The sequence below is a fragment of the Peribacillus muralis genome (assembly GCF_001645685.2).
Taxonomy (GTDB): domain Bacteria; phylum Bacillota; class Bacilli; order Bacillales; family DSM-1321; genus Peribacillus; species Peribacillus muralis_A.
In genome coordinates, this window is record NZ_CP017080.1 from 3,875,632 (window position 1) to 4,106,317 (window position 230,686).

The following is a 230,686-nucleotide window of genomic DNA, read 5'->3' on the forward strand; positions in this document are numbered from 1 at the left end:
AAATAATATTTAAATAGGATTCATTTTCAACATTCAGTGAACCCAATCTGCCATTCGTCAATGTATGAAGCATGATCTCCATCGATTGCTTGAAAGGGATGTGTACCTGCCCTATCGATACCGAATAGACGGCAGATACCATGATCAAACCTATTAATAATAAAATAATCATATAATAGTAATTGCTTTTACTAACTCCGTTTGTAGCCATTCCCTACTACATTCACCTCCTGTATGATGAATCAATTGAACTGGATATATTTGATAATGATTATCATTCTCGAAAATCATCATAATATGTAAACCGAAATAATACAACATAATTTTTTTAAAACCTATTTTTTTTTGAATGATGAGCTGTTGACACGTAAAAAAGGGCTATTCCCATTGGAATAGCCCTTTCGTTTTACATTTAAAAGGCCGGTATGGCCGTTTCACTATATTTCTCTTCTAAAAATTTGCGTACCTCCGGGCTTGTCATGGCCTTTGCCAGCTTTTGAACGGGCTCGGAATCGACATTATCCTTGCGTGCCACCAATGTAATCGCAAAGTCATTTTCAACACCCTCCGTGAGAAGAGCGTCATTTTTTGGCGTCAAACCAAGCGGTGCAGCGTAAGCGGGTGTGATCACGATCGCATCCGCTTCATCATACGTTCTTGCCAGCATCAATAAATCCACTTCTTTAAACTTATAATTTTTAGGGTTTTCCGTAATATCAGATATCGTATAGTATGGGCCCTTTTTTTCCTTCAACGTGATCACTTTATGCTGTGCCAGCAATGATAATGACCGATCGATGTTCGATACGTCATTTGCGATCGCAATGACGGCGCCCTCCGGCATTTTATCCATGGAATCATATTTCTTGGAATATACACCATAATTGGCAAAATAAATGGGCTTCACGGGAACAAGGTCGGCATTTTTGTTACGATTGAATTCCTCCATATACGGAACGTGCTGGAAAAAGTTCACATCCACTTCTTTTGCCGCTAGTGCCGTATTCGGCTGCACATTATCACTCAATACGACGATGTCCAGGTTAATGCCTTCCTCAGCCAGATTTGGTTTTACTAGCTCTAGAATTTCCGTCATTGGGGGAATGAGTGAGGCTACCTTCAATGTTACCTCTTCCTTCTCCTCTTTTTTCGCAGTTTCTTTCTCTTTTCCTTCATTCGCCTTGCCGCACCCTGCTAAAAGCAACATCATTGCTGCCATGACAAAGAGTATTTTTTTCATGATGGTTTCCTCCATTATTTATCTTTTGTCGATCATCCTGGCTACAGATGTGCCAATGAATTGAATAAGCTGTACCAGGATGATCATGATGATGATCATATAAATCATTAGCTCTGTTTTAAACTGCTGATAGCCATACCTGATGGCAAAATCACCGATACCGCCGCCTCCGACCACTCCCATGATCGTGGAATAGGAAATGAAGCTGATGACCGATGTGGTTAATCCGAGGACAAGCCCTGACCGAGCTTCGACGTATAGAAATTTAAAGATGACATCCTTCACGGAAGCCCCCATGGAAATGGCTGCCTCGATCACGCCCTTAGGCACGTCCAATAAAGATTGCTCGACCAAGCGCGAATAATGGGCAATCGCAATGATCGCCAATGGAACACAAGCAGCTGCTGTACCAATGGCTGTGCCGATCAAGATTCTTGTAAACGGAATCAAAAAAACGACCAATAATAAAAAAGGAAAAGAACGAATAATATTGACCAATAAATTCAAAATCGAGAAGGCCCACTTATTATCAAGCAAATGGCCCTTCCGGCAAAGAAATAGCAGCGTCCCGACCGGCAATCCAATGATGATCGCAGCCAAAATGGACACACCTACCATGGTAATCGTTGCTCCAATCGATTGCCAAATTTCTGCCTCATATTGTACTAAAACCTCAGGCATGACCGAGCCCACCATTCTCTGCTAATTGTTCGATGAAGTATTCCGGGCGATTATCCCTTTTTTGAATCCCCGTTGGTTCGATTGCGATGGTGTCATGAATCTCCCCAGCTGCCATGACCGTTACACGACTGCATATACTCTTAATGACTTCCAGCTCATGACTGACAATCACGATCGTCACACCGAATTGTTTGTTGATATTCCCCAGCACGTCCAATATTTCAGCCGTTGTATTTGGATCAAGGGAGGATGTCGGCTCATCACATAACAACACTTGCGGGTTATTCGCCAATGCCCTTGCAATCGCAACACGCTGCTTTTGTCCCCCGCTTAACTGTGCAGGATATCTCCCCATTTCACCCTCCAGCCCGACAAATTGAAGACACTCGGCCACACGGCTACGACGTTCCTTCTTTGGGTAGCTTGCCAGCTCTAAAGAAGCTGCCACATTGTCATAAACCGTTTTATTCGCCACGAGATTAAAATGCTGAAAGATCATCCCGATCGACTTTCGTGCCTCTCGAAGCGCTTTATTGTTTAGTGCTGTCAGTCTTTGCCCGTTGACCTCCACCTCGCCCCCATCCGGGTTTTCCAGCAAATTCATTAACCGCAGCAGCGTTGATTTCCCTGCTCCGCTAGCTCCGATTATTCCATGTATTTCACCTCTAGGTATGGTCAAGGTAACAGACTTGATTGCCTCGAACTGTGAAAAATTTTTACTCACTTGACGCAGGTTGATCATAACATCCCACTTTCTACTTGTTGAAAGTAATATTGCCTAAAGTAACACAACGGATAAATCATTTTATCAACTAATGAGGACCAATTGCAAAGACACAAATTAACAGTTAAAGATCACCAGCACCATTCAGCTCCCCCTTTCCTTTTACAAAAGCCTATAACCGAATTAGACAAGAATGATTATTATCATACTAACCAGATTATTTTTCACTCCATGTATTGTATAAGCCCTTTCAAAACAATGGCGAGTGTATTATAATCATAGTTGATAATGGTTATCATTATCAACTATAACCTTAAAGAAGTTGGAGGCACCTGCATGTTTCGATACCTTGAAAAGAAAATTGCCAACTATGAGGTATGTGTCAGCTTACCCTCTAGTTACGATCAAACCAAAAAATACCGCACGATCTATATGCATGATGGTGGAGAAACAGCCAAGCAGGCTGCAAACTATATCGATCATTTGATCCTGTCCGGGCAAATTGAACCACTGATCGTTATTGGAATTGACCCGATCAACCGCAACGACAATTATACGCCTTGGGCAGCACCATCGCTTGCCCCGCATCGCCCTGACTTTGGAGGACAAGCCCAGGTTTATTTACATACGCTTGTAACCGAAATAAAGCCTTACATCGATGCCCATTATGCTACGAATCCCGAGCCTTCGCATACAGCCATTTCCGGCTGCTCATTAGGAGGACTTGTTTCGATTTTCGCCTCTTACCATTATCCAGAGGTATTCCATCAATATATTTCCTTATCCGCTTCCTTTTGGTACGAGGATGTTCTGCGCTATCTTCAAGGCGAGAAGATTGTACGACAAGGAAAGAGCTATACCAAACCAACTGTGAATCGTCAAAATCATAAGCTCTATTTATATGTGGGCGAATTAGAGGGCATTTATAAAGAAACAACCCAAAAGCATATGGTCGACTATACGAAGAAGGCCCATCTGGAGTTCATCAAGGAAGGTTATCTGGAGGATCATCTATCATTCGAATCGGATCCAAACGGTACTCATGATGATCTTTTCTTTTCCAACTACTTCATCCAGTCACTTCACTGGTTATTTGCCGTCAAAAGTTGATTTGCCAAACACAAAAGCCGCCAAGTCTTGGCGGCTAAGCTCTTTATTTAATGGCGATTGAAAAGGCCCTGCTCCTGATGGCAGGCACGACAGAAGCATGATTTCATCCATCGCTCCATAAGGTACCGCAAAGCCCCTTATTGATTAACCGAATTTTCTTCTACCAGCTTTACCTTATCCTTACGCGTGCCCACTCCCAATGCAATTGCAGCTCCTATACAACTGAAAAGACAGCCAGCAGCCAAGTAAATGGACGGTTCGGAATCACCAATCATCACTGAAGCTATGCCACCGATTGCTGGAAAAAGAGCGACCATGTACCCGCTTTTCGCTCCCCCTATTTTCTCTACAAGCTTTAGGTAGAATAGCCATGCTCCAAAGGAGGCAAATAGCGTTAAATAGAATAATGCTGATAAATAGGAAAGTGATGTCGGCAGACTGACCGCTTGCCCTTTAATGAAAACAATGGTCCATAAAAGGATTCCCCCTGCTGCAAATCCAAGTACATTCGCATAGATTGGGTTCACCTGCTTCTTAGCATTTCTAGCTGAGCTCGCATCGCCTAATGCAGTAAGGATGGTCCCCAGAACGGCTATCATGCTCCCTTTTATATCATGAAAACCATGAATGTCATGTAAACTTGGGTAAATAACAATGCATACAGCCAGCACACCAATCATTCCGCCAATCAAGATACGGAAATGCAAAGGCTCTTTCAAAAAAATTCGAAGGGCAATGGGTGTTAAGATGACTTTCAGTGAAAATATCAATGTAACCATGGCTGCCGAACTTAAGATGGTCGCGTAATAAAGACATAAATAGCTTAAGGCAAAATTACATACTCCAAACACGATAATATATGGGATATCCTTTTTCTTAGGTTTACCTGCAGGTTTAAGAATGCACAACAGAATCAAAAATAAAACGGCCGTCAAACTTAAACGATAGGTTAGAGATAATTCTAAACTAACGGGTGTACCTTGTATCTTCACGGCAATAAAATTAAGCCCCCATACTACTAAACAAAATATGTACATAAAGTTGGTCATATGTTTACTGAATCCAATCTATTGGAGAAAGGAATATCAAAATAATTGAAAACCTCCGTTAAAGCAAAAGTTAAATGGGCTATCTGTTCTTCAGTGTGATTGGGTGTGACGTTCACTCTAAAGCGTTCTGTACCGACAGCTACTGTAGGTGAATTAATAGGTTGTAAGTATATTTGATGTTTTTCAAGCAGTCTTTTGGCTGCTTCCTTACATTTCTTCGCATCTCCTACCAAAACGGGAAGAATATGAGTCTCGCTTGCTGCCATTATCGGAATGCCTGCCTCCGTTAGATACTCTCGTAAAGTTTTTGTCTTCTCTTGCAGCGAGATCCTCTCTTTATCCGATGATATCAGATGTAGGATACTCGCGTGACAAGCAGCTATAACTGCGGGAGGCAGGGAAGTGGTGAATATGAATCCTGATGCAAAAGAACGAACGGCATCGATTAATGAAACAGAAGCAGTAATATACCCTCCAATTACGCCAATGGCCTTTGCCATAGTACCTTGTATGATATCTACTTTATTTGCAATGCCAAGTTCCGCAGCAATCCCTGCACCTCTGGGACCATACATTCCAATGGCATGGACTTCATCGAGGAAAGTAATGGCGTTATATTTTTTAGCAAGGGCTACAATCTCTTCAACTGGCGAAACATCTCCATCCATTGAGTAAACTGATTCAAAGACAATGATTTTTGGTCGATCAAGGGGTTGCCCTTTCAGTAATCCTTCTAAATGAGCTGCATCATTATGCTTAAATATCGCTTTTTCCACTTTAGCACTGCCAATACCGTTAATGATGGAAGCATGATTACGTTCATCCGAAAACACGATACAATTTGAGAAAAGCTTTAATAGACATTGTAGTGTGGCATCATTTGACCCATAACCCGTAGGGAAAACAAGAGCCGATTCTTTACCATGCCATTCTGCAAGCGTTTTTTCCAGCTCCGCATATTGATAATGTGTCCCTCCTATATTACGAGATCCACCAGAGCCAGCCCCATACATTTTAATTGCATCATGCATGGCATCAGTTACTAGTGAGTGCTGAGACATACCTAAATAATCATTGCTGCACCAAACCACTACAGGTTTACCATTTTCATCGCCATTTAACTTAGCTAAAGGATATTGACCATTTATACGATTCAGAGTGACAAAGCTGCGATATTGCCCGCTTTCTTTTAGTTTATTTAACTCATCGTTAATGATCGTCTCATACATAATTTAACCACCTAAGTAATTTTATTTTTACCCACTTAAATTAATTAATAGAATGACATATTGATAAGTCATTATGTGAATAATTTAAATGGAATAATAAAGAAATATTACCAAATAAATGAAAATTGTCAATCAAAAACATTATCTTAAAATACATAATATTCTGATATTTAATTATATAATCCTATTCTAACTATTAAAAATGCTATTCAGCAATAAAACATACTAAAAATACGTTCTATTTACCCAAATACCTTGAACCTGTTCTTTTAATCTGTTTCTTACAAATTGAGACCAGTTTGTCCCTTGAATTGAAGTTACCACCAGGAAAACATAAAAGCGCCCTTCATCCAAAACTATCCACAACAAAAAGAACCCAACTTGAACAACGTCTTTCAAGTTGGATTCTTCCCCACATATTTTAAGTACAACTACCTTCCAGTCTCCGCTTCTGCTACCTTCTTGACACGTTCCAAGAATTCGACGACCACTTTATCGGTGGTGAATAGTAATAGTAATTTCAGGTACCACTTTAACGGGCGGCTGGTGACTGTGTATATAAAGGACGTTCTGCTGTCACTGATTCTATTCAGTTCATACAATGCTGTTATATCAAACATTTTGGCAAGAATGAAGCCTACTTTTAGCTTTTTCTGATCACGTTCATCGATATACGCGAGTGTTTCGATATCATATTCCTCTGTTCGTTTGCCTTCTCTATATTTTTGGCGATATATACTCCCGACCACTTCCTCCGTTACTTTGATGGGTTTTTGTTCAATCACTTGAGGCATGATTTGCTGCATATTTTCTATGGAACCGTCAAAATACTTCCATACATGTTCGATTGGAGCGTTTATTTCAATTTCTTTTTTCCACGATTTCACTGAATATCACCTCTGATTTGATTATATTTATTTTATTAGGTAAATCAACTTTACTTACATTGTGAGTAGCTTACTGGTTTTGTGAATTTATAAGTTTTTCTTACAAAAAATTACTTTATTCAAATCTCCCTTTTTAGTGTTATTCTTGTAGGTAGACCAAATTGTAATTTTTCAGGAGAATCCGATGAATTTTACTTATATTAATCAACACATTCTAGATAATCTGTTTTATATCCTGGTAAGCATTTTAATTTATTCCACTTTATTAGATCACGGCAAAAGGTTAAGTCAGTATGGCAAGCTCCTTATTACGACATGCATGAGCATTCCGATTATCTTATGTATGAAGTTTCCGATTTATATCGATGAATATTGTGTTCACGATCTCAGGCAAATCCCTTTTATAATCGGGACACTTTATGGCGGTTGGCCTGTCGGAGCTGTTCTGTTGGTCATTCTCTTGACTGGCAGGTTCATCATGAATGGTTTCAATCTGCTTACTTTAATTGTCTATATCGTTATATTCGTCATTACGGCTCTATTTTCTTCTAATTTCAATTCGTACAATCGAAAAAATAAGCTAAATAGCTCGATTTCATTGATTGTAATCCTAAGCATCGTAACCAGCTTCCTTGCACTTGCTATGTCTGATTCTTTTCGAATAACGGAGGCGTATGTCTTTTATTTCATTCTCCTTCCTCCTTTCATTATCGGTTTAGCCATATATATTATGGAGATTTTAAAGGATGCGATTTTGATCCGAACACAAATGGTGCGGCTTGAAAAGATGGAGGTCGTCAGTCAGCTTGCAGCCAGCATCTCTCACGAGGTCAGAAACCCTTTAACGGTTGTGAAAGGGTTCGTCCAGCTGCTAAAAGAACCCGATCTGACCCAAACCGAAAAAGAACAATATATCCAGCATGTTGTTCGGGAGCTTGATAGTGCGGAATCGATCATTAGTGAATACTTGGCATTCGCCAAACCTGCCCTGGATAAGGTCGATCCCATTTCCATCGAGCGTGAAATAGGCTATGTGATTGAAATGATCAAGCCACTGGCTAACATGAATTCAGTTACGCTATCAGAACAGCTGACTCCAGGTGTCACCCGGGGTAATACCCAGCATTTCAAGCAATGCTTCCTCAACCTGATCAAAAATGGGATAGAAGCCATGCCTACCGGCGGGGAACTTCGTATAGTTTCCCATGTAGATGCTAACAACATCATTATCGAAATCAGAGACGATGGGATTGGAATGAATAAAGAACAAATCCACCGTTTTGGCGAGCCGTATTATAGTTCCAAAGAGAAAGGCACAGGGCTAGGTTCGATGGTCGCTGTCAAAACGATCCAAACGATGAATGGGACACTTCATATAACCAGCGCTTCAAATAAAGGAACAACGATTACCGTTACACTTCCTGTTTATGATGAAGAATCCTCCATTTAAGCAAAGTCTACAGCCCTTCAAAAAAAGTCCGCCATTTCCGGCGGACTTTTTTCATTAGAGTGCTGCCTTTTTATCTTTTCCGTTCCAGGCATGCATGAACTGCCATCATATCTCGTTTGTTCAATTCACGAATTCGGGCGAAAATCGGAATATCGGCAACAGCGTGGGTACGTTCATCTTCTGCCACGACATCACTTACTTTCCCTGTCAGCCAGGTTTGCACGTCGATGCCTTCGACGATGGCTTTACGTCCTTCATCATCGATGCCACTGGCATGACAACTCACACAAGGCATCGTTAATTTATGGACCCCATCATGGAGGCCATCTTCGGAAATCACTTTTTTTCCATCACAGAAGGGGCATTTATGACTTGCCTTAATTTTATTGATTTGGGTGACGATTTTCTTGTAGCCAAATGCTTCATACACATAAGTCAGTTTTTTGTATTTTCCATTAGTGAAATATTTATCGATAATCATTTCCCGTGTTTCGTTTATGTTCGTAAAATCACAGATGGTGATCTGATTTTTGCTGCTGATGGCTTCGATGCTTCCTGTTATGCTGCTCCAGAATGGTCGGGCATTTTGCAGAACCACTTCATATCCTTGGAAGCTTGCCAGCTCCAGCTCGAGCATTTTCAACGCAGCTTGTGTTTCCCGGGAAAGGAATGAGACATCAGCAGTCAATGCGATATCGCCTCCTACAATTGCCTTGAATTTTTCCAGTTCGGGCAGCTTCCCTGCTCTCTTGATGACTTCATCTATTGGCTGTTGGATGATTTCACGAATGTCCGCCTCGCCAAACTTCAGTTTTTTATGATGGTTCAGCACCGTTCCAAGGCAGATTGGACAAGTGATACTCGCTTTCGTTGCTTTCATTTGCTCTTTAATGATCGATTTTGAAATGAACATATAACGTCCGATGATGAGATTGAAGCCTTCCCATGTCCGAGATGCCTTGCCTGCTTTATCATAAAAGGATTTTTCCCAGTACCCATATAAGAAGGTCTGCTTCTCAGCATCTGTCATCTCATTATAGCTTTTACTCATGTCGTGACCGAGTTCGTTTTTGATTTCATCAAACAAAAATTGCAGTTTTGGATATTGATAATACTTCAAGACTTCCATCACATCTGAATGTAATAAGCCATCCCAAAAGGGTACATTTTTGTCTTGAATGACAACATCGATATCAAATTTTTCAATGGCACGGCGGCCCGAACAGCTTGGGCAATGATTTTCTTTAGAATAAAAATCGAAGCTTCTTGTATCTTTATTGGTTGGATGTGCTGCCAGCAGATGATTGATCAGGCCGCCCAATTCATATAGAAACGTATATTGGCTGTACAAGTGCCGTTCAAGATCAATGGCGATCACAGGTGCGATCGTGTCAGATTCATATTCACCGTATATCAACCGGGCCATGGACGACAAGCTTTTTAAAATGCCGCCCTTATAGATGTTCTCTGCCCTTTTGAAATGGTCCAAATGGTTTTCCTGCAAATAATGGATGCCGCTTTTGGACCGGAGTGCGGACGAAATATGCAATGGCTCCCCTCGACCTTCCCTGTCGTTACGACGATAGTATTCATCATGGCCGACTACGTCAAGATGCTTGACTGGTGCAAGCTGTCTTTTACCGAAATCCACGATATAATCCGAGCTTTCCAGCATATACCGATTATGTTCGATCATGATGATCGAGACCGATTCATCCTCAAGAATGACCCTGAGGCTATCGATGAATTCGTTTAAAATATTTTGCGATAACCCTTTTGAAGGCTCATCAAAAATGAACAGCGTGTGCGGATTCCTTGTTTTCGCGAACAGTTCTGAAACTAAGTGGACACATTGAAATTCCCCTGTCGATAGTGATTGGGTTTTTCGCTCTAACGTCAAGTACCCTAGCCCAAGCTTGATCAATAAGCTCAAGCGTTTATGGGCGATTTCCTCATTAGGCAATTCTTCGATGATATCCTCGATCGAGCGCTGAAAGATATCATCAATTTCATCACGGTATTTAGTCAGCTTCTTCTTTATATCAAGAAACGTCGCAACAGTCGATCGACTGGTAATCGATTTATTTCGGTCCTGTCCGACCATGACCAGTTTATCCTTTGGAAAGCGCTTCTGAAAATCTCTGGCGATACATTCATTGACAAGTGTGGATTTACCGCAGCCTGATTCACCCGTAAAGGTAACGAGCCTATTCTTAGGGATCTGGATTTCTTCCATTTGTATATTTCGGCAGTATAGGTCGTGAAATGGATAGAATTCCTTTGGCGCCGTCTCATTTCGTTCCCAGCTGATTGGGTTGGGACGAGGTGATTCCTCCACGATTTTGCCCCCATATTTCCCGCTTCCGGGCCCAAAGAACAACTGCTCGTCCGCGCAATTTAACACCGTGTCTGAATGATCAATGAGCCATATTTGATTCTTATAACCTAATTGCTTAATCTGTTCCAATATTTTCAAAAGGGTTCGGTGATCAAGACCGACGGAGATTTCATCTATGATGATCACGGTATTTTCGCTTGTTGCCATGAATTCTGCCAAGTAAAGCCTTGTTAATTCTCCCCCTGACACGGTTCCCATGATTCGGTTCATGCTTAAATAACCACTATTCATATTGATTATATTTTGGAGAATATGCCGTTTAGCTTCACTAATATGTAAGTTCTCTGCAAGTGAAAGGATTGACTCGATGCTTAACTCGTTGATATCGGAAATGGTATGTGGGCGATTGAATAATTCAATCGTATATTGCTCGACTTCTGGATGGTAACGCTTTCCTTCACACGTCGGACATTCGACGTTCTTCGTCGTCCCGCGTCCTTTACATGCAGGGCACCAGCCTAATGCATTATTAAAGGAAAAAACTTCTGGAGAAAGATTGAATTTTTCAGCAAGACAAACACGTATTTCTTTAAACACACCAGTATGGGTGCCGATGGTCGAACGGGGATTGGATGAAATGGAAGACTTGCCGAGAAAAAGGACGAGCGGCATATCCTCCATCTTGATGGCGCTGAAATTGGTTTCCATTATATCTGAAAACAAATATTGATATTCAGACTTCGGCAATAAGGAAACGAGACGCTTCTTGGATTCATCCCCTATGGTCTGACAAAAGGTCGTCTTCCCGGAACCAGATAACCCGGCAATTCCTAATGATTGGTCGCCTGGCAATACTGCATCCAGTTCGTTAATATTGTTTGCTAGTAATTGTTTTATTTTCATCTGTGCATCCTCTCCATTTATATTTAACCCAGTCTTTTATGTTAGCACAGCCACCGGTGTATATGCTTCTTTTTTAACGTTGACCCCACCTTTCTATTCTTGCACATTTCGGTGCTTCAAAAACGGATGATTTATTGATAAAAGAGAATGAAATGAGTTATGAGCAAGCTCTTGCTATAGATTTTGTCCAGCCCATCCCCCTTAAAAGCCCCTCTCGCTGAAGAGAAGGGCTTCCTTTACTAAGTACGCTTATTTTGTATTGGACTTTTTTGCCTTGTTTTCAAGCTCGCTTTTGGGCTCTGTTGCGAATTCGGCATCCTTTCCATGTCCCTGCGGGTTAACACTTGGTGCGATTCGGCCTCTTCCTGACTTTTTGGTCATTTCCTTCACCTCCACGATTATTATGTCCGACCGGTTTGTAAATTAATTTTCTTTCTGTGAACGTGGTCTTCTTACAAGCAATGAAAAACCTGCATGGAACTAAGTCCATACAAGCTTCACACAACCCCATGAATAGTCAGCGTCTTGGTTATTTTGTTGACAGCAGTAAGCTGTCCGCTGCAGCGTTTTGCAAGAAGGGACTGGGTTCGCCCACTGTGTAGATTTGTAAGTTATGCATGGCCCTTGTGCAGGCAGTGTAGAACAATCTTCGTAAACTTTCGTCACCGTATGTTTCATTAGATGCATCATAAATGATGACGGCATCAAATTCGATACCCTTAGCCAAATAAGCAGGAATAATGATAATGCCCTGTTCATATTCATTTGTGCCTGTCTGTACGAGTTTCATTTCACCGCTGGCACTTAGCGCTTTGTATGCAGCGGCACTTTCCGCAGCAGATTTACAGATGATTGCGATGGTATTATACTTACGGCTTTGCCATTCTTTAACTTTAGATATGATCTGCCTGTGCAATTCATCTCGGCTTGGAACTTGAGTCAGTAGCGGTTTTTCGCCTTCACGGTCGATAGCCTTAATTCGGTGGCCTTCAGGAATTAGTTCACGGGTGAATTCAATAATTTGCTTTGTCGATCTGTAGCTCTGATCCAAGGTTATACTCTCGGTTTCGCCTATTCCGTACAAACTTGTTAGCGTCTCGAAATCGACCCGTTCGCTGGCATGAGCAAATATCGCCTGATTAAAGTCACCAAGCACGGTCATCCTTGCAGCAGGAAACAATCGCTTCAAAAACTCGAATTGAAATGGAGAATAATCTTGTGCTTCATCTATAAGTACATATTTAATAGAGTTATTCGTCTGGAAGCCTTGAATCAGCTCCTTCAGCAGCAAGAATGGCGTCGCGTCTTCGTAATGCAGCTTACCTTCATCGAGCATTTTTTGCGTTGCTGAGCATATTTCCCTTTCAGCAGGAATGTTGCCGCCATTCCATAGTTCGTTCCTTATTTTTTCATCAAAAAGCTGCTTGTATATTCCCTTGATATTGATGAATTGAAGTGCTTTAATCCTTTTTCGCAACGTCTTCAGTTTCTTTCTAACGATCATACGCGCGAGCATTTCATTCTCTTTGTCATAATCGTCAAAGGAATCTTCCGTAAGACCGTGTTTTTTCTGTAATTTGTTGTATACCTTTTGATAGTCTTCTTTGCTGAGATACTCAATTTCCTCCTCGACCCAAGGTTTTTTCAGCTCACGCTTTTCCGTTTCATCAAGTAACTCACTTAACCACTCTTCCACCTTTTCAATCCTATTGTGAAAACGCAGTGTCGTGTTCGTGTTATAAAATCTTTCTGAGATTTGTTTGGCTGAAACGAGTGTTTCCCCTCGAAACTTTACCCCTTTAAAGATCATTCCAGCTAGTTCCAGTGATTGTCTGTATGTGTTGATTATCTCGAAGAAGCGAAGTGATGCCTTAAAATTAATACTCGCTGTCCTGGTGCTATAGGAAGGATCATCTCTTTCGGTCAACAAAAATTCCAATTGCTCATAAGGATCCTCTACCTGAAACGAGTCAGCCAGACGATGGTCCAAGTATTCCTGGAAGGTTACCTGCTGCATATTCTCTTCGCCTAGTTCTGGCAGCACATTGGATACGTAGTTATTAAACATCGAGTTAGGCGAGAATAAAATGACTTGATCGGCCTTTAGCTTCTCTCGATTTTTATAGAGCAAGTAAGCGATTCGTTGGAGGGCAGCCGATGTCTTGCCGCTGCCAGCGGCTCCTTGAACAATGAGCAGACGTCCGCGATCGTTCCGGATGATTTTATTTTGCTCCCGCTGAATGGTGGAGACAATACTGTGCATATGCTTATCCGTCCCCTTACCAAGAACCTGCTGAAGTATTTCATCTCCAATGGTGATACTCGTATCGAACATTGATTCGACGGCGCCGCCCTTGATGAGATATTGCCACTTGTTCTTCATCATTCCCCGAATATCACCTCCGGGAGTGGAGTATTCAATAGGACCAGGAGGATAGTCATAATAAACACTTGAAATCGGGGCCCTCCAATCGTAAATGATAAAGTTTTCTCCTGTAGAATCAGTAAGTGTCGAAGTACCGATATAAATATGTTCTGTAAGGGACGACCCTTCTTCCTTGATATCGATTCGGCCGAAATAGGGGGCCTCCTTCATGCGGCGCAATGCTGACAACCTCTTGGAGGCATATCTATGTTCACCTTCACTTACTGACAAGGCTTGAGCCTGTTGCCTTAAGCCAATGATCGTCTCGAGGTAATCATCGAAAGTATCCACATTAACCTTGAGATCATCCCAAAAGTGTTTCCGGATACTAACCACTTCTTGTCTGCGCTGAGAAGTCTCTCCTTCTATTTTGCTAATTTGTTTCGTGATGGTTTCTAACACCTCATTCAAACGTTCTTGCTCCTGCTGAATTTCATCGTTCATATCAGACACTCCTTCAAAAAAATAAAATAGGTGTTGACTAGAGGTGAGTTTTACCTTATACTTATATTAAGGGATAAACTGTATACATATATTAAAAAAAATGTGTTTCTATCCTAATTTATCACAATTCATGATTTATATCAATGGATTTTGCACATATCTTTTACACGTTCATACACATTCAGTAACCAGTTGAGCTCCGCTTGACTGGTTATTTTTATGCCATTTTATATATTCACAAGCGCCATTTCTTCGCTTCCCGCTAATTTCACCGAGAAGCAACATTCGCTACACCATTTGATTCGTTGTCTGTTCCCTTCATTAACAAGGGAATTAAAAATAGCTAGCCAAATATGAGGCTAGCCAGCGTTATTATACACATGTGATCCAAGAAATCACTTTATCTTTACACTCACCTTGATCAGGCTTGGCGGTGTTTCGCCTTGTACTCCAGCTACAAGGTTGGTTGCGGCAAGCATCGCCATTTTCAGGCGGGTTTCGGAGGTTGCTGAACCGAGATTAAGAGTAATTTGAATGAAATCAGATCATTACATACTCGGAACTTATCACTATATGCATACGTTTTTGTTACAAGCAACATAAAAAGAGACCTTTCTATTAAAAGGTCTCTGCTAAATGATTCTTATTTTTCGCAAGCGATCCAGTCTTTATCACGATCACTTTTTTTATTGGCATCGTATAGCTCCTTTGAAACATGGGGCTTGTATTTCGTTTTTCCTCCTTTATTTTTAACGGAAGATGTACGAGCTACGCCTCCTTTGTAGTCTTTATTCAATTCCGTACAGTTTTTATAGGTCTTCACCTTTGTTTTGGCACCAGCTGTATCACTAGCTCCAAAAGACAACCCCAAAACTAGTCCTAAAGATAGAAAAATAGTCAATGAACGCTTCAAAATATGTAATCCCCTTCCTAAAAATTAACTTTTTACTAATCATAATGTATCATACCTTTTTTTACAACAACTATATTTCCATATTAATAAAGTTTTATCATTACATTCAATCAAGGAATAACGGTCCTCCCCAAAGGTGACTTGGAAGAGATGGACATTAGTCATAAGGAAATGATCACGATTCCCCTCTATTAACTGGAAAGAGTAGGAATTGCCTGGAAAAAGGGCAACTACATCTCCTACGCTACACGAACGTGGAATGAGTTCATTAAAGCGAAACTGGCAGACAGGGAAGACCAATGAAATGATCGAAAACAAAGGACCGCCATTTCGGCGGTCGTCCTCTCATCGATTTCATTCTTCCTTCCGCTTCACCCTGTAGTGCAGCTCCCCCGGTTCCTTGCAAAAGGTACTTCCGCTTCCAGGCTCGTAATAAAAGTTTTTTTTGCCTAAAGAGCGTTCATGGAAGGTAGTATGCAGATAGGACGCTTGGTCCCTTTTGAAGATGAGTTGATTTTTGCTTAAGGATACAGGAAGGCAATGTCCATAGTCTGTGTGGACCAGGGTTTCTTTTTCGTTCATTTCCTCGAGGTCGTGGACGTGAATATAGGAAAACCAGACGCCCCCGACTAACCGGAATGAGCGGGAGGAAAACCAGACCATGCCAAGCTGGGCGTTGATGCAGACGGGCAGTCTGTACTTTCCGCCCAGCACCGATTTGGCTCCCGCAAGGCCGCCATCAAGATCCAGTCCAAAGTGATTGAGCGTATGATTGAGGATTTCAAGACGCGGCTGTGCAACAAGGAAGGTGTTTTCCCCTTCCACCACCATCGCCTGCTCCGCACCATTCGAATCATAGTGCTCCATCATCGCTACGGTTTCCTTATTCATTACATACTTTCTTCGTATCATCATTCCGTTCACTCCCCATTTCCATAATGATTTTTTAGGAGTATACTAAGACATAGAGTCAGGTATACGCCTGCTCGCACCCCTTAGGTGACAGTCTACCGGGACAATCCCACCTAGGGGGTTTTGTTATTTCCCTCACATTTATTTCACTTCCCTTAAAGGGTATACAGCCAACGGACCATCGCTTTAATAGAGTGTTTATCGTTGCTTAGCTGAAATATGGACGGTCTTCCTTTATATGTTCCATTAAACTCCTTCCAAACCGGATTGGCCGGGCTCCAGTCCACCGCTTTCAACTTTGACATCCTTGTGGAAATCAACTGTTTTCTTTGTTCGAAAAGCCGGTTTTCCATTTGATCATTCGCATAAAGGGCAACCGCAACGAAAAGCGGGTAGCTGGCGAGCATGCATTGCGTGTGATCCCCCATTCGTTCAGGCGGGAACATTTCGAATAGTTCATTAAAATATAGATGAACGAGGGTGATGTATTCGCTGTTTTCAAGCGAACATGAAGATACCTTCTCTTCAATGTTTACGTATACCCTGCCTGTCATGAAGATGCCGATGACTTGCCTTAGCTGCGATAAGGACAGCAGGTTCTTGTTTGCCGGACGGTTGATGGAGCGTTTTTCGAGTTCGACACCGGCAGTTTTTAAGTCTTGATGGGTATGAAGCACCTGGTTGGTGATGACATTGAGGTTGTTTCGCGAGTCGAATGAAATCCGTTTGGATAAGGCCACTTTCTTGCCTTTTAGATTGAGATCCAAGTATAACTGTGATTCCTCAGCCGCTGTAAGTCCCTCGAATACTTGGACGGCAATCGAGCTATCCTTCATGAGTGAATCCAGTTTGTAGGCTTGTTTAACTTTTTCTTCATCCTGTTTTAATGCTTTAAGGATACTGTCCTCCAATTGGGCAAAGGCCGCTATTCGTTGGGTACCGTCAATCATCGTTAGCCGGGTGGCTTCCGTAAGGGTGAGGGTTCCTTCCCTGCAGTTGGCAACGAGCGGCGGCAGGTAGATTTGATTCGTTAACGCGTTTTCCAATAGATAATTCTTGATCGATCGAACGCGCAGCTGATTCGTATCCCTCGTGGCGATTTGACCATTACGGTACATATCGACCAGTTCCATGATGGAATAAGAGACGATTGTCCTTCGCTTCCTGTCCAATTCACTTAGTATCATGCATCCATCCTCCTTCGATTTTCCGTTTGAATTGGAGAGCCGTTTTCTGGATGGCGTTCGTGGTGGAGTGGTTTTTGACTCTTTTTTTTACGGGATCGTACATGTGCGAAAACAGCTCGTCATCATGCTTCCATGTACAGCCCGCCTTCAGCTGCCGCATGTGATCGATTGCTTCTTCATAGGGGATTTCATGATGCAGGTGGAGTTGCTGGATTGTTTGGGCAAGAGCTATTTGGATGCCGGAATAGCCTGATGAGTATGTCTTCCGGTCTGTCATCCTTTTCGGAAAGATATCCAGCCATGCTTCGAAAAATGCTTGTGCAATCGCGAGGATTTCGTCCTTTGTGAACTCTCCTAGTTTGGCTTTACCGGTCATTGTGGTGATCTTTCCTTCAAATAAAGCGATGAGACAGCGCCTCATGATCGTTAGCGAGGTCAAGGCGGTACTGTTCACGGTTATCCTGGACAACGTGTTTTCTATCACCATCTTGCTTTCCAATTTATCGGCTATGATTCTTGTTAGTTCAGCATATTCATCACGCTGGTCGTATTTCATCACCAAGCCGACATGAGGCTCTTTTCGCTTCGTATTAATATCATTGAATAGCTGCCTTTCTTCTTCCGTTTCCAGGTTTAAATAGATTTGGATGGTGACCGGGTAGGACTTTAGCTTATCGATTTGGCTTTGCAGTTTTTTTGCTTCGGCAAAATGGCCGATTTCTTCTTCCGTTTCCTTGCGTGCCCTCAAATGACTGATGGCTGACACCAGAGCGTACGTTCGGTGCTGACCATCGAGTATATAGATTTTACTTCCTGGAGGCAACTCCCCTCCACCGGGCACTTCTTTGATCGCTCCCCTGCTCGAGAAGATGAACGGGGAAAAGTAGAAGTCTCCCTCCGAAACAGAGTCCATGATGAATTCCCTGATTTCTGCCCTTCGTTTGTGATCAAGCTTTCTTTGAACCGACTCATCAACCTCGAAAATGGCCTCCAATGTCGAGAATTGGATTTGCGAGATTAATATTCTCTTTCCAAATTGGGTAAAACTGCTCCCTGCAATCGACACTTTCATTTCTTGATATGTCATGCTCTTCACCTCTCTGCGACCATTATCCTATTTTGTGCTTTATTTGTAAAATCGCTTTCATTTTATACACTTCTAAAATTCACTCCCTTTTGTGACTCATTAACCTGTTAAATTAGCTTACTCTTTACAACAATCCACTAAAGAGATATAATTTTTAATTTCCGTTTTTTATCCGTTCATTCCAACCCATATTGACCGATTAGTTTGTGACCATTCTGTGAATCATTAGCGAATACCATGTCAAAAAGTGATATAAAATGACATTTTTGTTAATAAACCACCACACTAAAAAATAAAGGTTCAATCGTAATAGAATTGAATCACGATTGAACCTTTGAGATTTCCCCGTTGCCTATTGCTCATAAAGTGAATCGTTCATTCACATCCGATCCTGCGATTTTGGTCCGGGAGAACCTGTTTGTCTTGCCTGTTCGTGCAAAGAAGCAAGAGAAGAAATATTCTTGTCACTTATCCAGATTCGCATTTGAAAGCGCCTTGAATAACCATTACAACTGAAGGTAAACTCAAACAAATAGACGGAAGGCCGCCGAGGGATCTCTCGACGGCCTTCCGTTATTGTTATTCTGTCAGCTTCACTTCAATCGCCAAATTACGTAAATAATCCAATAATGGCCGTACCTTCTCTGGTGCTGTCGTATCTGTAAATGAGAAGGACTGCTTCTTCGTTTCCCCAGCGATATCAAGCTGATAGGAAAATGCATCGGCCCCTTGAGACTTGATTCCTGCCATTTTGCTTAACGATAGGCTGGAAAGATCGGCTGTGTCCATTAGACGCTGCAATTCCTCATGTTTTCCCTGCGGTAATTCTTCTGTATCTATCACCACATTCAAATCGAGGTTGGCCATTCCCCCGACACAGCTAAATTGGATGCGCATGTTAGTATTAGCCTCCCATTTCTTTCAATTTAACTATTCAGGCAGCCCGACAGCTTTAAACGCTTCTTCAATCGTTTTGATCGCTGCATGAGGCACCTTGCCACCATCCGCAAGCTTTTGGGCAGCCTTGATGACAACTTGTACGAATTGATTGAAATTCGCTGTCGCAAATAAATTCTGCATCGCATCAAACCAAATCAAGGCCGCTTTGTCCGTTCCGATTTCCATTGATACAAGATAAAAGGCCTTGTTTGGTATCCCGCTGTTGATATGGACTCCATGATTATCCCGCTCGCCTTTATAGAAGTTTCTCATATGATCAGGCTGCATATCCTTCCCCATCAATTTATTATCAAATGCCGTACCAGGTGCTTTCATGGAACGAAGAGCCTGTCCCCTCAGTGTGGGTCCCATTATATCGGCACCAATCAGCCAATCGGCATCTCCAGCCGTCTGCTTTAAGTGATATTGCTTTATGGTCACTCCAAACACATCTGACAGATGTTCATTCAAAGCCCCTGATTGACCTTCATACTCCAAACCACTCGTGAACTGCGTCACCCCATGTGTAAGCTCATGCCCAATCACATCGAGTGAGTTGGCAAAATTGCTAAAAATGACCCCATCGCCATCTCCGAAAACCATTTCATCGCCATCCCAGTAGGCATTCGTGAATTTATTGCCATAATGGACGTTCAGAATGAGATCCAAGCCTTCGTTATCCATTGAATTACGGTGCAGGACATCCTTGAAATAATCACGAACTACTCCACTATAATCATATGCTTGGTTAACAACTGGATCACCGCTTGATCGGTCTCCTTCTTTCCTTGCCTCATTCACCCTGAGCTTCGTTCCACCTTTGCAATCAAATACATGCCGTGCCGACTCACCATGCCTGCCTGAGCCAGCATCGGTTAAAGCGACGACACCATTGATATCATATTCCTTAAAGATTCGGCGCCTTCGCATTTGCCGGCTTTTCGCTAAACTGATCCTTGCCGATTCCACCTCATTCAGGGCCAAATTTTCTAAGATATAATTAGGTACTATGAAACACTGGCACACCGATTTGGAACAATCCTTTTTGTGCATACTAGACACTCCTTCATGAATTTTTTCAAACGATATTCGTTTTTTTCAAGAGTGCAGCTTCTTTTAACGCGCCCAGCCTTCAACATCATTCTCCTAGCAGTAAAGCCGTTCGTTTAGCCTTCTTGTGCAGCATATGTCTATAGATTACTTTCGCCACGCTCCCCTCATTTCCCTCCATTTCCACCCATCCAACTCGATAAGTCCTGCTGAATGAAGCATCCGTGATTGATTCATTCCTCCATCTTTTCTTCATTCGTATACCTTCTGCAACCTCTGATCTTAAAATTGAAAAACCTCAACTCCCATAAGGAATTGAGGCCATCACCGTTATTCTTTTAACTGAGCAAAAAAGATCTTTCCTGCCCGTTCGATGTACGCTTATATGATGCGAGTTGTAACGATGCCCGTGATTTGTTTAATTTTTTCCTCCAAGCCAGGAATCAGTTCACCGTTCACTTCACCGTCAAGATCGATCATCGTATACGCATAGCCACCTCGGCTTCTGTTAACCATATCGGCTATATTCAAATGCAAGCTTGAGACAGCCAGTGTGATTTGCCCAACCATGTTAGGAACGTTTTCGTGGAAAACTGCCACACGTCGCTTTCCTGTATAAGGAAGGGATGTGTTAGGGAAGTTCACGGAATTTTTGATGTTACCTGTTTCTAAAAATCCCTTCACCTGACGAGCGGCCATGATCGCACAGTTCTCCTCTGATTCTTGCGTAGAGGCACCAAGATGTGGGATTGGCACGACATTTTTCATGTTCAACACATTTTCATTCGGGAAGTCGGTAATGAACTGGCCGACTTGTCCGCCTTCAAGTGCAGCTTGCATATCCGCTTCATTCACAAGCTCACCGCGTGAGAAGTTCAGAATATGGACGCCAGGCTTCATGATGCTAAATGTTTCTTGGTTGAACATTCCTCTAGTATCATCCGTCAATGGGACATGTACAGTTATGTAATCCGATTCCGCAAACAACTGCTCAAGCGACATCGCGCGCTGTACATTACGAGATAGATTCCAAGCTGTATCGACGGATATGAACGGGTCAAACCCGATGACATCCATGTCCAGATCAAGTGCATCATTCGCTACAAGCGCTCCGATCGCTCCCAAGCCTATGACACCGAGCGTTTTGCCTTTGATTTCTTTTCCGACGAATTGCTTCTTTCCTGCTTCAACAAGCTTTGGAATTTGCTCCCCTTCACCATCCAGCGTCTTTGTCCAGGCAACACCGGCAAAGAGATTACGAGATGAAGCCATCAATGACGTCAATACCATTTCTTTCACTGCATTGGCATTCGCACCAGGCGTATTGAAAACAACGATTCCTTGCTCCGTGCATCTGTCTACCGGAATGTTATTGACTCCGGCACCTGCCCTTGCGATGGCTTTTAACTCGGAACCGAACTCCATTGCATGCATATTAAAGCTGCGAACTACAATCGCATCAGGGCTTTCACTGTCATTATCAATTGTAAAGCCTTCCTTATTGAATACATTTAACCCGCTTTGTGCAATATTATTTAACGTTTTGATCGTTTTCGCTTTTTCTAAAGTGATTGTACTCATGTCGTTTGCTCCTCTTTTCAATATGGATGGTTTTCAAATTGCTGATAAGATCTTTTAACCTAGCTGCTCCAAGTTCATGAAAATCTGATATTAAACAGAAAGAGGCAAGGGATATAATCCCTTACCTCTGCCCAGGCGAACGGCTACGTCACTATGTGTTCCCTCGCGGTTATCCGCGTTTCGCCAGTTGCACATAGTCTTTTTCATTTTTTTCATTTTATCAAATTATTCAGCAATCTTCAACTTCAATTTAAAAGTTTATCTTTATTCGTTCTTTTGAACGCTGCCAAAAAAATAATCCAAGATGCTAGCAGATCAATAGGATCCATTGTTTTTTAGTCTCCAACTATGAAAAGAACCCAGTGAAATAATCAAGCACCTGTCTTGGAATTTTCTTAATATCTCGGACGGTTCCATCTTTTTATTACCAGTGCCATAAGAAATATGACAAAAGCCATGATCAAAAGGAGGATGAACGGCAATGTCGTCGTAAGAACCGTGACCCATTCGCTTACCTCCGTATCTGACGGTATCACCACAACTTGTTTTATATTATGTTCTTCTGCAGCTCGATTGATTGTATTCAGTGCGAATTCGCTGTTTGGGACAGTCACGCTAAAAGAATGGTCCTCTCCCTGACCTTTCAGGCGACCGCTTATTTCATACACACTTTTTTTTGGCTCCAATTTCAAAGAAGTCACTTTCCCAGCCCCTAATGCTGAATAAAATTCAGCGTCGGTCATGGTCTCCTTCTTCTCAGCACGATCGTAATGATTAAAGGCGAAGCCTACAACCACCAACACGATCACTATACTTACATAAAAAAACTTCCTTCGGAAAATCGCCTTCATCTAATACCTTCTTCCACTACGGTAATAAAGGCAATATTATCATATACAGTTAATAAATTACATGTTTTTCTTGCGATATTACCGATATGCAGGAATATAGGTAACACATTATTGAATTCCTCGAGGAAATGCACTGACCTTTCCTTTGTTTTCATTTGATGAGTATTTAAAGCTAAGTTATATAAAAAATCCAAAAGGCTGGAGGAAAACAACTTGTTTTTCCTTCAGCCTTTCATTACATGATCTCATTATTCCTGAATGTTAGCAGTTTCTTGTATAAAAGAGGGGACATCAAGTTTATATCGTCTCTGCTAGTCGCCAAATTGCGAACTCTTGGTTTTTATGGTTTTCAGATGCAGTGGTACGCCCGTTAGCCGTCTCCACCACTTTTCCATAAATTTCTTCTCCTATTTCCTCTATCGTGTTTAAACCTTCCATGATTTTCCCGGCATTTACATCAATATGTTCAGACATGAGTTCATAAAGTTTCGGATTGGTTCCAATCTTTATTACAGGGACGATTGGTGAGCCTGTCGGAGATCCTTTTCCTGTGGAAAACAAAATAATCTGTGCTCCTCCTGCTGATAGCCCCGCTACTGATTCTACATCATATCCAGGTGTATCCATAAAAATAAAGCCTTTTTTTGTTGGTGATTCCGCGTAATCAACAACTTCCATTAAAATTTCATCTCCACCTTTTTTTATACAACCTAATGATTTTTCTTCTAATGTAGTCAAACCTCCTGCCATATTTCCTGGGGTTGGATTTGCAGATCGAATGTCTTCGCCTGTTGCTTTGATTCTTTCTTCATATTCTTTTATAATTTCAAGGAATTTCCTTCCTACTTCTGGATTTACCGCTCGATTGGCTAGAATATGCTCTGCACCGATTGCTTCGGTTGTCTCTGCTAGAATGCTAGTCCCGCCATCTCCTACAAAGGCATCCGAAAAAGCTCCGATTGCCGGATTCGCTGTAATACCAGACCAAGCATCCGAGCCCCCACATTCCAATCCTACGGTAAGCTCTGTTATATTTACTGTTTCCATCCTTTCAGACTTACTCCTCTCGATTGCGTTTTCTAACCAGTGTTTTCCTTCTTCAAGTACGTCTGAGACCGATTTTCCTTTATCGAAATAAATAGCATGTACATGATGATTCTCATCATGCACTAGTTCCGTAATCTCTTCAGCAAGCTCGTCTTTTTCCATCCCTAAAAATAGGGTAGCGCTTACATTCGGGTGTCCTGCCGTTCCTTTCAAGGTTCGAATTGTCTGTTCGAGATCCTCAGGGAACTGAGCTTGTCCTCCCTGTTGTACCACTGGAATGACACCCGGTACAAGTTGAGCCAATTTTTTAGTAAGACTACTCAATTCGCTTATGATATTAATGACTATCACGTGGTTTCTGATACCTATACTTCCATTGGGTCTCCGATATCCTCTAAATGTTTTCATGGTATGACACATCCTCAATAAGTTTTTATCAACAACAGGAACACTGACAGGAACATTCAAAATTTTCCCTACATATGTTTTTTGCCATGATTACTAAAATAATCTTTAAGGAGGAGTTTCATTGGGTAGAGATATGTTCTTCATTATTCACATATCGTTCTTCCTCTTTCAGGCCACGAACATTGAAGACATGGACATGGTAACCTGGGAGGATTTCCGCTGTCGAAATCCCCATACATTCACCATATTTAATAATTCTTTCATTATTTCGGATATGGGATGTAGCCACTTTATGTCCGTATGGGATATTTTTCATTACCAGTATTTTCTCATTAAAGCCTTTTATAGTTAACAACTGGCCTGGTTCGACATTTTTCAGTACGACAGCTACATTATCCAGCTCATTTAATTTAATTGCGTTAAAGGTTTGATTCATTATGCATCTTCCTCCTTTTTCCATATCAAAAAGTTGTTCCTACATGAGGTATTGAAAATTCCCCCAACTCAAACTTCTCGAGGTTCGTTTGTTTGCCTGAGCTTATATTCAGTAATTCGCTGATTACCCTTTTCACTTGAATTGAATGTTCATCTTCGGTAATCAAATGATCGATGAGCTCGTTAAAAGGACCATCTGAAGTTTGCGGTGCTACTGTCATGCATGGTAAAGCTATTGATCCCGTCAGGATGCCTCGGCTGCTAACGACCATCACAATATTACATCCACTAGAGGCCATATTCGATACAGTCTCCACGATGTTACTCGAAGATTTCATCAAATGAAGTCCCTTTTCTATCGGAATATCACTGTAGTCAAGCAAACTACGTATTTGGTTTTTGCCTGTCATTTTAACCTCCAAAGCGGCTATTTTTTTTTTTTCGTCAGAAAAACTACCATGAGTAATTAGTTGATTTTCTACATATTTCCACCGTTTTCTGTGTAATCCTTCTCCAAAATTACTTAGCTTATTTTTGACTTCTTCATTTTCAGAGCGTTGCGACAGTATTGAACCAGCAGGCTCTAAAGTATCTGTTAGTCCCATAATGACTGTAGCATCATTGTCGACCAATAAATCAACGACTCCCCCAACCACTGAGGATACTTTATTTAAAGTACTCTCATCCATATCTGTGGTAACAATCCCAACAGTCAATGATGAAATGGGCAAACGCTCTCTCTTTTCCTCTGTAATTTCAACTGCCCACTGTTTGGCAATTTGGATGCCTTTTTTTATAGTATTTTCTCCTCCGGCCAATTGCTGAATACCAATCCCCTGTATTGGCTTGGTTTTAGGGATGCTTTTCAGTAATCCGCTGATTTGATTTGTTTCACATCCAAGACCTACAAGAAGTGCAGCATAGAGGTTAGGGTTGGAAGCAACTCCCACCAGCATATTTTTTGTTACCTTGAAATCATCTCCAAGCTGAGCGCAACCATTTGTATGGACAATCGGAATAGCTTCATGAACGCTTTCTGAAATTTCCTTGGCGATTACACTGGAACATACTACAGAACATACTACACCTATATAATTTCTTGTTCCGGCAGATCCATCAAGTCTTGGATATCCTTCAAAAAAATAAGCCATATAATAATCTCTCCTTTTTTATTTACAACAAAAAATGAATCTCTTACTTTTTTTCTAGCTCACTAGCATCCATTGATGAGAGCATCTCCTAAGCTGGCTTATTTTCATCAATCTGTTTATTCGAGCTTTGATAGAACTCAACCTTTCCATCAATTCCTTTACGCTTTTGGTATTTATCTGCAAGGATAACGACGATAGGAACTAGTAATGCCGTTGAAATTGATGCAATCGAGATTTGAGCCGTTGCAGTCCCTACAAGGTTTTGATAAATCAGTGCTTCCTTTACGTCCATCAATCCACTTCCAGCTGCTACAGAAGCTGCCGCAGCAATGGCTGCAGGAGTAGCGACTGCATTTCCAGCAGTGGATGCTTCTGCCCATGCAGCGATAAAACTTTTCTCGCGGAAGATTTTGAATGCAAGAGCCATTGCTCCACCTGAAAATATTACAGTCATTAACGCAAGGGCAATGCCAGCCAAGAGCACTTCGGGATTGAGGAAATTGGATAAATTCATTCCCGCACCTAAAGCAAAAGCGAAGAAAGGAATCACCAGTGTTTCACCGGCAGATAAAAATTCACGTATATCACCATCCAGATTCCCTAACAACATGCCTAACAAAATGGGCAAGAGCACGGCAATAAAAGCAACTAAGGGGAAGTTCGCTCCCATCATTCCAAGCGCCATTAATGTGAAGAATGGTCCATCATTTAGTGAAAGTACAGCCGTTGCTCCAACATCGGAGCGATTGCCGTATTGTCCCGTCAAAGCTGCGAACATGCCACCATTTCCGTTTGTCATGGCAGCGATGATGGCCATTGTAGATAGTCCCAGAAACCCATTCACTGGATCAGATAAAATTCCCCATACCATTCCAACCACAACACCTGCCATGTATTTCGCTGAAGTCAGGATGACCCCTTTTTTTAAAGCCCTGCCTCCTACACGGATATTCATTTGGCTACCTGCACAAAACAAGAAGAGAGCACATAACGTCAACGCCCCGTCTTTAAATAAAGCTTGTGCAAAACCGCCAATCTGAAAGAATTCATAATACCCCGCTTCATTAGCAGCAACCCCGAGGCGTTTTAACAAGTTCATGATAAAAGGAACATGAATTTGATCTATTGTATTCAGCAAAGCCCCCATAAGAAGTGGTACTACCATAAGGCCTCCAGGAACTCTATCAATTGATTTTTTTATTTGCATATCCAATCCCCCAATTTTTTTTGGATTCATTGCAAATGAGTTTATACTAAAAAATTCTTAATATTCAATTAATTTAAATCATTATGGAACCTACTATATTTCACCATTCGCATTTTGAAGGGACTTTGGGACAGAGTTCGTGATAGCTAATTGATCTCCATCCTTCACCAAAAATTTGTTTGGCTGCCCCACTGGAGGTTTCCCTGTCGCAATTAATACTCCATGCTTCAACGTCAAAAATACCATTTAATCTAAGTTATCCAATTCTGCCCTACTTGAGTTTTCGTCACAATGGGTGGACTGGCTTATGCAAAAGTATCCGGCGTTTTACCACTTGTCCATTGGCCCACTTACATCGTTCATGAATGTATAGTCAAAAATGCATTAGCAAGCTTCATCTTCATTATCAGTAATGCGATTGGCTTCTTTTCCAATATCTAAAACTAGCGTCACTCCCATTCTATCCTATAAACGTAAAAGCAATTTGAACTCACTCGGATCATTTCGAGGCCATTGTTGTTGGCATCTTTGGAATGCCAAGCCCTTTTGCCCCAAGATATGATGTTTTTGCTTCTGGATAGTATCGCTCTATCATTTGAAGACCGATTGCTGCCCGGCGTACTCGTTCTTTAACGAGAGCAATGTTCGTTTGTTCCCATTGCTTTCCTGAAGGATAAACATCCGGATGATTACGAAGGCCGAATTTAATATATACCGGTGCCAATACACGAATGATTTCAGGAATTTCATAGTATCGCAGGAAACCGCCTAAGTTATCCGGAACTTCTACATATAGATCGATCGGGATATCAATCGCCTGACGGATGGCTGCCAATTTCCATAGTGTAAGTGCAGTTGGAACGTTATAAGTGTCTGCACCCAGATCTTGCATCAGCTTAATTGAAACGGGGTTAGCCGAACCCATTTGAACCGATCCTTTCACAACAAAGTCTTCAGGCAGCTGACGGGCCTTTTTCATTTCTTTTGTAAGTAGCAACAAACCCTCATCAGCTACTAATGCACCGCGAAGTCCAAGTTTGGCGCCTCTTTTTAAATCCTCCATGGCGTAAACCAGTTGATCTGCCCCTTCATGGCGCAATGCGATGGACTGTCCACCACTTGTTAATGGCTGGGCACTTATATCCCATGTACCTCTTGGACCCACAAATAAACTCAGTTCCATTCCTCTATCAGCAGTAAGCTGGCACATTTCCTTGATTTCTTCATCTGTTTGAAGCATAATACCGCTTCCTTGCGATATCCGGTGAATGTTTATCCCGTAATGGTCCATTTCTTTTACTGTTTCGGTTAAAGCGGCTGGGCCTTCAACGCTAGGTATTTCAACGCGGTACTGTGCACCGTCTGGAAACCTTTTCTTTGAAGTGGGCAGATCTTTCATGTCTGTAGAAGGGTAACCAAGAGACTCTAATAATTGACGGGATTCTCTCATTTTTTCATACCTTCTTCCGTATAAATGATTTTTAAAAGCGATGAGACTTTCTCTGATAGATTTGTTGGATACATATCAAAAGGCGCACGGTGTCCTGCTTCTTCGTTGAACCACCTTTGATGTACGGCTTCTTTCATCGATGTGAAGAATGTTGGGCAAAGTGTATATATCTCCATTAACTGCGATAATAGCCTATGCTTATTTTCCGCCTCGGTTAAGTTTCCAAACCGATATGCTTCGTATAATCCGACCGAAATCTCGGGGGCGAAGACAGAGCTTCCATTGATACTGCCAGCTGCACCTATCATAAGCCCTGGCAATACATGCTCATCAAAGGCTGTAAACACCATAAAGTCGTCTCTCACCTTGTTCACTTCGGTAATCATTTCCCTGATATGGCCAATCTCACTTACAGTTTCTTTAATACCGATAATATTCCGATGCTGGGCGGCAAGCTTCTTGACCAGCTCTGTCGAGAGTGATTGTCCCGTTAAGGAAGGGATGTTGTAGAGGATTACCGGAAGATCTGCATGTTCCGCAATGATGGAGAAAAAACGATATAATTGCTCACTGGAAAGGGGCCAGTAATATGGATTTACTGCAAGTACGCCATCGGCTCCATGCTCTTTTGCATGAGTACATAATTCAAGAACCTCTTTTAATGAGGTATGACCTATACCTATCAATACAGGAACACGTTTATTAATATATTGAAGCATTTCCGCTACATAAAGCTTACGTTCTTCAATGGTCAATGAAGAAAATTCACCTGAGCTTCCAGCCAATAAAACACCTTGCACATCATGCTTCAGCAGCTCGGATAAATACCTTCTATTCAAGTCCAAATCAATCTCTCCAGTTGTATCAAATAAAGTGACTACTGGCGGAATAATCCCGTGAAACTTCATTTACCTGCACTTCCTTTCATAATGAATCTACCCTTTTATAAAAATCGTCTTGATGGCAGTATAAAATTCCTTGGCGGCCTGCCCTTGCTCTCGTGCTCCTGAACTGGAGGCTTTCATTCCTCCAAAGGGTGCTTGAAGTTCGACTCCAGCACTTTCAGCATTGATTCTAACAAGACCTGCATCAATCTCATCTATAAATTCCAACACAGCGCTTATATTAGATGTATAAATGGAGGCACTCAACCCATACCTCGTATCATTCGCCACTTTAATGGCTTCTTCCAGGTCGTTAACTCGGAGCAGGGCAATTACTGGTCCGAAAATTTCTTCTTGGGCTATTTTCATATCCGGCTTTACACCCCCGAAAATAGCCGGGCGTACATAAAATCCCTCTTCATGTTCTTCACCTGTGATTGTTTTCCCCCCCGTTATAAGAGCGGCCCCCTCTTTTTTTCCAAGTTCGATATATTCCCTTACAGTATTAAATTGCCTTTCACTAGCGCATGGGCCCATCCAGACTCCTTCAATGAGCCCATTACCTACAGTAATTTTTTCCGTTTCTTCAACTAATTTTTTCACAAACGCATCATAAATGGAGCTCTCTACGATGACCCGGCTTGTAGCCGTGCATTTTTGGCCTGTGGAACGGAAGGCACCGCTTATCACACCTTCGACTGCTCTTGCTATATCAGCATCCTTCGTTATGATCACCGGGTTTTTCCCGCCCATCTCCAATTGGAACTTGATTCCACGTTCAGTTGCGGCTTTGGCTACACCTTCACCGACCGCTTCCGAACCTGTAAAAGTGACCGCGTTCAATAGAGGGTGATCGATTAACTCCTGACCGATTACGGAACCCGACCCCGTTATAAAATTCAAAACTCCATCAGGGAGACCTGCTTCGGCAAAGCATTCCACAATTTTAGCCGCTGTCACAGCTGCTTCGGTCGCTGGCTTAAACACGACCGTATTGCCATATACAAGTGCAGGAGCAATTTTCCAAATGGGAATGGCAGCAGGAAAGTTCCACGGAGTAATGACCCCTACAACGCCAAGGGGTGCTCGCTTTGTAAACATAAGTGCATCCTTATCGGATGAAGGGATGACATCCCCCTCCTTTCTAATGCCTTCACCGGCATAATAGCGAAGGATCGCGATGCCGCGGGAAGTTTCTCCTTTTGATTCATGAAGTGTTTTTCCCATTTCCCTAGTCATGGTTTCGGCTATTTCATCCAATTTCCCCTCAAGTAGGTTTGCCACTTTGTATAGAAATTGACCTCTTTCTGCCTGTCCTATTTTTCTCCATGTTTTTTTTGCCAGGTGTGCTGATTGAATAGCTTTATCTAAATCAGATGCCGTCGAATCTTGAACGTACCCTACAATCGTTCCTTTTCTTGCCGGATCAAAGCTTTCAATAGTCTCTTGTGATTCCGAGGCTACCCATTCATTGTTAATATAGTTTTTACATATCTTTTCCTTTGAAAGGGTTTTCATTTCAACAGCTCCTTTTCCCAGTTTTAAAAAAACTTATTCTTGCCCTCTATCAACAGCTTGGTTAAAAACTCCCGTATACCCAGCAATTTGAGATAAACGAGAAGCTAATTTCATGATTTCTTCCTTTGCCGCATCCTTCTTTGTTTCCCAACTATTATTCATCATCGTAAAACTTACACCAGCTATGATTTTGTTTTCATAATTATAAATAGGTGCTGCCACACAGCTAAAACCAAGAGCTGCTTCTTCATTCTCAATTGCGTATCCGTTTTTTTGTGCCATTCGGACACTTTCGTATAAATCATCAATATTTGAAATGGTAAATGGCGTTTTTTGTTCCCATATCCTTGAATGGAATATTCCAGCCAGCTCATCCTTTGAATGTTGAATCAATTGTATCTTTCCTATTGCAGACGCATAGGCCGGAAACCGCATTCCTGGATCTGTGATAAGCCTCACTCTGGAATCACCTTCCATCTTTCCTAAATAAACGACATTTTCTTCATCCAAAACCCCAAGTTGAATATGTTCATTAATGCTTGCAACGGAAATGGCCGCTTCTTTATAAAATGATTGAAGCATATTGAATTGATTAAAATAAGCTGCGCTAAGTCCTCCGATAGTCGGACCAAGCTTATAAGTATCTCCTTCCTCCTTAGTGACCCACTTTAGAACTTCTAAGGTGTTCAGCAATGAAAACAAGGAACTTTTATTTATTCCCAATTTTTTCGATAAGTCAATCAACCGTAATTGATCGGGATTCTCCCCTATTTCCTTTATAATCTTGTCTGCTCTTTCTATTGCAGGAACCCAGTACTTTTCACTCATGAATATCTTCCACCTCTTATTCATACATTCGATTTACTTTTTTCAGTTTAATATAATAAACTAAGTTTTTTATATTAAACTATTTACAATTTTACCATATTAATGTAAATTATCAAATAATTAATTTGAATATTCTATTTTTTAACCAATAAAAAAAGACACAACCCCATTGAAAGGGTGTGTCCTGCTCTTTCATTAATCTTGACTAAATCCACTTTCATCCATGTAGAATACTTCCCAAAGATGTCCGTCGAGATCCTTGAAGCTCCAACCGTACATGAAGCCATGATCGATTGCATCATTAGAAGGCTGGGCGCCAGCAGTCAAAGCACTATTGACGACATCATCGACTTCTTGCTTACTATTTACGGAGAGGGCGACAATCGCTTCTGCACTCGTCTCCGAATCGGGAATGTCCTTTTTTGTAAACGTCTTGAAGTAGTCCTCAACCAGCAGCATGACATATATCGAATCACTGATAACCATGCACGTTGCGTTTTCATTGGTCATTTGCTCGTTAAAGGCAAAACCCACTTTTGTGAAGAATTGTATTGAAGCATCCAAATCTTTAACAGGCAGGTTAACGAAAATCTTCTCTGCTTGAACTCCCATCAAATTCACCCTCACTTGGTTAATTTACGTTCACTGCCCTACTATTCGCTCTTTTTTTTGAATATCCTGCCGGCAGCAAATATTTCCTTCACTCCTAGAAGATGATTTCCTACTTTCCCTTGGGTTTCACCATCCACTAATAAGCAGGGTTCCTTCAAATATAAAACATGATATTTCATTTTTAAGACGTTGGCGTTAAAGCTCATAAACCAATCTATAAGATAGTTCACTGCAAGCGGTCTCAAGCAATATCTTTCTATTACTCAGTATTGTCTGGGTTTTGCGTGTATACATAGCTGGTATATCAATAGATGCCCATACAATCTTTATGTGATTTCAAAGATGATTATTTTGAAATAAGGTTTCTCAACTGAAACATATTATTCCATTTTAGGAACCAAGAAACCATAACTTCAAGTCATACTAAAATAAAATAATTTCAAGGAGGGAAGCACATGAAAAATCACATTAAAACTTGGAGTATCAAGAACGTATGTTTTTTACTAGTTTTGGTTTTGTTCTCTTCAGCTATATTACCAGGGCTGAAATTTTCTTTTGAAAGAGCTAATGCAGAGAATATAAATACAGCTGAATTTATTCGTCCGTTTTCTAACCAAGCGCTTGAAGCACCACCTATTAACCAAGGAAGAGCAATTAACACCAAGTATCCCAGAATGACAACTCCTGCAGTTGAAGCTTTTTCGCATGATGATGGTACAGGAACAGGTTATTTAAATGTATCATGGGAGCCCATAGATAATGTCACAAAATATCAAGTGCTTATATTTAATGGTTCAAAACATAGTTACTGGACTGTTCCGGCTGACCAAGTTTTTTGGACTACTAAAGGAAAAGGGATGTTTCCCACTGTTGAACAACTGGAAGAAGGACAAGTAGATTATTTGCGTAATGGTAGCGGAACAGAATTTCCAATAGATCCTTCACCATTTTACAAGAAAGCACATGAATTGAATGGTGGATTAAATTATTCTGGCAGTCAACATTACTATATCCGAGTGGCAGCAATATTTGAGGATGGAGCAAGTCCGCTATCTTATGCAAATGTAACACAAATTCCATTGGACACACCCAAATTATCCAACGCCGATATTGTTATGGATCCTAATAATCAGGAAGGATATGCACACATCGAGTGGAATCCAGTCAATGATGCAACAGGTTACTTTATTCATATTTTTAATGGAATAAATTTCGAAACGCTAGATGTGGGAAATGTAACTACTTTTTCTACAAAAAATGAAGGAATTTGGACAGCGGATACAGAAAATTCTCAAGGGCAATACTATTTACTTCATGATCTAATAGGAGGAACCTTCCCCTATGAACCTTACAAATTATACAAAAACATCGAGGAAGTTGACCAATTAAATAGTTATATTGTTACTGTATCCGCCTATAATAACCGCGGGGAGACTTCTCGTACTACTGAAGAAGCTGCACTTCCTTTTGAAATTAATACAAATGATATAGAAATAGAATATGTTGATGAAGCAATAAATAATGATGAAGAAATCCCTATTATTGATAACGATATGCTTGGAGATCCCCGAACATTTGAACCTATCGATTTGTCAAATGTTGAAGATAGTGTATCAGAAGTATATATAAACAATGTGGAAGTCCAACCTAGAATTTGGGGATAGTTCTTAGGGTCGTGCTTATAGGTGGGAAACCTGCTGTTAAATATGGTAGTAAGATTTACAAAAAAGTGCCCAAAAGCACGGTTACTAATGCCTTAAAGAATTTCAAATCAAAGAAAATGTCAATTGGTGGCAGTAATAAAGTTCTGTTAGATAAAAGTGCAATGAAGCATATATTAGAAAGGCACCACCCTAAATATTGGACAGGGTATCAAGATAAAACAATGTTCAATCCAAAACTTTCTATAAATGATATTCAAAATATGATTGTAAAAATAGTTGGAAATAATAAAGCTAAAATTAAATCTGGAAATGGGTACGCTGAGATTAATACAACAGTTAATGGCAAAAAGTACAGGTTAATTATAAAGAAATATAGAATAACATCATTCTACCCCAGATAGGTGGTTCATAGATGTTTATCATTGAAACTTATATATCAAAAAATGGTTATGATGCTATAGATAAAAAGCAATTATTAGTTAACGAGGATTTTATTCCAATCCATCACTTACATGCTAAGAAATTAGCAAATCAACAGCTTATTCATACAAAAGGCACGACCTTTTACGGCACAGTACTTATAGCTTATCAACATCAATTTCTCTCGAGCTTTTATGATTGGGATGATGTTGATGGTATATGGCTTTCAATTTTACAGGCAATGACTGATTGTTTATGTACCGGCTTTGGCAGCAGTGGCTTTTCGGAACGTTCCATGAATTGGGAAATGAAAAAGCTAATGAAAAAAAATCCCACTGTTTTATTTACATGGGATCATGGTTTCGCTAGCCAAGAATGGAATGACGTTCCTAGTAAATCGATCGTGAGCTTCCCTGAAAAGGTATTATTGAACCATATTATAGAAAAGGGAACTGAGTACTTAACATTTAGAGAGGCTTTATATGATAGCGGTCCAATTCAAAATATTAACCAGTTAGTTAACAATCTTAAATCTTTTAAATAGTGTTTTAGAGATATGCGAGACTTAAGCTTCACTAAGCGAAGTGAAGCTTAAGTCTCTAAACATTGGAGCGAATCCCCTCTATGTTAACGATAAAGGGACGAAAAATACTACGGTGTCTCTAGTGGTGTTTGGTAATACGTGTCTCATAAATAAAAACAGCTCTTCCAGCATTGGCTGAAAGGACTGGCTGTTTCTTCCATAGTTCGTTTAAGGATTTCCCTGCAAATTGTCCACCTCCACTATCGAAGGGCCGTTTGGATGTGCCGATATCACCCAGCACTCCCTTTTCCGGAATCCAGCTTCAACCAGCCGCACAAACTTCCGCAGCTGTCATGCTTTCTTTAAATGAATCAGGAGCGATCACAATCTTCATTACATCCACCTACCTTATATTTTTATCCACATGAATTGATAAGGAGTAAGCACAATCGACTTTTCTAAACGTTTTTCACTCCATAGGTCGTAACCACTATAAGGGAGCTCAACATCAATCACGTCTGTCGCGACATTTATCACAAATGAAATATACCGTCAGTCGGACTAGACAAAGGGGATCAGGGCACAAAAAATCCCCGGAATGAAGGACATTGTCCATCATTCCGGGGATAGTTCAGCCATTTTTTCACTTCAAAGCAATACTCATGATCTCCGTTTCGTTAATGGTTGCTTCGGTGCTATCTGTTTTTTCCACTTTTTCAACCAGCTCGCCATTCGTGATGACGATCGGAGTTATGATGCTAGGTGCATTTGATTTAAGGAATTCGATATCGAATGTAACGAGCTTGTCCCCCGCTTTTACACGCTGCCCTTCTGCGACATGGACTTCGAATCCTTCACCTTTAAGGTTCACCGTTTCTAATCCGATATGCATCAGCAGCTCAATGCCACTTTTCGTCTTAAGTCCTATTGCATGCTTCGTATGGAAAACCTGGACCACTTCTGCATCTATCGGAGCTACGACAAGACCCTCTTCAGGAAGAATGGCAATTCCGTCTCCCATTAGCTTCCCGGAGAATACGGGATCTGGAACATCCTCCATTTTTACAATTTTCCCGTTCATCGGTGCGAGCAGCTGCTCCACGTTTTCTTTTTTTCCGAATAATTTCTTGAACATAATAGACACTTCCTCTTTTCAGTCAAATTTATTAAGGCAGTAAGCTATTTGGATCCGCTTTGCCTGCCTAACCTTTCATTCGTTGTGCTATTAATACACCTTTGTTTCCCTATCTATTTTTTCCACTTTAACGAAATCGAATGCAGCTTCGAAACCTTCTCCTTGAGGACTGCAGGCATAGATGCCGACTTTCATCGTTTTTCCCGTTTCAACGAGGTGGGTCATTCTAATTTGGCTCCAGGAAGTGCCATCTAATGAGTAATCAACATAATAGTTGGTGTTCCTTCTCGTTATCCGATAAAAGAGTGTCGCCCCATCTTCTGAAAATTCCTGACTTGACCAATCAGAGTAACCTTGGTTTGTTGCAACTACGCCTAGTTTACTTTTTCCATCCGGAATAAATTCAACAGATGTCTTTAGCCATGTCTCACTTGAAAAACGCACCATCAATCCCGCTTGGTCATATCTATTCACTGGCTTGGATTTCACCTTCGTCGTTAAACGAAAATCCCCGCTTACTTCATGGTACAAAAAATGCCCATTATCCGCTTGAAAGCCATAATGAGTTTTTTGCCAGAAGTCGGTTTGATCATCGGTTTTGATGACTAAAGTCGATTCCTCTGCATTTGCCCTCCACGTTTTGGGCTCGGAGTGCCATGATAATTTTGCTCTGAATTCAGCGTCATTGAATTCCTCCAATAATATAGCCGTTATGATCATAGCCACCTTTCTTATATTGATGCGTACACCTTCGCCAACGAAACCATTAATATTTTGTTAATTCCGATAAATAGAAGTTTATCATAAGTCGACCCCATTTGAGAATTATCAGGCTCCGCAACGCGCAGGGCCGGAACGTTGCAGCTTAAAAAAGCGATTCTTCATATGGAAAAATCGCTCATTCCCCCTATCCGCCAGGCGGCATTATTTCTTTTTCGCCTTGGCTGCCGCTTTTTCAATGTTCTCCTTCACTCTGAATGTAACGATCTGGCTTATCACTTCATATGGAATCGGCTTGTTGAGCGGAAACTGAACGGCCCCTTTCGACCGTTTGTAATCAGATAAAGCCTCTTCAAAAGCGGAGATTCCTCTCTGTGTCGGGTAAAACCCTATATGGTTTTTATAAGCCGCGAAATGGACCAGGTTTCCGTGCATCGCAAAGGTCGGCATTTGATAACTGATCCTTTCACTGGCTTCCGGTGCCGCAGCTTTAATTACGTTCCTTACCGTCTTTAGGATCTCCTGGACGTCATCGGGGAATTGCACGATATATTCATCGATTGTATGAAAAGTTTTGGCTCCTTCCATGATTGCTCCTTTCATCAGTAGAATGTCGTTATTCTATATTATAGCAATTTACTCCCATAAACTTTCAACAGAACTGTGCTTGAATAAAAAAAGCAGCGGAATCCCCATTTTATAAAATAGTAAGATACATCTTCCCCATTAGTTTCGATCACTTTTTTTATACCAGTAGAACGAGTTTTTTTTTGGAACGATCAAGTGTTCCGTTCCCATTACAATAGGTCGAATTATCTTATTGTAGGACGGATAATCCCGAATTAAGGACGAATTATTTCAGTTTAGGACGAATTATCCCGATTGAAGGACGAATCAGGACGGATTATCCGGTCTAAATTATGAGATGGTTGCCGTTTTGAGGCTTTCTCCTCCAGTTAGGTCCGACATCTCCCCTTTTTCATTGAAAACGTACATATTTTCAAGCATCACCGACCATCTTAAGGGGGTATGCTAAAAAAATTGGGAGGTAATACTTTTGCAAAATCAACCGAATATGTCCAATACCCAACAACCACAAGGCATGGTGCCGAACATGAATCATGGCGGTCATGAATTATTTGATGCGCACGAAGTCCTTTCAGGGTTTATAAATGTATTAGATCAGTACCAACTTTTTGACCAACACATTAAAGATCAAGAGCTGAAGGCGATCCTTCACCATCAATATACATTCGTTACCGATGTATACAACATTGCCGTAGAAGCTTTCACTACAGGAAAAAAACCATCGCATGTTTCCCAGCCATACGAAATGCACCAAAATCATGACGTCATATATGGCCTTACGCCTTCTCAGCCTAAAAAACCGAATCAATCTGTCAACGAGATGAATGAACAAGGCGTATCCGGTCACATGCTTGGACTAATCAAATCAACGGGGTCACTTCTTGCCATGACTGCTGTCGAAACCACCAATCCTGTCCTTAGGAGGGTCATCGCTGACAGTGTGCCCAACTTTGTTGAAATGGCTTATGAAATCTTCCTGTATCAAAACAAGCATCGTTATTATCAAGTGCCGCAATTAGCGCCACAGGATATGACACAAATGCTCAAAGGCTTTGCTCCTGCCACGAAGAATATCATCAATTGATTCAACAACAAAAGCCCAGTTTTTCAAAAACTGGGCTTTGAACGAATATCATGAGCCTTCCCGGAAGGTTAACCCCTTCGCCGCAAGTGCACGCCTAAGCTGCTCCAGCGCTTTCGGACCCATTCCATGCAATTTGAGAATTTCTGACTCGCTCAGCTTGGTGAACTGTTCCAGCTTCACATACCCAGCACCCGATAATGCTCGCTGTGCAGGCTTTGCCAACTCTGGCGGCAGTTCTGTTCCGTTAGCAGTCATCACTCTTCCTCCTTCTATCGTCCACATTAATGTTTCCTTCAACGATGATTTTAATAGAATGTCTTCGAGATTTCTTTCTGCTGACTCTCAGCTTTTGATTTTTACGAACTCTGTCAATCCGTTCATCACACATTCTAGAACCTTTATTGACCTAGAAGCATGATTAGGCTCGATATCCAATGAATGATTGGCATTAGGGGCATGATTGCTGCTCATTATCCCTTCAAAAATCAAGTCGGACTTCAATAGTGGTGTAAGCAAAATCATTTTGGAATGGATATATCGCTCGTCTTTCATCCATCCATTGATGATGGGTATGGTACCAAGTGATTTCCCCAGAAACATAATTTCTTGATAATCTTTTTTTTGACATACTTCCGCAATGACCGGGTTACAGTCACCAACCATAACTTCAGTGATATCTCCCAATGGCTGACTGACTATATCTGGCTCGTAAGAATAATGAATATGTACGACATCAAACCGATTTTGGAGCAATAATAAAATAATGGCTTCTCATACGTGTAACCAGCACCCGAAAACATAAAACAAACAGCAGGACTTCCGTTGTCGATATGGGTGTATGGCACTTTTTTTACTGATTCCATTCATTTTTCCATGATTCACCTTCATATAGTCCCCAATCTTCCAGCAGTCACCTTATATATTCACCGGCTTCCCGCTTCATACCTGCTACGGTGTCATGATTTAATGGTTCCGTTTCTCTATGATAATAAGTATAATTTAGATATTGTCCCATTTTCTGTAAATAAAACCTTGAAGGAGAGTGTGTAATGAAAATCAAATCGTTTTGTTTCATTCTGGTCTTACTGGTCTCAGGTTCTGTGAGCACGATTCATGCAAGTGCAAGCGGTCATAAGGTGAAGGAACTACAGATTGGGGAATCTTTCGGCGGTGTGGATGGCACGATGATCATCCAAAACCTAAAAACGGATAAAGAATATATCTATAACAAAAAGAGAAGTACCACTCGCTATACTCCGGAGTCGACGTTTAAAGTGGCGAATGCATTGATCGGGCTGCAGACAAAGGCCGTGAGTGATGAATATGAAGTGAAGCGTTGGGACGGGGTAACCCGGGAATTCGAAGATTGGAATAGGGACCATTCGCTTGCTTCAGGGATGAGGTATTCGGTGATTTGGTTTTATCAAGAACTGGCCCGCGACATCGGTGCACAAAACATGCAGGAATACGTGAACATGATCAATTACGGGAACCGTGATATATCTGGCGGCATCGATCATTTCTGGCTGGATAGCAGCCTGCACATATCCGCCAAGGAACAGGTCCATTTTATTGAAAAGCTGGTGGATGAAAAACTGCCCATCGATAAACAGCATATGAGAACGGTAAAGAGAATCATGATCAATGAAGAAGCCGACGATTATGTCCTTCATGGAAAAACGGGTACACGCCTCTCCGATATGGGCTTGGGCTGGTATGTCGGCTATATCGAAACGGATAAAGGAAAATGGGCTTTCGCCACAAACCTGGACGGAAGCGGAAGTACAGCCAAAGCGATTACACTGGAAGCCCTGAAAGAGCTGGAAATCATAAAGTAATTAGTCCTCGCGCATGCTCTTCCTTCGGGCATGCGTTTTTCGTCTGATTATCAAATTCCAATTTCTTTCAAAATCAGGTTTGATTCATCTCCAAAGAAGGTACTTAGTACCTATAAATATAAAATGGAGTGAGGATAAAGGAATGATGAATAAACAGGAAATAATCGACCACATATTAAAAGGAGATCGGCTTTACTTCTCAAAGCTTTACACCAAATATGAAGACATGTTGAAAAATACGGCCGTTAAACTGACCGGTTCTGAAATCAATGCCGAGAATCTGCTATTCATTACCTTCAAGAAATTGTGGGAATCGCCCCATACATTTGGAGCTTCCAATGATCAAATGATTTCCACCTATCTCATGAAACAGGTCGTATACAATCATTTGTATGCTCAACGCACAGTGAAATTGAAATAGTCCACTCGCGAGTATCTGCGCTATTCGGACTTTTTTTTCCCTTTTACGAACTTTATCAAGAAATGGATGCCGCCGAATACCAAAAAGATATAACCAAATCCAATTGCCAATTCAGGGTTTTTGCTTTGCTTTAAAACATCGGCATGACCAAGCACTAAAAATGCAGCCCCTGCCACGAAATAAAGAATGGCCGTCATGTATTTTTTCATTTTGAAGCCTCCTTGCCCGCATCTTAGAAGATCCTCGAACTTTTTTGATACTTCGTTTCCCTCTATCCTTTGTTTTCGTTCAATTCCTTAGTTAATGCCGCTACCGCAAGCAGCACTTCCTTCACATTTTCCTCACCGCTCAATTGCTTCCTCGCATGCAGGAGAATGGGCCTTACGGATTCGACGGAACGGCCGAAGTCGTACATCCAGTCATATCGCGGAACCATCCAAGTGTGGAAATGATGCGTTGTATCCTCATTATAAAAATAATAAACAGACTCTATGCCCAATGCAATTCGTTGAGCCTTCCTGATCCTCTTCAATAACCTGATATAATCGCTACTTTCTTCTTCAGTCAGTTCATCAAAACACTTGATATGGCGTTTTGCTGCTAAAATGATCAATCCTTTAATCGGGTAGGCGACATCCTGATGGGCATGAAAATACTCCGTTTCGATTACGGTCCCGCCCTCAGGCTCGATTAAGCCGCTTGTGACGGCACAGCTTAAGCAGTCCACTTCGATATTTTTCCCATTCGACAATAAAACCCCCACGAAATCGCTCCCTTTACACCGCACTTCAAGAAATTTCCGCTGATTATGTTTCGCTGACTCAGCGATATATCCTGAGGAGGATGATGAACGATCCTTACATCCTCTATCTCCACGATATAGGTTTCCCAACAATTATTCCACCGTTTTTTTCTATAAGAGGGATATTATCTCATCAAGAAAAAAACCTCTACAGAGTAGGGCCCCTTCATTTTCACATTATGGATTGGTTCTGTCGTTTCGCAATTGGATGATCGTTAATACGACCGAACCTGCCAAAGCCGCTAAAAGAATTGGCATGTCACCGCCAAGGATTAAGCAAATGAATTGGATGATCACAAAAGAAAGTCCCATCCAGAAGAAACGCCATTTTTGCCATATCATGGCGATGAGCAATTGAATGATACCGGCATTTAACACGATATAAATGATCATGGTGACAAAGGTACTTCCTTCTGGTGCAGCGAAAGTCGACCACAATGACCATAGTCCCGCAAAATAAGTAATTCCGATGAGGGCGAAAGTCCAAACTATCCAATAGATACGTTTATTCATGTTGATTTTCTTTCTTTATGATTACTGTTCCACAGAATTATGACCATGAAACTTCCCTTCCTGCAAAGATTGTTGTTAATCTAAGAGTTGGATAGTTTTCATTTTCCCAGTCCGGGAATACGTTACAATAAAGGCGATTCTGAAAAAGAAAAGGAGCAAACGATGGAGAAGAAACTAGCGATCGTAACGGGAGCCAATTCAGGAATGGGCTTGGCAACTGTGATAGCCCTTGCCAAGAAAGGTCTGCACGTCATCATGCTATGCCGTAATGAAGAGAAGGGGAAAAGAGCGCTTGAATTGGCCAAGGAAGAAAGTCAGTCCAGCAGCATCGAATTAATGATAGGTGATTTGGCATCCATCGAAAGCATTCACCACTTTGCAGAGACGTTTAAGGCCAATCATGATTCACTAGATGTATTGATCAATAATGCAGGTGTCGTCACCTTAAAACGTCAGGAAACGAAAGACGGGTTCGAATCGATGTTGGGCGTTAATCACCTCGGTCATTTTTTACTGACCAATTTGCTGATCGATGAGTTAAAGCGGTCGGATGCCGGGCGGGTTGTCATCGTTTCTTCAGGCGCGCATAAATGGGGGAAATTCAATTTTGACGATCCCTATTTTCACAAAGGCTTCAATGTCGTTAAAGGATATGGCCGTTCCAAGCTAGCCAATGTTTGGTTCATGAAAGGGCTGGCCAAAAGACTGGAAGGTACATCCGTCAGCGTAAACGCCTTGCATCCCGGGGCCGTTGCAACGAATATAGGCGTCGATCGGGACACCGGATTCGGCAAGCGATTCATCAAGCTGTTAGTCCCTTTTTTCAGAACCCCAGAAAGAGGAGCACGAACAGCTGTTTTTCTCGCAACCAGCGAACACGTCAAAACCGTTTCCGGATCTTATTTTTACGATGAAAAAGATGCTCCCCTTTCAAAGCTTGCCCAAAATGACGAGCTTGTCGAGCGATTCTGGCATTGGAGTGAGCAGCAGGTCGGCTTGGATTGAGGTAAATGCCGATAACCACCCTGATTCAAGGGTGGTTTGCCTCGCATACTCATCAAGATTATCTCCGTTTCATTATCTCACGAAAATCCAAAATCCTTTGCAATCCGAAGGCAGCAATCAATCCACCCAAAAAATCAGGTTGGATGAAAACAATTCTTTTTCAAAGTACAGAAAATACATATGATCAATGAATAATAACAGCATATACGTGTAAAAACCAAGTATCGCCCCTTTTTTCCAATGGGCGGACTCCGTTGCAGACATATCTTTGAAAAGCTTCATGTCATCATCCTCCATTAGTAAATGATGATTGCTAGATGAAATGATCGATATTATAAAGAAAAACTATTGTCAACGATAAATGAGCTAGCGTTATCAGGTATACTTTCTCCATAACTAATTGAAAACCGAAAATGTGAATCCTCTATCACAAAAGATAAAGTGCTCCCCCTTCCCAACCGATCGATATTCTCCCAGGCGTTTCCGATATATGAACCACTCTTTCCCGGCATCGGAAATAGTTCATACGCTCCACTTCACCCGAAAAACCCCAAGACTGAGACGAAGAAAAGAAATACCGAGATAACAAGTGACCTATGCCACGATCCTTTCCGTTCCATTCGAAGGTCGGCGAGTCCCATCACCAGCACCATGGCTCCCAAGCACAACATTGAATACGGTATCAGCTTAGTATCTCCAGTAATAAGCTGATAAACGGATAAAGCGACGACGATCATCGCTAGGATATATTTCAATACATACATGATTCTTCCTCCTACACTATCGATATCGTTAATTGTGATAACCAACCATTTATACCATAAAATTATAATTATACCATTTTACGATAATTAAAAAATGTACTAAAAAGAGATACGCCCAAAATGGCCGTATCTCCTTTTAGGAAGATCACGCAAGAAAGGTTTGCCCATTTTTGTAAATGAACGAGTACCTGCCTTCTTCTTTCAGCAATACCGGCAAATACGCACCGACCATTTCCGCAATCCCCAGATTTTCGGGTGCTAGGATCCAATCTATCGTTTTCCAGTCAAGAATGCCTTCTCGGGTTTTCATCGGCGTTTCATATATTAAATCATCTTCCGCTTCATACAAATAAACATATATTCCATCCTGTTCAGCCCCTGCGGTCTCCCACGTTACCGTTCCGCTAGAATAAGAGCGCCCGACGCGAATGCCCGTCTCCTCGAACACTTCACGCATCGCACCCTCATCAGGCGTTTCCCCAATCTCTATCTTGCCGCCCACCCCATTCCAAACCCCCATGATGGGAGCCTTCTCCCGATTAAGCAGCAAGATTTCATTCTTTCTCTTCACAAAACAAACCGTATACTTAAACATGAACATTCCCCTTATCATTTCTTAATAATGTCAGTGCCACATGGCCATGAAGAACGATTTCGTATGGAATTGAACGTCGCAACTCCTATAAAACTGGTTTTACAATATTGTACCTTGTTGTGTCCAGTTTTAGGATACTTCGATCGAAACTTCAACTCGCGGAAGCCTGAATATAGGGTTTACTGGTTTACTCGTGAATTTGGCGGAATTACTCGCTAGCTTGGGTAGTTTATTCGCCATTTTGGCCGGTTTTCTCGCCAATTCGGGCGCTTTACTCGCCAATTCGAGCACTTTACTCGCCAATTCGGCCGCTTTACTCGCCAATTCGAGTACTTTACTCGCCAATTCGAGCACTTTACTCGCGAGTTTACGCTTGGCTCTTTCATTTCGCCTTTATCTATAAAACAAGCAGCGAGTTCCAAAAGGAACTTGCTGCTTTCTGGTTGATTTATGCTCCTGCCCAGACATCTTTTGCATATCTGCCGTTTTCTTCTAACGACTGCAGCCAGGCGGTTGCTTCTTGTTTAGTTGTTTGTTGGAATTGCATATAGCTTTCAATCAATGTTCGTTCAACATCCGGGGCCATTTTGCTTCCGTCACCGCAAATGTATAGGTGTCCGCCTTCTTTTAATAAAGGGAGAATGTCTGAAGCGTTCTCCGCTAGGCGATGTTGCACATATGTTTTTTCTTGTCCCTCACATCTTGAGAAGGCGGTGTGCAAGGTTACGAGTCCGTCTTGTTCGGCTTGGACGAGTTCATCTTGGTAGAGGAAGTCGTGTTCCGGATTGCGGCAGCCAAAGTACAGGTGGGCAGCACCTAATGTTTCGCCTTTTTCCTTCAGGGCGCGGCGGGCTTGAATGAACCCTCTGAACGGTGCAATGCCAGTTCCAGGTCCGATCATGATGATCGGGTGTTCAGATTGCTTTGGAAGCTGGAAGTTGGATTGCGGTGTATGGATAAAGCATGCTACTTTATCGCCTGCCGCGCGCGCTGCCAAGTAATTGGAAGCAATGCCGTTGTATTCGCCGTTGCCGCTCCATGCTTCCCCCCGGACGACGCTGACGGTGATGCTCGCTTCTCCCTCCTTATGAAGCGGGGAGCTTGAAATCGAGTAGTATCTTGCTTTTAATGGCGGCAGCAATGCCAGGAATCCTGCAAATGGGATTTCACATGCAGGATACTTTTCAACTAAATCCAGCATGGTCATCCGCTTGCTTAGGATTTCCCGTTTATAAGTGCCGTCCTCCAGCAGTCCTTCAAGCTCTTTCACGTGTGGCGGACAGACAGTATGAGCAGCAAGCGCCCGTATTTGGGACCGGGTGGCGGGTTCCTGGAACTCGACATGGTTTAATAGCACTTCCGCTAGTTTAACGGGTATTTCTGTAGGAAGATGGGCAGCTTTACCTGAATCACCTGTAAGTTTGATATAGTCTTGCCCGTTCAAGTCGAATCGACTGAGCACTCGCTCGACAAGTTCCGCTGGATTTTGCGGCAGTACCCCCATATGGTCGCCTTCCTGATACTTCATGCCAGCTGGCAGCGCCAGTTCCATATGTCGTGTACTTCTTCCGCTATTTGCATGCTGTAATTCAACATTCCTTTTGACAACGGACGTAAAGGCATGGTGGCTGCGGGCGAGTGGTGTGCCGCTTACATCACTGACGTAGTTCATCGTAATCAAGCTTGTTTCCCGATCATCCTGATTGAGTTCAATGCTAAAGGCCCTGGCAAGATTCGTCCAAAGGGTGTCCGTCCATTTCTCGTAATCTCCTTCTAGATCATCACTTGCATCTCCATAGCCCGTTTCTGACAATCTTTTGGCTCCCGATTGCTCCAGACGGTCATCGATGTAGGAAGGAATGCGTTGGTACGTAGTTGCCCAGTTGCGGTCTCCGCATCCAAAGATCGCATAATGAACTCCATCCAAGCTGCCATCCTTGCTTTCCTTCAGCGCTGACACGAAGTCATCCGCATTATCAGGGGGATTTCCATTATAAGACGCCGAGACAATCAAGACCGCTCCTTCTCGCGGAAGTTGATTCACATAATCATTCAAAGGAGCAACCTCCGTATTGTATCCTTGGCGTTTCCCTGTTTCGGCAAGGTCACGGGCCATTCCTTCCGCTGTTCCCATGTTCGATCCGAACAGGACGAGCAATGGTGTGCCATGAGTGGTTTCGACGGCTTGGGCAGAGGCTCCTTTATTGGCTGAAACCGGCTCATGAGAATCGACGGTAAGCGACATCAAAGGCTTTCTTGGTGAAACGCGCAGCGTTAATCCGTCCGGTTTAAGCGTCAACGTTTCTTTCACGTCCAATTGATATCGCTTATGATCGATCAACTCAAAGTGCTGTAAGACCATTCCGAGCACAAGCGTGGCCTCATGAAGGGCAAACTGCTGTCCGATGCAGGCGCGCTGCCCGTTTCCAAACGGTTTATACGCATGATAAGGAATGGAGCTCGGATTCTCGAAACGTTCCGGAAGAAACGATTCAACGTCATCGCCCCAAACGGATCGATCGCGATGAAGCTCAGGAATGAGCAGCGAGAACACATCGCCTTTGTGAACATCGTATTGCCCATCCAGCACAGTATCTTCCTTCGCATATACAGTGAATGCAGGAGCTGTCGGCCATAGGCGCAGCACTTCATTGAGTACCATCCTGACATATTTCAACTTCTTGACTTGCTTGTAATCCGGTATTCCGTCACCGAGCACTTCATCCACTTCCTGCTGCGCTTTTTTTAATTTGTCCCTGTTATTCATCAGGAAATAGATGGCGAACGAGAGTAGTCCGCTCGTCGTTTCATGGCCGGCAATCAAGAAGGTAATGATCTGATATCTGATGTTTTCGTCATCCAGCGTCTCTCCCGTTTCAGGGTCGACTCCCTTCAGCATGTGGGAAAGGAGATCATCCTCTCCTTGATCGCCGTTTTGCTTTCGTTCGGCAATCATTTCATCCACAAGGGAGAACATGTATTGAATGTCTTCGCGGAATTGTTTTTTTGATTTGACCATCAGTTTATCCTGGATGCCGAGCCGCTGCGTTTGACTCATCGCTTCATCGAGCGAGCGGACCATGCTGGCGACGAACGGATGGGTGGTATCGCGATAAAAACTGTTAAAGCGGTAATTGAATCCGCATAGTCCAATCGTATCCAGCGTCAAGCGTGTCATATCCTCAGGCACATCAATCTCATCGGCTGGATTCAGGCGAGCCCATTTTTGAATCAGCTGGGCGGCAATATCGACCATTTTAGCATGATAGCCCTTCATTGCCTGCTGACTGAAGCTAGGCGATAAAATGTTATGCGCCTTTTTCCAGTTAGGCTCCGCCGTTTCACTCGTGAAGAGGCCATCACCGCCAAATGCCCTCACTTTTTGCAGTGCCGGACCAACTTTCTTATCAAACCTTGCTTCATCGCAAATTTCTTTCGCTAGTGCTGCACTTGATACGAATGTACCGATCCGGCCCGGATATTGAAATTGAAAAATCGGTCCAAGTTCTCGCGCCAGCTTCATATACGACTGAAGCGGTTTATCCTTATCGATGACAGGCAGGCTCCCTAAAGGGCCATATGTCTTTGGCTGTGGTATTTGAGTTGTCTTTGTCATGTTTAGCACCTCTATTAAATATTTCGGAATGAACGTTCATTCCGTTTATTGGCTGAAAATCGAATGTTACTCAAATGTGCAGGCGGACAGCATCCCAAAAGCTTTCCTCAACATCTTCCAAAAGCTTCGCTTCCGGCACTAATTCCCCAATACGGACAAGTCGCTGCAGCTCAAGAAATGCCCCATAAATGATGGCGATCAAGGCGGAAGATGGGAGTTCCTTGATTTCTTTTCTTTCCTTTCCTGAATCAAAGAAGTTTTTAAAAATATTCAAAAGCCCTTGAAAGCTTATATGGCTTTCCTCATGTAAGAAATGGGCCCCGCTATGGATTTTTATGAAATAAAGCGCTTGGTCCTGCTTCACTGTAAAGTGGACCATGGACTTGAAAATATGATGAAACTGATTGCGAATCGAGTCCTCATGTGGAAATCCATTCTTGATCGTAGCCGTGAAAATATCCACATACCCTTGAAAAATCTTGTTTCCGAGTACTTCCTTATTTTCAAAGTAACGATAAATGGTACCAGCTCCGACCCCGGCCTTCGATGCAATCATCGGGATCGTCGTCGCATCATAACCTCGTTCCGCGAATAGCTCCAAGGCGCTGGACACGATGCTGTCTCGTTTATTTACTGCCGTTATCATAATGAATCAGCCTTTCATCCAGAAAATGCGGAATGAACGTTCATTCCTATCCCTGCAAGTGTATACCCAATAAAACCCAATCTCAATCGAGCGTAGTACCCAAAATTTGTGAATGATCCGTAAATAAAAAAGGATAAAAGTCTGTGTATAATTCTATAAAACCATAAAAATAGATACAAATAACAACTTTTGACCCATAAAAAGCGCTGATTGTCACAACTCTTCAGCCAGATAACTTGTTCATGCAGGCAAAGCAGACTTCTTTCAAGGGAGTATATACTTATTCACCATATATCTCCCATGTGCATTCTTCAAAAAGTCAGTGACGCACAGATTCAACCGCTTTCTTAAAATCATTCAAGTTTAACAAACCCCCTTGAATTTTGTATGATAAGAAAGGAAGATTACTAAATGGGAGATGTGATATTTTGAAAAGTCTAGCTGTATTCTGTGGATCAAGCAAAGGTGCATCTGCTGTATATGTTGAAGAGGCTAAAAAACTGGGCAAGGAGCTGGCAAAACGTAAGATTACCCTTGTCTATGGCGGCTCAAGTGCAGGAATCATGGGTGCAGTTGCAGATGCCGTTCTGGAAGCAGGAGGGAATGTAATTGGGGTGATGCCAGATTTTCTAGAAAAAAAAGAAATCGCCCATAAGAGCTTAACCGAGCTGATCGTCGTGGAATCCATGCATGAAAGAAAAGCGAAGATGGCTGAACTGGCCGATGGATTCATGGCCTTGCCAGGCGGCCCAGGAACATTGGAGGAATTCTTCGAGATTTTCACTTGGGCTCAGCTTGGTCTTCACCAAAAACCTTGCGGACTCTTAAATATCAATCACTATTATGACCCATTGGTCGCTTTATTCAATCATATGTCCGACGAGCAGTTCCTCCATGAAAAATTCCGGTCCATGGCGCTCGTAGATGTTGAACCAAACGGACTTCTTGATCAATTCAATACATATGAGCCGCCAACCGTAAAAACCTTCATTACCGAAAATCAAACCTGATCATAAAAACCAAGCGGCCAAGATCAATGATGATCTTGGCCGCTTGTAATAAGCTGTTAGGTCAGGTGAATAACACGCTTAAATAATCGCCATGCCCTTTAATTAGTTGCACTTCATGTTCGGATGAAATCCAGAAGAAACGGAAGGTCAGACCCGATTCATCCCCGCCACCCGTTGGCTGATGGTCCCATTGATCAGGAACATCCCATACACGGATTCGATAAAAATATCTATGATGGATGGCCCCATCCGCGTTCTCCCAAAAATCCTCGGCAATTAAAGCTTCCACCTGAAATGATTCAAGTCCCGTCTCTTCTTTTATCTCCCGAATTACGGCTTCGTAAGTATTTTCATGGTGCTCCACTGTACCCTTTGGTATTTGGATTCCGGCTTCCCTAATGGGATGTCTGAAAACCAATACCTGTGTTTTTCCATTTTTGATTCTTATCACATACCCATAAGCTTTTTTTATTGGCGTCATGTTTAATCCCCCCGTCAATCACCAACAGCAGCCTTTCCTTTACCCTGCATTACCAAATCGCAATTCCTTCAACCCTTTTTAAAATCTTACTTACAATTCCTTTGATTTTTTTGCTTTGATTTAGTTAATGGGGATGAAACCATTTGTTCATACTTGTCGTATCTCGCTAGTAAAGTATGAACCAAGCTGATTTTTGGAACGACCATGTAAACGGTCCATCCTGCAATGATGCTGATTATGGCTCCTGCCAGCACATCCGCCGGAAAGTGGACCCCTACCCAAATACGGGAAATGGCAACAAGGGAAGCGAGCATGATCCAAAGCACCTGCCATCCCCTGTTAAAAAGCCAAAAGGATACACAAAACGAGAAAAATAGGATGGTATGATCGCTTGGAAATGAGTTATCCACGGCTTTTTCAATTAGCTGATTAACATGGGGCAATTCGGCAAATGGCTGATTGTTCGAATGCAACCTCCCGGCGAGTTTCCCCATCATTTCAGCTATTACAAACGTAACCACCCCACAAACCACCATCATCCTTCCCCGTTCATTTCTAGTGAACCATACTACGATGACTGCCAATGCCAATAGGAATACCATATACTCGGCAATGAAAATGGCTGTAGGATTCAAATATGCATGTTGCTTCCCTAAATCATTTATCATTCGAAATAAATGAACATTCGATTCTGTAAGACTCATTTGGGGACCGCCTTTCTTCTTTTCTTTCATAATAAAAGAGAAAGAAGCTTTGGCGCCATCGATTTTCCTAACAGTTTACGCTGCCATCTTACACTATTGTCACGTGATTGTTATTCTTGATATCGGCCTATTCTAGCTTTTCATTATGTATAATGGGGGGCATATGCTGCATAGTCCTGCACGAAATTTATGGATTGAACCAACATGTCAATGTGGATTTAATGTTTTATATTCTAAATACTCATTTTTATGATTATAATAAATTACTTAATATCTTTACATATATGTTCAAGGGAGGCTAATAGATATGGCTAGTAACGAAATTAATCCACCTAATAACAAAAATTTCAAATTTCCTATTTTAATGATTACAGCACTTGTATTGGGGATTTTTGCAGCAGGCTCTGAAGAATTAGTAATTTCACCATTATTATTAGATTTGGCAGACTCTTTTAATTCTACGGTGGACATCGTAGGTCTTTCCGTAAGCATCTATGGCATTGCTGTAATTATAGGAGCTCCATTATTCGCCCCTATTAGTGATAAAATTTCTTATCGTTTAAGTTTATTAATTGGAATTCTCTTATTTCTAGTGGGTACAATTGTATGTACGTTAGCAGGAAATATTGAGTGGTTTTTTCTTGGAAGAGCTATTTCTGGACTAGCAGCAGGAACTTTTATTCCAACAGCTTACGCTTTTGTGGGAGAACAAATTCCTTACGAAAGTCGCGGGAAAGTTATGGGGGCAATTGTATCAAGCTGGTCATTGTCTTTAATATTAGGAGTTCCATTAGGCTCTTTTATAGGAGGGATATTTCATTGGAGATGGTCTTTTGCAATATTAATTCTTTTGGGTATAACGGTTGCAATGCTTATTTTAATGGATCTTAAGGGTAAGCATGAAATAAATAAAATTAAATATAAAGATACTGAAGAACCATTAGTTCGTTCATTTATAAAGGCTCTATTTAAACCTAACGTATTTTTAATTATTGTTGTTACATTTTGTAATATGTTAGGGTTTTATGGAATGTATACTTATTTAGGAAGTTATATTCGTTCTACTTTACCATTAGGGGATTCTATTACAGGTGTTGTACTGATTTTTTACGGAATAGGATTTGCTACAAGCTACTTTTCTGGAAAATATGCAGACAAGATAGGCAAAAGCCGTTCTCTTATCTTTACTATGGCGCTATTAACTATAATTTTATGGATTATCCCTCATCTAAGTAATTTTTATTGGCTATTTTTCTTTCTACTATTTTTATGGGGTGGAATGCAAAGTTTGACAGTTACTATGTTAAGTACAATCTTAAGTAATTGTTCAAATAAATATCGAGGGAGGATTTTGGCTATTTATAGTTTGACTTCTAATCTTGCAGTCACCCTTGGTTCTGCATTAATGGGACCCATTTACGTGAATTTTGGATATAAAATAGTATCTATAGTTTGTGCAGCTATAAGCTTTTTAGGTTTTTTAATTAGTATTAAAGCTTATTATAATCAACCTGATAAACAACAATCTATTGAATGAATGAACTGCGCCCCATTAAGTAGACAGCTTAATAAAAAAGTAGTGGCTCTTATTAAATAGCGACGAGATGGCTTTGGTAATTTTCCGGAGCCATCTTATTTAGCGTCCATTGCTTACGTTCGGTATTGTAGTAATCGATATACCGTTCGATCATTCGTTTTAATTCATTGAGATTAATTCATTGAGATTAATTGCTTCTTTATACTGTACCTCATCCTTTAAATGACCAAAGAAAGATTCCCTTGGCGCATCATCCAAGTAATTTGCCTCTCCGGGACATCGACTGTACGAGTCCCCTTTCTTTCACTCGTGATTGATAATCCGGGTGCGTATAGTGGAAGCCCTGATCTGAATGAATGATGGCTTCAGGATGAATCATTCCTTCTAAAGCTTCTTCCAATTTACATAAAGTTTTCTCCACAATTCCCATTTTCAAGCTAGTGGAGAGTTCATACGCTACGATTTCAGGTGTTGCCACGTCTTTAACACAGGATAAATAAGCCACCTGTCCATTTATGTGGGGCAAATACGTACTATCCGTTAAAAGAACTTTCCTCGGTTCATCTTGATTAAATTGTCGATTTAGTAAGTTTGGTACCGTTTTGTGTGCTTGTGTAGCCTTCGCTAATTGACGATATGGATTAGGAGTTCGCACCTTGGCGAAGAAGTTATACTTCCGCATAATTCGAAGAATCTTCTTATGGTTCATCGGCACTTCTAATCGCTCAGCCAACTCCATATAGAGTAGGCGGTACCCAGATTTCCCTTGGCGCCCGTTTCTCTGTTGTTTGAAGCCATTTACAATAGCCACCACGACTGACCCTGGCTAATTCGCATCCTATCCTATCCTATTCTTTAGTTGGATAGAGACGAACCACTTCATGGATGACTTGATACTTCTTATTTGGAGCTGCAATTGTTTCTTCTTCGCCTTCCTTTCCAGTTCGTTGAGCTTTTTTAGCAGCGTTAGTTCAGCTTCTAATAACTGAATCCCTGCTTCTGCTTTAGCGAGTTTTTTGTCTGAAGATACGTTTACACTCTTTGGACGGCCGGTACTAGATTTTCCACGACGTTCTTCTAAGAAGCCTTGTTCACCGTGTATGTGAACCGTTTTGCGCCAGCGACCTAGCGCACTTTGAGCTTTTTTTACCCCAATCATATCTAGGTCAAATGCATTCTCTTCAAAAATTTATTTGGGACCTTTTCCTGCTGGATTTTCTGTCACTGCTCGCAGCTTAAATTCGGCTATATACTGAATGGCACATTAGGGTTTGCTTCTAATAATCGTATTTGATGCTCATTAAAAATAATTTTACTCATGATCATGTTCTCCCGTTCGAAATTATTATGTACTAGTATAACGGGGTTTCTCTTAAGAAAAAACAGAAAAACCCCCGAATAGGTCACTTTTTCTAAAGTGTTGACTATTCGGGGTTCAGTTCATAATTTAGAGAGCTTTTTTTTTAGTTTATACATTTTAGAAAAGGAGGCATTCTACCTAATTTAACTTTTCTGGTTACTAACTGAAAAGTTGTTAAAAATATTTATTTTTAGTAAATATTAGTTATTTAAATAGGCTGATTAACAATATCTGTTGTAAAATAATAGGTGTATGAAATAAATAGGAGTGAGGAAATGATTAATAAACAAGTTGCACTGGTGCTTGGAGCAAGTCAAGGAATTGGAAGAGCTGTTGCTTTAGAATTGGCTCAAGAAGGGTACTCTTTAATTATTAATGCAAGAACTGAATCAACTCTAAAAGATTTAATGAATGAAATCAACGATATTAACCTTGGAAACCATATGATTTTTCAGGGAGATGTAACAGAAAAAAATGTAAGGGATCATTTATTTTTTAAAATAAAAGAAGAATATGGACGATTAGATATTTTAATTAATAATATTCCTGGAGGAGTTCCAGATACATTTCAGAACTATGATCCTAATGTAACTGTTAATGCATTTTCTAATAAAGCTATAACATACTTTGATTGTATGAAAAATGCTTCCTCTTTGATGGAAAAAAATCAATACGGTAGAATTATTAACTTGGTAGGTAATTTATGGAAAGAGCCTACTGGAAATATGTTCACCAATAGTCTAATTAATGCGTCTATTATAAATGCAAGTAAAAATATCTCACGTCAACTTGCTGAAAAAAAAATTACGGTTAATTGCATAAATCCAGGATTTATAAAAACTGATAGGTATTATAAGTATATCGATAATTTAATAACTAATAATGGAATAAGCAGGGAGAAAGCAGAGGCTGCAGTTGCAGAAGATATTCCATCCAAAAGAGTGGGAGACCCACAAGAAGTTTCATCTTTAATAGCTTATTTATGCTCTGAAAAGGCGGCATACGTTACTGGTCAGCAAATTTCAGTAGATGGCGGTACTCTAAAAAGCTTATAAAAGGATTTATTAATTTACGATATTATCATTCAAGTAGCCGTAAAGTTTACACTTTACGGCTACTTAGCTAGTTATTTTATAAATCAGCCAAATATAATCCCGCAGGAACACCTTCAATAATGGTTGTTAATTGAGCGCCATGTGATTCTCATACACCTGTCTATTGTATTTTAGGAATTTACTGGTTCTAATACTGCTTTGTTCGAAAAAGTTTCTATAGCATCCATGAAATGATTAAATTCATCGAAATTCATTTGTTGTTTTGAATCTGATAACGCTATGGCAGGATTAGGATGGACTTCTGCCATTATTCCATCTGCGCCAATAGCTAATGCTGCCTTAGCTGTTGGGATTAATAAGTCTTTTCTACCTGTGGAATGAGTTACATCTACTACTACGGGTAGGTGAGTCTCTTGTTTTAAAATAGGGACTGCTGAAATATCTAAAGTATTTCTAGTTGCAGTTTCATAAGTTCGAATACCTCTTTCACAAAGGATTACATTTGTATTTCCCTCTGCAAGAATGTATTCAGCAGCCAATTTAAACTCCTCAATAGTTGCGGACAATCCCCGTTTAAGAAGTACAGGTGTATTTGTTTGACCAACAGCTTTTAAAAGTGAAAAATTTTGCATATTTCTTGCTCCTACTTGGATTACATCAATATACTCTAAAGCTTCTTCCAGCTGATCTGTACTCATTATTTCAGTAATAACTCCCATATCATATTCTTTAGAAACAGATGATAAAATTTTCAAACCATCTATTCCTAAACCTTGAAAATCATAAGGAGATGTTCGAGGTTTAAAAGCTCCACCTCTTAGGAGATTCAAGCCTCTTTTAGACATTTCAGCAGCTACTTTCTGTACTTGTTCAAAACTTTCTACAGCACATGGACCGATTATAAAGCGAGGAATTCCATCTCCGATGTTTTGACCATTAACATTTACAATTGTATCTTCAGATTTATAGTCTCTAGAAAATAAAAAAGGTTTATTTTCTTTTAATTCTGAATTATACTGCAAAAACTTGCTAGCGGCGAATATCTCTTTAAATATCCGTTTTAGTGATTCAATATTGTAGGGTCCAGGATTGTTATTATCTATTTTGGATAGCAATTCTAGTTCTCTTGAAGGGTCAAAAATATTTACATTTAATTCTTTTTTTGTCAAACCAATTTTTTTAACTAACTCACCTCTTTTACTAAGAAGGCTTAAAATTTCATTGTCTAACTGCTCTACATCAATTCTTAAATTATTCAGAGTTTCCATTTTATTCATCTCCTGTAAAAAAATATGTATTCATGTATTGAGATATTTTCACAGATTGTACAGTTGTATGTCAATTTAATTTTCCTTTTATTACAAAAATAATAATAATTTACAAAATTTTATAAAAACATATATTGACAATGTTTAACAAAACCTTTTATTATTCTTAAGTAATGTAAATTATTCCAAATATTACGGCCGTGAATTTTGTGAAAATTTTTATTTTACAAAAAAAATAAAATGGTGATGCCAATTGATAATTTTAAATGATTTGACCAAAGAAAAAATACAGACTCCTTTGAAGACTATCAAAGTAGGAACTCTAGGACCTTCTGGTACAAGTAGTGAGTTTGCAGCTAATCTCTTTATGGACAATTATCTATTTAATCAAGGGATATTCAGTGAGTTGATTCTTTTTCAAACTTTCGAAGAAAGTATGGAAAACTTAGAAAAAGGATTACTGGATTACATTATTGTTCCTCATGCATACGGAGGAATTAATGAGTTTTACATGAAATCCAATATTGATTTAATTCAATTGTTTCGTTGTGATACACCAATGTATGGTTTAGCTGTAAGAAAAGGATTTCCATATCATAAAGAATTATTAGACTCAGAGACAATTGTTTCTCATCCGGCACCCATCAACCTATTAAAGTATTTTTTAAATACAAAGGCCAAAATTCATACTGTAAATTCTACTAGTGTAGCAGCAAACTTAGTAAAAGAATCAGTTTACAATATCGCCATTACCAATGAAGTAGCTAAAGAGAAATATGGTCTGGATTTTGTTTATCAATTTAAACATATACCCATGAGTTGGTCCGTATTTGGAAGGAGATAACGAAAATGAAAAATGACAATGTTTTAAAAGATAAAAGTGAGTTATATTTCCCTAAGGCAGAATTAAAAGAATGGGAAAATGGAGTTAGACAATATTGTACACGTAGAAATGATACAGAAGTTCTAATTTCCTATGTTCCTCCAGGAGTAGTAGTTGATATGCATCAACATAAAGAAGCACAATTAGGAATGGTTATTTCAGGTGAACTTATGATGCGAGTTGGAGATGTTGAAAGAATATTAACTCCTCTAGATGCTGCTTATATAGCTCCACCTAATATTCCGCATGGTGCATCTAATCTTTCAGATAAAGAAGTTATTGCTGTCGATGTAAAAAGGTACAAGACTGAGGAAAATTATACTGCTCCAGAAGATTACTTTTTAGAAGTATTTAAAAAGAAGGATCTTTTGCCGGGCATGGAAGTGACATTCTTCGTAGAAGATTGGATTGAAGTAATGCTAGCTGATATTCCAGGTAATGGAGGTGAAATGCCTGAACATAGACATCGTAATGAGCAGATAGGAATTTGTATTAGTGGTGGGTATGAAATGACAATCGAAGAATATACCAAAACTATGGAATTCGGTACGACGTATTTCTGTGAAGCAAAAGAAACTCATAGTGCTATTAATAATTTAGATCACAATACAAGATCTATTAATCTATTTCTTCCTCCTAGATACAATAAAAAGAAGCAAAGAAAATTATAATTGACTGCATGTAACGAGGAGGTTTTTCTATGGAGGATTTAAAAAATAAAGTTGTTGTAATTACGGGTGGAGCATCTGGAATTGGTCTAGCAACCGCGAAAGCATTCTTAGCAACATATTCTAAAGTAGTAATTGCAGACATTGACATTGACAAAGGATGTTCAGTAGAAAAAGAAATGAAAAATGATAATTTTATTTTTATACCTACTGATGTAACAAATGAGGCAGATTGTTCAAATTTAATTCAACAAACTATTGATAAATATGGAACTATCGATGTTTTTATTAACAATGCAGGAATTGAAATTAGTACACCAGTCCATGAAATGGAATTAGAAGAATGGAATAAAATTGTCAATGTTAACTTAACTAGCGTATTTTTGTGTAGTAAATATGTTTTAAATTATATGATTCAAAATAATAAGGGAAATATTATTAATACTTGCTCAGTAAGCGGGCTGGTAGCATGGCCAGGTATTCCAGCCTATAATGCCACTAAAGGCGGGGTATTACAATTAACTAAGTCATTGGCAATTGAGTATGCCAAAAACAATATTCGAGTTAATTGTATTTGTCCAGGAATTATTGATACACCACTTAATAAGCAGTCATTTACTTTAAATAATGAACAAGCATTAGAGGTCGTAAAAGAAGAAAAGGCAAAATTAAGCCCATTAGGGAGACTAGGTACTCCGGAAGATATAGCAAATACAATGTTATTTTTAGCCTCTAATATGTCCGATTATATTACAGGTACAGCTATAAGTGTAGATGGTGGATACACAGCCATTTAGAGAGGGATGTGTTTATAATGGAAAGAAAAACAGTACTAGTAATTGCAGATTTAGGAGGGTGCCCTCCTCACGCGTTCTACAAGAGCGTTGCCGAAAGTTACAACATAGTGAGCTATATCCCTCGACCTTTTGCCATAACAAACGGGCATGCAAACTTTATTGAAAAGTATTCAGTGGCTGTAGTAAAAGATGTGGATTATTTGAAGAAAATATCTGATTTTGAACATCCAGATTCCATTTATTGGGCTCAAGAAGAGTATGGTAAATCAGAAGAAGCCGTTGTAAATGATATCATTAAAGTTGCTACTATGTTTAATGTTGAAGCAATTACTACTAATAATGAATTATTTATTTCTCCTATGGCAAAGGCATGCGAAAAATTAGGATTAAGAGGAGCTGGAGTAGAAGCAGCTCAAAAAGCTAGAGATAAAAATTTAATGAGAGAATCCTTCAATAATTCTGGAGTCAAAGCTATTAAAAGTAAAAGAGTAAAAACATTAAAAGACTTTAAAGAAGCCCTAGAATATGTTGGAGTACCTCTAGTACTCAAACCTACATACTTAGCTAGTTCAATTGGTGTTACCTTTATTTATAATGAGCAAGATGCTGAAAAAATCTTCCTAGATGCTCAAGAATATTTAGATAGTATTGGTGTACCTAAAGCCGTTACTTTTGAGGCTCCATTTATAGTAGAAGAGTTTTTACAAGGTGAATATGAAGATTGGTATACAGAACTTGGTTATTCAGATTACGTGAGTGTTGAAGGGATGATGATAGGAGCGAAATATTATCCTTTAGCTATTCATGATAAAACTCCTCAAATAGGTTTCACAGAAACTGCCCATATCACATCTACTATATTAGATGTGGATGCTAGAAATAAAATCCTAGATGCTGTAAAAAAAGCAAATGAAGGATTAGGCTTAGAGCATTGTGCTACTCATACTGAAGTTAAACTAATGAAAAATAGAGAAGTAGGAATTATTGAAACTGCAGCCCGATTTGCTGGGTGGAACATGATTCCAAATATAAAAAAATCTTTCAATGTAGATGCTGCTAAAGTGTTAGTGGACATTCTATGTGAAGGGTATTCAGAAGATCTGCCTAAGGAATTATTAACTGATCCATATAATTATGTGGCGGACTTCCATTTATATCCTCATGATTTTAAAATAAATGGGCAATTATTAGAAAATGTGTCTAACATTATTTTTGATAGTATTGTAATTCCCGAAAATATCTTAGTAGGAGATACAAAAATCAATTCTTTTAACACTGTTGATAAGGGCAGCCAACTTGATTTAACACTTTTTGAAGCATTTAATGGTTTAGCTTATCTAGAATTACAGGGAACAAGTTCCCAGGATATAGTCAAATCTATTCAAGAGATAAAGAAATACGCTAAATTATATTTACAAGGGGTACCTATTACAACATGAATAACCTTAGTCAAAACTCCAAGTTATTATTAGTCGGGCAAGCTTTGTCATTTATGGGGGACTATTGTGTCTTACCTGCGCTTTTAATTTTATCTACCTATTATGAAGATTATTGGGTGACTTCTGGCGTTATTGTCGTCAGAAGTATCCCTATGATATTTCAACCTTTCTTAGGAGTATTAGTTGATAGATTTAATCGAGTAAAGATTATGCTATGGACAGATATTATAAGAGGACTCATATTTTTAGGGATTGTATTCTTACCCAAGGGAGAGTATGCATGGATTTTCTTAATACTTTTACTATTATCTTATGGTAGTGGTGTATTTTTTAATCCAGCAAGATTAGCTGTAATGTCTTCGCTTGGAGATGATATTAAACATATTAATACATTGTTTGCTAAAGCTACCACATTATTCATTATTGTAGGTGCGCTTTTTGGAGCTATTTTCTTATTTTTCGGTTCTGTTAAAATGGCCGTTGCTTTTAATGTTATAACTTATTTTATCTCGGCTATATTTATAAGTAAAATGAATGTTCAACCTGCAGTAGAGTTAAATAAAAGTCTTAAGAACGTTAAAATCTCTTTCAAACTAGGCATTAAAGAAATTCTTCACAATCCATTTTTACTTAATGCAGTATTTACAATGATGACCATGGCTCTTTTATGGGGAGTTATTTACAGTTATTTTCCTTTAGTAAGTAAATATATTGGTGATGGAGAAATTGGGAATTTTATACTTACAGTTTCCATAGGATTAGGTGGTTTTGTAGGTGCTCATCTAGTAAACAAATGGGGATTTAATACTAACAAGGGCTTAGCTTATTTTGTTGTATTAAGTGTTATATCGATATCTTTATTTACATTTTCAACCAATTTTATATTAGCGTTTATAGCAGCAATCGGTTTTTTTGTAGCGATGGAGTATGGAGAAGTATTATCTAAAGTGAAAGTTCAAGAAAATTCCAGCAATGATATTCAAGGTCGGATTTTTGCGGTATCGGAAGCTTTAATTGGATTGTTTATATCTGTTGGTTCAATTTTAATTAACTTCGCTAATACTTTTACTATCATGATTTTAATAACAATAACTTTATTAGGGCTTTTTATACACACTAATATCGTTAATAAAATTCACTTGCAAAAATCTAAAAATGTTGAGCTTTAACTTAGGAGAGGTAATTTATGATTGAAATATCACCATCAAAAACAGTAAGTTCATTGCCAGATCAGGAGTTTTCAGTGATTATTAATAAAGTAAATGAACTTACTAATAAGGGGATAGATGTAATAAATGTAGGTCAAGGTAATCCAGACCTACCAACTCCTCCTCATATCGTTAACTCTTTAATAGAAGCTGCTAATAAATCGGGATTCCATAAGTATTCACCATTTAGAGGTCATAAGTTTCTCAAAGAAGCAATCAGTAAATTTTATAAACGCGAATATGATGTAGAAATTGATCCTGATAAAGAAGTAGTTATATTTAACGGGGGTAAAGCTGCTTTATATGCTGTGAGTCAATCTCTACTAAATCCTGAAGATGTTGCCTTAATTCCTGATCCGGGCTATCCAGAATACCTTTCCGGCATAATGATGGCGAGAGCACATCCTTATTATTTTAAAGTTACACCAACTAATAACTATCTTCCTGTTTATAACGATATTGATCAAGAAGTTCTGGAACAAGCAAAGTTACTTTACTTAAATTATCCTAATAATCCTACTGGCGCAACAGCAAATAGAGAATTTTTCAATGAGACAGTAAAGACCGCAGAGAAAAATAATATATGTGTAGTTCATGATTTTGCATACGCAGGGTTTGGATTTGACGAGCAAAAACCAATTAGCTTTCTGTCATCACCTGGTGCTAAAGGTGTAGGCATAGAAATTTATACACTTTCTAAGACCTATAATATGGCCGGATGGCGAGTAGCTTTTGCTGTTGGTAATGAGAAAGTTATACAAGCAATTAATACTTTTCAAGATCATATATTTGTTAGTCTTTTTGGCGCTGTACAACAAGCAGCCGCTACGGCTCTAGAGAGTGATCAAAGCTGTGTTAAAGACTTGAACAGTGTCTATGAGTCTAGAGCTGAACATTTTATTCAAGCTTGTCAGAGAGAATTGGATTGGAAAATTCAAAAACCCCAAGGAACATTTTATGTTTGGGCTAAAATCCCTAATGGTTTTGATTCTTTTACTTTTACTGAACTATTACTAAATGAGGCTCATATTGCTGTGACGCCTGGTGAAGTATTTGGGGTAAATGCTAAAGATTATATTAGACTTTCAATGGTAACTAGCACAGAAAGACTGGATGAATTAGTAAAAAGGATTAAATCATTAAATATTAACTTTTCATCTATAGAAAAGGTGCCAGAAACAATATAATGTTGTTTTTGGCGCCTTTTCTGCTTGAAGAATAGAATCTTTGCACATACTCCTTTATATTAATAAGTGTCATTTGCTTCTTCTGTTATATTATTTATTTCAAGAAAATTAGCTTTAGTTTCAACACTTGATAAAACTATATTCGTAGCAGTTATTGCAAAAGTACTTATAGAATTAATAAATGTTTCAATCTTATACGTAGCTTAACTAAGTAACATGATTTCCCCATGATTCTATGACAATATTCAGCATAAATATAACTTTCGATAAATTTTTTAAACCTTTCGTATTCTCCATTTCTTAATGAAACTTCTACGAAGCATTCTATATCGCATCCTAATTTTTCATAATCTACTTTTACTGAATATTTTTGTATTATTCCTTCGCTCTCCATTCGCTTAACCCTTTCTGCAACTGAAGGAGCAAATAATTGAACTCTTTTTGCTAACTCCCTAATAGAGACTCTAGAATCTTCTAATAATACTTGTAAATTTTTTTGATCTACCATGTCTATCTTGTTTTTATATGAACACTACTAGGTAAGTTGTAAATATATTATATAGGAATTATATGGAATAGTACCAGAGTTGCTTAAAAAGCATTGAAAACAGGCAGGTAAGGACAGGGCTAAAGGTTATAATTTTATGCTTAGAAAAGACATAGAGAAAAATATTACCTTGATGTTAGAGTTAGGTTGGAATAGCGACAATACAAAAATGAAAGCAACTGGCTTTAATGTAACAACAGGAGAATATATTCCCCCGCAGGATTGAACTTGTTTTCCTAGTCACCTTAAACGGGTCCCTTAATTTAACAAGCAGCGCATAAAAAAGGTTCTTCGATAAGAAGACCCTTTCTTCACTCTTTCTACAACAAACTTTACGTACCTATATTTTAATACTCGTAATCATTATTAGAACAATTACAACAATCCATACACTTGAGACATATCTCATACTTATTTTTGGAATCATCGCAAACGAAATACCATGATTCATCCATATTTCTATATCATCATGAAGGGTTTGGGTTTTTGTATTCGCTCCTAGCGAATATGTTTTTTCGTTGCGAAGCAACCGCACACAAACGAAGTTTACATGCGGCGGACCCATTTCTTATCGACCGTGCCGACTTCGATGTGCACATCGGATTCCGGATATTCTTGTTCCGGTACGCCATCCCACCTTTGACGTGAATCCCGATGTGTTTCGCATCCGCGTATTTATTGATGTAACGGGACAGCGGGGAAATAACCCCCGCAGGATGTTTGTGACTTATTGGCAGAACAGCGTTTCGATGTCATTTGTCCGAATTGATTGGAACGAAAGCTAGTTTTTGATTATTCCAAGAGGAAGCTTATCGGCTATTGAGAATGTTTACGAATAAGTTTTCAGCAACGGGTACAGGTGCGATTGTGGCTTGGATGTGCAGTGAGGAAGAATGTGTCGATGGAATCGCTGGATTTTACGGTTCTCCTATCAGGAATTATAGCGAATTGGTGCCACAGTACCCTGTACTGCTATTCTTTGCCCTCCAACTATGATGCCGAATCAGCCGATAAGGCAAGTAGCATCATGAATGATTTTTTGCGGAGCATGAAGTGTTAACGTTTTGCATGAATCCAGTTGATCGAACCCGAATCACTGTGGGGATGACAGTCCGATTGCAATCGTTTGTATTCCATTTCCAATTCATGTAAGGGTAGCTTCAAAAGCTGCTCTTCACTCCTATAAAGATGATGGATCCTAAGTTTATAAATCAATTCCCATTGTCTTTCCTCCGTATCCCTCTTCATTTCACCAGCTCCTATTCTTTTTTTTGCTCGTTTCAGTGGATGGCCCAGTGCTCAATCATACAGGGGGGATGATCCCCAGTGTCCGCTTCGTGTTGTTTCGTTTTACTTAATTTCACATATTCCTCCTCTAAATCGGTCAAGGTCCATTCAAATAGATGGATGTCGTTCTTTTTATAAATCCCCTCGTTAATCAACTTATTGATTAGAAAGTTCCGTTTCGTTTCAACTGCTTTGCGTAATCTCATCCCCATAATAAAACCCTCCCTCATTATGAACACCACTGCGTACTCCTCTTGACCTTACATAAAAAAACCGGAGACATCTCTTTATATGAAAGAAAAAGTCTCCGGTTTTCCGGTCAATTAACCTATAATTCTTATTAGTTTACTTAGTATTATTGTCTCTTATGTTACAAACTCTCTGCTTCATAGTCAACAACTTTTTCTTTTTTTTCCAAATTTCATTCAGCCTTTTGCTTTGCTTCATAAAATGCCATTGTTACCTGGTTCAATAGGTCTTTGTCCGTAATCAATCGATACCCTGTAAGGGCAAGGGCCTTAGCACCAGTGAGAATCGCTTGCTCCCCTCTTGGGGATTTGGCGCAGTCGCGGAACTCATTCGTATGGGCAATTAGCTCATCCGGGCCAATTTTTATATACGGATGGGCTGTCGGGACAACATGGCTTACATTCCCTGCATCCGTTGAGCCAAAGCCGCTCTCTTTTCTAGGAGCCACCGCTTCACCTAAACCAGTCAGCTCCTCCTTCAGCACCTCATCCAGAACCGGATTAATGATGAAATCGAGCACTTCATTTTGGAACCGTTCAACTTTGACCGTGCTTCCTGTGGCAAGTGCTGCACCTTTTGCTATATCACGGATTTTTCCGGATACTTCCTGGCATAATTTCCAGGTTGTCGCCCTGATGTAGAACCTGGCGGAAGCATATTCAGGAATGATGTTAGGCGCTTCCCCGCCATTGGTGATGATTCCGTGAATCTTGACCTCGGCCGGAAGCTGCTGGCGCAATGCGTTAATGCCATTGAACAACTGGATTACCGCATCGAGTGCATTCACGCCTTGTTCCGGTGCAGCCGCAGCATGTGCCGCTTTTCCGTAAAAGTGAAAATCCAGAGGATCGACAGCCAAAAATGGACTTGTCACACCCGTTTTTCCGGCCGGATGGATAATGATCGCAGCATCGACCTCATCGAATAGGCCGTGCTTCACAAAGCTGCCTTTTGCACTTCCATTGGGACCTCCCTCTTCGGCAGGCGTTCCGAACACGATCACCTCGCCGCCTGTTTCCTCCAGCACCTGAGCGAGGGAAATTCCTGCCGCCGCACTCGTCGTACCAATGATATTATGGCCGCAGGCATGACCTAACCCCGGCAGTGCATCATATTCTGCCAAAAAGGCAATCGTGGGCCCTTGCTTGGAAGAGGTTTTTTTGGCAATGAATCCCGTTTCGTGACCAGCTATATCGCGAGTCACTTCAAAGCCTGCCTCTTGAAGCAACGTCGTCAACGTATCCGAAGCGAAGAACTCTTGATTGCCAATCTCCGGTTTGGCATGGATCGCCTGACTCGTTTCCACATATAAGTCGGAATGATCATCGATGTGATCGGCAATGATTTGCTGAGGCGACTTCACTAATTCAATTCCCATTTTGATAACTCCCCTTTTCTGTTGAATGAAAAGGCCGGATAGCTAACTATATTGCATCCGGCTTTCTCGATCTTTGCATCATTTTTCATTAGCTGGTTTTGTCCAGGAATTCTGGTAATTCAATAATTCATCGACCGTCACATATGCCGGAATCGAGCTTCCTTTATACGTTTTTTTAATGAACGCTTCCACTTCTTTAGAATGATATAGTTCGACTAATTTTTGCAGTTCAGGACGATCGGCATCTCCCTTTTTGACCGCAATGATATTGATATATGGCTTCGCCGTTTCACTTTCATGGAATAAAGAATCTTTTAAGTTAAGTCCCGCTTCAACGGCAAAGTTACTATTGATGGTGGAAGCATCGGCATCATCCAGCAGACGTGGCGTACTTCCGGCAGCAACAGGTTTGATTTTCAAGTTTTTCGGATTATCCTTGATGATATTCGCTGATCCCGACCCATTGAATTCATCCTTCAATGTAATCAAGCCCGCTTCCTGTAGAAGGAGTAAGCCGCGTCCCCAATTCGTCGCTTCATTCGGAACGGCAATAGTGGCACCATCTGGAATGTCTTTTATACTTTTATGTTTTTTCGAATAAAGGCCCATTGGCGCAATGACGGTCGACCCGATGGCTTCCAATTTCAAATTTTGGTCTTGAATGAATTCATCGAAATAGGCGACCGTTTGGAATGAGTTCGCATCGATTTCGCCCTCGCTCAAGGCAAGATTTGGTTGAATATAATCATTAAACGTGACCAGCTCGATGTTAAGGTTCTTCTTTTTGGCTAATTCGACAATGTACTCCCACGTTCGCGTATCCCCACTGCTGACACCGACTTTCACTGTTTTCACATCATCTGAACCGCCTGATGCCCCCTTCTCGTTTCCGCATGCTGCCGTGATAAGTGCAAATGTCAATACGATGATCGTTACTAAAATTTTCTTCATGTCTCCTACCTCCTGATATGTTTATCTTCTTCTGATTTTTCTGGAAACGAAGTTCCCGGTGGATTGCAGTAATTGAACGATGATCACGAGCACTGCTACCGTGACGACCATCGTCATCGTATCGAATCTTTGATAACCGTAAGCCAAAGCTAGATCCCCGACCCCGCCTGCACCGACCGCTCCTGCCATCGCCGTGGCACCAACAAGCCCGATCGTCGCTGTTGTAAATGTAAGGATCAGCGAACTGAGTCCCTCAGGAATCAAAAAGCGATAAATGATCTGCCATGTTGTCGCCCCCATTGCCTGGGCTGCCTCGATGATTCCTTTATCCACCTCCAACAGGGAGTTTTCCACAAGCCGGGCAATATAAGGCGCGGCGTAGAAAACAAGTGGAACAATTGCCGCATTCGAACCAATTCCCGTGCCTACGATCCATCTAGTGAACGGAATGATTGCAACAAGCAAGATGATGAATGGAACCGAACGCACAATATTTATGATTGGGTTCAATACATTGAAGATCCATTTATTATCCATGATGTGACCCTTCCTTGTTATGACGAGCAAGACGCCCAGCGGAAGTCCGATCAGTCCGGAAAAAATCAACGAGAGGGCTACCATATAAAGAGTGTCGCCGAAAGCAGTCGATAGCTGATCTGCCGTTATTTCCATTCCCCAAAGTGAATTACCCATTTACCTGCACCTCCTGGACGAGAATTCCCTCATCTTTAATATATTGATACGCCTCGGCTACCTCTTGTTTGTCACCTGTCACTTCGATGATCAAATTCCCAAACGGCGTTTCTTGAATTTCGGAAATATTGGCAGATAATACACTTAAGTGAACATCATATTTCTTCGAGATCGTCGAAAGCAGCGGGGTACCGGAAGTAGTCCCAATAAAATTAATTTTCCAAATAATCGGAACGTGTGTCCCTATCCTTTTTAGGAAACTTTGCGGAATCTCATCATGGATCACCGTTCTCACGAAGTTTTTGGCGATTTCGGTTTGGGGCTTGGCAAAAACCTCGAACACTGACCCTTGTTCAACGACGTATCCACCCTCCATCACCGCCACCTTATTGCAAATTTCCCTGATCACGGACATCTCATGGGTGATGAGCAAAATGGTGATATCGTATTCTTTATTGATTTTCTTCAACAGCTGCAGAACGGCACTCGTTGTTTGCGGGTCCAACGCAGATGTCGCTTCATCACATAAAAGGATCGATGGGTTGGTGGCCAATGCCCGCGCAATCCCGATTCGCTGCTTTTGACCGCCGGATAATTGTTCCGGATAGCTCTTTGCCTTACTGGATAAGCCGACGAACTCAAGCAGCTCGCCAACCCTGTCTTTGATTTCCCTACTCGGCGTGCCCGATAAAACGAGCGGCATCGCAATGTTATCAAAAACGGTCTTTGAGTTTAGTAAGTTGAAATGCTGAAAGATCATCCCTATTTTCTTCTTTTCTGCCCGCAATTCCTTCGGGTTCAATGAAGTGAGCTCCTTCCCGCCGACGATTACCCTACCTTCAGAAGGATGTTCCAGCAAATTGACCAACCTGATCAACGTACTTTTCCCAGCCCCGCTATAACCGACAACACCGAATATATCCCCCTTCTCAACGGTCAAATCAATTCCTTTCAATGCTTCGACGGTCTGCTTCTTTGTTTCGTAAACTTTTTTAACATGCTGAAACTCTATCATCCTGTCTCCTCCCACGTTGTTCATTTTTTCGATTTCATATCAGAGAAGAGCTTTGCCATGAATAAACAAAAGAGGCCTCCTCCGTCATCAGACAGAAGAGGCCTCTTTTAGAAATAAAAAAGAGTAAACTCTTAATTTAATTATCTAAGAAAAGCTCCTTCTTATCTTTCAAACTTTCGTCCGTTGGAATTAGCACAGTATTTTTACAAAAGTAAAAACCCGCTGCCGAGGTATCATAGGGCCAAGTCCCTCCACATCTCTTGATAAGAAATAACGTAATATTTAATTATGTCCTTCACTATAAACTCAAATTTCGTAGAAGTCAACCACCATTTCCAACATTCGAAATATTTTAATAGGATAGTTAATTTATCGTTTATTTACTATATCAAAATACTTATAGCAAGAATTTACTCATTCTCCATACAGGATACCTTTCGTTTTCCTCCCGTAGCTTCACCATTCCTGACTTCGAATATAAACGAAGCGCATCCTGATTATCTGGAGACACCCTTAACTGATATTCGGATACCCCGAATTTCCTGAAAAAGAATTCTGCATAGCTGACCAACTCCTTGCCAAGCCCTTTACCGCGGTATTCCGGAATAAGATAAAACAGATTCACATAGCCGATCTCAGCCCCGTCATACTGGCGAATTTGAAGCTCCATCTGTCCGATCGGCTTCCGATCCCGTTCGATGATCACCTGCCCATCCGGAAACTGGCACACCCTCTCCCGCATTCGCTGCAGATAGGCCTCTTCATCGCCAAAACCTTCTTCCGACCCAAAGCTTACCACATACGAATCCTTCCGGAATGCAACGATTGTTTCCTTATCTTTGTCGATATTAATGGTTCGAAAGATCATTCCATCTCCCTCTTTCGTTTTGTTGGGATAATTTCTTGATACGTTCATGCACACTTTGCTGTTAATAAGAGGGCAATTCGTTTTCGTCCCTTGATGAAAAAACATTTGCCAGCTGCCATTACGATATTGCCAGATTGAACTTCTTATCGTATGCTCGGCCATCACTTCATCAAAATTCAGAAACTTCGTTAACACGGTATCTTCGGATAAGGGATGCATGTCAAAATCGCTTAAGATCATTCTGACCCCATACAATCGCTTTTTGACTATATCCGGCCTGAACTGCCGAACTTAAAGAAGCCACCCTTCAATATCCGTGCAAGTGCTTCCACTGATTTACGAATCTCGGACGTTACTAAACTCTCCTCCAACTGCTGCAAATGTTCTTTTAAAGAGAAAGCTTCGTTATTCACTTCCTTCATCTCACCTTTTCCACCTGAACGCGTACGAGGCATGCGCTTGTAAAATCATGTATACTATATATTAACAGGATATTCCAGACGGAGGTGATTTAAATATTCAATGCTAGCAAAGATTTTTTATCTAGTATATTGCTCATCATTAGCTGGCTAGTCTTTGCAGTTAGTAGCATTTTTTTCATATTCTCGTTTTTAACCCTTTATGCCATACCCATTTTTCTGTTATTATTTCTTGCAGGCTTACTCTGTTTATCTCTTTCTAAGAAACTGGACTGGAGGCGGACTTCAAACTGAAGAGAAATTATCGAATTATTTATCTTTTTAGCCTACACCTGAATTATTCGACCTAAGCCCCTTTTATTCCGCCCCACTATCGATTAATTCGACCTAAACTCCATCTTTTCCGGCCTACAATCGATTAATTCGGCCTAAACTCCACTTTTTCCGGCCCACTATCGATTAATTCGACCTAAACTCCATTTTTTTCGGCCCACTAACACATCATTCGGCCTAAACCCTATTTATTCCGGCCCACTATCGAATTATTCGGCCTAAACCTATTTATTCCGGCCCACTAACACATAATTCGGCCTATACTCCATCTTTTTCGGCCCACTCTCGATTAATTCGGCCTAACCTCCATTTTTTCGGCCTACTCTCGAATTTTTCGACCTAAACTCCATTTTTTTCGGCCCACTAACACATCATTCGACCTAAGCACCATTTTTTTCGACCTACAATCGATTAATTCGACCTAAGCACCATTTTTTCCGACCTACTATCGATTAATTCGACCTAAGCACCATTTATTCCGGCCGATCCTCCTTTACGGCATTCGATCCATAAAAAAAAGAAGCTGCACATGCAGCTTCTTCATGTTGATATTTATCGAGATAGTGTGCCTTGCAGGCGGTTGGCTTCGGCAATGACTTTTTCTTCGTCGATGGTGAGGGAGACGCGGTCTTTGACGACCATTTTGCCATTGATGTAGACATCACATACGTCGTTTCCTCGTGCGGCATAGAGCAAGTGCGAATAGGCTTCGCTCAGCGGCTGCAGATGTTCTTTGTCGTGAGGGTAGATCGTGATGAAGTCCGCTTTTTTACCTGCTTCGAGTGAGCCGGTATGGCTCATGCCGATTGCTTCGGCGCCCATTCTGGTGGCCATGGCCAGTGCGGTTTGAGCAGGGAATTGGGTGGCGTCCTTGTACATGCCTTTTTGCAGCAAGGCCGCCGTCCTCATTTCCTCGAACATATCAAAGTTGTTGTTGGAGGCGACGCCGTCTGTTGCCACGCCCACTTTTATGCCTGCTTTCAAGAGGCTGACTACATCGGCAATCCCCGATCCGAGCTTTAGGTTACTGATTGGGTTGTGGGCAACACGGACATCATGCTGTTTCAAGATCGACCGTTCTTCTTCGTTAAGTACGACACCATGCGCCATTACGGTTGGTTGGTCGAACAGGCCTAAACGGCGAAGGTGCTCGACAGGACGGGCTCCGTACCGCGTTTCGATGTCGAGGATTTCAAAGTCCGTTTCCGATACGTGAATGTGCACCATCAGGTCATTTTCCTTAGCAATCCGGGCACTTTCCGAAATCGCTTCAGGCGTACAGGCATACGGACTATGCGGGGCGACCATCGTGGTCAGGCGGCCATCGGCAAAATTCTTATATGCTTTGGAGAATTGTTCAGCTCCAGTGAGGTTCGCTTTTTGGTCTGCTTCGCTGCCCAAGCTGAAAATCGTGTAGGAGAAGGCTCCGCGCATGCCTGTTTCGCCTATCGTTTCCATGACTGCACCTGCATCTATACCGTTAGGATTGAACATATCAGAAAATGTCGTCGTTCCTGATTTCATCATTTCCAAGATGCCTAGCTGCGTGCTTACAGAGGCGATTTCGGTTGTGAACTGAGCCTCGATCGGCCAGATTTTCGTTTCTAGCCATGGCTTCAGCAGCATATCATCGCCGATTCCGCGCAACAGTGTCATCACGATGTGTGAATGAACATTCACAAGACCTGGCATCACCCATTTCCCGCCAAGGTCGACCACTTGATCTGCATCCTTCATTTGCTCTTTTGAATGCGGACCGATAGAGGAGATGGTCTGGTCCTGTACGACCATCATGCCATTTTCAAAGATTCGATTTTCCTTATCCATCGTAAAAAAAGTAGCATTCGTATATATCGTTTTCATTCGTATCTCCTCCAAAGTCGTATCATTGCTCAATATGTGTCTATTCCGCATTCTAAACTAGCAGCAGACCTGTAATCAAGTAATTCCATATTATCAGGGGTGATTTCCTTTTGCCTTAGGAACTTAATTCCATTCAATCAGCTGCTTAAAAAAATCTTACCTCCAGTGCTGACGGGAGTTTCAGCGACAGTTATGGCCTCCTGCACATCCCGAAGATCATAGTGGGAACGAGGCAGCATGAGCTTCAAGCTTTTATCATCAATGAAACCCATCAAGAGGTTAAACGTTTCCTGCCAAGTCCGGACGGATACCTGTTTATTCCAATGCCGTAGATGGAACATATTCACTTGAACCTTTGTTTGTTGTGATATTTTCGCCCAATTGACGGATTGACCTGATAAAAGGCCGATCGTCAGCAGAATGCCATTAGGCTGAACACAAGAAGCCAGCTCCGAGCCAGCAATGCCACCCACTGAATCGATCGCCGCCTTCGCTCCGAACCCTTTCGTCACTTCCATCACGGCCTCGATCATGGAGATACTGGACGTATCGATCACATGATCAGCACCGAGCTTCAGCAGTTCATCGGTGTACCTATCGTTTCTTGTTACCGCAATCAGCTTGAAGCCAAGGATGTTCGATAGCTGGGTGAAGATGCGGCCAATCGAAGATCCGCAGGCATTCACGACCAATGCATCATCCGGCTTCAACGCCAACACCTCTGTGCAAATTAACCAGGCCGTCAACGGATTTATGTATAATTGAGCCGCTACATGATTCTCGATGGAATCGGGAATCACGATGGCTAGATCCGCAGATGCTCTTACATATTCCTGCCACGTCCCCTCGCCGCGCAGAGGCAGGACACGTTTGCCGATGAAGTTTTTTGAAACAGAAGGGCCCACTTCTTCCACAATGCCGACGCCTTCATAACCTGGAATCGCAGGCAAGGGGATTCGGTGGGAATATGCGCCTCTGATTGGCAGCAGGTCAGACGGATTAATCGGACGTGTGGTCATCCGAACGAGGACTTCTCCTTCCAGAGGAGGTTGGACCTTTTTGCGTTCCACTTTCAACACGCTTTGTGGACTTCCGAATTCATGGAATGTAATGCAATTGGCTTCCAAAATCATCGTCTCCTTTAAATGAACTTATATCTGGATTCATCATATCATTTCCCTGACGCTTCACATGCATAAAAAGAGCAAACCCATTAAGGGGTTTGCCCTTTCTCCAACGATGTATGCGTTATCATTTTCTTTCCATCATCATTTCCTCAAAAGGATAGACTTCATCGGCGGCAGGTTTTACTGTTCCTCTAATCAGAATCGTGGACACGATCGACAAGATGCCAATGATAAGGAAGCCGGTCGTCCTAGAAAACATTTCAATCAAGATCCCGATAAGAACAGGGCCCAAAAACATCCCCCCGGAATAGAGGCTTTGGAACAAGCCCAGTCTCGTGGATTGCTTGATTTCCGGTATGTTTTCGACGGCCCAGGAGGTGACGACCGTAAAGATCAAGCCGTATCCAAAGCCTTGAAATGCTTGCAGGAGGAAAAGCATGGACAGGCTTTGGGCATAGGGAATCGCGATAACGATCACCCCTTGTAACGCCGCACCTATGAACGCCGTTTTCACCAACCCGATCTTTTTGTAAAAAAAGCCTCCGCATAATGCTGCCGCTACCCCATATATGACCAGATGCGTGTTTGCCAGCATGCCGATCATCAAGGGATTGGCCCCCAGGTCCGTTGCAACAAGAGGAGTGAACGTATCCCTCGTTGCAATGGTCACCATCAAGGCAACCGTTGCCAAGGCGGAAATGATCCAGATTTTTTTATCGGTGACTTGCTCCACCAGTATTTTCTTGTCGTATTTCACTTTGATATCCTTTACGCTCAAATCCTTCGTGAAGCAGGTTAATATCAACGCAAGGATCGCTGCGGCAACAGCTACCAGGAAACTATAACGATAGCCATAACTGTTGGCCACCAACGCACCGGTCGTCGTACCGAGGATCGAGCCAATCGGCGATGCGACGCTCAATATGGCGACAGCCTTCGCAGCTTCCTTCACCCCATAATAGGAAGCGAACATGACGTTATAAATGACCCACGTCGAACCTGTCAGTCCGTCTGAAATCTTCCCGAGATACAAGGTCGTTGCATTCGGAATGAAAAAGGCTAACGTCCATAGGACGATCGTGACCAGCAGCCCCACCTGGATGAACAATCTCCGTTTATGCATCATGTCTGAAAGCACACCCAATGGAAGTCTGGTCAATAATGCGACAATTCCCGAAATCCCGATGATGCTGCCGATTACTACGGAGTCGAACCCAAGTTCTTTAGCGTAAGAGGAGATAAATGGGTCAAAGGCCGTAATGGTGACAAAGAACAATAAGCTAATGATAAAGAATAAAATCGTTTCTTTTCGATTGTTCAATTTATTGGTGCGGTTCATATATTCCACCCTCTCATTCCCCTTTCATCCCTATGGTCAGAAAAAGGCTATGTCATTAATGTTTACACATATTCCCCATATACTTTCCAAAGGCGAAAACAGCTCATTTTAACCGCGTTCTCATTGGACTCGTCTCTCCCATTCTTTTATCCGTCCAGTTTTTTCTGGATGAACTGGCTCAACGAATGCTTCTTTGTTTAATTCAATTGAAGGTGCCGCTCAGAGTAAAAGCTTGTCAAGGCATATTGCTCATACGCATATCCAGCACGAAATAAGAGATCTTCTCTATCGTGATTAGCGACTAACTGTAATCCGAGGGGGATTCCCGTTCCTGTTAGACCAGCAGGCATCGAGAGCACGGGGTGCCCAGTGATGTTAAATGGACTCGTGTACCGAATCATACAATCCCCGATAGATTCGATTGCCCCATTGATCGTCACTCCTTCTGCCTGTACGTCAGGTGTCACTATAGGCATCGCAGGGGTCATCATCACATCGATATCCGTAAAGATTCCCGAAAATCTGCGAGTCCATTCTGCCCTTGTTTGCATAGCAGTTAAATAGTCAAAGGCAGAAATAAGCCGACTTTTTTCGAATGTTTTTTGTGCACCTTCACTGTAAAGGTGGAATGCAGTCTGGATTCGTTCTTTGTGAACAACCCCCACTTCAGACGTCCCAAATGTCGTTGCAATTCTTACTACATCCGTTAAAAAAGAGGTATCTATTTCTACTACGACAGCTCCTAGCTCGGTCATATGCCGAATTGCCTTTTCGTACATGCTCCTGACTTCATGCTCCATAGTTTCATTGAAATAATGTGTCGGGAGACCGATCCTCAATCCTGCCAGTCCATTCAGGCATGCCTTTGTGAAAGGGATGTTCGTTAGGGCTTGCATGATTATCGCTGTATCCTCAACGTTTCCTGAAATAGGTCCTGCGTGGTCCAAGGTCCACGATAGCGGGGTCATTCCCTTCATGCCAACCAAATCATATGTAGGTTTTATGCCTACAACGCCACAGCAAGCTGCTGGCACACGAATGGAACCTGCAGTATCGGTACCGATTGAACCTAAGCAAAGATTGGCTGCTACAGCTGCTGCTGAACCTCCACTTGATCCGCCTGCAGTCTTATCCTTATTCCACGGATTTATGACATCACCGAAAAAAGGATTTTGGGAGGTGATGCCAAATGCATATTCATACATATTCGTTTTACCAAGTGAAATACTGCCCTCTTGTTCAAGCTTTGTAACGACTTCAGCATCTTCAGCGGGGATTCGCTTCTCATCGATTATTGAGCCGCTGGTTGTTAAGATACCTTTTGTATCAATGGAATCTTTATAAGAAATAGGGACGCCTAACAAGCCACTCGCTTCTCCTGCGCTCAGCTTCACTTCCGCCTTTTTCGCCTGATCTAAAGCCTTTTCTTCCGTTATTGTGATGTAGGCATGTATCTTTGGGTTTAATTCTCTTATTCTATTTAAATACCATTTTGTGATTTCCGTCGGGGAGAACTGTTTCTTTTTATATCCTTCCATCAGTTCTTTTATCGTTACGATCAATGTGCACCACCCCTTCCATTTGCATTAACCGACTTGATCGATTTCGGAGACTGAGCTCTGGTTTCCAATCGTTTTCGTTTTTATGAAAAGCTTTATTATTATTCCTGAAAACGCTGACAGGATTCCTATTATGATAAAACTGAAACTTCTTGAGAAAGCCTCTGTCAATATCCCCATCAAAACGGGACCAAAAAACATTCCAAACGAAAACACGCTTTGGAAAAAGCCCATTCTTGTAGATTGCTTATGTTCGGGAATATTCATAATGCTTAAAGACATCAATACCGTAAAATTCAATGCAAAAGCGATACCGGAAAACGCCTGCAAACCAAAGAGCAAAAGCAGATTTGGAGTAAATGGTGTCAGTATGGCAACGACGCATTGTAATGCCGCCCCTAGAACAGCCGTGTTCACTAACCCTAATTTTTTATAAAAAAAGCCTCCGCATAATGCGGCAGCAATTCCTCCTGCAATTAAAAATGTATTGGATAGCCAGCTTAGCGCAATCGCATCAGCACCTAAATCTCTTGCGACAAGGGGTGTAAAGGTGACTCTCATCCCAAAAGAAGCCATGAGGGCTATGATCGCCAGCAGAGATAAAAGCCATAAGTTTTTATCGGTCATCTGTTCCTTGACGATTTGCTTTATATCCTGTTTCTTCTTTTTCACTAACACCTTTTTCTCTTCTAAAAAGAACGTTAAAACAAAGGCGATGGCAGCAGCAATGACGGCAACTAGAAAGGAATAGGAATATCCGTAACTATTGGCTACAATTCCCCCTATCACCGAGCCTGCTAAAGCTCCAATGTAATCTGCCAAAGTTAAGAAAGCCACAGCTTTTGCGGAATTATGAACGCCGAAATAAGAAGCGAACATCACAGTATAAAGAACCCATGTAGCTCCCGTTACACCATCCAAGAATTTCGCGAGATATAAAGTGGCAGCGTTGGGTTCGATAAAAGCGATCAACCAACCAATGATTGTAATTAACAGCCCAATTTGAATTATCAGCCTTCTTTTGTTCAATATATCCGAGAATATCCCAAGCGGGAAACGGAAGAACATGGATGCAAGCCCCGTCACTCCCATTACGCTGCCTATCACTGCGGGTGCGATCCCTAAATCTTTGGCATACGATGAAATGAATGGATCGAAGGCGGAAATACTAATAAAGAAGAGTACCGTTATGATAAAAAATAAAATAATATTCGATTGGAAATGGACTTTGTTCATTAGGTCACCTCATTGATATTTTTCCCTTGTATTTACCACAAAGTAAACGAGCAGCTGAACTGACTCGTAATTTCTTGATGCCAGATGACTTTTATCGAATACGTTAAAGTTAAGCCCTATCCCATAATCACAACTACCACAAAAAACATGTTCATTCTTGAAGGTATAATCTGACATTCAAAACGCAGACACGTTTTTTGTAAACAAGGATTAATCTTCGTCATTATGTCGGGTACCCTATAATGGAATCCGGCGAAAATTTCATCGCCAAAGATCGGTAAACAAAAGACAGTATCCCATGCACGTGTTTGCTTAACACTTGCAAGTCTAAGGTTATAGACAAGCTCGATTAAAACCGAGCTTGCCTATGATCCTTTTCATATTATTTTAGCCGGACCGTTGCCGATAGCTTATGCCCTTCCAATCCTTCGATTTGTGATTGGTCTTCCGCATGGGAGGCCAGGAATTGAATGCCTTGTCCTGTGATTTCCTGATGTGTCATGACCTTCACATAGCTTCCTGCCCATAATCCGCCCGTATACCTTGCTGCCTTTTGCGTCGGCAAGGTATGGTTCGTCCCCGAAACTTTGTCCGAGAAGACGACGGAGCTGCCTTCATCGAGGAACAATGATCCATAATTATATAACCTGTCCATCAAATCCCGGCTATTTTCGATATGCAGATGTAAATGCTCGATGGCATAGTCATTGCAAATATCCAGACCTTCCTGCAGGGTATCCGCAAAAATGATTTCGCCTCTTTTTTCCCATGATTCATGGGCAGGAGATGAAGGTGAAAAGGATTTCAAGATTCGTGCGACTTCGGTTTCCGTTTCCTTGCCAACTGCCCGGGAAGTCGTAACAAGAATCGCCCGCGCATACGGATCGTGTTCTGCCTGGGCAAGCAGATCTGCCGCGATTTTCGTAGGCGATGCGGAATCGTCGGCAAAAACCATGACCTCACTCGGTCCTGCAATCAAATCAATGCCGACCTTGCCGAACACTTGGCGCTTCGCTTCAGCCACAAAGCGGTTTCCTGGACCTGCGATGATATCCACTTCGGGAATCGATTCCGTTCCATACGCCATCGCAGCGATTGCCTGGGCACCGCCAATGGCAAAAATGTCTGTCGCACCGGAACGAATCAATCCATATAAAACAGCTGGATGGATGCCGCCTTCATAATTGGCCGGGCTAGCTGCAACGATCCTCTTCGCTCCGGCTACCTTGGCCGGGGCAACGACCATGGGTCCTGATGACAATAAAGGGAATCTCCCTCCTGGTACGTAGGCGCCTACCTTTTCGATCGGGACGATTCTATGCCCCATTTTAATTCCTTCGCCAAAATCCTTTTCGAATGGCGTGAGACAGCTCAGCTGCGCTTGGGCAAACTCACAAACCCTATCCACGACTCGGTCGATCAGTACTTTCACCTCATCCGGCAGCGTCCTTATGCAGCGCTCCTTCTCTTCTTCACTTACCCGGACCGGACGATCGGATTGGCCGAATTTCCTTTCGTATTCCTGTACGGCCGCATCGCCACCCGCTTTTACATGCTCAATTATGGACTTTACCGTTTGTTCCACATCATTTGAAGATGTCTGTTCAAGCACTTCCGCTTTCTTCATATACTCCATCTCGTTTTCCTCCTAATCGTGTCATTGAAAGACTGCTGAACTGCCGCTAAATTCAGTGAATCATGATACGCCGGTAAAGTTCCCATCATCCACTGCCGCTCCTGCATGCTGTTCCGAATCTTGTTCTGTCGGCAAATGGATTTGTCGTAATACTTCCATCCCGTCAAACAATAACCATTCTTCGAGGATTTTTTCATTACGGATCTTATAATGGCTGATGCCAGCAATATCAATGGCTTTTCCGCTAGGCGCACCAAAGTATCCTGTTCCTTCGTGCATCCCTTGGATTCTCCAGCGCACCGCTACATCCCAGTCACTTTCCGATCCGCGTTTATTGCACGTCACTCGTTCCACGATCACTTTCCCATTCGGAACGGAGGCGAACAAACTCATGAACATCCCTTGAATTTCACTCGCCCCGATGACATCCTTATTGCAGACATAATGAACGACGGCATTTTCCTCATAATATTCACGGACGAAGTTAAAGGAGCGCCTTGCCCAGATGCGGTTGAATACAAGCTGCATGAACTCGCCTATCTCGAATTCATCAGAGGATGGGGTGAACACCTTTGGCGGAAGCCCCATTTCGGCTGTCTCTTTAAAGCCGAATTGAATTGCTGGTGCAAGCTTCAGCGTGCTTTTGGCCATTTTTTTAGCCACCTCGACTGGATCCAGACCAAGCTGCAATACAAGGTGGTACGTATCCATAACAAGCCACTCTTCGTGAATTTTATTATTCAAGATCAAACAATCGGCGCTTGTTCTGAACATCACTTTCTTTCCTGTGGCTGGACCGTATAAGCTATCTCCAAGATTCGTCGCCACCGACCGTCCCCGATGTGAGGTGAAAAAACCGTCTTCATCGTTCCCGGACCAGATGACACTCCACCCCAACCCTTTCCGATCGGGGAACGCATGCAAGGTTTGCAGCGTGCCTGATATGACTTCATTGACCCCATGACTATTGATCAGCCCTTTATGAACGGAGACACTTGTGCTATACGTATCGTAAATCAGTCCGATGTCTTTTTCCTTCCAGATTTGACGCGTGATTTTCACGATATAATCGACGATGTTATTGTATTCCGGGTCAAAACCGTTCATCCGCTGTTTCTTTTGATACATCTCCTCTATATTTATATAATCAGAGTCATCCTTCGTATCCAGCATATTCACCTCATCGGCATCTGCATAGAAGATGTAGTTGGGCGATTTCTTGTCTGGGTGACTCGTTTTCCTTGCTGCCTTTCCTTCCTTTGGAGCGACATTCACTGAACCTGCTTTTTCCTCTTTTACCGCCATTTCGATTGAACCTGAATTTTTTTCTGCCATAGTGGAAAACCATCCTTTTTAATAGAGTTATAGCTTCCTTTATTTCAAATGCAAGCCGTTCTTCGTCTATCTTTATTTTTGCCCCACTTGGTACCGGTGATTTCCTTTTCAAATTCTTCTGGTTTATTCATTTTTCCTTGCTGTCAGTACATAATCACGAACTAGTGATATCAACTGTTCAACAGGCTTTGCATCATCAGGGAAATCTTGATTTTGAATACGTATTCAAAATCAAATGATATTATCGAATATAAACAATTTTCTAACTAATGTAAATAAAAAAAATTCAAAAGCGGAGCCTTCATCACTCTTCCCCTAAAAGTAAATAGAAGGCTCCTTTTCGTATTACTATAGTAGGGCGTTTGAAAGCCACTTCAAGAATGAGGAATCGGGGAACATGCATCCATCAATTCGTTTCATCCTCTAAAAAGGTTTGCCGTAATACGTCTATCCCATCAAATACGATCCATTCTTCAACAATTTTTTCATTGCGAACTTTTAGATGAGTAATGCCAAGAATTTCAACAGGCTTTCCACTAGGCAGACCGAACGTCCCGATTCCCTCATGAATACCTTGCAATCTCCACCTTACAGCAACATCCCACTCTTTATTGAATTCACCTTGATTGCATGTAACTCTTTCCAAGATCACCTTCGCCGTTGGAAACGATGCAAACAAACTAACAAGCAATCCTTGGATTCTTTTATGCCCTACAATATCTTGATCACAAATGTAATGTACCACTGCATGATCCGCGTAAAAATCTTTTACATGATTAAATAATCGCATTTCCCAAATTTTATTGTACATGTCTAAAACAAAATCTCCAATTTCGAAATATTCATGCTTTTTAGTGTATATCTCTGGCATGAATTGACCTTCCGTCACTTCAGGTCTCCCGAAACTGGACTGCTTCCGAGAGGTTCGTGCAAGGTTTTTAGCAACCTCGACCGGATTATATCCTAACTGTATAACTATATGGAGATAATCTCTTACAAGCCATTCTTCTATGATTCTGTTAGAATGAACAACACAATCTGCAATCACCCTGAAAGATGCCCTTTTGCCTGTCGCCGGTCCGAAACCTGTCGCTCCTAGATTTGTCCCCAATGACATGCTGCGGTGAGAGGTATAAAAGGCATCTTGGTCGTTGCCTGACCAAATGACTTGTTCCCCTACTATCTTTCGATCCGGAAAAGAATGCTGCATTTGAATGGAGTTTGACAGGACATGATTGATTCCATAATGATTAAGTGATCCTGCATGTACAATCGACTCATTATGGTAGTGCGAATAAATCAAGCCAAAACCATTTTCTTCCCAAATCCGATGGGTGCATTTCACAATATAATCGACAATGTCTACATAGGTTTTATCGAAGCCTCTCATGCTTTGTTTTCGTGTCGTGTTCTTCGAATATTCGTTATAATCCGCGTAGCCTAAACGATTGACTTCTGCATTATCTCCGTAAAAAACCTTGTCCTGAAAAACTATATTATTATGTGTGGTATTAAAGTCTAGTGATTCTTTCTTTTCCATCACTACTTTACTATCATCTACTTTTGTCAATTTTCACACATCCCCATACATTTGTTATGCCTCTGCTCCTTGATCGGCATGAACTTGTTTTCAAACATCCATCCCCTACGACTTTCTCATCAAATGATTATTTTCTTGTATATCCAGCAACCTCGATCTTAGGGCTGCATTCCATTCATAGCCTTATCCCCATAAAAGCTCTTGCTTGATTGAAGGATCGCTGTCCCCATACCTTATTGTTCATAAAGAGGGGACATCTCTATATCATCATCTGTGTTCAAGTTAATCTGTTTAAGGACATCCAACCCATCAAAAGTCATCCACTCTTCAACTACTTTTCCATCGATTACTCTCAGTTGAGTAATACCTGGAATTTCGACCGGTTTCCAACTAGGTTGTCCGAAGTAGCCTATTCCTTCATGCAATCCTTGGAGGCGCCATCTTACCGATACATCCCAAGCATCATTATCATTTATTGGGTTGCAGGTGACACGATCCATTAAAAACTTAGCATTCGGGAAGGATGCAAAAAGGCTAACGAGCATTCCTTGAATTTGATCGTAGCCAACAAGGTCTTTATCGCAAATATAATGAACCACTGCTTGATCTGCGTAATATTCATTTAGTTGATTAAACAAACGCCACTCCCAAATCTTATTGTACAAATCCAAAATGAACTCGCCAATTTCGAATTGAGGGGATTTTGGTTCAAATAAGGCTGGCATCAATTGACCATTCATCGTCTCGCTTAAGCCATAGTTGAGTTGTAAGGAAGATCCGTTAAGTTTTGAATTTTTTGCCAGACCTCTCGCTACTTCATGAGGGTCAAGTCCGAGTTGCTGAACAATATGAAGATTATCCCTCACTAACCATTCCTCATAGATCCGGTTCGAGTGTACGGCACAATCCACAATGGTCCTGAAGTTCACCCTTTTACCAGTCGAAGCCCCAAATGTCGAGTCCCCTAAATTCGTTGCAGTCGAGTTAATTCGGTGGGAGGAATAAAACCCAGCTTTATCGTCCCCAGACCAAACAACGTTTCCCCCTATTAATCTCCTGTCTGGAAAGGCATGTAATGTTTGCAGGGTATTGGAGATGACTGCGTTCATTCCTTGGAGATTCAAAGACCCACAATGCATGGTGACATTATTATGGTACGTTTTGTAAATAATACCAATGCCTCGTTCTTCCCAAATTTGATGAGTGATTTTCATGATGTAGTCCACTATGTTTACGTACTGTGGATCAAAACCATCCATGCTTTGTTTGCGATCCAGTTTTTTACTATACTCATTGAAATCATGAAATCCTAATCTATTAACCTCTTCACTATATCCATAATGGATTTTCCCATTATCGGAATTTCGTATATTCCTTGGCGCGGCTGATTGTACGGAAGCCTTTTCCTCGTTCACATCGGTGGTCTCTGTGAATTTAGTCATCCCATTAACACCTCTTCAACTTCATTTAACAGATTGCTTGGCCTTGCTTGAGACTACCTCATTTAGCGCAGACGTAATGACATTATTCAATATGACTCCAACGTATTGGGCGCCTTTATCAAAAGCATCGTTTGCAGCAGCGCTATTACCGGCAACCGTACCAATTGGCACACCGAGCTCTTTTCCTTGTGTGAACAGGTGGTTTATGACCTTTTGCACGTCAGGATGACTTGCACCTTCTAACTGATATCCCATGTTGACTGAGAGGTCCGTCGAGCCGATAAAGGCCAAATCAATTCCAGGCACTGTGGCAATGGCTTCAAAGTTGCTGGCTGCCGTTTTCGTTTCAATATGCACAATTATCATAACATTTTCATTACTCTCATCTAAATAGGGTTTTCCACTTTCTTTGCCGTAACGAGCCGGCCTGGTTGAATACGATACACCCCTATTCCCATATGGAGGGAATTTAGCTCTTTTTACGACCTCAAGTGCCTCTTCTTTCGTATTGACCATCGGTACTTGGACACCTTTTGCGCCGCGATCTAAAGCCTTTTGGATACTGGAGGGGTCATAGGAAACCCGGACGATCGGATCAACCCCAACAGAATCTGCCGTACGGATAATGTTTTCAAGCTCTGACGGACTGAATGCACCATGCTCGTCATCTATTAGGACAAAATCGAAGCCTGCATACCCAAGCATTTCGACTAAAGGAGGGGAATTTATCCCTAAAAATGCACCTAGAACCTGTTCCCCGCGTTTTATTTTTTCCTTTGTGGCATTCTTCATCATCTTTCCTCACCCTTCGTTAACCAATCCCTTAATAGAGCGCTTACTTTTTCTGGCTGTTCCAACGTACTTAAATGACCTGATTGATATACGATTTCCAATCTCGCGTCAGGGATATTTTCTTGTAGATATTCAGACATATGAACGGGACATACCGCGTCTTCCTTTCCTACTATAATCATGGTCGGGCATTGAATGGTAGAAAGGATGGGACGTTGGTCAGAGCGCGTCATCACGGCTTTTAACTGATTGATATAACCTTCTTCACCAACTTTTTCAGCCATCTCGATAATCTTTGATACGAATGCTTCATCATGTCTTCGGTCTGGATGGATTAACACCGGCAGCAGGTGGTTGTGCAGTATATCGAGGAATTGACCGTCATTGGTCATTTCGATAAACCTCTCCCAACCCGAGATTTGTTCAGGAAGGGGAGGGTTTGGATTCGTATCAAGCAACGCTAGCTTTATGACCCGCTCCGGTGCGATTCGCATGATTTCAAGAGAGATGATGCCGCCCAATGATAAGCCTGCAAGCGCAAACCGTTCGGGTGCACTTGCTAATATCCCATAGGCAATTCCTTCTATTGTATCAGCCTTGGAGACATCATAGACTTTCACATCAGCAAGATCTGATAGATTCATCGATTCCCATAACTGTTCATCACAAAGCGTTCCCGGAAGCAGAATGAGCGGTACCTTTTGCATGCTTATTTTTCACCCATTTTCAATTTATCGGCGATTTCCTTTTCAAGTTCTTCGAAGTTATCGGGTTTAATCATTTTTCCTAATTCATTGGCGTGGAAGCCATATTTAGCGGCATCTTTAATCACCTTTGGCGACCAGTAAGGGTCTTTTCCATCAAATACTTGATGCTGCTCCAAGACGGCAAAGATCCAGGCATCTTCTTCACTGATGTTTTCGAAGCCTCTCCATAAACCCGGGGGTAAAGAAATCAAGTCCCATTGATTGATGATCGTTTCCCCTTCAATTTCATCCGGTCCTTTTCCCCAGTAGAATCGCCATTTTCCTGATAGAGGAAGGAATGATTCAATGTAATCATGCGTATGGTATGCCGGGCCATTGCCTTTTTGGGCTTTCACCATTCCGATTTGAAAACCATGCGGCTCGGTGATTTCCGGTGTGAAATTATCATTTTCACTTGCTGTATCTCCGATTAATGTGTAGTTGATGCGTTGATGTCCTGGAATGATGCTATCAATGAACATTAACGGGATTCCCTTTGGTTTCATTTCATCGAAACGGACGATCCAATTGTTTTCCATTTCCTCATTCGTTACCGCTTTTTTCACTTTTGGCTCTTGTACTGTCATTTTCATTTTCCCCTTCCACGTTCATTATTTTTTTACATTTCAATCTATTTAAAGAGTGAAGACGGCAAGCTTCAATTCCGTCATTTCCTCAACTGAATACTTAACCCCTTCTCTGCCCGTGCCGCTGTTTTTCACACCGCCATATGGCATTTGATCAACCCTGAAGGAGGGGATGTCATTGACGATAACACCGCCGACTTCAAGCCGATCAACGGCATCGAACGCTTTTGGCATGGAGGTCGTATACACACCTGCCTGAAGGCCATATAATGAATCATTCACAAGATCGATGGCATCATCCCATGTTTTATAGGCGTTCACTGAAACGATCGGCGCAAATGCTTCTTGGCAGCTCAATGCCTCGGCAGGCTTGGCATTCTTAATGATGGTCGGGTGAAGGACTGCACCTGTCCTTGTTCCGCCAAGGACGATTTCAGTTCCTGCTGCCCGTGCCGCTTCAATCCATCCTTCAACGCGTTTCGCTTCATTAATGTGGATCAAAGCGGATAGGTCCGTATCTTCAGACTCCGGATTGCCAAATGTTAGCTCCTTCGCCTTTTCCGCAAACTTTTGCAGGAATGCTTCATGTAAATCTTCTTGTACATATATTCGCTGGATCGAGATGCACACTTGTCCTGAATAGGCAAAGGAACCTTCCACACAGCGCGCTGCAACGGCATCCAGGTCATCGACACTGTCGATGATGACAGCGGAATTGGAGCCCAGTTCCAATGTCACCTTCTTCAAGCCCGCTTTTTCTTTAATTCCTAAGCCAACTTCCACACTTCCTGTAAACGTAACCATTTTGATCCTTGGATCAGTGACCAACACATCGCCAATGACGCTCCCTTTTCCAGTGACGACATTAAGCGCTCCTTTCGGCAAGCCTGCTTCTTCAAAGATTTGCGCTGCCATGATTGCACTTAGCGGTGTTTGTGACGCTGGCTTCAATATGACTGCGTTACCTGCAGCAAACGCAGGACCAAGCTTATGTGCGGCTAAATTGAATGGAAAGTTAAAGGGTGTGATCGCAGCAATGACACCAAGAGGCTCACGCTTCGTATAAGCAAAACGGCCTTTCCCGTTTTTAGCGGCATCCATCGGGATCGTTTCACCATGAATCCGTTTTGCTTCCTCCGCCGCAAACTTATATGTCTCGATCGTGCGGAGAATTTCCCCTCTTGCGGCCTTTAAGGGCTTGGCATTTTCCTGTGTAAGGATGAAGGCGCATTCCTCAAGCCTCTCCTGAAATAGTGCTGCTGCGCGTTCCAAAATGGTTGAACGTTCAAGCGCCGTTAACTTTCTCATTTCCTTTGCACCACGTTCGGCACAATCGATTGCTGTTAATACGGCGTCCTTTTCTGCCAAAGGGACTTGTGCGATCACCTTTCCCGAATAAGGAGATAGCAGATTGTAGTGATCATTCCCCTCTTTCCACTCGCCGCCGATGAATAATTTCTTTTTATCTGAATCTGTCCCAATCAACTTAAATTCCCTCCCGTCCTTTAAAGGCACTCTGATAGATTCCCAGAATCTTTTGTTCATTCAATTGGTAAGGGGTGTTCGATAGCAGGCGATCAATTTTCGCTGCCTGCTTTGCCATCATCGGCAGCGAATCCTCTCCTATGTCAAGCTCCGCTAACGTGTGAGGCAGATCCAGGTCGTCAAGAAGCTGATGCATATAATCGACAACGGCCTTTAATGCTTCATTCGGTTGTGACTTGAAATCACCCAGCTGTAGAAAGGATGCGACATCCACCATTTCCTTCGTGCATGTTTTGCCTATCACTTCGAAAACATATGGCATCAAGAGAGCATTCGAAACCCCATGCTCAATATGGAATGTACCGCCCAAAGGATAGGCGAGTGCATGAACCGCCCCAACTCCCGCATTTGCAAGAGCTACGCCAGCGAGCGAGCTTACCCAACTCATCCCCACCCGTGCCTCTAGGTCGCTTCCATTGTGGACAGCTCCAGTAATGTTCGAAGTGAATAGCTTCATGGCCCTTTCTGAGTAAACCTTCGTGAGCGGTGTCGACTTGATGGCGATATACGATTCAATCGCATGTGTAAACGCATCCACCCCTGATGCCGCGGTCACCCGAGACGGACAGGAAACGGTCAGCTCGGGATCGATGATGGCTGCGTCCGGAAGGAACACCGGACTTACAAGCCCTCTTTTAACCTGCTGCTCTTCATCGCCAAATATGGCATTCATCGTCACTTCCGACCCTGTTCCGGAGGTTGTCGGCAGAAGGATGCATTTCACCGTCCTTGATTCGATCGTTTCCTCTCCGCTTAAATAAGGCGCCAAATTTGATTTTCCGCATAAAGCGGCGGTTGCTTTGGCGACATCCAGCGCGCTTCCCCCGCCAATTCCGATGATCAAGTCGCACTTTTCGGCTTGAAGCGTTTCGACCGCATCTTGCAATAGCTGAAACGTTGGCTCGCCGGCAATGTTCGTATAAGTGACGGTTGGCACGGAAAGTGGTTCAATGAGATCTACCACCCTTTGGACAACGCCCACCTTTTCAAGCCCCTTATCACTAACGATGGCAACCTTCCTGGCACCAAGCGATTCAATTTCTTTCGCGAGCGTCGCAAATGCTCCAACACCAAAGCGGAAAACGGCCGGCATTCGAAAATCATGGATCATTTGTTGTCTATTTTGATTAACTGACATGTTCATTTTCCTCCTTTGAATACGTATTCAAAAAAACTCACCAGACAGTCCACCCGCCATCAACCACCAAGGTTTGGCCTGTCATCATATCCGAACTTTTTGAAGCCAGATAGAGCACACCGCCGAATAGGTCCTCCGTTTTAGCAAGCCTGCCGAGAGGAATCCTGCCCAATACTTCGCGTTTGAAGGCTTCATCCTCAAACATCTGCTTAGTCATCGGTGTCTCTATGAAGGTTGGGGCTATGGCATTGACATTGATTTGATGCGGTGCCCACTCTATTGCCAGCGCTTTCGTCATCTGGGTAATCCCCCCCTTGCTGGAGGAATAGGCTGCCCGCTTGTAATAGCCGACGAATGCCATCTGCGAGGACATATTGATGATTTTCCCTTGTTTCCGCATGATCATATACTTGCCTGCTGCTTGACTCGTGAAAAAGACACTTTTTAAATTAATGTCCAGCACCTTATCCCAATCCTGTGGTGTCAGCTCTTCTGCTGGCTTTGCCACATTGATTCCGGCGTTATTTATTAAAATGTCGATCCTGCCGAAGTGCTCATATATCCCTTCCATTATCTGTGCGGTGTCTTCCACCTTCGTTAAATCAAAGGGTACGGGTAAAACATCCACACCCATTCGCTCAATTTCATGTGCAGCTTCTTCGAGTTGCTCTTTATTGCGGGCAACTATGGCGATATGTGCTCCGGCCTGTGCAAGGATTTTGGCCAAGTCTTTGCCGATTCCCTTGCTTGCACCGGTAATGATCGCCACTTTACCGTCTAAATTAAATAGTTGATTGATGTCCAACCTATCACCCATCTTTACCTCATCGAGGAGATTTTTGCTAATCCCGAAATAAAGCATTTGTTTTTGAATACGTATTCAAAAATGGGATGCAATGATTTGATCGATTACAAATTAAAATATATCCAACTTTCTGACTTTTGTAAATAGTAAAATTATTTTTTATGGAGAAATTTCCTGCAAACATACTTGAGACCACCCCAAAGCCGCTCATGACACTCATTCTTGTTTTGGGGCTGGTCCTGTTGTACGGCGGATCATCAATTCAGGCTCAAGGAAAATTTGGATCGATTCAGCTGCTTCTTCTTTATGCTCGATCAAATAAATCAGCTTTTCCAATGCCGTCAACGACATTTGATCCATTTTTTGCGATATGGTGGTCAGCCCGATGAATTCATTGGAGGCGAGCCTTATATCATCAAACCCAACAACCGACAAATCATCCGGGATTTTCATGTCCAGGCTTGAGGCTGCCCCTAAAACGGCAAGTGCCATTTGATCGGATGCGGCGATGATTGCAGTGGGCCTATCCTTTTTCTTGAGCAGTTTTTTCGTAAATGAATAGATTTCATCATAGGAAAATTCACTATTGAAAATCAAATCCCCATCGATTGCATATCCATTGTCCGCCAGCTCTTGTTTATAGCCCATCGTTCGTTCATAAGTCGCTAAGTATTTGGAAGGTCCAGATATTTTCGCGATTCTTTCATGGCCCAATCCCAATAGGTGCTGGACGGCGAGCCTCGCCCCTTTATTATTGTCCATGACAATAAAGTTCACATCTTCAATGTCCAGGGAGCTATTATACAATAAAACGGGAAATCCATTCTTATGTAATTTCTTAATTTTTTCAGTATAGTTTTTACTCACACTTGTGAGGATGATTCCGTCCACCCGCTTACCAATCAGCAAATTGATCGCCTGCTCCAGGTTCTCATCTTTATGGCCCGTATTATATACGATGACATCATATTTCAATTCCTGGGCCCTCTCGATGATCACCTCAGCCGTTTCGGCAAAGAAAGGGTTGGATATGCTTCCTAATATCAAGCCGATGGACTTCGTTCTTTTTTCGACAAGGCTTCGGGCAATTTCATCCCTTGTGAACCCCAGTTCTTCAATGACAGCAAGAACCTTTTCACGGGTATTCTTCTTAATATACGGATAATCATTCAGCACCCTTGAAACCGTTGACTGTGAAACCCCAGCAATTCTTGCCACATCTTCCGTCGTCAATCTCTTCATACTCATTTAATCCTTTCTACGCCTAAAATCGTTTTACTAATAAACTAAATGGGCATTCATCGACACCCATCGCTTATAATATATCATAATATTACAAATTTTTCTTCCCGTTATGAAATCAGCCAAAAAAAGCCCATCGCTAAAATGGGCTAATTCCAAACCATTATGGGTCATTGAAACTTTTTCTTCAAAAAACGATAGAGACCGTCTTCCCTATATGAATACTCCGTCACTCCATCTGCCTGTTCCTTGACAAGATCAGTCGCGTTTTTCATGGCAATGCAGTGCCCGGCGAATTGAAAGAGCGGAAGGTCATTTTCGCCATCGCCTACAGCGAGGATGTTTTTCGGTTCGACCTGGAAATGCTTCAGCAAGTGGCGGACGCCCGTTGCTTTCGAGACGCCTGCCACCGTCACTTCGACATTATGGTGGGTCGAGGATGCTGTTGTGAAAGCATGCTCCTTCTTGATTCCTTCCAGATCATCAATCCATTTTTCCATGATATGGATTACATTGCTGAAAAAATAGATTTTGGCGATGCTCCCAGTCTCCAATCGTTCCACCCATTTTATTTTCCCTTCCATTGCATCCTGTCTTGAGAGCCATTCATTCTCATCGACGGTTGCAGGCTTTTGCACCATTCCTTGTTTAACCATATAGTCTTTATCTTTTCGTAACGTCATCCGTGCTCCATCGTTCGGATGAACTTCATAATACATCTCTTCCGCACCCGCTTTCGCGACCAATCGCTCCACAAGCCCGGGCGGCAAAGCGTTTTCGACAATCTGTTCGGTCCCGATGAATACCGACATTCCATTCGCCGTCACCATGGCATCGACCAGCATGTGGGACGGCAGCACGTCCTTCACTTCTTCCAGCGTTCTTCCCGTTGCGATGAAGACAAGCTTTCCGCTTTCCCTAAGTTCGCTTATGTACTGTATCAGGGTCTCGTTCACCGTATTGATTTCGTTCAATGTTGTGCCATCCAAGTCCAGCACAATGGCTTCAATCGTCATGTACTCACCTCAATATCGATCCTGGAAATGCCAACAGCCCACTCTCTACTTGATGATAGGCTGCTGGTTCGTTCCTTTATTTATATTAGTATAACATGTCAGGATAATCCTAACAGCTTCATGACACTGAGGATCAGGAGACCGACTACACCGAAGTCGGAATCGCCGAATGTCGTACCTTCAAATCCTACATTCCCTAAAAAGACGAGGAGTATGGCCGGCAGGAAGCTGATGATGATGCCGTTGGCAAATGATCCGAGCATCGCCCCGCGCCGGCCGCCTGTGGCATTTCCGAAAACACCGGCTGCCGCCCCGGTAAAGAAATGGGGAACGAGTCCCGGGACGATGACCTTCAATCCAATCACTGGCAGAAGGAACATCGACAATAATCCAGCTAAAAAGCTGAATAGGAACCCAATGATCACGGCATTCGGTGCGAACGGAAAGATGGTTGGGCAATCCAGTGCAGGTTTTGTGTTTGGTGCGACTTTATCCGCGATCCCCTTGAAGGCTGGGACGATCTCGGCAATCAGCATCCGCACCCCTGCAAGAATGATGTAGACCCCTGCCGCAAATGTAATGGCCTGGATGAATGAAAATACGATGAAATTCGAACCGCCGGATAATTTTGTTTCAATATAATCCTGGCCGGCAAACAATGCGACGATCACGAAAAACATCGTCATGGTAAGGGAAACAGCGACTGATGTGTCCCTTAAGAATCCTAACGATTTTGGTACCTTGATTTGCTCTGTCGTCTTTTCCTTATTTCCAAACCATTTCCCGACCGTTGCAGAAACGAAATATCCGATCGTCCCGAAGTGGCCGATTGCAAAATCATCGCTTCCGGTGATTTTGCGCACGTATGGTTGAAGGAGCGCAGGAAACAGCACCATGCAGCCTCCCAACAGAATCGAACCGACCAAGATAAGTACAACGCCATCAAGCCCGCCGACAGACAGGGTGACCGCAAGTAAACAAGCCATGAATAACGTATGGTGTCCCGTCAGGAATATATATTTAAATGGCGTGAAGCGAGCTAGTAAGACATTGACGACCATACCAAAAACCATGATTAATGCTGTCGAAGTGCCAAAATCACTTTGTGCCGCTGCGACTATGGCTTCATTATTCGGGATGACCCCCTGAACATTGAAGGCGTGATCGAACATTTGACTGAATATATCCAGCGCACCAATGAGTACTGCCGCACCCGCGCCAATGATAATGAAGCCCATAACGGTCTTTAACGTTCCGGATACAACATCCGCAGCAGCTTTCCGTTGTAACAGCAGGCCGACTAACGCAAACAGACCGACCAGTATCGATGGTGTACCCAAGATATCATTCATGATAAGCTCCAGCATTGCCTCAACCCCCATTCGTTATGATTTTTGTTTATAGATGATTGGCTAATTTCGAAGTGATTTCAGGGATGCTCATCATATTTTCCAGTGTGACGATCAAGCGCGATCCGTCATCCAGCTGCCCGACGATATCCGCGGCCCCAAGGAATATATCCGCCTGAACCGTTTTGGCCGATGTAAGGTCGGTATGATCGACCTCGGCCGTTTTCCCCATCTCCGTCAATGCTTTTTTCACATTCATCTCCATGATGAAGCTGCTGCCCAATCCATTCCCGCATACTACCATGATTTTTTTCATATCAATCTCTCCTTTTATCCGAAATGGACTTCCAATTTAGATTTGATTTCAGGGATGCTCATCATGTTTTCCAGTGTGACGATCAAGCGCGATCCATCATCCAGCTGGCCGACGATATCCGCGGCCCCAAGGAATATATCCGCCTGAACCGTTTTGGCCGATGTAAGGTCGGTATGATCGACCTCGGCCGTTTTCCCCATTTCCGTCAATGCCTTTTTCACATTCATCTCCATGATGAAGCTGCTGCCCAATCCGTTCCCGCATACTACCATGATTTTTTTCATTCCGTTTCCTCCTTCGAATATGTATGAACGTACTCCATAAGGACCTCTTTATCTGTAGTCCGCAGAATGTCTTCAATGTTGGCTGGTTCATTCAATAATTGAGTAAGCTGGATCAATGCACGCAAATGTGAATCATTATCTACGGCAGCTAAAATGATGATCAGGCGTACCGGTTTATCCGGCGCAAAATCCACTGCTTCCTCCAATTTCAACAAGCTCATCGATAACGACCGGACTCCCTGCTCCGGCCGTGCATGGGGAATCGCCACTCCAGGCGTTATCACTACATATGGTCCATTCGTTTCTATCGCCTCGATCATGGCATCCACATATCGTTCTTCGACGGTTCCTAAGTCCACGAGAGGCTTGGCCGCGAGTTGAATGCCTTCCTTCCAATCGGAAACGTGCGGCTGTAATTGAATCGTTTGCATATTGAGCAGTTCTTCTAACACAGGCTTCTCTGCCTCCTTTAAAGAAAATTGAGTTACTTTTGGCGTATGATCATACATCTTCGACTGCAGCGCCTTTTCAAGCTGATCCTGTTCATGGATCGTGGCATACTTGGAGATGAGCTTTACTAATGCTGCAACATCCACACCTTCCGTCGTATATCCGTACAATTGCTGCATCACCTGCTGGCGTAATGTATGTTTATCCTGCATTTCCAAAATCGGCGGTACGACGAATAATATCGCGTTTGTCCGCATATGCACGGTTGAAAAGACAAGGTCATACGAAAGGGTATATTCAGCCGCATTCCTTACGGATAAAACATCCAGGAACAAAATGTCGGGAAACAGCTCCCTCAATGTATAAATGAGGATATTGCTGATGCCCACTCCATTCGGACAAACGACGATTGCCCTTTTTCGATCATCCAATGTCGTTCCTTGCCTCCGGAGCCAGCCGCCAAAATAGATCGTGAAGTAGGCCACTTCCTCTTCCGATATTGGACAGCCAATTTCTTTCTCCAGCACCCGCAAGGATTTTTTTGTCAAATGATGCAGCTCAGGATATACCTTCTGCACCCTTCCCGTCATCGGATTCATTTGCGGAAGACCATACCGCAGGCGATGATAGGCCGGTTTGAAATGAACGTATAGCTGTTGGCATAGCTGCTCTTTGTCCTTCAGGTGAACGAATGCCAGCCTCTCGAACTCTTCCACGATTTCCTGCAAAAGATGTTGAATGAATTCATCATCCTTAAGAGGCGAAATATCCTTCGTGCGATTCATGCTCATTAAATGTAAGGCTGCATAAAGGTTTTCCGTTTCGCTCCATGTCGCTTGAAACGCATCGCTTCTCGTCATGCCCTCAATCATTTTGTATTCTTCCGTCGTAACGAACGGCGCCCAGCTCGGGTCTGCCGATAACACTTCCCCTTTGCCAATGAGCTGATCGGTGCATAAAAACAAATAAGTCAGTTCATGCAGCCTCTCATCGGTGAAGGTAATGCCCCATTTACGCTCGATTCTTTCGAGCTGGGACCGTATCGCGCTGATCCTGCTTTCGTATCGCCCCCAGATGCACTCCATGACCGGTTCACTATTCGGACTGTTCAGCACATCATGGACCAAACGCTCGATGACATATCTCTTAGCCCGGCTGTCTCCCCTTGCCACATAACCTTCTTGTTTCGAATACTGGATCTTAAGCATCATGTCCCTGTGTTTTTCCTTTAACCGCTTTAAATCCTTCAACACCGTATTACGCGATATTCCAGTGAGTGATTGAAAATGGTAGACGGACAGTTCTTCCTCGCTTAACAAAATCATCAAGTAAAAAACTCTTTCTCTATCCGTCTCTGAAAATATATAATTCCTTTTTGTCAGTTTAACGTCCAAATCTTCATCCTTGATTGTTCCAGAAAAGGAATAGCCCGTCTCACGGCCATATTGAATTGGCTCATATCCATGAAATTCGAGCCAATCATTCGCCTTGGAAAGACCATATTGAATTTGCCTTCTCGTCAAGCCGGTTTGTGCTTCAAGCTCCTTCATTTTCGAAATGGGCGAATGCTTCAATAGCTTTACTAAATTAGCGCTTCTTTCATCTAAAAACATGCTCATTCCCTCTCCCTGCCTCTACAATATCCCACTTCCTATTAGAAATGAATGATTTCTGAGTTCGTTTCTTGTCACATGGACTGCACAATATTATACTCCATAAATATTTGTGCACAATCTTTTATAACGAAGACATGAGAGCGAAAGAGGGGGGAAAAATCCCTTCTCTGGATGCGGCCCGGCCCATCCACTCAAAGACCTCTCCAGCAAATAATGAAAAAAGGCTTCGGAGTGACCGAAACCTTTTTGTCTACTATACAATCAACCGCTCACGCTCAATGTGCAGCCGGTTTTTTCAAGAATAATGAAAGCACCACATTCACGATGGCAAGCAGTAAACTGATTTTGAATACAAGTGATGATCCTGTAGCAGCCGCTGCCGGCAGGTCATTTGCGACATCAGCCAGATAGCTGCTTTGCTTCGCAGAGAAAAGCGATATCATGACGGCAATGCCGATTGCCCCTGATACTTGCTGGGAGGTCTGCGTAATCGCGATACCATCCGGATAGAATTGCCTTGGCAAGGCATTCAATGTATTCGTTTGTACGGAAGCAAGTACCATGCCTATGCCAAGCATCATCACGATATGCGTGGCTGCCACGATCCAAAGGGCCGTTTCCGTTCCGTACATGGCATATAGCCCGTAGCCAATCGCAACCAATGCCGTCCCCGGAGTAATTATGGCGCGAGGTCCATATTTATCGAATAGCCGCCCGATAATCGGCGCGAATACGCAGTTCAATAAACTGCCTGGCAGCATGATCAAGCCAGTGGCGAACGCCGAAACGATTAACGCCATTTGCATATACATCGGCAGCACAACAAGCATCGATAACATGTTGAAGAACGTAATCATGTTCATCACAAGTCCCAGCACAAAGAGTGGATACTTGAATGCCTTTAAATTCAGCATCGGGTTTTCCATCTTCGTTTGACGGAGTGCGAAGAAAATGAGGGCAAGCATCCCCACGATGATTGTGCCCATTACCGTCGTATTCGCCCAGCCAAGATCTCCGCCTGCGCTTACCCCATACACAACGCCGCCAAAGCCTATCGTCGATAACACAACTGACAAGAAATCAATCGAAACCGATCGGATTTCATTCACATTCGGAATGAAAATATAGCCAAAAATAAGCGAAAATAATAAAAACGGAATCGTAAACCAGAATATAAAATGCCACGATAACGTATCTAAAATCATTCCAGCCAAGGTAGGACCGAAGGCTGGACCCGCTAAAATGACCAATCCCATGATCCCCATTGCCCCTCCACGTTTATGCGGCGGAAAAATCGTGAAGATGACATTTTGCGTCAACGGCAAAATGATCGCCAGTCCAGCTGCCTGAATGACACGTGCCGTCAATAGCACACTAAACGCCGGGGCCACTGCCGCGACGATCGTTCCGATGATGGAAAAAAATAAAGACGCCAAGAACATTTGGCGTGTTGTAAACTTTTGCATTAAAATTCCTGTAACCGGCACTAGAATGCCCAGTGTCAAAAAGTAGCCTGTTGCCAGCCACTGTATGGTCGTCGCATCTACTTCAAAAATATGGATTAATTCACCCAATGCGATGTTTAATGCAGTTTCACTAAATAGCCCAACAAACCCTGCGACCAAAAGAGCCGCCATTATCGGTCCTGTTTTTATCTGTTTTTCCACTTGTTAAAAACTCCCTCAATATATTTGATAGCCATCGCAAAACCGATGTCTCGGACAAATAAAAATACATCTCCGATTCTTCTTAAAAATAGATCTCTTCCCCGCGCTTTTCGACTGATCCCCAACTGTTCTTTGCCGAATCGTTGCAAGATCCTAGCGACGATTTTGTATCCTTGTCTGCAGCACACCACCTTATTATACCAACCGGTCTATTTGTTACTATACCAAAAAAAATTCCCTCGATGTAAGAACTTTTTACTCCCCATTTAACGAATTCACATTTTAGACACACCTATATTCGCATGATCGTTTTTATCACGCTGACCGAGTTCGCGCTTTTTTTCAAGTTTGGGGATTTTACTCGCCAATTGGGTTTTTACTCGCCAATTGGGTTTTTCACGCTTAATTGGGGTGGTTAACACGCTTTTTTGAGCGAGTGCTTGCTCGCTGGTTGCGTTTCCTACAAATTGAGGGCCATTTACACGGAGTTTAATGCTTTTTTTTACGAAATCGGAACTTTACTCGCCAGTTTGGGCGTTTTACTCGCCAATTCCGGGACTTTACTCGCCAATTAGAGGACTTTACTCGCCAATTCGGGGTTTTTACTCGCCAATTTGATTTTTCACGCATAATTGGGGTGGTTCACACGCTTTTTTGAGCGAGTGCTCCACTGCTTGCGTTGCTCACGAATTGAGGGCCATTTACGCCGAGTTTAATGCTTTTTTTTACGAAATCGGAACTTTACTCCCCAATTTAGGCCTTTTACTCGCCAATTCGGGGTTTTTACTCGCCAATTTGATTTTTCACGCTTAATTGGGGTGGTTCACACGCTTTTTTGAGCGAGTGCTCCACTGCTTGCGTTGCTCACGAATTGAGGGCCTTTTACACGGAGTTTAATGCTTTTTTCCACCAAATTGGAGCTTTACTTCCCATTTCGCAGCTTTTACTCGCGAATTCAAATTTCACGTGAATTGAATGGCCGGATTTATCGCTCAAACGCATGATTTTATCATTTGCGATCAAGCAGAAATGAAGAAAATGAAAGGAATTTCAATTTTCTTGAATGAAAATGATTTTTATTATCAATAATAAAAAAGAAGAAGGGCAACCAGTTGATGGTTACCCTCCGCCGTTTTAAACTCCTGGATCAAATGTTTTGCAATCCGTTTCTTTACTATTCGATGCATGATTCCCTTTATGGCTCACTACATAAATAGCCTCTGCATTACATTTGTTTCCAGAATGCCAGTGTACACAATTATTTACCTCACATAAAACATCTTTTGCCATCGTATTACACCTCCTCATTTGTTATCATTAACAAATTTGGGGGTATTGATACTTTCCTTTTTTAGGTTCCCGTTTTTTCAGGCTGATTGTTTCAGTAGTTCGGCTTGCGGAATTTTCCAAAGCTCGCGCCACTTTTTCAATGCCGTAATGAGAATGATCAAGCCGAGACATAACATGGTTATCGACAATACTCCATTCAGGATGCTGAATCCTGCAGCATCCGGGTTGAGATAGACGTTTTTGACCATCCAGTATCCTGCTACATTTACCGTTACATATAGGTAGGCGAGAGGTACGAGGCATGTCCACATATACCAGCGCTTGTCGGCGATTTTCAAGACGACGGTCGCTCCGATGATGAGACCGATCGATGCCATGAGCTGGTTGGATACGCCAAAGAGTGCCCAGATCGAGCCGATGTCCCCGGAATAGAGGAGATAGCCCCAGATGAAGCAGGCTAATGCACTGGCGAAGATGTTGCCGGGCAGCCAATCGACTCGCTTCAATGGTTTATAAAACTCGCCGAAGAAGTCCTGAATCAAGTAGCGGGCCACACGTGTCCCCGAGTCGATAGCGGTTAATATGAATACCGCCTCGAACATGATGACGAATTGAAAGAAGAACGAAGCCAATTTTTCAAAGAAGGGAATTTCCGTAAAGATATAGGTCATCCCGACTGCAAGGGTTACCGCCCCGCCCGTCCGTCCTTCAAGGTCCATGCCGATTTCTTCACTGAGCTCATCCAGGTGCACTTTTTCCATGCCTAATGTTTGAAAGACTTCAGGTGAAGAGTTAATCGCAAAATAATCACCTGGCTGCAGTGAAACTGCCGCAATCAATGCCATGATGGCAACGACACACTCGACAAGCATCGCTCCGAAACCGACGGATTTGATATCACTCCAGCGGTTTAACATTTTGGGCGTCGTGCCGGAGCCGACGAATGCATGGAAGCCTGAAATCGCCCCACAGGCAATCGTTATCGAAATGAATGGCCACACAGGACCGGCGACAATTGGGCCTCCGCCATTGACGAATTCGGTGAATGCTGGAAATTGAATGTCTGGATTCACCACGAATACACCGATAATCAATGCGGCAAACACACCGATTTTCATGAATGTGCTTAAGTAATCACGTGGTGCCAGCAGCAGCCATACCGGCAATGCCGCTGCGAAGAAGGCATAAATTGGCAAAATAAGGGCAAGCGTACTTGCTTCAAGTGTCAATAGTTCACCAAGGGCCGTTCCTTGGATGTTCGGACCAAGCAAGATTCCAGCCATGATGAGTGTGAATCCGACAATGGTCGCTCCTTTTAAATTGCCTGTTTTTTTATGGTATAGGCCCACTCCCATGGCGATGGGAATCGTGATCCCGACAGCAAACGTTCCCCATGGATTATTTTCCAAGGCATGCAGGACGACCATAGAAAGTCCTGCCATCGTAATCGTAATGATAAAAAGCATCGCAAGTCCTGTACAGAAGCCTGCGACCGGGCCAAGTTCTTCCTTGGCAACTTCAGATAGCGATTTTCCTTCTTTACGCATCGATGCGAAAAGCACGACAGCATCATGAACCGCTCCGCCGATGACAGCTCCGATCAATAGCCATAACAAACTTGGCAAATAACCAAATTGTGCAGCAAGGATCGGACCGACAAGCGGACCTGCCGCTGCGATGGCGGCAAAATGGTGGCCGAATGCCACCCATTTATTAGTTGGAACATAATCTTTTCCATCTTCCAATGCATGAGCCGGTGTCGGCTTGGAGTCGTCCAGCTTTAATACTTTCCTTGCTATGAATGTCCCGTATAAACGGTAGGCGATCATTAATATACAAATCGACCCTATGACGATTGAAACCGCATTCATTTTGAATCCCCCTCTACTTCTTCCATCGTAAACTGATGATATCACGATGAAAGCGGATGCAAAGCGTTTTCAAGCTACAATGCAGATAATGAGGGCTGGATTGCAATATAAAGAAGCTAAAATGCAGAATTATGAAAATTTTAAAAACCAATAAGCTGCTTTAGCTCCTTTACATAGGTGCGGCTCACGGGTATGTTCGATCCATCGCTCATGATGAGGTTATACGTCGAATTGAACCAAGGCTGGATTTCAGCTATATGGGTGATATTGACGATAAACCCGCGATGCACCCGTAAAAACAAGCGTTGGTCAAGCTTTCTTTCAAACACGATGAGCGGGTCGCCCATTTTATATTCAGTTTCTTCCGTTTTGATGAACGTCTTTCCATCGATGAGGCCGATGAATAATATTGAATCACGGTCGATCAAAACGATCCGGTCATCGATTTCCACAGCCAGTTTCCCTGTCTGCCCCACCGCCGTACGAAGCGGCGGCTTTGTACTTGTTTCAAGCTCCCCTGCTTTACGCACTTTGACGAGCTTTTCCAAGGTTTTCCGTATCCGCTTTTCATCAAAGGGCTTCAATAGGTAATCAAATGCATACGATTCAAAGGCCTGAAGGGCAAACTCGTCATAAGCCGTGGCAAAAATGAGTGTTGGGGCCGGCTCAAGCTCTGCCAATTGTTTGGCCAATTGTAAGCCATTGCCGTCTGCCAGCTCAATATCCAAGAAGACAAGATCTGGCTTCAAGCCTGGAATATTGTTCATGGCCCCTTCTATCCCTTCCGCCTCGCCCACGACTTCAACTTGCCTGCTCCTTTTCAGGAGGTATTTCAATTCATCCCTTGCCAGTGGTTCATCTTCTACGATAAATGCTTTCAACATCGCTGACATATGCTCCTTTTTCGTTGAGTGGTATCGATATTCTCACTTGCGTTCCGTGCCCCGTTTCACTTTTTATCGAGAAATTTGCCTGACCTTTATAGATTCCTTCCAGCCGTTCACTGATATTATAAAGGGCCGTTCCTGTACCTTTAATCGAATCTACAGCACGCTTTCCTAATTCAACTAATTTCTCCCCTGCCATTCCTTTTCCGTTATCTTCCACAACAATGTGCATCGCATCGTCTTTAACATATGCTTGGATAACGATTTCCCCTTTGTTTTTCATATGTGGAAAGGCATGGTGTATCGCATTTTCAACGAGCGGCTGCAGCGTGAATGGAGGTATCGGAACCTCTTTAAGACTTGGTTCAATGTTATGAACGATATGATATTTATCCGGAAATCGGGCTTGCTCCAGCGATAAATAAGCTTGGACATGCTCCAATTCCTTTTCAAGCGGCACCAATATTTGCCTGGCTCCTTGCAGGTTGCTGCGAAAGAAGGCACTCAGCTCCATTAACAGGCTTCTTGCCTTTTCCACATCCGTACGGCATAGAACGGAAATCGTATTGATTGCATTGAACAGGAAATGCGGATGGACTTGTGCCTGCAGGGCCTTGATTTCAGCATCTTTCAATAAATCGGTTTGCATTTCCGCCTTGGCTAGCTCCAGTTGGGTGGAGAAAAGCTTCGCCAGCCCTTCAGCCAGCTCCTGTTCCACTTGGCTTAATTTATCAGGATGCTTGAAGTACATCTTCAACGTCCCGACCGTTTTCCGTTGGACTTGAAGGGGCAGCACGACCGCTGCTTGCAAAGGACATTGATCATGAAAGCAATAAATGTCCTTTCTTGTTTTGGCGACGATGATGTTGCCTTGTTCGAGGGCCTTTTTCGTTAAGCCCGTCGCGATGCCTTCCCTTGGAACATGATGATCGGACGCTGCCCCCACATGAGCAAGTACGCTATGCTCATTCGTTATGGCCACCGCATCGGCTTCCGTCAGCCCAAGGATTATTTCGGCAATTTTCTTACAAGAGGCTTGATTCAGGCCCTGGCGGAAATAAGGCAAGGTTTGATCCGCAATCAGGAATGCCAAATTCGTCTGCACGGCCCGCGTCCGTGCCTCATCCCTCGTAATCGATTGAATGATGAGCATGAATAATAACGTGCCAAAGCCGTTGATGAAAATCATCGGGAGGCCGATTACCTGGACGAGCTCCCACGCCCGTTCAAATGGCTTGGCCGTTGCCAGGATGATGACCATTTGGATCGCTTCCAGGGCCATGCAAATCGGGAGGGCAAACCAAGGCGTGATCAGCCCATGCTTTTGCCGCCTTTTTCCTAAAAACCCCGATAAGACGCCAGCCAAAATCGCCGCGACGGCACAAGCCCCTGCTGTAAAACCGCCGAGAGTGTAGCGATGCAGCCCTGCAATCAAACCGACCCCCAAACCGACGAATGGCCCCCCAAGCAGGCCGCCGATGGCGACACCCATGATCCTTGTGTTGGCAATCGCATTATCGGGAGCGATTTCGGCATGCCAATTCCCTAGCGGCATCTCATGATTCCCGATTTCGATCCCGGTATAATTACTAATGATGCCGAATATTCCAAAAAGGATGATGAGCATGATCTTCTTTGACATTTGATGCTCATGACCGATCATTTGCCGAAACGGCTTCATATAAGAAAGCAGGAACGCCGCAATCACGATGATCCCGACCTTTTCAAACAGCGACGGTAATAAATGAACCAACTCATTCACCCCATTTATGAGTTTTCATTCATCTTACAACAGCTTTGAAATCTTTGTCGAATTTTGTTTTTACGTCCAGCGCAACAATCTTTGGGAGAGCGTACCATTTCTGGAACTTAACGGATCATTTCAGGAACCCATCAGATTGAAAAAAACACGTATAGTGGAGTCACCAAAGCTAGTTCTTAATAGGAGTAATCATGAATAGTAGGGTCCTGACATTTTATGCGCTGGGGGGAATATCATTATTTGGTGCAGCATTATTTCCGATTGGATACGTAGAATCTTTCAACCTATTCATTTCTTTGTTTGCAATGGGCATAGCCTTGATTTTGATCGCTCATTTCCATAAAGGATGATTGATTATTAATGAAAAAATCAACCAAATATATGGCCCTATTTCTCTGGGTCATGTTTCTATATTTCTATGATATGGTTATGACGAAAGGTTTTTTTATTTTCATTGTAGGAATTCCAGTGCAAAAATTTAGAGTCATTCACGCGACATAGGTAAAGGGCATGAATCCACACTGAACCCATGCCCGAACGTTGTTTATTCGTTTAGCTTCTTCCGCATATCCGCCGCGACATTCCTTAATGCCTTCTTCGATCCCCGCTCCAGGTCATGGTTCAGCTTCCTTTCTTCGTAGCTGACGAATAGGGAGTTCAGATCATAGCCTTCCGGATATAAGTCGATGGCTTTTATTTCAAGCTCCAGCCTATTGGCATGAACTTCCTTGAAGGAATCTTCGAAAAGGACGACGACATTATTAAAGGAATTCTTCTTTTTATAGACGATCGCATATCCGTCAAGTCCGCTTACCTTCACCTTGTCACCGACTGCAAATTCAGGCAAGGCTTTTTTTGGAGGAAGCTCTGCTTTCGTTTTTTTGATTTTCCCTTCCTGGACACGTTCCAAGTCATAGTCTTTATTGTTTATATAGTGTTTTGCCTTTTGCAACACCTGCTGGCGTACGTCCATTTTTTTCGCGATCCACAGGGCATTGCTTTCGCCGGATTGGCCGATCAGCAGCTTATACCTCGGCTCCAATGTTTCACTGTTAAATTGCATCGCCGCATTCATGAAGTCGCTGTGAATTTCGGAATAGCGTTTGATTTCACCGTAATGGGTCGTGGCAACGGTGATGCATCCCTTTTGATAAAATTCCTCCAGGATCGCGATCGCTAAAGCGGCGCCTTCATTCGGTTCCGTTCCGCTGCCGATTTCATCGAACAGCAGCAGCGAGTTGTTGGTTACAGCGAGCAGGATTTCCGAAATGTTTTTCATATGCGACGAAAACGTACTCAGCGCATTTTCCAGGCTTTGATTATCGCCAATGTCGACAAATACGTGATCGAAGACGGCCAGCTCCGTCCCCTCTTTGCCGGCAATATGAAGCCCAGACATCGCGGCCAGCGTAAGGATGCCGATCGTTTTCAGGACGACCGTCTTTCCTCCGGCGTTTGGTCCCGTGATGATCAAGCTGCGATAATCCTGGCCGATTTCGAAATCCAATGGTACACTGTCTGCGGGCAAAAGCGGATGCTTGCAGCCGGCTAATCGGATATACCCATGATCATTGATTTTCGGTTCGATTCCGTCCATGCTTTTACTGAATTTGGCTTTTGCGAAGATCATGTCATACTGGCTGATGAGTTCGACATTGATTTTGATCGGCTTTAGCTGTTCGAAAACCATGCCTGATAACGTCGCCAATAGCTGATACTCCTCCATCGCTTCCTCCGCTTTGAAGCTGGCCAGTTCTGCATTCAATTTCGTTACGGCGGCAGGCTCGATGAACACGGTGGCACCCTTTGCGGATACCTCCACGATCGTTCCGGCCACCTGGTTTTTATAAGAGGATTTGATTGGTATGGTATAGCGATCATCTTTTTTGCTGATGAAGAATTCCTGAATGAACGCTTTATTGGTACCGCTCTTCAAGAACTTATTCAAACGCTCCTCGATTTTACCTTCCGTTTTGCCGATTTGGTTCCGAATCCGCTTCAACTCCCTGCTGGCTTCCGAAGCAACGGCATTTCCTTTTATTGTGAATTGGATTTCCTCCTCCAAGGTCCTGAGTTCTGTCATCGAATGCGCGTAAGAGTGCAATGTTGGAGCAAAAAACGCTTTATCGGTCATGAATGTCTTGATATTCCGGCAGCCCCTTAAGAAGTCGGCGATCGCCACAAGCTCACTTGGCTCCAAGATCATTCCCTTTTCGAGCTTTTCGATATGGAAGCCAATATGGGAGATGCCCTTCAAGGGAATATGGCTTTCCGCATTCAATAAATCCCTTGCTTCCGTCGTCTCGTTCAAACGGTTCTTGACCACATTCAATATGCCGCTTGGCTGCAGCCGATCCAATAATTCCTTCCCTAAGCCGCTTACACAATGGCTTTTCACCATGTCCTTCAGTTGGATATATTGTAGTTTTTCATAAGTCATCGTATTCATAGCATGATCCTCCTTGAATGAGTGTGTGTGATTCTCTCCTTAAATCCAAAAAAATGCCCGCAAAAGTCCCCCTACCTTTACAAATGAACAAGCCATTTGAGTAGAAAGCTCCTGCGGGCACGGCCTTATAAAGACCTAAAATCGAAAACAAAATAGGCAGGTCAAAGAAACCTGATAGACAACAAAAAAGCATGATAGGACAAACCCCACCATACTTTTTCGCCGTAACACCTACATGTTACACGAATTATGGAAAAGGAAGCAGTCTTAAGGTAGGTATCCACAATGCAGGAATGCACCGTGAAAAAAGGCAAACTTAATCCACTGACTGATCAGTGACTAAATACCTTATTCAACTAAATTAGTTGATACCTACTCCCGACATAAAACACCACACCTTTTCTTAGAATTGGAATTAATATACCATATGAGCAAGAAAGAGTCAATTCGTTTTTTCCGTTTTCTACTCGCAGCCAAGCCCTTTTTCTTGCCGGGATTTTGCTTTACCAATAAAGGAATTAAAACTCTTTTACCTTTGTTCACCTTATTGTGTTAAATGATGGTTCATTAAGGAGTTACTATCTTCTCATTTAACTTCTAATACGTTTCACTTAGATGATAGGCTAGGAGCAGCTTAAGCCAAACATTAGAATCGTTTAGATCAACTGCAAGAGCGTCCTCGATTTTTCTTATTCGATGATAGAGTGTATTTTGGTGAATATGAAGACGTTCTGCCGTATCGGATATAGATCGATTAGCAGCAATGTATGATTTCAGTGTCAATTCCAGATCACTCGACTTAGCCTTGGGAGATTGGAGCGGTGCAAACACCTCTTGAATGAACTGTTCGATATCCTCGGTCTGTTGATTTAGAAATAATCGGTTAATGCCAATACTTTGATAACTGATTACGCCAGGAGTACCGCGACTTAAGAGATAAGCTAACGACTTATTCGCTTCTTCAGAGCTTCTGGCAACATGCTCTAAACCTGTGTAAGGTCTGCCTATACCTCCCCTAAGGATTGGGACATCCTTATTTGTCCATAACGTTACCACTTTGTTCAATTTTTCGATCAACACTTCCTGTAGGGACTCGGTACTAGCGTTCATGATGATCGTCACTTTGTCATGAAAACCGAATAAAAGGTAATCTAAAGACCCCAGCTCTTTATGCAGAGCGGCAATGAGCATTCTCTGGTGTGTTTCCCTTTTCTTGTGGACTTGTGCCTTCCCACTAAGTTGCAATACTGTAACGAAGAGTGGGATGTCTGGAGAAAGACCAAAATCCCGTGATTTAGAAGCAAGCTGATTGGGCTCCCTATATTGGAGAAGTTCATTAAAAAATTCATAGCATTGTTTATAGTACATATCCGTCATTGAATAGGTATTGACCATTTTTAATGCAACTAAAGCACTGCCCTGCTCCAACACTACAGTATCAAGGGGGAGGAGCGATCGGTGAAGCTCGACGACAAAGTAACCGATTGGAACTCCATCATTCACAATCGGATACAAATGAATGGATGTTTCGTTAGTAGTAACTGTCAATGCTTCCACACATTCTTCCCATTTTTTCAGAAAATCCGTATCCATTAGCTTCCTTGAAAGAGGCGTGTAATGGGGATACCACTCATTTTTAGTCAGATCAAACAGAGAAACAGGAAGGTTTGTCATCTGTTCAACGGTTTTAGCAACCATTATCAAATCAGAATCCTTAAAAGAGAGTCTAGTAAAAACATCATGAATATGGTTCCGTTTAACCAAATAATCGTTTGTTTCCCTTAAATCCGAGAAAAGTCTCGCATTGGTAATGGCAATCGCTGCCTGATCGGCAAAACCCTGCAACCTTCTTAAATCATCGGTAGTCAGCTTTTGCTTTTTATTATTCTGGTGGACAATCATCACGCCAAGCTTAGCTTTGTTCATCCTGACAGGAACAGCCATCACCATTAGGTTGGGATTTTCCTCTGTATGTTCCATTGAAACCATTAAACTTTTCATGTTGTTAGCCTGAATATTAGATATAGCTGCAAATGCTTGTTCCCTATTGTAGATACGGCCGATCCCGCCTTGGAATACCTTCCCTCCAACACCTTCCCCTATATTGGTCTTGAAGTCATAGATGGAAGCTCCCATTCCAATGCTTGCTTTAGGGACAAGCTTTTGTGTTTCAGCGTCATAAAGCATTAAAAATCCACTGTCTACGGCTGGAATGGCAATCAATGCATTTTCCATGATGTTGTGTAACAGTTCATTCAACTCAAGCATGGATGTCAGTGAATGCAAGCCTTCGAGCCATGCATCGTTCTCTTGCCAATGCCGCTTGATTGTTTGTTCAAGCAGCATATAACGGACTTGTAACACAAAATGCTCGGACTCCAATTCAGTTAACGTCCTACCAGAATGAATACACGCACGAACTGAAGTTGGATCAGGAGCTTCCGTTACAAACAAAAATAGTTGGTTACCGGTATGAGCATGGTAGCAAGTAACATAATCATTACTTTCTATGCATGATGAATTCGGCCATGCATCTTCATTTGAAAAAGGGTTTTTATCATTATCGGTTAGGGGCTCCCCACACAGGTGGACCCAATCCTCCGTGGAATCCAAGATCCAAACATGGTATGTTAAGGTGCCATCAGATCGGCACATTAAACTTCCTCGTTGTTCCATAGCGTTCCCCCTTACCCCACTCTTTTGTTATTAATTGTACAATTCTCCATACATTATCTTACACATTGTAGAGATTTACAATTGAATTCTGAATACATTGTTTATTCTGACAATGACAACCATCAGTCAGTTTTATTAATATTTAACTTGTAATCATTAAAAAGGGAGGTTTTATATGGGGGCCAATCTCAATTCTTCAAAAAACAAAATGATTTTATTAGTTCTCTATTTCGGCTGGATTGTATCGTATATTGACAGAACTGTTGTAAGTCTTTCCATATTAAAAATCGGAGAAGATTTATCACTTGATGCGTCAAAATTGGGGATTGTATTAAGTGCCTTCTTCATGGGCTATGCGATCATGCAAATTCCAGGCGGCTGGCTCGCAGACCGTTTTGGATCAAGAAAGGTCATCGTTATAGCTGTTTTGTTCTGGTCCGCATTTACTGCCTTGACTGGACTTGCCTGGTCCCTCACTTCGCTACTTCTCATTCGTTTTCTGTTCGGGATCGGGGAAGGAGGATATCCTTCAGCAAGTACTAAAGCCATATCCGATTATTTTCCGGCTGATAAAAGGACGAAAGCCCAATCCACAATGATGTCCTCAAATGCACTTGGCGGGGCTCTTGCACCGATTATCTGTGCTCCTCTACTTGTATGGCTAGGGTGGCGTCATGTATTTTGGGTGATCTCCCTATTAGGTATAATCTTTGTAATCTGGTTCCTCCTATCCACAAGACAAGCAGGTGGATACTCCAATTCCTTGGATAAAGCACATAAGCCTAAGCGGGAAGAGTATAAGCAGCTACTTTTAAATACTTACTTATGGAAGGTTCTTCTAGTTTTCTTTTTTATTAATATAACAAGCTGGGGTCTCTCTTCATGGATGCCTTCATACTTGATGCAGGTTCTTGGAATCAATCTTAAATCAATTGGAATAATCAGTGCCATCCCCGCCTTGTTCTTGGCAGCAGGCATGATCATTAGCGGTCGAATCATTAATAAGATTGGATCTAATGCAAAGTATGGAGTCATCACGGGAATCTTCATTATGGGTATCTCACTTTATCTGATGACGCTTTCCACCAGCATTACCCAAGTGATTATATACCAGTGCATGGCTTTTACCTTTATGGCATTTGTCATGAGCTTTATCTTCACGTTGCCCCACCGGGTTATGGAACAGAAGGTAGTGGGTACCGCATTCGGTATATTAAATTTCGGAGGTCAAGCTGCAGGAATTTTTTCCCCGATGATCATGGGTGCTCTTATCTCTTCGTCAGGGGGATCTTACAAAAGTGCGTTCTTATTCTTAACTGCATGCTGCTTAATCGCTGGTGTCATTGCCTGTTTTTTACCATCAGCTAAAAGAAATCAAGAGGTTACGGATGCAACTGTAAAAACAGTTGGTTGAAGGACCTTTTGCCGTTAATCACAATACAAACGAGAGGTGTGATAAGAATGGGGAAGTCGAAGATTACAAAATGGATTGATGAAAACGAGGCCAAATTCACAGGCATGGCCAAACGGATTTGGGACCAGCCTGAAGTAGGGTATACGGAAACCTTTGCATCTACCTTGCAAATCAAGACGTTAAAAGAAGCGGGGTTTACGATTACTTCCGGGATAGGTGATGTGCCGACTGCATTTGTAGCAGAATATGGAAAAGAAAAACCAGTCATAGGTATTCTTGGGGAATTTGATGCCCTGCCAGGATTATCCCAAAAAGCCACTCCAAAATATGAACCGGTAGTTCAGCATGGACCAGGACATGGTTGTGGGCACAACTTGCTCGGAACAGCAGGGGTAGAAGCTGTGATTTCGCTTAAGGAAAGAATTGATGCGGAAATGCTGCCGGGTACCATTCGATATTATGGCTGTCCCGCTGAAGAACTGCTCTCTGGAAAAACATTCATGGCGAGGGTTGGCATTTTCGATGATTTAGACTGCGCCCTTACTTGGCATCCGGGAACGTCCAATATGACCGCCAATTTTCGTTCTCAGGCATTGACCGCAATCGAATTTCATTTTTCCGGAAGAACTTCCCATGCTGGGGCGGCTCCGCATCTTGGACGCAGTGCACTGGACGCAGTCGAGTTAATGAATGTAGGAGCTAACTATTTACGGGAGCATGTGCCAGATGGTTCCCGAATCCACTATCAGATTACAAACGGAGGGATGGCACCGAATATCGTGCCAGATACAGCTAGCGTTTATTATTTCTTGCGCAGTGCAGACCGTAGGCAGGTGGAAGAATTGAAAGAACGATTGATAAAAGTGGCGCAAGGGGCAGCTATGATGACAGAAACGTCGGTACTCTGGGAAATCAAATCTGGGTGCTACGATACATTGCCTAATCGAACGTTAAATGAGCTCATGTATATGCAAGCGGAAGCAGCAGGATCAATGGTTTTTTCCCAAGAAGAAGAGAAATTCTCTGAAGAATTGTGCCAAACGGTTGATCCATCCGTGTTGGCCGCGGCTAAGCAGCAAGTCATAAGTGATGTTAACAAGTTACTCGATACAGGTTTCCATCACAACAGTAAGCATTTCGATATCACCATGGGCGGATCAACGGATGTAGGCGATGTCTCTTGGATCACGCCGGTCGGACAAATCATGACCACCTGCGCACCGCTTGGAATTCAGTTCCATACCTGGCAGGCTACGGCCTCATTTGGTTCATCGATCGGAATGAAGGGAATGCATTACGCAGCGAAAGTAATGGCGTTATCTGCATATGAATTGCTGCTAGATCAAAGTGGCATCCTTGAAAAAGCAAAAGCCGAGTTCATAGCAAGCACAAAAGGATTGACCTACAAATCTGGTATTCCATCTGATGTGAAACCACCTGTGCAAAATAGTGACGCTGTTCCGGTATCATCAACCTGAGTCATTTTTAACGTCACCTTTATATAGGTTTAGGGTACCTGACAGTATGAACTTTACGAGTAGCTTATATTACGAACCTTCGCTTCAATGGAGGAAAATTATAGAACCATTCAATCGAATATATTAAGAGCATGTTTTGATCAATTTTTTCAAAGCACGCTCTTTCTTTTGTTAGTTAATCAATGCTTTAGCATTCATTTTCTCATGCTGCTTGCGTAATTCCCTTCAATGTCTGAATATTTACTTTAAAATCCGGGTATGTTATCCTTATAGTATCATAAACTAAAAACAGCCCCATGCGCTAACATGAGGCTGACAACTAGCAAGAGTGGTTGGTCACAACTAACTTAATTAATCGTCAGAAGAAGAACCATTGCCATCTTGGGAGGATGAGTGGTTCTTTTTCCGTTTCTTGTCGAACATAGACAGGACTAGACTGGTTGCTACTGCAACCACTATCTCTTTACCCATATCTATCATTACGTTCAATAAGAAATGAATCATGAAGTCACCTCCTTCCCATCTATAATTAGATGGAAAAGTACGTGACCTACCACTCTATCCTCAGTTGTCCCTTTATCTTATCACACGTTTCCATTTTTTTGAAACCAAACACAACATTAAATAAGAAAAGGGGATCATCCATTGGATGATCCCCTTTTCGGTTTAAGCTTGTACGCTCAAAATGAGAGGGACTATTTTCCCTTCATTTACGTTGATCAATCCGTGGTCCGTTATTTTCAGGGCCGGGCTGACCGGGAGCGATAAGGTGCTTAATGACATGATGACATTGTAATGTTCGTAGCCTAATGATTTAAGTGCTTCCGTCAGCTGCTCGACCTGTTCCGATACGATGTCCATCGGTTCTTCGGAAAGGATTCCGCCCACGGGAAGATGGATCATCGAGAGGATTTGGCCGTCGTGGACGCAGCAGACGCCGCCTTGATTCCTGATGACTTCATTAGCGGCCATCACCATATCCTGCTTATTGCGGCCGATCACCAGGAGATTATGGTTATCATGTGAATAGGTCGTGGCAACCGCTCCCCGCTTCAGTACATCGCCGGTGATCAGGCCGTGCGCCCGGTTGCCGTTTTTCCCATACCGTTCGAAGGTGGCAATCAACCCGTAGGGGCTTTCTTCCCAACGTAATTCGCCATTCTCCATCGACAGCCAGTCATTCGTTTCACTTGTGAAGGTGGAACCATTCTTTACTTGAATGATCCGGCACTCCGCTTGTCCCTGCTCATCCGGGGCAGATAGGTTAAAATCGGTTTCGCTCAGTTCGGCAAGCTTCACACTTTCATAGAAGTGCTCTGGAAATTGCCTACCGCTCGCTTCCTGCACATAAGGCTGTGACGAATCATAAACGAGCTCCCCGTTTTTATACACCTGATCGATGTCAAAGCTTTGCAAGTCGGATATAAGAAGGAAATCAGCCACCTTACCAGGTGCAGCCGCACCGCGATCATGCATCCTCATCCGCTGTGCCGGTGTATACGTACAAGCATAAATCGCTTTTTCAGGTGACATGCCCATTTGGATCGCTTTCTTTAACAGGACATTCAGATGCCCCCTTTTTTGGAAAGAGTCGGTCATGACATCATCTGTAACAAAGCAGAAATGCTCATCCACCTGCTGGTTTATTAAGAAATCCATCACTTCTTCAGTCATCGATTTCTCTTGGATCTCGATGAACATTCCGGCAGCGATCCTCGCCTCCAAGCCTTCAACGGTCTGATGTGTATGATCTGAATTCACTCCGGCATGAATGATCTTTTGCAGATCCAAGTCGAGCAGTTTTGGAACGTGCCCTTCAATGATCAGATCTGGATAATGGGAACGGATGTGGGACAGGATCTTATTCGTTTTGCATTCCGGATCCGAGATGACCTCATAGTAATTCATGATCTCGCCAAGGCAAATGATGTCCTCGGTTTGCATCAATTGTTCCATGTCGGAAATTTCGATGGACCCCCCCGTCGTTTCCATCGAGGTTGCGGGAACGGAGCTCGGGATGGCATAAAACATATCCGCGACACACTCTTTACTCGCCTTGATCATTTCCTTCACGCCGGAAATCCCGAAGACATTGGCCATTTCGTGTGGTTCCGGCACAATTGTGGTCACGCCATTTTTGATGAGGCCATAGGAAAATGTGGCCGGTGTCACCATCGTGCTTTCAATGTGCAGATGGATATCGATCAGTCCAGGAACCAGATACCTTCCCTTTCCGTCGATGATAAGCTCGGAAGTGAAGGCATCCAGCTCGCTTTCGCCAATATAATGGAATGTGCCGTCCTTGATGGCCGCATTCCCTTTCATGAATCTTTTGAAATAACTGTTGAAAATGTTGATATCCTTTATAAGCATATCCATTCGCATAACTTTCCCCCCTAACCTAATCGACAAGCACCATCTGGTTTCTCGGCACTTCAAGAATGATCTCCTGACCCACGGAATAGGATTCCGTCATTTCCTTGTTGACGATGAAATCCCCGATCGGCGTTTCCACGACGTATTGATAGCTTCTTCCAAGATACGTGCTTACCTTGACTCGGCCGGGTAAGCTATTTTCCTGGACGGCTCCAGCGTCATCCTTTTCCCTGATCAAAAGATCGTCCGGTCTGATTGCGCCAGTTTTCCCAGCATGATTGGCCATCCGGGCGTCCTTATCCAATACGAAGGAGTGGCCGGATTTGTTCAATTCAATTTTACCTTCATGATCCGTCCTCTTATCGAAGTCGATGAAGTTCTTGAAGCCGATGAAGTCCGCGACGAATTTGGTTTCAGGATATTTGTAAATGGTGGCGGGATCACTAAGCTGCTCGATGACCCCTTTATTCATGATCGCCACTTGGTCGGAAATGGAGAAGCATTCTTCCTGGTCATGTGAAACATACACCGTCGTAATTCCTAATTCCTGCTGGATCCGGCGAATTTCCACCCTCATATTCACCCTTAAATTCGCATCAAGATTGCTCAACGGTTCATCGAATAAAAGGATATCAGGTTCGATCACCAGCGCCCTCGCAATCGCGACACGCTGCTTTTGCCCGCCGGAAAGCTCTTGCGGATACCGTTTTTCAAATCCTTTTAAATTTACGATTTCGAGCACATTCATTACTTTTTTTTCGATTTCAGCCTTCGAATTCTTTCTTAGGCGCAGTCCGAAGGCTATATTATCAAAAATCGACAAATGCGGGAATAAGGCATAGTTTTGGAACACAAAGCCAAAGTTCCGCTTGTTGACGGGAACCTTCGTATAATCCTTATCCTTGAATAAAAATTTCCCTTCGTTCGCCTGTAAAAAGCCGGCAATCAAACGCAGGGTCGTCGTTTTCCCACAGCCGCTCGGGCCAAGGAGGGAGACCAATTTCCCTTTTTCAATCTCAAGGGTGAAGTCCTTTAAAATATTCTGTTTGTTATAAGCTACAGATATATCTTGTAAAGTGAATAAAGCCATCGAAATTTACCTCCTTTATCGTTTTGTGAAATAAGACAAGCCCATGAGCCGTTCAACCATGAACATGAAGAATGCCGTTATGAACATGAGCAATACGGAAATGGCCGAGATGGTCGGATCAAAATAATTCTCTACATACGTCAGCATTTGGATCGGGAACGTGCTTACGCCAGGACCCGTCATATAAACGGAAATGTCCACATTATTGAAGGATTCCAAAAAGGCGATCATCACGGCTGCCAGGATTCCTGATTTGATATTCGGAAGGACGACCGTGAAGAATGTCCCCAGCTTACTAGCCCCAAGGCTCTCAGCCGCTTCTTCAATGGAAAAGTCGAAATTCGATAAGCTTGAAGAAATCACGCGGATGATGAACGGCAGCATGATGACTGTATGCCCGACGAACAGGGCCGCATGAATCGGAAGCTGATACGTGCCCACAATATAACGTAAAAATGCAAAGCCAAGCACGATGCCTGGAACTAAAATGGGTGAAACGAAAAACGCATTTATGACGGATTTCCCTTTAAAATCCACCCTGCTTAATGCATAAGCAGCCGGGACTCCCAGTAAAAGCGCCAATAGATTGCCTGCAAGCGAAACAAGAATGGACGTTTTGAAAGCGACTAAAAACATGTCCACCTTGAAGATATTTTCGTACCATCTTAAAGAAAACTCTTCTGGCGGGAACTTCAAAATATTTCCGCCCTCGAATGACGTAACGGATATGATCAGTAAAGGCCCTAGTAAAAAGAGAAACACCAGGAGAGTAAACAGGGCCAATCCTCGATTTTTTTCCTGCATACACCTCTACCCCTTTGGATTTAATTTTTTTGCCAAACCGTTCATGATCGAGATGATAAGGACGGTTACGGCAATCATGATCGTCGCGACGATCGATGCCACCTGCCATTCATTCAAGGTTATGGCATTTTGATAAAGAAATGTTGAAATGACTCGCTGTTTCCCGCCTAATAAGGCAGGCGTTGTATACGCCGTGAAGCTTCCTACAAAAACGAGGATGCTGCCGATGACCAAGCCTGGAACGGATAGCGGAATGATCACCTTTGAAAACACGGCCAGTCTTGAGGCTCCAAGACTTTCTGCCGCCTTCAATAAATCCGTCTCTATATTCTCCATTACACCTACCAGCGTCACGATGATCAATGGCAGGAATAAATGGACCAAGCCGATGATGATCGCAGTCGGGGTGTACAAAATGTCCAGCGGCTTGTCGATCAAGCCGCTGCCCAAAAGCAATTTATTCACCACACCGTTTTTACCGATGATCACCATCCAGCTGAATGAGCGGACGACCGGGCTTGTCAAAAGCGGGAAAATCGTCAGCAAAAGCATGATCGCTTTTTTTCTTTGTTTCAGTTTCGAAATATAATAAGCTGCTGGAAAACCTAAGAAAATGCAAAGGATCGTCGTGAACAGACTCACCTTAAGTGTCGTGAGCAGGATTTCAATAAAGTATCGATCTTTGAAAAAATCGAGATAGCCTTGTATCGAGAAACCATTGTCACTGATGAATGTCGTTCCTATCGTCAGCAAGATGGGAATGATCATGAAAACCGTCAAAAAAAGTAACCCTGGCAACAGCAGCAGGTATAGATAGCGTTTTTTCACCTCGGAGCCCCCTGATCGTTTGATTTATGAATGGATGGTGCGAATGAACAGGTCGAAAAACGCTTCTGCATCGACATCAAGACAAACATGCGCATTCGCAGGCTTCATCAGCCGGTCCTGAAAGTCGCAAACCATCTGTCCATCACAAATCTCACTTTTTGTTTCTATATCCACATAATATTCTTTTGTCGTGACAAGATCTTTTTGCAAAGCGATGCCAACCGCCAATGGATCATGCATCGCGCATGCCCAAACACCGTTCCGCTCAAAATACCTTTTCCGATAGTCTGATGTGCTTTCGCTTATATAATCAGCAAGCTCTTGATTTTGAATCGCTTGGATATGCTCCTCGCTCAGCAGCACCTTTCTCGTGACATCGAGACCGACCTGTGTGATCGATCGGAACCCTGCATGCAGGACGATTTTGGCTGCTTCCGGATCGACGAATGTGTTATATTCGGAGGTCGGCGTGACATTGCCGACTCCTTGTACAACTCCGCCCATGAAAATGACTTCCTTCACAAGCTGGGTGATTTGCGGACATTTTTTCACTGCAAGTGCCAAATTCGTAAGCGGCCCCGTCATGATGAGCGTCACCTCTTCCGGAAAGTTCAAAATGGAATTGATGATGAAATCAGCGGCAAACCCCTCATCCGGCTGTTTTGTAACCGGGACATTGGCGAGCGCGCCCCCTATCCCGTCCTCCCCATGGATCTTATGTTCAAAAAAGGAGGGCCTGATTAGGGGAGCATTTGCGCCCTTAATGACTGAAATGTCTTGCTCGCCGAGCATATCAAGGATTTTGCATGTGTTGAGAGTGGCCGTATCCAGTGATACATTGCCATTGACGGTGGTGATTGCCAATATGTCGAATTGACGGCTTTTTACAGCAAGAATGATCCCGATTGCATCGTCTATTCCAGTATCCACATCGAGAATCAGTTTTTTCTTCATTCATCAAACCTCTTTCCATTGTTAATGTGCAAGCTCACGATTCCAACGATCGATCCATTGCTTCGAGTTTTCATTTACGAACTTCATGTCAAGGACACGCAGGCTGTTAATGACGTCTTCACCGTATGTTAAGCCTTTCGCCTCTTTTTCAGATAGCGTCACTTCCGTATTGACAGGAGAGTCGATTTTCGCCTTCGCTGATTTTTCCTGTACTTCCTTGCTTAAGATGTAATTCAAGAATTCTCCGGCCAATTCTTTTTGATCACTGGCTTTTACGATATTCACCGTATTCATGACCGCGTATCCGCCTTCTTTCGGAGAAACGAACTTCGCATTAGGGACGGCTTCCTGTAAATCACCGAAATACATCTCCATGATCGGGCCAGCCGCGATTTCCCCTTGCGAGAACATGTTGACGAACTCAGATGTTTGTCCGTACTCTTTTACCGCATTGGGCATGATCTTTTTCATTTCGGCAAAGGCTTTATCTTCATTGAAATCCTTACTTCCGCTTACTTTCGAAGCTGCATCCAAAAACATCGGGCCAGTCGTTGAAGTGATGGATGGAATCGTGATTTTCCCTTCCAGATCCTTGCTCCAAAGGTCCTTCCACGAAGTAATCGGCTTACTCACTTCATCGGGATTATAGGCAATGCCAAATTGGGCAATCGTATAGGCCGGACCATAGTCGGCGCCATTAGGGGCCTTCGCTTGGTCATAGATATGTTCCATATTCGGAATGCTTGCGGCGTCGATTTTTTCGAATAACCCTTCATCGATTCCCTGCTGGGCATAATAATCGGATAAATAGATAACATCCACGTCGCTATTTGCTTGGCGTACCTTGTTCAGTCGATCGGCATTATTTCCTGAATCGACGACGATCTTGACGTTATGCTTTTTTTCAAAAGGCTCATAAACCTCAGGGCGAAAGAAATCATCGGCAAATCCCCAAGTGGAAACGACTAATTTGGTCGGTTTTCCTTTTCCGTCCTCTTTTGAGGAGCATGCAGCTAAAACTAGTGTGAACACTGAAAACATCATGAATAAGCTAATTATTTTTTTCATCATCCAAACCTCCAATTTGATATTGTATAAAATTCCCTTTTTACTGCTATACATGTAAAAAAAGACAATCTTAAATAGAATTAACATTCTACCCAAGATTGTCTTTTCTTTGTAAACAAAGATAAAACTCATCATTTTGGTACTTTTGCGGCATTCGCTCCAGATAAATCCGGAGTGAAGTCCATATATAGGATTAAATGGTTTCCTTCAATACAATATTGGTGAAAGCCCGCTGCGTCGCTGAATCATAATCCCTCAGGACCGCTTCGATCTCCCAATCCGTTTGCATCTCCAGCTTTTGTCTCAATTTCTTTTTATAAAGCAGTGACATATGAAAATCAACCTCCTGCTTCAGGCTGGGAACTTCTCCCTCCAAAGCTTCAGAGCGTGGTGCACGGCGATGTTTGGCCTGAAATGTGATCACATTCAGCTCGACGGTAACCTTGAGCACCGTCGTGCCAAAACCGAACAATTCCTTCGATACCTCATTATACATATGAGAGAGCAATTTCTTCGTTTCATTAGCGTTTATCGGTAAGATGACTTTTCACCTGCCAACTATCATTTGAGGTAATTATATATACTTTTTTAAAATTGCACAAGATAATATTCGGATTTGATACAAAAAAAAGTTTAAAATAACAAAAAACGCCCATTTAACTACCAATAACCGAATTATACCAGAAAGTTGATGACAATCCTTCACTATATTCATATAGCTTTATAGTAAGGCATCCATTCATTTCACGCAGTTTTTCCTCCGTTTGTTTTCGGGCACTCGATGATGTTGAAAATTTTTTCAGAGAAATCTGTTCCTTATTGAAAACAATTGATATCTCTTTGCCGCTTATTGAAAACGCTTTTATCGGGAATTAATATACAAGTATAGCTCAGCAAAAAATAAAGAAGGGCATGGGCCCCATTAAATAAGGGAGGAATGTTTTATGAAGAAAGCTTTTGAGAAAGCGCAGCAGTTCGGTAAATCTTTTATGCTCCCGATTGCCGTATTACCAGCCGCAGGATTATTGCTAGGAATCGGTGGTGCTCTTTCGAATCCTAATACGGTAGAGGCCTATCCATTTTTGGATTTTGCCTGGTTGCAGGCTATATTCACGATCATGAGCTCTGCGGGCAGTATCGTCTTCGCCAACTTGCCAGTCATCTTTGCCGTCGGTGTTGCCGTTGGCTTAGCGCGTTCCGATAAAGGGACCGCTGCACTTGCAGCCATGATCGGCTACTTCGTGATGAACAGTTCGATCAATGCACTGCTTCAAATAACCGGGGAGCTTGCCAAGGATAATTTGGCTGGTGCCGGACAAGGTATGGCTGTCGGGATCCAAACACTGGAAACTGGGGTATTCGGCGGTATCATCGTTGGTATCACCGCGGCATTTTTGCATAATAAATATAATAAAATCGAGCTTCCACAAGTATTGGGGTTTTTCGGCGGTTCACGCTTCATTCCAATCGTCGTTTCCTTCGCATCCATCCTCGTCGGAGCGATATTGTTTGTCTTATGGCCTTACTTCCAGCTTTTCATCAACCAGCTTGGTGCACTGGTAACGAGCACAGGAACGATCGGAACCTTCTTCTACGGATTCATTTTACGCATGCTCGGGCCATTGGGGTTACACCATATTTTCTATCTCCCTTTCTGGCAAACGGCTTTAGGCGGAACGATGGAGATCAAAGGACAGCTTGTGAGCGGAACTCAAAATATCTTCTTTGCTCAATTGGCCGATCCAAGTACGACCAAGTACTATGAAGGGGTATCACGGTTCATGTCCGGACGGTTCATCACGATGATGTTCGGTTTGCCGGGAGCGGCACTGGCCATTTATCACTGTGCTAAACCAAAGAATAAGAAGGTCGTGGCCGGTTTACTTCTTTCGGCAGCCTTAACGTCCTTCTTAACGGGCATTACCGAGCCACTTGAATTCAGTTTCTTATTCGTCGCTCCGATCCTTTATGTTTTTCATGCCATATTCGACGGCTTGGCCTTCATGATGGCAGACATATTCAATATCACGATCGGTCAAACCTTCTCTGGGGGCTTTATCGATTTCACCTTATTCGGGATACTTCAGGGTATCAGTAAAACAAATTGGATTTATGTCCTTGTCGTAGGCATACCGTGGTTCTTCCTTTACTACTTCACGTTCAAGTTCTTGATCAAGAGGAAAAACTTGAAGGTGGTTGGCCGTGAAGATGAGGAACAAGCCGTTTCACAACAAGTGGCGGCATCAGAAAGAACCGAGACCATCGTTGAGGGCTTGGGCGGACAAGACAATATCGAAATCGTCGATTGCTGTGCAACTCGCTTGCGCATCACGGTCAAGGATGAATCTTTAGTAAAAGAAGACGTCATCAAGCAAACCGGCTCCAAGGGTGTCGTCCAACAAGGAAAAGGCATACAAATCGTTTACGGACCACAAGTAACGATCATCAAAAATGAAGTGGAAGAATATTTGGGTCACTAAGCGGATTGAAAAACGATAAGGGAGTGTTACACATGCAAAATGTGCTGGATACCATTCATAAAGGATTGATTGTATCTTGTCAGGCATTGGAGAATGAGCCTCTGCACAGTTCTTTCATCATGGGGCGCATGGCTGTCGCCGCCAAGGAAGGCGGTGCGAAATGCATTCGCGCTAATTCTGTAGCCGATATAATCGAGATCAAGAAGAATGTCGACCTGCCAGTCATCGGGATCATTAAACAGGTCTATGGACAAAACGATGTCTATATCACCCCTACCATGACGGAAATCGATGCATTGATGGAAACGAAAGCTGAAATCATTGCGACCGATGCGACAGCCCGTGTACGGCCGGACGGAAAATCGTTAGAGCAGTTTTACGATGAAATACGGGCAAAATATCCAGATGTCTTACTCATGGCCGATGTCTCCTCCAAGGAGGAGGCCATATACGCCGACGAATTAGGCTTCGATATTGTCGCACCCACTTTATACGGCTATACAAACGAAACGAGCGGACAGAAAATATATCACGACGACTATGCTGTTCTGAAGGATATCGTACAGGTCGTCAAGACGGCTAAAGTCATCGCTGAAGGAAATGTCATCACACCGGAAATCGCGCGTTCAGTATTGGATATGAACGTACATGCAGTAGTAGTGGGGGGCGCCATTACAAGGCCCCAGCAAATCACTAAACGCTTCGTCGATGCGATCCAGGAATAGAAATTGCACATCCATGAAAAGACCCAGACTATCAAAGTTTGGGTCTTTTTCCTTTCAGTAAGTATCCATTCCACCTCTATGGATACTTGTCAAACGCATGGTTTGAACCGGAAGCGGCATGAAGCAGCCTCTATAGGTGAACACGGGGCCATTAATGGAGAGTAAAAAAAGAACTATGCCTCATACTCAAGGCATAGTTCTTTTGAAGTTTGTTCACTTCATTTCTTATTGGCGATCGAAAAGAGAAGCACCCGCTATACCCGGCTTCGTCATTTCATAAGGGTTTAGAATCAAATCCAATTCGGCTTCAGTCAGCACATCATACTGCAAGCAAAGCTCGCGTACGGATTTGCCTTTCAAGATCGCTTCACGTGCGATACGTGAAACCACTTCATATCCGAGATGCGGATTGACGGCGGTGATCACGCCAACGCTTTTTTCGACATATTCTTTCAAGCGTTCCTCATTTGCTTCGATACCTGCCAAGCAATAATCGGTGAATACGTTAAAAGCATTATTCATGATCGAAATCGACTGCAATAGATTGAATACGAGTACTGGCTCCATTACATTCAGTTCCAATTGCCCTGCTTCTGATGCCAAGCAAATCGTATTATCATTCCCGATTACCTGGAATGCAACTTGGTTGATCAATTCAGGCATGACCGGATTCACTTTTCCTGGCATGATCGATGAACCTGGTTGACGCGCCGGAAGCGTGATTTCCCCTAATCCAGCTCTAGGGCCTGAAGCCATCAAACGTAAGTCGTTTGCGATTTTTGACATGTTCATCATACAAACCTTCAAAGCGGCTGACACTTCGGTGTAGGCATCAGTGTTTTGTGTGCCATCCACTAAGTGTTCTGCGCCAACAAGCGGCATTTCACTAATTTCAGCTAAATATTTCACAACATTCTCGATATAACGCGGATCTGCATTCAAGCCAGTTCCAACAGCCGTTGCTCCCATGTTCACTTCATATAAATGCTGACGTGATTGGCTTATTCTTTTTATATCACGCTCCAGCACTCGGCTATATGCCTCGAATTCTTGACCGAGACGAATAGGAACGGCATCCTGAAGGTGGGTACGGCCCATTTTGATGACGTGATCGAATTGCTTCGCCTTCGCTTTGAAGACGGATCCCATCTTCGTCATCGTTTCTAGTAATTGCTCTAATAATCGCAGTGTCGAGATATGAATGGCCGTCGGGAAGACGTCATTGGTCGACTGTGACATGTTAACGTGGCTGTTTGGACTAACCTTGCTATAATCACCTTTATCGTGCCCCATCAGTTCTATGGCCCGATTGGCAACGATTTCATTAATGTTCATATTCATCGATGTACCGGCGCCGCCTTGGATCGGATCGACGATGAAATATTCGTGCCATTTCCCTTCGATCACTTCATCAGAAGCCTTCACGATGCTGTTTCCAATACCTTCATACAAGCGTTTTGTGTCCATATTGGCAAGTGCGGCGGCTTTTTTTATCATCGCCAAGGCACGAATCATTTCTTCATTGACCTTGTATCCGGTAATCGGAAAATTCTCTACTGCGCGTAAAGTCTGAATCCCATAATACACATTTGCCGGAATCGCCTTTTCACCAAGAAAGTCTTTCTCAATTCGGATTGCTCTCTCATCTATCATCATTTCTCTAGTTCCCCCATGTTTTCAAAAAGTAATTTTTTTAATGAAACCCCTGTTTTGTCACATCAGTCAGGGACAGTTGTCCCGTTATTATATGTCTCTAATGAAATGATTCATTCAAATCCATTTCCCTACCATCATGTCGTTTCAACAACAGATAGGCAACACTCCCCCAGCTCCATACATTTCTTAAAAATGCTTTCCAAGAAATAATATACCACCCTTCCATCACTTTCAAATCGATCTTTTTCATTGACCGGAAAATAAAAGGATATGGGCGGTGTGAACCTTAGCCAATGCAGCATCTGCCCAATTCCATGGAAGAAATGTTACGTAACTTCCTCGTTCTTGGTAACTGGACAATTTCATTATACTCGATTTTTTAATTATATATAGGAATAATATTAATGCAGCATAGTTCATCTTTTGAAACGCACCCTTCATCCCTGAATGGTACTGCCATGTTTCCGGCCATTAGCATATCTTCCTACAACTTGACTGTTTTGTCCAGCACAATAAAACGCTTCCAAGGAATAGATGCCGCATAGTTGTGTAAAAGGGCAAGTTTGGTGAATATTCACTATCTTTTAATGATATCGGTTATTGACGTCCTTACTGGATACATTAAACTATACATATAATATATTTTGCCTGAAATGGGTGGTCAATTGGAATATCTAGCAGAAAACCTCATATACGGCATAGAATGCAGTATGAGTAAATTCACCAAAACGGAAGAAGAACTGGCCAACTATATTCTGCAGCGCCCTGAGGAAGTGAGTCAGTTAACCATTAGTCAAATTGCGAAGAAGCTGCATATTTCCCCGGCAACGATCACTCGATTCTGCCAGAAATTAGCTTTTTCCGGTTTCAATGAGTTCAAGCATGAGTTAAAGCGATTCGTCGACCTCCGCAATACGCCGATGCATATGAAGGATTTAAAGCAGGTCGATTATTTCGCTAAATTATATCAAGATCACATGAGCATCATCGAGGATACCTTTCATATTACATCTTATGAGGATATCCAAAAAGCGGTCTCTTTCCTTACGAAGGCAAAAAAGATACATGTCTACGGAATCGGCAGTTCAGGTATAGCCGCACATGAGTTCAAATCGAAGTTTTTCAGGATCGGCCTGTCTGTCGAGGCGATAACGGACCCTCACCAGTCGATGATGGATGCGGCCTTAAGTAACCAGGAAAGTGTTGTCATCGGCATTTCCATTACCGGTGCAACCAAAGAGGTCATTCGTGCGGTAAAGATCGCCAAGAAACAAGGGGCATCGATCCTGGTTTTTACAGGCAATAAGAATTCCGAGCTCTCACGGTTAAGTGACCTATCGCTATTGGTGACGAGCAAAAACAGCATGCATATGGGGCAGAATATCTCTCCCTTACTGCCGCTCTTATTGCTTTTTGATTTACTTTATACCGAACTGGTTTCCAAGGATTATAAAAACAGGATAAGCATCAGGGAAAAGACGCTGCAGGTATTAACCGATCCCCACTGATCCCAATCCTTCCTCCAAATAATGAAGGCCACCAGTCCAAAGGGACGGTGGCCTTCATGTATTCAGTTATGCAGTCCCCCCTTTAGCCATGGACGATTCCGATAGGCTCCGATCGGGATTTGGATCAGGCTCGTTTTGCCTTGCGCCCCGCCGATCTTATAAAGCTGATCACACATATTGACATCGAACCCGAGCAGCGGATGTCCATTCATTCCGAGGGCGGATGCTGCCAGCAATATTCGCTGCACAAGCATCCCCGCCTCCATTTGCTGGATCCGGTATCCCCTATATCCGAGCTGCGGCTTGTGGTACGTTCGATCACCCGCCACATGGATGCAAATCGGGACCTGCTGCAAATTCAAGATATCGAGCGACATTCCGCACTGCAATCGTAGCCGATGATCTCCTGCCCGTATCAGCCGCAACGAATGTGTCTTGCTTTCATACAGGTAGGCGCCATCCTCCAGGTCCTCCACATTATATAAGGTTGCATAGATGGAGACGCGATGCTCGTTGTCATCATTCGATTCATCCAGATCATTTTGATACGCAAATGAGGCAGTCGCCTCTTGGAGGAGAAGTGCGAGCTGCACTTGACTTACTTTTCCTAAAATGAAGTCCATTTCAGGGGAAAAGCGTTTTTGGCAAACCGATGCCAAATCATAGGACAAGCTCTTCACGATAGGCAAATCAATTACATGTCCCTTGCTCTCCCGTCCTCCCTCCGCATCGATCGGTCCAATCGTTTCGGCGCATTCAATCATCGATGCTCGATTCAATTTCGTTAGCATCGGGAATGCCTTGATCACTTGCGACCGAACATAGTGTTCCGGCTCGATATCCGGCAGCTCCCGGCACAAATCGGACGCCGTGGCATATTTCCCCGTACTCCCAGCATCCGTACATAGGTTTGCCGGCTCCTTCGATAAAGTGATCATCGCATAGGCGCTTTCTTCTTCCTCCGATAATCCGAGGAGATGATTGATGGCCCGGTCGACGAATTGAAGACACACCTTCGTGTTCATACCGAACCGTTTCGCCACTTCGAGCAGCTGTCCAATGAGCACTCCCGCATCAAGGCCTTGGAGCCGGTATGAGAAATTATTATATTTATAAAAATTTTTCCAAAACATCGTCGATACAAATACCACCCCAAAACAAGCGGATACATTGCAGTGATCACCAATAGCCTTGTTTACATATGAATCGAAATTACCTTCCCGCAACAGCAACAAACGATGGTGAGCCGCATCATAATGGTACACACCGTCAGGAAACTCCTCCGTCTTCAAGTATACGTACAGCTCACTTGGATACAGCGCCCCCCCTGATGGCGGAAAACGCCGGAATGACTGCATGAGATCATCAGGATCCGATGCTCTCTGTGCTTGACTGATTTGGGTGAGTCCATAAGCATACCAGAGAAAATCACTGATTCCGCCTCCGTCAGCCTTCGAACCTCTCGCGGAACCTTCCAGGGAAAGCGGAATCTCCAGCGACAAAGGGAACTGCGGCAAGCCACGATAGAGCTTAAACGTAAGCGGCGCATCATCCCAATCCACTTCCCAATCAGGCGGACTGACCTTTTCAATGTCAACATGCAAATTATGCAGAAATGTCTCTAAACTCATCCCCTTACCTCCTAGGCCACCGTTTATGGAAACGGATGCGGATGCGGGTTGAGCTGTTCGAATGCAAGCGGCCGCTTTGCATATCCAAGTTCCATTGGAACCCGAAGCACTCGCTCAAGCCCTTTCACCCGTGTAAGATGATGGCCGAATGTCATCGGCAGCATTCCCGGAATCAGCACTTTCACGCAATGTAAACCATTTCTCCCGATTTCAGGCGTCGTCTGATCCACCACGATCACCTCGAGATTCAAGCGGCGAAACTTTTCCAGAATGCCTTTTAAATCATCAGTCAAGTCGAGATGCTTCTCCGTTTTCGGAAATTCTTCAGCAAATGTCCGCATGGGACGTTCCACATTCAACAAGAAATCCAATCGTGCTTCCGATTGCGGCAGCCCATACAGGATGCCATGATCATCCATTTTCCTCACAAGCGAGGAGTCATGGAACATTGCCTCGATTTCCGCCTCGTTTTCCTCCAATTTCTCGTCAAGGGTAAGCATCATGCCCGCCAGCTCGAAAACCGCGCTTTTCACCGCCCGGATCGGGTCAAGATGGGCCCCTGCTGCACATATGAGATTCAGTCCCTTTTCTTTCGTGTTTTTCGCCAGCGCCCATACACTCGGTATACCGTGCTCCATCGTCGAATTGAACAAATGGATATCATATCCCGCCGCGGCCCTTGCCCTGTCTATCATCAATTCCAGCTCTTTATCATTTGCCGAGTACGGATCGATCCGGTTAAGCGGCAATTGTGCATACCATGTCAGCAAAAATGAATCACGTTCCACCACTTCCATCATGCCGTAGAAAATGGCCTCCTCCAAACTGCCGCCAAGGGCGCATCCATTGGAGGTTTCATAGACAAATCCGTTCCCGCAGCCCAAGCTGTAATAGGAAAGCAGCTCTGGAACCAAAATCGGCCGCTCCTGTTTGAACGAATATCCCCATACCCAATCCATCGAACGATCAGGATGGAACGGTTGAAACGGAAAATCAGGCTGTGCATAATTCTCCTCCGCGTGTACGCCGATCTTGATCGGATCAAGTGCTTGATCTTTCAAGTTGTTGTAGCTGTCATGCACCACGGTCCTCTTGCCGCGCGGCTCCATTCCGCAATACCGCTCAAGTCCCTCCAATATGGCCGTCATCTCGCTTGCAGCATAGGAAAGCGTCCGCCCAGCCGTCCCCTCGTCGCCGATGAACAAAGGCAAATTAACACTAACATCGGCAAATGGCGGAATGAGGTCGATCATTTTACTATTGAGGAAACCCGTACGACTGTCCAAATAATCCCTGGCCAATACTTTGCCGAGCTCCTCCATGGAACGGGTACGGTAACTATCGGGACTGATTTTTGGGCTTGGCAGCAGGGATATCCTTGCCCGGTCCATCGTGTCATCAGGCAACTGGCTGCATACCGGACACAATGGATCAGGTAAAAACGAGTGCCATGAAATATTAAGTGTTTTCAGGTTGATGATTGCCACCCGCCCCTCTGAACGGGGGGGATTACCGCTCAGCACCTCGCTGACCTCTTCCCCGATCAGGTGAGACATCTGCAAAAGACCTATGCGCGATGCCGCCGCATCACGCCCGATCCCTCCATTATCCTGGAGCTGCTTTTTGATGCCCCACATTTCCTTGCGGTCACGCCCTGCCATCAGCTGTCTTAAATCTGCACATTGGGAGCAGCCGGAAATGCCAGGACGTACCAGCGGGCCGACCACTCCCTCCCCAAATGATACGAATCCTCGCAGCCAAGGTATCTCTTGGGACCGTAGCAGCTCTTCCGCCTTCAGATGTACAGCGGGATTCCAGGCATCCTCCAAGATCAGGACCATGGTCGCTTGCGGGATTCCTGCCGCGAAATCGGATAGGCGCTTGACCTGGTATGTGCCGGATAAGTCCCGATGAACATGGTCGGCCAATACGCCGTTCCCGACAACCACTACGTCAGCTTTCACCCTGATTCCTCCTCTCGCAAAAACACCCCAAACACCCCTGCCAGTTCTTCTTGCAGAACAAGTTCCGTTTCCACTTCGAAAACGAAGAGCCGCTTCCCGCTCTTTTCGATGACTGTGAGAGCGGATTGAACCATCTCGGCAATCGCTGCTCCCTCACCTTCACACGAAGGAATCACAAGATCATCCGCTCGTCTTCCTCCCGGTTGTTCAAGAGAGGCTTTACGGCAAATGGTTTGATTTTGGATTTTCATGACCGCCTTTTTCAACGCTTCCCGCAATCCGAGTGTGACATTCAAGCCTACGGCACCTGACCAGCCAGCGCTCGTTCCTACCCAAACTGCCGGAAAACCGGACACATCCCCATCAAGCGCGATGATCGGTTCGCCTTCCAGGCGGGTCAATGCTTGTAAATAATATTTGCAGCGTTCATCCTTCACCTCGGCCAATTTCACCGAGACGAGAGCCTCCTCATTGAGCTTCCTGTTCCCAAGCTCCGCAGCCAAACAGTTTTGCAATCCCCGGCTTACGCATTCAGCAAACGTTTCCCCCGCTCCCACGCCGATTGATTCTTTTAGATCATCATAGTCAGACAACGGAGGAAGAGTAGCAACGCTTCCGCTAAGCGCCCGGGATACATAGGCCTCGATTCCCGAAAGGCCCGTCTCCCTCCTCGCTTCCTCATGAGTCAGCTCGGCACGGATGATATCAGGCAGAAGCAAAGCCGGACCCTCAGACATCGGATCGGCGACCTGAACGCGGCATTGGGCCAGCGGTAGCTGTTTGAGTTCCCCCTCCTCCCAGCTATGGAAAATCCCTGATTGCTTGGATGTCATCCTGCCGAAAAGCATGAACAGTTGACCAGGCTTGGAAGGGCCGGACTCTTGCCCGAGCCGATGGTCGATATCACATACCCATTCAGCGTTTCCCTTTCCCGTCACACCTGGATGGGGCAGGAAAGGATGCCAGCTCCCCTCCAATGTTTCTGTATTCAACAAATAAAACGAATGGTCTTGTTCTGCTGCCGTGACACCCGTGGTCTCTTTAAACCACTCGAATACCATTACATTTGCCAGCAGCGCCCCAGCTGTGGAAGAATAGCTACCGGACGCTTGATTTCCATCCAGCACCGTTTGATGCAGTCGATGCCATGCCGACTCCCAGCAGCCCTTGGACTGCGGGCTGACAAGCGGTCCTGCCATGCCGACTTGATTGATGATCATAGCTGGGAACAGAACCTTTCCCTCCTGCCTGCAAACCGAATGGAGTTCCCTCAATTCGTCTATATCACCCTCTTGTGACACATATAATACCGAATCGAATGGCCGGACGATTTCCTGCCATGTTATGCTTGCTTCCTTCTCGGGCACAATCTCCTCCATCGCCACTTCAGCATCGATGCTTCGCGCATGTGCAACGATTTCCTTTAATCTCTTCCTATTCGTTTGTACCGTATCCGTGATGAGAATATGGAAGCTGGGCAGACCGGATTCCATCAGCGCGGATACCAATGAAAGGAACATCGGTCCAGAGCCGATTGCCAGCGCCTTTTTCTTTCGATAAGCTTGAAAACGGTTAGCCCCAGAGTCACCGAAACCTTCAAGGAACTCGATTTGGGACGCAAAGGCTTCTAAAACCTGATCGTTCAATTGATGAGGACTGTCCTGACTTACATCCCGAACGAATCCGTTCCTGTACAAAACCTCGGCAATTTCCATGACACGGCTCCGGTAAGGGCCAGGCAAACCATCCGTCAGCTCACGTAACGAATGGGCTCCGTTGAACATTGGCAACAGATTTTCGATCCACTGCACGATCGTTCTTCCCTCCATCCGGAACGAACTTATATTATTCCTGAAATATACACCTTTGTTTGGTTCAGGGAAGAAGAACGTGTCCCTTTTCAATTTCAATTGCATAGTAGGGGTCAACTTGACCATTTTGCACCTCCTGACCCAAAGTTTTTCTAAATTCTCCAATCACTTCACTTTCATCCTATGTATGATATTTTGTCTCATATGTCTAAACCGCAAAGAAATATCCCTGCAATATCACTGCAGGGACATCTGTACTACATGAACCATTAACGACCGCCGCAGCGTCCGCCGCATCCGCCGCAACGACCGCCGCACCCGCCACAACGTCCGCCACACCCGCCACAACGTCCGCCGCACCCGCCGCATCCGGCACAGCCAAAGCACAAGAAACAACCAAAACATCCAAAACCTATAAGGCGGGAATCCTCCATGGCATATTGTGGCTGGGTTTGTTCCCATTGAACCGGCTGACTTACCTGGAAATCATCAACATTTAGCATTTGAAGTTGATTTTGAAACTCATTCATTTATATAACCTCCATATTTTTTAAAATAAGATAATGCTTGAATCGAAATGAAATAGTCTGGGAATATGAACCACGTCAAGTACTCCCTCCAACAAAATATGTAAAGCGAGTAGGTATTGCCACTGAATCAAACGCCTATTTTCACCACACGGTTCGTGATGATCAGCTGCAAAAAACAAAAAAACCAGAAGGCTGACACCCTTCTGGTTTTTCATATTAATTCTGCAGTTGCTCAAAACGCTTCCAGTTTACCGATTTCTCCAGCACGATCGATATCAATACACCCATGATGAGCCCATTCGTTAAAAAGGGCTGCAAAAGCGTCGGAACATTCGCGAATGCACTGGGCAGGACGTTCATCAAGCTCACGCCGATCAATACGGGGACTGCGAGTCTGAAGATCGTGTCTGAAGTGAAATATTGGCCCTTGACGCTGTTGAAGGCCGTGCCGAACAATTGAAGATACGCAACGAACAAAACTGCATTCCCAACGGTGATTGGCATCGTCGCCAAGAAAGAAATGAACGGAGGAATCAGTCCAATCAACGTCAACAGCGCGCCCCCGAGTAAAAACGGTCGCCGCCCATAAATCTGGGTGCTTTGCAGGAATCCGATGGACGAGGTGAAAGGCGTATAAGGGACTAGACCGAGCAATGGCGATAAAATGGTGAAACCGCCCGTCATGAATATCGATTTCCGATATTGGTTATACGATGCTTCCTCCTTCAATAGCTCTGATGCAGCTTGGATTGAAGCAAAGGTATTACACAAGTTCAATAATCCGGCAAAAAAAGCGATCGCTATGATGCCGAATTCCAGGTTTGGCATACCTAACGGGAATAATGAAAATGAAGCGACTGTCGTGGCCGCTTCCACCCCTGTAGATGGAAATAACAACGCGTAAAAAATCCAGCCGACGATGATTCCGATCAAAATCGAGAAATTACTAATGGTCCTTGGGCCTTTTATCTTCAAGATACTGACTAATAAGACAATCGCCAAGGATAGGAAACTGACCGGGATGTTAATTTCCCCCGCATCCGTAATTCCGAGCATCCCTTTAAAGAAGACAAAGATGAGCTGGAACGTGAGGAGGAAGAGGTAAACGGTCATGACCATCGGGGTGAAAATCTTCTGAACGTATGAAATCAGGTTAAAGGCTGCAATGATCATGGTCACGACGCCAGCCGCAAGGAGACCAGTCGCTATCCCACCACCTATTGCGGCATAACTTAATCCGATCGATGGCGCAGACAGTCCGAGGTTCAGCATCACTCCCCACAATAGCCCGGAATGCCCCTCCATGATTGGATATCTATGTCCCTTCCATCCTTGGATCACACAGGCAATGCCTGTGAAGACGAGTGAGCTCCTCATCGTCATTTCCGTAATGTCGGAAGGAAGATCAAAAGCGGCACCAATCGATATGGGCACAACCACCGTATTGGCAAAAATAAAAAACAACCATTGAAAAGAAGAAAATAGAGTCACGGAAGAACCCCAACTTTTCATAGCTTCCATCTCCTTTGAACATGATACTTTTCAAGCTTATGGTTAAAACATGGACCCTTCCATGTCACTTCAAAGAAAGATAAGCGACGGAACCCCATGCTAATAAACGTAAACACACCAGATGCTTCTGCTCATGCAGAAATCTTCCGGCACCAAGCCCCCTTAGTTTGGAATTTAAGGAGCATTGTTAACCGGTCCTTTTAGTGAAACCGACTTCCATTCCATTTGTTTACAGCTATAGGGCAATGATGGATAAAACCGTTTAACCATGAAAGCAAAAAAAAATTACTTACCAAGCATATAACACAAGCACGTAAAAGTACACGACATTGAAACGGCTGGCAAGCGAGTCCGCCGAGTGTTTCGGACACAAAACGAAAAAGGAAATCCGGACGAATCCAGAAATCCTTTTTCTGTCAGCTCTTCACATCAATGGGCCGTTTTTGCTTGCTCAATGAACCGGATACGATGCGTCCATTGTACATGACCGCTCTACGTTCGGACCTTCTTGCAATTGCTTCGGCAGAACAGCTGGCGTCAATCAGTACAAGACTTGCTGCATCACCAGCCTTCGGCCAAACTTGGTTTCCCCGATCGTCAAGCGGCGTTTTCCCGCCCGTTATGAACCCCAATGCTTGGGACAAGGATGCTTCATCAACCCATTTGAACCGTTCGGCCAGCCTGCCAGCTCTCTCCAGAATGTCCCCATTCCCAAGTGGTGACCATACATCGAAGATATTATCATTCCCGACAGCTACCTCCACGCCCCTTTCTTGCAATACATCCACGGGGGGCATTTGCCGATTGATCGGCACGCTTGTGACGATCGAGACCCCGGCATCCCTCAGGATGTCGGCCAGGTCATAGGCTTCTGCTCTGGATACGTCTCCAATGCCGAACGCATGGCTGATGGCTACCCTGCCCTCCCAGCCTGCTTGCTTTGTTAAAGCTGCCAAACGCTTCATCGTGAACGTACCAAGGTGTCCGGGATCATGTAAATGAAGGTCAACATCGGCATCCGCCTCCACCGCTAAATCCATCATTTGCACAAGAGATGCTTCAATATCGTTATCGATCGTCGCCGGATCGACAGCCCCCACGATTCCAGCTCCATTTCGCAACGCCTCCCTGACAAGCTTGACGGAATTCGATCTCAATAAACCGTGCTGGGCAAATGCGACGATTTCCGAGCTGAGCCGGTTGGAATAGGTTTCCAAAGCCTGTTGTACTTGCTCCAGGTTCTGCAATCTTACTTCCGGATATATATCGACATGAGTCCGGACATGCGTCGAGCCAGAAGCTAAAAGCACTTCCAATAATGTCTCGGCACGCTTTTGAGTACTTGTCGCAATCGTCGGAAGCACTTTTTTCTCATTTTCAAAGCGCTCAATGACACTGGTCGAGGGGGTACATGCTCGCCAAACATCCCCCATCAAGGTCTTATCAAGATGAACATGCTTTTCAATGAACGAGGGCAGCACAAGCAATCCTTCTGCATCCTCGGCAGGCACATCATTCGGGATCGGCTCTCCAGCCTTGACAATCCTCGTGATTTTCCCGTCATCTATCAACAGATGAAAGAGGTCAGTCATGGTACCTGTCACTCTTCCACCCTCTTTTTGGTACCCGCATTCCAGCCGTGCATTCTTCAGCCAAAAGGAATTATCCATCCTTCTCATCCCTTCTTTCCATTCAATTGTAAGTCAGTTCCGTTTCCCTGCTCAATCCACCGAAAATCAGACTTCCATCGGAAATGACCGCTGCTCTTCTTGATCTTCTTGCCACTGCCTCGGCCGAGCATGAAGCCTCCACCAATACCATACTTGCAGCATCTCCAACCTTCGGCCATAAACGATTCCCATTACGATCCAGCGTCCTGATGCCTCCTGTAATGAATTGGAGCGATTGAGACAATGCATACTCATCCTTCCATTTGTACCTCTCGGCTAAGCGACCTGCTTTTTCCAGCATATCGCCTGTACCGAATGGAGACCATGAGTCATAAAATCCATCACATCCAAGAGCAACATGGACTCCTTTTTCATGCAGTACATCGATTGGCGGCATGACCCGATTGATCGGCACCGTAGACATGATGGCGATCCCCAGGCTTGCCATTTCGTCCGCCATCTCAAGCGTTTCTTCCACGGACACATCTCCGAGTGCAAAGGCATGGCTGATGGCCGCCCTGTTTTTCCATCCCGCTTCTTCGATCAAGGAAACCAATTTCTTGATCGTATAAAATCCAAGATGCCCTGGATCATGTAGATGGATATCGATATCCGCCTCGAATTCAGCAGCCAGGTTCATCATCTCATAGAGGGACGCTTCAATATTCCGATCGATTCCACCCGGGTCCAAGCCGCCTACGATGGATGCCCCCGCTTTCATCGCTTGCCTCATCAAACCAGTCGAATTCGTTCGGAGCAGTCCATGCTGGGGGAAGGCGACGATTTCATGCGTCATTTTGCCTCCGAAGGAATCTAGTGCCTTCTGGATTTCTTCCAAGTTCTTCAACCCAATGTACGGATCGATATTCACATGCGTTCTGACGTGTGTCGCACCGCCTTGCAGCAAAAGCTGAAGCATGTGTTCCGCACGATGCTGCCCGGTCCGTGCCAGTTCAGCGAGCTCCGCAGCTTCCAATTTCAATCGTTCCGTTAAGTTGGGCACCGGGGTGCATGATTTCCACGGGAGTCCTAAATAGGTTTTGTCCAGATGGTTATGCATCTCTTTAAAAGGTGGAAGTGCAAGTAGCCTTTTGGCATCCTGTACGGGCAAATCCGTCTTCAAAGGCATGCTTTGTGCCACTTGCAATTCTTCAATCACCCCATCCTTTATCCGGATATCGTATAAAGCGGTCTCCGTTCCCTCCAGTCTCCCATCCTCATGAACATAGCCGCTATCAAGCGTAACGTTAGTAAGCCAGTATGCTTTCATTAAAACACCCTCTTTAATGGAAGATTACACACCTGTCGCCTCAAAAGATGAAATCGACCCACTTACGACTTTGCCCCTGAAGATGACAGCCGCACGCTTCGACCTCCTGGCCACCGCTTCCGCCGAACAGCTTGCTTCAAGCAGGACGATGTTCGCCTCATCGCCAACATTCGGCCAGGTCTTGACTCCTTCTTGGTTTAATGGAGTCCTTCCTCCTGTTATGTATTGCAGGCTGCCTGCCAAGGAACGCTCCTCGATCATGCGGAACCTCTCGGCAAGGCGACCTACTTTCTCCAGATTGTCACCGATTCCGAATGGTGTCCAGTGATCCGTGATGCTGTCATTGCCCAGTTCGACCTTCACTCCTCTTTCACGGAGCAGCGGAATTGGAATCGTCCTGAAGATAGGCACAGTGGACGTAATCGATATGCCTAATTCCGAAAACCTTTCGGCTATACTCGTTACCTCAGATACGGAAAGATCTGCCAACCCACTTGCATGGCTTACCGTCACCCTGCCCTGCCACCCTGCATCTTCGGTCATGGAAGCAAGCCGCTGCATGGTAAAGAGTCCAAGCTGATCCGGATCATGGAGATGGACATCGATATCCGAATTCGATTCAACCGCGATATCCATGATCGTTTCAAGTGATTTCTCGATATTTTCATCAATGGTGGCGGGGTCGACACCTCCTACCAGATTTGCCCCGTTTTTCATCGCCTCCCTGATCAGCCCGACGGAATTGGAGCGTAAAAGTCCATGCTGAGGGAATGCGACGATTTCATACGTCAATTTATCTTTGTATCCTTCCAGTGCTTGAATGGTCGCTTCCAGGTTTTTCAGCCCAATCACGGGATCTACATTACAATGGGTGCGAATATGCGTAGATCCGAAACTCAGTAATAAATCGAGCATTTTTTCCGCTCTTGCCTTGGCGGTAGGCAAGAGCTGAGGAAGTAACCCCTGCTCTTCCTCTATCCGGGTCTTCACCCCGTTTACAGCAGTCATGCAAGCCTTCCAAGGACCGCCGTAGTAGGTTTTATCAATATGGATATGCATTTCCTTAAACGAAGGAACCATCAGCAGCCCCCCTGCATCATGCTGCGGGTCTTGATCTGGTAACAATTCCTTTGCCGATAAAATGGAGGCTATCTTCCCACCATCAATCTTAATGTGATACTTCCCGGTTTCAGTACCGGTAATCACTTTCATTTCATTATAAGTGAAGCCTTTTTCCAGCCGAACATTCGTCAACCAATACGATCGTGACATTGAACTCACCCTTCCACTACAGATTGAACATGCGTCCCTTTCATTATAATCCTAAAGCAAAGCCGATAATTTCAGAATTTTTACTCATTTTTATGTTATTTTTACTTATTGCGCAAATGAATTTTCTTTCAGCATTTCGGCGCGTTACTCGCGAATTCGGAACTTTTACTCGCCAATTTACCGACTTTACTCGCGAGTTTCGTACTTTTACTCGCCAATTCAGGCTTTGCAACAGCAAACTGAGTCCCGCCTAAATGGGGGACCCAGTGTCTTTATCACTTTATCGTTACTTCATTAATTTCTAGGTAGCCTGAAGGGCTGATTGAGAATCCTTTTACGTCCTTGGCGACTGCAGCAAGATTTTCAATGACCCTTACCGGTATATATGGGGTATCAGCCAGCTCGATTTCCTGGGCCTCGGCGTAAAGATCCTTGCGCTTTCCTTCCTCTTTTTCCTTTCTCGCCGCATCTATCAAATCGTCAACCTTTTGGTTGCTATAAAAGAATGTATTGCCGGCCGCTCCCTGTGAATTCGTATGAAATAGATTGTATTGATTGTAATCGGCGTCACCTGTCGCGTTTCTCCAGCTGATGATGAACATTTCCGATTGCCCTTTATTCACTTGTTCCACGAACGATCCGTACTCCATGACCTGGACCTTCAAGTTAATGCCGATTCCTTTTAGCTGCGATTGCAGGACCTCGGCCAAGTTGACTCTTTCCTTACTGTCCATCGTGAGGATGGTGGCGTCCAAGCCTTTTGAATATCCGGCTTCGGCCATCAGCTTTTTAGCTTCTTTAAGGTTATAATCATACGCTTCCAAACTCGCATCATACCCAAACACTTTAGAGCCCATCAACGAATTCGCCTTGACTCCGACATTATTGAACACGCCTTTAATGATTGAATCCATTTCAATGGCATGGGCAATCGCTTTACGGACCCGGACATCATTGAATGGTTCATTCTTGACATTGAATCCTACATATTCGGTACCATATCCTTCGCTGCGGTATACATCCATAGCCGCTGATGATTCCACTTGATCCATGACCGCTATCGGAAGGGGCTCGGCTATCTGCGCTTCACCCGTTTCGATCATCGATATCCGCGTCGAATCTTCAGGGACGACCTTGAAAATGACCTTGTCCACCTTTGGCTCATTTCCCCAATAGTTTTTGTTCTTCACCAAGGTGATTTCCTGTCCCGGGGACCACGAATCAAAAACGAAAGGACCTGTTCCGTTCGGTTCCTGAATGATTTTCTTGCCATACTTCTCGATCGTTTTCGGGCTGATGATTCCGCCTTCGTGATTCGCCAAAATTGAAAGCAGCGGGGAAAAAGGCTCCTTCAGTATGAATTGAACAGTATATTCATCAATCGGCTTCACTTCTTTTACCATTTCGAATACGACCGCTCTGGGAGAGGCAACTGCCGGGTCCAATAGCCGATCGAACGTCTTTTTTACCGCATCTGCATTAAATGGTGTGCCATCATGAAACGTTACATCGTCCCTAAGCTTGAATTCCCAGGTCGTGTTATCCGTTTGCTTCCAAGATTCTGCCAGCATAGGCTGAATCTCGCCATTTTTATCCCGCTGTACAAGTCCTTCATAAATTTTATGATGCGTGACACTGGCAGCATTGATCGTGGACATGAACTGCTGATCCAGATTTTCAGCGTCCGATAAACGGGCAATGACCAATGTACCTCCTTCCTTTGAAGCAATGTTCGGATCGCTTGCCGTTTTACTTACGTCACTGTTAGAAGAACAACCTGTCATGATAATACCAATGAACATGACGATAATAAGCCTTCCTATGCCAAGATATCTCCCCATCAACCATGACCCCCCGATTTCATTTTTTGAACTGAAAAAATATTCAGACTATTAAACACAAAAATATTCACTACTCTTTTTGCCTGTCATCAGCTCTTAACCAATGGATTCTACCAGCTTGAATGAAGGCTTAAAAAGCTCCTGCTCAGGAAGCCTCTGATAATCCCTTTCCAAATAACCGCTTCTCATCCTATTAAAATATTTTTGCGCCTTATATTTTATTTCTTCCAAATCATGATTCGGAAGAAATTGATCTTTCATGACGACTTTTCCATTAATGATGGATAATGTAACGTCCTTCCCAGAACCGCTTACGAACATCGATCGAATCGGGTCATCGATGACACCCATATGATAGCTGTCCAGGCTCACCGCGATGATATCGGCTTTTGCCCCAGGTGCGATACGGCCTAGATCGTCCCTGCCAAGAAAAGCGGCTGCATCAAGAGTTGCGGATCGAAAGAAATCGGCATACTTCGAGCCTTCCACTTCCTTTTCCGCCATTTTTGAAAGTAAGCTGCCTACCCTTACGTTCTGGAACATATCTGGAGGGAATGTATCCGTCCCAAGAGCGATATTGATGCCTGCCCTTTTATATTCAGCGAAGGATTCCAGCGCCTCGCCATGCCTTGCGAGTATCAGCGGGCAATGAATCACCGTTGTCTTCGTTTCCTTTAGAAGCGCCAAGTCATCACCTTCGCCATATTTCGCTCGGCTGTATCCAGCAATATAGTGGGCATGAGGAATCCCCGTTCTTTGACCGAGGAAACCAAGGTCGTACAAATATTGGATCGGTGTCTTATGATGTGCATTCCAAATCGTCTCGAACTCGAAGCTCCCCTGGGCAGCATGAAGCTTGATCGGTACACCCAACTTATCGCCGTAATATTTTGTCTGTTTTAAACCATTTGCCGTTTGGCACTCTACACGTTCCGGGGCAAGCATCCCCCTAACCAGGCCATCATAAGCTCCATCGAACGTTTCGACGAACTTGACTGCCCTATTCAATCCAGCTTCCCCGGCCTTTTCATTCCAGTGCAGTTTCACTTTTCCGTTAGGCTCGACGACCCTGATTCCGGATTGAAAGCTTGGACCTAAGTAAACTCTTAATCCCAATCGAGTTGCATGCTCGGCCGCAGCCGCCAATTCAGCATACGTTTCGGCCCAGTTTTTATAGAAAACGGAGGTGATCGGCATAGCCGTCGTCACGCCATGAAGGATGAGCTGCGAGTACGCATATAGAGATTTGAATGCCTCATCTTCTTTGGACATCCATTCGGGATGGCCGTTTTTGATATAATCCTCGGACCAAAGCAGGTTTTTCTGTCTATCGGAGCCAGCCTCGAAATGCAATAGATCATGATCAATATCCCCTAACGCATTCAGATCAATGAAGCCGGGGCTAATGATCGCATTTCCGGCGTCCAATATCTCATCCACCTCTTGCGGATATTTTTTGCCTACATACAAAATCGTATCACCTTCATATACGACCTCCGCATTTTCCAACATGACATGATCACAGCCATCATAACCAATTACATATTTTCCTTTAACCTTCGTTTTCATCTTATTCCCCTTTCCGCATTTCCGGATCATTCTCCCGTTCGTCATATCTCCTTTCATCGACGTATGCCCTCGCGTGGCCCCAGAAATATTTCGTCGGCTTCATATACTTTTCGAGCCCCGCACGCTCGATCGTCGAAGAAGCTTCTTCATTCGCTTCATTAAGTATGGTGCTTTCATGAACGGTTTGGACTTCCCTGCTCTCCATGATCAATTTCCCATCGACGATGACATGCTCGACATCATTGGCCACCGCTTGGAAGACAAGCCGATGAACATGCATGAATTCAGGGGTCAAATGCGGCTGATGCAAATTGACCGTAATCACATCCGCCTTCTTCCCGATCTCCAGCGAACCGATTTCATCATCCCAGCCTATGCATTTTGCCGCATCAATCGTAATCATTTCCAGGAGCTTTCCTGGTGGCAGATAGTAATAATCCCTAAGGGCCGCTTGGTGAACGAATTGGGTTTTCCTCATCGCCTGGAACATATCAAAGCTTGTGGAAGGCGAGGTCCCATCCGTAGAAATGGCCACCGTTGCACCCATTTCCAATAATTCAGTGATCGGCGTACGTGCATTCACCTGTCCAAAACCGGGCGAGGCACTGACATTGGTGCCCGTTTCTGCCAGTATCCTTGCCTCATCAAAGGAAATGCCGCGGCAATGCTGTAAATGGACATCAGGACCTAACAAGGCGTTCTCCCTATCCTGTATCGCTAAATGAATCATCCCGCCAAAAGCATCGGAATGAATCCTCGTATCATATTTACGGGCAATTTCCCGGATTCTTTTCGCCTGATAAAGATCATGATCACTTAGCCCATAAAGCCTGTCAGGTGCAGTGGGATTGGAGGGGTCAACAGATGTGACGATCACAAATGGTGTAATGAAGGCTCTCGTGCGGTCTTCATTTGCATGATTCAGTGCTTCTATCACTGCTTCCGCTCCCTTTAATACCTCTTCATACGTAACCTCCTTCACGACTCTTTTTCCATCAACCCACCGACTGAATGAATGTGGCCAAGGAGGGTTGCATGGACCGGTGCAGACAACCTCCCTCACGCCCACCTCGGCGTAAGCCTTTGCATGATTGATGGCGAAAATCGGATCATCAGATCGCGGCATCGAGCCTAACACACTCACACCCGTCGTCACACCCGCCTTCAATCTTTCCAGAGAAGAGAGCTTGCCTTCGTAGTACCAAAAATCATCCGTGACAAAATGTTTATACGTATTCGTCATGATCGGCATCCAAAAATCGATATTCTCCATCGCAATCGTCTTGAACATCGAGTGTCCCCCATGGCCATGAACATCTATCAATCCTGGCAGTATGCATTGATGGCTGCAATCGATCACTTTTTTCGCCTCATACTTCGATGTCAGTTTTGCGGTTATACCCACGTCTACAATCCGTCCTTCGTTTATGGCGATGGCGCCATCCGAAACGATTCTCCTGTCTGGATCCATGGTGATGACAGTCCCGTGAATGAGCAGTAAATCGATCATATTTCCCCTCCTAATGGAGAAGACAGCATAGCCGTCGTATGCTGCCTTCTCTTTTGATCTCATTCTTACTGAACAGTTATATCATCAAGCATTAAATAATTGGCCGGGTTCAGCCATAGCCCCTTAACCGTTTCGCCATACACTGCCAGATGCTCATAGTTGCGGATCGGAACATATGGCACCTCTTCCCGTTCGATTTCCTGAGCCTTCGAATAAAGCTCCTTACGCTTGTCGCCGCTTGATTCCTGTCGTGCCGCTTCAATCAATTTATCCACCTCAGGATTACTGTAAAACGAACTATTCCCGGCTGCACCTTGCGATTTGCTATCGAAAAGATTGAATTGATTATAATCTCCGTCGCCCGTCGCATTGCCCCAGCCGCCTATGGAAACCTGATGCTCGCCCTTGGCCGTCGCGTCAATATAAGCTCCATACTCAAGCACTTGTATTTTCACCTTGAATCCAATTCCTTTTAATTGGGATTGAATCACCTCTGCCATGTTGATTCTTTCCTTACGGTCACTTGTCGTTAAAGTAATCTCCATGCCATCTTTAATTCCAGCTTCCTTCAATAGCTTTTTGGATTCATTAATATCATAATCGTATCCCTTTATCTTCGGGTCATAGCCGAAAACCTTAGGACTCATCGTTGAATTGGCCTTCGTGCCAACATCGTTATATACCCCTTTGATGATCGAATCGACCTCGATGGCATGCGCGACCGCTTTCCGGACACGAACATCATCGAACGGCTTCTTCTTGACATTGAAGCTCAAGTATTCGACGGCAAGTCCGTCCGTGCGATACAACCCCATCGTGTCCGAGGCCTCGATGCGATCGATTTCCGTCACGGGCACTTGATCGGTCACATGTGCTTCACCCGTTTCGATCATCGCGATTCTCGTTGCATCTTCAGGGACGACCTTGAATACGACGCCATCGATCTTCGGTTCTTTTCCCCAGTAGTCCTCATTCTTGGCGAGCTCGATCTCTTCTCCCGATTTCCACGATTTGAAAACGAATGGACCTGTCCCAACCGGATTTTGCCCAAGTTGGTCACTATGCTCTTTAATCGCCTTTGGACTCAGGATGCTTCCTTCATTACTGACCAATATCGAAAGAAGCGGAGCATACGGATATTTCAGTTTGAACTGTACGGTCGTATCATCAACCACCTTGATTTCCTTGATCATTTCCAATTTTCCAGCCTGCGGCGAAGAGGTTTTAGGATCCAGTAATCTGTCGAAATTCATTTTTACCGCTTCGGCATTGAATGGTGCCCCATCATGGAATTTCACGCCCTCACGCAGCTTGAACTCCCATGTTAGATCGTCCAGCTGCTTCCATTCCTTCGCGAGCAATGGCTGTGGTTTCATATCCTTGTCAGGAACGACCAATGTTTCATACACCTTCTCATAGACGACGTTTGCCGAAGGGATGTCCGTAATGAAATGCGGATCAAGCGTCGTCGCATCAGACAGCCGGGCGACGACCAATGTACCGCCTTCCTTCGCTTCCCTTTCCGGTTTCTTGCTGCTTGTTTGATCTGAAGTACATCCAGATAAAACCGTCGAGATACATAATAACGATGCAAATAGTAATCCAGTTATACCTTTTCTCATGATTGTTGTTCCTCCCTTTCATACTTCCCTTTGTATTCCGCGCAGCCTATTACGATGAGCACATCGGGCTTAATCAAATTATAAGAAAAAACAAAATTTTATATTTTCAGAATCTTTACTCATTTTTTTATTATCTTTACTGCTTTCGGACATCATATTTACTTCGATACCCATTTTGCATAAATTAAATGAAAGAAAAGGAGGAACTGTCATGAAGCCAGAGGTCGTTATCAAGAATCCCGGATTGAAGCTGAACAAAAACAAATCTACAAAACTCCAAAACTGGAAAGCCTTTTATAGAAAGTTCAAAAGAAATAAATTGGCATTGGTAGGCGGCTACATCGTACTTTTTTATATTTTATTGGCGATTTTCGCACCTGCCATTTCACCGCAGGACCCCTATGAAATCGATTTGGTCAACAAGCTTCAGCCTCCTACGGGAGACCATTGGATGGGGACGGATGATAAGGGAAGAGATATTTTGAGCAGGTTATTATATGGGACACGCCTTTCGTTGACCGTGGGATTCGTTTCCGTTTTCTTCGGCGCGTTCATCGGCATCCTCTTGGGCTTGACGGCCGGATATTATGGAAAATGGATCGATACGATCATCATGAGGATCGTCGATGTTCTGCTTGCCTTCCCGGGAATATTGCTGGCGCTTGCCATCATAAGCGCTCTCGGACCAAGCTTGATCAATGTAATGGTAGCGGTTGGTGTTTTTTCCATCCCCATGTTTGCCCGAATCGTACGGGGTTCCACGCTTTCGGTGAGGAAGCTTGAGTATATTGACGCCGTTCGTGCATTGGGAGCGACGGACTTCACGATCATAGTGAAACACATTTTCCCTAATATCCTTTCACCCGTCATCGTCCAAGCGACGTTGCGCCTGGCAACGGCGATTCTATCGGCAGCCGGCTTGTCATTCCTCGGGCTTGGAGCGCAGCCTCCTTCACCGGAATGGGGTGCGATGTTGAGCAGCGGACGGGACTATTTATTCAGCGCGCCGCACATCGCTTTATTTCCCGGGATCGCCATATCCACACTTGTACTTGGCTTCAATATCTTCGGAGATGGACTGAGGGACGCCCTGGATCCAAGAATGAAAAAATAAGGAGGAGAGAACATGTTCGTATTCATCGTCCGGCGCATGTTGCAAACGGTACCGGTATTGTTAGGAGTAAGTTTAGTAGTCTTCCTCATCATGCAGATGGTTCCCGGTGACCCGGCAACCCTGCTTGCAGGTGAAGGGGCGACAAAAGAAACGATAGAAATGATCCGGCATCAGCTTGGGCTGGATCGCCCGATTCTCTATCAGTACGTTGATTATGTGGTTCATGCCGTTCAAGGCGACTTCGGTGAATCACTCCGCAGCAGCCGTCCTGTTCTGGACGAGATTATGGTCCGCCTGCCCGTTACGCTTGAACTCGCACTTGCCAGTATTTTCATCACCGTCGTGCTTGGAATGGTGGCCGGAATCATCTCGGCGACCAGGCAATACTCTGCAGCTGACATTTCCATCATGATCGTTGCTTTACTAGGAATCTCCCTGCCTAGCTTTTGGTTAGGGCTGATGCTCATCTACTTCTTTTCCGTCAACCTTCAGTGGTTTCCCGTTTCAGGCTGGGGAACCTTCAGCCATATGATCTTACCTGCGATAACCCTTGGTGCGGGCGGAGCGGCGATTGTCGCCAGGATGACGAGATCAAGCATGCTCGAAGTCGTTCGTCAGGACTATATCCGTACAGCGAAAGCCAAAGGCTTGAAGGAGCATGTCATCATTTATAAGCACGGGCTGAAAAATGCGTTGATTCCCGTCATTACGGTCGTCGGCCTCCAGTTCGGTGCCCTCCTTGGCGGCACCGTATTGACCGAATCCGTGTTTGCCATCAACGGACTTGGGAGATTGATCGTCGATGCCATCAGAACGAGGGATCTGCCGATGGTCCAAGGCGGTGTCCTCATTGCCTCCGTCATCTTCGTATTCATGAATTTGGCTGTGGATGTCCTCTATCGATACTTTAACAAGCGCATAGACTTAAACTAAGGAGGTACGTGATGAAACAGTTTGATGATAAAATACTCGAAGTCAAAAACTTGCAGACCCACTTTTTTACCGACGAAGGAACGAGTAAAGCCGTGGATGGGATCAGCTTCACCTTGAACAAAGGGGAAACGCTTGGAATCGTGGGAGAATCGGGAAGCGGCAAAAGCATCACCTCCTTATCCCTGTTAAGGTTAATTCCATCGCCTCCCGGTAAAATCACCGGCGGCAGCATCTTTTTTAAAGGGGAGGACCTGCTTGCCAAGACGGAAAAACAAATGCGGGCGATTCGCGGAAATGAAATTTCGATGATCTTTCAGGAGCCGATGACCTCATTGAATCCCGTATATTCAGCGGGCGAGCAAATTGCCGAAGCGATCCGGCTTCACCAAAAGCTCGGGAAAAAGGAAGCGTGGAACAAAGCGGTCGACATGCTCCGGCTTGTCGGCATCCCCTCCCCTGAAAAAAGGGCAAAGCAGGAGCCGCATGAGTTAAGCGGCGGAATGAGGCAAAGGGTCATGATTGCGATGGCACTTGCCTGCCACCCTGAGGTTTTGATAGCGGATGAGCCGACGACGGCGCTTGACGTGACGATCCAGGCCCAAATCCTGGAACTGATCAAAACGCTGCAAAAGGATTTCGGAACGGCCGTGATTTTAATCACCCATGATTTAGGTGTCGTCTATGAAACATGTGACAGGGTGGCGGTGATGTATGCCGGAAAAATGGTGGAATACACCTTGGCGAAAGAGATTTTCACGAACCCTAAGCATCCTTACACCATCGGATTATTGAATTCCCTTCCACGCCTCGACCTGGATCAGGAGGAATTGACCACCATCCCCGGAACCGTGCCAAGTCCGTACGATATGCCCAAGGGCTGCAGCTTTGCACCACGGTGTGCACATGCGAGGCGAATCTGCGAACAAGCTGTACCGGATCTCGAATCAGTAGACACCGATACAAAAGTCAGCTGCTGGATGTATACCCCGCAATGGGAAAAAGAATATGAAGCGGAAAAGAAAGTGGGGGTTCAATGATGGGCGCAGCAGTGGAAGACAAGAAGGTTCTGCTAAAGGTAGATCAATTGAAGCAATATTTCCCGATCAAGGGCGGTTTTTTCGGAAGGACCGTTAATCATGTAAAAGCTGTCGACGACATCAGCTTTCATATTTATCAAGGAGAAACATTGAGCATAGTCGGTGAATCCGGCTGCGGCAAATCGACGACCGGACGGGCCATCCTTCGATTGGATCAGCCTACGAGCGGGCAAATCCACTTTCAGGGCAAGGACCTTTTAAGCTTAGGAAAAAAAGAAATGAGGAGTACGAGGAAGGATCTGCAGGTCATCTTTCAAGATCCTTTCGCCTCCCTTAATCCTAGGCAGACGATCGGGCAAATTCTTGGAGAAGCTTTAGCGATACAAAATGTGGTGCCTAAGCAAAATCGCCGGAGCAGGATTGAAGAATTATTGGAACATGTCGGCCTGAGACCGGAATCGCTGGAAAGATATCCGCATGAATTCAGCGGCGGCCAGCGTCAGCGGATCGGGATTGCCCGGGCACTTGCCGTCGATCCAAAATTGATCATTTGTGATGAAGCGGTATCTGCACTCGATGTCTCCATCCAGGCGCAGGTGCTGAATCTATTGAAAACATTGCAGCGGCAATTCGAGCTCACCTTTCTTTTCATCTCGCATGACTTAGGCGTCGTACGCCATATCTCCGATCGCGTCATGGTGATGTATCTAGGAAAAATCGTCGAAATCGGTGACAAAAAGTCGATATTCGAACAGCCGCAGCACCCTTATACACGGGCATTGCTTTCTGCCATCCCTGTACCGAATCCAGTGCAGGAAAGGGAACGGATTCTATTGACAGGTGATGTCCCCTCACCGATCGACCCGCCGAACGGCTGCCGCTTCCATACACGGTGCCCGTTTGTGATGGACATCTGCAAAACAAAGGCACCTGAATTGAAACGCTCCGCGCAAAATCATCAAGTTGCGTGTCACATTGTGTCATAAGCTGTAGATTTCCGCGAAAGTCTTTAGTAAGATACTCATAGACAAAATAATGCGAGTCATTAAAAAAATATAACCGACAGAGGTTCTCCATGCTTAGTTACGAGGGATTCACGCTAATCATCATGCTCTTCATTTTAGCTCCCATCATGGGAGCTATTGCTCTTTTATTTTTATTCATATTCGAAAAGAGGATCGATCTGCTTGAAAACAAAAACAAAGAGATCCAGCTGGAGCAAGCTCTGCAGGAGGCACAATACAATAAACTGAACCAGCAAATCCAGCCTCACTTTTTATTCAATACCCTTAATGTCATATTGGGCTTGGCCCGCCTGGACAGGAAGGCCGAATTGATCCGTGCCCTGGAGGCATTTTCACAATTCCTGAAATTCAAATACAAAGCATCCGAGCCATTGATTCCGCTTGCCCAGGAAATTCAATACACCCAGCATTATCTCGACATCCAAAGCCTCCGCTTTGGTGACCGGCTTAAGATCGATATGTCGTGCCCCGATCACTTGACGATCGCACTGGTCCCCCCATTCATTCTCCAGACATTAGTGGAGAATTCATTCAAGCACGGCTTGGAAAAAAAGGTGGGAGAAGCCCTTCTTCATATTCAATTCCATTTGGAAGCGGAGACGATGCATCTCATAGTGAAGGATAACGGGTACATCGGGAATGCCACTTCCGCTGCCGAGGAAGGCGGTCATGGCCTGGACAATATCCAAAAGCGTTTACACTTGTATTTCAGCAGCCGAGCACGATTAATGATCAATTCCGATGAACGCGGCACAAAGGTGGAGGTATCATGGCCACTCGTTTTTGATACGAAATTGGAGGAGGCAGCACCGGAATGAATGTATTATTAGTGGATGACGAACCATTGGTCCTTGAACAAATGGAATATATGATCCAGTCGATATTCCCGTTTTGGACCTTTCACAAGGCCGCTGATGCTGTTCAAGCGCTGACGATCAACCAGACTCATAAAATCAACCTCGCTTTCCTGGACATTAACCTGCCTGGACGGTCGGGCCTTGAATTCGGTGAAGATTTGCGGGCGCTGAATAAAGAAGTGGAAATCATCATGGTGACCGCCCATCAAAGCTTCGATTATGCCCAGCAATCCATCAGGATCGGTGTCGTCGATTACTTGACGAAACCGGTCATTGAAAGTGAATTGCATAAAGTGCTATCCAAATATCAGGAAAGCGGGGCCACACAAAACTATTCAAGCCTGATCCACCATTCGCTCACATTCATTCATGAAAATTTCGCGGAAAAAATCTCGCTATCGGACATCGCCCGTGAAGTGCATACGAATCCGACATATTTAAGCAGGAAATTCCATGAAGAGGTCGGCACCTCCTTTTCCGAATATTTAATGCACTATCGAATAAAAGCCGCTAAAAGGGCGTTAATCGCCAACACGAACTGGAGCATCTCGGATGTAGCCGAAAACTCGGGCTTCAACAGTCAGCATTATTTCAGCACGTTATTCCGTAAAATAGAGGGAATTACCCCGAAGGAGTTCCGCGAGAAAGGAAAATGACCATTGCGATCACGGACATTTCAAGAATACGTACAAGGCCCGATCCAACTCGGGATGGGGCTAGGAATCATTTCCCTCCTGGCACGCTGGGTGACGGGAACCACCATATTATCTTCTCCTGAATCGATGGTGAAGTATGGCGTTTTCGGGGGAATTGGCTACGCAATAATGGGGGCGGTCGCCCTATTCATGTTCAGCTTCATCGGTAAGCGGGTTCGGCAAGATTTTCCAGCGGGATTGACGATGGGCGACTATTTGAAAACGAGGCTGCACCCATTGGGATATTGGATTCTGCTCGTCATTCTCGTCATCACCAGCTTACACATTTTATTCATCCAGGGAATGGCCGCCTCCACCCTATGTCAATTCCTTTTCGATACACCGCTGTATGTCGGATTATTTTTCTTTTTCGTTTTTTGTATTCTTTTTGCAGGCTTCGGCGGACTGAAGCTCATTCATGGTTTCGCAGCCTTTCAAGTCGTTTTCATGTTTGCCGCCGTCATCTTGATCCCTTTATATTTTTTCGTCAAGGAAGGCATCCAGCCTGTTTATGATGGAATCCGCCTGTACCACCCCTATATGCTGGTGATCAATAAGTATGACTTATGGAGTTTCATATTTGCCGGACTTCTTGTCGGATTCGGCCAATTTTTCTTTGATTTGACGTCATGGCAGCGTTTGTTCATGATTGAACTGAAAAAGGTACCCTTAACCTTTTCCTTGTCCGGCCTGATATGGCTTATATTCCCGCTCTCGTTTTCATCACTGTTCATCATGGTGATCTTTACAGGCGGCTTCACTGATATCCACTCCATTTTAGAGGGGCTGGCAAACAAGATCACGACGCCATTCTTTTTCATCCTGTTTGTGCTTTGTGCCTTCAGTGCCATCACGTCAACTTTCGGGGCCTGCCTGCACGCATTGGTCAGCTTGATTGTCGCCAATATGATCGTGCCCTTCCAGAACCAAACGAATGACCAGCAAAAAATCAGGATGGCCTACCTTCTTTCAATCTGTATCGGCGCATTGATATTCATGGCAACACTCTTCTATTCCCCAAACCTATTGGAGCTTTTATTTTATTCCGGGAATATCTATTCGGCCTTGCTCGCTCCCATACTTGTGATCGTTTTCAGCAGAGGGAAAGTTGCCAATTTCATACCGATAAGTGCGGCTTTGGCCATCGCTGCCTCATACATCATCCAGCCTTATGCAAGTGAATTTCAAAGCATTTGGTTCAGTGGAATAATATCCTTCACGATCATCGTCGTATGCACGATCTTTAGCTTCATCAAGAATTCATGGGAACTTCGTAAAGTCTAAAAAAAAGCTGCCGACATGATGTCGGCAGTTTTTTTATCGTCTGCCTCGTTTTAAGTCGTAACTCAACAGTTCGGGCCTTTTACTCGCCAATTTTGCCCTTTTACTCGCCAATTAGGGCCTTTTACTCGCCAATTTCGACTTCTCGATGAGCAGCTTCAGCAGCCGCCTCTTGTCATATGAAAAGACGGTATCCAGAGAGACTGGACACCGTCTTTTTTTCATCATCAAGTTCCGCAAAAAGTCCGATATGGCGTGGATGATACAGGCAGTGTGGTGTATTCAGCTTGTTTGGCGGAATGCTCGTAAGGGTTTGCCAGAGCATCCAAAAGCCGCTCCATCACGCTGTAGTCTCCTTTTTCCACGGCAGCCGCTAGAGCCTCTTCGACACGGTGGTTCCGCGGGATAACCGCCGGATTGCTGCTTTGCATCAGCTGGTTTGATGCTTCTTTCGATTCCTGCTGCCTGCCCAGTCTTGCCTTCCAAAGCTCATGCCACTGAACGTATTCCGGTGCCCCGAAAAGGACCGTGTCCTCCATCGTATCGAACGATAAAGCGCTGAATGTATTCGTATAATCGGCACCATGTTTCTTCATCATGCTGAGGAGGCCATTGATTAACGCTTCATCCTGTGTTTCTTCATTGAATAACCCTAATTTCGCTCGCATCCCCGCTAGCCAGTGGGCGTGATGCAGTTCTTTAAAAGCGGAAATCTTCTCTTGTGCGAGCTCGACTGCCTGATCCAGATCATCATCCAGCAACGGCAACAGAGATTCTGCGAACCGCGCAAGATTCCAGCCGCCAATAACCGGCTGATTGCCATAGGCATAGCGGCCTTGGGTGTCAATTGAGCTGAATACCGTAGCCGGATCATATTCATCCATGAAGGCACATGGGCCATAATCGATCGTTTCCCCGCTAATCGTCATGTTGTCGGTGTTCATCACTCCATGAATGAAGCCAACCAGCTGCCATTGGGCAATAAGCTTTGCCTGACGCTTGATCACTTCCTCGAAAAATGAAAGATACCGATTCTCCGCTGTTTCAACTTCTGGATAATGTCGCATTATCGCATAATCTGCAAGCGTCCTGAGCTCCTCGACCGTCCCCCATTTCGCTGCGAACTGAAAGGACCCGACACGCAGATGACTCGCTGCGACACGGGTCATGATCGCCCCGGGCAGCCTGGTTTCACGGATGATCGATTCGCCGGTCGTCACCACTGCCAGACTTCGGGTCGTCGGAATGCCCAATGCATGCATCGCCTCGCTGATGATATACTCCCGAAGCATCGGCCCCAATGCCGCACGCCCATCGCCCCCGCGCGAATACGGCGTTCTTCCCGGACCCTTCAGCTGGATATCGACCCTCCCTCCTTGAGGCAGGATTTGCTCTCCAAGCAGTATCGCCCGGCCATCCCCCAACATGTTAAAATGCCCGAACTGGTGCCCCGCATACGCTTGAGCAAGAGGCGAACCACCTACTGGAGCCTCGTTTCCGGCAAACACCGCCACGGCCATTTCGCCTTTCAATGCCTCCACATCCAGACCGAGCGATAGCGCCAGCGGTTCATTGAGGATGACCAACTCAGGGGAGCTTACAGGTGTCGGATTCGTGCTCGTGAAAAACTTTTCCGGAAGGCGGGCATAACTATTGTCTAAATTCCATCCTGCTTCATTACTCTTAGTCATGGCTTCTCCTTTTCTTTTTTGTCGTTTTGTATGAATGCTATTTCCCTCATCATTTCAGCTAAAAATCAATTCTTGAAACCAAAGATTGCAGTCATTTCTAATGTCTGCTTCTGCCAATTTATTATACCGTTTCCATATGAAAATGGCTCTTTTTAAGTATGGTGTAGGACTCCATGAAAAGCTATCCTGCCAATATAACCATAACACGGCATGCATCACTTTTCGTTCTCAAACTAAAAAAGGGTAATCACTTCATAAATACCCTTCTTTCTGCAAATGGAACAATTCCTTTTTATACTGGTAAGAAAATGACATGGATAATCCTCATAACCAAGACATACACCCAAATTAATATGGAGTCTGATTTAAATCAGCTATTCGAAATCGTATGCATCGTCATTCATACTGATCGCGGCATCTTGCTTCCCACTATTTAGGACCAGTTTGATGCTTCCTTCTCCGGACAAAGATTCAAATGAACGTTTTGCATCTCCCTTTATTACTTCAGAAAATACCTCTTCACCCTCCGAATCCATTACTATACATTCTATTTCACTATCAGTTTGATCGTTCTTTATTGAAATGGTATTGTTATCCTTCAATAGTGTTTTCATTTCTAGCGTTTTCCTTTTATGAAGGCTGCCGGATAAAGTCATATCAGCTACTAAAACTTTTGAGTCTCTTATATAGGTTTCACTCACTTCAATCCCATCTTTAACCACCTCTCCTTTTTCTGGAAATATATTGATGATAAGTCCAAGCAGTAAGAAAGCACTTATCACCATTAACGTTTTTTCATAAGGAACATCTCCTTACTTTTACATTTTAGGTATATTTTATCATAAAATCATCTTTAACCGATAAAAAAACCCACCGCTGTTCCGGTAGGCCTACTTCTTATTTTTTAACCGATATCACTTCGGGATTAAGTTCAACGTCGTCATCACATCCCGGGCTTTATTTAATTCAGGATAGCCAGGGTGATGAAGGCTATGCCAAATATGCAGTACAGACCGAGGGTAAGGGGCTGGGGATAAATGATGTAAACCATCATGCTAATGATCATCAGCAGGATGCTGTAGGCATTGATTCTATCTCTCCACATACTCATCTTTGGTCAACTCCTTTTTGATTGCGTTTTGAACGGAGAATCATTCTCCGGCTGTGTCAGTGCTTGTCCTTTAACGACGGAATTCCTGACGCTTATCGGCCCTTGCATTGAATGGCGCTTCCGCTTCAACAGGATTCATGTCATGGCCGTCTTCGTGCCTAATTTTGATTTTTTTTCATTTTTCGTTAGGATGTATGCGTCTGATAATTTATAATTATAGGATTGCAACCACTAAATAGCCATGTAGCTAAAATGATAAGTTCATGAAAATATACTAAATATTCAGATTTTTAAGGAGAAGTGCAGGAAATGTTTTATAAAACTTACAAGGTTGTCCTGAGAACCTTGCATAAAGGTCAGATCGAGGAATTCTCCTATGTATATGAAGGGAAAAGTCTATTGATTGGACGTGCAAGCCAGTACTCCCAAGCGGATTTCAAACTTTATAATGACTTCGTTTCCAGGGAACATTGCCGTATTTATATGCTGGAAGGAAAGCTTTTCATTGAGGATTTGGCGAGCAAGCACGGAACCTCCGTGAACCAGATGCCGCTTGTACCGGGTCATCCTTGCCCCATTGAACCAGGGGATGTCATTACTTTGATTAATGGATTGATTGAATTCATGATTTCCATCGACAACGATTTAACCATGGATTTGACTCCGGTGAGCCAGGAATTGCAGCATACGGTGATCATAAATGAGCATCTTCAGACCGTGACCATCAATGAAGAACCCCCCATTAAAATGCCGACGAAGGAATTCAATTGCTTTAAGCTGCTTTATGAGAACCTGGATCACCTTATTGCAAAAGAAAGAATCGTTCAGCATGTATGGCCCGAAAGAAGTGGTGATTCCGAGCAAATCGTGACAGCCGAAGAGATCGCTTCCCTTCTCTACAGGGTGCGAAAGCGGATCAATGGCCATTTCGCCATTAAAGCCGTAATCCAAAAAGGCTATTATATGGAATCGATTCTCTCCATCAACCTCTCGGACCTGTAATGAACAGGTTATGGAGTCATGGCCTGCACCCCATTTGTTAGGCGCCGTCCCATGATTGGAGGAGTTGTTTCTCCATCCAATCGTCGTTACACTTGTAAGCATCCTTCATTGGGTGCTTTTTATTTTGAAGGAAATTATTCTCTTTTGTTGAATATATATTTAAAAAAGGAGGTGAGTACGTGGAGGTTAAACATAGAACTTTATACTTTTTAGAAATCATGGAAAATGGAGAACATTATTCTTTTGATTATGAAACCGAAGATGAAGCCTATCATGCATTCGAGTTCCTTGTGAAGACATACAAGGATAACAGAATTGTTGATAAAGGACCTATTATTTCCGCTGATAATATCACCCAATTGAGTATATGCAAAACTCAGGAAGGTTCTGTACCAAAATGCGCAATCGCAAACTACTCGCCTTTTGAATGGTTCAAGGATACACACGAGGAGATTAAACTCTCCGCTAAAATATACTACGAAAATCAAAAATGAAGACGAAGTTAGGCATCTACGGATGCCTTTTTTATTGGAAATCGGATACAAGCCACGTTAGCTGGGTGTCTGCTTATCCGAACAAATCAGTGCACATGCTAGAACATACCCTTTATTAGCCGAACGATCATCCTTGGAATGAAAGCCAGGAATTTAATAGCCCATTCAACGATGATTGAATCGAGAATTTCACCCATTATGTCTTTGAAAATGCGCTTCCTTGATTGTCTTGTTTTCAAATTATCCCCTCGTTACCTTTCCATTTTCCCTATCATCCGTTCAAAAACAATAACCCACAATGGAGATAGGATCATAAAGAATAAGAATATACCCAAACCAAGCAGTTCCTTCTTTGTTGCTTTACTAGTAAATGCCGTTCAATTAAAAGCACAGACATTCCATTCACCATAATAATAACCGCTATTCATTGTAAACACCAAAATACAAAGTGGATAATTCCTGCCGTAATCCATAATAGTAATGCTGGAATAAAAAACTTTATTCTGTATTTTATCGTTTCATTTTCACATCTCCATAAAGACAGCCCCCGATAGAGGCACACTAAGAAAAAGAGCTGCTCATCACAGCTCAACATATGATTGAGATTTTTTCACTTTTTCACATACATTTTGTTTATGAAGGGTTCAACCGAAGAAATCGTTACATCCTGATAATAATAATGAACAATATCCTTGTAATTCTTACCTTCCATGGCTAATCCGTTAGCACCATATTGACTCATGCCTACTCCGTGACCATTGCCCCTAGTATTGATAATAACCTTATTTCCTTCTCTTTTAAATGTGAAATCGGAAGAATTAAGTTTTAGCTTATTTCTGATCGCTTTACCGCTATACTTCTTATCACTGATTTCAATGAACTTTATTCGATTTCCTTCAGATTTCGAGAGTATCGTCCCTATATTCACATCATTATTCAGTTTTGTCCCCAGCAACTCTTCAAATTCAGGTACTGGAATACTCGTTTGATTTTGAAATTTAGGAGATTGCAGATCCCAAGGACTATCAACGCTTTTTAAATATGGCGTTTCATTCCCCCAATAATCCTCAGAATTCTCCGTATATCCATTACTGGTTGAAAAGAAAGAAGCATCAATTGGTTTCTCATCATAAGTTATAATCTGACCTTTTGTTGCATCGACTGCTTTTTGCACTTTAGATAAATTTGCTTGATAATCCTTTCCCCACTCACTAGCTAGTTCTTCCTTATTTTTAAAGATTTGGTGGTATTGAATACTATCCGTTATATCGGTTCCTTCCGGTAAGTTAATTTTGGAAGGTGAGAGCATTTGTTTGACCAGAAATGTTCTAGCTGCCAAGGATTGAGCCTTTAAAGCTTCCGGTTCAAAAGAAACGGGCATTTCAGAGGCAACCACTCCTGCAACATACTCTTCCAAAGGAATATTTTCAATCTCTTTAGTCATTGTCCGATAAACTGAAACGTCGATGGATGGCTCCGCTTGGTTTTTATCAGTATGATCATTGCTGTTTGTTAAATCCTGCTTTGCTGAGGCATTAATATGCTTTGGATTGTTTGAAAAGGAAAGCACCAGAATGGAAGGTACTACTAAAGTGACCAAAATGGTCGTTAGAACGATCCACATCAATGGATGGAATTTATTCATCTTACCTCCTTAATAAATAAATCGTTTTAGAAAGGGTATGAATGAATGGCACCCTGTATTACCAATTGTCATAACGAAAAAGCACTCCCTTTTACTTATAAGCGCTTTGGATGAAGGTAGTTTTAACCCTCAAGTACCGTTAGCACGTAGAGGATAAGAATTTCAAAAGCGTTTCCATTTTTTTTTTATTTTTATTAGAACGAATAGGAGCGGTAAGTACAAAACAATGAAGCTGACGCTGTATGGATTGATAATTTTGTTTGTTACATGCAAGATGTCGATATCGTAATAAAATATATTGACTAGTATGATGATTATGGACATGATCCATAAGGGATATTTTTGCTGGATATTGAATACGCGCTTGATCCCCCTGCTGGCGGCCCATAATGGAATGACCATGTTGGGGATGATAATGATGGCCCACCAAGAAATGGTTATGTACTCGAACCGTTGGATAAAAGGCAGTTCAATGATGCTGGTCATCGTTAAGGTTGGCCAAAGGGTAAGGGTCAGCAGCTTGAGTGGATAAAAGGCGATTGAAACGAAATAGACTATCAAAGCCAGTAAGGTAGTGGTCAGTGCACCTCCATGGGCAAACTTTTGTGATGTTTCCGCTTTTTTTATGAACGGATAATACATCAGAAGCATTTCAAAACCGAGCATCGTTAAGGAGGTGCTTCTGGTTCCTTTCAGGATGTCCAGGATGGAATGATCGAATATCGGAAGTACACCCGTGAAATCCGAATATTTAATACCGTAAAACGGGAAAAATAAAAGCCAATATGAAATGATGATCGATAAAAAGGCAATGCCTGTAACCGTTCTGAATCCCCCTGAAATGATATAATAAATCAGGATGAGGAACACCGTAACCAACGCCCAAGCAGGCACATCATCAAACATCCAAACATGTATGACACGTATATATCCGACGATGACCGTCATTCCCAGTATAAAAAAGTACAATATGAACAAGAAGCTGAAGAAACTGCCCATCCATTTACCGAACACATAATGGTTCGCATATATAATATCACCCGGAACCATTTTGAAAATCTTATAAATGAGCCAAATCAATAGGTGAATAATCAATCCTGCCAGAAGTATGGACATCCAGCCATCTGTACCCGTGAACTTCGCCAGTTCCCTTTGAAAGCTCAACGCACCTAATCCTGTTTGCATGCCATGTATTAAAAAGAACACATAAAATGGCGATACCTTATACTTTTCATTAACAGTAGCTTGGTTCATATAAGACCCTCATTTGTATCACTGATTTCTAATGTTATTAATTTGGCTTTTAGTAATCATGGGTATACAAGAAATTCATTTATCACCCGCATTCCGAATGAGTGGTGCACATGAACAGAAAAAAAAGGCACCAAAATTGGCAGCCCCTCGAATTCACCGGATGTATGCTGATCTAAACTCCATCTTCTTTTCTTGATACATATTATCTTTATATTCATAAGTTACTTCAATCCTACCAATGAACATGGCGGGAGTAATTTGACCATGCTGCCAAAAAGCAACATTATCAAATGGATGATCCGGAGGAATCAGGAATTCCCCGAGAATAATGACGGTTTTCGTATCGCCAATGGACACCATTTTTCTGTCTACTGGAACATCCTCATAACTCTCACCCATACTGGTATCGGTTTTATATACTTGTTCGTTCTTTTAACGAATTCCGTAAAGAAGTAAAGCGCCTATATTCTTATCATCGCTGTAAAAACCCCGGATTCGATATCCGGGGATAAGTTGCGATCATCTTATTTATGTGGAATGTATTTATTGATTTCCTTTTTTGACCCATTCGGCAACGGTGACTGTACGTTTGGCTTGATGTTTTACGGCATCTGTCACTTCTTCAATCATTTTACCATCTTGTCCAACCGTTACGCTTGTTCCATATGGATTTCCACCTGCACCAAATAGGACTGGGTCCGTATAACCAGGAGTGGCAATGATGGCACCCCAGTGCATCATGGAGGTGTATAACGATAACAAGGTAGCTTCTTGCCCGCCATGTGGGTTTTGCGCTGAAGTCATGGCACTGACTACTTTATTCACGGTCTTGCCGCTTGCCCAAAGTCCGCCTTGGGTATCGAGGAACTGTTTCATTTGTGATGCCACATTCCCAAAACGCGTTGGGACACTGAATATGATGGCATCTGCCCATTCGATTTCAGCCGATGTCGCTACCGGTACGTCTTTTGTTGCTTCGACTGTCGCTTTCCATGCTTCATTCCCTTCGATAGCGGATTGAGGAGCCAGTTCTTGTACTTTCAATACCTTCACATCAGCTCCTGCTTCCTTCGCGCCTTCTTCGGCCCATTTTGCCAATTGATAATTCGTTCCGCCCATACTATAAAATATGACGGCTAATTTAACGTTTGACATTGTTTCCATCCCCTTTTCCGTTAACTTTTCGCATTTTGTCCTTTTTACCCTGCCTGCATAATCTTCTCTAAATCCAAATGCAGTATCCTTTCCTTTCATATGAAAAGGCCAGCAATTGACAGCCTTGTTCCTCACTTAAAGAAGGCTTTTCAATACACTTCCTGCACTCACCAAAAATCACACCTATTATCTTCCTCTATATTCTTATACCCCACTTCACTTCTTTTACTCTCGAAACAGATGTCATGAATGAAGTTGAAGCGATTTTTGCAAATACATGATTTCATTTTGTATGCTCGAGAACGATTTTATTTCAGGGACAATTTTTATTGAAGGAGATTGTTTTCTTTCGGCAGTAATGGCCATCGTTTCAAAAACATAAAGTATTTGGGCGAGCTCCTTGTCTGAAAGGGTTGGACGCTTTTGCACCTTGGAGCAATTTTCCAATAAATACCCCAATCGTTCGATTGAAAATATAACCGGCCAATAATATTCCAATGCCTTTTGGTTGACCGGAAGCTCACCTGCTGCGGTAGTATAGAGTGTTTTTAAATGAATGATGTTTGTTTGCATTTTTTTCATTTCACTCTTATCGTCGACCATGTCAGAAAAAAGGAGCAATAAAAATTGCCCTTGGCTGCGGATGGTTTTCGTAACTAAATGAGGTAAGCGGCTGGATGCAGACCTTCTGCCTACTAACCATACGCCAATTAAGCCAATGCCAATTCCGATTAGCACATCAATTAATCTAGCTGATGCAAAATAAGAAAAACTGAAGGTTCCTTGACTCGTGCTTTCAGCCATGAGTAACGCATTCGGTGTAAAGAATAGTGTAGCTAATCCATAATTTTTCACAATAAAAAGCTCTGTTATGAACGTCAACAGCAGAATGAGCAATACTATGATGTATCCGTAAGGCTGTGCAGCAAGAATGAAACTGGCAATTAAAATGCCCGCCATTGTACCGAATCCTCTTTGGATGGCTCGATGATATGTAGTCACAATGGTCGAGCCTGACATGACTGCAACACAAGATAATGGCACCCAATAGGAACGGGCTAAATCAAATTGATGGGCAATGATCGCTGCGAAAATGATTACTGTACAGAATCTCAATGCAGAGACGAAGACAATTGAATTTTTGTCGAATGCTCCGCCAAACACCATCTTGATTGATGGTTTAGAAATTTGGATCACTTTATTTTCCCATGTTGCTTCATGCATGGTCGCGTCAGCATCATATATTCTTACGAATAATGCTGCAACTTTATCATTCATTTCTTCTGGCTGGAGAATTTTTTTACAAACTAGTTTATCTGTATCCTTTTTATCGAGCTTGGTCGTCATTTCCCGAATGGTTTGCCCTATTTCCGCTGGTAATTTTGGATGCTCTTCTGAAAAATTTTCGAGTATGTATATAAATATCTTATTTGCATGATCATTCAATACATACAGTCGATTAAATACTTCCGTTTTTCGCCACGGAATATACCCTGCTGCAAGTGTTCCTTCTGCCTCTTTTAAAACTGACATGACTCGGTTTTTAGACTCATTGAATTCCTCTGTACCAACAGAATCAACAAAAGCGGCAAGTTCTGTATACACCCTCTTAACTACACCTGTTTCAGGTCCATGCGGATTGAATACCCAACCGATCATTGCAATGATCCAGGATAAGGTGCCGCCTAAAAAAACGAGGCCAGCCCGTACTGGCGCAAGCTCTGGATTGACAGGCATTCCTGTTGTCATCGCAAAGACTAAAACAAAAAAAATAGCCGATGGGCCGGGAATTTGGAGTGCTCCAAAAATAAAAATGGCTGTCGCTCCTATAATTCCCATTAAAATAGCTGTTGCAACCGGGTAAGGGGCAGCGAATGTTCCAAGTGCTGAAACAAAGGTCATACCAAGTACAACAAAAAATAGCTTTTTAGCGTTTTGAGCATATGGAATATTGAAAACGTAAAGGTAAGTAAATCCCCCCATACCAGCTAACAGTCCATATTCGAAATGGCCAAGCAGCAATCCAATAAAAACGGGCAGCGCTGAAGCCAACCCCGCACAGAATGCTTTTACCCAAGGAAAAGGCTTTTTATTGACACTCATGGCCTGCTTTAGAATGGATGGCAATTTAGCAGGAATTGATTTATTCATTTCTCTCATAAGATGGCTCCTTTTTTAAGCATAAGAAATCTGTATGTCAGCTCATGAACAGATTGGTGACTATTATTAAATGGGGTAGCTTCTCACCTTATAATGTACCGATCTATTTTCATTATACTTCCCGAATGCCATGCATACCTAATTGTCTTTTTTATCAAATCCATGCATGATTGTAATACCAGATGGTTTAGGAGGATGTTGTTGATGGATCTACAGCAATTAAAATATTTTCAAACATTGGCTGATATTAAGAACTTTTCAAGGGCAGCAGTTACATTAGACCTTTCCCAGCCTGCATTGAGTCGTTCAATCTCTCGACTTGAACAAGAAATCGGCGTACCGCTTTTTGAACGAAAAAGTCATGGAGTGGAATTGAACAGATACGGTAAAATATTTCTTCAACATACAAATCAAGCTTTATTGGAAATACATGCAGCCAAACAGGAAATCAATGATTTAAACAACCCCCTCCATGGAACGATTTCATTGGCATTCATTCAGACGCTTGGCTCCAGCTTTGTACCTGAACTAATTAGTGCCTTTCGTCAAGGAGCTCCAAAATTGAGATTTCAATTGTATCAGCACACAACAAGTGAGATTTTGGATCGATTAGCGTCTACTGAAATTGACATTGGCTTTTGTTCTCCACAAGAACCACTCGAAAATTTCAGCTCCATACCAATTGTGAGGGATGAATTATTTTTAATAGTCCCCCATGACCATAGACTTGCCGGAAGGAAAGAAGTTGATTTAAGTGAGGTAGCCAATGATCCATTTGTACTTTTTAAGCCTGAAACTGCTATTCGTGATGTAATTGAGGACATTTGCCATAAAGCCGGATTTCAACCAAAAAAATCTTTTGAGGGATTAGAAGAGCGAACTGTTGCCGGACTTGTCGGGGCCAAATTCGGAGTTGCCATCATTCCATTCATTCCTGGTCTGGATAAGGAAAAAATTTCATTGATCCGGATAAAGAATCCACATAGTGTAAGGGTAATCCAAATGGTTTGGAGAACAACCGGATATATGTCACCTGCAGTTATGAAGTTCAAAACCTTTGTTGAGACAACAATGCGATTATCCGAATTTGAAGGCTGAAGACTGGAATCAGCTTATGCACTGTAAAAAAACATCCTTGAACATTGGAAAATGCGGTTCAGGGGTGTCTTTGTTGTTTCCGTATGCACCCATTAGGAATAGATCCATACAGCAGACGCTTTAGGCAAATAAAAACAAAATATTTAAGCGGGAATGTGGTTTCCTTCTTCTTGAAAGCACCTGTTTTGATCTCAAGATGTAAACCAATGAAAAAAAGAGACTCCTTCTTTCAGCGAAAACAGGCTGCTCGAAACTTTTAAAATGGATATGATGATTCAAACACCAAATATCAGCGTTCCTAACATCATATATGCGAAAGGAAATAGTATTAAGCCAGAATTCACAATGATAGAACCAAACGTCATAACATCTTTATGGATATAATGTGCTTTTAAAGCGAAGAAAAGACCGATGGGGCAAATGACCAAAGGAAAAAATATCGGTAAGCCCTGCACCTTTTCGAGTGTAATAATATCAAACAGAAAATTCACGATGAATAGTAGAGGAACGAAGAATAACAAATAAGAAACGATAAGATATGTCTTTTGCATAAACATATATTTTGGATAATTCACCCATAATCGATTCAGCAATCCCCCCTGCATCTAGGCATAAAAAGGCTGTCCAAATCCCCCTCCTTAACTTAAGTATTCCATTCAGATTAAAACCTGCCTAAAGAAGGAAGCTGAACTTTTGTTATACATTATATAGAACAACGTGTTATACTATCATTAGAACAGTCAGGAGGTACTTATGCTTATCCAAATCGAAACCTCATCGGATATCCCCATTTATACGCAGCTTTCCAATCAACTGATTGAACTAATCGCCCGCGGTCAATTAAAAGGGGGCGATGTATTGCCTTCCGTCAGATCGTTGGCGTCTGACCTTGGGGTGAATATGCATACCGTCAACAAGGCTTACCATGAGCTTGAAGGAAAAGGGATCATCCGCATTGTTCCAAAGTCCGGAGCCGTAATTAACCCATCCATTCGAGATGGCATTTCCCCTGAACATCGTCTGAGGATCGTCGAGGAACTGAAGCCGATTGTTGCCGAGGCAATCGTGCTGGGCATGAATGCGGAGGAAATCCAGCAGCTCACTTCATCCATACTTTTAGATATTAAGGAGGAATAAGACTTATGTCATTATCCATTTTTCTTGTTACACTGGCTTTCATCATTTTGCTGCAAGCCGCCATCCCATTCTTATTGAAACAGACCATTGTTTTTGGCGTTACAATTCCGGAAAACCATATGAAGGAACGAGCGATTTCTTCGTATAAACGCTTTTATTCAGCAACAATACTTATTACCGGTTTCCTTGCATTGATTGTCTATTTCCTCTGGGCGAAAAACCGGACACTTTCCGAAGATCACGTCGTTTTTGCCGGTTTAGCCATCCAGTTCGGTGTTCTTTTGTTAAGCATGACGATGTATCTTTATTTCCATGCAAAAATAACGAAATTGAAACGAACTTATAAGTGGGGTGAAGGATTAAAACAAGTTCGGATAGCTGATCTCACAAGCCATGCAAAAGATGAAATGCTTCCGTCCTACATGTTTGCATTTCCCGCGCTCATTACAGCTGGACTGCTTGTTTATACGGCAAGTCAATACGATCAACTGCCCGCCATGATTCCCACTCATTGGGATATCGCTGGCCAACCTGACGCCTTCAGTCCGAAAACGCCATTTTCCACCATCTCCGCATTGCTCATTCTATTGGTTATCCAGGGAATGATGCTCGGAATCAATGTAATGACAAAACGATCGGGCATCAAGCTGACCTCTGCCAAAAAGAAATCTTCACACATCCAGCAACTTGCCTTCCGTAAATATTCAAGTTGGTTCTTGTTTTTGACGACAGTATTGATCACCATTCTTTTTGGCTTCCTGCAGCTGGTGACCATTCAAGGGGGAATGGGCAATGCCGCTCTTATGGCAGCGATGCCGCTGGGCTTCCTTTTAATCATGCTTATCGTCACCGCCGTCTACGCCTTCAAGGTCGGTCAAAGCGGCTCGCGCATTCGTGTAGCGGCTGAAGACGAGGAAGCGATCGATGCCGCCTATGTCGACGATGACCAGTACTGGAAGGCAGGCATCTTTTATGTGAACAAAAATGATCCTTCCATCTTCGTCGAAAAACGGTTCGGAGTCGGCTGGTCCATAAATTTCGGGAATCCAATCGGCTATATATTCATAATTGGCTCCGTACTGCTAATATTGCTCATTTCATTCTTTTTATAAATTTTCCAACACTGAACATAGGGAAGAAATAACCTTGATTTAAGGAGTTTTCTTCCCTTGCTTTTTCTTCTTAAGATACACTATTTTTGGTTTAGCCGTTTCTCAGCTAAAACGTTTGGCAGGTCCAATAGAGAGAAGGGACCCAGGAGAAATAAAGAGGCGACTCCATTAATGTCCTTGAACGGCATTTTATACGAAGCAATTATCAAAATGCCAAAATAGGCCGACATTCCCACAAGCCTTACGAACAATACCGTACGTTTTTCGATCTGCTGATGTTTCAATTAATCTCTTACTAAAATAAACGAGAATACTGCCTTAAAGACCGTTCAAATCTTCCATGAACCCTGTATGGAAACGAAGAAAAGAAATAATGAGACGACAACACACCCCAAAAACCCTCCTTTTCTATCTTTTTGAAGTTCGACTATTCCCGTTACTAACATAAATGCCCCCACGATGAACATATAGTACGGCATAACAAAGGTGTCAGTTAGTAGTTGATAAGCTGATAAAGCAAGTACCGTTATCGCTAAAATCATTTTCACTTTTTTCAAGAAAGCATTTCCCCCTATTAATTATGTTCGAAAAAGTGACAATCCTTCCTTTACCTGCAATTGAAAAGGAGCTGCGGATCAGCTCCCCGTAATGTGGAATATGACAACGACAAGTATCGTACATTACGTATAAGATGAAATGCCCTTCCCACCCATTGCCTGTAAGGTGCCGATTCTCTCCATTCCAGTAATGATTGGCTTTGCACGCTTGATCAAGGTTTGTGTTGCTTCAAGAGTAAGAGATGCTTGATGGGCGCTTTCACTGCTCCACACTTCATAAACATAAACAGAGTTTGGTTCATTTTCTGAGACATTCACGAGATATATCTCGCATTCATTTAAACCTTCCATGGATTCTGCTGCTTCCAACAAAATATCCACCATATTGTCACGTTCGCCTTCTTGTACATTAAACTTGCCAAACAAACTAAACTTACTCATATCGCCCCCCCTAATTTTTCCATCTTGTTATTTTTTTCTCCATCCAAACTAACTTATCCTTTTATTCCCGTAATAAAAAAAACCTTGCACTAACCTGCTCCTTACGTGCAAAAGAAAAGAGCTGCAGATCAGCTCCTGATAATGATGTAAAAAGCTCCAATCGGTCTTGAAAACTTTTCTTATTATTTCTGATTTTTTAATAGGCGAACCTCTTCTTCCAGTCTATCCACTTTTTGTTGAAGATCCTTCTTCGGTCGCACTAGTTTTCTTAGCAAAAACAAAACGGCGATCACGAAAACGAACAACATGATTAATCCAGGAATACCGATATTACTCAACAAAGCCACACCGCCCATAAATTTTTATAACCAAATTTTAGTATTTATCTTAAAATTAGTCAATAGCTTTTATAGGTCTAATGACTGATTTCCGCTCTGATTAGTCAATGGACCAACTGCTTTCATCTCTGGATACATGAAGTCTTTTTGTAAATAATAAGACTGTTAAACAAGAAATGGAGGAGGATTTGCATGAAACAAAATCAACAAGCTAAAGAGAATTTGGTTGCTATCACGAAACCGGAATTTTCCGGAACTGATGCACAAAAAGTAAAACAACAAATCCAAAAAGATGTGAGCGAGGGACAAGGTGCAATGACTTCCCGCGAGGCAGGAGCAATGCGCGATTAATGACCAGTCAGCATTCCTGTAAATCGTTAAATACCAGGTTCATCTGAGCGTATTCATTTTGGTTTTTCACGTTAATTAATGGATGATAATGTGACAAAAAAACACGTTCAAAAGGCCACCTATCAGCGGCCTTCTTATGTTTAAGTATACTCATTAACAATAATATAATAGCAATTACCGTTAGAAATGATTTTCGTATGATTACATTTCCAATTTTACCGAAGCAGTCTGTATTTATATTAGATGGTCAACGTTTCAGTAACGGTATCTTTTGGTATGAAATTACGAAGGTTGCCCCTGTGCTTCGCACTGATATTGGATAAGCTACCGTTTATCATCCACAACGTAGCTCCTCCTTTTAAAATAATGAAAAAAATCGTTCGATGTTCTCTTCAAAATTTTGTTGGATATTTACTTTCTTCGGTGCAATTCCATTATTCATGAGTTGGAGATGACCCAGTACATGACTCATGAATAATTGAACATTTTGTTCAATCATTGATTTATCTTTTGTAATGGGTTTAATTATTTCAACTAAAATGTTATGCAGCTTTTCCATTTGTTCTGAAACTGCATCAGTATTACTGAATTCAGCAAGTCCACCAACCATATCTGGAAATGTGAGTCTGGATTGTGAATATGAAATCACGCAGAACGCGAATTTACGTAACGCGTCTTTACCTGAGTACGCTAATAATTCATGGTAAATCAATTCGACCAAGCCTTTAAGGTAAATGGCTACAACTCCACTTTTTAAATCCTCCAGATTACTTACATATCGATACATCGACTGCGGCTGAATGGATAATGAACGGGCTAACCCGTTGTAGGTCAGCTTATTAAATCCCATTTCACTGCTGATTTTCAAGCCTTCTTCTAGCACAATTTCTCTTGATAAACTAATTCGCTTTGTCATAATTCCATCCTTCTTTAATTTTGTCGCTTGACTAACTCATACCATGAGTTTATAGTTGGTGACATGAGTTAGCAAGGATTTTAAAAAAATATTTTTAAAGGAGCGCGATTTGCAATGAGTATTCTACAGGTTAATGGTGCCCACTTATATTATGAAAGAATTGGTCAAGGTCCTGTTATCATCTTGATTCCAGGAGCTAATGGCACCGGAGATATTTTCGCCAGAACAGCCGGTTTTTTACAAGAACAGTATACCGTTGTCACGTATGACCGCCGCGGCTATGGAAAAAGTGAATTAACCACATCATTGCCGAATGACGCCCAAAATCCAAACAGTACGTACCGTCTTGAAACCGATGCGAATGATGTAGCTGCATTAGCAAAACACCTTACTGATGAACCCGTATTTATTTTGGGCAGCAGTTCCGGCGCAATTGTCGCTATGGAAACCTTGCAGGACTATCCTGGCATTGTAAAAAAAGTTGCTTTCCACGAACCGCCGATTAACACATTTTTGTCTGATTCATCAGATTGGGCAGCAATGAATGAAAAAATAGTTGAAACTTCCCAGACAGAGGGAATGGCTGCAGCCATGAAACTATTTGGCGAAGCTCTGCATATTGCTCCCATGGATGCCAAAATGATGGCTAAACCAGCTGTTACGCTTGAAGAACCTGATAATCCTGTTGTTAAAGGCATGGCCGATTGGTTCAAGTATGAAATCCTCCAATATACTGGTCGTAAAATGGATTTGAACAAGCTAGCTGGGCAAAAAGAAAAAATCATCTTATTTAATGGAAAAGATTCAGTGGGTTCATTCCCTCAAGATGTTGTCAAAGACTTGTCCGAGAAGCTGGATTTACCCATTCACTCCATTGCTGGCGCTCATTTAGGCTATGTACAGAACCCCCAGGAATTTGCTCAAACTGTAAAAGAAGTATTTGTTTAACGTAGTCCTACAAACGACCATCTCTTTGTTATTTTGTTCAAATTAACCACTCCTTAAAATGGTTTATAACAAAGAACATTATACGAATAATGGGAGAACCCTTATGGAACTAACCTCCCCGTTAGTTCCATAAGAAAAGAACTGCCTTATAGACAGCTCCGATTTCCAGCTAACGCACCCGTTAGTTTAAGTGTATGTCATTACAATTATAAATAAATAATACACCCTTTTTCCTCTAATTCACCTAACCACTTCGGTATGTTTAATTGGTGGTTCCATCTAAGATCCAGACGTTCCAACCCGTCAATTTCCAGCAATGATTTTGGTAATTCTCTTAGAAGATTACTTCTAAGATCAATTTCCAATAAATTCTTCAATTGTCCCATTTCTTCAGGCAATGTAGTCAATTGATTATGTCTCAAATTCAATCGTCTCAACCTTAAACATTTATGTATCGATTGAGGTATATCTTTTAGCTGATTATCTTCCATATCTAAAACACGTAATAATGATAATTCTCCTAAATTTATCGGAAGAGTTGTGATTTGATTATTTTTTACATGTAATTCCTTCAAGTTACTTAACCCACTAATACTGTACGGCAACTCTTTTAATTGATTATTCATTACACGCAGTTCTATAATATTGGTCATATGTCCAAGTTCATCAGGTAATTTCATTAATTGATTATCACTTAGATTTAAATATTTCACTTTGACCAGCTTAGAGATTTCAGGTGGAATGGATTGTAATTTATTGTTATGAAGGTATAAATAATCCTCCAAATTATAAAGGGACCCAATTTCAGGAGGAATAACGTCAATTTCATTATGCCCTGCATCCAGCATCCTAAGTTCTGTTAAATTCTCTATCTCAACAGGTATTTCACTGATCTTATTAACAGATACATTCAAAATTTTTAATCTGTTCATTTTATAAATTTCTGAAGGAATATTTGTTAACTTATTATCAAAAAGGTTTAATTCCGTTATTTCTTTTATCGGTACATCTAAATTAGGTAAAGAGTCTAATTTCATATGAGGAAGATTCAGTTTCATATGTCTGCCTCCCTTTTTTAAAATTCAACATTATTCAATGCTCTTTATGCATTTTTAATATCTTTGCTAAACTAACCTGCGCCTTTAGTGCCATAAAGAATAAGTGTCTTAAAGACAGCTCTGTTCTTCAGCTAACGTACTCGTTAGTTTAAGTGCATTTTTTGACATTCTTATGGTTTGAACATTAAACATTAAAGAGACACTCTAAAAATATAATTTCTTTTTAACACACAATTGAGGATTCGTGATTAATTTAGCTTTCGCTATTCCTCGCTTAAATCTTACATTGTTTAACCATTCAACAAATGCTTTTGCATCATAATTAGGGTGAATTCTTTCCCCATTTTCTAATGCCCAATATTCTGTATTCTTTTCCTCGTCAAAAATCCAATTTAGAAAGTCCTCCTGAATACTGTTCATCTTCCTACCAACTTTTGTTGAACAAGAAATGTGTTGAATAAAATCGTTACCTAAGTCAATTTTTATAATCATAAGATTTGAACTCCTTAAAATCGTTTTGCAAATAATGCTATTATAGCATTCCTTATTCAACTAACCTGCCCCGTTAGTGCCATAAAGAAAAAAAGCTGCCTTTAAGACAGCTCTGTTCTCCAGCAAACTTACAATAATAGAGATTTTTTTCGAATCTAATATTTTCTCACTTCTTCAGCGTCTATTTTGTTTACAAAAGATAAAATGATCATTAGGATTCCAAACGTGCAGATGATCAGCACGGTATCCTCGCAGCCACAACAAGTCGTTAATTCGTCTAAGATAAAAGCCTTTTGGAAAATCATCGTCTTCAGTTAGTATCTCCGACGCTATTGTGATGGAATCTGATGGAGCTTGATGTCGCAGTAATGGATTCCCCAAATAACCTTCAGGCTGATCCAGATACCCCAGTCTTAGGTGAGGTCCCAGCTCTAGTGGACACAATTCAAAACCAAGTTCGCTCGCTTTTTTAAAGATCTGAGCCGTAGTAGCTCCATGAGGAAAGCCAAGGTCACCTACGGTTAGTTCAACGGTCTGAAGGCTGTACTTTGTATCAGAAGTCGTAAATTTATCATCAGCTAACAGCCTCTCTCCATAATCATTCATCAAGATAGAGTATTGTTGTAATTTATGGATAAGCTGCGATTTTGTAAGTCCACCGACCTCTACTGTTCTGATAATAACTGGACAATCAGGGTATAGCAATCGTAAACACTCCTAACATATTGGGTAGATAGGCTGAAAAACCGATATAATGGACTGCGTTTAAATATTCTACAATTTCCCATAAATATCCTTGTTCAACTAACCTGCCACGATAGTTCAGGATGTCGAGGGTTTCTCAATAGCCACAATCTTCCTTGTGGATAAGAAAAAATGCGATCTTCATTTTGAAGAATCGCACTCCCATAGATGAGCAATAAACTAAACTTACTGCCCGTTAAATAATAATAAATAGTAACAAAAAAGAAATTATTCCCAGCAGAACAATCATGAATGTTTCTTTAAATCCATCTTTTACACGTACATGTGAAAGTAATCCTCCTATGGCTGTCACACCAAGTAATAATGCCCCTGCAATTGCGAAATCCTTTTGCCAATAACCAATTATTAATAATGCTGCGCCAATTAACTCTACTACCCCTGTAACAGTACGAAACCACTGAGGTAAACCCAAGTGAACGAATGCTTCGCGGTGCATTTTTGAGCCTGTCACTTTTCCAAATCCAGCCATTAAAAACATTGCAACTAATAAACCTTGTAAAACCCATCCTAAAATTGTCATTATTTCTCCCCCTTATTTATTAAACACAATCGGCATTTGTTTGATATTTTTTTTCGATGTCATATTATATCCCAGTAGAGCTAAGGGGTTCCATTCTTCCCAAAATGCTAAGGATAAGCTTATGTCCAACTGCTATTACCTCTCAAAACGCCTTTCGCTTAAACAACACTTGTTGTATAATTTATTGTAATTTAAGATAATTACTTTCTCAATCATCAGTTTTGTCGTTTTGTCGTTTACACAACAAATGCTTTTAAATGTTGTTTTATCTTTTAAAAAAAGAGGGATTAAAATGGAAAAATCAAAGGTGGACCCACGTATTTTACGAACTAGAAGACTTTTAATTGATTCTTTTATGAAAGTGGTACAGCTCAAAGATTTCAAAGACATTACCATAAAAGACATCACCGATGAAGCAACAGTTAATCGAGCAACATTTTACGCTCATTTTGTAGATAAGTACGATTTGCAGGATGCCGTTCTTTCAGAAAACATATTAAAAAACATCCAAGAAAAATTGAATTGTCACGACCAATTAGATGAAGAGTCCATTACAAAAATCTTCCTTTCAGTTACTGAATTTCAAAATGATTTAAGGACACAATGTAAAAAAAGTTATGAATCATTTAGTACTATGATTGAAAATAAAATTAAAAAAGAATTGGAAACCGTATTTCATTCCCTACTATTAAAACAAGACCTTAAAATTGAAAAGGAAGCCTTAAAAATTGGTGCAGTTATGTTAAGTTGGGGGATTTACGGAGCTTGTGTTGATTGGCATCATAATAGCTCGTTACCAGCCGAGCAATATATAAAAATGGCAATGCCGTATTTATTAAACGCGATGACCTATCGATAAAGGAAGGTTTATACCTTCTTTTTCATTTGTATACTTGTTAAACTTAATTTTACGTTTTTGATTAACAACGTAATGAAACACCTGTTGAACCAACCTGCCCCGTTCGCTTAAGTATAGATTGAACAATCCCAAAAGTAGTGATTGCATTAACCTCCTTTCTGTTAAATTGGTAGGAGGTTCTTAAAGTTGTTTTCAAAATTTTTCAATTAAGTGTATACATTTCGCATTACTTTTTCGTTGTATATGTATAGGGAGGAAAAGTGATGAAAAAAGAAAATGCATTAGCCTCCTACCTTATTAATTTAGGAGAGGAAGTGTTCAGTCTGTTATTAGCGAAAGGTGCCCGAAAAGAAGATGCGGAAGATATAATTCAAAATACCTTTTACAAAGTTTACACACTGTTGGATGATTTGACTGAGAGCAATATACGTCCATGGTTTTTTAGAGTAGCGCTCAATGAATATATTGACTTGAAAAGAAAAAAGGAACAGCACAACATCTACTTAACCGAAGAAATTTATTCGAAATTACAATATACAGACCGGGAGTTCGATGCAGTTTTAAACAAGGATGAGATATTCCATTTATTAAAAAATATCAAAAAAGAATACAAAGAAGCTTTCTTTTTAAAGTATTACTATGATTTTTCATATGAAGAAATTGCAGCTATTTTGGACATTAAAGTAGACAGTGTCAAACAAACATTATATCGTGCACGGAAATTTATTCACTTAAAAATAGGAGGAAAATATTAATGGACGATTCATTGAAACACTCTTTAAAAAAAGCAAAACGAAAACAATTTCTAAAAATCGTCATTACTTCAATCATCGTTGTTCTTATTCTATTACCTATCCTTTATATAACTGGAAATTACTTTGCAGCGAAAAGTTCTTCAAGACTCCACGAACAGCTCTTTTTACATAATTCCATTGCCGAACCAAATATACAAATCGATTCTCAAGTTACGAGCAATTCCTCCATGTTTGGCGGCAACATTGTGACGAATCGTTCCAAAAATATCAATGGCAGTTTAGTACAGTGGAGCACCCTTACAAGTTCTTATGATTGGCTTCGCACCAATATTGATTACAACGAATTAACTCCGGGATTTTATTGGACCGATACGGAATTCTATGAGTATGATAAACAAACAAAGAATAAGGTTGCGACCTTTTATCATCCAGCTATTCATCGATACCATGACGGTGTGCAAAATGAACTAGGGGAAGTCTCACAAATGAAAAATCATGTTGCAGAAGTTGCGATTTCTTTCGATCAGCCTTATACATTAAAAGAAATCCAAGAAAAAATTCCCGATAATCTAAACATCGTATGGTTGTATATGTCATCACAAATCGTAGACGAAAGTAAGGGCCCTGTTGGTGTGCAGGTTTATGGTTTTGATCCATCTGATTCATCGAAAGAAGCATACAATAGCTTTATTGATGCGCTTAAAGAATATGATGCAAATAATCAAAACGAAACAATCGAGAAGTTTCTACATTCAAATAAAAATAAACAGTTTGATCAAGTGAGAATTTTAGGGGCAATGCTGACTGGGCAAACTCAGAATTTTAAAGCGTTAGAAAATCAAGACTTTATTCGCGGTGCCTCTGTAGGTGCTACTGCCCAAATCGTCCCTTATATTAAACCGGAGAAATAATAAGCAGAGACCAAATGAACTTTTGGTCTCTCTTTTTATGTACTCTGCTCCGTAAGCTGTATTTTTTTAGCGATTCAACAGAGAATAATTATTTTATGGAATTTGCTATTTCTACCAATATTTCCGATGTTACCTTATTAGAAATCCTCTTATCAACACTTAACATATATTGCCACCCATCTTTTTCGAAAAGTAAAAAGTTAATTACTCCAGAAGCCTTGGTACTATATATTGCAGTTTTTCCATCATTCAATTTGAAAGTTCGATCAATATTACCTTCTCTAATTTTAACTTTATTTTCAACAGGTCTAACCCGAATTGCATAGTGGTTTTCAGATAGAGCTTTATTCATGTACTCCGCCTCGAAGCCATCATTCACACTACCTTCAAGGTTATTGAACCTTCCGTAATAGTGAGTGAATGGTACTGGAGGTAATTGAATAGGCAAAGAAATGGTATGATTAAAATGCTTGTTACTTTCTTGCAATGCTTGATGTACTGAAGTGTAACCCATATCAGAAAGGAACCTTTCAAACTCTTTACTGTCATTACTTGCGTAAATTGTTCCCGTGAATGAGAAGTAAAAAGGAATGCATAAGACAAATAACCTTAAAAACCTAATAACAATCACTCCCTCACTTTTTATTAAATTAAGATCCCCTGAAGAATTTTAGATACGAGTCATTAGGTAGTGTTTATATTTATTACCGTACAGTACGAAGTAAGAATAACCATATTGGAACTAACCTACTTCTATAGTTTCATTAGAAAAAGCTACCTCGACAATCTCTTTTATTGAACTAAAACGCATGTTCGTTCAAAACATATTCCATTCCATTTTGGGGCAAAGTAACTGTAACTAAAAACAAGGAGGAAGTCATGTTTAAGAAAACGTTACTTGCTATAACTACATTATTCCTTTTGAACATTGTCACACCAACTCTAGACGCAAAAGCTTTAACCTTTGGTGAATTGCCTCTCAAACAAAAATCAAAACAATGGTCGGTCCAAGTAGACAAAGCCGATCAAGGTAAGGGATTAGTAAAACCGGAAAAAGGGATATTCCATACTTATTCTTTAGAGGTTGATAACATTGGTAAGGATGTATTATCGGCGAATATTTATATGTTCAGAAATGAACCTAACACTACAACGAAGTTTTCACTTTTTGGTTGTCCTGATGAAAAGGAATGCAATGAAGAACACTTCGAGAGAGCGATCTCTTTAGCAAAACAAATGAATGATGGTATGCCTTATCGATTTAGCAATTTCCTTTTGGCAGAAAAAGCTACGGAATTCGAAGTGGAAATCATTTGGACTCAAAAGGGGATGGAAGGCAGACCATTAAAAGAGACATTTACATTCACTGCCGATTAACAAGAAAAACACAAAGACCGGAATAATCAGTCTTTGTGTTGAACTAAAGCAACCGTTATGTCATTAAAACAAAAATGTTTTTGTTCATAGCGCTAATCCCAAAAATTATAGATAACCTCTCCAACACTTTTTGGCTTCCAATACGCTATTTGATTCAACTCAGCACTGTTCAGTTCATTATCATTTTCTAAAATAATCTTGCCAGTACCTTCTTTAATGATTAATGGATCAATTAGTTCCTCCCTACCCAAAACCTTATAGAACGGGCTAAACTGTTTCATTAATTCCGGTTCATCAATAAAGTCAATATTCTCAAAATCAACAAAAGAAGCAAAAGCCAAAAAAGGATAATGAACATTAAGCAATATATGCATATGTTTGTTGAAAACTTTAACTTCGGCATTAAAAAAATTCACTGCAATCTGTTGTTCTAAAGACCCAAACACTTGTCCGTTATTCCTTCCCATAATACTAAAACAATGCTGTTTAAATTGTTTTCCATCAATTGTTGGTGGCATATCATGTTCTGCATAATAATAACCCGTTACTCCTTTAGGAAGTATCACTAAACCCCACCCCCATTCATTGTTTTTATAGCTTATAGTTTAACATCGAGGAGGCGCTCAGATTGCCCTGATCTTAAGCCTCTAGCACTCGTTAGTTAATTCATACACTCTCTAATTTTCTTTCGGTTTTTTAAAACTCAAGTATCCTCCTGAAATTAAACCTAACGCCGATAATCCATAAATAACGGATTTAATATCAGTATGAATATCTAAGTTAGATGTAACCAAAGCCAACAAAACAGAAAGCACTGTTACTATTTATGATTTGGATTTCAAGTCTTCACACTTCCTTTCTAGTGGAATTTGCTAGTATATTGACAATGCCTAATACGCGGCCAAAAAATTACCGTTATTTTTATGTTCTTTCTAAGAGCTATTACAAAAGTTACTAGAAGAAGAAACCACCTCTTCCATCACAAGCACACAAGCACAAAAGTCCAAAAGACCATTTTAACACAAAAAATCCATAAATTAGGTTAGGTATCATTTAAAATCAAAAACATGATGCTTAACGATCTATCCTGCCCCGTTAGTCGCAACTTTATTATTATCTGCTCAGCTTGGTTGTCCCTTCCTACCTCTGTTACCAGGTTGAGTAGCACCTCCTTCCACAACATAAAAAGCCATTCCTGTACGGAATGACTTTTACGCATCACAGCTTTAGTTTGATTTTTTCTTGAAATAATTTATTATTTTCCAATTCACGTCTACATATTTCATTTTCAAGTAATTCCACAAAGTCCTTACTATCTTTAAGCTTGGTAGCCGAGACGTAAGTTTCTATCAATAGTTCATCATCTAAACGATTTAAACAATTCATTATCACCCACTCCTTCTGACCTGAAATTGAACAGACTCCATTAGAAAAGACTAGATAACAATAAAATTGTTATTTCATATACTATTTCTCAATACTTTTCTTGAATATATTTACCACGTTGTTATATAGATACAAACCATTATGCCTAAAAACAGTATTTTTTTCACATTAATTTAGATGAAATGGGCATTAATAACTAAACATTCTTCCCTTTCTTGATTCACTATGAAAGGGGAAATGTGTTTTACCTAAAGAATTTGCAAAGTGATAGTTATACGAACATATGAATTGATGACCATTGGGATCTTCGAAGCAGTAAGACCGCAAATGATTAAACCACTCAAAATTTACCGGTGTAGAATTCTTCATTTTATATTCAGGCAGTTTCTATTGTTTTTACTTTTTTATCCACACTCCATTTCATAGCACTACAGATAATGAAAGACTTTCGTATTTGCATGGTGGTTGAAGAATGTGCCCATTACCAACCTTAAAGGCATTAAAAAAAGGCTACTTTACGTAACCTTTTTTATTGCAATCCATTTCTATTCATTTTGGACTTTCAGGGCCTTCATTACTTCTTTTGTTGCCTCAGCAATAAGCTTGTCGTCATACTCAGCATCTTTTTTATCACGACTTGACAGTACGGCAAGAACAATAGGGTCTCCTTTTGGCGGCCAAATGATGGCAATGTCATTTCGCGTACCATATGATCCCGCACCAGTCTTATCAGCCACTGCCCAATCTTTCGGCACTCCTGCACGGATTAGCGCATCTCCTGTAGTATTTCTCTTCATCCAATCAATGAACATTTCCCGTTTCTCTTTTGGAAGTGCATCTCCCAATGTTAAAGCCTGGAGACTGGAAGCAAGTGCTCTTGGTGTGCTCGTATCATGCGTTTCACCAGGATTCACTTCATTTAAATCCGGCTCAATTCGCTCGGGGTTGGTCACATCGTCGCCCATTTCCTTTAGTGCCTTTTTAAATCCAGCCGGCCCCCCAAGTTGTTTAAGGATGAGGTTACCAGCAGTGTTATCACTGTACCGAATAGAAGCATCCGAAAGCTCCTTCAGAGTCATTCCGGTATCAACATGCTTTTCGGTAATCGGATTATAATTAACAAGATCGTCACTTGTATAATTAATTCTTTGATCAAGGTCTTTTATTGACTTCTGTTGTAAAAGCGCTCCTACAGCTAGAGCCTTATGAGTGGATGCATAAGCAAAACGCTCATCTGGATGATACGTTACCGTTTGGTTCGTCCCCGTATCCAAGGCAAAGATACCAAGTTTAGCATCGAATTTTTCTTCAAGCTTAGCAAAATCATGAACCTTGGCAGTTTCTTGTTTTTTTGGTTTAGTTGATTCATCATTACCGTTATTGTTCGAACAACCTACAAGCGCTGCGCATGAAAGAAATAGTATAGGCATGATTTTCCTGAATTTAGTACTTAAAATAGTGTTCAATGATTTCAATGAACGGACACCTCTTTCTAGAAACTTTTTATTTTGTGTTCTCCTCCGCGGGGATCACTAACACAGCTATTCTATCAACTATCCTTCCCGATGAACATGTAACGTTCATGATACCTTCATGATAAGAACCTTAATATTTCCAATGTTCACTTTTCATTACCAACTAGAAAGTGTTTGCTTTTTACACATTTCAATTCACTCGTTAATCCACTATACTCATTCACTTTCTGTTCTTATATGATAAATATTCTAAAAACTTCAGGGAAGCAAGGGAAAGTGTTTTTTGTTCTCTCATTGCAACACCAATCTTTCTAAAAGCAGGGACTTCAAGCTCCTTCGCTATAATTTTGTGAGGAATACGCTGTAGGATCAATTCTGGTAGTATACTGATTCCTAGTCCATTTTCCACCATCGACATAATGGCATAGTCATCCCATGTTGTAAAATTAACATGGGGTGTAATCTGGTGCTTCTCGAAAATTTCAGAGATTTCTGCTTTTGCCCCCTTTTCCAACAGCATAAACGGACTTTCCAGTAAGCCGTTGATGGGAAACCTTTCGCAAGTAGCAAGAGGATGGTTTTGGGGCATCACTGCCAGCAAACGGTCTTGTTCCAAAAAGATTGTTTCAAGTCCTGCTTTTGTCGGCAGCCGCAAAAATCCAAAGTCCACACGTCCATTTAAGATCCAACTCTCTATTTCTGTATAATCACCAAGCAGAAATTCAAAATCTATCATTGGGTAATCCTTCTTAAAAATTTTAATCATGTTAGGGAGCCAGTGAGATGCGACGCTGGAAAAGGTCCCAATACGAATGATGCCGGATTCCAAATCATTCAAGTCTCCGATTTGCTTCATTAAGATTTCATACTCATTGCATATTCTCTTTAGTTGGGGCAGTAGCTTCAACCCATCCGAGGTTAGATTGATACCGGCACGTCCTCTTTCAAAAAGGAACATCCCCCATTCCTTTTCCAAATCATTAATCATCCGGCTGATCCCAGACTGTGAATAGTCCAATATTTCGGCAGCTTTTGTAAAACTGCCCAATTCCACCGCTTTGACAAATGCCATATATTTTTGGATATTCATATCTCTTTCCTCATTCCATCTGATTTTCTCATGCAATCCATGATAAACATTCGTTTTTGTAATGCATGTGATCATGATATATTTTTACCTATAATTATTCAAGTTAGGAAAGGAAACGATGTTTTATGTGAGTGATATTATGGAAAAAGCACGAGACAGCTACAAGTCTCATCTACAAGACACGGTCTATGAATCTTTGACAAAGTGACAGATTCCATTTCAATGGAGGACTATATCAAAAATGGGATGAGGCAATGGTCAAAACGCTGTTCCTCTGCACTAGTAAAAAGAAAGCCTGTCAATAATTTATAACCACCGCAGATCAAGCAATTCACTCGGTATATCGGAGCTGCCACTGTATTTGGCGTTTTAATGGACACGGAAAATCTTGTGCAGGTGGTTTTCGATAAGAATGTACTTTCAGGGGAGTGATATGGTTGTAGCGATGGAACGACAGCCAGTTTCATGAAGGTCAAAACTGCGATGATCGTCAATGACTCCTCTCCTATGCAAAGCACATTCCGAAGGTGATTGACCTGTAGAAAACGTGGTGATTAAAAAGTTTCACTGAAAGCATACGCACAATCGGTGTACGTATAGCTGCCTTCGAATCGTACTCTGGACTTGTGATCACTCATATTAAATACGGATTAAGAACCTTCGCAAAGTACCTATTTCGAAGGTTCGTGGGAGCAGACGATGAAATCCAAACTACAGTTTATATTATCCATGGTCATTTTCGGTACAATTGGTTTAGTCGTTCGATACATTGATTTATCATCGAGCGAAAGAGCCTTACTAAGCAGTTTCCTTGGCTGCTTCTTTTTACTGCTAGTATTCTTCATGATGAAGAAAAAAATATCATGGAATTCAGTTAAATCCAATGCTTTATTTTTGATCGTTTCCAGTATAGCATTGGGGGGGAATTGGATTTTCCTTTATCAATCGTATGACTATACGACAATTGCCAATGCAACGCTAGGTTATTACTTTGCACCTGTGTTTGTGATGATACTTTCTCCCTTTGTACTTAAGGAACCATTATCCATTAAAAAAATGGTCTGTATAGGTGCAGCCATCATCAGTATGTTAATGATTGCAGGAGAAGGAGTGAGTGCATCCAGGTCAGATGATATTCTTGGATTCTCCTTTGGATTAATCGCGGCTGCCTTTTATGCTGCGTTATTGCTTTTCAATAAATTCATTAAAAATATGGGAAAGTTAGAACTGACCATCATTCAGCTTGCTATGACCACTTTACTTCTAATGCCCTATGTTTTCCTGACTGAAGGCTTTAGTATCTTTGAAGTATCAAGTTCCTCGGTTCCTTTTATTTTAATTTTAGGGATCATCAATACAGGGATTGGGTTTTGGCTATTTTTCTCTGGTATGGAAAATTTGAAAGGACAGAGTATAGCCATGTTAAGTTATGTAGATCCATTTGTAGCTATATTGATTTCTGCACTTATCCTGCAAGAGCAAATGACAGTGGTTCAAATGCTCGGTGGTGTATTGCTATTAGGTTCCACGTTTGTCAGTGAAATCAGGTTCATCAACTTTTCAAAAACATCTAATGATAACCTCAGCTGAATCATGTTAAAACGTTTGGGAGATTTACCTCCCGGTTTTTCAAACGACGAAAGTAGTGATAAGATAACTGAAAACGTCCTTATGCTCCTAAACACACATGATCCGTTTTAGTCCTGTCCTTCACAATCCATTCCCGGTAATTAAATTTTCCAATAATCTGATAACTAAAGCTTGCTATTCTTTGCTATGATAAGATTAGTAAAAAAATGGACTAGAGGTGAACATGATGTATTGGACTCCATTATTTGAAAATGATGTACCAAACGTACTCTCCCAATCTTGACGGAGAGAACTTTGGAATGGCGATTTCTCTCCGTTAGGGCAACAAGCCTAAAAAATACGGAGGGTATGAACATGAAAAACACATTAATCGGTTCATTGTTTTTAATTTTAGCTTCAAGTATTTGGGGAGGTATGTATGTTGTCGTCAAAGTGGTAGTGACAGTCATACCACCATTGGAACTTGTATGGATTCGTTATCTAATCGCACTTGTTGCGTTGGTATCCATTGGGATTGTCACTAAACAGAAATGGAAAATCAAAAGGCAACATATACGGATGATAATGACCATTTCGATTGTGGGATACGTCATTTCCATAGTCACTCAAGAAACGGGTACAATGCTTTCCACCGCACAAATGGGCGCTATTCTCACTTCCACCACACCTGCCTTCATGGTCGTGTTTGCTAGTTTAATACTTAAAGAACGTTTGACTTTTAAGAAAGCTATTTCTGTAAGCTTAGCGACTATCGGAGTCATTATGATTGTAGGAATTGACGATATTAACATGTCCAGTATGCTGGGAGGCTTCTCACTTATTATCGCTGCATTGACTTGGGCTTTGATGTCCATACTGATAAAATGCCTGCCTAGTGATTATTCACAGATTGTGGTAAATGCCTATGCTACGTTCATTGCTTTTGTTGTTCTAACTCCGTTGGTCATCACGAGATTACCTAAAATAAATATTAACGACTTATCCGATCCTGCCATTTGGGGAGGCTTACTGTATTTAGGGGTCATATCAACTGCCATTGCATTTCTATTGTGGAATCGTGGTCTGCAAATGCTCCATGCCTCTGGTGGAGGAGTTTTCTTCTTTTTCCAGCCTGTTGTTGGAACATTATTAGGGTGGCTGATATTAGGAGAAACCATCAGTATCACCTTTTGGGCTGGTTCTTTCTTCATTCTTTTAGGAGTCCTGCTTGTTCTGAAAGAGAGACAAGAAGAACGGAACCAATCAAACCTCGATATGTAAAAGGAATTACGCCATTAGCTGGAGGAAGTGGTAAAGCAGAAGCGTTCCCTAAAACGCCGCAGTGCTCAAATAACAGAATGGTATGTAATGGACGTTGCTAATTTAGTTCAGAAGTTTTGGGTGCTGTTACCATAAATCCAAAGAACATATGTGATGTTCTTATTCCCTTCTTCCGCTTATCCTGTCCCTTGTAGTTGAATACGAGACAGCCAAGGACCTTTAAAGCCTTGGCTGTTTTTCATTCTTCCACTTAAACTCTTCAAGGAAACTCAGTAATGCTTAATCGGATCGACCTTTTCTTTAGTATAGTGGGCTGCGGATGAACCAGCTAGTTTGCCAAAGACGGCCCCGGACATCAACCCGGATCCGCCTGGGTAGTTTTCATAAAAAATCCCCCCAATCATTTCACCAGCCGCAAAGAGTCCTCTTATCGGCTGTTCTTCTTTGTCCAATACATGTCCCGTTGCATCTACTTGTAAACCACCGAATGAGAAGGTGATTCCGCACGTTACAGGGAAAGCGTAGAATGGACCTTGCTCGATTCGGAGTGCCCAGTTCGATTTAGGAGGAGTGATTCCTTTCGTTCCTTTGCCATCTTTCTCGGCGGGTCTGTATTCGCCATCTTGTACGGCATTGTTATAGTCTTCAATCGTTTTAAGAAATTGTTTTTGATTGACGGGCAATGAACCGGCCAACTCCGCAAGTGTATCCGCTGTATAATAAGTTGCTTCTTCCAGGTCATATTCCTTACGCAGCATCGGGCGGACCTGTGCATCATAAATTTGGTATGCAACATATCCAGGCTGCTTCAATACCTCACGGCCGTATTTGGCATAGGTGTAATTTCGTAAATCCGCGCCTTCATCAACGAACCGCTTCCCTTCGTTATTAAGCATGATGCTGTAAGGATACGAATGCTTTTTGAAAATATCGCCGGGCTTCGTGAAATCCCCCACTTTTGGTGCGTTATAATCCGTCCCGATGGAATGGCACCCGGACCACTGACCAAATTTTTGAGCCCCGACTGCCAAAGCCATGGAAATGCCGTCCCCTGTGTTGAACTCGGTTCCACGAACAATAGCCGCTTCCCATTCGTCCCCCATATTTTCACTTCTCATTTCCTTATTTGCTTCAAAGCCGCCACAAGCCAAAACAACGCCAGATGTCTCGACCTTCACCACTTCATGATCCTTCTCGACAACGATACCGGTTATGGCGTCACGCTCCAAAACAAGCTCCACAGCTCGTGCACCGTACCAAACATCGATGCCCATTTCTTCCGTCCGCGCAAAGAGGCGTCTCATTAAGCCAACGCCTTTATCCTCCGTCTTGATGGGCAAACCTCCCCAAAAAATGCGCTTGCCGTCTTGCAGGAAAGATTGATTTTCCTCATTCAATTCGAATTTGATTCCTTGATCACGCATCCACACAACCGTTTCATAAGATTTGGAAACGAGCTGTAACGCTAACTCTGGATTGCTTCGTCCGCCTGTTACCCGCATTAAATCACCGTAATAATCGGATTCCGTGTATGCAGGCATTACAATCGACTCGGATTGTTTCTCTGTTAAGTCAGGTATTATATTCTTGATTGCATTCAAGTCATTGTAAGCAACCCGAATGGCTCCATCCGTGAAGAAAGAGTTCCCTCCGCGCTTTTCCACTGGTCCCCGTTCCAATACAAGAACTCTGGCACCTCCCTCTTTTGCTGAGATCGCGGCACATAAAGCTGCGTTTCCTGCACCAACTACAACTACATCATACTTTTCTGCCTTCATCATTTTTACCCCTCCTGTTAAGTAATGATGACTCTTCATATAAATGATAAGGGAAAGTGATGGATAAAAATAATATTGATTTTTTATTCGTTGCCATAGAAAAAGATTATGACTCAACCTATCATGAGTCTCCTGAATCTCTTAAAAAAGATAGATTTCTTTTTTCAATAGTTGTATTATACTTTTAGAAATTAAATCCATTTTAGATATTTTCAAATACATATAAAAAATTTTTATGGTTGGGGGATAAATTTTTTATGGATGAAAAAGATTGGCAGATTTTATTGACTCTTCATGAAGAAAAAAATATAACAAAGGCAGCACAACGACTATTTATTTCGCAGCCCGCTTTAACGTACCGCATAAAACAATTGGAAAAAGAATTTAAAACAAATTTAATCTCAAGAGGAAAAAGAGGGATCGAGTTTACTGTTAAAGGAGAGTATCTAGTCCACTATTCAAGAGAGATGCGCAACCAGCTGCGAGATGCAAAAGAACATATTTCAAATTTAGAAGATAAAGTGAAAGGGACATTACGTTTGGGTGTATCAGGCTTGTTTGCCAGGTATAAACTGCCCCTATTATTAAAAGAATTCCTCTCCCTATATCCCGATGTGGAAATCAGTTTGCAAACGGGCTGGAGCTCCGAAATTCATCAAATGCTTCAAAAAGAAGAAGCGCATCTCGGGATAGTCAGAGGTCCTTACAAATGGCAGGAAAATAAAATGTTGTTTCAGGAAGAAAGGATTTGTATTGCCTCCAGTAAAAAGATCGAATTAAAAGAACTTCCTTTCCTTCCTAGAATTAATTACGAGACAGACCAATCGTTACGGAATACCATTGAAAGCTGGTGGCAGGAAACATTTACGGTACCGCCTAAAATTTCAATGGAGGTAGATCGAATCGAAACATGTAAAGAGCTGGTTCTTCATGGTTTGGGGTATGCCATTTTACCGGAGATTTGCATTAAAAAGGATGAACCCCTGTATACTTTCCCGATTACATTACGTGATGATAGCCATTTACTTAGAGAAACTTGGGTTTTTTATCGGGATGTGACTACCGATTTGGCACAAGTGAAGGCATTTATTGATTTTCTTAATGATTCAAAACAATGAAAACAAGACGAAACGAAAATTGACCTATTACAAAGGAAGAGTATGAATGAAAAAGTGGAATTTACATAATGCAAGCAAGACCATCCAATTTGCCGCTGCCCTGCTTATCGCTTTTACTGGAGGCTGTCTTTTCTCTCTTATCAGGTTGCCCATCCCCTGGCTTCTGGGACCGATGGCCGCACTATTAATAGCATCACGCTTCAAAAACGTTCAATTAATATGGCCCGTTTCCATAAGAAACGCTGGATTGATCATTGTTGGCTATTCGATTGGCATCTCCTTTACCAAGAGCTCACTGGCCGATATGATCAATCACCTTCCCTCGATGTTGATCCTGACATCTTTGATTGTCCTTGTATGTGTATGTTCGGCTTTTGCTATGTCGAAGTATTCCGGCATTGACTATCCGACCTCCTTAACGAGCAGCATTCCGGGAGGCTTGTCACAAATCGTTGTTTTTGCAGAAGAAATGAAGGAGATTGATATTACGACAGTAACCTTTTTCCATGTTATAAGAGTGATCATGGTTGTTTTCTTAGTTCCTCTTTTCATTTTCAGTCCCATTTTTTCATCGGAAGGTACCATCAGCTCAACCAGAATCATGGATCCCGTGATTCCTCGCTGGAGTGATTTATACCCGCTTATCTTTCTTTTCGCCGTTATTTGTTTTCTCGCAGCAGTAATAGGGAAAAAAATCAAATTACCAGCTCCCTACTTTTTAAGCCCTGTAATCGCTGCTGCTGCAATGGGTCTTCTTGGCTTGCACGGACCGCCACTTCCTCCGTCGCTTCTTGATTTATCTCAATTTATGGTTGGCGGTTATATCGGTTTACTATTAAAACCGGAACAGCTCGATCACAAAGGAAAAACCTTATTTCTGGCTTTGATGAACGGACTGATATTAATCGGCGCAACCATGTTTTTTAGTTTTCTGCTGGCCCAGCATTATGATTTATCCCCTATTACGGGTTTTTTAAGTTTAGCCCCTGGCGGTATGGATCAAATGGGGTTGATCGCACAAGAAGTACATGCAGATGTATCAACCGTTACAAGCTATCAACTATTTCGGATGGCTTTCATTTACGCTGCAGTTCCCCCATTACTAAGATTGGTATTAAAGGTAAGTATAAGAAAAAGAGGCAAGAACCAGAATGGAAAACTACATGATTAATATAGCCGGTTTGGGCATAGCTTGTGCTGTTCCCACCAGCTAAAACAACAGGAAAAAGCGTTGCTCAAGGATACGGAAAACGATTTATGAAGACAAGAAGGTCATCTTCCACAACATGTGGATGATGACCTTCTCTTTTTTTCAGGATAAATTTTTTTGATAGCGATGCAAAAAAAATATGTATTTAACTTATTGTTCTCCCTGTATTACCTTTAATAAAGAAAAGCGCATATACACAGTGTAAAACTGGATAATCCATCCGTTCATTTTTCCATTAGCCGTCAACCAACCAGAGATCGATTGAAAGCGCATTCATTATTAGGAGGGATATAGTAATGTTTCTAACGATTTTAGGCATCTCCATGGTTATCGTTTTTACCTATTTGATTATGTCCAAACGCTTGTCTCCCATTGTTGCTTTAACAATAGTTCCAATCGTTTTTGCGGCACTTGGCGGTTTTGGAAGTAAAATTGGCACGATGATGATGGATGGCATTAAGCTAGTCGCTCCTTCTGCCGCACTATTATTATTCGCCATCATGTTTTTTGGCATTATGATAGACACGGGCTTATTTGACCCGCTTATCAAAAAAATATTGGAAGTGGTCAAAGGAGATCCCGTCAAAATTTCGTTGGGTACCACCATACTTGCATTACTGGCGGCCTTGGATGGAGACGGAACAACCACGTATATCATTACGGTTTCAGCTATGTATCCCCTTTATAAACGCATCGGCATGAATCCTTTGGTTTTAGCCACAGTAGCCATGCTGGCTTTAAGTGTCATGAGCGGCATGACTCCCTGGGGCGGTCCTGCTACACGGGCCATTGCCGTGTTGGGACTCGATGCATCCGAATTTTTTCTTCCGCTTATTCCCACCATGATCGGTGGCGCTCTTTGGGTATTGTTCGTCGCCTTTATTTTAGGGAAAAAAGAACGCAAACGACTAGGTGTCATACAAACGGAAGAGTTAAATAGTGAAATAGCCGCTGCAATAGAAAAAGAAGATATTGAAACTTCACCATACATGAACCTTAAACGTCCTCGTTTTTTGTGGATTAACCTATCGATCGTTGTAGGGATCATGGTCACTCTTATCATGGGCTTGGTGCCTTCCCCTATTTTATTCCTGATCGGTTTCACGATTGCTTTAACGATGAACTACCCCGATTTGGACATGCAAAAGAACCGTATCCTGGCTCATTCCGGAAACGCCTTGATCGTAGTTCTATTAGTTTTCGCGGCGGGAGTATTTGCAGGAATCTTTTCCGGCACAAAAATGGTGGATGCCATTGCGAATGGGCTCGTTGCGATAATACCAGCTTCATTAGGACAGTTTTTCCCTCTCATTGTTGGCCTTACAAGTATGCCCTTCACTTTTGTTTTATCGAATGATGCCTATTATTTTGGCGTTCTCCCCATTCTTGCGGAAGCAGCTACAGCCTATGGAATCAGTCCGTTAGAAATTGCCAGGGCCTCCATCTTGGGACAGCCTGCGCATTTGATGAGCCCGCTTGTTGCATCAACCATCTTATTAGTTGGTATGGTAGGTAAAGACCTCGGGGAATATCAGAAATTCGCTTACAAATGGGCCATCTTGACAACGTTAGTTCTAACTGTTTTAGCCATAATCAGTGGTGCCATTTCTTTTATGTAAACAAATGACCTTACAGACTTGTTTGTAAGGTCATTTATCATTTTCATTCTAACTTTATATACATTGTATAGAAGCATCTTCTACGCATTAACGAATATCGTTATACTTACTCTTCTTATGGAAGATTTACCAATCAGTTGGTTTTCCATCTCTGAAGAACCCGCCATTCGGTCCTTCAGGTCCAATCGTCGCTAACCATATAATGGCTTCAGCGGCTTCCTTTGGTGAGCTTGACGCGTACGGGCCCCCCATATCCGAACTTACCCATCCAGGATCGACCGCGTTTATTTTGATATCTCCTTTAATTTCCGTAGCCAACAATTGCGTCATTCCATTCAAGGCAAGCTTGGATACCTTATAAGCACCTGTTCCTTGAACGGACATCTCTCCCATTGATCCAAGCTCCGAAGACACATTAATGATTCTCCCATAGCCTCGCTTTTCCATGAGCGGAATGAAGGAGCGGATGACAACGTAAGGGCCGAAGAAATTAGTTCTCATCGTTTTCTCCAGAATGGAAGGATCCATGTTAATCAACTTTTCATCCCCATCTACATAAATGCCGGCATTATTGATCAATACATCCAACCTTCCATACTGCTCATTAACTTCAATCGCAGCTTGTCTGATGCTATCTTGTTTGTCCACATCCATCATCACATATGATACATCCAGATCCAATGCCTTCAGTTGTTCCACAGCTTCGTACCCCTTTTGGGAATCGCGACTAGACAGTATCACCTTAAACCCCTTCACAGCCAGTTGTTTAACCAGCTCATATCCAATTCCCCGGTTCCCGCCCGTAACAAAAGCAATTCGTTTATCACCTATCATCCAACTCCTCCTTTTCTTTTCTCCATCATGAAGATCATGCTTCCTCATCTACCCCGTTATTTCCGAAGATGAAGTAACGCACCCGTGGTTCATCATTCTATATGGATAACAATTTCAAGACCCGTTGGATATTCCGTAAAACTGTCGCTATATTCTTTAAAAACTAAGTCCATGCTTGTTAAATCGTCTGGTAACGGTGGAGAAACATTGAAGTTATATGTATAATGTCCTGTCAATCCTCCTGCCTGGTCCAACCAACAGTCATATTGTTCCCCTAAAAACAATCGAAAAGTATGATGAGGCTGCACGTCCATCGGTAAATCCCTTGCTTCATCCCAATCGATGTGAAGTTGAATTACACTCGCATTCTCATACTGTCGAATAACGGTTACCGAATAGATCTTATCGTCATTTTCTACTGATTTTAAAATCGGTATGTGTTTTCTGAATCCAGCCGGTTCTATACGAGGCTTAAAGTAGTGGTCCGTTTTCATTGACCAGAATAACGACTTTAAAAAATCTTCATACAGATTATACTTTAAACCCCACTTAGAAATAACATCCTCAGGTGGAAAGCCTGGGTTGTCGTTTGATATGTCCTTCCGTTGTCTTAGTAAGGCACAAAGTTGTTCATCTATTGAATGAACCCTTTCGTCATAATGCTCGATTGGCTGTTCGAATGGCATTCGTTTCATGGTATCCCTCCTCATTTTATTTCAAATGCAACTCCTTAGCTGCTTCCTTTAATTTGATATCAATTTCAGAGTTCGTCCCCTTAAAGAGTGTAACGCTGGGAAGTGTAAAATCATAATCCTCTCCAAAGCACCCTGTTAAAGAAAAGGCCAATAACAATCCAATAAATAGCTCCACATAACCATTTATACATGTTTCCTCTTATGAATCGGAGCTCATTAAGCCTTACACCCTTAGATTTCCTTAAAAAGGGCTGACCTGCCCATTTCGAAGTACAGCATCTGGGATTCTATAAAACTAGCTCGAGCAAAGTCTGACGGAAATGTGACGGTACGAAAAATTAATTATAAACGTTCGATCTGCTTTGTTTCTTATGTTGGGATAAACGATAAAGGCCAGTAATGAGGTAGTACAGAAAGAAGTAACCAAACAGAATAATGGTAGGTCCTTTATTGGCGAAGATATTTATAAAGATAAAACCCGAAATGAGAAACGTCAACGAAACTATAAAATTGAATGTATAACTTTTATTATTCACTGAAATCACCTCTAACTAATTTTACCATTAATATACTTTTTTAGAAATGACCTGCACATCATGAAGAAACTATGTTGAACTTTGGCCGTTATACAACTTACATTTCTTTTCAAAAGACGGTTTCAGTAAGTTGTCTATAGCTGCTGGTTGACAATGCATTTTAGATTGATTTCCTCCATTACACGACTACAAAAAAAGGATATACTGCTAATAGTGGGGGCAGGTGAGTTTTTCGTTAAATTATTTCATTTTCATGTTGATCTTTTTGATCGTTTCCATGGTGTTTGAACGTTTGTTGAGGAAGAAATTGAAGATTCCTAAAAGGAAATGGACGTTCTATAAAGGGGTCAATCGATTTCAGAGATGGATTGAATTGGCTTTACTAATAGCTTTTTTAATATCAATATAGGTAGTTGATAATCTTTACCTTTGGCTAATTGGCTATTTTGTCATCTCAGCAATTTTTCGTGCTTTCATGGAATGGAAATTTAAAAAAGATGAAGATAAGGAATTCATTTTAACTTTATACAATCTTTTTATTTATCTTGTTATATGGATTGTAGGCCTTTATATTCTTCAAGTGAACTAATAATCAATAAAGCTTAACACCCCGTTCTAGAGTCAGGACGGGGTTAAAATTCAGACAGAACTATTCATGTGTTGTCCCTACTGGTTAAGGCGAAAGTAAAGGCAACCACAATTACTCCAATGTGTTCATCCAAAGAAAGTAACTCGAATCCTTGGATTAAATCCATATATTATTTTCAGCAGTTAGTTTGACATTCGTTTCACCAGTGTTGACTACACCTTTAGGCTCTATCAGCATTATATGGCATTCATTTTCAGCATACGGCTTATGCTCCACGCCTTTTGGTATCACATACATTTCTCCTTTGGAAAGTTTAACCTCCCCATCTCGGAATGCGATGGACATTTCGCCGTCCATCACGATGAATACCTCATCGGTGTCTTTATGATCGTGCCATACAAAATCCCCCAGAATCTTAACTAGCTTAATCTGATAGTCGTTCATTTCACCAATGACTTTGGGCGACCAATGTTCACTGAATTTGGATAATTTCTCGCTTAGATTAATAGCATTATAATCGATATAAATCCCCCCTGAGATATTCTCACCCTTTTTTCACATGATGAATTAATAACCATTTCGATAAAGATCTCAAGTCTCCACGGCGTTCAAATAATAAAAAAAGGGCTATGAATGGCTAATATGAATAAAGGAACATAAATGTATGTATCGTACCTTTTGCCACATTCACAAGCATCCTTCCACTTGCTTGACCTTTAAGTAGGTGGAACATCTGGGAATTACATGTTTCCATCTGGATAAGTTTATCCCCCCGAATAATAAAATGGGAGACAGCAGGGCCGTTGGCAGCACATATCATATATGTCCACACGTTTATAAAACTAACATTATTTTATTTTTAAATACTCGGTAAACAAAAGATAGTCTTTATTGCAAAGGAGTAATGCCGTATAACGTTTATATCCAGTCAATAAGGGTGTTATTATGGCTCCTTCATACTCATTAAACAAACGTAATAGGATTGCAAATGAATGATTCCTCTCCATTTCAGTTCTATTTCGTTTAAACTCATTGACTATATCAAGTGTTAGTAATCTGTCCCAATAAATTCTATACGCTTCTGTTCTTTCCTTTTCCGTGATTCGGGCATTTTTTATAACTTCAAATGTTTCAAATAAATACTTATAAAATTCATCCACTGGGATGACGCCGCCGGTTAAATGAGTTTTATTCTCAGTATTAATATGTCTCACCCAATAGTAACAAGGGGAATCAGCATATATACTAATTTTTTTAGTGTGTAAATAAGCACTCATCGCAACGGGGTGATCTTCTGCCATGCTTATATCATTTCTAAAACGTACATTCAACGAACGTAGATATTCAGTTTTAAACATTTTCAATACGGACATCGTGTCTTTTACTAGCGAATCAAAAAAATTCGTGTTTATTTGCGTACTTTTAAAGACATATACAGGCACTCTGCGATTGACGCCTTCATATTTTCCAATAATAACATCTGAATCGTTTTCTTTACCTAATGTATACATATTCGAAAGGGAATTCTCAGCAAGATAATCGTCAGCATCGACAAAGAAAATATATTCGCCTTCGGCTTCATCGATAACTCGATTTCTAGCGGTTGATGGGCTGCCAGTATTTTCTTGGGTTAGTATTTTTATATTGCCATTTTCCCTATACTGTTTTTTATAATCCTCAATGATTTTCACTGTATCATCCGTTGATCCGTCGTCGACTATGAGTACTTCGACATCCTGAAAAATATCTGTCTGAGACGTTATACTATCCAAGCATTTTAAAATATTTTCACTTTCATTGTAACAGGGTATTCCAATTGTAACCTTACGCATAACCACTTCTCCTTAAAGCCTATAAACTATATCGTAATAAACTGAAGTCACTTTCCTTTCAAGTCTACTTAATAGATGAACTTCCTTTTTTCAATTCTATTATAAGTTTATGATCTGGCATTTTATATATTCATTACCACGTTATCACAAAAATACCATATTTGCACATAACAGCCATACAATATTCCCATTTTATGAAAGACTGGTCCTAGGTCCTTCTGGTAGCTCACGTCTAAAGCTACTACACAACTGATCGTTGAACAAGAAAAAGCCACCTTGTTCGGCAGCTAATCTTGTTTCTATTATAAGGTCTTCTTTAGACTGTCCATTTGATAGGGCACGATTCAATAACAAGATAGACTTTTTCGTTATTAATATTCACTTACATAATAACTTTTGTATGCTAACTTGTTATTTTCAAAATCCATATCAACATATGTGTCAGTAGTGTCACTGTAACGGCTCCAAGTATAATCCTTTTCGGTAATGCCGTCATAGGTGTATGTTGATTCTAATTTCATATATTCACCTGTGATAGATACCATTTGATTATAAGTCATACCTTTTTTCACATTCGTATATTCATTGAAAGTTATACCATTTTTAATGGGAGTAAAGAAATATCCTTTGGCTGTTTTTGTATGTTTAACCCACTTTGTTCCTGATTTATCATAATCGACAAAGGTTACTGTAGCATATGAAAAGTTTTTATTTGTTGCATATGGAGTTAACGTTACAGCTTTCGTAGTTTTTGCATTAATTGTATTACCTTTATAATCCTGAACCTTATAGGTAGTACCTACTAAGGAGCTCTTATAGAAAGTTGAACCAGTCGGCTTTGTTAAAGCTGCAGCTTCTCCTTTATTTGCCCCAACTCCTGCCAGTAATCCTAGAGATAATGCGCCTACAGTTATTGCCTTCGCTAGTTTTTTCATCTTTATTTTTCCCCCAGCCCGCTAGTTCTTTTGATTTTATATGTACATTTGTAGTATATCTATTATTATTAACATAATCTACCTCCCAGACTGCTTAACAATCCATGCTATGGCACAAAACGGACCAAGCCCTGGTGGACGATGATTTTATTAAGCTGACGTTATCTAGACCTATTATTTTACTGAACTAACGCACACCTTAATTTCAGCTGTTAGAAGTTATATGATTATTTTGATTTTTCCAGGAGGTTAAGCTGCTATGAAAGTTTATAAAATCATCCTTGTAGCTTTTTCAGTTGGTCTTTTATACTTTATGTTTGTTTCGATTTACGAATATACAAGAAAAGGTACAGATTTGTTTACGCAAGGCACTTTATTGGGGTCAATTGGTGTCTTTCTTGGTGCAATACCCCTTTTATACTACTATGAGTATCAAAAAAAGAAAGATAAAAATAAGTTTGATAGTTAATTTATATTCAAGGATTCATTGAATATCTTCAATCACATGTATGGAATCTCACTTTCAAAATGCCGATTGGCGGCATTCTTAGGTCATGACTGAGGTTGTTTATCTAATGAGTGAGATTATATTACACACTAGGATCAGTAATGACAAACATACTGATTGACAAAACCATAATAAGAATGAGAAGGAATTGAAAACATATCCCTACAATGCTGCAGACCCTGCCTGATATAGCCAAACCTCTGCCTTTTTCATTTGTTTGATCAATTTCTTTAATACTTTTAGATGATATTATAAGTCCAATGATACCAAGAATTAAGCCAATATAAGGTATGATTATTGATAATACTCCTAATGTTAATGATACGATGGCTTTATTATTTGTTTTTTCCACTCTACATGCCCATTTATTTACAGCTTTAAAACAACCTTATTTTATAAGGTATTTGACAATTACCTTCTCAATTCGACGCTGCTGATGAAGCAGCTGCTTGATCAGCCTTCACACAATCAATCGCAACGACGAGTGCAATAATTATGGTTTCCATCTCTTCATCCATCACTTGAACCTTGTAGCTATCGCCCCATGTGAACCACTCCTTGACGACTTTACCTACGATTTTACCGTGCTGTAAAACTTGAAAATCCATATCCCACCAGTTTCCATGTACTTCTATGCCTGCCGCATCAATTGAATATCGTGCTTTTAAGAAGGAAAATTCCTTCTTTATTGTTAGCACCTCTCGACCATTCACCTCAACGAAAAACTTTGGTAAAAAGCTGAATACCTTTTTCGTAATGAGGGCTACTTCATCTCTTGCTGCATTCCTAATGGAGAAAGTCTTTGGAACTTGCATAAAGCTTCCCTCCACATAATATATATCCTTCTCCTGCTGATCCTTCACAGTGAATTTACCGCTAAGACTGAATACCTTCTGCTTTATATAAAGCTGCCTCATCCTTATGCCTCCCAACCTTAAGTCGTTTACATTACTTACGTTTGAAACGGCCATAAGTTCCAATCCTTTGATTTTTTTCCAAATGATAGCTCCATGAGAAGAAGCTGCCTTAAAGACAGCTCCAATCCTCATTTACTGGTTATTTTTGTCTTGCCATCGTTCTGAATATCAGATCTTCTGGGAGTTATACGTTACTGACTTTTTTCAATTCTGCTTCGATTCCACTCATCATCTCGTAAGCTCCCTCCGACTTGTTTGAGCAGACCACAACTTTTGCAGATGTTTCAGGATAATAAGCAGAATGGAAGCTGACTCCTGGGTCGTAACCCATTACATGATATTTAAGTACACCATTATCTTTTTTCTTTATCCATGTACCATAACCATAGAAGTCACTTTCATCGACTTGAATATGAGCCTTTATCATTTTGTTGGTGTACGCTTCACTTAAAAGTTGAAAATTAAAAAGCGCATCCCACAGCTTAGCCATGTCTACCACTGTTACGAAAGCCCCGCCATCGGCTCCACCTTTTACAGGTAACGAATAAATATTTGTCCTCCAAGTACCATCAGGTCGATCTATATATCCGAATGCTGTATTTCGAGGTAGGGAGTCAAATGTAAAATATCCAGAGTCCATCATATTGGCTTTATTAAAAATATATTGTTGAACATAGTCAGAGAAATCAAGTTTCGATGCCTGTTCAACAATAAGACCCAACAAAATATAACCAGCATTGTTATAGTGAAAGGATTGTCCCGCTTCGCTTTTCATACGCTCATCTTGAAATAATGGAAGGAAATCTTTTAACTTCTTTATTTGATACATAGGATTTTCCATCCAAAGTTCTTCGAAGTCTTCCATGACTTCTTCATCAAAATAATCAGGTATTCCTGAAGTATGTGTCAGTAAATGGTGGACCGTTACCTCTTTGTCAAAATACTGAAAATCAATATCAAGACAATCACTTAATCTTGAATCAAAAGAAAATTTCCCCTCTTCCACGAGCTGACAAATGGCAATCGCAGTAAAGAGTTTGCATCCGGATGCAATACCAAAGCGAGTTGTTGAATTATTTTTTCGTTGTTCAGAACGGTCGGCGTAACCAAAGTTCAAATCCAACACCATTTCCCCATCTTTAACAAGTACTGTACCAGAAAAATCATGCTTACTATGAATTGTGGAAATCAGATCAGTTAAGTTACTATACATACCTATCCCCCAAAAATTCTTATATTTATTTTCCAATTGAATATAACAGCGTGTTTCAAACCTCGCATCTTACTTTTGCATATAATACCATTATATATAATTACTGGATTGTCAGCAATCACCGTTCATCTTCCATTATATATCCAATTTAGCTATTGTTAATGAAAATTGAACAACAGAGTTTTACAGCTTCTGAATGACCGGAAGTACTTGTTTTTTATTGTAGGCAAGTTACCAAAATCAGCTTTGGGCAATAAGTTACCTGTATAAGCTGAAAAGAGGGGGCAGGTGAATGGGTAGACGAATAAAACATAATGCACGTGACGTGGAGGAGTTGGCGAGGCTCATGAAGGCGGAAGCGAACGGTGAAGGAGTCCAGGGCATGAACATGGTGGGAACGGTTGTGGCCAATCGGGTCGAGGCCGACTGTTCTCCTGACTTCAAAGGTTTGCGCAATATCAAGGATGCGATATATCAAACCATACCTGGTACTGAGACTCCTCACTTCGAGCCCGTCTTAAATGGATCATTGTATACACAACGTCCCAATGAAGCTGATCTTCAGAGGGCTAGGGATGTGTTACATGGTTATAGGGATCCGCGAGCCAGAAATAGTTTGTGGTTTTTCAATCCCAGTCCAGGAAAGAAATACCGAGCTCCTTGTACCGCCACGATGCCTAGATCGCCCATGACGCAGTTCGATTTTGCACACAAGAATCATTGCTTCTATGTCGGTGTACCCGGCTACTGCAATGAGTTTTATAGATAAAATAAAAAGGAGCTATCTTCTCATGACTTGTGTAGACTCTAATCATTATCCAATGAATGAATATCCTGGTTTCAATCCAGCTTCCATGATGGGGGGCATGGTCGGACAACAACAATACGGCGGCTTCCGGGCTATGATGCCTTCCGGACCCTCTTATGCCGCGCCAGTCGTCCCAATCGGGACTGGGCAGCAGCTTCCGGCTGGCACGATGGAAGAATCATTTATGGAAAATATCCTACGCTTCAACAAAGGTAAGATCGGTACATTCTACTTCACTTACCAAGGGAGCAACAAATGGAATTCGATGGTTTACCACGGACGCGTAGAGACGGCTGGCCGTGACCATATCATCATCAGCGACCCGTCCACCGGTAAACGCTTCTTACTGCTGATGGCAAATCTCGACTGGGTCGAATTCGATGAAAAAATCAACTATCCCCAGCCGCTTATCAGTCCTGATGTCCAGGCGTCCTTGACGACAACTGATTGAGTTTGCAGGACGCCAACAACTTTTTCACCTGCCATGAAACACGAACAAAAAAAGGTAATTCAGCTGAATTACCTTTTTTGCGTGAAAGAAATACCTTCACATTACACGCGGTAAATGAAGTAAGGCACCCTCGTTCATCCGCCTTCCGTTTCTCAAGCTTCCCATCAATAAGTCCAACCCCAGATCATGCATAGGATGGTACCGACGACAGTGATCAGGGCAAGGAATATGGCGCAATATAATGTCAAGAAAATGGATTTGCTATCATCCGTTTCACGGGCATGCATGAATACAACTAGTTGGACCGCTGCTTGGATGAATGCTGTTAATATGAAAATCGTCATTCCCATTGCTTTTGACATATTGAAGAAGTACACCAAAAGGGCTATAAACGTCAAAATCAATGAAAAAACAAAACCCCATACTTGTTTAGCTGGGAATAATTCCTTCATAACTTATGTCATTCCTTTCATGTAGATAAACGTGAAGATGAATATCCAAACAATGTCCAAGAAATGCCAGTAAAGAGAGAAAATGAAGGATTTATTAGCCGTTTCAGGTGTCAAACCGCGTTTTTTCACTTGCAGGACAATAAATGTTCCCCAGAAAAGTCCTAATGTAACATGGGCTCCATGTGTCCCTAAGGTTGTAAACAGCACCGATGTAAATGCACTTGTTTGCAGCGTAGCTCCTTCGTGGTAATAGGTGATGAACTCCGTAATTTCAAATCCTAAGAATCCTAACCCAAGAAGGAGTGTGATTACGAAGAAAGTCAGCATGGCTTTCTTGTTGCCCAGCCGCATGGCATGGATGCCAAGCCCGATGACGAAACTGCTTGTCAAGAGCAGGAAGGTTTCAGCAAGCACTGGCGTGATCTCGAATATCCTTGCTCCAGCCGGCCCGTTACCCGTACGATCAACCAATGTAAAATAGGATGCAAAAAGTGTTGCAAAAAGCATGATTTCGGCACCAAGGAAAATCCAGAAGCCTAAGATATTCAGCCGATTTTGCTCCGTACTATATTCAAGAGGCTGCGAGTGATCGATTTTCATTTATTGACACCCCCGTATTTTGCTTCCGTCTCTTTAATTTCTTCTACAGAAATGTAATGACCATGATCTATTTCGAATGAACGAAGGGCCATGCAAGTAAAGATACCGATTAACCCTATGATCGCAAGAAACCAGATGCTGAATATTAATGCAAACCCAAAGACAAAGAAAATACAGGACATGATGAACGGTGAGCCGCTGTTATTGGGCATATGGATTTTTTCATAGTCACCCTTGAATAATTCAACACCTTTATATTTGGCATCCCAAAACGCTTCCCTTGAGTTCACTTGCGGAATGATCGCAAAGTTATATTCCGGGACGGGATTATGAGTGGCCCATTCAAGCGAACGTGCATCCCACGGATCTTGCCCAACATCCTTTGGCGCATGGCGAATGCTATAGTAAACCGTATAAACGATTAAAAAGAAGCTGATGGCCATAAGTACGGTACCGATAAACGTAACCATATTCCATGGTCCGAAACCGGTCGATTCAGAGTATGTGTAGATACGGCGTGCTTGACCATCCAACCCCGTAATATACATCGGGAAGAATGCCAAGCAAAAACCGATGGTCAAAAACCAGAACGCCCATTTCCCAAGCCTCTCATTCAGCATGAAACCAAACATTTTCGGCCAGTAGTAAGTGGCGGCACCAAGCACGGCGAATACTACTCCCGGAATGATGACATTGTGGAAGTGAGCCACTAAAAACATGGTATTATGATATTGATAATCCGCGGCCGACATCGCCAGCATGACCCCGGTAACGCCACCGATCGTGAAAAGCGGAATGAAGCCGATCGAATAAAGCATCGGTACGGTAAATCTGATTCTGCCTCTCCACATCGTGAGCAGCCAGTTGAAAATCTTGATCCCGGTCGGGATGGCAATCACCATCGTCGTGATCGAGAAAATGCTATTGACATATGCAGCTTGCCCCATTGTAAAGAAATGGTGCGTCCAGACGAAAAACGAATAGATCGAGATGAACACCATCGAAGCCACCATTGATCGATAGCCATAAAGGTTACGACGTGAAAAGGTTGGGATGATCTCACTGAATAGACCAAATGCCGGCAAGATCAAGATGTATACTTCAGGATGTCCCCAAACCCAGAACAAGTTAGCCCAAAGCATATCCATTCCACCGTCGGTAATCGTGAAAAACTTGGTGGCGAATAGTCGATCCATCGTCCCCATGATCAGCGCAACTGTTAATACAGGGAATGCGAAGATGATGATGACGCTTGTGACTAAAGAAGACCACGTAAACATCGGCAATCTCATAAATGTCATGCCGGGTGCCCTCATTTTAAGGATGGTCGTCAAAAAGTTGATCCCCGTCATTAGCGTCCCAATTCCGGCAATTTGAATGGCAATCATATAATAATTCGTTCCAACGTGCGGACTGAACTCATTGCCGGCAAGCGGGAAATAAGAGGACCATCCCGCATCGGGTGAACCGCCGATTACAAAGGAGATGTTGAATAGCATCGCCCCCATGAAAAATAACCAGAAGCTTATTGCATTCAGACGCGGGAATGCTACATCCCGGGCTCCAATTTGTAATGGCACGACGAAATTCATCAAGGCCATGATGTATGGCATCGCCATAAAGAGAATCATCACGACCCCGTGTGTAGAAAAAATTTCATTATAGTGCTGTGAATCCAATAGTTTGTTATCCGGTACGGCAAGCTGTGCACGCATCATCACTGCATCAACACCGCCACGGAATAGCATCAGCAAAGCAGCGATTAAATACATGATGCCTATCCTTTTATGATCGACCGTCGTCAGCCAGCCACTCCATAAATAAAACCATTTTTTAAAGTGGGTTAAACCAAAAACGATCAAGAGAATCGTAACGCCAATGGCTACCATTGATGTGTAGATGACGGGACTCGGATTAGGTATTAGAAATCTAGTGAAGAACCCCATACTTTTTGTGTCTCCTTTCTGAAAATATTTTTCTAGAGATGCATCAGGAAATCATTCATGATCATGTTCCATATGATCGCCTTTTGAATTCGCATCCGAATTACTGGAGCCATGATGATGTCCAGCATTTTCACCCTCCGGAGCTGGTGAGAAGCCCAAGTGAGTTCCAGTGAAGGTTAATTGCCCTACATGACCCGGCTTCAATAATTCATTGAATTTTTCTGCAGTAATGGGCTTCGCTGTCGCCTTCACTTCCTTCACCCAATCATCAAACTTAACTTGGGACATCGCCTCGACAGGGAACATATTTTCAGCGAATCCCTTCCCGCTGAAGTTAGCATTCCGTCCCATCATTTCCCCTGCTTCGTCCGCCGCTAAGTGTAAGGTGGTCACCATGTTGGACATGGCATATTTTTGACCGCCCAGCTGCGGAACCCAGAAACTCGTGATAGGCCCGAATGAGTAGAGTTTGAATTCAAGTGGCCGATTTGTCGGTATATACAAGTAGTTCACGGTTTCGATATCGTTTTCTGGATAACTGAAATGCCATTTCCAGTCAGATGTCGAAGCATAAATAACCAGTGGATCTTGACCTTTGTACTCTTCCGGAGTGGCTTCCACTTTATTGTTGGAAATGACGGAAACGATGGAGAAGAAAATGACGATTAATATCGGCACCCCAACAATGATCGATTCAACGACATGGTTCCCTTCAATGTACGGTGGTTCATAGTCTTTGGGCAGCTTAGAATCACGGTATTTCGCCAACACATAAACTAAAAATGCACAAACAATAATAACGATAACCGCCATGATCGCAATAGATAACCAAATTACATTGGCTTGCGTTTGGGCCTGAGGTCCTTTAGGATCTAACACCGCTAACCGTTCACAGCCTGAAAGCACATTAACTATGGCAGAAAGAATAGCCAATAAAACCCATTTTATTTTCATATATGTATCCTTTCTTTTAAGATTTCATTTCTAAGTTATCCACAAAAAATGAAGTTATCCTAAATAATGTTTATCAATAAAGGGAATTATTACCAATTGATTACCTGCTTTAAAAGGTCATTTGAATATGTTTTTTTACGAGTGTTCAAAGTAAGGGGACGGAAACATGCTGGCAACTTCTCCTTAATAGTGACTGACTGCACATCGCTGAACAACTCCATCAATCATTGAAACATAACGCAAATGAATCCATAAAAAAAACTGCCTTAAAGACAGCTCCGAGCTTTAGCTAACGCATCCGACAGTTCGTTAAGACCTATCGCAGAATCGATGCAACCTGTGCAATACAGAGGGTGATAATGATGATCAAAGTGAATTATTCAGTTCCGAAGTCAAAACAATTCGAAGTGCATGATGACGATTGTAACGAGGAAAATCCAAGTGGGATGGCCAGGGATTGGGTATGCAATCACCTTTGGTAAGGAAGCTGGAGAAGATAATATAAAGAAGCTACTGCCTAATCAACCTTCAGCATTTATATTGATTGTTTTATTAATCGTTACACTAACATTTCTTCTTGAGAAAACAATTAAAAAAATAGCGGAAAGCATGCCGATAAAGTACCATTCTTTTTTATTCATGTATAAAATCTCCATTCTAATCAAAGTTAGGTTTCATTTACATTATACAAATATTACTAATGATTTAGAAGGTTGGTTTTATAGAATAAAACAACTTTAAGGTTAAAATAGTAGCGAGGTTTTGGTATGAAACCAATGGAGGAAATAAAGCTTAGTACACAGATTGCCGTTGGAAGTTCTTCAGGATATACGGACGCATTAGAGATTGGCTAGCTTCTTGAAGGAAAGAGGATTATCCTATATAGAACGGCAATTAAGGTTTGGGCGGCGTTTTGCAAAACGTGAAATACGGGAGTCGAATAAACTATTCAATAAAATTAAAAACCAAATTAAAAATAACTGCATATAAACCAAGTGCTCCATATATAGTCAAAACCCAAACAAGGCCAGTTCCTGGAGTTTTAATAAACCTATATAAAAGAAAACCTTCAATCCCAACTAATAAAACAATTGTGAGTGTGAGAACATGATTTTGATTAAACAAGCAAGAACACTCCTTTCTCAAGAAGTTTTATTATGACAATTTCAAGAGGAAATTATCCAAAGTACGAATAAATGATCCAAATAAAAAATAACCATTCTTTTGCTAGAATAGTTACAACCTAAAAGATTAAAGAATGAAAAGGTTAAGCGAAAAGAAGGACATAACTGGGTGGATTGCGAGGACCTTCAAAAGTGACAACTTGAATAACCGTTGTAAACTACCTTGATCAATATCAAATCATCTCACTTGTTTAAGATAAGCAACTGTACTCATAGGGACCAACATCATGGTGATATGAATTCATTCGAGGTTTTTACCATACAGTACGTATATGAGCCTGTGTTAATGCAAATTAAAAAAAGATACCCCTAAGCAGGAATACCTTTAGAAATAATACTTGTAATTGCTTTTTCAGCTTCAGCAATATCACTATGAAAATCTACTATATCGCTATCTGGATAAGTTAATTCGAATATATGTTGAGAATCTATATTTAGACATTTCACTTGCAAAATGCGAATTCCATCAACTGAAAATGTATGGGTAATATCCACTTCATCAAAATAACACAATTCTGAGAGTAAGTTTTTCACATGTTCATTTTTCATTACAGTCTCCTCTCCATTAATGGGAAGTGACTAAAAACAGTCTGGTAAGACCTAAGTATCCTTTTTTAAAAGCACAAATACCAATATTTGAAGATAAATAAAAATTCTAAGCTATTCGATCATAAATTCTGGATAAATGATTAATTAACTGAATTAAATCATCTGAATTTAAATCTTTTTCATTAAGATTTAGAAAATAATTGTCTATAGCTTTCTTTATGAACACATTCTTTTTGTTTATCAAATATCTCCTTCCAACAAAGGAGGATAGAATTAACACCAATGTTTGATAAGTGTAACTCTAACAGTTATATGCATGATTGTATATGGTAAGTACTTTCACTATGAAGAATTTGGTAAAGTAAATGATTTAGCGGACAGTCCTAAGAAAGGGAATTAGCTGAGTTTAAAAGAATCGGGAATGAATGCGGATGTAAAATAAAGCATAATTATTAATGGAAGCAGCGAAAACGCCTTTAACCAAGATGACAGGATATCTTAAATCATATGATGGACCTAACACAGTGAATATGGAAACATCTTGGCATGGGCTATTTTGTCTTATGTTTGAGTCTTGCTTTGCCTTAAAAAATATATACCACGAACTAAATTAAAAAGGGAATAAACACCAAAAAGGATTGGGAAAGTTTTAGAATTTGGAGGAATCCAAAGATAAACTAAAGCCAAAATAAGAAAAAAGAGCGTGAAGATAAAACATTGTGTATACTTGGGAAGCTTTTTCAAAAGTAAATCACCTCTTTCTCATTTTACCAATAAAGGAAATATTAGTTAACCTGAAACTTCAGTGCTTCTAAACTCTTTACTCATAATGATCACTTATTAATTTATTACGTCACAGTCCGAACGAACAGCGTAGTGGACACAAACAGAGCATTAAAAAAAGTTACCTTTCAGCAACTTAGGAGTAAAAACTTGTTATTTATATTTAGTAAGCCAGTCAATTAATTGATCATAATTACTGGAGAACATTGCATTGTCTTTTGTATTAGACTGTTTAAGATGAATGAGAATATCCCCTTTTTCTAATAAAAAGGCGACTGCAATGGTGTTCTCTAAGATATGATTAGAGAAAAATTTGTCTTTCCACAATTTTTGTACCGAAAAGTGTTCTGGAGTATACCCTTTACGATTAACTAACAACTTATACTTTTTTCCTTGTCTAATAAATGAATTGCACGTTTCCTCAAAAGAATTAAACCAGATGTTTACATCAGCAAGGGTTATGAAACCTGTCAAATTAGTAATAATAATATCTTCAGAAATGGATGTACTTATATTTTTACCATTCAATTGAACAACATCTCCTCACCATCATTATAAACCAAATAATGGAAATAATTGCAAGGTTTATTGTTCCTAGTCGAATTCGATGCTAGCTTGTCCCTTTAGTTTCATAAGAAAAAGAACTGCCGAAAATCATGTTGGCTGTTTTCGTATTGATGCTCCAAAGGGGAATGAACCCACCATTAAACACAAGCAATGAAGAATACAAGAAGGATTATCGCATCTATTACCGAGATTAAAAACGTTGTGACTAGCAAGGTATGACGCAATGGTGACTTTATTTTGAAGGCTTCATTACAAAAATAAATTCCTAACACCAATACAATCAGAGAGCCTATTTGTCCAAACCTTGTATCCCACTTATCTGTCATAAAAACCAACGTAAACAAAACAAGCATATGTATCATTACAAGAAGTATACAGATTGTATTGAATAGTTTAGCGTTTTTTATAATCTCCATATATCACCTATAAAATAAATTGTATCTTGCCCCGACAAATCCAAAATAGGCTGCCTTGAATAGCTCCGAACTTCAGCTAACTCACCCGTCAGTTCTTTAAGCAGGTCATTATAGTATTACCAAATCCTCTGACATCAGCTAAATAATCAAATCCATCAGTAGAACCAAAACTATTGAATGAACGCACTGCAACGAGATTATGCTGAGGTATGACCAGGAGCGTAACCCCTGTATAGCCTAATATTTGATAGGAGCCTTTCGGTACAAGTTCACCGATTTCTGTTTTTCTTGCGGGCAAGTCCTTTACGAACCATAAATAGCCGTTTTGCGGTAGTTCAGTATCCATTAAACGGGGACTTTGAACGGATGTCGCCATATCCATGATTTCATTTGCAACAATTTGTTCCCCATTTATATAGCCCTTCCTAAGATGAAAGTAACCCCATTCAGCCAATTCCCTTGATGATACATACATATTCATATTGTCGCCGTCGACACCTTTACTTGCATTCCAAATTGGATCATCAGCCTTGCGTATTACATCAGCAAGTTTTTCATTTATTTCTCCGTACCATCCTGTCTCCGTAAAATTTAGTGGTTTAAATACGTTGTCAGTTAATATCTCAGCTACAGATTTACCAGTTGCATTTTTAACTATTTGCGTCAGAATATCGATTCCAATACCTCGATAAGCCCAATCCTCACCAGACGGAAACTCTCGATATAGCTCTCCATTAATACTCGTTAAACCATGCGTATGTGTCAGTAAGTGTCTAATTGTCGTACCATTTAATATTGGCATACGATTCGATGGAAGATATTTTACTATTAAATCGTCTATTGATTCTAGGTATCCTTTATTAACCGCATAGGCAACTGCAAAACCTATGTAACTTTTTCTAACCGATGCCACATGAAATTGTGTATCTTCTTGGACAAGCCTCGAAATGGGATCCTTGGAATGTTTACCCCAATATTCCTCTGTAACAATAGTATCGTTATGAATGATAAATACAGATGCACCTGAACAGTCAACTAATTCAGATGTTTTCCTAACATTCGATACAACTGAATTAAACTGTGTATTTATCTTTTTATTAATTATCATTTACCCACTACTTTCCTTTATTCTATCCCTATTCCTTTTCGATACGATTCTTATTAAAATACCCTGTCCAGAAAATGCTGCGTTAAAGACAGCTCTGATTTTTAGCAAACGTACCTGTTAGTAGAAGAGTGGATAAAAGACTATTAAAATAACCCCTAATATAATTAGACCAAAAATAATGATTAATCCACTTGTATCTAGTAAGACACCTACTATGACCCATAATATGTAGAGCGTTTTATATTTTGTACTTTCATCCTTATTATGTTTGTAGGCTTCTTTAATCAGCCACCCTAAAAGGCTGCATCCAACAACGATTAATGTAATACCAATAGCCATTATTTTCATAAACGTGGATTTGTTACTCCTTTTAACGAAATTTATATGCCTAGTTTGCTCCTTATTGTTGAACTGACCTTGCCCGAAAGTTTCCTAAGAAAATGCTGCGTTAAAGACAGCTCCGCTTTTCAACTGACGCACCTGTTAGTTGAAGTACATCAAATCGCAAACTCTTACTGAGTTGACACATACTGTATCATGAATTATTTCTATATAATCATAAAAAACTGCTCCCCAAAGAGCAGGAGCAGAAAAAAAGATGTTATTTCACAACTTTAAGAGGAACAAGCACTTTATTAAAAAAAGACGTTTCGAGCTTAGCTAACCAACCGTTTCCGTTTTCTCCATTAGCTACTTGAGCAGCGTGTTTTTTGTGAAATTCCGCTACCCGTTCATTATGCTCTTTATGCAATTTGTGCATGGAATGATGCTTCATTCTTGTCGCCTCCTTTCCGTTTGTTTCATTATATTTCTGGAACAGTTGAATAGAAAGAGCTTTTTATTCTATTGAACCAGCAGGTATAATTGAATTTTAAGCGATAATTATTTCATTAAACAGTAACACCTGCTAGTTTTAAGACAGCTCCGATCTACAGCTATCGCATCCGTTAGTTTAATAATCTGTTTAAATTTTAAAGGATTGAACCAAACATTCTTCATCATCGATAATTTTCTTTTTTTCTTCAAAATCTATATTTAGCTCACTAAAAATCTTTCTCCAAAATATCACAGCAGGAATGTTTTTAGCTAATTGAACAACAAAGTAACTACCCTTTTTTTGTTTAAACAATTCCTTTAATAATGAAATTGCAGCACCTTTTCTTCTATATTTTTTCAAAATAAAAATATCATTAATACTGTAATCATAATCCTCTTTTAAAAACGGCCTCTCTAAGAGTAATAAAAACCCTACAATTGTCATATCCTTTTTTAAAAAATATGGTGTTACCCCTTCCTTCTTCCAAATTAATTCAAATGAATCAAACTCAAATGAACCATCTGGTGATATGACTAAACCCTCGGTAAACTCTGAAAGGTCATGTAAATAAAGTGAATATAAATTCTGAAGAATGTGCTTTTCATCTTTGGAAATGGGGTTTAATGAAACAGTCATTGTTATACCTCTTTTACAATTAATTAAATCTCTTACTTTATTAATTTCGATATTAATTTTCACTTGTCCTTCATGAACTGACCTGCCCCGATAGTTCCATAAGAAACAGCTGCCTTAAAGACAGCCCAGCTCTTGAACTACCGGAACAAGTTTAGGACTTTTTAAAACTAATCACCTAGAGCAAAAATGTATTTTTTTCGCTGTAACGCTTCCAAGCAAATACTTTTCAATTCTTTAGCAAAACGCCGAACTTCTTGGTCTTTGTGCCCCTTTGTGTATTTATTAATTAGGCAATCACATATCCCCATTAATTCACTAATCTCGTCCCTATACAATATGGTTTCACCATATATATCAAGGTTTAGAAGTAACCCAAACGAAAGAGTAGAATCCTTTTCCTTGATTAAAAGGTAGGAGTGTATTCCCTCATCAAACTCTACATAGGTTTCTTCTTTATGCGCTTCTTTATAGGTGGTAGCTAAAACGAAGTGGATTCCACACATTACTTCACCTTTTTCAAATATATTTAGCAGTGTGAACCTTCTATGAACTACTATTCGTGTAATTTCAGTCATGGTTTCAATGGAAGTGATGGTTCTTCATCTTTATATCGAGAATAAGCCGTTCCTGCGCTTTCCATTTCTGAGCATTGGTCATCATCACAAGAAAAGAGATGGGTCTGCTTATCAGTACGGACACTTACTCCTAAGTAGTAGGGAAATGCTCCACCTTTATTTTTATCCAGGTTTGTATCAATAGCAATGATATTCTCTTTTTCTGCTATCTTTTGATAATCTTCACCCTCAACCGTTTTTTGAACCATTTCACTTAAGATGATCTGTTCACTTTCAGAGGGTTCATACGCACGTTCAAAAATAAACCATCTACCAAATAAAAACAAATTAAACGCTATACTGGTTATCAATACTGTAATTAAAAGCTTATTCTTCACATTCCTCCCTCCCTTTCTCTACGTCTATCGTCTATCGTCTATCGCCTCTAGCTCCTGTAATTCAATTAAACGACTTACACTTTCTTCTTTATTAAAAGAACTATGCCAGCGATAATCATATTGATCCAATATACGGTAATGGTTACTAATCAGATTTTGTTGCAAACGAAAATCGCCTCGATAATCGATCTCTTTCCACCATATCTTACCACCCATTGTTTTTTCTTTAGGGATCCCGCCATTTTTGCTAGCAATTAGCTGAACAAAATCAACTGGATTGTCACCGATTGATGATATCAGCAAATGGCTATGATTAAACAACGCACAAAAAGCAACAACAGTGGTCCAATTGGCTTCTGTTCTTCTTTTTTCAATTTGGACTAGTGTTTTTTTTGAAATTCCTAGGATTTCAGACATCTTATCTTGAGAAAAATTTTGTTCAGTTCGGACAAGTTTCATTTTTTCTGATATTAAATTGATGAATTCTTCTTTTTCCATTTATACTCGCCACTCCTTTTAGTGTAATTTTACACTAAAAGGATATTTTTTCAATATAAAATGGACAAAGAACAAATGTAAGAGGCAAGAATTACCCTAGCTCGAAAATTGAATGAAACGAGAGGTTGTTTTATTGCAAAAGAAAAAGCTGCCTTAAGACAGCTCTGATTTTTAGCTTATGCACCTGTTAGCTAAAGAAGCTAAATATCTTTGTTACTGATTAACTCCGTACCATATGAGTTATCAATGGCACAAAGCCATTCACCTTGTGGGTTTTTCTTAAACACATAGGTTGACCTTCTATCCATTGAGTAGTCCGAATCAGTTTTATCGGAATTGATTAGCGTTTGCGAAAGAACCAACGCCGTATCTCCAGCTTCTAAAATAATCATTTCCCCCTGTGTTGGCATAAGGCTGTTATTGAAGTATTTTGCAATAGCAATAAACGCTTTTTTAATTTCCTCTTTACCCCGGGCAATCATCCCAGGCTTTACGACCAAGACTGCATCATCCGTATAGTAATTCATCAACGTATCAAAATCTTCCTTCTTTATTGCTTCGTCACACATCTTGATAAACTCTTTTAATTCATGCTCCATATTCTATCCCTCCGTAACTCGATTAGCTGTATATCGCTACCTTCCAGAGTTCCCATCAGCAGACTTTCGTTTATGTGTTTCATTAATTATCTTTTTATTGAATATCTTAACTTCTCCCACCATCAGTAACCTCAGATCGTCTACAATATAATGGGCTAACTCTTCGTCAGAGATATCATCTCCCTCAATATCAAGACGGAATTCCTGCCCTTGAAGCCCACCGCCATTAGTGAACTTTATTTCAAAGTCAAATTGAACTCTTTTATCCATTCGAACCCTCCTTAAATATGTACGGCTACTGCAACGCTAATGAGTTTGCCTTGTTTATACACCTTTTAAATATATTCTAGAAGAGAAAACAATTACCTCCTTAGCTGAACAGCCCCTTTAGCTCCGTAAGAAAAAAGGCTGCCGCCGCAACCCTTTAATGAGGAATGGTCAATTAAAACTGAATGTTTAATGACTGATATGATTACTCTACCCTGCCTTAAAGAAAGTACATCCATTTACTTTTAATATACTTACATACAAAGGCAGCGAATCGGCGGCCATTTAGACGCTAACGCACCTCTGTTTATTAAATTACGAGAAGTTATGTGACAGAGCTTAAATCAATTAACAACAATAATAATATTCACTAACAACTTGTTATATTTAATATTTTTACTTCTATCTTCACTTACACATAAACCACAGCTGCTATTAGAGGTAACGCGATAAAACTCTTTATGTGACCACTGCCTAAAATACTCCATTTATAAAACACTTGTAAGAAGCCTAGAGTGAGAACCATGAGGGATAGAATGTTCATACTAATTTCCAATGGCATTTTCTTTGAATGTGACATACCTTGTCTTCACTCCTTATCTTTGTAAATGTTCAATCTTCTTTCGGAATAGAAGCAAACACGTTCCTGAGTAGTTATTGATATTTTAACTATATCAATTATAGGAACTTTGGTTTTTGAAGCCCACTTCAAAAGTTATGATAGATCTTCCTTGTAGGTATCATTTTCCTTATCATACAAAACAGGCTCATTGTACTCTTCAGCATTTACATTCTCCATAGAGTTCTCCTTATTGATAATTTTTCACATTAAGTAACTATTGAATCGGCGCTGTTCCAAAACAAGTAACCCCATTTTTGCATTTCCAGCTAAAAGAATATCTGTTGCACCAAAATAACCAATAAGTTACTATAATGTTACTTAAAGTAAATCGTCAATAAAAAGTCCGTTCATACATAAGCATAAGGGCTCGCTCACTTTCCAATAATTTATTAAATGAAGGAGATAACAAATGGTTCTGATTGAAAAGGGAAAAACTGTTTGGATATTAATGTTAGGATTGATCCTATGTTGTAACTTCACTTTATACAACACAAATGTGGGAAATGGTATATTACCAGCAGATACCAATGGAGTCGTTTTAGGCTCACTATTAGATTTAGTGATTCTGCTGCCTATACTTTTTATGCTTTATCAGCGGAAATTCACGATAAAGATGGCGATACTTCTTGCAGCAACGGGGTGTATTTTCGCGAGATTCCTGATACCTGATGATCTATTGGAACCTTTCGCTGCAGTCACTTGGGCAGGAATTGCGATTGAAGCAGCTTTGATCATATTTGAGGTTTTACTGATTGTTATGTTTGCACGTTATGTACCCAAAATCATCAGGACCGTTTCTTCTAGTGAATTGCCTGTCATGTTTTCTTTTCCACAAGCTGTTAACTTGTATGTAAAGAAAAATCCAATTATTCATCTGATTTGCTTAGAAGCTTTCACGTTTTATTACGCATTTCTCAGTTGGAAAAAGACCCCACCTCCTGGCATGACTCTTTATAAAAATTCTAGTTACATAGCTTTTCAACTGATGATGATTCATGCGATTGTTATTGAAACGTTAGGGATTCACTTGTGGCTTCACGGGAAATCGACGATCCTCTCACTAATTTTGTTAGTTCTTAATATTTACTCTGTCGTTTATTTCCTAGCGAATATACAAGCAATCCGATTAAATCCCATATATATGAATGAGCGGACGTTATTTATTTCTGTAGGCTTGGTAAAACGTGCCGAAGTTCAGTTCGATAACATTGAATCCATTATTGAAGACCCTCAAATCTTAAAGAAAAAAATACCGAAAGACACCATTGATTTTATCGTTAGAGATTTTGCTAAGGTTGATCCAGATATGATTTTACACTTAAAAAACCAATAAACGTTACTCTGTCCTTGGGAATTCAAAAGGAATATTCTAAAATCGCTATTCGAACAGATTCCCCCTCTGAATTTAAACATGCCATTTTAGAGGGTATAAATGATCGGCTTTGTAAAAGGTAAAGGTTACTTAAAATATAGACCATAACACCCATGTTGAAGTTAAACGTTACAGGACAGAAAAAAGCACCAATCAGGTGCTTTTTTCTTAATCATTTTCCTTTCGAAGGTTCACTGTGACTATAATTCACTAACTCCACCTTCATAGGGCTCTCCCGCCTTCATTCCATCCGCCATGTACAAAGCTAAGATAATGGAAGTAACCGCTGTCGTGACATATGTGGCTGTTATCTTCCTCTTGATCAAACTTTCAACATCCATTTAATTCGTCCCCTTCATAGGAAAAAGCTGCCTCAAAGGCAGCTCCTCCCTTGGCTAACATATTCGTTAGCATCTTGGTCATTTCTCCCAAAGCTCGATTAGCCGACCTTCAGGATCCTCAATCCAAACAAACTTTCCGTATTCACCAACCTCTTTTTTCTTTGCAAGAGGTACACCGATATGTTCAAGATGCTTAATCGTATCGTCCAGATCATGTACTTCGAAATTCAGCATCACTTGTTGTTCTGTTGGAAAATAACTGTCATCCTCGGTAAAGAAAGAAAAGATCGTCTCATTTGGTGATTCGGATTTTAGTACAGTCCCATTCCAGTTATCGATTTCAATCTTCAACACCTCGCTGTACCATTTTTTCACAGCCTCAAGATTTTTAGTTCTCCAAAATATTCCTCCAAAGCCTTTAATCATCGGATTTTAACTCCTGTCTGTTTTTATTTTTCAATTATTGTTAAAACTGTCGGAATAGGTGCTTTACAGCTCACCTATTACACATCTACTCTACAAAGATGACTACAAGTCCCATATAAGATGCTATACTTAAAAACACCATCATTACAAAATCGGGTTCTTTTATTTCTTTAAAATAATCTCGTATCAAATAAATTAAAGCTAGTCCATAAAGTATGGGAACACTTTTTGCTGCCCTGCCAAAAATATCAGTTAAAAAAATGCTTTCCATTGAAGCCAATACTAGTCCGCTTAAAAGAAACAAAGATAAAAAACATAAGAAAACTCGAATACTTTCAAGCACCTCCTACCTCAACATCCTATCCCGATAGTTCCATTAGAATAACTATCTTCCGTATCCCTTTCGTTCCTCTGATTGATTTTCTCCCAATACCTTCTTAATAAGCTAAATATAACTCGATCTTCATAATGATCATATAAACTAATTTTACCATTAATATACTTTTTTAGGAATAAAACAAGCTGAGACTATCCAAGTAGAGCTTGCCTGCTCTTTTTTATTTATATAACCTTGATAACCACAAGAAATATCAAACGAAAGAATGAATATCTTTTATACTTTTAGTAAGGGATGAGCTAAATGAGATGGTGTATACGCATTCTGGACTGGGGATGGCTAAAATGGCCTGTTCAATCATCATAAAGACGAGGAGTGTTGCGGCATGAATAGATCAAAAGATTTTCAGGTCGATCAGTTAAAACATGCGAAGAGTGAGCTGTTTGATCAAGACGTACTTCACATATTGAATGGTCAGGCCATGTATGAAGATTTCGAGGAAAATAAGGTATTGGGAGATTCTGACTATGTTCCATTTAATGAAGCGATGTGTGTTAACGCGGCCACTATACAGGTTTTTGATCCAGCGTTCATCAAAACACGAGCATCGGGGCATCGTGACTCTGTGGAAGATTATATCAATAAGGTTATCGAGCCATTAAACGACCTTTTTAATAAACAGTACTCCTCTATCGTTTTATGGTTTGGTGAAGACATGTTTTGTCAAATGAACCTCCTTACCCTCCTTGCTTACCTTGAACAGTCGGGATATCAAGGCACAGTGTTCTTAAACAGCTTCAGGGAGGATGAATGTAAAGTATGTCAAACTGAACTGACTCTAGCGGACTATCACTCTGTATATAAAGAGGTATTGGTACATCATGAACCACCAACAAAAAAACTCCTGCCGATCATGCACCAGGCAATCGACCTTTATTTAGATATGCTCAAAGAAAGTAACGCTGTAGTGACGTATATTTCCAAAAACAAGCATTTAACAACATCTCAATTAGTCAGTCGGTTATTCGAGCTGTTCCCCACAATCGGATATGGTGATTCACAATATATCGAACTTATTAATAAAACGAGATGAATGGAGCTTCCATACACCTTCATTTGGAAATCGCTTCATTCCATGCACACTTAGCAATGGCTGGCGAAAAAGGTCCTTGACGCCAGTCCCCACGGTGTAAAATATGAATCACCAGAAAAAGAAAGTTCCGAACCACATGCATCCTATACCAACAGCCAATAATACCTGCCTCCCGTTTTCCTTATTATAAAACCTTTCAATTCCATCCACTATGGAAATTATGCCGAATAGAAGAGTTACATGTTTAACCTTTATATTAAAATCATTCATTATACCTAATATAAAAATCAAGCCTATCGCTATCATTAAAAAAGACGTAATCACGGTAAAGGGTTTAGTGCTTTCCCTCTTTTCGAAGAATAATTCCATTACTTCCTTCAACTTGTCCGACATGTAAATGCCCCCCATAATCATTCAGCCTCAAGAATAAGAGCAGCCATAGCCATTTCCTTCTAAACTAATGACACCTGTTATACTTGAACAATTAAAAATATAACGAATATGAAAACAAAAAAAGTAAAACTAAAGTTACAATGACTCTAATCGCAGTCCATTTTTTACTGATTCCCGCCTTTTTTTCTAAGTGGCCGATATAGCTGATCGTTAAAACAAAGCCCAAAAATATAATGATGTATCCGGTATAATCACCTTTGGCATTATATCTCAATGCAGCTAAAGCAATGAGCATGGGCCCAATAGTCCCCAAAGTCATATTAAAATACAGAGCTTGTTTATTTTCCTTCAACATTCCCACTCCCTCCAATGATATGATCCGCTCCACGCTATTTCCGTCCAGGTAAATGAAAAGGATTAAGCCCGGTGCCATCCCGGGCTTAATCCTTAGAAAGCGGCGTAGCTAGACCTTTATTTCTTTGGCAGGTCGAGGTTCGTGAATTGATCGACTGGAACGATATCTTCATCCATATCGAGCACCTTCAGGACAACCCGGTCTCCTTCTTTCGTCAAGACGATATCAGAGAGTGCGTTGACGCCAGGGTCGACCGAGAATCTTTTCCCCTGTCCTTCGACGATCAAGTAATAGATGTAGCCATTTGCGAGATTGGCATCGTTGATCCTCGTTACCTTACCCTTGATTTCTTTCATCTCGAATCCTTTTTGCGGAGTGACCCCACTGACCTTGCCTAAAGAGGCAATCAGTTTTTTATAGTTCCGGAAAGCTTCATCCTTCGTTTTTCCGAAGACCACTTGGGGGTTATCGCTATTGGCATAAACGATGGCGACACCTTGGAACTTACTGCCCTTCGTTACCGGAATGACATATGTAGGTGCACCGTATATCGTATAGAAAATACCATTGGTGGCCTTCCAGCCTGGATATTTGGACAGATACTCACTCGCATTGGCGTTGGATTTCGCTTCCTTTCCAGTCAGAACCGAGGTGACTCCCTTGTAGTAGGTCATCTCGCCGGTCTTTGCGTTGAAAACACCATAGCCTACAAGGGTTTTTGAATTCCCTTTTGATTTGGCCCTCGTGAAGTCGACGACATAAATCAATTCGCCCTTTTCATTGAACGTAATTTGCATATGCTCTTCATTGGGTATCAAGACATCCTTCTTCGCCCCGATCAAGGATTGGTTCTTCCAGCCGTGAACATATTTCCCCCAGTACGTCCAATATTCCAACGCCGTTTCCAAGGTGTATGTCCGGTCTACCCATTTCGGTTCTTTTCCTAACGGATAGTATTTCGTGCCGCCCGTTTCCGGATCGACCAATACCACCCCATCCACGACGGAGCCGCTGCGGTATTTCAAATGATGGCCGACAGAGGCTACAAAGAAGGGCTTGCCTGCTTCGTCTGGCTCCAAATAGGAATCATAGATGATTTTATCCGGATATGCCCTCCGGACCGTCCTTTCCAAATCATGTTCAAGGTACTGTGAGGGAGCATAGAGCATTTTCCCTTTTATCGTGCTTGCCCCTTTATCCGTGGAAACCGCGGAAACCAAGTTAAACCCTGGCGTGTATTCCGCTTTCCCTGCTTTAAAGAACCCGTCCATTTCAATGGGCGAGGTATACGTCAAGTCACCATTTATATTGGTTAGACGGTAATCGCCTTCAGTGAAGTATGATGCATTTTCTATTTTGTTTATTGCTGCATCCCCTTTTGCATCTGCCATTTTCACTGTTACGAGCGGCATCGTTTTTATATCCTGCACTTCTTCGAGCTCATCTTTTTTATCGACCTTCGCCAAACCATGAAGGTCTCCCGCAACAGTGAGCGGGTAAAACAGCATGATGGCCCAAGCCATGATCAAAATGCCCCCGATCAAACTGTTGAAATGAACATTCCACGGAGTTTTCGGTAATTTATTTCCTTCGTTTTTCCTACGATTACTGCGGTATGTCATAACTTCCCTGACAGTGTATATGTAGATGCTTGAATCAATGATGAGCATGAGCCCGAATATAAGGGCAAAACTCGAAAAGATTGCGGCTGCCGTATGATCCAATAATATAATATCGAACATGAAAAATAATAGGATCGCAGAAAGCAGCCAGCGCATCGCTTGTTCGATGAAAAAGCTCTTATCCTTTTTGGCGATTGCCTGTATCCATCTTTGCGGAATGAACGAAAGCCCCAATATGGCAAAAGGCAATTTCATGAAAATCCCTTTTAAGATGAAGACGAATAGTGAAAGTATCATGGTTTTAAAAATCTCTCCTTATCATATATGTTGCCTTCTACCCATTTTATCACTTTTGTACAACATATTTACTATTTTTATATATCCCGGCATGATGATGCTACTTTTTGTTAAGGAAGATTTATATAAAAGGCGGATGACAAAGGGGGCGAAATCTTATGATTTATGAGGAAACCTATCAGTACCTATTAAGACATGTATCTTCGACTGAGTTCGATACGTGCTTGTACGCCTTGCTTCATAGTGATTGGGATGGGGTGATTCAAAGCCCGCTGCATAGTATGGCACGCGGTGTCGGGACAACGGAAAAGTACTTAAGGCAGATCATCAGGAAATTGACCTCCCCTCACGGATCTGTTCAAAAGGTGTTCGTACCAGTTGATCAAGATGGGGAACTTCTATATAAGTTCAATCTGGGACCTGCGAGTATTCTCGGTTTTTATAGTAAGTCTGACCGTTATTGCAAGAAGTATCGTTTCTTTTATAGTGATGCTTTCAAGGGCTTAAGCATACATGGAAAACGGCTGCTGCTGATGGCTGCTTTCCGTATGTCCGTCTTGAGGTCGGAGGAGGTATTGTTCGATTATAGCGAAATCGTTCCTGATGGCCGCTCACTTTTTACCCGAAAGCGCTTATTGGGTGCAATCGATGCAGTCCATGAGGCCTTGGGGCATTTAGTGACGATTACGTTTGCAAGCCGGGCGTTTTCAAAAAAAGAAGTTCTTGTGATCACATTCAAAGAAGGCATTTTGACGCAGTATATGGAAAATCGGGCGGAACGGACTTTGCTGCGAAAAACGATTTTCAACTCTGGCTTCCTTGGTCATATCAGTGATTCGGTTTGCATGGAGTTGGAACGAGTCGGCAAATATATTTACCGCTCCTTTCTGCAGCAAGCGGCATCTTCAAATATTTCCACCGATATCCGAGAGGAGCTGTTAAAGCTAGCGCGATTCGTCTATACGCATTCTCTAAGGAAGCTCGCCCATGCCCTCCCTGCCAATAAGCAGCTACTGCTGGCACCAAAACAAGCATCTGCCTATTTAAGTAAGATCATTTACAACGAAACCTTGGAACAGATGGCCAAATATGCCCACCAGGCAGAGTCAATCAAGAGCTTGCTTGATCGCGAACCATTTCATAGAGAGATTTCTGAAAAAGCTCTCGGCCGCAAGGTGAATGCCCGGGAAGTGACAGAACATATCGAACCCATCCTTCAGAAGCACCACCAAGCAGAATTCATCCGCAGCGTGTTGAACGACTGGTGCGAAAAATGGCTGATATCCCGTGTAAAGAAAGTGCCCGAAGAAGGAAGAAAGGTGACAAACGAGGATAAGCAGACCGCTTCCGATTATATGACAAGCATTAGAAACGATACATATGGCGAGTTGGACAAGCTAATGGCCACCATTCGCAAGTACGGCAGTCATGCCATTGCGCCGGCCGACCGAAATGCGACACTCGCAAATAAAAAGGCATCCCTTCAAGCTTTTTTCGCAATACAAAAAGATCGTCTCGCTCCTCTTCCCCTCACTTCTTGCTAACATACGCAATCTGCTTTGGGCAATTTGCAGCGATAATTTTGTTTTTCGTCGATATAATTCCAGGTTCGCCGATATATTGCTGTTTTCGCAGATATAATTCCAGTTTTCGGAGTTATATTGCCGTTTTCGCAGATATAATTCCAGGTTCGGCGATATTTTGCCGGTTTTCGTCGATATAATTCCCGTTTCGCCGATATATGGCCGGTTTTCGTAGATATAATTCTATTTTCGTCGATATATTGCCGTTTTCGCAGATATAATTCCCGGTTCGGCGATATATTGCGTTTTTCGTCGATATAATTTCCGTTTCGCCGATATTTTGCCTTTTTCGTTGATTGATTTTTATTTCCGATTGAATGGGTCCAGGTGAAGCTTAAGAGATGATACCATTGTCTCTTTTTTTTGTTTTTTTGGGGGGATGTGAATTGCGGCCGCCCTCCGTGAATGGCAGGAGAGCACTTGTGGATTGGGGATGGTTCACTGCGGTTGGTGCAAATGGCTTGTGGATTGTAAAGCTTGGGCTGGAGCTGTCCAGGAGAGCGGGCCTCAACACGTGTCGTGGCAACGGATTTGATAATCGGTTTATCCATGGGTCTAAAGAAAGGGTCTATACAAACGATCTAAAAAGGGTTCTGATCATCAGTATGAATAAGGGGATGAAGGATACAAAAAAAGAAAGGAGGCCACCATCAAAAATGGTTAGCCTTCTTTCCTTTATGGTTTCAATAAGATTTTCCCGGTACTTTTCCGGCTTTCCAGCAGTCGATGTGCATCCGCCCCTTGTTCCAAGGAGAAAAGCGTCGGTTCATCGATGAGGATTTTACCGGATATGATCCATTCGAACAACTCCGCCGTTCTTCTTTTCCGTTCGTCATGGGTTGTCAATACATTCCAAAGGTCGCCTCCTATTAAGGCTTTGGAGGTGTCCATCAGCATTCTCGGGTCGATTTTCTCGGGATCACCGCCTGCCATTCCAAAGAATACGACGGTTCCTCCGGTCTTCGTCGCCTCGAAACTATTCATCAACGTTTGACCGACAGATTCGTAAACGACATCTACGCCCCTGCCATCGGTTGCTTCCTTAATGGAATCCACCCAGTCCGAGCCGTACAGGAATACATGATCCGCACCCGCTTTTTTGGCGACAGCCGCTTTTTCTTCCGATGAAGTCAAGCCAATGACCTGTCCGCCCTTCATTCTGATCATTTGCGTCAATAATTGGCCGACCCCGCCTGCAGCAGCATGAACCAAAACGGTTTCTCCCTTTTTAACCGGATGGCTGTCGTCCGTTAAATATTGGGCAGTCAATCCTTGAAGCAGAACAGCCGCTGCCGTTTCAAAGGAGATGCCGTCTGGCAGCGGCAGCACCTTGTCAGCTGTAACGGAGACGAGCTCTGCATTGGCATGGGGAGCATCAGCAAACCCGACACGATCGCCAACCTTCACATGCTGAACATCCTCCCCGACATATTCGATGACACCTGCGCCTTCATACCCTAAAATAAAAGGAGGCTCGCCAACCAAATGGTAATTCCCTTTTCTTCTATATACATCGGCGAAATTCAAGCCGATCGCTTTCATTCGGACGATCACTGTCGATTTGGAACGTTTTGGCTCCTCGATGTCCCTCACGGAAAGAACTTCCGGTCCGCCAAATCCGTCAAAAACAAGTGCTTTCATCATCTATCTCCCTCCTAAGGTTCTACATTCTTTAAGATATAGGAATCACCCATTAATGGCAAGAAGGATGAAAGTGAACTCTTCTTTTCCCCTGACATGCTCGTCGTTTTCACTTTTTATAGTTCCTTGTATGTTCCACTATAATATTCACGTCGATCTTATCAATGGATTCAAGCGAGAGTTCTTTAAGCTCGTGTATATCCCAATTATCGTTACTGAAGCGATACGCCTTTTCAGCTAAATTAAAGGGATCCGCATTCATCTCAAGTCCCTTCTTGAACGTATCGTTCACCTCCGCTTTCACTCGATTTTCCAGGATTTTTTTTATTTCCTCCACAGGTACATGGCGATAATTTTCTTCAATGGTCACCGGCACGTCCAGCGTAATCCGGTATCTAGGAAAGGGGCCTTTTATGACATCTATCCGGGAACGTGGGCGTACTATTTGTACAGCCACCTTTTTAGTATCCGAAGATAGGTAAAGATTCTTTACATCATGATTGAGCCAAGCCAGCCCCTTAAGGTCATCCCCCTTCACCCAGCCTGTTAGTTTTTTATCGGATAAAAAATAACCGCCATCCAGCTTCACGATCTTCTTTGCATCATTGCCTTCTTTCCAAGTTTCATTATCTATCTGCAAGGTAGGGACCAGAATCGAGCTAACCGGCTCCCGATACCTTTGAATCAGATTTTGATAGGTAATGATGGGGATGAACGAGTTATTCCTGAATACTTCTTCAGGATTGAACACGAGAGTATGGATTGGGGATTTATTAAAAAAACCATTCACAGTCATTGCTTGCTGCAGGTTTTCCTTCACACTGTATACCCAGGTGTTATACCTTATCAATTCCGTACGTCCTGCATAATCCAAAAATTCACCCAGATGATTTTCCATAAAGGATGGGGTGAAGTAAAGCGAATTGATTTGCCCGAAATACACCGGAATAAAAGAGGATTTCTGAATGTCATCAAATGCTTCATCAATGGTCTCACCCGTCCCTTTCCCTAACAATACGGGAGATGCCTCAGGCAAAAGCGCGTTCCCCTCTTGTTTGGCAATGCCCGAAAAATTTAAAGATTGAAAATAAATATGGTATTTTCCTTTTTGAAAATCAAATCCGAGCGCTGTAATATACACTTGGTTTTGAATCTCTTTCATCCCCCAGCATCCTGATAACGGCACTGAAAATAGACAAATTATAATCAGCATTTTTTTCACTGGAATCTACTCCTTTTTCCGATCGGGATCCATTGGGGAATAAGCTTCGTTCCGGGTCTTCATGTATTTGTATGGAATTTTTATAATACTTTTCAGCACATCGCCTGTATTCAGCTTATAAAACGACGCCAAATATGGATGACCAAAGCTCTCCAAACCGGCGAGAGCAATAAAAATGAAAAACACACCAAGGAAGAATCCATACAGTCCCATAATGGAGGATATCCCCAATATGAAAAATCGAATGAGCAGAACATTTCCCGCTAAATTCTGGTTGACTAAAGTATAACCAGAAATAACGGTAATGGCCCCGATCACGAGAGTGGAAGGAGATGTCAAGCCAGCCCGAATCGCTGCATCCCCTATGATCAGCCCCCCTAATACGGCGACGGTTTGTCCCACTGCTTTAGGCAGTCGGACCCCCGCTTCTTTGAATAATTCAAAGAAAACAAGCATGATGAATAATTCCAAAGGGCCAGCGATGGGCAGTCCATTCCTTGAGACGGAAACGGTAGCCATCAGCGGAAATGGCAGTTGATCCAATTGATAAGAGGTTAGACCTGTCCAGAAACCAGGTAAAAAAATGGTCGTGACGAAAGCCAGTATCCGCAGTACCCTTTCAGCGCTCACATACAAAAAACTCACTTGATTATCCTCAGGCGTTTTCAAGAGATGAGTCATGTTGACCGGTCCGAGTAAACAGCTTGGGCTTCCATCGACCATTATCGCGAATCTTCCTTGATTAAGCGATTCTACGACATAATCGGGTCTACCTGAATAATCGACCAAGGGAAATATGGAGAAAGGTTGGTCATATAAAAGCTCTTCAATTTGATAGCTGCTTGTAACTGTATCGATTTGCAGGGAGCTTAGCTTCAGTTGGATGTTCCGTAAAACATCCGGGTTGATTACGTCCTCCATATAAAGGAGATTCACATTCGTATTGCTTCTAGTCCCCAAAGTGTAGCTTTGATTCGCTAACGCCGTCGTCTTCAATCGTTGACGAATAAGGGCTATATTCACCTCACTGTTTTCTATGAAACCATCTCGCGGTCCTCGTATGGATACTTCCATATTCGACTCATCAATGGATCTTTGAGGCATTTTCGCAACGTTAATGGAAAGCATTTGGGACGTTTGACAGTCAAAAAGAAGCAAATTACCTGAAAACAAAGCCAATGAAAGCTCCTCCTGAACCCGGGGAGATGGCTTGATTTCCTCGATGGCGAGTAAGTGATCGAGAGTTTCCACCCCAATCGTTTTCCCTTTTTTTATAAGTCGATCCACGGCCGGTAAGACTGTATCATAAATTAACATGCTGTCTACCATTCCACTAGTGTAAACCAATAAAACTTCCTGCCTATCCATATCCTCATGATTAAAAACCTTGCTGCTTACACGAACATCGGAATGGGCTTGAAAAAGCTGATATAATCCTTCTTTTGTCAATAATGCATGATGGTCATGTGCCTTAGCCATATTAATTGGATTCACCTACTTTTAAGTTTTACTAGAAGGAATGTCATGAGGAGGGATGCAATTAAAACTGCACATACAGCTGGATAATAAATCCGATATAAGAAGGAAACGAACTTGTCGGATTGCCAATTAACGAGCTCGCCGATGACCATGACGCCATATATGATGGTTAAAGACCACTTTTTCTTTGTGAATCCCAATAATTCGTTCGTCAAGAACATGAGCAAACTGACACGAACCAAAGCACCGGCAAACCATTGGAAAATCGAGAAGAAATCCACACGTGTAATATATTTACCGATCGTTAACAGTTTCCATTCTTCATAGGCTGGATTATTCATCAGTGCCGCTTCTACAGGTCCAAACTCAGCGATCGCTGCAGTCAGGGGGCCAAGTGCTAGTATAAATAAGAAAGAGCTGGTCAGAATCAATCCTTTCAATGTAAAGGAATGTTTGGAGTACCCTTGAAGAAGGAGAAGATACAAGATTTCACCAAATGCTGCACACACATAGATCATTCCTTTTAGAGACGGTTCGAACCCCTGCTCGAATAGGGGGAATAATAGGGTGTAATCCTTCTTCGGTACATTGCTGATGCCGATAAAGACGCCGAATAAGCAAACGATAAAGAAAAGAAACGGACCTAGGATGGCGATTGTTTTGATTCCTTTAACGGATGCATAATAACTAATAAGTAAAAAAGATAACACAATTACCAAATTGGGCACCTCGGAGGCATAATTATCCTTTGCCCAAAATAATGTATATTTCATGGTGACAAATGCTTCAGAAAACATGATCATTCCCAAACATACTGCTAAAATTTTCACGAATGGCGGAGAATAGTGATTCCGTAAAAAGGACAATAACGACTCTCGTCCAAGTGCGCGGGACATATAAAAAATCATCAATCCCATAATTATGATGGGGATAATGCTAAATAGGACACTTATCCAAGCGTCCCTCCCGGCTGCCGTTAAAATATTCGGCAAGATCAATACATGTACCATGAAGCCTGTTGAAATGATTGTCAGTAAATAGACATGAATGGATTTAAGGTTTACGTTTTTCATAAGCATCCTCAAGAACAAGAGTTTTTATATATTTTGCGTATTTATTAGGATTCTATTCTTCAAATGTTCTCCTGAAACGTGCGAGGAAAGAAAAATACCGCCCTGCCTGATGATAGGCTTAAGCGGTAAAAAGATGATCCAATCAATCGGTATTGTTGCCGGGTCCGTTCTTTCGTTTATTCGCCGTATATTCCTTGCCATGTGCTTCCTGTTCAGCAATGATGCCTTCTTCTGGAATGTGGTTATTTTTCTTCGGTGAATTGATACGGTTACGATGTTTTTTTCCCATGCTGCAGCTCCCCTTCATCCAACTTTTGATTCTTGGTCTATCTTGGACGTGCTACCGTTAGCTTGTCCGATAAACATCAAAAATACCTCTATAATAGGCACTTCATAATAAAGGAAAACCGTTCGCCAAAACCGAATATGTTACCAGGGCTACATTATGGGGGGGATTCTATGTTTCCGGTTTTGAACACTGGAAGGTTACGGTTAAGGGAAATTCATGCGGGCGACGCGGAGGCTCTTTTCCGGCTCTTATCAAATGATGAAGTGACTCGTTTTTATGGTCAGGATTCATTGCTCGATATCCAGGAGGCGAAGGATATCGTGGCTGCTTTTGCAAGGGGCTACCGTGAAAACCGATCGATCCGTTGGGGGATTGAGCGCAGTGATACGCAGGTTTTGATCGGCACGATCGGCTTCCATGCCTATAGCCCGAAATACAGGCGGGCTGAAATCGGGTACGAAATCGATCCAGCACATTGGCGCATGGGATTTGCCTCGGAAGCGCTTAGGGAAATAGTGGCTTACGGGTTCAATAATCTCGGTTTGACGCGGATCGGTGCGGTCGTTTTTCTCGAAAATCAGCCATCAAGCGATTTATTGGTAAAGCATGGCTTCATCCAGGAAGGCATTTTAAGGAGTTATATTTACCAAAATGGCATACCTCATGATACATATGTCTATTCGTTATTGAATTCATGAGTCCCCTTGCGCCGCTGGGGGCTTTTTTGATTATAAAAAAAGCCACCAACACAGGGCGGCTTGAAGCCTTCGGATTTAGTTCATTACAAGATCGTCCTTCAATGCTTGCTGCAGCGTCAGCTTTGTCTCTGCCTTTTTTTCAAAATCCACCCCTGAACGAATCATTTTCATGACCACCCCGGGACGCAATCCAGTCACAACGGCTTTACAGCCCATCAAGGCAGTTCCATCGAGAATATTCAATAACCGGTTCATGATCTCAGCCTCCATCTCGATAATACCGGACAAGTCCACGATTAAGGTCTGTAGCCTTAAATCACTAATTTCCATCAGGACTTTTTCCTCGATTATTTGGATACGCGAATCATCGATTGTCCCGATTAACGGAAGGACACAGGTGGCGGCCGTAACAGGAATGATCGGGACCGATAAGTTTTCCACCAAGCGTTGCTGTGCCAGGATCAATTTGTCTTTATAATCGGAATAACTGATGAAAAAGGATTTAAGGAAAACATCCACCTTTTCATTCACTTTCTTTTCCAACTCAAAAAAAGTGAGGGAATCGCTTATATGATCTTTTGTTTGCTCGTACTTATAAAAAAAGGTCCAAAGCGTCCTCCGGATGGCCTGAATCCAATCCAGCTTGAATGAAAGCGCCAAGGAGTGGGTTGCCCACGTTTCCCCTTCTTGTTCTGCAAAGGTAATCATATCCGCTTCATTCTGCTCCACGATGTAGCGAATCAGCTTATGGGCATTATTCAAAAGGTCAACATTCCCCACCAGCAAGATTTCTTCGATTTTCTCTCTGACATTTACCGCTTCTGATAAAAGATAGTCCTCAAAATCACTTTTGTTCTGTTGAAGGAATTCCATTATTTCTTCTTCCTCGTAAACAAAACTCACGATTTCCCACTCCCTTTTGCTGTAACGTTCAGATGTGATTTTTGTTACTATTTCCATTCTCTATCAATGAAGTCATTTCCTGCCCCTTGTGTGCATTCTATCTTCAGGTCATATTTGCTCTCGCGGAAAAAATATCCTTTAAAGTCGATGAAAAAATCAAATGTGTTGACGATTTCCCATATTTAATCGCCTGATCGATAAACTCCTCCAGCGTTTCCATGGAATATGTACTGATTTTAACCAAATAACTATATTGACCGGCCAACCGATGACATTCCAGAACATCCGGATGCCCCCGGCAAAAATCATGAAAATCCTTACATCGATCCGTTTCAAACAAAACGAATGCGGTAATGATTCTATCAAGCTTTTCAAGGGCTATTTCCGTTTTATACCCCTTAATGACGCCACTTTCCTCCAATTTATTCACTCGCTCTTTAGTGGCTGGGGCAGTTAAGGAAACCTCCTTGGCCAAATCCTTCATGGACATGCGCCCATTAGATTCGAGTAAGGAAAGTATTTTTTTATCCGTTCGATCCAATTCGATCACCATCACTTTTCATTATTATATGTAATTGTCCAAATACATTATAAAATAAAGAAAATGGGAATGAATACATAATTATTGATATGTAATCAAGACTTTACTTTTTATATAATAAATACAAAACATTCATATGGGGGATGCTGCTATGAAAAAAGTATTGCTGCTGTTATCTAACGGGTTCGAAGCGGTTGAAGCGAGTGTGTTCACGGATGTATTGGGCTGGAATAAATTAGAGGGTGACGGCTCCACCGATTTGGTTACCGTAGGTCTTCATGAGCAATTAGCATGCACTTGGAATTTCATCGTGAAGCCCGAATTCACCATCGATCAAGTGAACCTTGATGACTTCGATGCTTTAGCCATACCAGGAGGGTTTGAGGAAGCCGGCTTCTACGATGATGCCTATGATCAAAGGTTTCTTGAGGTGATTAAAGATTTTCATGATAAAAAGAAAATCATCGCAACGATTTGTGTCGGGGCCCTTCCATTAGGAAAAAGCGGGATCTTGAAAGGACGGAAAGCGACTACCTACAACCATGCAACCAGTATAAGACAGACCCAGCTCAAGGATTTTGGGGCGCTTGTCGTCAATGAACCGATTGTCGTCACAGACAACATCATAACCTCCTATAACCCTTCCACAGCTTTCGGTGTGGCCTTCACGCTTTTGGAAATGCTCACCTCCAAAGAAAACTGTAACCATGTGAAGGAACTGATGGGCTTCCATTAAGGGTATCTTATCCAAACAAGGCTCTGGATCGTCCAGAACCTTGTTTGGATAAACGTCGTTTAGATTGCATCTGCCTTAGATGTTTCCAAACTTACAAGCACATTTATTCCTCCATACTTTCCCCCATCCCTTCCTCTAGGTTTTTGAGGTACTCGTCAGAAATTCCGTTCATGCCTTCCATGACTTGTGCTTTCGTATATTCCATACTGCCAACCAATTTATTACGCTTATTATCTTCAGTCTCTTCAGTAAGCTTGGATTTTGGATCGGTCACATTTTTCACCTCCATCGTTTAGGATGGCTTTTCCAGGAGGAAATATGCAGGAGGCGCGAGACGACAGTTGCGATCTAAAAGGATTTAACCTTTTAAATACACGGGAAAAGATTTTATTATGGAGATTTTTTAAAAAATGCTGTTTTCAGCGAGCGAAAGGGATATACTATAGGATAGCTTTTATTACATTTTTAAAAGTATTGTGATTAACACTTTGTGTAATATTTTACAAGTTTTTCTAACCAAATCAACAAAATGCTTATTGCAAAGGAGAATTGGATATGTCAGAAACGATTACCCAATCACAGTCTGAACAATTAAATGCACGTCAAGATGTACTGGATCAGTTATTAAAGCCTGAGGTTCAGGAATCCCTCACTACTTTAGTCAATCAGCTTCCAAAACTGACTGAGTTAGTGAATATTTTAACAAAGTCGTATGATTTCGCCCAATCGGTGGCAACGGATGATGTCCTGAAAAACGATACCGTCAGTGCCATTTCGGAAATCGCGACACCTGTGGTCGATTCCGTGAAAGGTCTTGCGGCTACTGCAATCGAAGCGAAGGATCGTGCAGAAGCGAATCATGATGTAATCGGTCTTTTTGGACTGTTAAGAATGATGAAGGACCCGGAGGCACAAAAGCTTTTCCGTTTTGCACAAGCATTCCTTGAAGTTTCATCAGAACGTAAAAACCTAAAATAAAACTTTCAATCAGTAAGGACGGGGATTATCTATGTCAAAACAAATCGTCATCTTAGGTGCAGGATACGCTGGGTTGCTATCTGCGTTGTCCGTACGTGAATATTACACGAAAGATCAAGTGCAGGTTACCGTGGTGAACCAATTTCCAACACACCAAATCATCACGGAATTGCACCGTCTTGCCGGCGGTTCCATTTCCGAGCAAGCTGTTTCGATTCCTTTGGAAAAGCTTTTCAAAGGAAAAGATATCGACCTTGCCATTGCCAAAGTGGAGTCTTTCTCCGTCGATAAAAAAGAAGTGAAGCTTTCCAACGGTTCCACTTTATCTTACGATGCCCTTGTTGTCGCTTTAGGAAGCCAAACTGGATTCTTCGGCATTCCAGGACTGGAAGAAAACAGCATGGTCTTGAAATCGGTGAAAGATGCGAACCAAATTTACAAGCATATCGAAGATCGCATTCGTGAATATGCCCAAACGAAAAATGAAGCCGATGCCACCATCGTCATCGGGGGCGGCGGCTTGACTGGCGTCGAACTGATTGGTGAAATCGTCGATCATTTCCCTAAAATCGCCAAAAAATTCGGCGTCGACTACAAGGATTTGAAAATCAAGCTTGTCGAAGCTGGTCCAAAAATCCTTCCTGTATTGCCTGATCACCTAATCGACCGGGCCATGACAAGCTTGCAAGCGCGAGGCGTCGAATTCTTGACAAGCCTTCCTGTTACGGGTGTAAAAGGCAACCAAATCGAATTGAAGGACGGCCAAACGATCACAGCCAATACGCTTGTTTGGACAGGCGGGGTTGCGGCTCTTCCTATCGTAGGCGAATCAGGCCTTGAAGTGGATCGCGGCAAAGCAGCGGTTAATGAATACCTGCAATCGACATCACATAACGACGTATTCGTTGTCGGTGACAGCGCCCTTGCTTTCCCTCCAGAAGGCGGACGTCCATACGCGCCAACGGCACAAAACGCATGGCAAATGGGTGAGCTTGTCGGCTATAACCTATATGCAGCGTTCGAAGGCAAAAAGCTTGAAGTATTCACGCCTGTAAACTCAGGCACACTTGCGAGCCTTGGCCGTAAGGATGCCGTGGCAACCGTCGGAGCTAACAACACAGCCCTGAAAGGCCTGCCAGCCACTTTGATGAAGGAAGCAAGTAATATCCGCTACCTATCACACATCAAAGCACTATATAGCTTGGCGTATTAATTTAATACTGCCGCACTGCCCTTTATTCCCGTTTTTGGGGATGAGGGGTTTTTTTCGTTTCCCAACAAGAAGGACGGGCCCTCATTAATGACCCGTCCGATCTTCACTCCATATTACTATGCTTGGCATAGGCCAGCTCGTGGCTTATGGACTCATTCCTTGAATAGTCCAGGCATACGGCATCACATAAAACATGCACGCATTGATCGAACAAGGAGCTTAGCGGCTGGACGCTTTTCGTTTCATGACTCAAGCGGTTTTTCGTTGCAGCCGGGATCACCAACACCTCATGGGAAACACGAGCTAACTCGGATTGATCATTTGTCGTGATGGCGAACACCGTGCAGCCGATCTCCCTGCCTTTCGCGGCTGCTGAAATCACGCTTTTCGTCGAACCGCTCCCGCTGATGGCTATGATCAGGTCGCCTTTTGCAATCGAAGGCGTAATCGTCTCACCGACGACATATACACCCAAGCCACATCCAAGATATTGTCGCCGTACATAAAAAGGAGCCCTGTTGAAATTTATTCAACCGGCTCCTTCCAATGCCATGCATTACATTTGATTCGGCGCTGAAATCCCCAATAACCGCAGCGCATCCTTCAAGACGATGGCTACGCAACAGGCGAAGGAGAGCTTCATCTGCTTCCACTGATCATCGGCCAACACCTTCGTATGGGCATAATATTTATTGAATGCACGTGCCAGCTGCAAGCTGAATTTAGCGACTTGTGATGGATCGGCCTGTTCAAAGGATTTTTGGACGATGGCCGGGAATTGCTCAAGCAGCTGGATGACGGGCCAAGCATATTCACCTAAGGCCTCGAACTGGATGTCCCGCTCCTTATATTGCCCCTTTTCCAGCAATGATGATATTCTGGCATGGGTGTATTGCACATATGGGCCCGTTTCGCCCTCGAAATTCATCATTTGGTCCAACGAAAAGTCGATATCATTCATGCGATTATTCTTTAGATCATTAAAGATCACCGCTCCGACACCTACCTGCCTCGCAACCAGCTCCTTCTGTTCAAGCGCTTGGTTTTTTTCATCAATATTTCGCTGCGCCGTTTCGATGGCCTCTGCCAATACATCTGCAAGCAGCACGACCTTCCCTTTTCGTGTCGACATTTTCTTGCCGTCCTTCAGCATCATGCCAAAGGCCACATGCTGCAAGTCCTTTGACCAATCATATCCCATCTTCCCGATCACCTGGAAGAGCTGTTTAAAGTGCAGGGATTGTTCGTTGCCGACGACATAAAAGATTTTCTTCGGCCCATACTGCTTTTCACGATACAGTGCTGCGGCTAAATCACGTGTGGCATAAAGCGTCGCCCCGTCCGTCTTCGTAATCAAACAAGGGGGCATATCCTCCAGCTCGACGACAAATGCGCCCTCCGATTGGGTGAGCAAGCCTTTTTCCTTTAGCTCCCAGACGACAGCATCCATTTTGTCATTGTAAAAGGCTTCGCCCGCAAAGGAATCAAAACGAATGCCCAATAACTCATAAATCGCAGCGAACTCCTTAAGCGAAGCCTCCCTGAACCACTTCCAGAGGGAGAGCGCCTCCTCATCACCATCTTCAAGCGACTTGAAGCTTGCGCGTGCTTGTTCATTCAACGATTCATCCGTTTCTGCAACATCATGGAACTTTACATAAATCTTCAGTAATTCTTCAATCGGGGACGCTTCGATCGCCGCTTTGTCTCCCCAGAGCTTATAGGCAACGATCAATTTGCCGAATTGTGTGCCCCAATCTCCCAAATGATTGATCCGTTCGACTTGATAGCCGTTCTTTTCAGCTATGTTAGCCAATGCATTGCCGATGACGGTCGAGCGCAAGTGGCCCATCGAAAACGGCTTCGCGATATTCGGCGAGGAAAAATCGATCACGACATTCTCCTCTACAGGCTTTGTCGAACCATACTGTTCCTTATCACGCAATATCGCTTGCAGCACATTATCCGTCACCCGTTGCTGATTGACGAAGATATTGACATACCCCGACACTGCATTCACTTCTTGGATCATCCCATCGCTTAGCTTTGCAGCTAGCTCATAAGCGATCACCTGTGGCGATTTTTTCAGTTTTTTGGCAAGCGTGAAGCATGGAAAAGCAATATCCCCTAATTCCGCAAACTTAGGCTTTTCGATTAATTTTTCAATTTCATTTACCGTCAGTTCATCGTTCATTGCGTTTGATAGTAAAGCTGCAATAGGTTGATTCATCGTCAATATCCCTCCTAAACAAAAAAGCCCCCGTCTCAAATAAGAGACGAGAGCATAGCTTCCCGTGGTACCACTCTAGTTGCCACATATTGTGACCACTTTCCATTGTTAACGGGGTGACTCCCCGATATTCCCTACTAGACGTTTCAAGAAATTTCTCCAAAGTGCGCTTCATTCATTCTTCCTGCATCAGGCTCCCACCATCCCCGACTCGCTTGCCATTCAAAATGAACTACTCTCTTCATCAACGAATTTTCAATATTATGATTTCATCCATATTACACAATTAAAAAATACGTGTCAACACCTCAGCCGGTCGGTGCCTTCATTTTATCCTTGATCGTGGACAAATAAGTTCTTATGGCCCCAGATGCCGCTTGACCTGCAGGCCTCTCCTGCTCGGAATGATTGTAAGAAGCAGCATCCATGAGCTCAGGGGAGTAAATGCTCATGCCATCCATGATACGGCGGATCGAGCAGGCCAGCTCGTCACTCGGATTATCCTTCAATAAATAACCACTTACATTGGCTTGAAGGGCTCGCTGATAATGCCCATCCCTTCGAAACGTCGTTATGATGATCACCTTGCAAGCAAACGCCTCCAAAGCTTCCGCTGCCTCCAGTCCGCTCATGACCGGCATCTCGATATCCAGGATGCACACATCCGGCCGCAATTGGTGCACAAGGGCAACCGCTTCCTCCCCATTACTGGCCTGGCCGACGATTTCTATATCTTCTTCAAGATTGAGTAGAGAACTAATCGCTTCCAAAAGCATTTCCTGTTTCTCTGCAATCACGATTCGAATCACTTGATGCTCCCTCCTCGATCCGTAAAAAAGACTCCCTCAATCCAAGGATCATGAAGGGAGTCCGGAACCATTTATACATGTCATAATTCCGACTTAACTTGAACGGGCACACTTTTTTTCGTTACATATCTTATGTCCTTAAAGCCAACAAAATTCTTTTTATCTTCATCCCATAAGCGGAACCGAAGCGACTGTAAGCTTGTCGCAAGCGTGATCGTCGGGACATTCTCTAAAGGCTCCGTATTATTATGGGCCATTTCCAGTTTGTAGTTAGGCACCCTAGGACTCAAATGATGAACATGGTGATAGCCGATATTGCCTGTGAGGAACTGCATCAATTTCGGAAGCTTATAAAATGAACTTCCTTCCACTGCTGCCAACACATACTCCCACTCCTCATTTTCTTCAAAATAGGAATCCTCGAATGTGTGCTGGACATAAAACAGCCAAATGCCCACTGAACCAGAAATCATGAAAATCGAACCTTGTACCAAAAGAAACGACTGCCACCCAACCAGCAAGCAAAGCACTGCCACTAAAATGCAGATGATCGCATTCGTCAAATACGTATTCATTTTTTCCTTCCTTCTAGCCCCTTTGCGGTTAAACCTATTCTTCAGAAGGAAAACGTAAATCGGACCCAATCCGAACATGACCAACGGATTGCGGTAAAAACGATAAGCAAAACGAAGCTTTAGCGGCGCTGCCAAATATTCATCCACCGTAAGAGTCCAAATATCGCCAGTCCCCCGCTTATCCAGGTTGCCGCTTGTAGCGTGATGAACCGAATGCTCATGACCCCATTGGTCAAAC

224 protein-coding genes, 5 pseudogenes, 2 riboswitches and 1 other annotated feature (2 of these 232 running past the window's edge) are annotated in these 230,686 nt (G+C 42.1%); of the genes and pseudogenes, 61 read left to right on the forward strand and 168 right to left on the reverse strand.

Annotated features, from left to right (window positions below):
• The 4 genes from ABE28_RS18815 to ABE28_RS18830 form a co-directional block, all read right to left on the reverse strand.
• A protein-coding gene (locus tag ABE28_RS18815; RefSeq protein ID WP_064465415.1) for a FecCD family ABC transporter permease crosses the window boundary here: on the reverse strand, window positions 1–211 show its start. 857 nt of this gene lie to the left of the window's left edge; the window shows 211 of its 1,068 coding nt (coding positions 1–211); it begins with the start codon at window positions 209–211; its stop codon lies beyond the left edge, outside the window.
• Window positions 212–412: 201 nt separating this feature from the next.
• Complete coding sequence (locus tag ABE28_RS18820) at window positions 413–1,240, reverse strand: MetQ/NlpA family ABC transporter substrate-binding protein (protein ID WP_064465416.1); 828 nt, start codon at window positions 1,238–1,240, stop codon at window positions 413–415.
• Between the two features lie 18 nt (window positions 1,241–1,258).
• Window positions 1,259–1,921 (reverse strand): methionine ABC transporter permease, encoded by a 663-nt coding sequence (locus ABE28_RS18825; protein ID WP_064465417.1) that lies wholly within the window; start codon window positions 1,919–1,921, stop codon window positions 1,259–1,261.
• Complete coding sequence (locus ABE28_RS18830) at window positions 1,914–2,663, reverse strand: methionine ABC transporter ATP-binding protein (RefSeq protein WP_064465418.1); 750 nt, start codon at window positions 2,661–2,663, stop codon at window positions 1,914–1,916. Before ABE28_RS18830 ends, ABE28_RS18825 begins: the two co-directional genes overlap by 8 nt.
• 318 nt (window positions 2,664–2,981) lie before the next feature.
• Between ABE28_RS18830 and ABE28_RS18835 the strand changes: the two genes are divergently transcribed.
• A complete protein-coding gene (locus ABE28_RS18835) occupies window positions 2,982–3,755 on the forward strand; it encodes an alpha/beta hydrolase (RefSeq protein ID WP_064465419.1) in 774 nt (257 codons plus the stop codon).
• A 137-nt stretch (window positions 3,756–3,892) separates the two neighbouring features.
• Here ABE28_RS18835 and ABE28_RS18840 read toward each other — a convergent pair whose 3' ends face one another.
• The 3 genes from ABE28_RS18840 to ABE28_RS18850 form a co-directional block, all read right to left on the reverse strand.
• Window positions 3,893–4,804, reverse strand: coding sequence for a DMT family transporter (locus ABE28_RS18840; RefSeq protein ID WP_064465420.1), 912 nt, complete (start codon window positions 4,802–4,804; stop codon window positions 3,893–3,895).
• A complete protein-coding gene (gene hemA / locus ABE28_RS18845; RefSeq protein ID WP_064465421.1) occupies window positions 4,801–6,033 on the reverse strand; it encodes a 5-aminolevulinate synthase in 1,233 nt (410 codons plus the stop codon). The genes ABE28_RS18840 and hemA overlap by 4 nt, the downstream gene beginning before the upstream one ends.
• Window positions 6,034–6,464: 431 nt before the next feature.
• Window positions 6,465–6,920 carry an SRPBCC family protein gene (locus ABE28_RS18850; RefSeq protein ID WP_064465422.1) on the reverse strand — a complete coding sequence of 152 codons (456 nt, stop codon included), beginning with the start codon at window positions 6,918–6,920 and terminating at the stop codon, window positions 6,465–6,467.
• A 184-nt stretch (window positions 6,921–7,104) separates the two neighbouring features.
• On the opposite strand from ABE28_RS18850, the gene ABE28_RS18855 reads away from it, so the two are divergent.
• A complete protein-coding gene (locus tag ABE28_RS18855) occupies window positions 7,105–8,370 on the forward strand; it encodes an ATP-binding protein (protein ID WP_064465423.1) in 1,266 nt (421 codons plus the stop codon).
• A 70-nt stretch (window positions 8,371–8,440) separates the two neighbouring features.
• Here the strand turns inward: ABE28_RS18855 and ABE28_RS18860 are convergent, their stop codons facing one another.
• The 21 genes from ABE28_RS18860 to ABE28_RS18960 form a co-directional block, all read right to left on the reverse strand.
• Window positions 8,441–11,611, reverse strand: coding sequence for an ATP-binding cassette domain-containing protein (locus ABE28_RS18860; protein ID WP_064465424.1), 3,171 nt, complete (start codon window positions 11,609–11,611; stop codon window positions 8,441–8,443).
• Window positions 11,612–11,860: 249 nt separating this feature from the next.
• Entirely contained in the window at window positions 11,861–11,992 is a 132-nt protein-coding gene (sspL, locus tag ABE28_RS18865) for a small, acid-soluble spore protein L (RefSeq protein ID WP_064465425.1), read from the reverse strand.
• A 148-nt stretch (window positions 11,993–12,140) separates the two neighbouring features.
• Window positions 12,141–14,480 carry an RNA polymerase recycling motor HelD gene (gene helD, locus ABE28_RS18870; protein WP_064465426.1) on the reverse strand — a complete coding sequence of 780 codons (2,340 nt, stop codon included), beginning with the start codon at window positions 14,478–14,480 and terminating at the stop codon, window positions 12,141–12,143.
• A 643-nt stretch (window positions 14,481–15,123) separates the two neighbouring features.
• Complete coding sequence (locus ABE28_RS18875; RefSeq protein ID WP_064465427.1) at window positions 15,124–15,393, reverse strand: excalibur calcium-binding domain-containing protein; 270 nt, start codon at window positions 15,391–15,393, stop codon at window positions 15,124–15,126.
• Window positions 15,394–15,747: 354 nt separating this feature from the next.
• Window positions 15,748–16,308 carry a competence protein ComK gene (locus ABE28_RS18880; RefSeq protein ID WP_064465428.1) on the reverse strand — a complete coding sequence of 187 codons (561 nt, stop codon included), beginning with the start codon at window positions 16,306–16,308 and terminating at the stop codon, window positions 15,748–15,750.
• A gap of 152 nt (window positions 16,309–16,460) precedes the next feature.
• Window positions 16,461–17,492, reverse strand: coding sequence for a DNA sulfur modification protein DndB (locus ABE28_RS18885; protein ID WP_064465429.1), 1,032 nt, complete (start codon window positions 17,490–17,492; stop codon window positions 16,461–16,463).
• Entirely contained in the window at window positions 17,479–18,579 is a 1,101-nt protein-coding gene (locus tag ABE28_RS18890) for a DNA sulfur modification protein DndB (RefSeq protein WP_064465430.1), read from the reverse strand. The genes ABE28_RS18885 and ABE28_RS18890 overlap by 14 nt, the downstream gene beginning before the upstream one ends.
• A gap of 579 nt (window positions 18,580–19,158) precedes the next feature.
• Window positions 19,159–19,476: a protealysin inhibitor emfourin gene (locus ABE28_RS18895; RefSeq protein ID WP_064465431.1), complete on the reverse strand. Its 318-nt coding sequence runs from the start codon at window positions 19,474–19,476 to the stop codon at window positions 19,159–19,161.
• Between the two features lie 33 nt (window positions 19,477–19,509).
• Window positions 19,510–20,571, reverse strand: coding sequence for a M4 family metallopeptidase (locus tag ABE28_RS18900; protein ID WP_064465432.1), 1,062 nt, complete (start codon window positions 20,569–20,571; stop codon window positions 19,510–19,512).
• A gap of 85 nt (window positions 20,572–20,656) precedes the next feature.
• Complete coding sequence (locus tag ABE28_RS25220; RefSeq protein WP_156775830.1) at window positions 20,657–20,824, reverse strand: hypothetical protein; 168 nt, start codon at window positions 20,822–20,824, stop codon at window positions 20,657–20,659.
• A gap of 125 nt (window positions 20,825–20,949) precedes the next feature.
• A complete protein-coding gene (locus ABE28_RS18905; RefSeq protein WP_064465433.1) occupies window positions 20,950–22,149 on the reverse strand; it encodes a phosphoglycerate dehydrogenase in 1,200 nt (399 codons plus the stop codon).
• 122 nt (window positions 22,150–22,271) lie between these two features.
• A riboswitch (ZMP/ZTP riboswitch) is annotated at window positions 22,272–22,350 on the reverse strand.
• A 194-nt stretch (window positions 22,351–22,544) separates the two neighbouring features.
• The gene (locus ABE28_RS18910; RefSeq protein WP_064465434.1) at window positions 22,545–23,000 is read right to left on the reverse strand and encodes an ATP-dependent metallopeptidase FtsH/Yme1/Tma family protein; all 456 of its coding nucleotides are present in this window, start codon (window positions 22,998–23,000) and stop codon (window positions 22,545–22,547) included.
• A 297-nt stretch (window positions 23,001–23,297) separates the two neighbouring features.
• Window positions 23,298–24,455, reverse strand: coding sequence for a UxaA family hydrolase (locus tag ABE28_RS18920; protein WP_064465436.1), 1,158 nt, complete (start codon window positions 24,453–24,455; stop codon window positions 23,298–23,300).
• 118 nt (window positions 24,456–24,573) lie between these two features.
• The gene (locus tag ABE28_RS18925) at window positions 24,574–24,891 is read right to left on the reverse strand and encodes a UxaA family hydrolase (protein ID WP_064465437.1); all 318 of its coding nucleotides are present in this window, start codon (window positions 24,889–24,891) and stop codon (window positions 24,574–24,576) included.
• Window positions 24,892–24,916: 25 nt separating this feature from the next.
• Complete coding sequence (locus tag ABE28_RS18930) at window positions 24,917–26,041, reverse strand: UxaA family hydrolase (protein ID WP_064465438.1); 1,125 nt, start codon at window positions 26,039–26,041, stop codon at window positions 24,917–24,919.
• An 88-nt stretch (window positions 26,042–26,129) separates the two neighbouring features.
• Window positions 26,130–27,248, reverse strand: coding sequence for a 2-keto-3-deoxygluconate permease (locus ABE28_RS18935; protein ID WP_064465439.1), 1,119 nt, complete (start codon window positions 27,246–27,248; stop codon window positions 26,130–26,132).
• A 499-nt stretch (window positions 27,249–27,747) separates the two neighbouring features.
• Window positions 27,748–28,698: a U32 family peptidase gene (locus ABE28_RS18940; protein WP_064465440.1), complete on the reverse strand. Its 951-nt coding sequence runs from the start codon at window positions 28,696–28,698 to the stop codon at window positions 27,748–27,750.
• Window positions 28,695–29,606: a dihydrodipicolinate synthase family protein gene (locus ABE28_RS18945; RefSeq protein WP_064465441.1), complete on the reverse strand. Its 912-nt coding sequence runs from the start codon at window positions 29,604–29,606 to the stop codon at window positions 28,695–28,697. Before ABE28_RS18945 ends, ABE28_RS18940 begins: the two co-directional genes overlap by 4 nt.
• Window positions 29,607–29,633: 27 nt before the next feature.
• Window positions 29,634–31,100, reverse strand: coding sequence for an alpha-ketoglutaric semialdehyde dehydrogenase GucD (gene gucD, locus ABE28_RS18950; RefSeq protein WP_064465442.1), 1,467 nt, complete (start codon window positions 31,098–31,100; stop codon window positions 29,634–29,636).
• Between the two features lie 33 nt (window positions 31,101–31,133).
• Complete coding sequence (locus ABE28_RS18955; protein ID WP_064465443.1) at window positions 31,134–31,928, reverse strand: IclR family transcriptional regulator; 795 nt, start codon at window positions 31,926–31,928, stop codon at window positions 31,134–31,136.
• Window positions 31,929–32,123: 195 nt separating this feature from the next.
• Window positions 32,124–32,540 (reverse strand): VOC family protein, encoded by a 417-nt coding sequence (locus ABE28_RS18960; RefSeq protein ID WP_064465444.1) that lies wholly within the window; start codon window positions 32,538–32,540, stop codon window positions 32,124–32,126.
• A gap of 455 nt (window positions 32,541–32,995) precedes the next feature.
• Between ABE28_RS18960 and ABE28_RS18970 the strand changes: the two genes are divergently transcribed.
• From ABE28_RS18970 to ABE28_RS18980, 3 genes are read left to right on the forward strand one after another with little or no spacing between them, the layout of a single operon-like run.
• A complete protein-coding gene (locus ABE28_RS18970) occupies window positions 32,996–34,204 on the forward strand; it encodes a hypothetical protein (protein WP_064465446.1) in 1,209 nt (402 codons plus the stop codon).
• Window positions 34,195–34,605: an EndoU domain-containing protein gene (locus ABE28_RS18975; protein ID WP_064465447.1), complete on the forward strand. Its 411-nt coding sequence runs from the start codon at window positions 34,195–34,197 to the stop codon at window positions 34,603–34,605. The genes ABE28_RS18970 and ABE28_RS18975 overlap by 10 nt, the downstream gene beginning before the upstream one ends.
• 11 nt (window positions 34,606–34,616) lie before the next feature.
• Window positions 34,617–35,168, forward strand: a complete 552-nt coding sequence (locus ABE28_RS18980; RefSeq protein ID WP_064465448.1) for a hypothetical protein — start codon at window positions 34,617–34,619, stop codon at window positions 35,166–35,168.
• 301 nt (window positions 35,169–35,469) lie between these two features.
• Here the strand turns inward: ABE28_RS18980 and ABE28_RS26135 are convergent, their stop codons facing one another.
• From ABE28_RS26135 to ABE28_RS18995, 4 genes are all read right to left on the reverse strand, one after another.
• A complete protein-coding gene (locus ABE28_RS26135) occupies window positions 35,470–35,541 on the reverse strand; it encodes a glycerate kinase (RefSeq protein ID WP_156775963.1) in 72 nt (23 codons plus the stop codon).
• A 249-nt stretch (window positions 35,542–35,790) separates the two neighbouring features.
• Complete coding sequence (locus tag ABE28_RS18985) at window positions 35,791–36,282, reverse strand: PTS sugar transporter subunit IIA (protein ID WP_064465449.1); 492 nt, start codon at window positions 36,280–36,282, stop codon at window positions 35,791–35,793.
• A gap of 90 nt (window positions 36,283–36,372) precedes the next feature.
• On the reverse strand, window positions 36,373–37,002 hold the full coding sequence (locus ABE28_RS18990) for a DUF1349 domain-containing protein (RefSeq protein WP_064465450.1): 630 nt from the start codon (window positions 37,000–37,002) through the stop codon (window positions 36,373–36,375).
• Window positions 37,003–37,206: 204 nt separating this feature from the next.
• The gene (locus tag ABE28_RS18995; protein WP_064465451.1) at window positions 37,207–37,590 is read right to left on the reverse strand and encodes an iron chaperone; all 384 of its coding nucleotides are present in this window, start codon (window positions 37,588–37,590) and stop codon (window positions 37,207–37,209) included.
• A 487-nt stretch (window positions 37,591–38,077) separates the two neighbouring features.
• Between ABE28_RS18995 and ABE28_RS19000 the strand changes: the two genes are divergently transcribed.
• The gene (locus ABE28_RS19000) at window positions 38,078–38,674 is read left to right on the forward strand and encodes a spore coat protein (protein ID WP_064465582.1); all 597 of its coding nucleotides are present in this window, start codon (window positions 38,078–38,080) and stop codon (window positions 38,672–38,674) included.
• Between the two features lie 48 nt (window positions 38,675–38,722).
• Here ABE28_RS19000 and ABE28_RS19005 read toward each other — a convergent pair whose 3' ends face one another.
• Together ABE28_RS19005 and ABE28_RS19010 are read right to left on the reverse strand one after the other, a co-directional pair.
• Entirely contained in the window at window positions 38,723–38,929 is a 207-nt protein-coding gene (locus tag ABE28_RS19005; protein ID WP_064465452.1) for a helix-hairpin-helix domain-containing protein, read from the reverse strand.
• A gap of 87 nt (window positions 38,930–39,016) precedes the next feature.
• Window positions 39,017–39,537, reverse strand: a pseudogene (locus ABE28_RS19010) (alpha/beta hydrolase).
• A gap of 186 nt (window positions 39,538–39,723) precedes the next feature.
• Here ABE28_RS19010 and blaOXA point away from each other — a divergent pair.
• On the forward strand, window positions 39,724–40,512 hold the full coding sequence (blaOXA, locus tag ABE28_RS19015; RefSeq protein ID WP_064465453.1) for a class D beta-lactamase: 789 nt from the start codon (window positions 39,724–39,726) through the stop codon (window positions 40,510–40,512).
• A gap of 142 nt (window positions 40,513–40,654) precedes the next feature.
• Complete coding sequence (locus tag ABE28_RS19020) at window positions 40,655–40,933, forward strand: RNA polymerase sigma factor (protein WP_069191718.1); 279 nt, start codon at window positions 40,655–40,657, stop codon at window positions 40,931–40,933.
• A 20-nt stretch (window positions 40,934–40,953) separates the two neighbouring features.
• On the opposite strand, the gene ABE28_RS19025 is transcribed toward ABE28_RS19020, so the two are convergent.
• The 3 genes from ABE28_RS19025 to ABE28_RS19035 all read right to left on the reverse strand — a co-directional run bounded on the left by ABE28_RS19025 (window position 40,954) and on the right by ABE28_RS19035 (window position 42,248).
• Window positions 40,954–41,142: a hypothetical protein gene (locus ABE28_RS19025; RefSeq protein WP_064465455.1), complete on the reverse strand. Its 189-nt coding sequence runs from the start codon at window positions 41,140–41,142 to the stop codon at window positions 40,954–40,956.
• Window positions 41,143–41,204: 62 nt separating this feature from the next.
• Window positions 41,205–41,696: an HIT family protein gene (locus tag ABE28_RS19030; RefSeq protein ID WP_083232267.1), complete on the reverse strand. Its 492-nt coding sequence runs from the start codon at window positions 41,694–41,696 to the stop codon at window positions 41,205–41,207.
• A 216-nt stretch (window positions 41,697–41,912) separates the two neighbouring features.
• Window positions 41,913–42,248, reverse strand: coding sequence for a hypothetical protein (locus ABE28_RS19035; protein ID WP_064465456.1), 336 nt, complete (start codon window positions 42,246–42,248; stop codon window positions 41,913–41,915).
• Window positions 42,249–42,410: 162 nt separating this feature from the next.
• On the opposite strand from ABE28_RS19035, the gene ABE28_RS19040 reads away from it, so the two are divergent.
• Window positions 42,411–43,253 carry an SDR family oxidoreductase gene (locus ABE28_RS19040; protein ID WP_064465457.1) on the forward strand — a complete coding sequence of 281 codons (843 nt, stop codon included), beginning with the start codon at window positions 42,411–42,413 and terminating at the stop codon, window positions 43,251–43,253.
• A 117-nt stretch (window positions 43,254–43,370) separates the two neighbouring features.
• Here the strand turns inward: ABE28_RS19040 and ABE28_RS19045 are convergent, their stop codons facing one another.
• From ABE28_RS19045 to ABE28_RS19070, 6 genes are all read right to left on the reverse strand, one after another.
• Window positions 43,371–43,535: a hypothetical protein gene (locus ABE28_RS19045; RefSeq protein ID WP_257390631.1), complete on the reverse strand. Its 165-nt coding sequence runs from the start codon at window positions 43,533–43,535 to the stop codon at window positions 43,371–43,373.
• Window positions 43,536–43,789: 254 nt separating this feature from the next.
• The gene (locus ABE28_RS19050; protein WP_083232146.1) at window positions 43,790–44,017 is read right to left on the reverse strand and encodes a DUF3953 domain-containing protein; all 228 of its coding nucleotides are present in this window, start codon (window positions 44,015–44,017) and stop codon (window positions 43,790–43,792) included.
• A gap of 145 nt (window positions 44,018–44,162) precedes the next feature.
• A complete protein-coding gene (locus ABE28_RS19055) occupies window positions 44,163–44,612 on the reverse strand; it encodes an NUDIX hydrolase (protein ID WP_156775832.1) in 450 nt (149 codons plus the stop codon).
• Window positions 44,613–44,741: 129 nt separating this feature from the next.
• Window positions 44,742–44,957, reverse strand: a complete 216-nt coding sequence (locus ABE28_RS19060) for a hypothetical protein (protein ID WP_156775833.1) — start codon at window positions 44,955–44,957, stop codon at window positions 44,742–44,744.
• Window positions 44,958–45,060: 103 nt separating this feature from the next.
• The gene (locus tag ABE28_RS19065) at window positions 45,061–48,228 is read right to left on the reverse strand and encodes a bifunctional cytochrome P450/NADPH--P450 reductase (protein WP_064465460.1); all 3,168 of its coding nucleotides are present in this window, start codon (window positions 48,226–48,228) and stop codon (window positions 45,061–45,063) included.
• Between the two features lie 70 nt (window positions 48,229–48,298).
• Complete coding sequence (locus ABE28_RS19070) at window positions 48,299–48,874, reverse strand: TetR/AcrR family transcriptional regulator (protein ID WP_083232147.1); 576 nt, start codon at window positions 48,872–48,874, stop codon at window positions 48,299–48,301.
• Window positions 48,875–49,302: 428 nt separating this feature from the next.
• On the opposite strand from ABE28_RS19070, the gene ABE28_RS19075 reads away from it, so the two are divergent.
• Window positions 49,303–49,884 (forward strand): LOG family protein, encoded by a 582-nt coding sequence (locus ABE28_RS19075; RefSeq protein ID WP_064465461.1) that lies wholly within the window; start codon window positions 49,303–49,305, stop codon window positions 49,882–49,884.
• Window positions 49,885–49,945: 61 nt separating this feature from the next.
• On the opposite strand, the gene ABE28_RS19080 is transcribed toward ABE28_RS19075, so the two are convergent.
• Window positions 49,946–50,365: an NUDIX hydrolase gene (locus ABE28_RS19080; protein ID WP_064465462.1), complete on the reverse strand. Its 420-nt coding sequence runs from the start codon at window positions 50,363–50,365 to the stop codon at window positions 49,946–49,948.
• 86 nt (window positions 50,366–50,451) lie between these two features.
• Complete coding sequence (locus ABE28_RS19085; RefSeq protein WP_064465463.1) at window positions 50,452–51,069, reverse strand: undecaprenyl-diphosphatase; 618 nt, start codon at window positions 51,067–51,069, stop codon at window positions 50,452–50,454.
• A 307-nt stretch (window positions 51,070–51,376) separates the two neighbouring features.
• Here ABE28_RS19085 and ABE28_RS19090 point away from each other — a divergent pair, with 307 nt between their 5' ends.
• A complete protein-coding gene (locus ABE28_RS19090) occupies window positions 51,377–52,606 on the forward strand; it encodes an MFS transporter (protein WP_064465464.1) in 1,230 nt (409 codons plus the stop codon).
• A gap of 52 nt (window positions 52,607–52,658) precedes the next feature.
• Here the strand turns inward: ABE28_RS19090 and ABE28_RS24660 are convergent.
• Window positions 52,659–53,926: pseudogene (locus ABE28_RS24660) on the reverse strand (IS3 family transposase).
• 318 nt (window positions 53,927–54,244) lie between these two features.
• Here ABE28_RS24660 and ABE28_RS19105 point away from each other — a divergent pair.
• Entirely contained in the window at window positions 54,245–55,021 is a 777-nt protein-coding gene (locus ABE28_RS19105) for an SDR family oxidoreductase (protein ID WP_064465586.1), read from the forward strand.
• Window positions 55,022–55,191: 170 nt separating this feature from the next.
• Here the strand turns inward: ABE28_RS19105 and ABE28_RS19110 are convergent, their stop codons facing one another.
• A complete protein-coding gene (locus ABE28_RS19110; protein ID WP_257390632.1) occupies window positions 55,192–56,289 on the reverse strand; it encodes a bifunctional 3-deoxy-7-phosphoheptulonate synthase/chorismate mutase in 1,098 nt (365 codons plus the stop codon).
• 253 nt (window positions 56,290–56,542) lie between these two features.
• Here ABE28_RS19110 and ABE28_RS19115 point away from each other — a divergent pair, with 253 nt between their 5' ends.
• From ABE28_RS19115 to ABE28_RS19140, 6 genes are read left to right on the forward strand one after another with little or no spacing between them, the layout of a single operon-like run.
• Window positions 56,543–57,133 (forward strand): prephenate dehydratase domain-containing protein, encoded by a 591-nt coding sequence (locus ABE28_RS19115; protein ID WP_064465467.1) that lies wholly within the window; start codon window positions 56,543–56,545, stop codon window positions 57,131–57,133.
• 5 nt (window positions 57,134–57,138) lie between these two features.
• Window positions 57,139–57,843 (forward strand): cupin domain-containing protein, encoded by a 705-nt coding sequence (locus ABE28_RS19120; RefSeq protein WP_064465468.1) that lies wholly within the window; start codon window positions 57,139–57,141, stop codon window positions 57,841–57,843.
• Between the two features lie 29 nt (window positions 57,844–57,872).
• A complete protein-coding gene (locus ABE28_RS19125; protein WP_064465469.1) occupies window positions 57,873–58,637 on the forward strand; it encodes a glucose 1-dehydrogenase in 765 nt (254 codons plus the stop codon).
• 17 nt (window positions 58,638–58,654) lie between these two features.
• The gene (locus tag ABE28_RS19130) at window positions 58,655–60,076 is read left to right on the forward strand and encodes an alanine--anticapsin ligase (RefSeq protein WP_064465470.1); all 1,422 of its coding nucleotides are present in this window, start codon (window positions 58,655–58,657) and stop codon (window positions 60,074–60,076) included.
• A complete protein-coding gene (locus ABE28_RS19135; protein WP_064465471.1) occupies window positions 60,073–61,245 on the forward strand; it encodes an MFS transporter in 1,173 nt (390 codons plus the stop codon). The genes ABE28_RS19130 and ABE28_RS19135 overlap by 4 nt, the downstream gene beginning before the upstream one ends.
• 20 nt (window positions 61,246–61,265) lie before the next feature.
• Window positions 61,266–62,471, forward strand: a complete 1,206-nt coding sequence (locus ABE28_RS19140; RefSeq protein ID WP_064465587.1) for an aminotransferase class I/II-fold pyridoxal phosphate-dependent enzyme — start codon at window positions 61,266–61,268, stop codon at window positions 62,469–62,471.
• Window positions 62,472–62,530: 59 nt separating this feature from the next.
• On the opposite strand, the pseudogene ABE28_RS24665 reads toward ABE28_RS19140, so the two are convergent.
• Window positions 62,531–62,979 (reverse strand): annotated as a pseudogene (locus ABE28_RS24665) (Lrp/AsnC family transcriptional regulator).
• A 136-nt stretch (window positions 62,980–63,115) separates the two neighbouring features.
• Here ABE28_RS24665 and ABE28_RS25850 point away from each other — a divergent pair.
• Window positions 63,116–63,244, forward strand: coding sequence for a hypothetical protein (locus ABE28_RS25850; protein ID WP_257390633.1), 129 nt, complete (start codon window positions 63,116–63,118; stop codon window positions 63,242–63,244).
• Between the two features lie 593 nt (window positions 63,245–63,837).
• The gene (locus tag ABE28_RS25230; protein WP_156775835.1) at window positions 63,838–64,014 is read left to right on the forward strand and encodes a hypothetical protein; all 177 of its coding nucleotides are present in this window, start codon (window positions 63,838–63,840) and stop codon (window positions 64,012–64,014) included.
• 60 nt (window positions 64,015–64,074) lie between these two features.
• On the opposite strand, the gene ABE28_RS19145 is transcribed toward ABE28_RS25230, so the two are convergent.
• The 34 genes from ABE28_RS19145 to ABE28_RS19305 form a co-directional block, all read right to left on the reverse strand.
• A complete protein-coding gene (locus ABE28_RS19145) occupies window positions 64,075–64,266 on the reverse strand; it encodes a hypothetical protein (protein WP_064465472.1) in 192 nt (63 codons plus the stop codon).
• A 32-nt stretch (window positions 64,267–64,298) separates the two neighbouring features.
• Entirely contained in the window at window positions 64,299–64,517 is a 219-nt protein-coding gene (locus tag ABE28_RS19150) for a Fur-regulated basic protein FbpA (RefSeq protein ID WP_083232149.1), read from the reverse strand.
• A 209-nt stretch (window positions 64,518–64,726) separates the two neighbouring features.
• The gene (locus tag ABE28_RS19155; protein WP_064465473.1) at window positions 64,727–65,932 is read right to left on the reverse strand and encodes a M20 family metallopeptidase; all 1,206 of its coding nucleotides are present in this window, start codon (window positions 65,930–65,932) and stop codon (window positions 64,727–64,729) included.
• Window positions 65,933–66,010: 78 nt separating this feature from the next.
• Complete coding sequence (locus ABE28_RS19160) at window positions 66,011–66,883, reverse strand: MetQ/NlpA family ABC transporter substrate-binding protein (protein ID WP_064465474.1); 873 nt, start codon at window positions 66,881–66,883, stop codon at window positions 66,011–66,013.
• 21 nt (window positions 66,884–66,904) lie between these two features.
• A complete protein-coding gene (locus ABE28_RS19165) occupies window positions 66,905–67,555 on the reverse strand; it encodes a methionine ABC transporter permease (protein WP_064465589.1) in 651 nt (216 codons plus the stop codon).
• 13 nt (window positions 67,556–67,568) lie between these two features.
• On the reverse strand, window positions 67,569–68,591 hold the full coding sequence (locus ABE28_RS19170; protein ID WP_064465475.1) for a methionine ABC transporter ATP-binding protein: 1,023 nt from the start codon (window positions 68,589–68,591) through the stop codon (window positions 67,569–67,571).
• A gap of 158 nt (window positions 68,592–68,749) precedes the next feature.
• Window positions 68,750–68,861: riboswitch (SAM riboswitch) on the reverse strand.
• Between the two features lie 127 nt (window positions 68,862–68,988).
• On the reverse strand, window positions 68,989–69,699 hold the full coding sequence (locus ABE28_RS19175) for a GNAT family N-acetyltransferase (protein WP_257390634.1): 711 nt from the start codon (window positions 69,697–69,699) through the stop codon (window positions 68,989–68,991).
• A gap of 26 nt (window positions 69,700–69,725) precedes the next feature.
• Window positions 69,726–69,881 carry a hypothetical protein gene (locus ABE28_RS25855; protein ID WP_257390635.1) on the reverse strand — a complete coding sequence of 52 codons (156 nt, stop codon included), beginning with the start codon at window positions 69,879–69,881 and terminating at the stop codon, window positions 69,726–69,728.
• A gap of 882 nt (window positions 69,882–70,763) precedes the next feature.
• Window positions 70,764–72,074 carry an amidohydrolase family protein gene (locus ABE28_RS19180; protein ID WP_064465476.1) on the reverse strand — a complete coding sequence of 437 codons (1,311 nt, stop codon included), beginning with the start codon at window positions 72,072–72,074 and terminating at the stop codon, window positions 70,764–70,766.
• Window positions 72,075–72,211: 137 nt separating this feature from the next.
• A complete protein-coding gene (locus ABE28_RS19185) occupies window positions 72,212–73,201 on the reverse strand; it encodes a zinc-dependent alcohol dehydrogenase family protein (RefSeq protein WP_064465477.1) in 990 nt (329 codons plus the stop codon).
• Between the two features lie 124 nt (window positions 73,202–73,325).
• Entirely contained in the window at window positions 73,326–74,540 is a 1,215-nt protein-coding gene (locus ABE28_RS19190) for an MFS transporter (protein WP_083232268.1), read from the reverse strand.
• A gap of 197 nt (window positions 74,541–74,737) precedes the next feature.
• Window positions 74,738–76,102: an amidase gene (locus tag ABE28_RS19195; protein WP_083232150.1), complete on the reverse strand. Its 1,365-nt coding sequence runs from the start codon at window positions 76,100–76,102 to the stop codon at window positions 74,738–74,740.
• A 24-nt stretch (window positions 76,103–76,126) separates the two neighbouring features.
• On the reverse strand, window positions 76,127–77,335 hold the full coding sequence (locus tag ABE28_RS19200) for an MFS transporter (protein WP_064465479.1): 1,209 nt from the start codon (window positions 77,333–77,335) through the stop codon (window positions 76,127–76,129).
• 382 nt (window positions 77,336–77,717) lie between these two features.
• Complete coding sequence (gene hisD, locus ABE28_RS19205; protein ID WP_064465480.1) at window positions 77,718–78,971, reverse strand: histidinol dehydrogenase; 1,254 nt, start codon at window positions 78,969–78,971, stop codon at window positions 77,718–77,720.
• Window positions 78,972–79,031: 60 nt separating this feature from the next.
• The gene (locus ABE28_RS19210) at window positions 79,032–80,306 is read right to left on the reverse strand and encodes a nuclear transport factor 2 family protein (protein WP_064465481.1); all 1,275 of its coding nucleotides are present in this window, start codon (window positions 80,304–80,306) and stop codon (window positions 79,032–79,034) included.
• Between the two features lie 406 nt (window positions 80,307–80,712).
• On the reverse strand, window positions 80,713–81,876 hold the full coding sequence (locus ABE28_RS19215) for an ester cyclase (RefSeq protein WP_218971329.1): 1,164 nt from the start codon (window positions 81,874–81,876) through the stop codon (window positions 80,713–80,715).
• Between the two features lie 203 nt (window positions 81,877–82,079).
• Window positions 82,080–83,288, reverse strand: a complete 1,209-nt coding sequence (locus ABE28_RS19220; RefSeq protein ID WP_083232151.1) for an ester cyclase — start codon at window positions 83,286–83,288, stop codon at window positions 82,080–82,082.
• 21 nt (window positions 83,289–83,309) lie between these two features.
• Window positions 83,310–84,083 carry an HpcH/HpaI aldolase family protein gene (locus ABE28_RS19225; RefSeq protein WP_064465482.1) on the reverse strand — a complete coding sequence of 258 codons (774 nt, stop codon included), beginning with the start codon at window positions 84,081–84,083 and terminating at the stop codon, window positions 83,310–83,312.
• Window positions 84,080–84,787: an alpha/beta fold hydrolase gene (locus ABE28_RS19230; RefSeq protein ID WP_064465483.1), complete on the reverse strand. Its 708-nt coding sequence runs from the start codon at window positions 84,785–84,787 to the stop codon at window positions 84,080–84,082. The genes ABE28_RS19225 and ABE28_RS19230 overlap by 4 nt, the downstream gene beginning before the upstream one ends.
• 2 nt (window positions 84,788–84,789) lie before the next feature.
• The gene (locus tag ABE28_RS19235) at window positions 84,790–85,413 is read right to left on the reverse strand and encodes a cupin domain-containing protein (protein WP_064465484.1); all 624 of its coding nucleotides are present in this window, start codon (window positions 85,411–85,413) and stop codon (window positions 84,790–84,792) included.
• A 48-nt stretch (window positions 85,414–85,461) separates the two neighbouring features.
• A complete protein-coding gene (locus ABE28_RS19240; RefSeq protein WP_064465594.1) occupies window positions 85,462–86,895 on the reverse strand; it encodes an aldehyde dehydrogenase family protein in 1,434 nt (477 codons plus the stop codon).
• 4 nt (window positions 86,896–86,899) lie between these two features.
• Window positions 86,900–88,096 carry an iron-containing alcohol dehydrogenase gene (locus ABE28_RS19245; RefSeq protein ID WP_257390636.1) on the reverse strand — a complete coding sequence of 399 codons (1,197 nt, stop codon included), beginning with the start codon at window positions 88,094–88,096 and terminating at the stop codon, window positions 86,900–86,902.
• Between the two features lie 37 nt (window positions 88,097–88,133).
• Window positions 88,134–88,913, reverse strand: a complete 780-nt coding sequence (locus ABE28_RS19250) for an SDR family NAD(P)-dependent oxidoreductase (protein ID WP_064465485.1) — start codon at window positions 88,911–88,913, stop codon at window positions 88,134–88,136.
• Window positions 88,914–89,117: 204 nt separating this feature from the next.
• Window positions 89,118–90,143 (reverse strand): LacI family DNA-binding transcriptional regulator, encoded by a 1,026-nt coding sequence (locus tag ABE28_RS19255; RefSeq protein ID WP_064465486.1) that lies wholly within the window; start codon window positions 90,141–90,143, stop codon window positions 89,118–89,120.
• Between the two features lie 170 nt (window positions 90,144–90,313).
• Entirely contained in the window at window positions 90,314–91,159 is an 846-nt protein-coding gene (locus ABE28_RS19260) for a Cof-type HAD-IIB family hydrolase (protein ID WP_064465487.1), read from the reverse strand.
• Between the two features lie 98 nt (window positions 91,160–91,257).
• Entirely contained in the window at window positions 91,258–92,526 is a 1,269-nt protein-coding gene (locus ABE28_RS19265; RefSeq protein WP_064465488.1) for a PTS ascorbate transporter subunit IIC, read from the reverse strand.
• Window positions 92,527–92,557: 31 nt separating this feature from the next.
• A complete protein-coding gene (locus ABE28_RS19270; protein ID WP_064465489.1) occupies window positions 92,558–92,824 on the reverse strand; it encodes a PTS sugar transporter subunit IIB in 267 nt (88 codons plus the stop codon).
• Window positions 92,825–92,838: 14 nt separating this feature from the next.
• On the reverse strand, window positions 92,839–93,108 hold the full coding sequence (locus ABE28_RS19275; RefSeq protein WP_064465490.1) for a PTS sugar transporter subunit IIB: 270 nt from the start codon (window positions 93,106–93,108) through the stop codon (window positions 92,839–92,841).
• On the reverse strand, window positions 93,105–95,177 hold the full coding sequence (locus ABE28_RS19280) for a BglG family transcription antiterminator (RefSeq protein WP_257390637.1): 2,073 nt from the start codon (window positions 95,175–95,177) through the stop codon (window positions 93,105–93,107). Before ABE28_RS19280 ends, ABE28_RS19275 begins: the two co-directional genes overlap by 4 nt.
• Before the next feature lie 272 nt (window positions 95,178–95,449).
• Entirely contained in the window at window positions 95,450–96,841 is a 1,392-nt protein-coding gene (locus ABE28_RS19285; protein WP_083232154.1) for a DHA2 family efflux MFS transporter permease subunit, read from the reverse strand.
• A gap of 1,134 nt (window positions 96,842–97,975) precedes the next feature.
• Window positions 97,976–98,131: a DUF1540 domain-containing protein gene (locus ABE28_RS19290; protein WP_064505156.1), complete on the reverse strand. Its 156-nt coding sequence runs from the start codon at window positions 98,129–98,131 to the stop codon at window positions 97,976–97,978.
• Between the two features lie 77 nt (window positions 98,132–98,208).
• Window positions 98,209–100,002: a carbon starvation protein CstA gene (cstA, locus tag ABE28_RS19295; RefSeq protein WP_064465492.1), complete on the reverse strand. Its 1,794-nt coding sequence runs from the start codon at window positions 100,000–100,002 to the stop codon at window positions 98,209–98,211.
• Window positions 100,003–100,142: 140 nt separating this feature from the next.
• Window positions 100,143–100,886: a LytR/AlgR family response regulator transcription factor gene (locus ABE28_RS19300; protein WP_064465493.1), complete on the reverse strand. Its 744-nt coding sequence runs from the start codon at window positions 100,884–100,886 to the stop codon at window positions 100,143–100,145.
• The gene (locus ABE28_RS19305; RefSeq protein WP_064465494.1) at window positions 100,858–102,642 is read right to left on the reverse strand and encodes a sensor histidine kinase; all 1,785 of its coding nucleotides are present in this window, start codon (window positions 102,640–102,642) and stop codon (window positions 100,858–100,860) included. The genes ABE28_RS19300 and ABE28_RS19305 overlap by 29 nt, the downstream gene beginning before the upstream one ends.
• Window positions 102,643–102,842: 200 nt before the next feature.
• Between ABE28_RS19305 and ABE28_RS25235 the strand changes: the two genes are divergently transcribed.
• Window positions 102,843–103,001, forward strand: coding sequence for a hypothetical protein (locus ABE28_RS25235; protein WP_156775836.1), 159 nt, complete (start codon window positions 102,843–102,845; stop codon window positions 102,999–103,001).
• Between the two features lie 194 nt (window positions 103,002–103,195).
• On the opposite strand, the gene ABE28_RS19310 is transcribed toward ABE28_RS25235, so the two are convergent.
• On the reverse strand, window positions 103,196–105,100 hold the full coding sequence (locus ABE28_RS19310; RefSeq protein ID WP_064465495.1) for an endonuclease MutS2: 1,905 nt from the start codon (window positions 105,098–105,100) through the stop codon (window positions 103,196–103,198).
• A gap of 597 nt (window positions 105,101–105,697) precedes the next feature.
• Window positions 105,698–107,776 carry a helix-turn-helix domain-containing protein gene (locus ABE28_RS19315; RefSeq protein ID WP_064465496.1) on the reverse strand — a complete coding sequence of 693 codons (2,079 nt, stop codon included), beginning with the start codon at window positions 107,774–107,776 and terminating at the stop codon, window positions 105,698–105,700.
• 175 nt (window positions 107,777–107,951) lie between these two features.
• Here ABE28_RS19315 and ABE28_RS19320 point away from each other — a divergent pair, with 175 nt between their 5' ends.
• On the forward strand, window positions 107,952–109,190 hold the full coding sequence (locus tag ABE28_RS19320; RefSeq protein ID WP_064465497.1) for an MFS transporter: 1,239 nt from the start codon (window positions 107,952–107,954) through the stop codon (window positions 109,188–109,190).
• A 47-nt stretch (window positions 109,191–109,237) separates the two neighbouring features.
• Entirely contained in the window at window positions 109,238–110,668 is a 1,431-nt protein-coding gene (locus ABE28_RS19325; protein WP_064465498.1) for an amidohydrolase, read from the forward strand.
• Between the two features lie 351 nt (window positions 110,669–111,019).
• Here the strand turns inward: ABE28_RS19325 and ABE28_RS25240 are convergent, their stop codons facing one another.
• The 8 genes from ABE28_RS25240 to ABE28_RS19360 form a co-directional block, all read right to left on the reverse strand.
• A complete protein-coding gene (locus ABE28_RS25240; protein ID WP_156775838.1) occupies window positions 111,020–111,172 on the reverse strand; it encodes a hypothetical protein in 153 nt (50 codons plus the stop codon).
• Window positions 111,173–111,334: 162 nt separating this feature from the next.
• The gene (locus ABE28_RS19330) at window positions 111,335–113,053 is read right to left on the reverse strand and encodes an adenine deaminase C-terminal domain-containing protein (protein WP_064465499.1); all 1,719 of its coding nucleotides are present in this window, start codon (window positions 113,051–113,053) and stop codon (window positions 111,335–111,337) included.
• 16 nt (window positions 113,054–113,069) lie between these two features.
• Window positions 113,070–114,134, reverse strand: coding sequence for an ABC transporter ATP-binding protein (locus tag ABE28_RS19335; protein ID WP_064465500.1), 1,065 nt, complete (start codon window positions 114,132–114,134; stop codon window positions 113,070–113,072).
• Between the two features lie 15 nt (window positions 114,135–114,149).
• Window positions 114,150–114,938: an ABC transporter permease gene (locus ABE28_RS19340; RefSeq protein WP_064465501.1), complete on the reverse strand. Its 789-nt coding sequence runs from the start codon at window positions 114,936–114,938 to the stop codon at window positions 114,150–114,152.
• Window positions 114,939–114,944: 6 nt separating this feature from the next.
• Complete coding sequence (locus ABE28_RS19345; RefSeq protein WP_064465502.1) at window positions 114,945–115,766, reverse strand: ABC transporter permease; 822 nt, start codon at window positions 115,764–115,766, stop codon at window positions 114,945–114,947.
• A gap of 24 nt (window positions 115,767–115,790) precedes the next feature.
• Window positions 115,791–116,720: a nucleoside hydrolase gene (locus tag ABE28_RS19350; RefSeq protein ID WP_064465503.1), complete on the reverse strand. Its 930-nt coding sequence runs from the start codon at window positions 116,718–116,720 to the stop codon at window positions 115,791–115,793.
• A 21-nt stretch (window positions 116,721–116,741) separates the two neighbouring features.
• Window positions 116,742–117,788 carry an ABC transporter substrate-binding protein gene (locus tag ABE28_RS19355; RefSeq protein WP_064465504.1) on the reverse strand — a complete coding sequence of 349 codons (1,047 nt, stop codon included), beginning with the start codon at window positions 117,786–117,788 and terminating at the stop codon, window positions 116,742–116,744.
• Between the two features lie 193 nt (window positions 117,789–117,981).
• Window positions 117,982–118,284, reverse strand: coding sequence for a DUF2294 domain-containing protein (locus tag ABE28_RS19360; RefSeq protein WP_373921296.1), 303 nt, complete (start codon window positions 118,282–118,284; stop codon window positions 117,982–117,984).
• A 448-nt stretch (window positions 118,285–118,732) separates the two neighbouring features.
• Between ABE28_RS19360 and ABE28_RS19365 the strand changes: the two genes are divergently transcribed.
• Window positions 118,733–120,268, forward strand: coding sequence for a maltose/glucose-specific PTS transporter subunit IIC (locus ABE28_RS19365; protein WP_064465506.1), 1,536 nt, complete (start codon window positions 118,733–118,735; stop codon window positions 120,266–120,268).
• A gap of 32 nt (window positions 120,269–120,300) precedes the next feature.
• Window positions 120,301–120,993, forward strand: coding sequence for an N-acetylmannosamine-6-phosphate 2-epimerase (locus ABE28_RS19370; RefSeq protein WP_064465507.1), 693 nt, complete (start codon window positions 120,301–120,303; stop codon window positions 120,991–120,993).
• Between the two features lie 225 nt (window positions 120,994–121,218).
• On the opposite strand, the gene aspA is transcribed toward ABE28_RS19370, so the two are convergent.
• Window positions 121,219–122,649, reverse strand: a complete 1,431-nt coding sequence (gene aspA / locus ABE28_RS19375) for an aspartate ammonia-lyase (protein WP_064465508.1) — start codon at window positions 122,647–122,649, stop codon at window positions 121,219–121,221.
• Between the two features lie 665 nt (window positions 122,650–123,314).
• On the opposite strand from aspA, the gene ABE28_RS19380 reads away from it, so the two are divergent.
• Window positions 123,315–124,157, forward strand: coding sequence for a MurR/RpiR family transcriptional regulator (locus ABE28_RS19380; RefSeq protein WP_064465509.1), 843 nt, complete (start codon window positions 123,315–123,317; stop codon window positions 124,155–124,157).
• Window positions 124,158–124,219: 62 nt separating this feature from the next.
• Here the strand turns inward: ABE28_RS19380 and ABE28_RS19385 are convergent, their stop codons facing one another.
• The 12 genes from ABE28_RS19385 to ABE28_RS19440 form a co-directional block, all read right to left on the reverse strand.
• Complete coding sequence (locus ABE28_RS19385) at window positions 124,220–125,788, reverse strand: SagB family peptide dehydrogenase (protein ID WP_064465510.1); 1,569 nt, start codon at window positions 125,786–125,788, stop codon at window positions 124,220–124,222.
• 23 nt (window positions 125,789–125,811) lie between these two features.
• Window positions 125,812–127,752, reverse strand: a complete 1,941-nt coding sequence (locus ABE28_RS19390) for a TOMM precursor leader peptide-binding protein (protein ID WP_064465511.1) — start codon at window positions 127,750–127,752, stop codon at window positions 125,812–125,814.
• Complete coding sequence (locus ABE28_RS19395; RefSeq protein ID WP_064465512.1) at window positions 127,749–129,689, reverse strand: putative thiazole-containing bacteriocin maturation protein; 1,941 nt, start codon at window positions 129,687–129,689, stop codon at window positions 127,749–127,751. Before ABE28_RS19395 ends, ABE28_RS19390 begins: the two co-directional genes overlap by 4 nt.
• 143 nt (window positions 129,690–129,832) lie before the next feature.
• Window positions 129,833–130,093 carry a heterocycloanthracin/sonorensin family bacteriocin gene (locus ABE28_RS24680; protein WP_083232155.1) on the reverse strand — a complete coding sequence of 87 codons (261 nt, stop codon included), beginning with the start codon at window positions 130,091–130,093 and terminating at the stop codon, window positions 129,833–129,835.
• Window positions 130,094–130,309: 216 nt separating this feature from the next.
• Window positions 130,310–131,605, reverse strand: coding sequence for a uracil/xanthine transporter (locus tag ABE28_RS19405; protein ID WP_064465514.1), 1,296 nt, complete (start codon window positions 131,603–131,605; stop codon window positions 130,310–130,312).
• Between the two features lie 416 nt (window positions 131,606–132,021).
• Window positions 132,022–133,275, reverse strand: a complete 1,254-nt coding sequence (locus ABE28_RS19410; RefSeq protein WP_064465515.1) for an amidohydrolase — start codon at window positions 133,273–133,275, stop codon at window positions 132,022–132,024.
• Between the two features lie 22 nt (window positions 133,276–133,297).
• Window positions 133,298–134,545: an amidohydrolase gene (locus ABE28_RS19415; RefSeq protein WP_064465516.1), complete on the reverse strand. Its 1,248-nt coding sequence runs from the start codon at window positions 134,543–134,545 to the stop codon at window positions 133,298–133,300.
• Between the two features lie 24 nt (window positions 134,546–134,569).
• On the reverse strand, window positions 134,570–135,817 hold the full coding sequence (locus ABE28_RS19420) for an amidohydrolase family protein (RefSeq protein WP_064465517.1): 1,248 nt from the start codon (window positions 135,815–135,817) through the stop codon (window positions 134,570–134,572).
• Between the two features lie 275 nt (window positions 135,818–136,092).
• Entirely contained in the window at window positions 136,093–137,658 is a 1,566-nt protein-coding gene (locus tag ABE28_RS19425) for a glutathione ABC transporter substrate-binding protein (RefSeq protein ID WP_064465518.1), read from the reverse strand.
• 96 nt (window positions 137,659–137,754) lie between these two features.
• Entirely contained in the window at window positions 137,755–139,227 is a 1,473-nt protein-coding gene (locus ABE28_RS19430) for a chlorohydrolase family protein (protein ID WP_064465519.1), read from the reverse strand.
• Window position 139,228: 1 nt separating this feature from the next.
• Window positions 139,229–140,737 carry an amidohydrolase family protein gene (locus ABE28_RS19435; protein ID WP_064465520.1) on the reverse strand — a complete coding sequence of 503 codons (1,509 nt, stop codon included), beginning with the start codon at window positions 140,735–140,737 and terminating at the stop codon, window positions 139,229–139,231.
• A 65-nt stretch (window positions 140,738–140,802) separates the two neighbouring features.
• Window positions 140,803–142,359 (reverse strand): glutathione ABC transporter substrate-binding protein, encoded by a 1,557-nt coding sequence (locus ABE28_RS19440; protein WP_064465521.1) that lies wholly within the window; start codon window positions 142,357–142,359, stop codon window positions 140,803–140,805.
• A 211-nt stretch (window positions 142,360–142,570) separates the two neighbouring features.
• On the opposite strand from ABE28_RS19440, the gene nikC reads away from it, so the two are divergent.
• The 7 genes from nikC (at window position 142,571) to ABE28_RS19475 (ending at window position 149,304) form a co-directional block, all read left to right on the forward strand.
• Window positions 142,571–143,473, forward strand: coding sequence for a nickel transporter permease (nikC, locus tag ABE28_RS19445; RefSeq protein ID WP_064465522.1), 903 nt, complete (start codon window positions 142,571–142,573; stop codon window positions 143,471–143,473).
• 12 nt (window positions 143,474–143,485) lie between these two features.
• Entirely contained in the window at window positions 143,486–144,406 is a 921-nt protein-coding gene (nikB, locus tag ABE28_RS19450) for a nickel ABC transporter permease (protein ID WP_064465523.1), read from the forward strand.
• Between the two features lie 11 nt (window positions 144,407–144,417).
• Window positions 144,418–145,443, forward strand: a complete 1,026-nt coding sequence (locus tag ABE28_RS19455) for an ABC transporter ATP-binding protein (RefSeq protein ID WP_064465524.1) — start codon at window positions 144,418–144,420, stop codon at window positions 145,441–145,443.
• Window positions 145,440–146,429 (forward strand): ABC transporter ATP-binding protein, encoded by a 990-nt coding sequence (locus tag ABE28_RS19460; protein WP_064465525.1) that lies wholly within the window; start codon window positions 145,440–145,442, stop codon window positions 146,427–146,429. Before ABE28_RS19455 ends, ABE28_RS19460 begins: the two co-directional genes overlap by 4 nt.
• An 89-nt stretch (window positions 146,430–146,518) precedes the next feature.
• The gene (locus tag ABE28_RS19465) at window positions 146,519–147,286 is read left to right on the forward strand and encodes a sensor histidine kinase (protein WP_064465526.1); all 768 of its coding nucleotides are present in this window, start codon (window positions 146,519–146,521) and stop codon (window positions 147,284–147,286) included.
• Window positions 147,283–147,981, forward strand: a complete 699-nt coding sequence (locus ABE28_RS19470) for a response regulator transcription factor (protein WP_064465527.1) — start codon at window positions 147,283–147,285, stop codon at window positions 147,979–147,981. The genes ABE28_RS19465 and ABE28_RS19470 overlap by 4 nt, the downstream gene beginning before the upstream one ends.
• A 3-nt stretch (window positions 147,982–147,984) precedes the next feature.
• Window positions 147,985–149,304 carry an SLC5/6 family protein gene (locus ABE28_RS19475; protein WP_064465528.1) on the forward strand — a complete coding sequence of 440 codons (1,320 nt, stop codon included), beginning with the start codon at window positions 147,985–147,987 and terminating at the stop codon, window positions 149,302–149,304.
• Window positions 149,305–149,528: 224 nt separating this feature from the next.
• Here ABE28_RS19475 and ABE28_RS19480 read toward each other — a convergent pair whose 3' ends face one another.
• From ABE28_RS19480 to ABE28_RS25245, 3 genes are all read right to left on the reverse strand, one after another.
• A complete protein-coding gene (locus tag ABE28_RS19480; protein ID WP_064465529.1) occupies window positions 149,529–150,992 on the reverse strand; it encodes a protein adenylyltransferase SelO in 1,464 nt (487 codons plus the stop codon).
• 374 nt (window positions 150,993–151,366) lie between these two features.
• Window positions 151,367–151,777: a hypothetical protein gene (locus tag ABE28_RS19485; RefSeq protein ID WP_064465530.1), complete on the reverse strand. Its 411-nt coding sequence runs from the start codon at window positions 151,775–151,777 to the stop codon at window positions 151,367–151,369.
• Window positions 151,778–151,953: 176 nt separating this feature from the next.
• Window positions 151,954–152,103 (reverse strand): hypothetical protein, encoded by a 150-nt coding sequence (locus tag ABE28_RS25245; RefSeq protein WP_156775839.1) that lies wholly within the window; start codon window positions 152,101–152,103, stop codon window positions 151,954–151,956.
• 309 nt (window positions 152,104–152,412) lie between these two features.
• On the opposite strand from ABE28_RS25245, the gene ABE28_RS19490 reads away from it, so the two are divergent.
• Together ABE28_RS19490 and ABE28_RS19495 are read left to right on the forward strand one after the other, a co-directional pair.
• Window positions 152,413–153,105: an FHA domain-containing protein gene (locus ABE28_RS19490; protein WP_064465531.1), complete on the forward strand. Its 693-nt coding sequence runs from the start codon at window positions 152,413–152,415 to the stop codon at window positions 153,103–153,105.
• A 179-nt stretch (window positions 153,106–153,284) separates the two neighbouring features.
• Window positions 153,285–153,599 carry a hypothetical protein gene (locus ABE28_RS19495; RefSeq protein ID WP_064465532.1) on the forward strand — a complete coding sequence of 105 codons (315 nt, stop codon included), beginning with the start codon at window positions 153,285–153,287 and terminating at the stop codon, window positions 153,597–153,599.
• A gap of 610 nt (window positions 153,600–154,209) precedes the next feature.
• Here the strand turns inward: ABE28_RS19495 and spoIID are convergent.
• The 5 genes from spoIID to ABE28_RS19520 all read right to left on the reverse strand — a co-directional run bounded on the left by spoIID (window position 154,210) and on the right by ABE28_RS19520 (window position 159,813).
• Window positions 154,210–155,244 carry a stage II sporulation protein D gene (spoIID, locus tag ABE28_RS19500; RefSeq protein WP_064465533.1) on the reverse strand — a complete coding sequence of 345 codons (1,035 nt, stop codon included), beginning with the start codon at window positions 155,242–155,244 and terminating at the stop codon, window positions 154,210–154,212.
• A gap of 162 nt (window positions 155,245–155,406) precedes the next feature.
• A complete protein-coding gene (locus ABE28_RS19505) occupies window positions 155,407–156,498 on the reverse strand; it encodes a GerAB/ArcD/ProY family transporter (RefSeq protein ID WP_064465534.1) in 1,092 nt (363 codons plus the stop codon).
• A gap of 153 nt (window positions 156,499–156,651) precedes the next feature.
• A complete protein-coding gene (locus tag ABE28_RS19510) occupies window positions 156,652–156,858 on the reverse strand; it encodes a hypothetical protein (protein WP_064465535.1) in 207 nt (68 codons plus the stop codon).
• Between the two features lie 183 nt (window positions 156,859–157,041).
• A complete protein-coding gene (gene wrbA / locus ABE28_RS19515) occupies window positions 157,042–157,653 on the reverse strand; it encodes an NAD(P)H:quinone oxidoreductase (RefSeq protein ID WP_064465597.1) in 612 nt (203 codons plus the stop codon).
• 243 nt (window positions 157,654–157,896) lie between these two features.
• Window positions 157,897–159,813 (reverse strand): FUSC family protein, encoded by a 1,917-nt coding sequence (locus ABE28_RS19520; RefSeq protein WP_156775843.1) that lies wholly within the window; start codon window positions 159,811–159,813, stop codon window positions 157,897–157,899.
• A 204-nt stretch (window positions 159,814–160,017) separates the two neighbouring features.
• Here ABE28_RS19520 and ABE28_RS19525 point away from each other — a divergent pair, with 204 nt between their 5' ends.
• From ABE28_RS19525 to ABE28_RS19540, 3 genes are all read left to right on the forward strand, one after another.
• Window positions 160,018–160,911, forward strand: coding sequence for a LysR family transcriptional regulator (locus ABE28_RS19525; protein WP_064465536.1), 894 nt, complete (start codon window positions 160,018–160,020; stop codon window positions 160,909–160,911).
• Window positions 160,912–161,664: 753 nt separating this feature from the next.
• Window positions 161,665–162,048, forward strand: coding sequence for a GntR family transcriptional regulator (locus ABE28_RS19535; protein ID WP_064465537.1), 384 nt, complete (start codon window positions 161,665–161,667; stop codon window positions 162,046–162,048).
• Between the two features lie 5 nt (window positions 162,049–162,053).
• The gene (locus ABE28_RS19540; protein WP_064465538.1) at window positions 162,054–163,160 is read left to right on the forward strand and encodes a DUF1648 domain-containing protein; all 1,107 of its coding nucleotides are present in this window, start codon (window positions 162,054–162,056) and stop codon (window positions 163,158–163,160) included.
• A 329-nt stretch (window positions 163,161–163,489) separates the two neighbouring features.
• On the opposite strand, the gene ABE28_RS19550 is transcribed toward ABE28_RS19540, so the two are convergent.
• The 3 genes from ABE28_RS19550 to ABE28_RS25250 all read right to left on the reverse strand — a co-directional run bounded on the left by ABE28_RS19550 (window position 163,490) and on the right by ABE28_RS25250 (window position 164,496).
• On the reverse strand, window positions 163,490–163,708 hold the full coding sequence (locus ABE28_RS19550; protein ID WP_257390829.1) for a DUF3953 domain-containing protein: 219 nt from the start codon (window positions 163,706–163,708) through the stop codon (window positions 163,490–163,492).
• Window positions 163,709–163,840: 132 nt separating this feature from the next.
• Window positions 163,841–164,158 (reverse strand): putative quinol monooxygenase, encoded by a 318-nt coding sequence (locus ABE28_RS19555; protein WP_064465540.1) that lies wholly within the window; start codon window positions 164,156–164,158, stop codon window positions 163,841–163,843.
• 182 nt (window positions 164,159–164,340) lie between these two features.
• Window positions 164,341–164,496 carry a hypothetical protein gene (locus ABE28_RS25250; protein ID WP_156775844.1) on the reverse strand — a complete coding sequence of 52 codons (156 nt, stop codon included), beginning with the start codon at window positions 164,494–164,496 and terminating at the stop codon, window positions 164,341–164,343.
• Window positions 164,497–164,688: 192 nt separating this feature from the next.
• Here ABE28_RS25250 and ABE28_RS25495 point away from each other — a divergent pair, with 192 nt between their 5' ends.
• Entirely contained in the window at window positions 164,689–164,847 is a 159-nt protein-coding gene (locus ABE28_RS25495) for a hypothetical protein (protein ID WP_167353414.1), read from the forward strand.
• Window positions 164,848–165,205: 358 nt separating this feature from the next.
• Here the strand turns inward: ABE28_RS25495 and ABE28_RS19560 are convergent, their stop codons facing one another.
• Window positions 165,206–165,763: a TetR/AcrR family transcriptional regulator gene (locus ABE28_RS19560; RefSeq protein ID WP_064465541.1), complete on the reverse strand. Its 558-nt coding sequence runs from the start codon at window positions 165,761–165,763 to the stop codon at window positions 165,206–165,208.
• 114 nt (window positions 165,764–165,877) lie between these two features.
• Between ABE28_RS19560 and ABE28_RS19565 the strand changes: the two genes are divergently transcribed.
• Entirely contained in the window at window positions 165,878–166,711 is an 834-nt protein-coding gene (locus ABE28_RS19565; RefSeq protein ID WP_064465542.1) for an alpha/beta hydrolase, read from the forward strand.
• Between the two features lie 206 nt (window positions 166,712–166,917).
• Here ABE28_RS19565 and ABE28_RS19570 read toward each other — a convergent pair whose 3' ends face one another.
• The 4 genes from ABE28_RS19570 to ABE28_RS19585 all read right to left on the reverse strand — a co-directional run bounded on the left by ABE28_RS19570 (window position 166,918) and on the right by ABE28_RS19585 (window position 169,546).
• On the reverse strand, window positions 166,918–167,769 hold the full coding sequence (locus tag ABE28_RS19570) for a leucine-rich repeat domain-containing protein (protein ID WP_064465543.1): 852 nt from the start codon (window positions 167,767–167,769) through the stop codon (window positions 166,918–166,920).
• A 204-nt stretch (window positions 167,770–167,973) separates the two neighbouring features.
• Complete coding sequence (locus ABE28_RS19575) at window positions 167,974–168,261, reverse strand: hypothetical protein (RefSeq protein ID WP_064465544.1); 288 nt, start codon at window positions 168,259–168,261, stop codon at window positions 167,974–167,976.
• A 174-nt stretch (window positions 168,262–168,435) separates the two neighbouring features.
• The gene (locus ABE28_RS19580) at window positions 168,436–168,966 is read right to left on the reverse strand and encodes a hypothetical protein (RefSeq protein ID WP_064465545.1); all 531 of its coding nucleotides are present in this window, start codon (window positions 168,964–168,966) and stop codon (window positions 168,436–168,438) included.
• Between the two features lie 235 nt (window positions 168,967–169,201).
• A complete protein-coding gene (locus ABE28_RS19585; RefSeq protein ID WP_064465546.1) occupies window positions 169,202–169,546 on the reverse strand; it encodes a DoxX family protein in 345 nt (114 codons plus the stop codon).
• A gap of 292 nt (window positions 169,547–169,838) precedes the next feature.
• Between ABE28_RS19585 and ABE28_RS19590 the strand changes: the two genes are divergently transcribed.
• The 3 genes from ABE28_RS19590 (at window position 169,839) to ABE28_RS19600 (ending at window position 172,071) form a co-directional block, all read left to right on the forward strand.
• Window positions 169,839–170,405, forward strand: a complete 567-nt coding sequence (locus tag ABE28_RS19590) for a TetR/AcrR family transcriptional regulator (RefSeq protein WP_064465547.1) — start codon at window positions 169,839–169,841, stop codon at window positions 170,403–170,405.
• A 263-nt stretch (window positions 170,406–170,668) separates the two neighbouring features.
• Complete coding sequence (locus tag ABE28_RS19595; RefSeq protein WP_064465548.1) at window positions 170,669–171,160, forward strand: RNA polymerase sigma factor; 492 nt, start codon at window positions 170,669–170,671, stop codon at window positions 171,158–171,160.
• Window positions 171,160–172,071, forward strand: a complete 912-nt coding sequence (locus ABE28_RS19600) for a sigma factor regulator N-terminal domain-containing protein (protein ID WP_064465549.1) — start codon at window positions 171,160–171,162, stop codon at window positions 172,069–172,071. Before ABE28_RS19595 ends, ABE28_RS19600 begins: the two co-directional genes overlap by 1 nt.
• 88 nt (window positions 172,072–172,159) lie before the next feature.
• Here ABE28_RS19600 and ABE28_RS25860 read toward each other — a convergent pair whose 3' ends face one another.
• Complete coding sequence (locus ABE28_RS25860; protein WP_257390638.1) at window positions 172,160–172,423, reverse strand: hypothetical protein; 264 nt, start codon at window positions 172,421–172,423, stop codon at window positions 172,160–172,162.
• A 527-nt stretch (window positions 172,424–172,950) separates the two neighbouring features.
• On the opposite strand from ABE28_RS25860, the gene ABE28_RS19610 reads away from it, so the two are divergent.
• Window positions 172,951–173,448 (forward strand): hypothetical protein, encoded by a 498-nt coding sequence (locus tag ABE28_RS19610; protein ID WP_064465550.1) that lies wholly within the window; start codon window positions 172,951–172,953, stop codon window positions 173,446–173,448.
• A 92-nt stretch (window positions 173,449–173,540) separates the two neighbouring features.
• Here the strand turns inward: ABE28_RS19610 and ABE28_RS19615 are convergent, their stop codons facing one another.
• From ABE28_RS19615 to ABE28_RS25255, 5 genes are all read right to left on the reverse strand, one after another.
• Entirely contained in the window at window positions 173,541–174,014 is a 474-nt protein-coding gene (locus ABE28_RS19615) for a hypothetical protein (protein ID WP_064465551.1), read from the reverse strand.
• Between the two features lie 652 nt (window positions 174,015–174,666).
• Entirely contained in the window at window positions 174,667–174,834 is a 168-nt protein-coding gene (gene sda / locus ABE28_RS24685) for a sporulation histidine kinase inhibitor Sda (protein ID WP_083232158.1), read from the reverse strand.
• A 545-nt stretch (window positions 174,835–175,379) separates the two neighbouring features.
• A complete protein-coding gene (gene bla, locus ABE28_RS19620; protein WP_373921357.1) occupies window positions 175,380–176,300 on the reverse strand; it encodes a class A beta-lactamase in 921 nt (306 codons plus the stop codon).
• A gap of 229 nt (window positions 176,301–176,529) precedes the next feature.
• Window positions 176,530–177,399 (reverse strand): LysR family transcriptional regulator, encoded by an 870-nt coding sequence (locus ABE28_RS19625; protein ID WP_064465603.1) that lies wholly within the window; start codon window positions 177,397–177,399, stop codon window positions 176,530–176,532.
• A 230-nt stretch (window positions 177,400–177,629) separates the two neighbouring features.
• Entirely contained in the window at window positions 177,630–177,893 is a 264-nt protein-coding gene (locus ABE28_RS25255; protein ID WP_064465552.1) for a hypothetical protein, read from the reverse strand.
• A 205-nt stretch (window positions 177,894–178,098) separates the two neighbouring features.
• Between ABE28_RS25255 and ABE28_RS19635 the strand changes: the two genes are divergently transcribed.
• Complete coding sequence (locus tag ABE28_RS19635; RefSeq protein WP_064465553.1) at window positions 178,099–178,989, forward strand: DMT family transporter; 891 nt, start codon at window positions 178,099–178,101, stop codon at window positions 178,987–178,989.
• A gap of 354 nt (window positions 178,990–179,343) precedes the next feature.
• Window positions 179,344–180,249 carry a DMT family transporter gene (locus ABE28_RS19640; RefSeq protein WP_064465554.1) on the forward strand — a complete coding sequence of 302 codons (906 nt, stop codon included), beginning with the start codon at window positions 179,344–179,346 and terminating at the stop codon, window positions 180,247–180,249.
• 269 nt (window positions 180,250–180,518) lie between these two features.
• Here ABE28_RS19640 and tcuA read toward each other — a convergent pair whose 3' ends face one another.
• Window positions 180,519–182,066 carry an FAD-dependent tricarballylate dehydrogenase TcuA gene (gene tcuA, locus ABE28_RS19645; RefSeq protein ID WP_373921358.1) on the reverse strand — a complete coding sequence of 516 codons (1,548 nt, stop codon included), beginning with the start codon at window positions 182,064–182,066 and terminating at the stop codon, window positions 180,519–180,521.
• Between the two features lie 218 nt (window positions 182,067–182,284).
• On the opposite strand from tcuA, the gene ABE28_RS19650 reads away from it, so the two are divergent.
• The 3 genes from ABE28_RS19650 (at window position 182,285) to ABE28_RS19660 (ending at window position 185,974) form a co-directional block, all read left to right on the forward strand.
• Window positions 182,285–183,145 (forward strand): LysR family transcriptional regulator, encoded by an 861-nt coding sequence (locus ABE28_RS19650; protein WP_064465556.1) that lies wholly within the window; start codon window positions 182,285–182,287, stop codon window positions 183,143–183,145.
• Window positions 183,146–183,191: 46 nt separating this feature from the next.
• A complete protein-coding gene (locus ABE28_RS19655) occupies window positions 183,192–184,316 on the forward strand; it encodes an AbrB family transcriptional regulator (protein ID WP_083232159.1) in 1,125 nt (374 codons plus the stop codon).
• A 335-nt stretch (window positions 184,317–184,651) separates the two neighbouring features.
• Window positions 184,652–185,974 carry a CitMHS family transporter gene (locus tag ABE28_RS19660; protein WP_064465557.1) on the forward strand — a complete coding sequence of 441 codons (1,323 nt, stop codon included), beginning with the start codon at window positions 184,652–184,654 and terminating at the stop codon, window positions 185,972–185,974.
• Window positions 185,975–186,100: 126 nt separating this feature from the next.
• Here ABE28_RS19660 and ABE28_RS19665 read toward each other — a convergent pair whose 3' ends face one another.
• Together ABE28_RS19665 and ABE28_RS19670 are read right to left on the reverse strand one after the other, a co-directional pair.
• Complete coding sequence (locus tag ABE28_RS19665; RefSeq protein WP_064465558.1) at window positions 186,101–186,808, reverse strand: SDR family oxidoreductase; 708 nt, start codon at window positions 186,806–186,808, stop codon at window positions 186,101–186,103.
• A gap of 92 nt (window positions 186,809–186,900) precedes the next feature.
• Complete coding sequence (locus tag ABE28_RS19670; protein WP_064465559.1) at window positions 186,901–187,503, reverse strand: hypothetical protein; 603 nt, start codon at window positions 187,501–187,503, stop codon at window positions 186,901–186,903.
• A gap of 813 nt (window positions 187,504–188,316) precedes the next feature.
• Here ABE28_RS19670 and ABE28_RS26145 point away from each other — a divergent pair.
• A pseudogene (locus tag ABE28_RS26145) lies at window positions 188,317–188,628 on the forward strand (DUF4181 domain-containing protein).
• A 156-nt stretch (window positions 188,629–188,784) separates the two neighbouring features.
• On the opposite strand, the gene ABE28_RS19675 reads toward ABE28_RS26145, so the two are convergent.
• From ABE28_RS19675 to ABE28_RS19685, 3 genes are all read right to left on the reverse strand, one after another.
• On the reverse strand, window positions 188,785–189,150 hold the full coding sequence (locus tag ABE28_RS19675) for a cupin domain-containing protein (RefSeq protein ID WP_064465560.1): 366 nt from the start codon (window positions 189,148–189,150) through the stop codon (window positions 188,785–188,787).
• Between the two features lie 326 nt (window positions 189,151–189,476).
• Window positions 189,477–190,460 (reverse strand): glycosyltransferase family A protein, encoded by a 984-nt coding sequence (locus ABE28_RS19680; RefSeq protein ID WP_064465561.1) that lies wholly within the window; start codon window positions 190,458–190,460, stop codon window positions 189,477–189,479.
• A 371-nt stretch (window positions 190,461–190,831) separates the two neighbouring features.
• Entirely contained in the window at window positions 190,832–191,395 is a 564-nt protein-coding gene (locus ABE28_RS19685) for a hypothetical protein (RefSeq protein ID WP_064465562.1), read from the reverse strand.
• Between the two features lie 259 nt (window positions 191,396–191,654).
• Between ABE28_RS19685 and ABE28_RS19690 the strand changes: the two genes are divergently transcribed.
• Complete coding sequence (locus ABE28_RS19690) at window positions 191,655–191,864, forward strand: hypothetical protein (RefSeq protein WP_064465563.1); 210 nt, start codon at window positions 191,655–191,657, stop codon at window positions 191,862–191,864.
• A 121-nt stretch (window positions 191,865–191,985) separates the two neighbouring features.
• Here ABE28_RS19690 and ABE28_RS19695 read toward each other — a convergent pair whose 3' ends face one another.
• The 3 genes from ABE28_RS19695 to ABE28_RS19705 form a co-directional block, all read right to left on the reverse strand.
• Entirely contained in the window at window positions 191,986–192,255 is a 270-nt protein-coding gene (locus tag ABE28_RS19695) for a DUF4190 domain-containing protein (protein ID WP_064465564.1), read from the reverse strand.
• Window positions 192,256–192,322: 67 nt separating this feature from the next.
• Window positions 192,323–192,820, reverse strand: a complete 498-nt coding sequence (locus ABE28_RS19700; RefSeq protein ID WP_064465565.1) for an LURP-one-related/scramblase family protein — start codon at window positions 192,818–192,820, stop codon at window positions 192,323–192,325.
• 184 nt (window positions 192,821–193,004) lie between these two features.
• On the reverse strand, window positions 193,005–194,033 hold the full coding sequence (locus ABE28_RS19705; protein ID WP_064465566.1) for a serine hydrolase domain-containing protein: 1,029 nt from the start codon (window positions 194,031–194,033) through the stop codon (window positions 193,005–193,007).
• 292 nt (window positions 194,034–194,325) lie between these two features.
• On the opposite strand from ABE28_RS19705, the gene ABE28_RS19710 reads away from it, so the two are divergent.
• Complete coding sequence (locus ABE28_RS19710) at window positions 194,326–194,802, forward strand: cell wall hydrolase (RefSeq protein ID WP_064465567.1); 477 nt, start codon at window positions 194,326–194,328, stop codon at window positions 194,800–194,802.
• Between the two features lie 22 nt (window positions 194,803–194,824).
• Complete coding sequence (gene gerQ / locus ABE28_RS19715) at window positions 194,825–195,292, forward strand: spore coat protein GerQ (protein WP_064465568.1); 468 nt, start codon at window positions 194,825–194,827, stop codon at window positions 195,290–195,292.
• 164 nt (window positions 195,293–195,456) lie between these two features.
• Here gerQ and qoxD read toward each other — a convergent pair whose 3' ends face one another.
• The 4 genes from qoxD to qoxA are packed head-to-tail and all read right to left on the reverse strand — an operon-like array spanning window position 195,457 to window position 199,244.
• Window positions 195,457–195,744, reverse strand: coding sequence for a cytochrome aa3 quinol oxidase subunit IV (gene qoxD, locus ABE28_RS19720; protein WP_064465569.1), 288 nt, complete (start codon window positions 195,742–195,744; stop codon window positions 195,457–195,459).
• 3 nt (window positions 195,745–195,747) lie between these two features.
• The gene (gene qoxC / locus ABE28_RS19725) at window positions 195,748–196,344 is read right to left on the reverse strand and encodes a cytochrome aa3 quinol oxidase subunit III (RefSeq protein ID WP_064465570.1); all 597 of its coding nucleotides are present in this window, start codon (window positions 196,342–196,344) and stop codon (window positions 195,748–195,750) included.
• Window positions 196,341–198,290, reverse strand: coding sequence for a cytochrome aa3 quinol oxidase subunit I (gene qoxB, locus ABE28_RS19730; protein ID WP_064465571.1), 1,950 nt, complete (start codon window positions 198,288–198,290; stop codon window positions 196,341–196,343). The genes qoxC and qoxB overlap by 4 nt, the downstream gene beginning before the upstream one ends.
• Before the next feature lie 51 nt (window positions 198,291–198,341).
• Complete coding sequence (qoxA, locus tag ABE28_RS19735) at window positions 198,342–199,244, reverse strand: cytochrome aa3 quinol oxidase subunit II (protein WP_064465572.1); 903 nt, start codon at window positions 199,242–199,244, stop codon at window positions 198,342–198,344.
• 359 nt (window positions 199,245–199,603) lie between these two features.
• Here qoxA and ABE28_RS25865 point away from each other — a divergent pair, with 359 nt between their 5' ends.
• Window positions 199,604–199,726 carry a hypothetical protein gene (locus ABE28_RS25865; RefSeq protein WP_257390639.1) on the forward strand — a complete coding sequence of 41 codons (123 nt, stop codon included), beginning with the start codon at window positions 199,604–199,606 and terminating at the stop codon, window positions 199,724–199,726.
• Between the two features lie 463 nt (window positions 199,727–200,189).
• On the opposite strand, the gene ABE28_RS19745 is transcribed toward ABE28_RS25865, so the two are convergent.
• The 10 genes from ABE28_RS19745 to ABE28_RS19800 all read right to left on the reverse strand — a co-directional run bounded on the left by ABE28_RS19745 (window position 200,190) and on the right by ABE28_RS19800 (window position 207,623).
• Window positions 200,190–200,369 (reverse strand): hypothetical protein, encoded by a 180-nt coding sequence (locus tag ABE28_RS19745; RefSeq protein WP_064465574.1) that lies wholly within the window; start codon window positions 200,367–200,369, stop codon window positions 200,190–200,192.
• Window positions 200,370–200,737: 368 nt separating this feature from the next.
• Entirely contained in the window at window positions 200,738–200,977 is a 240-nt protein-coding gene (locus ABE28_RS19750; protein ID WP_064465575.1) for a hypothetical protein, read from the reverse strand.
• 936 nt (window positions 200,978–201,913) lie between these two features.
• Window positions 201,914–202,288 carry a hypothetical protein gene (locus tag ABE28_RS19755; RefSeq protein ID WP_064465576.1) on the reverse strand — a complete coding sequence of 125 codons (375 nt, stop codon included), beginning with the start codon at window positions 202,286–202,288 and terminating at the stop codon, window positions 201,914–201,916.
• A gap of 543 nt (window positions 202,289–202,831) precedes the next feature.
• Window positions 202,832–203,851, reverse strand: coding sequence for a serine hydrolase domain-containing protein (locus ABE28_RS19765; RefSeq protein ID WP_064465578.1), 1,020 nt, complete (start codon window positions 203,849–203,851; stop codon window positions 202,832–202,834).
• Window positions 203,852–204,452: 601 nt separating this feature from the next.
• The gene (locus tag ABE28_RS25500) at window positions 204,453–204,626 is read right to left on the reverse strand and encodes a hypothetical protein (protein ID WP_167353415.1); all 174 of its coding nucleotides are present in this window, start codon (window positions 204,624–204,626) and stop codon (window positions 204,453–204,455) included.
• Between the two features lie 189 nt (window positions 204,627–204,815).
• A complete protein-coding gene (locus ABE28_RS19775; protein WP_064465580.1) occupies window positions 204,816–205,304 on the reverse strand; it encodes a GNAT family N-acetyltransferase in 489 nt (162 codons plus the stop codon).
• Window positions 205,305–205,875: 571 nt separating this feature from the next.
• Window positions 205,876–206,256: a hypothetical protein gene (locus ABE28_RS19785; protein ID WP_064464599.1), complete on the reverse strand. Its 381-nt coding sequence runs from the start codon at window positions 206,254–206,256 to the stop codon at window positions 205,876–205,878.
• 24 nt (window positions 206,257–206,280) lie between these two features.
• Complete coding sequence (locus ABE28_RS19790; protein ID WP_064464597.1) at window positions 206,281–206,754, reverse strand: helix-turn-helix transcriptional regulator; 474 nt, start codon at window positions 206,752–206,754, stop codon at window positions 206,281–206,283.
• Window positions 206,755–206,954: 200 nt separating this feature from the next.
• Window positions 206,955–207,353 (reverse strand): YybH family protein, encoded by a 399-nt coding sequence (locus ABE28_RS19795; protein ID WP_064464595.1) that lies wholly within the window; start codon window positions 207,351–207,353, stop codon window positions 206,955–206,957.
• A gap of 36 nt (window positions 207,354–207,389) precedes the next feature.
• Window positions 207,390–207,623 (reverse strand): hypothetical protein, encoded by a 234-nt coding sequence (locus ABE28_RS19800; RefSeq protein WP_064464593.1) that lies wholly within the window; start codon window positions 207,621–207,623, stop codon window positions 207,390–207,392.
• A 1,028-nt stretch (window positions 207,624–208,651) separates the two neighbouring features.
• On the opposite strand from ABE28_RS19800, the gene ABE28_RS19805 reads away from it, so the two are divergent.
• Window positions 208,652–209,575: a beta-carotene 15,15'-monooxygenase gene (locus tag ABE28_RS19805; RefSeq protein ID WP_306807304.1), complete on the forward strand. Its 924-nt coding sequence runs from the start codon at window positions 208,652–208,654 to the stop codon at window positions 209,573–209,575.
• A 239-nt stretch (window positions 209,576–209,814) separates the two neighbouring features.
• On the opposite strand, the gene ABE28_RS25265 is transcribed toward ABE28_RS19805, so the two are convergent.
• From ABE28_RS25265 to ABE28_RS19815, 3 genes are all read right to left on the reverse strand, one after another.
• Entirely contained in the window at window positions 209,815–209,955 is a 141-nt protein-coding gene (locus ABE28_RS25265) for a hypothetical protein (protein ID WP_156775848.1), read from the reverse strand.
• Between the two features lie 78 nt (window positions 209,956–210,033).
• Complete coding sequence (locus ABE28_RS19810) at window positions 210,034–210,381, reverse strand: VOC family protein (RefSeq protein WP_064464591.1); 348 nt, start codon at window positions 210,379–210,381, stop codon at window positions 210,034–210,036.
• A gap of 85 nt (window positions 210,382–210,466) precedes the next feature.
• Window positions 210,467–210,724, reverse strand: coding sequence for a hypothetical protein (locus ABE28_RS19815; RefSeq protein ID WP_064464589.1), 258 nt, complete (start codon window positions 210,722–210,724; stop codon window positions 210,467–210,469).
• A gap of 379 nt (window positions 210,725–211,103) precedes the next feature.
• Between ABE28_RS19815 and ABE28_RS19820 the strand changes: the two are divergent.
• Window positions 211,104–211,811: pseudogene (locus ABE28_RS19820) on the forward strand (AraC family transcriptional regulator); the annotation flags it as partial.
• A 108-nt stretch (window positions 211,812–211,919) separates the two neighbouring features.
• Here the strand turns inward: ABE28_RS19820 and ABE28_RS19825 are convergent.
• The 3 genes from ABE28_RS19825 to ABE28_RS19835 form a co-directional block, all read right to left on the reverse strand.
• Window positions 211,920–212,204: a hypothetical protein gene (locus ABE28_RS19825; RefSeq protein WP_064464585.1), complete on the reverse strand. Its 285-nt coding sequence runs from the start codon at window positions 212,202–212,204 to the stop codon at window positions 211,920–211,922.
• 91 nt (window positions 212,205–212,295) lie between these two features.
• Window positions 212,296–212,559, reverse strand: coding sequence for a hypothetical protein (locus ABE28_RS19830; protein ID WP_257390640.1), 264 nt, complete (start codon window positions 212,557–212,559; stop codon window positions 212,296–212,298).
• A 116-nt stretch (window positions 212,560–212,675) separates the two neighbouring features.
• Window positions 212,676–214,478: a hypothetical protein gene (locus ABE28_RS19835; protein ID WP_064464580.1), complete on the reverse strand. Its 1,803-nt coding sequence runs from the start codon at window positions 214,476–214,478 to the stop codon at window positions 212,676–212,678.
• A 158-nt stretch (window positions 214,479–214,636) separates the two neighbouring features.
• On the opposite strand from ABE28_RS19835, the gene ABE28_RS19840 reads away from it, so the two are divergent.
• Window positions 214,637–216,022 (forward strand): hypothetical protein, encoded by a 1,386-nt coding sequence (locus ABE28_RS19840; protein ID WP_064464579.1) that lies wholly within the window; start codon window positions 214,637–214,639, stop codon window positions 216,020–216,022.
• Between the two features lie 714 nt (window positions 216,023–216,736).
• On the opposite strand, the gene ABE28_RS19850 is transcribed toward ABE28_RS19840, so the two are convergent.
• The 5 genes from ABE28_RS19850 to ABE28_RS25505 all read right to left on the reverse strand — a co-directional run bounded on the left by ABE28_RS19850 (window position 216,737) and on the right by ABE28_RS25505 (window position 221,765).
• Window positions 216,737–217,702, reverse strand: a complete 966-nt coding sequence (locus ABE28_RS19850) for a quinone oxidoreductase family protein (RefSeq protein ID WP_064464636.1) — start codon at window positions 217,700–217,702, stop codon at window positions 216,737–216,739.
• 109 nt (window positions 217,703–217,811) lie between these two features.
• Window positions 217,812–218,915: a Ger(x)C family spore germination protein gene (locus tag ABE28_RS19855; RefSeq protein WP_257390830.1), complete on the reverse strand. Its 1,104-nt coding sequence runs from the start codon at window positions 218,913–218,915 to the stop codon at window positions 217,812–217,814.
• 15 nt (window positions 218,916–218,930) lie between these two features.
• Complete coding sequence (locus ABE28_RS19860; protein WP_064464573.1) at window positions 218,931–220,403, reverse strand: spore germination protein; 1,473 nt, start codon at window positions 220,401–220,403, stop codon at window positions 218,931–218,933.
• Window positions 220,404–220,414: 11 nt separating this feature from the next.
• Window positions 220,415–221,476 (reverse strand): GerAB/ArcD/ProY family transporter, encoded by a 1,062-nt coding sequence (locus ABE28_RS19865; RefSeq protein ID WP_064464571.1) that lies wholly within the window; start codon window positions 221,474–221,476, stop codon window positions 220,415–220,417.
• 142 nt (window positions 221,477–221,618) lie between these two features.
• Window positions 221,619–221,765 carry a hypothetical protein gene (locus ABE28_RS25505; protein WP_167353416.1) on the reverse strand — a complete coding sequence of 49 codons (147 nt, stop codon included), beginning with the start codon at window positions 221,763–221,765 and terminating at the stop codon, window positions 221,619–221,621.
• 170 nt (window positions 221,766–221,935) lie between these two features.
• Between ABE28_RS25505 and ABE28_RS19870 the strand changes: the two genes are divergently transcribed.
• A complete protein-coding gene (locus ABE28_RS19870) occupies window positions 221,936–222,463 on the forward strand; it encodes a GNAT family N-acetyltransferase (protein ID WP_064464569.1) in 528 nt (175 codons plus the stop codon).
• A gap of 75 nt (window positions 222,464–222,538) precedes the next feature.
• Here ABE28_RS19870 and ABE28_RS19875 read toward each other — a convergent pair whose 3' ends face one another.
• On the reverse strand, window positions 222,539–223,369 hold the full coding sequence (locus ABE28_RS19875) for an STAS domain-containing protein (protein ID WP_180320018.1): 831 nt from the start codon (window positions 223,367–223,369) through the stop codon (window positions 222,539–222,541).
• A 100-nt stretch (window positions 223,370–223,469) separates the two neighbouring features.
• Window positions 223,470–223,907 (reverse strand): Lrp/AsnC family transcriptional regulator, encoded by a 438-nt coding sequence (locus ABE28_RS19880; RefSeq protein WP_064464632.1) that lies wholly within the window; start codon window positions 223,905–223,907, stop codon window positions 223,470–223,472.
• Window positions 223,908–224,058: 151 nt separating this feature from the next.
• Between ABE28_RS19880 and ABE28_RS19885 the strand changes: the two genes are divergently transcribed.
• Window positions 224,059–224,643, forward strand: coding sequence for a DJ-1/PfpI family protein (locus tag ABE28_RS19885; RefSeq protein ID WP_064464567.1), 585 nt, complete (start codon window positions 224,059–224,061; stop codon window positions 224,641–224,643).
• A gap of 103 nt (window positions 224,644–224,746) precedes the next feature.
• On the opposite strand, the gene ABE28_RS25270 is transcribed toward ABE28_RS19885, so the two are convergent.
• Window positions 224,747–224,917 (reverse strand): hypothetical protein, encoded by a 171-nt coding sequence (locus ABE28_RS25270; RefSeq protein ID WP_156775851.1) that lies wholly within the window; start codon window positions 224,915–224,917, stop codon window positions 224,747–224,749.
• 281 nt (window positions 224,918–225,198) lie between these two features.
• Here ABE28_RS25270 and ABE28_RS19890 point away from each other — a divergent pair, with 281 nt between their 5' ends.
• Window positions 225,199–225,621: a DUF1641 domain-containing protein gene (locus tag ABE28_RS19890; protein ID WP_069191719.1), complete on the forward strand. Its 423-nt coding sequence runs from the start codon at window positions 225,199–225,201 to the stop codon at window positions 225,619–225,621.
• Between the two features lie 31 nt (window positions 225,622–225,652).
• Window positions 225,653–226,834, forward strand: coding sequence for an NAD(P)/FAD-dependent oxidoreductase (locus ABE28_RS19895; protein ID WP_064462789.1), 1,182 nt, complete (start codon window positions 225,653–225,655; stop codon window positions 226,832–226,834).
• 103 nt (window positions 226,835–226,937) lie between these two features.
• Here the strand turns inward: ABE28_RS19895 and ABE28_RS19900 are convergent, their stop codons facing one another.
• From ABE28_RS19900 to ABE28_RS19915, 4 genes are all read right to left on the reverse strand, one after another.
• On the reverse strand, window positions 226,938–227,309 hold the full coding sequence (locus ABE28_RS19900) for an SIS domain-containing protein (protein ID WP_064462788.1): 372 nt from the start codon (window positions 227,307–227,309) through the stop codon (window positions 226,938–226,940).
• A gap of 81 nt (window positions 227,310–227,390) precedes the next feature.
• Window positions 227,391–229,070 (reverse strand): arginine--tRNA ligase, encoded by a 1,680-nt coding sequence (argS, locus tag ABE28_RS19905; protein ID WP_373921299.1) that lies wholly within the window; start codon window positions 229,068–229,070, stop codon window positions 227,391–227,393.
• Window positions 229,071–229,103: 33 nt separating this feature from the next.
• Window positions 229,104–229,321 (reverse strand) — a binding site (T-box leader).
• A 51-nt stretch (window positions 229,322–229,372) separates the two neighbouring features.
• The gene (locus tag ABE28_RS19910; protein WP_064462786.1) at window positions 229,373–229,873 is read right to left on the reverse strand and encodes a response regulator; all 501 of its coding nucleotides are present in this window, start codon (window positions 229,871–229,873) and stop codon (window positions 229,373–229,375) included.
• A gap of 80 nt (window positions 229,874–229,953) precedes the next feature.
• Window positions 229,954–230,686, reverse strand: partial view of a Delta(5) desaturase DesA gene (locus ABE28_RS19915; RefSeq protein WP_064462785.1) — the 3' portion only. 299 nt of this gene lie beyond the right edge of the window; only the last 733 of its 1,032 coding nucleotides appear in the window; the start codon falls outside the window, past its right edge; it ends in the stop codon at window positions 229,954–229,956.

Bases quoted from the DNA above. Each gene is read 5' to 3' on its own strand.
- qoxD (WP_064465569.1), bottom strand. From the start codon at position 195,744: ATGAAGGAATTATTCCCAGCTAAACAAGTATGGGGTTTTGTTTTTTCA.
- ABE28_RS19190 (WP_083232268.1), bottom strand. From the start codon at position 74,540: ATGAACCGCACCAATAAATTGAACAATCGAAAAGAAACGATTTTATTC.
- ABE28_RS19870 (WP_064464569.1), top strand. From the start codon at position 221,936: ATGTTTCCGGTTTTGAACACTGGAAGGTTACGGTTAAGGGAAATTCAT.
- ABE28_RS19135 (WP_064465471.1), top strand. From the start codon at position 60,073: ATGAATAACCTTAGTCAAAACTCCAAGTTATTATTAGTCGGGCAAGCT.
- sda (WP_083232158.1), bottom strand. From the start codon at position 174,834: ATGAATTGTTTAAATCGTTTAGATGATGAACTATTGATAGAAACTTAC.
- ABE28_RS19665 (WP_064465558.1), bottom strand. From the start codon at position 186,808: ATGATAGGTGATAAACGAATTGCTTTTGTTACGGGCGGGAACCGGGGA.
- ABE28_RS19655 (WP_083232159.1), top strand. From the start codon at position 183,192: ATGAAAAAGTGGAATTTACATAATGCAAGCAAGACCATCCAATTTGCC.
- ABE28_RS25500 (WP_167353415.1), bottom strand. From the start codon at position 204,626: ATGAAGCATCATTCCATGCACAAATTGCATAAAGAGCATAATGAACGG.
- ABE28_RS19685 (WP_064465562.1), bottom strand. From the start codon at position 191,395: ATGAAAAAACTAGCGAAGGCAATAACTGTAGGCGCATTATCTCTAGGA.
- ABE28_RS19330 (WP_064465499.1), bottom strand. From the start codon at position 113,053: ATGCGAATGGATATGCTTATAAAGGATATCAACATTTTCAACAGTTAT.
- ABE28_RS19180 (WP_064465476.1), bottom strand. From the start codon at position 72,074: ATGAAAACGATATATACGAATGCTACTTTTTTTACGATGGATAAGGAA.
- ABE28_RS19325 (WP_064465498.1), top strand. From the start codon at position 109,238: ATGGGGAAGTCGAAGATTACAAAATGGATTGATGAAAACGAGGCCAAA.
- qoxA (WP_064465572.1), bottom strand. From the start codon at position 199,244: ATGAAAATAAAATGGGTTTTATTGGCTATTCTTTCTGCCATAGTTAAT.
- ABE28_RS19810 (WP_064464591.1), bottom strand. From the start codon at position 210,381: ATGATTAAAGGCTTTGGAGGAATATTTTGGAGAACTAAAAATCTTGAG.
- ABE28_RS19555 (WP_064465540.1), bottom strand. From the start codon at position 164,158: ATGAGTAAGTTTAGTTTGTTTGGCAAGTTTAATGTACAAGAAGGCGAA.
- ABE28_RS18920 (WP_064465436.1), bottom strand. From the start codon at position 24,455: ATGAAAACATTTAGAGGATATCGGAGACCCAATGGAAGTATAGGTATC.
- ABE28_RS19505 (WP_064465534.1), bottom strand. From the start codon at position 156,498: ATGAACCAAGCTACTGTTAATGAAAAGTATAAGGTATCGCCATTTTAT.
- ABE28_RS19270 (WP_064465489.1), bottom strand. From the start codon at position 92,824: ATGAAAAAAATCATGGTAGTATGCGGGAATGGATTGGGCAGCAGCTTC.
- ABE28_RS19455 (WP_064465524.1), top strand. From the start codon at position 144,418: ATGAAACAGTTTGATGATAAAATACTCGAAGTCAAAAACTTGCAGACC.
- ABE28_RS19045 (WP_257390631.1), bottom strand. From the start codon at position 43,535: ATGAAGCTTTTCAAAGATATGTCTGCAACGGAGTCCGCCCATTGGAAA.
- ABE28_RS19565 (WP_064465542.1), top strand. From the start codon at position 165,878: ATGAGTATTCTACAGGTTAATGGTGCCCACTTATATTATGAAAGAATT.
- ABE28_RS19160 (WP_064465474.1), bottom strand. From the start codon at position 66,883: ATGAAGAAAATTTTAGTAACGATCATCGTATTGACATTTGCACTTATC.
- ABE28_RS19355 (WP_064465504.1), bottom strand. From the start codon at position 117,788: ATGAAAAAAATAATTAGCTTATTCATGATGTTTTCAGTGTTCACACTA.
- ABE28_RS19710 (WP_064465567.1), top strand. From the start codon at position 194,326: ATGGGTAGACGAATAAAACATAATGCACGTGACGTGGAGGAGTTGGCG.
- ABE28_RS19080 (WP_064465462.1), bottom strand. From the start codon at position 50,365: ATGACGCCAATAAAAAAAGCTTATGGGTATGTGATAAGAATCAAAAAT.
- ABE28_RS19250 (WP_064465485.1), bottom strand. From the start codon at position 88,913: ATGGGTGATAGGTTGGACATCAATCAACTATTTAATTTAGACGGTAAA.
- ABE28_RS19600 (WP_064465549.1), top strand. From the start codon at position 171,160: ATGGACGATTCATTGAAACACTCTTTAAAAAAAGCAAAACGAAAACAA.
- ABE28_RS19640 (WP_064465554.1), top strand. From the start codon at position 179,344: ATGAAAAACACATTAATCGGTTCATTGTTTTTAATTTTAGCTTCAAGT.
- ABE28_RS18910 (WP_064465434.1), bottom strand. From the start codon at position 23,000: ATGAAGGCGATTTTCCGAAGGAAGTTTTTTTATGTAAGTATAGTGATC.
- gucD (WP_064465442.1), bottom strand. From the start codon at position 31,100: ATGAAAACCCTTTCAAAGGAAAAGATATGTAAAAACTATATTAACAAT.
- ABE28_RS24680 (WP_083232155.1), bottom strand. From the start codon at position 130,093: ATGAATGAGTTTCAAAATCAACTTCAAATGCTAAATGTTGATGATTTC.
- ABE28_RS18905 (WP_064465433.1), bottom strand. From the start codon at position 22,149: ATGAGTACAATCACTTTAGAAAAAGCGAAAACGATCAAAACGTTAAAT.
- ABE28_RS18960 (WP_064465444.1), bottom strand. From the start codon at position 32,540: ATGGGAGTTCAAGCAGAGAAGATTTTCGTTAACCTGCCTGTTAAAGAT.
- ABE28_RS19485 (WP_064465530.1), bottom strand. From the start codon at position 151,777: ATGGTGATAAGTGCTTTCTTACTGCTTGGACTTATCATCAATATATTT.
- ABE28_RS19435 (WP_064465520.1), bottom strand. From the start codon at position 140,737: ATGATCGATTTACTGCTCATTCACGGGACTGTCATCACCATGGATCCA.
- ABE28_RS19090 (WP_064465464.1), top strand. From the start codon at position 51,377: ATGGCTAGTAACGAAATTAATCCACCTAATAACAAAAATTTCAAATTT.
- ABE28_RS18970 (WP_064465446.1), top strand. From the start codon at position 32,996: ATGAAAAATCACATTAAAACTTGGAGTATCAAGAACGTATGTTTTTTA.
- ABE28_RS19200 (WP_064465479.1), bottom strand. From the start codon at position 77,335: ATGAACAAAGTCCATTTCCAATCGAATATTATTTTATTTTTTATCATA.
- ABE28_RS18890 (WP_064465430.1), bottom strand. From the start codon at position 18,579: ATGACATATCAAGAAATGAAAGTGTCGATTGCAGGGAGCAGTTTTACC.
- ABE28_RS19070 (WP_083232147.1), bottom strand. From the start codon at position 48,874: ATGATAACGGCAGTAAATAAACGAGACAGCATCGTGTCCAGCGCCTTG.
- ABE28_RS19415 (WP_064465516.1), bottom strand. From the start codon at position 134,545: ATGAAAGCATACTGGCTTACTAACGTTACGCTTGATAGCGGCTATGTT.
- ABE28_RS19465 (WP_064465526.1), top strand. From the start codon at position 146,519: ATGCTTAGTTACGAGGGATTCACGCTAATCATCATGCTCTTCATTTTA.
- ABE28_RS19750 (WP_064465575.1), bottom strand. From the start codon at position 200,977: ATGAAAAATGAACATGTGAAAAACTTACTCTCAGAATTGTGTTATTTT.
- ABE28_RS19765 (WP_064465578.1), bottom strand. From the start codon at position 203,851: ATGATAATTAATAAAAAGATAAATACACAGTTTAATTCAGTTGTATCG.
- ABE28_RS18835 (WP_064465419.1), top strand. From the start codon at position 2,982: ATGTTTCGATACCTTGAAAAGAAAATTGCCAACTATGAGGTATGTGTC.
- ABE28_RS19690 (WP_064465563.1), top strand. From the start codon at position 191,655: ATGAAAGTTTATAAAATCATCCTTGTAGCTTTTTCAGTTGGTCTTTTA.
- ABE28_RS19490 (WP_064465531.1), top strand. From the start codon at position 152,413: ATGTTTTATAAAACTTACAAGGTTGTCCTGAGAACCTTGCATAAAGGT.
- cstA (WP_064465492.1), bottom strand. From the start codon at position 100,002: ATGAATGCGGTTTCAATCGTCATAGGGTCGATTTGTATATTAATGATC.
- ABE28_RS19370 (WP_064465507.1), top strand. From the start codon at position 120,301: ATGCAAAATGTGCTGGATACCATTCATAAAGGATTGATTGTATCTTGT.
- sspL (WP_064465425.1), bottom strand. From the start codon at position 11,992: ATGACCAAAAAGTCAGGAAGAGGCCGAATCGCACCAAGTGTTAACCCG.
- ABE28_RS19155 (WP_064465473.1), bottom strand. From the start codon at position 65,932: ATGGGAATTGAATTAGTGAAGTCGCCTCAGCAAATCATTGCCGATCAC.
- ABE28_RS19210 (WP_064465481.1), bottom strand. From the start codon at position 80,306: ATGGCAGAAAAAAATTCAGGTTCAATCGAAATGGCGGTAAAAGAGGAA.
- ABE28_RS25855 (WP_257390635.1), bottom strand. From the start codon at position 69,881: ATGAAGGAAGTGAATAACGAAGCTTTCTCTTTAAAAGAACATTTGCAG.
- ABE28_RS19670 (WP_064465559.1), bottom strand. From the start codon at position 187,503: ATGAAACGAATGCCATTCGAACAGCCAATCGAGCATTATGACGAAAGG.
- nikC (WP_064465522.1), top strand. From the start codon at position 142,571: ATGAAGCCAGAGGTCGTTATCAAGAATCCCGGATTGAAGCTGAACAAA.
- ABE28_RS18930 (WP_064465438.1), bottom strand. From the start codon at position 26,041: ATGGCTTATTTTTTTGAAGGATATCCAAGACTTGATGGATCTGCCGGA.
- ABE28_RS19350 (WP_064465503.1), bottom strand. From the start codon at position 116,720: ATGAAGAAAAAACTGATTCTCGATGTGGATACTGGAATAGACGATGCA.
- ABE28_RS19830 (WP_257390640.1), bottom strand. From the start codon at position 212,559: ATGTTGAAGGAAAATAAACAAGCTCTGTATTTTAATATGACTTTGGGG.
- ABE28_RS18940 (WP_064465440.1), bottom strand. From the start codon at position 28,698: ATGAGAGAATCCCGTCAATTATTAGAGTCTCTTGGTTACCCTTCTACA.
- ABE28_RS19700 (WP_064465565.1), bottom strand. From the start codon at position 192,820: ATGAGGCAGCTTTATATAAAGCAGAAGGTATTCAGTCTTAGCGGTAAA.
- ABE28_RS19585 (WP_064465546.1), bottom strand. From the start codon at position 169,546: ATGACAATTTTAGGATGGGTTTTACAAGGTTTATTAGTTGCAATGTTT.
- ABE28_RS19150 (WP_083232149.1), bottom strand. From the start codon at position 64,517: ATGGGGATGAGATTACGCAAAGCAGTTGAAACGAAACGGAACTTTCTA.
- blaOXA (WP_064465453.1), top strand. From the start codon at position 39,724: ATGAAAATCAAATCGTTTTGTTTCATTCTGGTCTTACTGGTCTCAGGT.
- ABE28_RS19805 (WP_306807304.1), top strand. From the start codon at position 208,652: ATGGTTCTGATTGAAAAGGGAAAAACTGTTTGGATATTAATGTTAGGA.
- ABE28_RS19275 (WP_064465490.1), bottom strand. From the start codon at position 93,108: ATGAAAAAAATCATGGTAGTATGCGGGAACGGATTGGGCAGCAGCTTC.
- ABE28_RS19035 (WP_064465456.1), bottom strand. From the start codon at position 42,248: ATGAATAAACGTATCTATTGGATAGTTTGGACTTTCGCCCTCATCGGA.
- ABE28_RS18935 (WP_064465439.1), bottom strand. From the start codon at position 27,248: ATGCAAATAAAAAAATCAATTGATAGAGTTCCTGGAGGCCTTATGGTA.
- ABE28_RS19575 (WP_064465544.1), bottom strand. From the start codon at position 168,261: ATGATTATAAAAATTGACTTAGGTAACGATTTTATTCAACACATTTCT.
- ABE28_RS19520 (WP_156775843.1), bottom strand. From the start codon at position 159,813: ATGAGAGAAATGAATAAATCAATTCCTGCTAAATTGCCATCCATTCTA.
- ABE28_RS18830 (WP_064465418.1), bottom strand. From the start codon at position 2,663: ATGATCAACCTGCGTCAAGTGAGTAAAAATTTTTCACAGTTCGAGGCA.
- ABE28_RS19065 (WP_064465460.1), bottom strand. From the start codon at position 48,228: ATGACAAAGACAACTCAAATACCACAGCCAAAGACATATGGCCCTTTA.
- hemA (WP_064465421.1), bottom strand. From the start codon at position 6,033: ATGTATGAGACGATCATTAACGATGAGTTAAATAAACTAAAAGAAAGC.
- ABE28_RS19335 (WP_064465500.1), bottom strand. From the start codon at position 114,134: ATGGCTTTATTCACTTTACAAGATATATCTGTAGCTTATAACAAACAG.
- ABE28_RS19340 (WP_064465501.1), bottom strand. From the start codon at position 114,938: ATGCAGGAAAAAAATCGAGGATTGGCCCTGTTTACTCTCCTGGTGTTT.
- ABE28_RS19395 (WP_064465512.1), bottom strand. From the start codon at position 129,689: ATGGTCAAGTTGACCCCTACTATGCAATTGAAATTGAAAAGGGACACG.
- ABE28_RS19005 (WP_064465452.1), bottom strand. From the start codon at position 38,929: ATGACTGCTAACGGAACAGAACTGCCGCCAGAGTTGGCAAAGCCTGCA.
- ABE28_RS19255 (WP_064465486.1), bottom strand. From the start codon at position 90,143: ATGAAGAGATTGACGACGGAAGATGTGGCAAGAATTGCTGGGGTTTCA.
- ABE28_RS19635 (WP_064465553.1), top strand. From the start codon at position 178,099: ATGAAATCCAAACTACAGTTTATATTATCCATGGTCATTTTCGGTACA.
- ABE28_RS18895 (WP_064465431.1), bottom strand. From the start codon at position 19,476: ATGCGCATCCAATTTAGCTGTGTCGGGGGAATGGCCAACCTCGATTTG.
- ABE28_RS18925 (WP_064465437.1), bottom strand. From the start codon at position 24,891: ATGAATCAAACCTTTAACGCAATTAAATTAAATGAGCTGGATAATGTA.
- ABE28_RS19850 (WP_064464636.1), bottom strand. From the start codon at position 217,702: ATGAAAGCACTTGTTTTTGACGGATTTGGCGGACCGGAAGTTCTTTCC.
- ABE28_RS19025 (WP_064465455.1), bottom strand. From the start codon at position 41,142: ATGAAAAAATACATGACGGCCATTCTTTATTTCGTGGCAGGGGCTGCA.
- ABE28_RS19290 (WP_064505156.1), bottom strand. From the start codon at position 98,131: ATGGCAAAAGATGTTTTATGTGAGGTAAATAATTGTGTACACTGGCAT.
- ABE28_RS18995 (WP_064465451.1), bottom strand. From the start codon at position 37,590: ATGGAAGGAGCCAAAACTTTTCATACAATCGATGAATATATCGTGCAA.
- ABE28_RS19895 (WP_064462789.1), top strand. From the start codon at position 225,653: ATGTCAAAACAAATCGTCATCTTAGGTGCAGGATACGCTGGGTTGCTA.
- ABE28_RS19610 (WP_064465550.1), top strand. From the start codon at position 172,951: ATGTTTAAGAAAACGTTACTTGCTATAACTACATTATTCCTTTTGAAC.
- ABE28_RS19265 (WP_064465488.1), bottom strand. From the start codon at position 92,526: ATGCTGGAGCTTATCATGAATGATATCTTGGGTACACCATCGATACTG.
- ABE28_RS25860 (WP_257390638.1), bottom strand. From the start codon at position 172,423: ATGAATAAAGCTCTATCTGAAAACCACTATGCAATTCGGGTTAGACCT.
- ABE28_RS19260 (WP_064465487.1), bottom strand. From the start codon at position 91,159: ATGACGATTGAAGCCATTGTGCTGGACTTGGATGGCACAACATTGAAC.
- ABE28_RS19405 (WP_064465514.1), bottom strand. From the start codon at position 131,605: ATGAAAAGTTGGGGTTCTTCCGTGACTCTATTTTCTTCTTTTCAATGG.
- ABE28_RS19595 (WP_064465548.1), top strand. From the start codon at position 170,669: ATGAAAAAAGAAAATGCATTAGCCTCCTACCTTATTAATTTAGGAGAG.
- ABE28_RS18900 (WP_064465432.1), bottom strand. From the start codon at position 20,571: ATGCACAAAAAGGATTGTTCCAAATCGGTGTGCCAGTGTTTCATAGTA.
- ABE28_RS25850 (WP_257390633.1), top strand. From the start codon at position 63,116: ATGCTTAGAAAAGACATAGAGAAAAATATTACCTTGATGTTAGAGTTA.
- ABE28_RS25245 (WP_156775839.1), bottom strand. From the start codon at position 152,103: ATGAGTATGTGGAGAGATAGAATCAATGCCTACAGCATCCTGCTGATG.
- ABE28_RS19320 (WP_064465497.1), top strand. From the start codon at position 107,952: ATGGGGGCCAATCTCAATTCTTCAAAAAACAAAATGATTTTATTAGTT.
- ABE28_RS19835 (WP_064464580.1), bottom strand. From the start codon at position 214,478: ATGATACTTTCACTATTCGTCTTCATCTTAAAAGGGATTTTCATGAAA.
- ABE28_RS19660 (WP_064465557.1), top strand. From the start codon at position 184,652: ATGTTTCTAACGATTTTAGGCATCTCCATGGTTATCGTTTTTACCTAT.
- ABE28_RS19790 (WP_064464597.1), bottom strand. From the start codon at position 206,754: ATGGAAAAAGAAGAATTCATCAATTTAATATCAGAAAAAATGAAACTT.
- ABE28_RS19120 (WP_064465468.1), top strand. From the start codon at position 57,139: ATGAAAAATGACAATGTTTTAAAAGATAAAAGTGAGTTATATTTCCCT.
- ABE28_RS19410 (WP_064465515.1), bottom strand. From the start codon at position 133,275: ATGGATAATTCCTTTTGGCTGAAGAATGCACGGCTGGAATGCGGGTAC.
- ABE28_RS19125 (WP_064465469.1), top strand. From the start codon at position 57,873: ATGGAGGATTTAAAAAATAAAGTTGTTGTAATTACGGGTGGAGCATCT.
- ABE28_RS19440 (WP_064465521.1), bottom strand. From the start codon at position 142,359: ATGAGAAAAGGTATAACTGGATTACTATTTGCATCGTTATTATGTATC.
- ABE28_RS19000 (WP_064465582.1), top strand. From the start codon at position 38,078: ATGTCCAATACCCAACAACCACAAGGCATGGTGCCGAACATGAATCAT.
- ABE28_RS19365 (WP_064465506.1), top strand. From the start codon at position 118,733: ATGAAGAAAGCTTTTGAGAAAGCGCAGCAGTTCGGTAAATCTTTTATG.
- nikB (WP_064465523.1), top strand. From the start codon at position 143,486: ATGTTCGTATTCATCGTCCGGCGCATGTTGCAAACGGTACCGGTATTG.
- ABE28_RS18885 (WP_064465429.1), bottom strand. From the start codon at position 17,492: ATGATACTAAGTGAATTGGACAGGAAGCGAAGGACAATCGTCTCTTAT.
- ABE28_RS19085 (WP_064465463.1), bottom strand. From the start codon at position 51,069: ATGAGTCTTACAGAATCGAATGTTCATTTATTTCGAATGATAAATGAT.
- ABE28_RS19560 (WP_064465541.1), bottom strand. From the start codon at position 165,763: ATGACAAAGCGAATTAGTTTATCAAGAGAAATTGTGCTAGAAGAAGGC.
- ABE28_RS18990 (WP_064465450.1), bottom strand. From the start codon at position 37,002: ATGATCATAACGGCTATATTATTGGAGGAATTCAATGACGCTGAATTC.
- ABE28_RS19310 (WP_064465495.1), bottom strand. From the start codon at position 105,100: ATGAATACGATGACTTATGAAAAACTACAATATATCCAACTGAAGGAC.
- ABE28_RS19470 (WP_064465527.1), top strand. From the start codon at position 147,283: ATGAATGTATTATTAGTGGATGACGAACCATTGGTCCTTGAACAAATG.
- ABE28_RS19840 (WP_064464579.1), top strand. From the start codon at position 214,637: ATGATTTATGAGGAAACCTATCAGTACCTATTAAGACATGTATCTTCG.
- aspA (WP_064465508.1), bottom strand. From the start codon at position 122,649: ATGATGATAGATGAGAGAGCAATCCGAATTGAGAAAGACTTTCTTGGT.
- ABE28_RS19050 (WP_083232146.1), bottom strand. From the start codon at position 44,017: ATGTATGTATTGAAATATATCCTAGCGATGATCGTCGTCGCTTTATCC.
- ABE28_RS19235 (WP_064465484.1), bottom strand. From the start codon at position 85,413: ATGACAGTACAAGAGCCAAAAGTGAAAAAAGCGGTAACGAATGAGGAA.
- gerQ (WP_064465568.1), top strand. From the start codon at position 194,825: ATGACTTGTGTAGACTCTAATCATTATCCAATGAATGAATATCCTGGT.
- ABE28_RS19300 (WP_064465493.1), bottom strand. From the start codon at position 100,886: ATGTTGAAAGCATTTATCGTAGAAGATGAACCACTGGCAAGGGATGAA.
- ABE28_RS19795 (WP_064464595.1), bottom strand. From the start codon at position 207,353: ATGGAGCATGAATTAAAAGAGTTTATCAAGATGTGTGACGAAGCAATA.
- ABE28_RS19425 (WP_064465518.1), bottom strand. From the start codon at position 137,658: ATGGGGAGATATCTTGGCATAGGAAGGCTTATTATCGTCATGTTCATT.
- ABE28_RS19775 (WP_064465580.1), bottom strand. From the start codon at position 205,304: ATGACTGTTTCATTAAACCCCATTTCCAAAGATGAAAAGCACATTCTT.
- ABE28_RS18880 (WP_064465428.1), bottom strand. From the start codon at position 16,308: ATGATGATACGAAGAAAGTATGTAATGAATAAGGAAACCGTAGCGATG.
- ABE28_RS19865 (WP_064464571.1), bottom strand. From the start codon at position 221,476: ATGAAAAACGTAAACCTTAAATCCATTCATGTCTATTTACTGACAATC.
- ABE28_RS19110 (WP_257390632.1), bottom strand. From the start codon at position 56,289: ATGGAAACTCTGAATAATTTAAGAATTGATGTAGAGCAGTTAGACAAT.
- ABE28_RS19230 (WP_064465483.1), bottom strand. From the start codon at position 84,787: ATGCAAAAGGTACCGCTCATTCTGCTTCCGGGAACGCTTTGTGATGAA.
- ABE28_RS19055 (WP_156775832.1), bottom strand. From the start codon at position 44,612: ATGTTTAAGTATACGGTTTGTTTTGTGAAGAGAAAGAATGAAATCTTG.
- ABE28_RS19175 (WP_257390634.1), bottom strand. From the start codon at position 69,699: ATGATCTTAAGCGATTTTGACATGCATCCCTTATCCGAAGATACCGTG.
- ABE28_RS19860 (WP_064464573.1), bottom strand. From the start codon at position 220,403: ATGGCTAAGGCACATGACCATCATGCATTATTGACAAAAGAAGGATTA.
- ABE28_RS18820 (WP_064465416.1), bottom strand. From the start codon at position 1,240: ATGAAAAAAATACTCTTTGTCATGGCAGCAATGATGTTGCTTTTAGCA.
- ABE28_RS19680 (WP_064465561.1), bottom strand. From the start codon at position 190,460: ATGCGTAAGGTTACAATTGGAATACCCTGTTACAATGAAAGTGAAAAT.
- ABE28_RS19890 (WP_069191719.1), top strand. From the start codon at position 225,199: ATGTCAGAAACGATTACCCAATCACAGTCTGAACAATTAAATGCACGT.
- ABE28_RS19130 (WP_064465470.1), top strand. From the start codon at position 58,655: ATGGAAAGAAAAACAGTACTAGTAATTGCAGATTTAGGAGGGTGCCCT.
- ABE28_RS25265 (WP_156775848.1), bottom strand. From the start codon at position 209,955: ATGGATGTTGAAAGTTTGATCAAGAGGAAGATAACAGCCACATATGTC.
- ABE28_RS19525 (WP_064465536.1), top strand. From the start codon at position 160,018: ATGGATCTACAGCAATTAAAATATTTTCAAACATTGGCTGATATTAAG.
- ABE28_RS25865 (WP_257390639.1), top strand. From the start codon at position 199,604: ATGATGATCAAAGTGAATTATTCAGTTCCGAAGTCAAAACAATTCGAA.
- ABE28_RS19360 (WP_373921296.1), bottom strand. From the start codon at position 118,284: ATGTATAATGAGGTATCGAAGGAATTGTTCGGTTTTGGCACGACGGTG.
- qoxB (WP_064465571.1), bottom strand. From the start codon at position 198,290: ATGGGGTTCTTCACTAGATTTCTAATACCTAATCCGAGTCCCGTCATC.
- ABE28_RS19040 (WP_064465457.1), top strand. From the start codon at position 42,411: ATGGAGAAGAAACTAGCGATCGTAACGGGAGCCAATTCAGGAATGGGC.
- ABE28_RS19510 (WP_064465535.1), bottom strand. From the start codon at position 156,858: ATGGTGTCCATTGGCGATACGAAAACCGTCATTATTCTCGGGGAATTC.
- ABE28_RS19020 (WP_069191718.1), top strand. From the start codon at position 40,655: ATGATGAATAAACAGGAAATAATCGACCACATATTAAAAGGAGATCGG.
- ABE28_RS19855 (WP_257390830.1), bottom strand. From the start codon at position 218,915: ATGCTGATTATAATTTGTCTATTTTCAGTGCCGTTATCAGGATGCTGG.
- ABE28_RS19590 (WP_064465547.1), top strand. From the start codon at position 169,839: ATGGAAAAATCAAAGGTGGACCCACGTATTTTACGAACTAGAAGACTT.
- ABE28_RS25495 (WP_167353414.1), top strand. From the start codon at position 164,689: ATGAAACAAAATCAACAAGCTAAAGAGAATTTGGTTGCTATCACGAAA.
- ABE28_RS19220 (WP_083232151.1), bottom strand. From the start codon at position 83,288: ATGACTAAATTCACAGAGACCACCGATGTGAACGAGGAAAAGGCTTCC.
- ABE28_RS18945 (WP_064465441.1), bottom strand. From the start codon at position 29,606: ATGAAGTTTCACGGGATTATTCCGCCAGTAGTCACTTTATTTGATACA.
- ABE28_RS19145 (WP_064465472.1), bottom strand. From the start codon at position 64,266: ATGAAGAGGGATACGGAGGAAAGACAATGGGAATTGATTTATAAACTT.
- hisD (WP_064465480.1), bottom strand. From the start codon at position 78,971: ATGGAGTATATGAAGAAAGCGGAAGTGCTTGAACAGACATCTTCAAAT.
- ABE28_RS19460 (WP_064465525.1), top strand. From the start codon at position 145,440: ATGATGGGCGCAGCAGTGGAAGACAAGAAGGTTCTGCTAAAGGTAGAT.
- ABE28_RS19885 (WP_064464567.1), top strand. From the start codon at position 224,059: ATGAAAAAAGTATTGCTGCTGTTATCTAACGGGTTCGAAGCGGTTGAA.
- tcuA (WP_373921358.1), bottom strand. From the start codon at position 182,066: ATGAAGAGTCATCATTACTTAACAGGAGGGGTAAAAATGATGAAGGCA.
- ABE28_RS25220 (WP_156775830.1), bottom strand. From the start codon at position 20,824: ATGAAGAAAAGATGGAGGAATGAATCAATCACGGATGCTTCATTCAGC.
- ABE28_RS19535 (WP_064465537.1), top strand. From the start codon at position 161,665: ATGCTTATCCAAATCGAAACCTCATCGGATATCCCCATTTATACGCAG.
- ABE28_RS19625 (WP_064465603.1), bottom strand. From the start codon at position 177,399: ATGAATATCCAAAAATATATGGCATTTGTCAAAGCGGTGGAATTGGGC.
- ABE28_RS19420 (WP_064465517.1), bottom strand. From the start codon at position 135,817: ATGTCACGATCGTATTGGTTGACGAATGTTCGGCTGGAAAAAGGCTTC.
- helD (WP_064465426.1), bottom strand. From the start codon at position 14,480: ATGAACGATGAAATTCAGCAGGAGCAAGAACGTTTGAATGAGGTGTTA.
- ABE28_RS19650 (WP_064465556.1), top strand. From the start codon at position 182,285: ATGGATGAAAAAGATTGGCAGATTTTATTGACTCTTCATGAAGAAAAA.
- ABE28_RS18985 (WP_064465449.1), bottom strand. From the start codon at position 36,282: ATGTTCAAGAAATTATTCGGAAAAAAAGAAAACGTGGAGCAGCTGCTC.
- ABE28_RS19480 (WP_064465529.1), bottom strand. From the start codon at position 150,992: ATGACTAAGAGTAATGAAGCAGGATGGAATTTAGACAATAGTTATGCC.
- ABE28_RS19430 (WP_064465519.1), bottom strand. From the start codon at position 139,227: ATGAAAACGAAGGTTAAAGGAAAATATGTAATTGGTTATGATGGCTGT.
- ABE28_RS18980 (WP_064465448.1), top strand. From the start codon at position 34,617: ATGTTTATCATTGAAACTTATATATCAAAAAATGGTTATGATGCTATA.
- ABE28_RS18855 (WP_064465423.1), top strand. From the start codon at position 7,105: ATGAATTTTACTTATATTAATCAACACATTCTAGATAATCTGTTTTAT.
- ABE28_RS19170 (WP_064465475.1), bottom strand. From the start codon at position 68,591: ATGATAGAGTTTCAGCATGTTAAAAAAGTTTACGAAACAAAGAAGCAG.
- ABE28_RS19315 (WP_064465496.1), bottom strand. From the start codon at position 107,776: ATGGAACAACGAGGAAGTTTAATGTGCCGATCTGATGGCACCTTAACA.
- spoIID (WP_064465533.1), bottom strand. From the start codon at position 155,244: ATGAATAAATTCCATCCATTGATGTGGATCGTTCTAACGACCATTTTG.
- ABE28_RS19800 (WP_064464593.1), bottom strand. From the start codon at position 207,623: ATGGATAAAAGAGTTCAATTTGACTTTGAAATAAAGTTCACTAATGGC.
- ABE28_RS19225 (WP_064465482.1), bottom strand. From the start codon at position 84,083: ATGATGAAGAATGCCACAAAGGAAAAAATAAAACGCGGGGAACAGGTT.
- qoxC (WP_064465570.1), bottom strand. From the start codon at position 196,344: ATGAAAATCGATCACTCGCAGCCTCTTGAATATAGTACGGAGCAAAAT.
- ABE28_RS19165 (WP_064465589.1), bottom strand. From the start codon at position 67,555: ATGGAAATAACGGCAGATCAGCTATCGACTGCTTTCGGCGACACTCTT.
- ABE28_RS19570 (WP_064465543.1), bottom strand. From the start codon at position 167,769: ATGAAACTGAATCTTCCTCATATGAAATTAGACTCTTTACCTAATTTA.
- wrbA (WP_064465597.1), bottom strand. From the start codon at position 157,653: ATGTCAAACGTTAAATTAGCCGTCATATTTTATAGTATGGGCGGAACG.
- ABE28_RS18825 (WP_064465417.1), bottom strand. From the start codon at position 1,921: ATGCCTGAGGTTTTAGTACAATATGAGGCAGAAATTTGGCAATCGATT.
- ABE28_RS25235 (WP_156775836.1), top strand. From the start codon at position 102,843: ATGAATAGTAGGGTCCTGACATTTTATGCGCTGGGGGGAATATCATTA.
- ABE28_RS18860 (WP_064465424.1), bottom strand. From the start codon at position 11,611: ATGAAAATAAAACAATTACTAGCAAACAATATTAACGAACTGGATGCA.
- ABE28_RS25240 (WP_156775838.1), bottom strand. From the start codon at position 111,172: ATGATTCATTTCTTATTGAACGTAATGATAGATATGGGTAAAGAGATA.
- ABE28_RS25505 (WP_167353416.1), bottom strand. From the start codon at position 221,765: ATGGGAAAAAAACATCGTAACCGTATCAATTCACCGAAGAAAAATAAC.
- ABE28_RS19280 (WP_257390637.1), bottom strand. From the start codon at position 95,177: ATGAGCATGTTTTTAGATGAAAGAAGCGCTAATTTAGTAAAGCTATTG.
- ABE28_RS19245 (WP_257390636.1), bottom strand. From the start codon at position 88,096: ATGTCAGTTAATCAAAATAGACAACAAATGATCCATGATTTTCGAATG.
- ABE28_RS19540 (WP_064465538.1), top strand. From the start codon at position 162,054: ATGTCATTATCCATTTTTCTTGTTACACTGGCTTTCATCATTTTGCTG.
- ABE28_RS19825 (WP_064464585.1), bottom strand. From the start codon at position 212,204: ATGTCGGACAAGTTGAAGGAAGTAATGGAATTATTCTTCGAAAAGAGG.
- ABE28_RS19385 (WP_064465510.1), bottom strand. From the start codon at position 125,788: ATGAGTTTAGAGACATTTCTGCATAATTTGCATGTTGACATTGAAAAG.
- ABE28_RS18955 (WP_064465443.1), bottom strand. From the start codon at position 31,928: ATGAGTGAAAAGTACTGGGTTCCTGCAATAGAAAGAGCAGACAAGATT.
- ABE28_RS18840 (WP_064465420.1), bottom strand. From the start codon at position 4,804: ATGACCAACTTTATGTACATATTTTGTTTAGTAGTATGGGGGCTTAAT.
- ABE28_RS19705 (WP_064465566.1), bottom strand. From the start codon at position 194,033: ATGTATAGTAACTTAACTGATCTGATTTCCACAATTCATAGTAAGCAT.